Raw genomic sequence first — 230,686 nt, 5'->3', positions numbered from 1 at the left:
GGTAAACAGGTACAGCATCGGTCACGCGCACGGGTACTCAGGCGTACCCGTGCGGCCGCACACCGGGAGTCGCCCGCCGTACACAAAGAGCTAACGAGGAAGACATGACAGCCATCGCACCCGTACCAACGCCCCAGCCGCATACCGGCGATATTCCCCCGGGCGCGCATCCGCCTACGTCCGCAGATATTCTGCGTGCCGCCGGTGACATGGGGATCGGTACCAGCGCCGCAACCAGTTTTGCGTCGTCTTTGCAAGGGTTAGCGGGGCAGGCGCGCAGTAAGGGCCAGGAACTCGCCGCCAGCTTAGAACAGCATGCCGCGAGTATTCAGACGATGCTTCACAAAGCTCACGGTATGCGTGCCGAACACTGGAAATCCTCGGCCGGGAGAGCCTATCGAAACGCATTAGACCAGCACGAAAAAAGCCTGACCGAAACTCACCAGCAGGTACAGCACGCAGCCGAGGATGCCCGCCGCGCTGGCGAAGAAGTTGCTGCGGCCTTGGAATCTCAAGCAAACACTATTTTGGGTGCCGCCGCCGGACTAGACGGAATGCTCAAAGGCCTGCTGAACACCACCGCCGATACCCTCGAAAACCTGAACCCCGCAGACATCATCAAATCCTCCGGCGCGCTGAACGCTCAGCATGCCTTAGATCAGTTACTCAATTATTCGCAGGTTCCCACCGGGCTCTTACAGAGCTCGGGCATTCACTAATCGCTAGACAACAGGGAAGGACTCACGATGAACACTCCGGGACAACAGATAGCAGCCGGTGGGGACGATAAAACCATTAGCGTTCTGCTGGAAGAGTTGCCGCAGCTCGCACAGAATGTACACCAGCTAGGCGGCGATTGCGGGTCATTACCCCTGCCGATGGGCGGTATCGCGGCGCAGCTCATGCTTTTTCTCGGCACCAACGAGCACGGGCGGCAAGCCTCGGTCATGACCACCTCTGCCGCAGCGACGTTGGGGGAGCGGGCCGTTAAGCTGGAGGCAACCGCCAGTGCAATAGACGCCTGCTCGAAAGGCTACCATCAGGCAGAAGAAGCCGCGAAGGGACTGTTCAACCGCATCGGGCTCACTCAGGACGGGAAGATGCCTAACGGCATGTCGCAGGAAGAGTGGATACGCAACGCGCTCATGAACCCGCAAGGCGCCTTCAACGACATGTGGTCTTGGGAAAAGTACGAGCTTGGATATAGTGCCGCAGAGAGCATTTTCGGGTGGGGTATGCGCAGCGGCAACCCCTATATTATGGGCTTTTCCGCACTGACGGCGATTACCCTCTTCGGGGCGACCGCCTACCAGGATATGCGTGCCAACCCAGAGATGGCGCGCAGGCGTATAGCGCGAAGACTCGAAAAAATGGGTATTCCCCGTGAGATAGCCGAACGAATTGTGAACGGGAAAATGCCGTGGCTCGGAAAGAAAGAACAGGACAACAAGAACCGCGGTGAACTCAAGAACTGGCATCGTGATAAGGCAGAACCGACGGATAAAATGCCCCGCACCCGCGCCGAGATCGCCCAGAATATGGAGCGCGTGAGCAAGGGAGACCTCTCGAAAAAATACGAAGGCGAAGATAAAGACGGGAAGGGTTACTCGGGGATTGAGGTACAGGTATATCGAGACCCCCAAACCGGTCGCAAAATCGTATATGCCTATATTCCAGGGACGGACTTTTCCAATAAACCTGGCGAACCCGACGGTATCCAAGGCACCCTGCAAATAGGCGCCGATACACCGAACGCTTCTATACAAGACAGCCATATCATGATGCGTGCCCTAGACCGTGCGCTAAGAGATCAAGGCGTAACCTCAGCCGATGATGTGATTCTTGTGGGACATTCCCAAGGCGCAGCTATCGCCTATAACGCCGCCAATAACAACGAATTTGCCTCACGCTACCACGTGAGCGATGTGTACACTTTTGGTGGTCCCGTACAAGCATTACCAGACCGAGGAAATAAGACCTTCCGCGTGCATCAAACCAAAGATAAGGGCGATCCTATTCCCGCAATCATTAACGGCCAGACGTGGAAGGAACGCCCAGGTGACTCGACCGTGATTACTGACCGCAGAAGTTTTCGCCAGGGCGGCGATCCTAAACCACATGAAATGACTCACGATATGAGGTTTTATCGTGAATCATTAGAACGGGATGCTAACGCGCAGAAACCTATGGCGGCTGTCCCTCAAGGTAACTACACCTACGAAGGCGGAAATGTCTATAACGCTACCTCTGAGGGAGGGCCTTCGTTATGGGAGAGCGGAGCCGCAACATTATCAAATGAGCGTGGTGTAAACCCTCAAGTACTTGGAAATATAGGGGTTGACTTGGCCCAAGATAAGGCACGGTCATGGACACCCGATTTTTTGAAACCCAGTATGGATGCGCTTGATCCACGAAAGCCTGTCGATTACACGGACCCGAAGATTTCGGGACTACCCGCACCGGTGCAGAACCCCGGCACCACAGATACCCAACACTCACCCGCAGCATGGCATGCGCCCGAGTTGCTGGAGAACATATCGGGGCCAAAACCCATGCCGTACAGCCATCATGGGGAGGGGATCATACCCTCCGGGGCAGGTTCCCACGCCGAACCGTATTATGCGCCGCGCCTGCTGGACGACCTGCACCTGCCCAAGCTTGACATACCCCACAGCACGGGCGGAGGCGAAAACCTGCTGCCGAACCTTGACCTGAAAACACAGGAAGGATACCTGCCGCCGCTGGGTGAGCACCTGATGGGCAACCCCGCCGAGACACCGCGCCTGCACATACCGCAGAATCAGCTGCAGCCCGATGGTGAGACCGTAACCCCCGCCGATACCGGTGCCCTTATGCCCACCATCACCCCAGACCCCGAGATGCGCACCTCACACGACCCCAGGCTCCTGGGCGCACCGGCGTAAACGCAACCGCGCCCGATCGGCAGAAACCCGCGTGACCTAGCGAAAAAATCCGGGGCGGGGAGGAGAGCGAGCACTATACTGTGGGTATGAGTGAATCACACCAACCGCAGACATCACCGATTCCCCCGCGCCATATTTTTGCGAACCTTCCAGCCTACGTGGCAGGAAAACCCGCGCCGAAGGTTGCCGGGCTAAACCAGTACAAACTATCTTCCAACGAGAACCCTCTCGGACCCGTACCCAAGGTCGCCGAAATTCTCAGCACCTTCGATGCGGTACACCGCTACCCAGACCCGCTCTCAACGAAGCTGCGTGAAGCGCTCGCCAAGCGGTTCGATTTGGATGCTGAGAATATCGTGACCGGTGCCGGAAGCCTGGGTGCACTCAACCAGATTCTCAAAGCGTTTGCCGGAGTCGATGTCGACGGCGTGCAGGACGAAGTCATATACGCTTGGCGTTCCTTTGAGGCATACCCCATTCTGGTGGGGCTGCTGGGCGCAAAAAGCGTGCAGATTCCGAACCTGCCCAACGGCGCCCACGACCTGCAGGGAATGCTCGATGCGATCACCGACCGCACCCGCGTGATCCTGGTGTGCACCCCTAACAACCCCACCGGGCCCGCCGTCACCGAAAAACAAATCCGCGAGTTCCTAGCGCAGGTGCCCCCTCATATTGTGGTGGTGCTCGACGAAGCATATTTCGAGTTCTGCACGGTATCACCCGTACCCGACGGGGAAGATGCGCCGCTGGACGGTTTGCGCCTGTACCGTGAATACTCGAACGTGATCGTGCTCAGAACCTTCTCGAAAGCACAGGGACTTGCGGGGCTTCGCGTGGGGTACTCGGTATCGCATCCGCAGCTGACCCAGTATTTGCGGGTGAGCGCCACAACCTTTGCCGTTACCGCCGTGGCAGAGGCCGCCGCCGTCGCCTCCATAGAATATGAAGATCAGGTGATGGAACGTGTGCAACACCTGGTGTCCGAGCGTGAGCGCGTGGTTGCCCGGCTGCACGAGCTGGGGTACAACATCCCGCAAACCTACGCCAACTTCGTGTGGCTCCCCCTGGGAGAACACACCGCAGAATTTACCGAACTGGCGCGCGCTAACGCCCTAGCGGTGCGTGCTTTCGACTCTGAGGGCGTGCGGGTGAGCATCGGCGAAGACGAGGCAAATGACCGCTTCATCAGCATCTGCGAGCAGTTCCCGCACAGAGTCTAAACTCCCTCAACTCGCGGGTTGAGCTATGTCGCCGAGGGCTCGGGAAGAGACCGTGTGGGTTCTCGGCGACAACACTTAGAATGCTCCTCGCTCACGTAAGTATTCCGTGAATCAACATGCACACAGAAACGGTGCATTACGCCAGAAGGAAAGCATAGAAAACCACACAGTAAACCTTCACTTCGTTCTTAAGCGAGTAAAATAAGAGGAAATATGCCCAAGCCTTCCGCCCCACGCGCAGAAACTCTCTGCGCACGCCCGGCGTGAAGGACAGCTCGTATCTGCGTGGAGGATTGATGCACGAGAACGAAAAATATCCGGGAGTACCCGAACGCATCCAGCTGATGGATGAGAACGGCAAGGTGCACGAGAACCCCACCTTCAGCTCTTATGTGCAGGACGTAGACGCAGAACAGCTTCGCGAAGCCTACCGCCTGATGTACATCACCCGCCGTATCGACGATGAAGGAACGGCACTTCAGAGGCAAGGGCAAATGGCTCTATGGGCGCCCAGCCGCGGGCAGGAAGCGGCGCAGGTCGGCTCCGCACTGGCATTCGCCCCCAACGACTATATTTTTCCCTCCTACCGTGAACACGCGGTCGCCTTCGCCCGCGGCGTAGATTTTCGCGAACTCATCACGATTTTCCGCGGTTCACAAACCCACGGGTGGGACCCTAAAAAACATAACTTCCACGTCTACACCAAAGTGCTTGCCGCACAAGTTACGCATGCGGTCGGTTACGCTATGGGCCTGAACTTTGATGCCGATATTGCGGCGGAAACCGGGCAGCTGCAGACAGGCCAAGGGCAGGCCACCAACCCCGAGAATGACACCGTGAAACCCGCCGTCGGCGTCTACTTCGGCGACGGTTCCTCCACCGAAGGCGAAGTCCACGAGGCCATGGTCTTTGCCGCATCCTACGATGCCCCCGTACTCTTCTTCGTGCAAAACAACCGCTGGGCTATTTCGGTACCCTTCGACGTGCAGTCGCGCGTGCCCATCTCAACCCGCGCCCAAGGCTACGGCTTTGAAGGACTGCGCGTTGACGGCAACGATGCGCTCGGCACCCTCGCCGTCACCCGCTACGCGCTTGATAAAATCCGCCGCGGCGAAGGCCCCGTACTGATCGAAGCGGAAACATACCGCCTGGGCCCGCATACCACCGCCGACGACCCCACCAAATACCGTGACGACGAAGAACTCCAGCAGTATCTGAACGCAGACCCGCTGATTCGCCTGGAAAAACATCTGCGCGAGAACGGGCACGCAGATGATGCCTTCTTCGACAAACTCGCCGAAGAAGCACAAGAACTTGCCAACGGAGTACGCGAGGCAGCGATTGCCTCCGAGCCCTATGAATTCGACCGATTCTTCGACCGCGCCTACGCCGAAGAACACCTTCAGGTAGAAGAAGAACGCGAGTTCTACCGCAACTACGTCGCAGGTTTCGAGGAGGACTAAGAATGAGCGAGCAGAATGCACAGGTTGAGCGCCTAACCCTGGCGAAAGCGATCACTCGCGGCCTCGACGATGCGATGGCAGATAACCGCAAAGTCGTGCTGATCGGTGAAGATATCGGCAAACTCGGCGGCGTATACCGCGTAACCGAAGGGCTTCTGGCGAAGCACGGGCAGAAGCGCGTGATGGATTCTCCCCTCGGAGAGGCCGGTATTGTGGGTACCTCCATCGGCATGGCGATGCGCGGCTATCGGCCCGTAGCCGAGATTCAGTTCGACGGGTTCGTCTTCCCCGCCTACAACCAGATCACCACCCAGCTCGCCAAAATCCACAACCGCAGCGACAAAAAATACGTTGTTCCGGTTACGATACGTATTCCCTACGGCGGTGTAATCGGGGCGGTCGAGCATCACTCGGAATCGCCCGAGGCGCTGTTCGCGCACACCGCCGGACTGCGCATCGTAACACCGTCCTCACCGCATGATGCCTACTGGATGACCCGCAAATCCATTGAATGCGACGACCCGGTGATTATTTTCGAGCCCAAACGCCGCTACTGGCTCAAGGGCGAGGTGAACTTTGCGGACACCGACTTTGACCCGTTCCAGGCGCAGGTGGTGCGCGAAGGCACAGACGCGACCATCGTGGCATACGGTCCGCTGGTGCCGGTAGCGCTCGCCGCCGCAGAGGCCGCCGTCGAAGACGGACGCTCGATCGAAGTCATTGACCTGCGGTCGATATCTCCGATGGATGTGCCCACCGTCGCCGCATCCGTGGTGAAGACCGGGCGCCTGATTGTTGCCCACGAAGCGCCGACCTTCGGGGGCATGGGCGGCGAACTTGCCGCCGCGATCACTGAGCGCTGCTTCTACAGCCTGCAGGCCCCGGTGCTGCGCGTGGGCGGTTACTATATTCCGTACCCGGTACCGCGCACGGAGGAGGAATATGTGCCCGATATTGACCGTATTCTCGAAGCCGTTGATCGCTCATTTGAACACTAAACCGTATATTCCATATTCCTTATATAACCCGCGAAGAATATTCCCGACAGGCTATATTCCCTAGCGAAAGGCATAAAATGTCCCAGATTTTTAATCTCCCCGATGTAGGTGAAGGTCTTACTGAGGCTGAGATCCTCACCTGGAAAGTCAGCGTTGGCAGCGAGGTCAGCATCAACGATGTTCTCGTCGAAATCGAGACCGCAAAATCCGTTGTGGAACTGCCCTCGCCCTACACCGGCACCGTGGAGAAGATTCTGGTGAGCGAGGGCGAGACGGTCGAAGTTGGGACGCCTATTATCGCGATCTCCGGCAGTGCCGCATCCACCGCAGACAAACCGCAGGATGCGCCCGCCGCATCCGCTGATGAGGATGAGAGCGGTAACCAGGCACTCGTGGGTTCGGGCCCCAAGGCCGATTCGGTGAAGCGCCGCGCCCGCAAGCGCCCCGCATCCGCAAGGGCCCAGAACGCCGCGCCGCAGACCCTGGCATCGCCCGCTCAGGAGATGCCGGTGGCGCATACCCCCTCGTCACCCGAGCCGCGCAATCAGGGGCTTTTCAGCGAGCTTGCCGAACGCGCCTCCAAATTCGTGGAAAACAGCCCGTTCAATACGGTGGTGCAGCGTTTCCAAGGCGGGGCTGAGGGGCCCGTCGTAACCGCACAGCCGACGCAGGAGCCGGTGCCGCACCGCCCATCGCTGGCGGCGCCACCTGTACGCTTGGCGGCAAAAGAGCTGGGCGTCGATCTGGCGAATGTGACCGCCACCGGCTCGCGCGGACAGGTGACGAAACAAGACCTGTTGAACTATGTGGCGCATCTTAACGATGTGCAGGAATCCACGAGCCAGCGTTTCTGGCAGTCCCCGTCCGCACAGGGCGATCGCATGCAGCATATTCCGGTGCGCGGGGTGCGCAAGGCAACCGCGAAGGCTATGGTTTCTTCGGCATTTAGCGCCCCGCACGTGTCGATCTTCGTGGATGTCGATGCTTCGCGCACCATGGAATTTATCAAGCGTTTGAAGAAGTCGCGCCACTTCGAGGGCGTGAAGGTAACTCCGCTGCTGGTGCTTGCCGCCGCCGTGATTTGGGCGGCTGAACGGAACCCCCAGGTGAACGCTACGTGGACGGACAGCGAGATTCAGATCAAGCGCTTTATGAACTTGGGCATTGCGGCGGCGACCCCGCGCGGGCTGATGGTGCCGAATATCAAGGATGCGCAAGAGCTCTCTCTGCGTGAGCTGGCGATCGCCTTGAATAACCTGACGACTCGTGCTCGCGAAGGGAAGACCCAGCCCGCCGAGATGGCGAACGGAACATTGACGATTACGAATATTGGTTCGCTTGGTATCGATACAGGAACCCCGATTATCAACCCCGGCGAGGTGGCGATCGTTGCCTTCGGCACGATTAAGCAGAAGCCCTGGGTGGTTGATGGTGAGGTTATTCCGCGCTGGGTAACCACGCTGGGCGGTTCTTTCGATCATCGCGTGGTAGACGGCGACCTCTCGGCGCGTTTTATGGCGGATGTTGCCGCGATTCTCGAAGAACCCGCCATGCTTCTGGATATGTAGCGCTTACAAGTACAGTAACGCTCAAGGGCGCCGAAGGACTCTCTTCCTTCGGCGCCCTTGAGTATTCGGGGGTCTCTGACCCGCCACTATATTCTGTTTCTGGAATATTCCCGATTTGGCATATAGCCATATCGTGCACACAAAAATGGGGGCAGGGTTCTCATGTCGTCACGAAACCCTGCCCCGATTGCTATATTCGCTGTGGGTTATATGCCTGAAGCGTTATAACTCTTGGCCCACATAGTTTTGTGCGTAGCGTTCCACACGATGGTGATAGATGCCGCCCATCAGGCCGCCCAGAACCGCAGCGATGAAGGTGATGCAGAGAACCAACGCAACCGAAAGAATAGCGCTTGCCGTACCGTGCTGCGTATACCACTGCACGGAAAGGTTTGCGGAGCCTCCCTGAAAAACCTGGGGTGTGAAATAGGTGAGCAGGCTTGCTGCAAATATGATCATGATCTGCCACAGCCACACCGAGATGCCCTGCTTTGTGCTGGAGAACCGCGCCATGCGGCCAGCCACATAACCGCCGATGCAGTACGCCACCAGGTATGCGGCACCGGTTCCGATACCCTGCCAGAGAGCGAGTGCATCGTTCCCCGAGAATAACCCGCGCACAATAGGAGCCATGGAATCGTAGGGGGCTCCGTGATTGGCCTCGACTACGATTGCCGTAACCCAGAGCAAAAACTGCAAGACGCCCATTGCGGCGAACCAACCCATTAACCCGGGAATAACCTGAAGTCGCCCGTAGCGTGCTTTCTGAAGCTCGAACGCAGTTGCCGCCGTGAGAATGGGGGCGTGCTCGTCGGTATCTTCACCGTCTTCTATGAGGTAACCCTGCGTGGGGGAAGGCGCAGACACAGCCACAATGGTATTACTGTCGCCGCCTTCTCTGGGCGTCGTGGGATGCTCGGGGAGCGGGGGAAGCGCCTCCGTACTGTAGGTAACCATGCTGCTGGGCACGGCGGGACGCAACTGATCCACGGAGTCACTGCTGGCAGACTCGTCGGAATCTTCTAACCAGCCGAAGGAAGAATCGCCATTGCGCGAACGATCCTTGGCGGCACCCGCATCAGTCTTCACCTGCGCATTGGCAGATGAAGAGCTTTCCTCAAGATATTTCCGCTGGTCTGCGGCAGAGAGAGGGCGGGTTTTCTCTTCGGCTATATCATCGACCGGTACATCCTTGGGGGAGAGCACAACGGTCGGGTCGTCGCTCTCAAAAGCGGCGTCCCATGCGTCATGAGAGCTCTCCCGAAGCTCACTCTGGTTCGTTTTATCCTTCGCGTGAGCGGTATTTTCTTCAACAGGGGTATTGTGATGGGGACCTGAGATATTCTTTGGGGTAGATGTCATGGTCGCCTCCATATCTGTGGTTGGCATCTAAGAATTTTTATCTGCATATGCTCATAAAAACCTTGGCGCTTGTGGCGCTCAGTTTAAGGGTCGGAAAGTGAGCGATATTAAAAGTTATCAGCTTCAAGGCACGCATAAAACTCCTGCGCCTGTGCCATCTCATCTTCGCTGTATTGGTGCGGATGCGTCGGTCGCTGCTGCGGGTCAATTGTGCGGATAATGCGCGCCGGATTACCGGCGACGATCGTGTTCTCGGGAACGTCTTTCGTGACCACAGACCCCGCCCCGATCACCGCGTTTTCGCCGATTGTGATGCCTCCAAGAATAATGGCTCCGCCGCCTATCCACACGTTATTGCCCACCGTGATTGGCAGGGCACCCTCCCAAAAATTGATGCGATCCTGAACATTAATCGGGTGGGTGGGGGTGAGGAACTGGCAGCCGGGACCGACGAACACATAGTCGCCGATGGTAATGGGGGCTACGTCTAGGAACGTGGTGTTGAAATTGAAGAAACAATACTTGCCGATATGGGTATTGACCCCAAAATCGAAGGCAACCGGCGGGCGCATCTGGGTATGCTCACCCAGGCTGCCCAAGTAGTCGCGGAGCACATGCATGCCGTGGGCGTGCTCGCCGCGTGCGTAGTACTGCTCGAAAAGCTTGACCGCTTGGTAGATGGAATCGCCGACCTGCTTATTCTCCTCGGTAGAGCGGTAGGCTTTGCCCGCCGTCATACGTTCAAAAGCCTCGCTGAGGTTCTGGCGGTTGGGCTTGCTCATGAGTGAGTCCCTCCCATCCAGAAGTACATGATGAGGATAATCGCTAAGCCGATGAGAATCACGATGCCGCCCAGAATGGCGAAGCGTTTCGAGATTTCTCGGAGCAGCTTTTTAAACTGCTCGTCGGTAATGTCATGCCTGTTGCTCATACACCTAGTATCTCAGAAAGGCCCCATCGGATGCAGGCTTGCTGCATAGTACCCTCAACTAGGGCTTGAACGCGGGGAACTGGCTAGGCGCTAGAACTGAACTGTGCTCTGGCTGCGGCGAGAAAACACACGCATGAGCACGATGATAAAGACAATGCAGAGCGTAAAGTCGATGAGGGTAACAGCCTGTCCGAGCCAGTAAGCAATTATATATACAGCGCTTGCCCCTTCGAGATAATGACCGATACCGTCCGGATGATACAGAAGCCCCAGGAAGATAAGCATGAAGAGGTCAAGCCCATGATGCAGCGCACCCACGATATTGGCTCCGAGGATAAACCCTAAATATCGTGACCGCAGATAAAATACTGTCGCGGTGATCTGCAGAGCCCAGTAGAGCACAGTAACGAGGATAGGTGAGGATGTATATACCGGGAAATAATTGAGAGAACTCGGATAAAAGATGGCAAGAAAAGTCTGAACCATGAGCGCAAGCGTTATACCTGCTAATCCAAAACGCATACCGTAGAGCTTCCGGAGGGGAAGGACCGGGCGTGCGGTGCCTGCTACTGAGGTCTGCGAGCTCGAATTCTGCTGTGTGGGATTATTGCCGAAAGACTTCTCACTCATGTTTTCCACCGTAACATTGCGATGTGTGCTGATGCATGTGGTGTACGTCGTTGTATATCTAGACCTCGCAAGTGGGAGCGAGCGTATAGTCGAAGAAACCTCGAATACTGCTCGCGGAATGGGGCGGAATGCTCGCCGAATGGGAGCGCACAGCGCGTCGCGGGTTGAGCGAAACAGGTCTCAGCAGGCACAATCGAAGCATGACTGACCCGCAATATCACGACTCGCATCCGCACGATGCCCAGGCTTCCGCGCAGGAATCTCAAAGACCGGCACCCGCTCAAACCACGCCTGATGCTGCTTCCGGGCAGAACCCGCTGGCGCATCGCCCTTGGCTCAAAAATTATTCACCTGGCGTCGCCGTAGACGTTCACCTGCCCGAAACCTCGCTGAGCCACCTGATTGACGATGCTGTCCGCGACGTTCCCCACAAGATTGCCCTCGAATTTTTTGGCGCAACCACTACCTACGCCGAACTCGGCAGCCAGATTGACCGCGCCGCCGAAGGGCTGCGCCTGGCCGGGGTGCAGGCGGGGGATCGGGTCGCCCTGATTCTGCCCAACTGCCCGCAGCATATTATTGCCTTCTATGCGATTCTGCGCTTGGGTGCTATTGTCGTGGAGCACAATCCCCTTTACACCGGCGCCGAGCTGCGGCACATGTTCGAGGACCACGGCGCGAAGGCCGCCATCGTGTGGGATAAAATTTCCGGGCGTATTATGGACCTGCCTGCAGACATCAGACCGGCGCATATTTACGCCGTGAACCTTATTAAAGCGATGCCAGCTCTCACCCGTGCAGCGCTCAAACTGCCGGTCAAAAAGGCGCGCAGTTCACGAGAAAAACTTGAAGGAGCCGCTCCCGGAACCACAAGCTGGGCGCATCTGCTCAAGAGCCCGCCGATCAACCCTGACTTTAAACGGCCCACCGCTCACGACGTAGCGCTCTTGCAATACACCTCCGGCACCACCGGGCTGCCCAAGGGTGTGATGCTCACCCACCGCAACCTCGAATCGAACGGGCGCATGGGCGAAGCCTGGATTCAGCCCGGCGACGACGAATGCATCTACTCGGTGCTGCCGCTCTTCCACGCCTACGGCATGACCCTGGGCGTAACGATTGCGGCGCTGTGCCGCGCCCGGCTGGTGCTCTTCCCAACCGTCGATATGGGCCTGATTACTAAGGCGATGAAGAAGACACGCCCCACGATTCTGCCCGCAGTACCGCCGGTCTACCGCCGCCTGATGGACGTCGCCAAAGAGCAGGGCATATCGCTGCAGGGCGTTCGCTATGCGGTTTCGGGTGCCATGAACCTGCCGCCCGAGCTGGTGGCAGAGTGGGAGGACGCATCCGGCGGGTACATGGTTGAGGGCTACGGACTGACCGAATGTGCGCCGCTCGTCTCATGTAACCCGCTCAACGATACGCGCCGCGCCGGGTCAATCGGCATTCCCTTCCCCTCGACCGATATTCGCGTGGTAGACCCCGAAACTCTTCAGGATGTGCCGCTCGGCGAAGAGGGCGAGCTGTGGGTTCACGGCCCGCAATGTTTCGCCGGGTACTGGAAACGCGAAGAAGACACGCAGAAAACCATTACGGCTGACGGCTGGCTGCGTACCGGCGATATTGTGCGCCTGGACGAAGACTACTTCATTCAAATCGTGGACCGTATTAAGGAAGTTATCATTACCGGCGGGTTCAACGTCTCACCCACCGAAGTGGAAACCGCCCTGAAACAGCACGATTCCGTGGCGGATGCGGCGGTCGTGGGCATCCCGCAGGTCAGCGGGGGAGAGATGGTGGTCGCCGCCGTGATTCCCGCCGAAGGACACGCGGTTGATGAACATGCGCTGCGCGAGCACTGCTATGCGCGCGTGACCCGTTATAAGGTGCCGCGCAAGATTGTGGCGGTGGACGATCTGCCCCGGTCGATGCTCGGCAAGATTCTGCGCCGCAAGGTACGTGAACAGTTAATCGCCAGCGGGGAGCTTGACTAAAAACACACTCTGGCACAACTGCGAGTTCGAGCGTCAAGGCAGAAGACTGTCTGTCATACCTCTTGTATGAATCTGAATCTTTAGTTACGGTGGGGACCGGAACCTCTTAATGAAATCGTAATTATTCTTCAGAGGAGTTGATACCAATGCATCAGATATCACCTGAAGGAATTGCCTTCTTGAAAGAGAAAGAAGGGTTCAGGAGCGACGCCTACTACGATGTGGCGGGTGTTCTCACGATTGGTTACGGGCATTCGATCTATGCGCCCAGTATTGAGGAGTACCCCATCCATGAGGGGCAGCATATTACCGAAGAGGAAGGGGAGGAGATCCTTCGCGCAGATTTGAAGCCTACCGAAGCTGCTGTGAATTCTGCTGTTACTCGTGACATTACTCAGAAGCAATACGATGCGCTCGTGTCATTCACCTTCAACCTGGGCGCGGGTACCTTTAAATCGAGTGATGTTCTCGAACTCACGAACAAGAGAAATTATCAGGCTGCTGCGGATGCTCTGCTGCAATACTCACACGCTGGCGGAGAATTCATCCCGGGGCTGTATAAGCGCAGGGAGGAGGAAAGGGCTATGTATCTTTCTTCGCTTCCCCAAGGATAAGATTCAGCGCGGTACGATGTCGGGGTTTTCTACCATGACGGGTTCTTCAGGAAAAGCTCTAAAGCTTCCGAATCGGTGAAGGCTCTGAATAGCTACTCAGAATAGGTAGTGCGTGGTCTGGTCTAACGGATACGCTCTACAAGACTACGAGGTTCCAGAAACACTCACTATGAGCCCATAGATTCTAGCGGGGGAGAAACAGACTTCGGTTTGTTCCTCCCCCGCTTCGTAGTGCATAGCAGACGGACACACCGAAAATTTTGGGGCGCAACGCATCCCACACAAAGGACTCTCGTCGTACGCTCGCCTTCGCTGCAGACAGCGAACGGACCGTGGTGAACGGGACGGGATTATGCTATGCGCTCAACACAACGCGGTAGGTTTATGCGATAATTGCCGGGGAAATTTGATGAAAGTATTTACAAGGAAAATATAAAAACTAAACCTTCACTCTTTCAATTCTTTTAATAATTTACAGCGACACTAATTTTGTTTCTTGGGCGGCAATAAATATATATAAATAATTGACGTGTAAATAGTGAAAATAAACGATTGACAGACCAAATTTGAAATGTATACTTGAAACATCACTGTTACATATATCTATGTCTTCCAACCACTTCAAGGACTAAAAAATGAGCGTGACCACACCCCACCCCAAGCGCTGGGCCATCCTCGGGTTTATGTGCCTAGCGTTGGTTGTGACCGGGCTGGACTCGCTCATTGTCGCGGTTGCTATACCGTCTATGGAGACTGGTCTACAGGCAACGGGTGAACAATTGCAATGGGTTGTTGCAGCCTATTCACTTGCATTTGCCGCACCGCTGCTTTTCTTTGGCGGTCTCGCCGACAGAATCGGACATAAACTAAGTTTTCTAGCCGGTATGTTTATTTTGCTGCTTGGTTCAATACTGGCGGCTTTCTCTATTAATGCAGAAGTACTTATTTTTTCACGAGTAATTATGGGTCTCGGATCAGCATTTATTATGCCTTCGACCCTAGCACTTATTCGTGATATTTTTCCAGACCATGAACGTGCTAAAGCTCTCGGAATTTGGGTAGGAATGTCCTCGCTGGGTATTCCGCTCGGTCCCATTGTGGGTGGACTGCTGCTCAAAAGTTTTTCGTGGGGATCAATTTTCCTGATTAACGTGCCTATTATTGCCGTGGCATTCTTAGCATGCCTGATGCTCGCCCCGGAATCCTCAAAAAAGCATTCTTCCCGCTTGGACTTCTTCGGGCTGATCCTCTCGATTTTCGGGCCCGCCCTGCTGGTGTACGGCATTATCGCCGCCCCGGAAGCAGGCTGGACCTCAAGCTTGACGCTGACCCTGCTGATTGCGGGTGTGGTGCTGAGCCTGATCTTCATCGTGTGGGAGCACCGCAGCGCATCGCCCATGCTCAGCCATGAGGTCTTCCGTAACCGCCGGTTCGGCGGACCGCTGCTGACGATCTCTTCGGTATTTTTCGGGGTCTTCGGCGGGCTGTTCATCATGACTCAGCATTTGCAGTTCGTCCTAGGGCTTGACCCTTTTATTTCCGGTCTGCATATGCTCGCCATGTGTTCGGCGGTTCTTGTGGCACCGATCTCGCCCAAACTCGTCGAAAAGTTCGGGCTGGGTCCCGTCTCAGCCACCGGCCCTCTCATGGTCGCCCTCGGCATGGTACTTCTTGCTATCAGCCCCTCGCCCAAGAGCGGGCAGGTTGTGGTAGCGCTCTTCACGTTCGGGCTGGGTGTGGGTTTTGGTGCCCCGGCCTCCGTGAACTCGATCATTGAATCGACCCCCAAGAAACAAACCGGCGCGGGCTCGGCGGTTGCCGATGTTGCTATGCAGCTCGGCGGCGCCCTGGGTATCGCGCTGATGGGAAGTATAGGAATCGCCACCGCAACGGCACAATCGCCCCGAGGCGTAGCCGCTGCGTGCTGGGTAGGTGCGGCAGTAGGTCTTTTGGGTGCTGTTGCCGTCTTCACCGTGCTTCCCAAAACTGGCGAACCCGCCGTCGAACGAGCGGTCGCGCCAGAACCAGAACCCGCAGCTAAGCTGCCTTAGGCCAGCTGCACATATTTTTCAACCAACCACAGACAACCATCAGAACCTAACTCAAACTTCCGAAACGTTCCGATGGTATCTCCTACCCACACGGTAGGGATGAAAAAGGAATGAACGCTATGAACACCGACGAAATCAGCAGAATTCATAACAGACGCCAGATAACGCACGATGCGGTGCGCTGCCTGAGCACTCGAAGCCTTCCGACACTCAGATCCTCGCTGACCCAACCTCACGGGCAGCGGTGCACCCCCAGGTATACGCCGGGATAGACAAGCGCTGCGCTTTCGGTCTTTCGCAGCCCGCATCCATCGTGAATCCGCAGGAATATCAAGGGATTATCACACCTTCGCACCACAGTGACCGTACTTATATCTTTTTGATATTGAGAATCTTCACCATATTACCCGTATCCAGCGGCAGGGCATAACAACACCGATAACGCACACCCAAGGAGCTTACTCACCCGCACGCGGTAAGCCCCACGGGACCCCATAACCACGTGCAACATACACCAACCACAGCCAAAGGAGGGGGCAATGACCCTCATATACGAGTCGGCACCAGAGCTCGACGAAACTATCACGATAGACCCGGATATAGAAGATCTGCACTATGACCGTACCGTCGATCGCCATAAGGTACACCGTGCGGCGGTTTCCGAAGTTTTCCTCACGGATATTCGCCGGCAGAGCGCGCAGCATGTGCTCGTGGCGGCGCAGCTGCCCTCATCGCACAGCTTCTTCCACGACAGCATCTACAACGATGCCGAAGGAACCCCCGATGCGCTCCTGCTGCTCGAAATTGCGCGGCAGGCGACAATTGCCAGCGCCCACGAAGTTGGTGTAGACGCCGGAAACACCCTGATTTCCAACGAGTTTGGGCTCACGATTTATCCGCATGAAATCGCCGCGCTAAACCCCGAAGACACCAACCTGCTGATTCGCAACTACTTCGACTGGACCTCCATTCGGCGCGGTGCCCCGCGTTCCGGTCGGTGCTACCAGCAGCTCATCATGGGCAACCGGGTGATCGCCGAGCACTTCAGCGGCGGGCGCATTCTCACCAAAAACCAATTGCAGGCGCTGCGCAGCGAATACCGCGGCACCCCGCCGCCCACGACCGCGAACCTGCACGAGCTGACCTTCACAGACGTGCAGGATCCCATCGCCCCCGAGCGTGTGGGCAGGCGCAACCCCCTCAACGTGGTGATCTCGCAGCTGAACACCACCGAAACCCCGACTGCGCAGGTGACCCCGAACGTGGCGAATAAGGCACTTTTCGACCACGCCTACGACCACATCACCATGCAAATTTTGACCGAGGCGGCACGGCAGCTCTACCTGGCAACCCGCCCGGATAGCGAGCACGCCCCCGAAATTTCCTCAATACGCGGGAACTTCCTGGCATTCGCAGAACTCGATTCACCCGTGCAGATCCGTGCAATCGCGCCCGGGGAATTCGTGGTTGAACAAGATAACCGGCAGATCGCGGATTTCGCGCTCAAAAGCTAGATGACAAGGACCTTTATGTCGCCCGAATACAACACCACGAAATATGTGTGGACGGACTTCGGCGGAGTACTCACCCCGCCGGTCAGCCACACGATGCGCGTCTTCTGCCAGAAATACGGGCTCACCGAGTCCCAGCTGCGCGCGGGATTTGAGGCGGTCGCCCGCAACCACAACCTCACCGACCCGTTGGAACTCGTCGATACGCCCCTGATGAGCGAAAAAGAGTGGCTGAGTGAAATTTCCGAACAGGTAGGCGGGGCGTTCCAGCTCGACACCCTCGCCGACGACTGGTTCCGCGACCGCGAGCCCAACGCATCCTGGGTGGCGTACCTGCACGAGATCAAGGCGCACGGCGTGAAGGTAGGGCTGATCTCAAATATGGTGCCCACCTGGGATAACCACTGGCGCGCCATGCTCAACGAACCCGACCTTTTCGACGATATTGTGCTCTCCTTCGAGGTCGGATACCGCAAACCGCAGCGCGGTATCTACGAGTACGCCGCAGAACTTGCCGGAGTGAACCCGGCGCAGTGCATCCTCATTGACGACCTTGCGCGTAACTGCGAAGGCGCCCGTGCAGCCGGGTGGGATGCCATCGAATTCACCACAACCGAAGAGTGCGTGAAACAGCTGCACCCCCTGCTCTCACCGGCAGAGGAAACAGTTTAAACCCCGTGACCGGCAGGTCACCCAACGAAAGGAAAACCCATGGGTAAGTGGGGAAATATTATCGAAGACATGATGGCGCAGATGCCCGAAAACCTGCGCACCGTTGCCCTCGGCGTGGCTGAGATTTTCACGAACATGGATATCGAAACCGCCCGCAAGTACATTCACCCCGACTTCGTCGATCATGAGGCGAGCGAAGGCGTTGGCGGCGGCCCCGAAGGGTACCTGGCAACCGCGAAATACATGAACCAGGCGTTCTCCGATGCATCGTGGAAGCCTCAGAAGATCGTGGCAAGCGCGGACGGTCAGCACTACACCATGGTGATCAAGTTCAGCGGCGTTCATACCGGCGAGTTCATGGGTATTCCCGCCACCGGTAAGCCCTTCGAGATTCACCACCTGCACCTATTCCGTGTTGAAGACGGCAAGGCAATCGAGCACTGGGGCGGGCGCGATGAGCTCGGCCTGCTGCGCCAGATCGGTGTTCTCAACTCCGAGTACCCCACCCCCGCAGACGCCGGGCAGGCCGCCTTCGCCTAAAACACGGGCGAAACACGCATTCACGCATCCCACGTAACGCTATTGAGCACCGCGCGGCGAAGTACCACGGCATATGATACGCCGTGAACCCGCCGCAGCATAAGAACCAAACCTAAGGAGTCAGATGACACACCAGAAGCGCCCAGGATGCGCCCTCGTCACCGGAGCGTCGGGAGATATTGGCGCACAAATCGCGCTCAGACTGGCACAGGACGGATGGAATATAGCCGTCGGCTACGCCACCGGAATCGAGCGCGCCGAAGAGGTTGCCTGGCGCATCCGCGAGTGCGGCGTGTCAGCGATGCCCATCAAAATTGACGTCACCAGCACCACCTCAGTTGATGACGCCTTTGATGCACTCGAAGACTCGTTAGGGCAGGTCACCGTGCTAGTCAATAACGCCGGAATTCGTTCCGACGGGCTGGTTGCGGGGCTCAGCGACGACGAATGGGATGCGGCGATTTCGACAAACTTAAGCTCGGTTTTTCGTACCTCTCGGCGGGCGTTGGGGCCGATGATTCGCGCACGTTTTGGGCGAATCATCAATATTTCCTCGATTCTCGCCGGGAGGACAATCGCTGGAACCGGCAGCTATTCCGCCGCGAAAAGCGGAATTTTGGGAATAACCCGCGCGATGGCTATCGAGGTGGCGCGACGCGGGGTGACCGTGAACGCGGTATGCCCCGGACTCGTTGAAACCTCCATGACCGAAGAGGTTGAAACCTTCACCCAGTCGGTGCAGCGCGCCGTGCCGATGGCTCGCCCCGCGCAGGCACGCGATATTGCCGAGTGCGTGGCGTTCCTCGCCAGCGACCGCGCCGACTACATTACCGGGCAGAGCATTGCGGTAGATGGCGGGCTGAGCGCTCAGGCGTTTTCGCTGAACTAGGTTCGCGCTCGCCCCAAGTAAGCCCGCCGTTTGCCGGATGAGTTCACGGGTACCCGCCGTGAACACAAGATAACCAACCACAGAAAACACCAGATAATCCATGAGGAGAGAACCATGACTGAGACCCCCGTTAACACCGCATCCCTGGAAGAGTTCGTGACCCAGCAGGTGATCGACATGGGCGTGCCCGCCAGCACCGTCAAGCTCGACGCCAAAATCGATTCGATGGGACTCGACTCCCTGGATGTTGTTGAGCTCACCCAGGCGGTCAAGAAGCAGCTGATGATTCCCGTCAAGCCCAAGGATTTTGAAAACGCCGCCACCCTGCAGGATGCCGTAGATGTTATTCGTGAAAAGGCACAGGAGAAGTGAGTACGAGAGTAGTCATCACGGGAATCGGTGCCGTCACCCCGCTGGGTGTTGGCGCCGAGACGCTGCATGAGCGTGCCGTGGCGGGCCTGAGCGGGCTGAACGACGAAAACGAGAACGGGCTGGGCGGCAAGGTTGGGCGATGCCTCGACTTTGACGTGAAGAACCCGCTCAGTCGCCGCGAGATGCGCCGCATGGACCGGTACACCCAGCTTGCCGTGGCGGCGGCTGATGAGGCTATCACGCAGGCGGGCTGGGGCGGCGGACTGCCGTGCGATGCGCGGCGCATCACCTGCTATATCGGTACCGCTATCGGCGGGCTGGACACCCTCGAAACGCAGCATTTAGTGATGCATACCGAGGGCGCCGAAGAAGTCTCGCCGCTGACCGTACCCATGATGATGGCGAACGCCGCGCCCGCACATATTTCCATGCGCCACGGGCTGCACGGCGAAACAACCGCAATCGTCACGGCGTGCTCCTCGGGGGCGCAGGCGATTATCGCCGGTGTGCGCAGTATTCTGCTGGGCGAGGCGGATGCAGCCGTCGTAGGCGGCGCAGAGGCGGGAACCACCCGGTTCACCCGCGCTATCTTCAACGCCGCCGGGGCGATCTCGCCCGACGGGAACTCGACCCCCTTCGATGAGGAGCGCAACGGCTTCAACCTGGGGGAGGGGGCAGGTATTCTCGTGCTCGAATCAGCTGAGAACGCCCGCGCCCGGGGCGCCGAGGTACTGGGCGAAATCGCAGGGTACGGGCTCTCCTCGGACGCTCACCACATTACGGCGCCGAACCCGGACGGCAAGTATGCGGCCTATGCCCTCAACCGTGCGCTTGAAACCGCGGGGGCAACCCCCGAGCAGGTGTCGTATGTGAACGCCCACGGTACCGGAACCGAGCTGAACGATACGACCGAAGTGAACGTGCTGCGGCAGGTGTTCGGCACGGCTCTTGAGGACATCCCGGTTTCCTCCACGAAATCGGCGATTGGGCACCTCTTCGGGGCTGCGGGCGCCGTCGAGACCATCGCCACGCTTCAGGCGCTTCGGCACGGGCAGGCACCGCCCACTCTGGGGCTGAAAAACCTGGATAAGCGGCTGGGGCGGGTGCGCATCAGCGGCGAACCACAGGATTTAGCACCCGGCACGTTCAGCGCGGCCGACGGCACGCCCAAAAGGCTGGGACTCTCAAACTCCCTGGGCTTCGGCGGGCACAACGTGACCCTGGCGATACGCGCATGAGTACCCGGCAGCATCCCGAGGACGCGCCGCCGACGGCGGGATGTGCATCCGCAGACCCGCGATACGCGGCGTATCTCGGATGCACCTACCACCCTGCCCCCGGCACGGCACCCGATGCGAACCTCACGCAAGCGGAAAAACCCTCCGCCGAAGACCCGGCGAATGGCGGGGAATACCGCGTGTTCCTGCGGTACGATACGCGCATCGCCTCCGATATGAGGGAGCCGGTCACGCTGAGCGTGACCGATGTGGAATACCTGCAAGACCTGCACCGCCAGGGGATCGAGGCGCTCGGGCGCGAGGCGCTCGGCGTGAAATCCGCCGACCATTTCGTGCTTCGCGGCGCCGGGCTGAGGTTCACCCCGCATATTCTAGGCGGCGACGTTCGCGGCCCCGACACAACCGGCGCAGACGAGTCGATCGAGCTGAGCCTGCACGTTCCCGTGAGCACCATCCGCCGCAGGCGCGGGCAGCCGTGCTATGCGATCAGCGGGGCGATCACCCTCTGGGCGGGCGATTCCTGCCTGGCTAAAAGCGACGGCGCGGCGCTCTTCCTCACCGCCGATACCTTCGAGGAACTGCGCGGTGAACTCGGGAACACCGCAGAAATCCAGGATGCGGCTTCCGCCGGTGGCGCATCCGCCGAACCCCCGAAGGCCGTGCGCGTGTGGGGAACGCCGTACGGGCACGTGCAGGCTGCCCCCGCGAGTCTGTGCGGAGTGAGCGACGCATCCCAGGTTTTGATCGGAGACGTGCGCCATAACGATACGGCTCACGGTACCGAAACCGCCCAGGAACAGGCGGAAGAGCCGCGGGAGAAAACCTCGGAACTGTCCCCTCAGAACCCGCAGGGAACCCCCGCACTAGCCCAATGCCGCATCGTGCCCACAGCACCGCCACGGCATTTCGACCGCCCGCTGGATCACTATCCGGGGCTCATGATGGCAAGCGCAGCCCGGCAGTTCGCGGTGGCGGCGCTCGCGCATCGTACCGGGGAAGACCCCGCGAACCTGCGCGTGGCGGAAGAAACCCACGAATTTTTCGAGTTCGTGGAGCTCACCGAGATTCCAACCCTCAACCTGCTGCGGTGCGAGAAACACCGCGACACCTATCAGACAGAGATCACCGTGAATCAGGGCGGTGCCGTTAAGGCACGCAGCCGATTCACCTTTATCTAGAAATTCAAGAAAGGCACCATGAGTGTGACAATTTCGGGCGTTGGCGCCGCCGTGCCCAATGACCCCATTCCAAACAGCGAATTCGCCGCGCTCGGCGTGGACGACGAATGGATTGCCAGTCGCACCGGAGTGCGCCAGCGCCACCACCTGCGCCAGGAGCAGACTCTCGCCGAGCTGGCGCTTGAAGCGAGCGAGAAGGCACTTGCGGATGCCGGTATAAGCGCCGAAGAAATCGACTTTGTGCTTGCCGCAACCACAACCGCTGACCAGGTTTCGCCGGGGCTCGCGCCCGTCGTCGCCGCAGGTTTAGGCGCCCCGCAGGTGGGCGCGGTCGATCTGAACGCCGCATGTTCCGGGTTCCTGTACGCCCTCGACTACGCCGCCTCAAAAATCGAGCAGGGCAGTATCGACCGGGCGCTCGTCATTGGTGCCGATGCGATGTCACGCCTGACTAACCCCGAGGATGCGGGCACGGCGGTACTCTTCGCCGACGGTGCCGGTGCCGCTATCGTACAGGCGGCCCCCGAGGTGAGCGAGGACGAATACCCCTATATGTGTTCGTTCGGTTCCGACGGCAGCCAGGCGCAGGCACTGTATATTTCTGACTCCACGCAGCAGGTGGTGATGGACGGCGCCGAGGTCTATATGGCGGCGGTGGATGCGATGTCCGAGGAAATCACCTACGTACTCGACTCATGCGGTATTGACCCGGAGAGGATCGACCAGCTGGTCTGCCACCAGGCCAACGGAAGGATTATGGCGGCGGTCGCACGGCGGCTGCGCTGGGATTCCTCCAAAGTGCTCTCATATATCGACCGGTACGGGAACACCTCTGCCGCCTCCATCCCGATTACCGTAGCCGTCGGGCAGCAGGAGGGGCACGTGAAACCGGGAGACTTGCTGGCGCTGACCGCCTTCGGGGCGGGATTCACCTGGGGCGCGAGCGTGATCGGATTCAAAACCACCGCCTGAGCGCAGCCCGGTTGCGCGCAGCTAGAATCCGCCACCGTATTTCACTCTTATGCCACCCACACCCCGCATAAAAAGAGCTTTTATGAGGGGACTGACAGATAGGCGTTAACATGCCCAACAGCACACTACAATCCCCGCCGCAGCAGGTGCAGAACGGCGTGAGCGATGACCTGCTCATCACCGCCCACGCCGCCATAATCGCGGGCAGGCACTTTAATCAGCAGGCGAGCAACCTCGCCAAACAGGGATATATGGGGGCGTACCCCTCATCCCTGGGGCAGGAGGCGTGCCAGGTTGCCGCCGCCCTCGCCTTGGAGCCCGCCGACTGGCTTTTCCCCACCTACCGCGATTCGGTCGCCGTCATGAGCCGGGGTATCGACCTTGCCGAAGTCCTCTCGCCCTTCCACGGATCCTCACACTGCGGGTATGCCCCCACGAAAACGCATACCGCCCCGGAGGCAACCCCGCTCGCCACGCATACCGCCCACGCGGTCGGGCTGGCAATGGCGGCAAAATTCGCCGGTGACTCCACGGTAGCTCTCGCGATGTGCGGCGATGGCTCCACAAGCGAAGGCGACTTTCATGAGGCGCTTAACCTCGCCGCCGTCTTCGAGGTACCCGTCGTCTTCCTCGTGCAGAATAACGGGTACGCTATCTCAACCCCCGTATCCCGGCAGATGCGCGCGGCAAGTATCGCCGCGAAGGGAGAAGGGTACGGCATGCCCGCCTACCGGGTTGACGGCAATGATTTTGAGCAGGTGTACCCCCGCCTGCACGAAGCCGTCGAGCGCGCCCGCGCCGGTGGCGGCCCCACCCTGATTGAGGCGATGACCTACCGCATGGGGCCGCATACGACCTCCGACAACCCCGATCGGTACCGCAGCCGCGAAGAAGTCGAGCAGTGGCGCGGGCGTGACCCGCTCACCCGCATTCAGCATCAGATGTACCAGCGCCTGCCGAACGCGAAGACCCATATCGAAAACGCAATCCTGGCCGCAGAAAAGATCGCCTCCGAGGCCCGCACCAGCATGATGCAGTTGCAGATGCCCGATCCACAGGACCTTTTCGCCCACGTGTATGCGAACCCGCCGGCAACCCTGAGCGCCGTCGCCGAAGAGTACGCACAACAGCACGCCGCGCAGAATGGAGAAAACGCATGAGCCAGCAGGCAGCAGATACTCAGGTACGCGACGCGAAGACCGCATCTGACACCGCACCTCAGGCGCCGGAATCGACCCAATCCCGCTCGGATGCGGTGCAGCGAACCTCAATGGTGGGCGCCCTCAACCTGGCCTTGGGTCACGAAATGCAGCATAACGACCGCGTGGTGATGTTCGGCGTGGACGTAGGCACCCTCGGCGGTGTTTTCCGTGTGACCGACGGGCTGACCGAACGGTTTGGCGAGGAACGCTGCTTCGACACCCCCATCTCTGAGGCGGGAATTATGGGGGCCGCGATCGGCATGGCAATGTACGGGTTCCGCCCCGTGATCGAGATGCAGTTTGACGCTTTCGGCTACCCCGCCTTTGAACAGATGGTGAGCAACCTGGCGAAAATGCGCAACCGCACGCGCGGCGACCTTTCCATGCCCGTGGTGGTGCGCATGCCCTACGGCGGCGGGGTGGGTGCCGTGGAGCATCACAGCGACAGCTCGGAGGGGTACGCTGCGCATACTCCCGGGCTGCACGTGTACACCCCCTCCAACCCTTCGGATGCCTACCATATGCTGCGCCAAGCGATTCGCAGCGACGACCCGGTGATTTTCTACGAACCCAAGCGTCTGTACTGGGAAGAGGGCGACCTTGATACCTCGGCGAACCCTCTGCCGATTGGGCAGGCACGAATTTGTCGCCCCGGCGAGGACGTAACCCTCATCAGCTACGGGCCGACGGTACCGATGGCGCTTGCCGCCGCCGAAACCGCCGCCGAATACGGGTACAGCGTTGAGGTGATCGATTTGCGCACCCTCACCCCGTTCGACGAACACACCGTATGCGAAAGCGTGATGCGCACCGGCCGCGCCGTCATGGTGCACGAGGCCCCGCAGACCGGCGGATTCGGTGCCGAGGTGGTGGCGCGCATTACCTCACGCTGTTTCGACTACTTAGAACGCCCCGTAGAGCGTGTGACCGGCCTGGACGTGCCCTATCCGCCACCCGGGCTGGAACACCTGTATTTGCCAAACGAAGAGAAGATTCTGGGCGCTATCGCAACCCTCTACGCCGAGAACGACTAGGAGAAACACGCCATGACTGATACACCGCACGCTTCATCCGCCCCAAGCCCCGAACCCTTACCTCCCGAGGGTTCCGACGCTTCCGGCTACCCCTTCACCTTTTACCTACCGGATTTGGGGGAGGGGCTTCGCTCGGGCGAGATTATCGAGTGGCTCATCAGCGAAGGGCAGCAGGTTGAGCTGGATCAGGTGCTCGTGGTGGTCGAAACCGCTAAATCCACGGTCGAAATCCCCTCGCCGGTCGCGGGCGTCGTGGTGCGTCTGCTCGAACCGGTCGGTCAGGTTGTCGACGTGGATGCGCCCCTCATCGAGCTGCGCACCCCCACCCCGCAGACCCAGGCGCCCACGGCTGGTGCAGAAGCCCCCGCGAAGGATTCAGCCGATAAGCTCCCCGCCAAACCCGGCGCGGGAGAGAGCAAACACCTGGTGGGCAGGGGCAAAATGCCCATCAAACCCGGCGGAACCGGTACCGCGCTGCCGCCAAAATCCGCCAAAACTCAAGGCGGCAAGGCCCGTTCGGGTGCCAAAGTTTCACCCGCCGTGCGCAGACTCGCCCGCTCCCTCGGAGTCGATCTGAAAACCGTCACCGGAACCGGCGCAGGCGGCGCTATCACCCCCGAAGACGTACAAACCGCCGCCGATCACGCCGCCGGAGACGCATCATGACCGCAGAACGCACCGCCGACCTGAGCGCGCGCATCGGCGAACCCCTGGGCGAAACCCCCTGGATGCGCATCAGCCAGCAAAACATCAACCGCTTCGGCGATCTCACCGGCGACACCCAGTGGATTCACACAGACCCGTACCGCGCGGCGCACACCCCCTTCGGCGGCACCATCGTACACGGGGCGTATCTGCTGAGCCTCGCCATCACCTTCGCCGGGCAGCTGCTCCCCGCAGAGGGTACCTCCATGCTCGTGAACGCCGGGGTGAGTGCCGCCAGGTTCCGCAGCGCCGTGCCGGTGGACTCGCAGGTATGCGGCAGCGCATCAATCGTGAGCGCCGAAGATTTTGGGGATGCCACTCTCGCCGAAATTCGTGTTGCCGTGCATATTAAAGGCCAGAGCAAACCCGCCACAACAGCCACAGTTCGGATGGTACTTCATGACTAACAACACCGCAGATAACCCCGCCGTACTCCTCGAACGCCGCGGCAGCATCGCGTATGTGACCCTGAATCAGCCCGAAAACCGCAACACCCTCAGCCGCCACCTGGCGACCGAGCTGCGCGAGGTGCTCAACCGGCTGCACGAGGACGGCACGCTCAAAGCCGCCGTGCTCACCGGGGCCGGGCAGGACTTTAGCCTAGGCGGCAGCTACGACGACTTCGCCGAAGGCATGTCGCGCGAAAAAGAAGAATCCTTAGCGTACAGCCGCGACCTCGCGCGCCTGCTCGAAGACATTATTCTTGGGATTGTTGCCGCGCCTATCCCCTTTATCGCCGCCATTAACGGGCAGGCGGCGGGGGCGGGCATGTCCTTGGCGCTCGCATGCGATCTGCGTGTTGCCGAACCACGCACCAAACTCAATATTGCCTACGGCATGATCGGGGCATCCACGGACGGCGGGATGAGCTGGTTCTTACCGCGCTACGCCGGGTTCAGCGCCGCCACCGAGCTGTTATACACCCAGCCTGTTCTGCGTGCCGCGCGTGCGCAGGAGCTTTCGCTGGTGCATCGGGTGTCAGAGCCGGGTGAGCTGAACGCATGCGCCGAACAGCTCGCGGAGCAGATTGCCGGTTCGGCCTCTCATACGGTGCGCGCCGCTAAGTCTATGCTGGCCGCGCGGTATGTTGTGGAACTTGAGGAACATATGCACGCCGAGCACGAATTCTTCGCCCGCGGCGTGCTTACCGAGGATTTCCGCAATGCGGTGCACGCCATGCAGAGGGGCGAAATTCCGTCCTTTGATTAGACACAATACCTCAGCGGATGCGGCGGTAATGGTACGGTGAACCGCGTGAATGCAGCGTTTGACGATATGAAGGGCGCCGACAACACGGGCGGCACCGAAAATTCGCGGGGGCTTGAGCATATGAGCACCATCGAGAACACGGGCGAATCGCTGATGCGAAGCCTGCTTCCGCCGGATATATGCGTGGCAGAGACCACCGGCGATTTCGGGCACCTTCGTGATGCTGAACGGGAGTATTTCGCCAGTGCCGTGCCCAAACGCGTGCGCGAGGCGACTACGGCGCGTTCCTGCGCCCGACTGGCGCTCAAGCGACTGTACCTGCGGGAGCCTGAGCTCACCGAACCGCCGACTGAGCCCGTGTTCGTGCCGCGCGCCGATGGTTCGCCCGCCTGGCCTGCCGGGGTTGTGGGGAGCATGACCCACTGCGCCGGGTATCGTGCGGCGGCGGTTGGCTTGGCACACCGCCATGCGGGCATCGGGATTGATGTTGAACCTGCGGTGTCGCTCTCTGCCGCCGTGCAAGAGCTTATTGTGCGCAACGAAGAAAAGCGGTTTGCCTTTGGGGTCTACTCGAAGGTGCTGTTTTCTGCAAAAGAGGCGGCGCTCAAAACCTGGTACCCCCTGGGCTTTCGCGGGTTTGACGTGAGCGATATTTCCATAGCATGCGACGTCGAATCTGGGGCGGGGCGCAGGGGAGAGGATGCGCGCGGCACCTTCACGGCGCGCATCCCGACTATGCCGGATGCTCCGGTTCTGCCCGGCGGCTGGGTTATCGAGGGCGGGATCGTGGCGACTGCCGCATCCCTGTCGGTATCAGACTTTACCCGCGAGCAGGTAGGATATGGCCGAACAGGTCGGAAAATTCTACCTGCTCGGGGTAAAAACTACCTGCTCGCGGAGCCGGAAGGGGAGCCTGAGAACCCGCCCGAGTCCTGGCTCACACCCTGCATGTTCCGAAATGTTAAGAAATATGACGAGGTTGACGGAGTGTGTCACAGTGGGGTCAAATAACTACCACCCACAGCCGGGGGCATGCTCTAATGGGTAAACACCCCCGGAAACCCGGGAACCACCCGCACAGGAGTTAAACCGTGCACGTGGTGGCGCATCGTAAACCCAAACAACAGAAAGTTTCATAGCCGTGAAGAAATTTGTTGCTGCACTGGCAGTTGTACCTCTCGTCTTCAGCCTCGCCGCCTGCGGTTCCTCCTCGAACAACGGTAGCGGTAACAAGAAGGTCACCATCGGCGTGGTCGGCACCGAGAAAGCTAATGACGTGCTCAAGGAAGAAGCCGCCAAGCAGGGTATCGACATCGAATACCAGGAATTTACCGACTACAACCAGCCCAACCCCTCCGTGGAATCGGGCGATACCGACCTGAACCGCTTCCAGCACATCGCATACCTGGCGAGCTACAACGTGAACTCGGGTAAAGACCTGCAGATCGTCGGTTCAACCAATATTTACCCCATGGCTCTCTTCTCACAGAAGCACAAGAAGGTAGACGAAATTCCCCAGGACGGTACCATTGCCGTCCCGAACGACCCCGTGAACGAGGCACGCGCTATTCTGCTGCTGAAGGCTCAGAACCTGGTAACCCTCAAGTCTGACGTGCACAGCCCCACCCACGACGATATTGACACCGAGAAGTCCAAGGTCAAGGTTACCCCCGTGGACGCATCGCAGACCGTGGTCTCCCTGGACTCCGTGGACGCCTCCGTCATCAATAACACCTTCTTGGCGGATGCGGGACTGAATCCCTCGGACGCCCTCGCGCAGGATGACCCCAACAACCCCGACGCCCGCCGCTACGTGAACCTGTTCGTGGCACAGAAGGATAAGGTAGACGACGAAACCTACAAGAAGGTCGTCGAAATCTTCCACACCCAGCCCGTGCAGGATGCCGTGAAGGAAGACTCCAAGAACACTGCGGTTGAGGTGAACCTCTCCCAGGACGAACTGAAGCAGGCGCTGCAGAAAGAAGAATCGGCGCTTCGCAAGTAAAACACACACGTGCATGAGTGCACACGGTAAATGCGGTAACCCGGAATTTCCCTGAAAACCAGGCGAAAACCGGCTTACCGCCTTTGCCGTCCCTGGGGTGAATACATGCGGATGCGCGCCGCCGAGCACAAGCGCATCCGGCGTATTCCGCCTCAGCCCTAAAACACACGAGAGTAAAGAGAGCGTACAGTGAGCGAACAGGCAGCCCCGTGGGCGAAGAACCCAGAGCCCGGCGCCACCACATCGGAGGGCACTAACACCCTCATCAGCCCCGGCGCAGCGGACACCGGCGCCGAGCCCATGGTCACGATCGATAACGTCTCCAAAATTTTCGGCAAGGGCAAGAAAGAAGTTGCCGCCGTCAAAAACGTTTCCCTCACCGTCAAGAAGGGCGAGATCTTCGCGATTATTGGCTACTCGGGCGCAGGTAAATCTACCCTGGTGCGCCTGATCAACGGGCTGGAGAGCACCACCAGCGGTACCCTGACCGTGGATGGCTTCGAGATTTCCGGTAAACGTGACCTTGAGCTGCAAAAAGTCCGTACCAATATCGGCATGATCTTCCAGCAGTTCAACCTCATGAACTCGCGTACCGTAGCCCAAAACGTGGAGTTCCCGCTCAAGGTCGCCGGGTGGAGCAAAGGAGAACGCACCAAACGCGTGCAGGAGATGCTCGAATTCGTGGGCTTGGCAGACCGCGCAAAATACTATCCGAGCCAGCTTTCCGGCGGGCAGAAACAGCGTGTAGGCATCGCCCGTGCGCTCGCTACGAAGCCTTCCCTGCTGTTGGCGGATGAGGCAACCAGCGCCCTTGACCCGGAAACCACGCATGAGGTGCTTGAGCTGCTCAAAGAGGTCAATCGTGAGCTTGGGATTACGGTCATCGTGATTACCCACGAAATGGATGTTGTTTCCTCGATCGCCGATCGTGTGGCGGTCATGGAAGAAGGCCGCGTGGTCGAAACCGGAAGCGTTTACGAGGTTTTCTCGAATCCGCAGACCGAGGTTGCGCAACGATTCGTGGCGACCACCGTCAAGCAGAGCCCCACCGGCGATGCGGCTGCCGCGCTGCGCAAGAACCACAAGGGCTACCTGGTGAACGTCGAGATCGTGGAAGGCAACCAGGAACTCGGCAAAATCCTGGCGTACCTGGGCTCGCGGAACGTGCGCTTCAATATTGTGCACGGCGGCATTGAGACCTTGCAGGGGAAAGCCTACGGAACCCTCACCCTCGAACTTCTTGGCGATGTGACGAGTATTGATGCCGCGGTTGCCGAGCTGAAGACCGTAACCCGCGTACAGGAGGTGCGCTAATGTCTGCACTTGTGACTACTCTGCCGTTAGCGGCATCAACCCGGTCGGTGAATTGGGATACCTTCATTCCCGATAAGCTGGTTCCCGCCATCTTCGATACCCTGTATATGGTCTCTGTAACGATGGTGATTGCCGGTCTTCTCGGTCTGATCATGGGTGCCTTGCTGTACACCACGCGCACCGGAAATATCTTCCAGAACCGGTTTGCTTACACGGTGCTGAACGTTCTGGTGAATATCGTTCGGCCTATCCCGTTCATTATTCTAATCGCGGCTTTAGGACCGCTCACCAGCGCGGTAGTACAGACCCGTCTAGGCATAAACGCGGCGATCTTCGCAATGACCTTCGGCGCATCCTTCGCTATTGCGCGCATTGTGGAGCAGAACATGGTCTCGATCGACCCTGGCGTGATTGAGGCTGCCCGCGCGATGGGCGCCTCCAAGCTGCGGATTCTCTTCACCGTGATGATCCCCGAATCGCTCGGACCGCTGATCCTGGGCTACACCTTCATCGTGATCGGCGTGGTCGATATGTCGGCCATGGCCGGGTATGTGGGCGGTGGCGGCCTGGGTAAGGTCGCTATCGTGGACGGCTACCAGAGGTTCCAGGACCAGATCACCTGGGCCGTGGTTGCGGTCATTATCGTGTTGGTGCAGCTCGTGCAGCTCATCGGCAATATGCTGGCGAAGAAGGCTCTGCGCCGCTAAGTCTCGCCGAATTAGGCACACTCAAGGGGTTTCCCATGAAGCAATCGTGTTTCGTGGGAAACCCCTTGAGTTATGTTTGGGCTTGTGAATGTATAGTGCAGCCCGAGCCTGGTTCCTATTTGTGTTTCTCGCGTGTGCCGGGTGAGCGGGTTTTTCTCGAAAATGCCACAGAGGTAACGGGGAACTGTCGGCCCATGGAATGTTGTTGGCGCAGCCCGCATCATCCCATGCGAGTTGCGAGTTTTGCGTCGTGAGCGTCAGCGAACGCGCAATGTTTGAGCTGGAGCATGCTCACTGGCTGAGGCGGGAAACCACCCGCCCGTGCCCATCACAACATCCGTAACCGCATCCGCTACGACGAGGAATCGTCTTTATGACGCGGGTTGAGCATCCCCGGACGGTACCGCGGAATCTGCGGTGTATCGCCGGATGTGCCCTTCTGCTTGGCGTAGTCGGTGGGGCGCAGCACCCGTTCGTCGTCGTCCTGCTGCGTGTATTCGCCGAGCGCCATCATGCCGTATATGAGCGCCGCGAAAATCAGCAGGGTCGTGCCGATCTCGCCCCACATGACGATGTGATTGCGCCTAAGCGTATCGTCCACATGCGCGTAAATAATCGGCACCACCGAGAAACACCCCAGAATGGATGCGGTTCCCGCCGCCGCAAGCACATGCGGCAGTATCCACCAGCGGCTTCGTTCGCCGCGTTTGAGCGCGCTCTCCCCGGGCAGGCGCAGCCAGGCGAAGAGGCGACGGCGCACCGCAACCCAGCCGAAGATGCCTGCTCCGAAGGCGAGAGCACCGGGGAGTGAAAGGTACAGGGCACCTGAGAGCATGCCCGAGAGCGTGAGGGTTACCCCGACCGCCACGGCAATCAGGCTGAGGGCGTTCACCAGGCGGCGGCGCGCCCGCACCTTCAGGTGGTCGATGAGTTCGGGAGGAACCGCATCCGGGTCAGGTTTTTCTTCCCAGAACGGGCGGTAGTATTCGAGCTCTTCGGCACTCATATTCTCAAAGCGCAAACCGTAGCGCCCCTGCCCACTCTGATACTGCCCGCGCGAGGTTTGTTCATGCTGATTCGGGCGAGCCTGCTCAGCCCGGTTTCGCTCCGAGTTCTGCCCCGACGAGTTCTCGGGACGGTCGCCAAAATTCTGCTCGTTGCGGGCATCTTTACCCGGGTTCTGAGGTGTCATTTTAGCTCTCCATCATCAGGGTTGTGGATGCTTTCACCGCCGAATCCTCCAGGCGTGCGACCCAGTCGCGCGCCGTGCGCCAAAGCTGCGGGTCGGTAAACGCGTCGAAGTGCCCAAACCCGCGCGGTGCCCCCGCAAAATCACCGTGGGGCACGTAAATAAGAACCTTAGTTCCGGCGTCTCGTGCCGCCTGCGCGCCCGCCGATGAGTCTTCGATCGTGAGCGCATCCGACCCGGCGAACCCTAGGCGACGTGCCGCCTCCCGGTAGATATCGGGTGCGGGTTTGCCGTGGGGAACGTCGTCGCAGCTGACCCAGGTGCGCACGAGCGGGGCGTACCCGTAGGTGTGCATTTTGGTGTCGAGAATGCCTGCCGTGGAGTTGGATGCGACGGCCACGGGCATATGCTCGTCCAGGTAGCTGAGGAATTCTTGGGCACCGGGTACGAGGTCCACACCCGCGTTGATAATATCTGCTTCGATGCGCGCAAGTTCAGTGAGCGTATTGTGCTGATGCTGGGCGTATTCCTGGGTGTTGTTAGGGTCGCCGGTGTATGAGAGACGGGCGAGCGTTTCGGCAACCTGATGCGCGGAAAGCCCGGTTAACTGCTCTTCGAGGTCGTCGCTGAAGGGGATGTTCCAGCGGTTGAAGAGTTCGCGCTGCACGCGGTTCCAAGCGGTCTCGGAATCGAGAAGAACCCCGTCGCAGTCGAAGATTGCGCAGCGGGGGAACCAGGATGCGGGCACGGTGTGTTCAAACATGTCTCCATCTTCTCACACCCGCCCTCCTATTACTCCTATTCCGCGAGCAGGTGGTTTTTGGTCCGAGCAGGTAGGAAAATCCTACCTTTTCGGCAAAATCCTACCTGCTCGCGGTATTCTGAAATATAGTAACATTACTACAATTGGACTTTGGGGGAGAGAAAACTATGACGACTACAGTATCAGCACGCGAATTTAATCAGAATGCCAGTGCCGTTCTGCGCCTTGCCGCGGAAGAACCCGTCTTTATTACCAAACGCGGCACACCGACCAACGTTATTTTGAGTATTGAAGACTATCAACGACTGGCCCAACCGCAACCTCGGCGTTCCTTGGCGGATGCGCTTTCCACCATGTCGGCAGAGGCGGGCGAGATTGATTTTGATATTGATCGCGAACCGAGCATCCCAAATCCTCACCGCGAGGTAGACTTCGCAGAAGACGGCGACTTTTTCGGCAGCGAGGAGAACTAATCCGTGTACCTTGCCGATACAAATGTGATCTCCGAACTGCGTAAATACCGCTCGGGCAGAATGCATCCTTCGGTGCGCCGTTGGGTGGAACACGTAGACGTGAACGACGTGTATATCAGTGTGATTAGCATGATGGAGATTCGCACAGGAATCCTGCGGCGTGCCCGTAAAGATGCGGCCCAGGCTCAGATTCTGCAGCAATGGTTTTCTCATGAGCTTGCGCCGGAGTTTGCGGGGCGCATCCTGCCGGTTTCTTTAGAGGTTGCTCTCACCTGCGCTGAACTCCACGTGCCGCATAAGAAATCAGAGTACGATGCGCTTATCGGCGCCACTGCCAGAGAACACCACCTGATGCTGGTGACTCGTAACGTTGCAGATTTTCAGGGCATGGACCTCGATATTCTCAACCCGTTCGAGTTTTAGTCTTAACGCTTAGTGTATGCCGCGAGCAGGTAGGATTTTGCCGACAAGGTAGGATTTTCCTACCTGCTCGGGACAAAAACTACCTGCTCGCGGACAATGGGAGGGGAACGCTACACCGCCGAGACCGGTTTGCGGCTGACCTGTTCCATAACGGGCCCGGTTGCCGCCAACGCTGCGAATACCAGCCCCAGCCCCATCGCGATCGAGCCGAATACCAGTGCTGCGGTGTACAGCAGCCCCGTCTCGGTGAGCGCCGAACCAAGCATCAGCACGAATAGCGGCAGCGCCACCGCCGCAGACATGCAGCTCACCAGCAGCAGCGGACCAAACACTACGATGCGCCTCGAACGTTTCAAAACCGCTGCTTCGGTACCCATCATCCGCAGAGAAGAATACAATGAACTGCGCTCATAGATAGCGGCGGACTGGTTTAGCAGCGCCGAAAGCGCCACCAGCAGGTAGGAGAGGAACAGCACCAGCACCAGACCCTGCAATATATCCCCAATAAGATAGGACTCCGCCGAGCCTTCTTCCACACCCGGCGCGGAATTGACCATGCCCAGAATCGGCCCCACGAAAGCGGCAATAAACGTGGTCATGGCAACCCCGGAGACCTGCCGCCAGGCGGCGCGCGGCGATTCCAAAATGGAGCGATATGCCAGCAGGGTTGCGGGGGTGCGGGCGGTGCGAACCCGAATGCGGGCGTACAGGCCCACCACGAACCCGCCAATCAGGTCTACGGCGAGCATCGTGAGCAGGATCGGCAGCCCAAACATGATGGTGGTTACTAGTACCAACACGAACCCGTTCGAGCCCATCGAATCAGCGGCGAGATTCATAATGTGGGAGGCAATCGCCCCGATGAAGCCCACCACTAGAAGCGCACAGCCCAGAATGAGGGCGCGTTTACCCAGGGACGGCTTATCCGAACGGGTGCGTACCCCCAGCGGGCTGATGGTCACCTTCGAGAGCCCAAAGAGCGAACTGGTTGCGGCGATGATTAGGCTAACAAACCCGCAGACCAGCACGATGGGCAGGGGCAGCAGCATATTTTCGGGGCCAAGCGGGATGTTCTGGAAGCGCAGCATCCCGAAGGGTAGCACCAGAATCAGGTACGCGATAAACCCGAGCACGAACCCAACCGCAGCGTAGATCACGGAATCGAGCATGGTGTAGAGGGTAAGCCGCCGGGTGGAGGCACCCAGTAACCGCAGGGTTGCCAGGCGGTCGTCGCGGCGGCGTGCGCTGAGCCGTGCCGCGGATGCGCCGAGCGTGAAGAGCGGGGTGAGAAGCAGGAACCCACTAATCCAGGCGAGCATCAGGTATAGCGGCTGCATCGTGTGCGCCGTGTTTTTGGTGCCGGAACCCGCCTCGACCGAGGTGGCTGTGCTGGCGTCCCCGCCCAGCCAGGTGTAGAAGGCGTGAATACCTCCGGCGATCAGCAGAAAGAGCGCTGCGGATGCGGCAAACGCAAGCACCGGAAGGACCGCCTGGGATGTGGGCAGGGTGCGGCGCGCGAGAAGTTTGAAGGTCTGCATTCTTAGGCGCCTTTCCCCAGGAGGCCGCGCATCCAGAAGGGGCGTCGGGCGGGTTTATACGGCGCTGGTGCGTGGTTATGTGAGGCCGCGGCGTGCGCCGTGCCCGGAGCATGGGCGGGGGAGTAGCGAACGTTCGCGGGCGGCTGGGTTTGTACGGAAACCCGGTTGTATGTTTGGGGCGGGTTCACCGTGGGGTTCCCCGGCTGGAAGACGCCCGGCTGCGCGGAAGGAGCGGGTGCCGCATCCTGAGGCGGTACCGGCTGGCTCGGCGGTGCGGGCACCCGATACTGTACCGAATCCCCACTCTGCTGACCGGGCGCGGTGGGATCCTGCCGGTTATCCTGCACAATCTGCCCGTCGTGCAGGTGGATTGTGCGGGAGCATTGCGCCGCAACCTGCGGATCGTGGGTAACGATCACGAGGGTTTTACCCTGCTGCGGAACGAGCGTGAGCAGAAGATCCATGACCTCTTGGGCGGTCACGCTGTCGAGCGCGCCGGTGGGTTCATCCGCAAAGGTAATCGGCGCGCCGGTAATCTGTGAACGCGCAATTGCCACGCGCTGTGCCTGCCCGCCGGAAAGTTCGCCGATGCGTTTCTCGCACATGTCGCCTAGTCCCAGCCGGGCGAGCAGGTTTGCGGATGCGTCGCGTGCCTGCTCGCGCGATACCCCGGAGATCATGGCGGCAAGCGAGACGTTTTCTTCTGCGGTGAGCTCAGGGATGAGAAGCCCCTGCTGAAAGATGAATCCGAAGGAGTTTGCGCGCAGGCTCGTGCGCTGTTTTTCGCTCAGGGCACCGAGTTCAACGCGCCCGCCCGGTATTTCGGGTCCACCGCCGAGCACCTGAATGGTGCCCGAGTCTATACGAATAATGCCGGAGAGCGCGTGCAGAAGCGTGGTTTTTCCGGAACCGGAGGGCCCCATGACGGCCACGGATTCGCCGGGATAAATATCAAGCGAAATATCGCGCAGTACTGTGTGCTGTCCGTAGGATTTGGTAAGGTTGCGCACCGAGATAACGGGTGCGTATGAGGTGTAAGAAGTATTCATAGCATCCATTTTTCCAAGGGAGACGGGGCGTTTTTATCCGTCTGCGGAGTGAAAAAATGCGGCGATAACGCCGGGTTTTGTGCAGGTTGTCATCCCTAAGGATGAGCGGGGCGTGTTCTGGGATACGGCTCTAAATCGTGCGGATGATGCCATACTTAAGACCATGACTGACGCACAGACCCACCATGAACACGCTGAAACGCCCGGTAAGATTTTTCTGCTTCGACACGGGCAGACCGACTGGAATATAAATCACCGGTTTCAGGGTAGAACCGATATTCCGCTGAACGATACGGGGCGTGAACAGATTCGGGGTGCCGTGCCGCAGCTGCGCGAGATGGCTCAGCGCGGCGTACAGATTGACGGTGTGGTTTCGTCCCCGCTTGAGCGCGCGGCGGAGAGCGGGCGGATTGTTGCTCGGGAGCTTGGGGTGCCGTATCTGGGTGCATACGCGGGGCTAGAAGAACGCTCATTCGGTGATTTGGAGGGTGAGGCTGCAACCCCTGAGCTGGTGGCGGCCTCCCGCACGGATGGGCATAAATACGGGGTTGAGGAACGCGAGGCCCTAGTGAGCCGCGCCCTGACCGCCCTGAACCGGGTGCGCCGCGAGCATGAGGGCAAGAACATTGTGGTGGCTACCCACGGCATGCTGATTGCGGTGACGATGACTGTGCTTCTGGAAGGCCGCGAGCATGAGGGCTACGAGACGATTGACGGCATGTTCCCGATTCCTCCGAATGCTTCGCTCACCGAGCTTCCCACCGATTTTCTTGACGATGCGATTGATGCCCACGTGTTGGTTAACCGCCAGCCTAAGCTGCACGCCGAACCTTTCCCTAAGAACCTGGCGGGCGGTTCGCTCACGCTGATTCGCCACGGGCAGACCGAGTGGAATAAGAACCAGCTCATGCAGGGGATCAGCGATATTCCGTTGAATGAGACTGGGCGTCAGCAGGCGCATGAGACCGGGGCGAAGCTGCAGCAGATGGGGCTGAGGTACGACCGGGTGCTTTCTTCCCCGTTGTCGCGTGCCCACGAAACCGCGCAGCGTGTGGGGGAGTTTTTTGGGCTCACGGTGAGCCAAACGTACCCCGAGCTGGTGGAGCGGGCGTATGGTGCTGCGGAGGGTAAGAACATTCCCGACTATGAATCTGATGCCCCCGACCGTTTTTACCCCGGGGTGGAGACGGAGCGTGACCTGTATGTGCGGGCGGTGCGTGCCCTGCGTGAGGTGGTGCGCCAGTACCCGGGGGAGCGGCTGATGGTGGTTTCGCATGGCAGCCTGATTCGCCGTGCTATTTCGGCGGCGCAGGGGTATGAGCATACGCAGGAGGTACCAAACGCGCAACCGCTTGAGGTTGATATTGCGGGGCTGTTCGCCTTTGACGAGAACACGGTGTTTGATGAACGGGGTCGTCTTGTCTGGTAGATCTGGCAGAGCGTTCCGGGCGGCCGGATGGGCGCTTTTTGTGCTGTATTGCGCCGCCGTTGCAACAATCGTGTTCGCCCCGCAGCATGTGGACGATAACGAGGCTGGTTCTCGTCTGGCTTCGCTTCTCGATACCGGTCACGCACAGGGTTGGCTGCCCGGGCTTATCACCTATGCGAGCATCGAGCAGCTCTCGAATGTCATTATGTTTGCCCCCGGTGGGTTTATGCTCATGCTGTTGCTGTTTCGTCGTGCACGCCAGTGGCGCAGGGTAGGGGCGATCACCCTGGGCGCGGTAGCGGTCAGTGCCGGAATCGAACTCATTCAAACGGCGATGCCCGAACGCACCGGCGACCCTATAGACATCCTCATGAACGGGACGGGTGCGTTTATTGGTTCTCTGACCGCCTGGGGTGTGCATGGTCTCTGGATGCGCTGGCGGCAGTAGGAACACGGCGGTACAAAGAGGATGCCCGCGCATCCTGAATGCGCCACGCACTAGAAAACCTTTGTGATTCAAGGCAGATCAAAACTACTCGCACCCGAACGTTTAGAAGCCGCGCATCCGGTGTGGGTTTAGATGTGTTGTGGGGTGAACAGTGTGTGTCTGTTGTGGATTATTTGACCTTAAGTGTGGTTTCGAGGGTAAATTCACAAAAAATCGATGATTTATCCGTGGGTTATCTTGACGCACCCACATAAACCCACATAAAATCAAGGGCAAGACTGTTGTCTTGAGTGGTGATACGCATTCGCCGTTCCGCCATGATATACAGACCTAAGAATTCGCGTGGAACGGTTCGTTCGCTCCACACCCATACCTTGAAAGTGATGTGCGCATATGTTTGCTGAAGAACGTCGTGCCGAAATTGCGAAACTGGTATCTTCTGCACGCCGTGTTAACGGTGCTGATCTCGCTCGACGCTATGACGTCACCATGGAGACTGTGCGACGAGACCTTGCCTCCCTCGAAGAAGCGGGTAAGCTGCGCCGCGTGCATGGCGGCGCCGTTACCGTTGAGCAGTCTACCTCCCTAGAGTCCTCTATTGCCTCACGTCAGGGCATGAATACTCCCGAGAAGCGCCGCATCGCCGCGAAGGCTTATGAGTATCTGCGCGACTCTGATGTGGGTTCGATTGTTCTTGACGCTGGCTCGACCATTGAGATTTTGGCGGACTATATTGGGTCAGAAAACTTTAGCCTCAAGACCGGCAGCGACCGCATCATTATTACCCATGCCCTGCACATTGCAGTCAAACTCGCTGAGGCAGAGGGGGTCACCCTCGAACTTGTGGGCGGTCAGCTGCGCAAGATGACCTGGGCGGCGATTGGTGCTCGTGCCGCCGAATACTTCGCTACGGTACGCCCCGACATTGCGTTTCTTGGCGCCAACGGCATAGATGCCGAATTTGGTGTTTCCACCCCCGGCATGAATGAGGCCATCGTGAAGACCGCGATCTGCAAATCGGCGCGGCGCGTGGTGCTTCTGTGCGATTCTGCGAAGTTTGGGCAGGAATCGCTCGTGCGCTTTGCTGACTTCGAGAATATCGATACCATGATCACCGACCGCGCCCCCGATGGTGCGCTTGCTCAGGCTCTTGAAGCCGCTCATGTGGAGGTGCTCATCGCATGATTCTGACTCTCACCGCTAACCCTAGTTTGGACCGCACGATCGAACTGGGGGCGCCTCTAGCGCATGGCGCCGTTCAGCGTGCGGTAGGCGCGGTTCAAGACCCCGGCGGTAAAGGGGTCAATATTTCGCGTGCCTTACATACTTCTCAGGTGCCTACTGTTGCAGTGGTTCCGGGAGAGGCTACCGACCCCGTGCTGACCGCCCTTGCGGCGAGCGGCGTGCAGTTTGCGAATCTGCCCACGGGTGAGCCTATCCGCTCGAATATCACCGTGGTTGATCCGGACGGCACGACCACTAAGCTTAACGCCCCCGGCACCGAGTTCACCCCTGAGCTGCGCGACGCCCTGGATGCGCTCGTGATCGCCCAATCAGAAAACGCAGATTGGGTGGTACTCGCCGGTTCGCTGCCTGGCGGACTAGAGGCAACGTATTATGCCGAGCTGTGTGCAAAGCTGCGCGCCAGCGGATATGAAGGCAAGATCGCCGTCGATACCTCCGAGGCGCCGCTGATCGCTACCGTTGCGGGGCAGATAAAGCCTACGCTGATTAAGCCGAATTCTGAGGAGTTGGCACAGCTGACCGGTGCCGAGAATTGGGAAGAGCTGGAGTCGAGCCCCGAGCTGACCGCACGTACCGCACGAACCTTGGTGAATGACGGCATTCCCTATGTGCTGGCAACCCTTGGCGGGTCCGGCGCGGTTCTCGTGACCGCCGAAGGTGCCTGGCATGCACAGCATGAACCCGTGAAGGTGCGCAGCACGGTGGGCGCCGGGGATTCGTCGCTCTCCGGTTTTCTCTATGCTTATGAGCGGGGAGAGTCGCCGCAGCAATGCCTCGTGCAGGCGGTTGCGCATGGCTCGGCGGCAGCATCCTTACCCGGAACACAAATGCCTTCGGCAGCCATGACAACCCCCGAGAAAGTAACCCTAAGGCAGCTTTCCATTTAGCTTATATTCCATATCAGGCATATAGCATATAGCCTGGTCAACCACTAAAAACAACATATTTACGGACACTTGAGTGCGTACTGAAAACGCCCACACAGGCATCATGGCGCACCGCATCATACGCCCCGAGGAGGGTATTATGTCTGAGCTCATCACCCCAGAGCTGGTGCTCCTAGACCAGAATCTGGGAGAGACTAAATTCGACGTCATCAGCAAGCTTGCGCACGCCGTCGTCAATGCCTCACGTGCCACCGACTACGATCAGCTGTACGCCGCTGCAGAAGCCCGAGAGTCCAAGACCGACACCGGCATCCCGGGCGGCATCGCCATCCCCCACTGCCGAAGCGCGGCGGTCACCGAACCCACCCTCGCGATGGCACGACCCAACCCCGGCGTGAGCTTCGGCGCGAAAGACGGTGCGGCCGATCTGATCTTCTTCATCGCCGCCCCCGATGGTGCCGACCAAGAACACCTGAAACTGCTCTCCACGCTGGCACGTTCGCTGATGAAGAAGAGCTTCACCGCCTCCCTGCGTGAGGCACAAACCCCCGAAGAAATCGTAGACCTCGTGAACGATGCGCTCGGCACCGGCGCCCCGAAGAAGGCTCCCGCCTCCGCCGACTCGGCAGCATCGAACGCGCAAAAGGCGGGTGCAGGCGCATCCGCTCAAGCCGCAGCGGCACAGACCGACTCCGCAGAAGCGACTGCATCCGAGAAGCCAGCCAACAAGAAAATCGTGGCGGTCACCGCATGCCCCACCGGCATCGCGCACACCTATATGGCGGCGGATGCCCTCAAATACGCGGCGGAAGACCTCGGCTACGACTTCAAGGTGGAAACTCAGGGGTCTTCGGGGAACGAAACCCTCACCCAAGCCGATATTGATGAAGCCGACGCCGTCATTTTCGCGGTCTCCGTGAACGTGCGCGACCGCAGCCGCTTCGCCGGTAAGCCCTATGTGGAAGCCCCCGTGAAGCGCGGCATCGACGAACCGCAAGCCATGATTGAGGAGGCCCTGGCAGAGGCGGAAAACCCCAACGGCAAGCGCGTGAGCGCCGCCGCATCCAGCGGAGAAGACACCTCCTCGGCTGCCGAAGGTTCGTGGGGCTCGCGCATCTACAAGGCCGTGATGACCGGTGTTTCGTACATGATCCCGTTCGTCGCCGCCGGCGGCATTATCGTGGCGCTGGGCTTCATTCTCGAAGCAATCACCATGCCGAACCTGGGCGATGTCGATACCGAAAAGATCCTCGCCAACGCCACAATCTACAACCTGGGAGACACCCACTGGACCCTCTACCTGGGCGCGGTTCTGCAGACCATTGGTAAGTTCGGTCTTGACCTGATGGTTCCCGCGCTCGCCGCCTTTATCGCCTACGGGTTGGCGCAGCGCCCCGGTATTGCGCCCGGCTTTATCGCCGGTTCCGTCGCGGTTGCCGTGAAGGCTGGCTTCCTCGGCGGCATCGTCGGCGGTCTGCTCGCCGGTCTGATTGCCTACGGTTTAGGCACCCTCAAACTGCCGCGCTGGCTCGGTTCGATGATGCCCGTGGTCATTACCCCGCTCATTACCTCACTCGTTGCGGGCGGCATCATGTACCTGCTGTTGGGCGCGCCGCTGGCGTGGGTTCTCGAATCCCTGCAGAATTGGCTGACCTCCATGTCTGGCGCATCCGCTCTTGTTCTCGGCCTGATTCTGGGTGCCATGATGGCATCCGATCTGGGTGGTCCCATCAACAAGGCGGCTTACCTGTTCGCAACCGCCGGGCTTTCTTCGGGTGCCGATGTGAACAAGGAAATCATGGCAGCCGTTATTATCTCCGGCATGGTTCCGCCGCTGGCTATGGCGCTTGCCACCACCCTGCGCCCCAAGCTCTTCACCGAGCCCGAGCGTGAAAACGGCAAGGCCGCGTGGCTGCTGGGCGCATCCTTCATCTCTGAGGGGGCTATTCCGTTCGCCTCGGCAGACCCGGCGCGCGTGATCCCGTCCTCCATCGTAGGCGGCGCGATTGCCGGTGCTATTTCGATGAATGCGCATGTGGCATCCCCGGCACCGCACGGCGGTATCTGGATTATTGGTTTGAGCAACAATATTCCGATGTTCCTGCTCGCCGTTGTCGCCGGTACCGTCGTATCCGCTATCACCTATGTGCTGCTGAAGTCGATTGGCGCGAAGTCGCGGCAGACTGCGACCGAGACCCCAGCGAAGACCGCCGCATAAGCGTTACACTGTAGAGAACCTAACACGAAGGATATAACTTCATGACTACATATAAAGGCGTCGGTGTTTATGCCGGACGCGTTATTGGTCCCGTGCTACAGATGCCCGAGCCTATTCAAGAGCCTAAAGCCGGTCTACGCCTAGACGGTGAAAGCCCCGAAGAGGCCGGACAGCGTATTCAAGATGCGTCGGTACGCGTGAAAGAGGACCTGCTCGCACGCGCCGAAAACGCGGGTCGTGACGGCAAGGCCGTGCTCAAATCGACCTCGCAGATGGCGACCGACCGCGCCCTGATTAAGAGCGCCGTAAAGCTGGTTGAGACTCAGCAGATGGCACCTGAGCGCGCGATTTGGGAGGCAGCAACCTCGTTCGCCGACCAGATGGCTGCCCTTGGCGGTTACATGGCTGAGCGCGTCACCGATATTCACGATGTGCGCGCCCGTATTGTAGCTGAACTGACCGGTCAGCAGGCACCGGGCATCCCCTTCGCGGAGGAGCCTTTCGTGCTCGCCGCAGTTGATCTTGCCCCCGCAGATACCGCGACCCTTGACCCAAAGAACGTGATCGCCCTGATCACTTCAGACGGCGGTCCGCAGGCGCATACCGCGATTTTGGCGCGCGGCCTGGGCCTTCCCGCTATTGTGGCGGCGAAGGGGGTCACCGATATTCCTGACGGCACCGAGGTCTATGTGGACTCGAACGCGGGTATCGTCAACACTGAGCCGACCGATGAAGACCGCGAAGCCGCCGAAAAATACGCTAACCGCAAACCTATCGCCGACTTCGACGGTAAAGGCGTGCTCGCCGACGGCACCCGCGTGCCACTCTACGCGAACGTGGGCGACGGCAAATCCGCCGAGAAGGCTGCCAGCCTGAACGCTGAAGGCGTGGGTCTGCTGCGCACCGAATTTGGCTTCTTGGGGCACGACGCCGAGCCGTCTATTGAGGCCCAGGCGGAAACTTACAAGTCTGTGTTTGATGCCTTCCCCGGCAAACACATCGTGGTTCGCACCCTGGATGCGGGCGCCGACAAGCCCCTGCCCTTCCTCAACGTGAATCCCGAGGAAAACCCGGCGCTGGGCGTGCGCGGTTTCCGCACCGACTGGACCGTACCCGGCGTGCTGACCCGCCAGCTGGAGGCTATCAAGCAGGCGTCCGAGGATTCCGACGCCGATATTTGGGTGATGGCCCCGATGATTTCGACCACCTCCGAGGCTCGCAACTTTGCGAAAATGCTCAAGGAGGTGGGCCTGCCGGTACACGGCGTGATGGTTGAGACACCCGCTGCCGCCGTGAACGCCGAGGCGATTTTGGGTGAGGTTGATTTCGTGTCGATCGGCACCAACGATCTGACGCAGTACACGATGGCTGCAGACCGTCTGCTGGGCGATCTGGCTCACCTGAACAACCCGTGGCAGCCTGCGGTGCTGAAGATGATTAAGCTGACCGTCAAGGGCGCTAAGCGAGCTTCGGTGAACGCCGGCGAGAAGAAGTATGTGAGCGTCTGCGGTGAGGCCGCCGCTGATCCGGCGCTGGCCGTGGTGCTGGTCGGCCTGGGGGTTGATACCCTCTCGATGAACGCCGGTGCTATCCCCGCGGTTGCGGCGGTGCTCAAGTCGGTGACCCTGGAGCAGGCACGCCATATCGCCAATAAGGCTTTGGAACAGATTTCCTCTGCCGAGGCGAAGGCTGCCGCTCGCGCTGAGCTGCCGATTCTGGACGAGCTCGGCCTCTAGAAGACGCCTCAAACCCGGTGGAGAATAAGGCTAAACCGGTGTTGAAAGTTTATTTCAAGATCGGGTGAGGCATTGGTCCCCAAGTGGTGAGTAAAACTGTACAATTGAGGCAAGAAAACAGGGGGTGCATCCTCCCGTTTGATAAACATGGAGTCGATAACAGACGATTCCTTCACAAAGGAGAAAAACCATGGCAGAGGTTATTGCCACCATTGCAAGCCGCGTTGGTCTGCACGCACGTCCCGCAGCAATTTTTGCTGAGGCAGCTGGCGACCTCCCCGTTGAGGTCACCATTGCAGCCGAAGGCGAGCCCGCAGACGAGGCAATGGATGCGGCTTCGATCCTATCCCTGATGTCCTTGGGTGCTAAGCACGGTGATCGTGTGGTGCTCCGAGCAGAAGGTGAAGGCGCAGACGAAGCTCTAGAGACCCTGAAGAAGATTCTCGAAACCGACCACGACGCAGAGTAATCCTTCCGGCGACTCTCGCCAGCTTTACCGGTATCCCGTCGCTTCACGTGCGGCGGGATACCTGCTTTAAGGCTCGGGCGCGCATCCGGTCTTGTTCCCTTACCTCTGCCCCGGTCCGCCCGATCGGGTCGGAAGGGGCATAAAAAGGCTCTTTATTTGAATAAAGCGGCGTTTTTAACTCTTTATTCGCATCAAGGCTCTTTTTAGACGAGGCGAACCCCGCCGATGCACCAATCGCCGCGCCTCTTGTTAGACTTAAGGCGTGCGTGCGCCGCGAGCGCATCAAAAAGACCGCACAAGGTTCGCGGGCGACAGACGTTCGGAACACCCACCACCCCACGAGAGATAGAGACCCTTGCACGAAATTACGGCACGTTTTGCAACCCCAGCAGAAATTCAGGAGTGGGATACCCACGTGATCGCCAACCCGGACGGCGGAAATCTGCTGCAGTCCGCATCATTCGCAAAAGTCAAAGCCGACTACGGGTGGAAACCCCGCTATATCGTGTATGAAGGCACCGTCGATCGTAACGGCGAGAAGCAGCCTTTCGCCAGCTACAGCCTGGCGTTCGAGAAGAATATTCCGCTGCTAGGCAAACTCTGGTACTTCATCAAAGGCCCGGCGGTGCACGACGCCGATGAGCTGCCCGCCCTGCTGCAGGCGAACCGCCGCCTGATTACCGAGCAGAAATTGGGTGTTTTTGCCGTCAAGATCGAACCTGAAATCGTGGCGGATGAGCATGCCCAGCAGGTCATTGCGGGCACCGAGCTGGTTCGTACCGCCGATATTCAGCCGAATGACTACACCGCCATCCTCTCCACTGAGGGTACCGAGGAAGAGGTGCTCAAGTCGTTGTCTTCGCGTGGACGTAACGCTGTACGTCGCGCCACCCGTGAAGGCTGCGAGGTCAAACGGGTTGAGCTCACTGACGAAAATATGCGCGCCATGTATGCCCTTATGGATACCGTGGGGCAGGGCAAAGTGTCGCTTCTGCTGCGCCCCTACGAGTATTACCGCGACTTCTGGAGGGCCTTTGAGAACGCGGGGCAGGGCAGGCTCTACTTCACCTATGAAGACGGTAAACCTTCCGTGGGCGCTTACGTGATTAACTACGGTACGAAGGGCACCTATAAAGACGGCGGTTCTAAGCCGCGCCGTAAACAGTACGGCGACTCTCATCTGGTACAGTGGACTGCGATTACCGACCTCATGAAGGAGCACGGGATCAGCACCTATGACTTCTGCGGCACCCCGCCCGCCGCCGAACTCAAGAATAAGGAACACCCTTACTACGGTCTGGGCCTGTTCAAAACCTCGTTCACGAAGAACGTGACCGACTTCGTGGGCGTTTACGATCAGCCTATTTCAGAGCTCAAATATAAGCTCTGGAACGCCGGTGTGGAGCGGCTGATGCTTCGCCTGTGGGTGAAGAAACACCACTATTCCTTCTACTAGGAAACGCCGCACCGCCACGCCACTCACCGGTACACACAGCGCACCAGCACGCAACACGATCAAGGGATACTATGGCGAAGAACCCCGAGGAGCACAGCTACAACCCAGCCGATGAGAACGCGAGGAGTATTCGCCGCCCGGGATATTTCTTCGCCGTGCCACTCTCCGAAGTGCACGACTCCAAGCTGCGTGAGGCGCTTGCCCACAGCGGCAAGGAGGTCGAGCAAGCTGAGCAGGCGCGTGAGGCGCTTTACGAGGTTGCGGCGGCGCACGGTGTGGAAACCGATACGGACGACACCCAGCTTCTTCCCGTCGACGAATCCGGTATGCCTCTCGACGAGGCCCCGCAGATGCCCTATGAACCGGAGATACCTTACGAGGAAATCCCCGAAGAACCCGTAATCCAGGCGGTGCAGAGCGTGCCGCCCGAGATACCGCATCCGCAGGAGCCCCCCGCGCAGACCTCCAGCAATATCGTCACGGAGGTCGCTAAATACCGCCAGTCCCAGCCCGTCCCCATGACGGGCATGATCCCGCAGGTGCCCAATTCGCATGCGGCACAACGGTTCGGCGGTGTAGAGCCCACGGCGAGCGCACCCCCGGTATCCGTACCCACCACGACGATGCCCGCCGGGCGTGGCACGGGCGGACGGTGGGGCGTGCGAACCACCCTACGTTCCTTCGTGCGTGCCGACGGCCAGGCGGTGGCACACGTGGCGCCGCGCGGTGCGGCGCGCATCGCCCAGCGGCAGTTTACCCCGCGCGCCAAACGTGAAGAACGTGCTCAACGTGAGGCCCTGTACCGCGAGAAAGAGTACGCCCGCGACACCCTCAATTTCACGCTGCGCCTGGCGGAAGCCATGTTCTATTATGGCGCGGACGCGATGGACGTAGACTCGGCGATTATCGCGGTGTCTTCGGCGTATGGGCTCGATTCGGTGGATGTTAATATCACCAACCAGTCGGTGACCATCAACTACACCTCCGACCCCGATATTTACATGGAGTCGCGCATCAGCTCGCGAACCATGAGTGCCGACTCCCGGTTCACCCATACGCTCGTGCGCGTGGTGCGCACCTCTACCGAGAATTATGAGGCGCTCGCTTCTACCTACGGGCTGATTCACGATATTACCGAGGGCGGCATGACCCTGGAAGATGCCGACCTTCGCCTGAGCGAGATTACGAACCATCCTAAACCGTATCCGCCGTTGATTACTTGGCTGGCGAATATTGGCTGCGCAACCACGCTGACGGCGGCGTTGGGGGCGAGCTGGTCTACCGCAACCGCTGCGGCGATCGTGTTCATTCCCGTGTACCTGCTGATTCAGTGGCTCAATAAGATTGGCATGCCCACGTTCTTCCGCATGGCGGCAAGCGCGGGTCTGCTGACCTTCCTAGCGATTTGGCTGGGCGGGGATCATTCCATGATTCGCCGCCCGGGGGAGTCGATTTCTGCGCCTCTGGTGGTTGCCGCCGGGCTGATCATGTTCCTGCCGACCTCGCGTCTGGTGGGCGCGGTTCAGGATGCGATTAACGGTTTCCCGGTGACCGCGGCGGGAAGATTCGTTTCGACGGGCATGAGCTTTTTGGGTCTGGTGATCGGCATTGCCTCGGCGGTGAATGCGATTAGCCTGTTTGGCGGTCCGATTCTGGATATTGAGCAGAGTCGGTTTGAGCTTCCTTCGCCGCTCACGTTCTCGGTGTTCATGCTGGCTGCGACGGTTACGTTTGCGATTACCCTGCATACGAAGCTTGTGAAGCTGGGGTGGCTGGTGCTCATTACCTGTAGTGCCTTGGTGACCTACCACCTGTATACCTACCTGGTGGGGGTCGATTCGGGGCGTGCGAATACGGCGCTTGCCGCCCTCATAATTGGCATGCTGAGCACCTACGTGGCGTACCGACTGCATGCCCCGCAGGCGGTTTTTTCGATTCCTGCGCTGACCTTCCTGCTGCCTGGTCTGTCGTTCTTCCGCGGCATGTACCTGCTGACGGTTGAGACGAACGTGGTTTGGGGTATTCAGAGCATGATTTCGGCGGTTTCGATTGTGATTGCGATGGCGGCGGGCGTGACGTTGGGCAACTACCTGATGCAGTATCTGCTGCAGCGTTTCGCGGTTCCGCGCAATGTGCCCGCGGAGGCCGCCGAGTAGCGCATCCGTGGTTCTCACGTTCCCCTGATGCGGGATGCTACAAAGGCTCTTTATTCCACAGTGGAATAAAGAGCCTTTTTATGCGGGTATGGGTGGGCGGATGCGCGCTACTTGACCGTCCAGTCCACCGGTTCCGCACCCTGCTCTACCAGCAGCGTATTCACCCGCGAGAACGGGCGTGAACCGAAGAACCCGCGGTGCGCCGACAGCGGTGAGGGATGTGCAGACTCCACACACGGGTACGGTTCCAGCATCGGGGCGGTGCGCCGCGCATCCGCACCCCACAGCAGCCCGACCAGGGGCTTATTGCGTGCCGCCAGCGCCCGAATAGCGCACTCGGTCACCTCTTCCCACCCCTTATTGCGATGCGACCCCGGCGCCCCTTCACGCACGCTGAGTACGCGGTTCATGAGCATGATGCCCTCCTCGGACCACGAGCTCAGATCGCCGTGCTGTGCGGGCTCGATCCCCAAATCGTCGGACAATTCCCGATAAATATTGATGAGCGATTTCGGCAGGGGCATATCCCGCTGCACCGAGAACGAGAGCCCCATCGCGTTCCCGGGGGTGGGGTAGGGGTCTTGCCCCACGATCAGCACCTTGACCTCGTTCATGGGGCGTGAGAATGCGCGGAAAATATTCTGACCTGTGGGAAAAGTTCGGTGTCCCGCCGCGTGTTCGGTGCGTAAAAACTCGCCCATGGCGTGGATTTTATCTTCGACGGGCGCGAGGGCCTGCGCCCAGTCTTCGCTCATAATGTCGGTCAGCGGCGGGTTCGTCATGAAAATACTCCCTGAGAAAATTTGACTCTAATAACACGGTGACTTCAACCAACATACTCTAAAGTGTTCATGTAGACCACCTATGTTCGTCAGGAATCCAGATGCCGATACCTTCTTCGGAAACCCCCGAACCTTCGCCTGCTGGCGGCTCGGATGCCGCCGAACCCGCAGCGGCAGTTCCCGCCGATAACTCTGAACCCAGCCCCACAACACAGACAGTGCCTTCCGCACCCAGCACTTCTGAGACCCGCGAAACCGGCGGAAAAACTGAGAACACGCGAAAATCCGCTCTCACCGATTTAGAGCGTGCCATGATCGCCCTGGAAAAACGGCACTGGAAGTACCAGGGCACCAAAGAGAAGGCGATTACCGCGCTCGGGCTCACCCCAATCGCCTACTACCAGAAGCTCAACACCATGATTGACAGCCAGCGTGTGATCGCCGCCGAACCTATCCTGATGCACCGCCTGCGCGAGGTTCGCGACCGCAGCTAGAGGCAGCCGCACCGATGTGTGCATGAGCGCACGCCGTTCTGAACAGGACGGATAAAGCCCCATACGGTACCCTGTAAGAGAGAGCTTTGGCAGGGCTCCACCGCGCAGAGCGGTACATCTATTACTCAAACTAGGGAAGTCATGAGCCAATACCCGCACGATGAATTCGACGACATCGACGAGAATACCGCCCGACGTGGAACATACCGCGGTGTGATTGACGACCCTTCTAAGAGCCCCAAAGGCATTATTCCCGTTGTCGTCGCCGGTATTTTATCGCTCGTGATCGGCGGCGCTATGTACATTAACCACCCGCGCAGCAGCTCGCCCGAGGCCGCCGCACGTGCCAAGAGCTACAGCGCCCCCGCCTCGCCCTCGGAGTCTTCATCGCCCTCTGCCTCGGCATCTGAGCAGGCTAAGGATGCGAACGTGGCGGTCTATAACGCATCCGCACCCGGCGGGTCTGCGGCCAAGGCAAGCGCCGCGCTTGAGGGTTACACGATTACCGAAACCGCGAACTGGTCGGGCACCCCGCCGGAGTCCAGCACGGTCTACTACAAGGACGAGGCCAAGAAGTCGCAGGCCGAAGCTATTGCGAAAACCCTGAATATCACGACGGTTCAGGAGAGCTCAGACGCCTCGATTCTGGGCGAGAACGATATTGTGGTGGTGCTTGCCGCCGACTACAGCTAAACGGCATCATCCGGCTTGATACCGCGGTGTGCGGTACCGTTTATCATCCCCGCTAGTTTCGGGAACGTTCTATGAGTCTTATGCGCTCGCACATAACATCGCCCGGCGCTCGTACCTGGTTCTTCCGCTCTGTGCATTCGCTTGAAGCCGTACCCGTTCACCCCATTGCGGCTTTCCGTGTGCTTCAAGAATGCGCTGAGGGCGATTAAGCTAAATTCGGTGCTCAAAATGTTTGCCCTCGGGCGCACCAAGTGCCAAAATTGTTTTTAGCACTCGGCGCCTTCAGGTGCTAAAACCGGTATCAAAATCTGCTTCGGCAGACCGGAAAACCTGAGCGCTCCATTCGAAACGTCCAGGAGGGATATCGCCACATGGCAAAACTTATTGCTTTTGATGAAGAAGCTCGCCGCGGTCTAGAGCGCGGACTGAACACTCTAGCCGATGCCGTTAAGGTAACTCTTGGCCCCCGTGGCCGCAACGTCGTGCTTGAGAAGTCGTGGGGCGCACCCACGATCACCAACGACGGTGTTTCCATCGCCAAAGAGATCGAGCTTGAAGACCCCTATGAAAAGATTGGCGCTGAACTCGTCAAAGAGGTAGCCAAGAAGACCGACGATATCGCAGGTGACGGTACTACCACCGCAACCGTGCTCGCTCAGGCGCTCGTGCGTGAGGGTCTGCGCAACGTGGCTGCTGGTGCTGACCCGCTGAGCCTCAAGCGCGGTATTGAGAAGGCTGTTGAGGAGGTCACCAAGACCCTGCTCGACTCCGCGAAAGAGGTTGAGACTGAGGAAGAGATCGCGGCAACCGCATCCATCTCTGCGGGCGATCAGGAGATCGGTAAGCTGATCGCTCAGGCTATGGAGAAGGTCGGCAAGGAAGGCGTGATTACCGTTGAGGAATCCAACACCTTCGGCCTGCACCTGGAACTCACCGAGGGTATGCGCTTCGATAAGGGCTTCCTCTCCGGCTACTTCGTGACCGACCCTGAGCGTCAGGAAGCCGTTCTGGAAGACCCCTACATCCTGGTGGTCAACCAGAAGATTTCGAACGTGAAGGATCTGGTTCCCGTTCTTGAGAAGGTCATGCAGTCCGGCAAGCCGCTGCTGATTATTGCCGAGGATGTTGAGGGCGAGGCTCTGGCGTTGCTCGTGCTGAACAAGATGCGCGGCTCCATCAAGTCCGTTGCCGTGAAGGCACCCGGTTTCGGTGACCGTCGCAAGGCTATGATGGCTGATATTGCGATCCTCACCGGCGGCCAGGTTATTACCGAAGAGGTTGGCCTATCCCTGGATACCGCAACCCTTGAGATGCTGGGTAAGGCACGCAAGGTTGTTGTCACCAAGGACGAGACCACCATCATTGAGGGCGCTGGCGACGCCGCCGCACTTGATGGCCGCGTGGCACAGATTCGCGCCGAGATCGCAAACTCCGATTCCGACTACGACCGCGAGAAGCTGCAGGAGCGCCTGGCAAAGCTCGCCGGTGGTGTGGCTGTGCTCAAGGCTGGCGCGGCAACCGAGGTTGAGCTGAAGGAACGCAAGCACCGCATTGAGGATGCTGTGCGCAACGCAAAGGCAGCTGTTGAAGAGGGTATCGTCCCCGGCGGCGGCGTGGCACTGATTCAGGCGGGCGCGAAGGTCTTCGACAAGCTCGACCTGAAGGGTGACGAGGCAACCGGCGCGAACATCGTGCGCGTGGCTATCGATGCGCCGCTGAAGCAGATTGCAACGAACGCTGGCCTTGAGCCCGGCGTGGTGGTCGATAAGGTTCGTTCCCTGCCCGAGGGCACCGGTCTGAACGCCGCAACCGGCGAGTACGAAGACCTCATGGCTGCGGGTATTAACGACCCCGTGAAGGTGACCCGTTCCGCTCTGCAGAACGCAGCATCGATCGCCGGTCTGTTCCTGACCACCGAGGCTGTGGTGGCGAACAAGCCTGAGCCCGCATCCGCTGCGGCACCTGCTGCTGACCCGATGGGCGGCATGATGTAACGTTTCCCGACTGAGGGAGTATGTTGAAGCTCTCCGGGGTGGGTTCCTGACCGGCACAATGCCGGGTATGGAGCTCTCCCCGGAGAGCTTTTGTCTATCTCAGAGACGCGAGCAGGTGGTTTTTGGTCCGAGCAGGTAGGAAAATCCTACCTTTTCGGCAAAATACTACCTGCTCGCGCGTATGCATGATTGCTCGCAACGTGCGCCGTGATTCGTTCGGGATGGGCGAGCCGCGCGGTATGCTGGATTTATGATGTCTAACACCACCTCCAAATCTTCCGAAAACAACGCCCCCGATGCCCCCGCCCGTTCCGACCAAAATGCAAAGAGTATCGGCTCGCGAAATTCATTTCTGAGCATCGGGTCGGTGAACTCATTCTGCAGCATTGGCTCCGTCAATTCGGCGTTTTCGATCGGCTCGGTTTTCTCGTTTGGGTCTATCGGCTCGGCCTTTTCTTCGCTGTCCATTGCCTCGTGCCTGAGCTTCATGAGCGTGTTATCGGTTTTATCGGAAGCATCTGTGCTCTCGGCACGGTCGTACAGGTCGGTGCTTAAAGCGGGTCAGCAGAAGAAGGCAAAGAAACCGTAGCCTTCCCGCCCGGTCCAGTCACAGCCCTGCCTGCTAAAAAGAGCCTTTATTTGAATAAAGCGTAGTTTTCGCCGCTTTATTCACATAAAGGCTCTTTTTTGATTGGGCAGGGGCAAAGGAGCACACCTGGCGGCACGCCGGCAGTGCCACCTGGTGGGTTGACCGTGCCCGCGCATCCACAGGGTAGAATGGTGGGGCTATGGAATGCGCCTATTACCGTGAGAGTCTTTGCCGCTCCTGCACCAACATCGAAACCCCGTACCCCGCCCAGCTCGCGGCAAAACAGGCCGATGCGCGCAGGCTTCTGGCGGCGTACCCTCACCTGGCCTGGCTGGAACCTGTCGCCAGCGACGAGGCGCATTTTCGGAATAAGGCGAAGCTGGTGGTGGGCGGTTCGGCGCAGAACCCGTCCCTGGGTATCGTGGATTATCGTTCGGGGCGCGCCACCGATTTAAGCGAATGCCCGCTCTATATTGAGCCGATTGAGCTTGCTATTCCGGTGCTGCACGAGCTTATTCAGCGTGCCGATTTGACCCCGTATGACATTCCGGCCCGGCGTGGTGAGCTCAAGAATATTCTGGTGACCGCATCCGATACGGGTGAGCTGATGGTGCGGTTTGTGCTCCGCTCGAAGAAGCTGCTGGTGCCTATTCGCCGCCAGCTGGGGTGGCTGCAGGAGCGTCTGCCGAAGTTGGCGGTGCTGTCGGTGAATCTGCTGCGCGAGCATGTGGCGCTGATTGAGGGCGATGAAGAGATTATTCTGACCGAGCGGCAAACCCTGCCGATGCGCGTGAACGGCATGAGCCTGCACCTGCGACCGCAGAGCTTCTTTCAGACGAACACGCAGATTGCGCAGGCGATGTATGCGCAGGGCTGCGACTGGGTGGGGCAGGTGCAGCCGCGCACGCTCTGGGATTTGTATTGCGGTGTGGGCGGTTTTGCCCTTCATGCGGCGCAGGTGATGCACGGTGAGGTCACCGGGATCGAGATCAGCGCGGAGGCGATTCGCAGCGCCCAGCGTACCGTTGCCGAGCAGGGCCTTGAGGGCGTGAAATTTGCGGCAGGGGATGCAACCGAGTTCGCCGTGAATGCCCGCGAAATCCCTGAGATGCTGGTGGTGAACCCGCCCAGGCGAGGTATTGGTGAGAGGCTGTGCGCCTGGGTTGAGGACTCCGGGATTGAGCATGTGATTTATTCGAGCTGCAATGCGAAAACCCTTGCCGCTGACCTGGCGCGTATGCCTTCCTACAAGCCGGTCGCCGCGCGTTTGCTCGATATGTTCCCACATACGAACCACTATGAGGTTATGGTGTTGCTTGTAAAATCAATTTCACTGGTGAATTAGAAGCAGACATTCTGCTCATGGTAAGCCCCACAGTTCAAGAAATGAAGTGACAAAGCAATGGTTAGCATGTTTCTCTACCAGTGAAAATCTAGAAAGACCTTTCGTGGAAGAGAGTATAAATTAGTAGAATATTGGTTTTTGATTTAATATAGTATATATTTCTAATGTAAGAAAATGATAATTTTTTAATGCTCTAATATTCTAAATAAAATTTAATTTTTAGTTTGAATCATGCTTTCATGGAGAATAAACTACAATGATTGCAGTTTTTGTATCTTTGTGATAAAATGCGGTTAACCTGCTATTAGGAAAGGATATTTTGAGATGAAATATAGTAGCTTAATATTGAATCAGAATAATGAGAGTTGGATTTTTAAACTACTAGAGAATGATTTTTTTAAAATTCTCAATAGCCAAGTTATCTCTTCGTTGCTAGGAGCGGTAGTTACTATTTTTGGTGTTGTGTTAACTATACGACATGAAAGAAAAATGAGAGAAATTGCAAGAAAAGACGAGATTAAACCTGCTCTGTCTATTATTTATATTGGAATAGAATATTTTCTTAATAATTCAGGTGACTACCCTAAAATTTTTAAAAAAATAAAAAATATATTTATTTTTGCGATCGCTCCAATATTAGAGACCGTTTCTTCTCGAAGATACCATCCTTCTATATCCATGTTTACTAATCATTCTGCCTGTATAACTAATTTATTATTTTTAGTCCATGTCGACGGCAATTACCCAATAACTGATATAAAATTAACCAAAATTAACACCACTAGCCAATCTAGTAAAGATTTTACCAGTTTGGATTCTATGATGCAGTCGGTTGGAGTACGTCTACCTCACACAAATTCTATATTTGATTTTTATCATAAACAAAAACCTGCAAATTTCGAAAGGCTGGATTCTTCTAGTATTCAATTAACAAAAATTGATTCTAATATGTTTAATACATATATATCACCTAATAGTGATGCACTTGTAGAAGTGCCAGTTAGAATTGGTTTTGCAACTACTAAGAAACTAATTTATCTTATTAATAATAATGAGGAATTTAATAGGAAAGAAAACTTTCTGGATTGTGATTATCCATTTCATGATCCTAAATATCTTTATCGCTTCTTATCTAACCTAAATAAGTATCCAGTGCAAATTTCATTCGAATTTGAAATAGTAGATATTGATGGCAATAGTCATACAAAGAAAGTTCAAGCCTTTGCTTCTTTGCGAATAATAAAAATGAGTAATAATGGGGATACGGATTTTATGATTACCCCTAACATTACGACTAATGCAACGGTTCCGAATGATAATGATAACCTTAATGGTAAAGATCTTGAAAAATTTATAGAAGATGAGTTTAGACTTTACAAGAAAGATTGATAAGACTACTAAATACTTCATTGTTGTTATAGATTAAAACTTTAACCTATGTTTATAGATTATAGATTTTGTATATCAGAATACTATGAGATTATCACACTACTGAAATATCGGTAGGCGCCCTACTGCTAGCATCTACAGTAAGCCTACTCGCAGTATTAGCGGGGCATCCCCGCAGCGTAGTGGGTGCGAGGCAGTGGGTGGTACCTAGAAGCGATATACAGAGCAAGTCATGCACCCGCGCGCCTCTTTGTCTCATTCCGTGTTTCCTGCGTCCGTATCGCTCGTGCGGTCGGGCCGAGAATGAACGTGAATACGGTGGCGATGATAAAGAGTGCCCCTCCGGTAACAATGGTGTTGATCGCGCCGAACGCTGGTACCGCCCATCCGGTAATGAGGTACCCGACCATGCCCGCTAGGGAGAAAACCACGCCCATGAAGCTGTAGACGCGTCCGCGCATGTGTTCGTCGATAGCGTCTGCGAAGAGGACCTGCCCGAGCACTTCTTCGGGTCCGTAGAACATGCCCCAGATGAACCAGAGTACGAGTACCGCCCACAGTGCCGGGTGCAGTCCCATGCTCAGACAAACGGCGCCGTAGCCGAGTCCGGAGATGCACATCCACCCGCGTTTGGTCATACGCACCCGCCCGGCGCCTGTACCGACGCCGAGTTTGGCTGAAAGCCAGGAGCTGATCACGCATCCGGCGGCGTAGACGGAAGTTGCGATTCCGAAGGCGGTGTAGTCGTGCCCAAGGTCGCGGGTGAGGTATTCGAGCATAGGCAGGGTGGTGATGGGTACGGCGGCGATGGAGAGGAACCAGAAGGTGAGCATGCCGCGCACGATGGGGTTGTGTGCGGTGTAGGCGGCGCCTTCGCGTAGGAGTCTGCCGGTGTGGTGTTCCTGCACGGTGGCGGTGCGTTCGGCGTGGGTGAGGTCGTAGTTGTGTATGGTAGCGACGGTGAGGGCGGCGAGCAGGTTGAGGGTGCCTGCGAATCCGACGGCGAGGGCTGGGGTGGTGAAGGATGCGACGGCGGCTGCGATGGTGGGGCCGAGGGTTTGGGCGAGGAAGATGAGGCTGCCGCGGCGTGCCATGTATTTTTGGTAGTCGTCGCCGAGCAGGGAGGGCATGGCGGCGGAGGCTGCGGGGGATGAGAAGGTGCCGAAGGTTGAGACGAGAAATGCGATGGTGAGGAAGGCGGACAGTCCTGCGGCGGCGTAGAGGGCTGGGGATGCGATGAGTAGGGCGGCGCTGGCGAGTCTGAAGCTGACGGTGAGGGTTTTGCGGTTGAATCTGTCGGCGATGGTGCCTGCGAAGGGTGCGAAGAGGATGACGGGGATTGCCTCGACGACCATGACGATAGCGGAATGAGCGAGGTCGCCGGTGGCGCCGTAGGTGAGCAGGGGCATGGCGATAGCTTGGATACTGGACGCAAGAGCATCAGAAACCTGCGCGGTCAGGAGCGTGAGCTGCCCGCGTGCGTTCAGCGGCGTTGCTGATGTGGGTTTTGCGGTCGAGTCTGGTGTGTTTGTTGGAATGCGCGGCGCAGGTGATTCAGGGTGCTCAGGCGAAGGGTCTGTGGTGCGTCTCATAATACTGTGGATTCTATCACGGGTGAGAGTGCTAGTGGGTGGGGTACGGTCATGCGGGTTTTGGGGTGAGATAACCGAGGGTCTGCCTGGTAGATTCAAGATGACTGAGGCAAAACAGGGCGCGCGAGCAGATAGGGCTTCCGCGAGTAGGTAACAGATCGCTATCTGCTCGCGGTGTATCGGGGTTGTCTGCAACCTGGCGGAGGTGAGGCAGTAGTACGGTAGCGGCGTGCTGGCATGTCGGCGTGGGTTTCGCGTCATAAAGCGCCACAAACAAAATTTTTGGGTGTTTCTCTCCGAAAACCCTAGGTTTAAGGAAACGTTAAGGGTAATCTAATGCCTGAACAATGTTTCAAGGGCAAACGGAGGAATCCATGAGTCAATACGAGACCGAAGTGACCGAGGGTATGTTCCCGCTCGGCGGTGTGAACGATGCACTCGCCCAGTATTTCAGCGGCACCAGCTACATGAATACGCTGGTGAATGATCCGGATGTGCCTGTCACCGTGGCGAATGTGAGTTTCGAGCCCGGCGTTCGCAATAACTGGCACAAGCATAATGGCGGGTTCCAGATCATCTTAGCGACAGCGGGGGAGGGCTGGTACCAGGAAGAAGGTCAGCCACCCGTCAAACTCCATGCCGGGGATGTGGCGGTCGCCAAAGACGGAGTGAAGCACTGGCATGGCGCTACGGCAGACTCGTGGTTCTCCCACCTTGTTATCACGGCAGGTACGGCAGAATGGCTTGAACCGGTGGGAGATGATGAGTATCCAAATTCCGAAGGGTAAGTAGTGCTTTTATGGTTCGACTAAGCTCTGTTATCTGCACCCATTTGATGTGGGCCTTATGTCATGGATTACTACAGACGAGACTTTTGGAAATTTCCATCTAAAAATTCAATTTTTGATAGGAATTTAACAATAGGTGGTGGATAAGCAAATTTTAAGGACTGGGCTGTTAACGATTAAAGATTTTTTGATTGTATCTGTAAAAAGGAATATGAGCGTCCATCTTTGCAATTAAAAAGATGTGACTGTAGCGAGGAGTAGTAGTGGGCTATGATTCTTTGGGATGAGATAATTAATGGAATTATTAAAAATTTTTCCCCAATTATAGCTGCATTTATTGCTGCAGTAATTGCTGGAGTTTCTGCATATCTTACATGGAAATCTTATAAAAACTCACATGATGCTACTCCGCCAGAACTATTGAAATACGAAAAGTGGTTAGATATTATAAAAAAGCGAAAAGAAGTTTTAGATAAAATGCCTATAAACATTAAAGAAGGTAAATTTTCTAAAAGTCGAGAAGAAAGTTTTGTTAGAACTCTTGAATTATATGAACGAAATGCTATATGGGAGGGAGAAGTTATAAGCACTACCCCTGTAAAAAAATATAGGAAATGTTTACTAAGATTAGATCCTCAAATAGCGTTGAGTGAAAATATTTTAAGTCCAGGGAGATTTTCTACCTCTCCTGGTTCGTACGTACCCGCCTTCATCTTAGTCTTGGCAAATATTTTTGTGTCTATTTTTTCACTCACTGTTTCTTTGACATATTTAATTTATCTTCCTGATAATAACCATAGAACCCTTGAATTATTCTTTTTGGTAAGTTTTTTATTTGGGATTGTGTTTGCTATATCAATATCTATTTCTAAACATACTACAGTATCAATTTCTATATTACATTACTATAAAATTAGGGAAAGATCCTCTTTGAATTTTCCAAATTTTATTTCAATACTTTCAAGAAAATTATATATTACTCTTAACCCCAATAGTCCATTATTCCCTTTGGCAGATGAAGGATCGATAAAGGTTATTTTAAAAGGCATACTTATTTTTGTTTTTACCATTTCTTCCATAATTGGTATATGTATTCAAGCAAAGGAGTTATATAGTTTTTATACAGATTTTGATGTGGATCCTATTTCTCTAATTTTATTATCTATAATTTTTATTTATATGACTACTTGTATAATATATGCGTATGTTAAGAATGAATTTTTCTCGCGCATTATTTTAGGAGAGTATGAGCTTTCTGCATTAAATGGGAAGTGGGACTTTTTCTATCAAGGGAATGAATACACTGTAATCGTAGGAGATGGTGAAGTTAATATAGGTAAATTCGATGGCGGCATGAGGATAATTATTGCAAGTAAGAATCTAAGTGTGCATGATATGAAAAGGGCTGCCAAAGGGAAATTTGTCAATATATCGAATACTAATGAAATAAAAATAAAAGGAATATACTCTCCCAAGGGGTTTAGCTTCTCGATCTTAGAGTGGAAAGGTGAGGAGGTGGTCTTGGTTAAAAAATGAATATATTTTCTGTAGTTTATTTAACATTATTGAAAGGGATAGTTATCATGTTTGATATAATAATAATTAAAGGATCAAATCAATTTCCTTGGAGAGATGTTCTGATTAGTGTTGGAGTGCCGCTCATTGTGGCATTTATGTCGTGGTGGGGTAATAGAAGTGCTGTAAAAATTAACCGTGAAACTTTGGAAAATACTAAAGATGCAACTCCACCAGAGCTGCTACGTCTTGAAAAGTGGTCGACAATTGTGAAGGATTTGGAGAAATATCCTGAAAGCCTAAAGAATGGATTGGATTTAGGGATCATATCTACCACTTATAATGATGTTCTGAAATGGGCTACTCTGGAAAATCGTATAATGAATCTAGGTATATCTTCCCCAGAAATTAGACAAGCACTCTTGCAAATTAAACCTGGTGATGGAGATGGTACTTATCCCAAACAGTCATGGAAAATTTTTAAGGATAAAATAGATGTCATTATGTCTGTGATTACTATTTTTTTCGCAGGTGTTTCTGTATGTCTCATTGCTTGTATTGTCATTGGCTTTATGAATTTAAGAGAGGAGATCTTTCGAGGGTGGATAATTTCTATTTTTAATATTATTATAATTTTAATATTTATGATAATTCCTTTATGTATTTTACTCCTACCATTTTATTTAATCTGGAAGGTTTATATTAAGAAAGATGATCCTCAGTTTTATGAAAACAATATTATTTTTCGAAATGCTTACCATGCATTAAAAGATATATATTTAAAGGATGATAAAATACCTCTTCTGGAGACTCCTGATGAGGAAGATCAGCGTGCACACTTTAAAGGTATGAAGGTATATAAAGAATGGGAGAATAGAATCAAAAAGAAACACTTCGATTGGGGAACTTGGAATTATGGGTTAAATATAGGGGAGAATAATAATCCTGAATTTACTAAATCTGAATCAGAAGGACCTACTGATTTAGCCAGTTCAGAATCTATTCCAGATGATCCCGAAAGGAAAGAACCTTAGCCCTTCTTCGGATACCTAGCCACTACATCGGGGTGGGCGTCAAGGAGTGCACGCCCTGCGGTGGTGAGTTTGTAGGATCGCACGGGAACCACATCCTCAAGTTGGGCAGGGGAGAGGTGTTCCCGAGCTAAACCCATCAAATCAGCCTTTTTCACGCCGCTCAACCCGCTCACGCCCGCATCCTTCAGGGCTTTACGTAGCGCCGGGGCGGTCACCAAATCCAGAGAATCCGCGGCAGACTCCACCTCCACGAACCCGGCCTCAACGAGCATCCGCAGGTCGAACGCCGCATAAATCCCGTAGGTGTACTCAAAATATTTCGGGAACCAGCTCTGCGTGGTGAACGTATCGAAACCCACGCGCCACAGCAGAATAATATCGCCCGCCGGAAAGTTCAACCTCGTCAAGCACCTCAAGCACCCATTTCGGAACCAGCTTCGACGACGACACCCCGACCTCCTCAAGCCACGCCGCCAGGTTACATTCCGGCGAAATATACGGCAGGCTCCGATGGTTACGGTACACACACTCAACCGCCGCGACCTGCTCGGCGGTTGCCCTATCACGCCAATCGGCTCCGCCCGTACTGACTGTCACTACGCTACCCGTCTCGAACTGGCCGCACCTGTAATACTCTCTAACTTTTAATATCACTGCCCTCTGCCAATATTTATTTCAAATATACTTAATTCCCAATTTTATAACTCCGAAAGTATTCTAACTGCCATTTTTGCGTTGACTGAGCTGTTTTATTTAAATTTGTACACCAAGGTGGATAAAAACGCATTGCCATTTTCCCTTTACTATCTCTTGTAGAGAGAATCCTTTTATTAACTGCCACCTCTTTCGGAATAATAAATAGCCCACTATTGTAGCTGTCGATTACGACAATAACAAGTTCATCACCCAAGTCTTCATTGGTATAAGGAACATTATTATTATTTTGGTCTTTTTTCCAAAAGACTGTAAAGTAGCCTTCTTTTTTGGGCGTCCTCTTTGCTAAACGACACCTTTTATATTTTTGCTCTTCCTTTGTCTTAATAAGGAGACCTTCATAGTCCTCATTCCATTTTTCTTTAATGAAATCAAAATCACCATAAAACTCATGAAGGATATCAATAATTTTCAATATTTTATTACCTTTCTTCGGAAAATCTTTTTTATTAATAGAAGATATCTCGGTTCCGCTCGTACCAACAGCCACTACCCCTCCTTGTCCGAGCTGGCAGCCCCGCCCGCGAGAATACCCGCCGCATACGCCGCCTGCCCCACGTGCTGGGCGGCATCGTCGATCATACTCACCAGCCGCACCCCGCGCGTCACATGCGGAGTCCACGACGTATCAATCACGTCATCCAAATCAGCCTCGCTCAAACCCGCGATATACTCGCTCAACGCTGCGGTGGTCGCACCCAAATATTCGGCTAGCAGCGCGGCATCCTCCACCACCACGACGGCGCGCGCCTGCTCTGCGGTATGCCCGTAGCCCACTGTGTCGCCCAGTTCGCCCAAGTTGAAGCGGGAATCGAACCCCTGACTATGCCACACTTGCGACTCGCCGTTAAGCTGCGCGAGCTGCGCATCCATCTGCCGCCCCGCGTGCCACAGCAGCCAGGCGATCGAATTCGTATGCCCACCCGCGTGCGCGTTCAATGCCCCTGCGGGCAGGGTGTCTACAAGGGCTTTTGCCTCAGTTGCGGGTCGGCTTGCGGCTTCGCGCAGAACATCGCGGGCATCCATAGCGGCTCCTTCATGCGAGGGTAAAAACGTCTACCACCAGTCTAGATTTCAAAGGGGCAGAGGCACATCTATTTTGAGGCTATTTAAACTGCGAAACGCAAAGCAACCCCGCAGGATGGGATGCACTTCTGCCAGTTACCGCGCCGCCCCACACGTCATATGCAGACAATATAATCAGTGGAGAATATGTTTTAGGTGGACCGATTCAGGACCTGAGGAGGTAGAGATCGTTGACTATCACTGACAAAATTGCACCAATTCACCCCGGAGAAGTCCTGCTGGAAGACTTCATTGAAGGGTTTGGGATTACCCAGAATAAGGTGGCGGTGGCAATCGGCGTGCCGCCCCGGCGCATCAATGAGATCGTGCACGGCAAACGAGGAATCACAGCCGATACAGCTGCGCGCCTTGCCCGATACTTTGGCACAACACCGCAGTTTTGGCTGAACCTGCAAGCCACGTATGAGCTCGATATGGTGGAAGACCTCAAGGGCGAGCAGATAGCGGCAATCCAACCGCTTGAGGTAGCGTAACAGCCAGTACTGCCCTTGTCTATTTTGAGGCACACCAAGGCCAACCGGCGCAATAACGCTCACCGTCGCCGCCGTTCTTTCACAACTAGCTCTGCGCGACGGCCTCCTGGTAGTGCTCGCCCCACGCCCACAGCGCATCGAACAGGGTGCGCATGCTCTGCCCCAGCTCGGTCAGCTTATACTCCACGCGTGGCGGCACCTGCTCGTAGACGGTGCGGGTGAGGATTCCGCGAGCCTCAAGCTGGCGTAGATTTTCGGTGAGCACCTTCTGCGAAATATCGCCAAGCGAGCGCTGAAGCTCCTTATACCGCAGGGGCCCGTTGAGCAGATCACGCACAATCAGAGCGCCCCAGCGCGTTGAAATAACCTCCAGAGTGGTTTCGACGGGGCACTGCGGCAATTCGGCATTTTGGTAAAGGTACTGGTCCGTCACAATGGTTTCCTTGGGGTAACTGGGGCACGTTAAAGTGCCGTCTTCACAGGTGTTTATCGCGTCGGTAGCGTTGAATACGTCCTAAGAATACAACGTTTATCGCGGAGGAAACATGAAAATCGCAGTCATCGGTGCAAACGGTAAATCCGGTACTCTCGTCGTGCGCGAAGCCGTCGAACGCGGGCATGAAGTTACCGCTATCATGCGTTCTGAGTACCCCACCCCGGCGCAGCACACGCTCATCAAGGACGTTTTCGCGCTCACGCGCAACGACCTGTCGGGGTTCGATGCGGTGGTAGACGCATTTGGCGCATGGACTCCTGAAAATTTGCATCAGCATAAGGGTCATTTAGTTCATCTTGCGGATGCGCTCAGCGGCACCCAAACCCGTCTGCTCGTTATCGGCAGCGCCGGTAGCCTCTACCCCGACTCGACCACGGATCAGCGGCTTGTAGACTCGCCCGCTATGCCCGAAGAATTCAAACCGCTGGCAACCGCGATGGCACAGGCGTATGATGCGCTGCGCATCCGTGAGGATGTTGCCTGGACGTATCTGAGCCCGGCCCTGGTGTTTAACCCTGAGGGTGAGCGCACGGGCGAATACCAGCTGGCAGGCGATGTGCTGACGATGAATGCCGCCGGGCAGAGCGAAATCAGCTATGCGGATTTTGCGGTCGCCGTGCTTGACCTTATTGAGTCGGAGGAGCATCAGCGCGAGCGCGTAAGCGTGGTGTCGCGGTAGCTTGCACCCCCGCTGCTGGGTGTAAAAAGAGCCTTTATGTGAATAAAGCGTTGGAAATCCCGCTTTATTCAAATAAAGGCTCTTTTTTAGGCTGCATAAGATAAGGTAGACGGCCCCGCCAGCGCAGCGTCAAAAAACTTCATGTTTTCTTGCAAAAACCAGGAATAAATGCCATACGCTGCCCGTTGAAGTTCACCGGAACACCAGACACGAATTATAAACACCTCAAACTTCACCGGGAGAACACTATGACTACCGCGCGCCTTCACTTTGATATGGTCGTTATCGGCTTCGGCAAGGGCGGCAAAACCCTTGCTGGCGCCTACGCGAAAACCGGCAAGAACGTTGCCCTGATCGAGCAGTCCTCAAACATGTACGGCGGCACCTGCATCAATATCGGGTGCGTGCCCACCAAGGCGCTTGTGCACCGGGCTGACGAATTCCGTGCCAGCGGCGAACACAATGCCGACGCTGCGAACGCCGCCTACGAGAGCGCCGTGATTTTCCGTGACAAACTCACCGGTGCCATGCGGGCGAAGAACCGCGAAATCCTCGAATCGAACGCCACCGCCAAACTCATTGACGGTCACGCACGTTTCCTCTCAGACACCGAGGTCGAGGTCACCGCGGGCGAGGACAAACTGGTCGTCACCGCCGACTGCTTTATCATCAACACCGGTGCCGTGGCGACTATCCCGCCCATCCCGGGCGCCCGCGAATCGAAGCGCGTGCTCACCTCCACCGAGCTGCAGAAGCTCATCCCGCGCCCGAAGCGCCTGGGCATTATCGGCGGCGGTCCTATTGGTGTCGAGTTCGCCGGTATTTTCTCCTCCTACGGCACCGAAGTAACCCTGCTTGAAGGCGCTCCCGCGCTTTTCGGGCGTTACGATGACGACGTCGCCCAGGCGGCACGCGAGATTATCGCCGACCAAGGCATTACCGCTCACGCGGGCGTTCGCGTAGAGACCGTTACCGATAACGCCGACTCCGTGACCGTGAACTACCTGGACTCCGAGGGCGCATCCAAGCACCTTGAGGTGGATTACGTGATGGTCGCAACCGGGCGTAAACCCGCCACCGAGGGGCTGGGGCTTGAGAACACAAGCATCGAAACCACCGAGCACGGCGCGATCGCTGTAGACGAGCACCTGCGCACCACGGCACCGAATATTTTTGCGCTCGGCGACGTCAACGGCGGCCCGCAGTTCACCTACATTTCGCTGGATGACTACCGCGTGGTGCTCTCGCAGCTGCTTGGCGATGGCTCCCGCTCCACGAAGGATCGCCAGGCGGTTGCCGCAACCATCTACATGAACCCGCCGCTCTCGTCCGTCGGCCTGACTGAGCGTGATGCGCTCGCCGCCGGTCACACCATCAAGGTTGCCGCCAAGCCTGTTGCCGCTATCGCCGCCATGCCGCGTGCGAAGACCCTGGGAAACCCGCGCGGCATTATGAAGTTCGTGATTGATGCCGAGACTGACCAGATTCTTGGCGCTCAGCTGCTGGTGGTCGAGTCTATGGAGGTTATCAACCTCGTGGCGTTGGCAATGCGCCACAATATTACGGCATCACAGCTACGTGATGAAATTTACACCCACCCTTCGATTACCGAAGGCCTGAATGAGGTTTTGGCGAATGCGGTGCCTGTGAATTAAACTTTACCTTTGAAATAACAGGAAACTTTGGGGTGCCTGCGAGCTTCCCAACCCATGCTGTCCATGATGCGGCGGCGGGTTGGGAAGCTCGTTTAGTTACGGGGTGTCTATATCTGTTAGCTAAGGATGACCTAATATAGTACTTGCAGACAGACAAACGTTCTATTAAGAACCCCCTAAGCTGTTGTAACTCAATGGCAGGAGGAGATCATATGGCGCTACCCAAGATTGCCCCCTATTCGTACCGCGAACAGGAGCATCAAAACCGTGTAAACTGGCGGGTCGATCCCGCGCGTGCCGCGCTTCTCGTGCACGATATGCAGCGCTATTTCGTGCGCGCCTTTGAGCTGGAACGCGACGGACAACCCCTCCCAGACGCCCAAATCAACATTGCTATTGCCAATATTCGCCGTCTGCTGGATGCGGCACACGCGGTGAACATCCCGGTCTACTACACCGCCCAACCACCCCGCCAGAATCCCGCCGACAGGCGCCTGCTGACAGACTTCTGGGGCGACGGCCTGCAGGACGACGAAAACGCCCGGATCCTCGACGAACTCGCCCCCACCGAATCCGATACCGTGCTTACCAAATGGCGCTACTCCGCCTTCGTGCGTTCCCCACTCGAAGAGCAGCTCAAAGACCTCGGGCGCGATCAGCTCATCATCGGCGGCATATACGCACATATCGGCTGCCTGACCACCGCCCTTGAAGCGTTCATGCGCGATATTCAGCCCTTCATGGTGGCGGATGCGCTCGCCGACTTCACCGCAGAAGAGCACCGCATGGCCTGCGAATACGCCTCGGGACGATGCGCCCGCGTGCTCAACACCACCAAGGTGCTGGAGAACATCAACGCCGGTGCCCTCATCACGGCAGACGAACCGGAACTCCGAAAGGTGCGCGCATGAGCTGGGTTATTGTGACCGGCGCAAACGGTGGAATCGGCGCGGCAACAGTGCATGAACTCATCAAGAATAACTATTCGGTGTATGCCGCCGATCTGGCGGAAAAACCGCACGAATCATTCGCCACCTACGGCGACGCCATCTTCCGCTACCGCTCCGTCAACGTGAGCGACGAAGAATCGGTGCGGGCGCTCGCACGTGCTGCCGCTGAGGTGGGTGAGCCTATTCAAGGCGCCGTCTTGGCGGCGGGAATCGTGCACAGCAAACCGCTCTTAGAAACCTCTTTTGAAGACTGGAAACGGCTGCATGCGGTCAATGCTGACGGCGTTTTCCTGTGCCTGCGTGAGTTCGCGCGCGTTATGATTGAGCAGGTGCAAACATCGCCCGAGAATACGCGTTCGCTGGTGACGGTCGCCTCCAACGCCGCCCGCGTGCCCCGCGCCGAGTTTGGTGCTTACGGAGCCTCGAAAGCTTCGGCGGTGCGCGTATCGTCAAGCTTTGGGCTGCAGCTAGCACGCCACGGCATTCGCGTGAACACGGTCTGCCCCGGCACCACCCGCACCCCCATGGTGACCGACGCCTGGAACGGCGAAGACCTCAGCGCCCTACCCGTGGCGGGCAGCCCCGAAACCTTCCGCCTGGGAATTCCGCTCGGGCGCATCGCCGACCCCGCCGATATTGCGGCGGTGAGTGCCTTCCTCGTCAGCGATGCCTCACGGCATATCACTATGCAAAATATTGTTGCCGATGGCGGCGCAACCTTCTAGCAGACCCGAAAGGCGTTATCAGTGAGCAATAATCTGCCTGATTTTATGTTTGCCACCGGCACCCGCGTGATGCGCACCGCCGGTTCCCTGCGCCAGGTCACCCTTGAGGATGCGCGCGCCGCCGCCGAATCCGCCGGTACCGCCGTGGTCGGTCTAATTCCTTTCGACCCGAACGCCCCCGCGCATCTCTTTGTGCCCGAACGCCTGCAGATCGACGACATTCCGGTGCCCGAGCACGAGGTTACGCTCGCCGAACCAACGCAGATTGAGGGCCGCGAAAACCCCGGATACCGGCAGGCGGTGGCGACCGCCGTTGAGCGTATGAAGGCGCATCAGCTAGATAAGGTTGTGCTCTCCCGTCTGTTGCGCGCTGATTATGCGCCGGGCGCACTCGACCTTGCCGGGGTATATAACAATCTGCGCGCCCAGCAGCCCAACACCTTTGTTTTTAGCGTTAAGCTGCCGCAGGACCACCGCGGGTTGGAACATCCGTATCTGATGGGTGCATCGCCGGAACTGATTTTCAGTACGGAACCCGACACCGGGGAGGGCAGCGCCTTCAAAACGCACCCGTTGGCGGGCAGTGCGCCGCGCATCGCCGAGCATGGAAGCGCTGAGGATGAGGCTCTTGGGCAGCGGCTTATGGCTTCGCGTAAGGATCGTGGCGAGCATGCGACCGTTATCGCCGATATTCGGGCGCAGCTGGAACCTATGACCCGCCAGCTCGCTATTCCTGAGGCGCCTTCGCTTCTGCAGACCCCGCAGCTGTGGCATTTGGGCACCCCCATCTCGGGCGTGCTCAAACAGGGCATGACCTGCCTGGATGGTGCGCGCGCCATTCACCCGACCCCCGCGATTTGCGGCGCCCCCACCGAGGCCGCGCGGCGTATGATCGCCGAACTTGAGCCGTTTAGCCGCGACTATTTCGGCGGGCTCATCGGCTATATGAACGCGGACGGAAGCGGTCAGTGGGCGCTCGTGTTGCGCTGTGCTGAGGTTGATGCGCAAACCGCCATCCTCTACGCGGGCGCGGGCATTGTGGCTGAGTCAGACCCGGTGCTGGAACACACTGAAACCGGCACGAAACTGGGCAGTTTCGGGCGTGCGCTGGGCATTAATACGCTGCCGCAGGCGGTTCCAGCAGACGCTTAACATCCAGCGGTGTGGCGACCGAGTGCACATCCACCACGGGAACGGTGTCTTCGGTTGCCACCGCCAGCAGGAACCGTTCGGGATGCGCCGCCCGCCCCGCCGTATCCGCCGTTGGATGCGCTACCGGGCTGAGAGTCAGCACCGACCAGGTGATAAAGAACGAGCGCTCGTCGCCCTCGCGGGCGTTTTCGCCCGATATATCGCGGGTTTTCGGGGTCTGATGCTTACCGGCATCCTCACCGCCCGCCGACGTTTCCTCTGCTGACGTATCTGAGTCTTCGGGCAGAGTGAGCGTGGCACGCACACTCACTCGCGGACTTACCGAAAGCTCATGCTCGCAGGGGCGATCCTGCCTGCCCGGCGCATCCAGCGGGTTTGCCGGTTCGCACAGGGCGCTGACCATCGCCAAAGTCGCATCGTCACATTCGATCTGTACCGTCTGCGGTGAAACGCTTAGCCCGTGCCCGGTTGCCTTGAGAACCGCCTCCTTCGCGGTCCAGATGGCAACTCCCGCCGCCTGCTGCTGGCCTGGCGGCAGAGACTCATAGGCGGCACGTTCATCGACGGTGAGCGCAACCCGCGCGAAACCCGGGAAAAGCGAGGCCTGAACCGCCTCAAGATCGATACCGAGAACAACCTGCTGCTGGGCACAAAAACCGCCCGCCGCCAGCGAGGGAACCTGCGACATATTGAAATTCACGCCCGCAATGCGCGGCTTACCGTGCGGTTTACCGCTCGTGCAGAGCCGACATGACCGATCCACCGTAATCGTGCGTGCGCCCCGCCCCGAAATGCCCAGCCGAGGCGCAGCCAAGGCCCGCATGAGGGCTTCAGTCGCCAGGTAACTCACCGAGGCCGACGGGCTGTGTATCGACGCCGCCTTGCGCCGAGCTTCCTCGTCCACATAGTCAAGCCATGTGAACCTTAACCCACCGGTAAAGGTGCGGGTGGGCAGGGTAAATACACTGATGTGCGTGCGTGAAACATCCGCATCCCCGGAAGATATAGAGTGGATGGTCATACCCTAAGTCTACCCGCCCGCCGCCTGGAACCTGAGCGACGTGACGAAACCTCTAGCTTCATGAACTGACGCCACACTCTGCGCTTTACGAGCGTGTAAGGTAAAGTCGAGAGCATGCAGAATCAGATTATTGCGGCGGCTGACGGCTCCGCGCTTGGTAATCCCGGGCCTGCCGGATGGGCATGGTACATTGACGAGAACCACTGGGCAGCAGGGGGCTGGGAGCACGGTACCAATAATATGGGCGAGATCAAGGCGGTTCTCGACCTGTTTGAGGCGACCGCCCATCGCGCCGAGAGCAAACTTCTGATCTACTGCGACAGCCAGTACGTGATTAACTCCCTCACCCAGTGGATGCCCGGGTGGAAGAAACGCGGCTGGAAAAAGGCCGATGGTAAACCCGTGCAGAACCGTGACCTGCTCGAAGCGCTCGATGCCGCAAGCACCGGCAGGGACTACGAGATGGTCTGGGTTAAAGGGCATGCTGGGCACGAGCTGAACGAGGCCGCAGACTCCCGCGCGAACGCAGCCGCACAGGCCTTCAAAGAGGGGCGAGAACCCGAAACCGGCCCGGGATTTCCCGGTTCGCCCCGTACAACGGGTGAACAGAGCGCCCCGAGCGCTCAAGCCGCCCAAACTCCTGAAACCGCGAACCATGCTCACGCCCAAGCCCCCGATACTCTTGCTGCGGATGCGCACCTGAGCCTCGAAGACTTCACCGAAACCGAGGTGGAACGCGCACGCCAGGGGTTCGACTCCCTGAAACTCAACGGGATTCTCAAACCCGCATCCGCCGTTGCCGCCCCCGATCCGCAGGCGGTGCAGGAGCGGAAAACGAAACTTGCTGAAGCCTCCGCACGTGCCGCAGAGCGCGAGGCGCAGGTGCAGCAGCGAGTGCTCGCTGAGCAGGAACTCGCCGAATCAGAAGCCGAAGAGAACGAAGAATTTGAAGGCGAAGGGTTCGAGGAAGCCGAGCAGGAGAGCAACTCTCAGGGAAGCGTCACGGAAAATGCCGTGCCCGAAGAGCCTGCATCCGCCCCCACGGGAACCGCTGCATCGGCACCTGCACAATCGGATCATTCGGCCCCGAACCCCGAAGATGCCGTGCACGCCGAACGTGAGCTTGAGATGCGCGGCGGGAGCATGAGCGAACCCGAGATTTCTGCGCTGCTGCACGAGCGTCTGGTATGGGTGACCGCAACCGGTCGATCCGTCAGCCGTGCCGACACCATCGCGTACCGTGCGCGTGCCTTCACCCAGCAGGGCAGTCCCGCCAAACAGGGCGTGCAGGTTGTCGATGATCATAATGTGCTCATCATGGCGGCGGTGCAGACGGCACGCGGGCGTGTCAATCGTTCGAGCCTGTGGCATTACGACACGGCGGCAGCCCCGAAGAGCTGGCGGCTGCGGTTTAGGCAAGAGACTACCGCATCATAAACCCGCGAATTGCCCGAATAAATCGGCGCAGTCCGCGCGGGAACCGACGTCACCAGATCATCTGCGCCTAAGAAAAACCGGGGCTGCCGTGAAGTCCACTATCAATCCTTCACGGCAGCCCCGCGTGCTATCTCGTTAAAGTTCAGTGCACATAGTGCGGCTCTGGAACCTAGCCCACAAACATCGCAGCGTTCGCGTTTTCAGTCTCCGCATAGTTCACGCCCGCACGGTCAAGAGCCTCGTTAATCTGGGTAATTGACTCTTCCACACGCTTCTGGGTGCCGCGCCAATTATCAAGCACCGCCTGAAAGTTCGTCGATGCCGAGCCCGTCCACGAACCCTGCAAATCCTGTAGGGATGCGGTCATCCCGGTAACCTCGGCGCTAATGTTAGCGACCTGAGTTTTCGCCTGAGCTGCCTTCGCCGCAATGGTTTCTGAATCGACGACGAACTGTGCCATGATATTCCTCCTGGGTAGGGTGTAAAGGTTTTTTCGAAAGCTGTCGGCCGCATGAAAATCTGCCGTAGAATTCCGTTCCGTGCAGCGCTCACCATCTACCCTAGAAAAACGCCCGCCGCGATGCGCCCGCGAACCTTACTGTCTGTGGATAACTGCCCGCGCGGGACACAAAAACCGGTTATCCACAGTCCGAGAGCGTCTTAAAACCGGCATGGGATGCGGTTTCTCACCCGCACCAGCCAAATTATGACGAACTATATCCCCGCCCAGCGTCTACTGCGAAACGCCGTTATCGGTCATCACCGGCGCCGGATAGAACGGCAGGCTAATCACAAAGGTCGCACCGCCTCCGGGCGTTTCCTCAATATGTACAGAACCGTCGTGCTGCTCCAAAATCGCCGCCACAATCGACAGCCCTAGGCCGGTGCCGCCGGTCTCACGCGAACGTGACGTATCGGTGCGGTAGAAACGCTCGAACACGCGCTCGCGGTCTTCACCGTGAATACCCGGGCCGTGATCGCGCACCTCAATAACCGAGAGCGGGTATCCGGGAACATCTTCGCGCACGCCAACCGCGATTTCTAAGGGCGTGCCCACCGGGGTGTAGCGCATCGCGTTGGTAAGCAGGTTGGCGACCACCTGGCGCATCCGTGATTCATCGCCGATCACGGGTGCACTTGTGGGGGCCACATCGTCGGTAAGGCCAACGAGCGAGACTTCACGATCCGGCGACGTTGCGTAGGCGTCGTTGCTGGCATCAACCGCCAGATGGAAAAGATTGAAGGGGGCGAGTTTAGATTCGCGGCGTTCGTCGATGCGCGCCAGCGTGAGCAGATCCTCGACCAGCTGGCCCATGCGCTTCGACTCGGACTCGATGCGCCCCATCGCGGTTGCCACGGCCTCGTCATTGGGCAGGGCACCCTGGCGGTATAGTTCGGAGTACCCGCGAATACTCACCAGCGGGGTGCGCAGCTCGTGCGAGGCATCTCCCACGAACCGGCGCATCTTCGCCTCTGACTTCGCCTGCGCATTAAACGAACTCTCAATCTGCGCGAGCATAGTATTCAGCGAGATCGCTAGGTTGCCGATCTCGTTGCTGGGGTTGTAATCCTCGATGCGCTGCGAGAGATCCCCGGCGGCAATCTTCGCGGCGGTCTGCTCCACGCGCGCCAGCGGCTCGAAGGTGCGGGTCACAATCACCCAAGTCATCGCGATCGCGGCGGCAAGTGTGGCAAGCCCGAACGCGAAGGTCAGCACCCCAACCAGCGCGACCACCTGGTTCGTTTGCTTCAACGGCAGGGCAATCACCATTGAAGAGGCCTGGCCATTGGTTGAGGACTCCAAAGAAATCGGCATAATACGCCAGTCGTTAGAGCCTGTCCGCGAGTTCACGGTCGTGCCGGTTTCGTGGTATTTCTTGACCTTTTCGGAATCCCAGCCGGTAAGAACCGGCTCGTTTTCCGCCTGTTGATCGGCTCCCGCTACCGAGTACAGCACGTTTCCGCGCTGATCAAGTATATAGACCCGGTACGAGCCGACCGCCCCGTCCTGCCGGGTCTGCGAGGTTCCGATGGAGGAAACGAGCGAGGAAGAACTCGCCTTCATCTCTTCGTCGAGCTGATGTACCATTTGGGCGCGCAGTGCCGAAATCGCCACGAGCGAGGTGACCGCGATGGCAAGCGCAATGAGCACCGAGGTCACCACCACCAGCTGAGTTCGCAGCGACAGCGAGTGAGGAAGACGATCAACAGGTTTCAGTGGCACGAGATACTAGCTCCGAGAACCGCGAATCATGTAGCCCACACCGCGTTTGGTGTGAATGAGCGGTTCGTGTCCTTCGCGATTGTTATCAATCTTGCGGCGCAAGTACGAAATGTACGACTCCACAATGGAGGAATCGCCATTGAAGTCGTACTCCCATACGTGGTCGAGAATCTGTGCCTTCGAGAGCACACGGTTTGCGTTGAGCATCAGGTAATGCAGCAGGTTGAACTCGGTGGGGGAGAGGTCGATTTCCTCATCTCCCAGGAACACCTCATGGGTGTCAATGTTCAGGCTCAGGTCATCCACGCGCAAAATCGCGTCGTCTTCTTCCTGGGCGTTGCGTGACCGACGCAGAATAGCGCGGATGCGGGCGATCACCTCATCCAGTGAGAACGGCTTGGTGACGTAGTCGTCACCGCCCGCGCCCAGACCGGCAACCTTATCTTCGGTGGCGTCCTTCGCGGTGAGGAACAGCACCGGGTACGTGCGCCCCGCATCGCGCAGACGACGGGTCACCTCAAAGCCGTCCATCCCGGGCATCATCACGTCGAGGACGATGAGGTCCGGTTGTTCGTTTTCCGCCTTCTCAATCGCTTCGCGACCGTTACCGGCGGTGACAACCTCAAACCCCGCAAAGCGCAGGGATGTAGCCAAAAGCTCTAGAATATTGAACTCGTCATCAACGACGAGCAGTTTAGCTTCTGCAGACATTGTGTACTCTTCTTTCACCAGGAAAATTATCGGAAAATCTTATGTACCGGTATGCGCGTCTTAGCTTGCTCGCCTGCGCAGAACCGCCAGCACAATACTGACCATGAGCGCAAGAAAAGCGACCGGAAGCAGAATCAGCGGAATCTGACTCATGAGCGCTGGCGGATGCGCCCCCGCCCATTTCATGAGGAGCATGACGACGCCGCATATTACGCATACTACGGCTAGAATACCGCCGCCTGCACCTAGCCAGCGAATCGCTCGGGTGTAGGGAAGGGCAGCGGCGGCCTCTACAGGCTCAGGAGAAGATACGCTTTTGCTACTCATGGCATAACCGTATCAGGTTTATGGGCCTGCTCCCGCCGAAAAATGCAATATTGCGCTGTGACGGGCAGTATTCACAGCGTTTGCGCAGGTTAGGGTCTGACATGGGCGCATGTGGGCGAAAACATCACACGAATCCCTCGCCGTCATCGCGCCGGGAGATGCTTTAATAGGTAGTATGTCTGAACAGGTGAACCAACAGCCCGACGAATCTACCGTGCCCACGCTCGAACACGATGTCGAGACAACGGCAGCTGCGCATGACCCTTTCGTCGTTGAGGAAGATGAACTTCCTACAGGGGAACCCACCCTGGGGCCTGCGCATAGGCGCCGTCGCACCACGAAGGTTGACGATATTCTTGCGGAGGCAAAAGATATTGCACTCACCGGGGTTGAGGCTGTTGCACCGCATAACTCTATCGGTCTGGTGCATCATTTGCGCGGCGAAGAAGAGCGCTTGACTACGCATCTTTTTGAGTGCCTGCTGCCGGGGTACCGCGGGTGGTTTTGGTTTGCGACTCTGTCGCGGGCGCCTCGATCTAAGGTCGCGACTATCTGCGAAGTCGGTCTGATTCCCGGTGATGATGCGCTTCTTGCCCCCGAGTGGGTGCCGTGGGCGGATCGCCTGCAGGCCAGCGAACGTGATAACAACGGCGCTGAGGAGGCGGGCACATCCGCTGAGGACAATCAGGACGTCGAGGATACCGAAGAGGCTTAACGTGAGCTTTCCCTAAGAGCCGCCTTGATAGTTTTGCTCTTCGCGGATGCACTCGGAACGATTTTCGAGATGGATTCTAAGGCGAAAAGTTCGCTTCAAGCGACGCGCCGGGGTAATCCGTGGCAAAACTACTTAAAAAGGTACATAATAGTTACTCAGATATAGGTTCGATATAAGGCTAGGCTACGTTTGCTTGGCTGCAGGTTGTATATAAGGGGAATAAGACGGTATGACCGATCTGATTGATACCACTGAAATGTACCTGCGCACCATCCTCGAACTCGAGGAAGAGGGCATTACCCCCATGCGTGCGCGTATTGCGGAACGTTTAGACCATTCCGGTCCGACCGTCTCACAGACTGTGGCGCGTATGGAAAAGCACGGACTACTCACTGTTGAGCCCGACCGTCACCTCGAACTGACCGATGAAGGTCGCAAGAAGGCCGTTGAGGTTATGCGTAAGCACCGCCTCGCCGAGCGTCTGCTCTCTGATGTGATCGGTCTGGATATCGAGTATGTACATGATGAGGCTTGCCGCTGGGAGCACGTGATGAGCGATCACGTGGAGAGGCGCATTCTGGATATGCTCAATCAGCCTAAATTCTCTCCTTATGGCAATGCTATTCCCGGCCTTGAAGAACTCGGCATCGACAGCGAAAAGAACGATGAACGCACCGTTCCTATGGCGCTTGCTGCCCGCGATTCCGGCCCTGAGGATCGCTTCACGATTTCACGCTTCCCCGAATCTATTCAGACGGATATTGACCTGCTCAAAGTGCTTGCCGACGCCGGTATTACCTTTGGCGCTTCGGTGTCTGTGGTCGGCGGCGACAATAACGATGTGATTGTGCGTGCTGATGGTGAAGACGCCTCTATCTCGTTGGATTTGGATGTTGCGAACGCTATTGTGGTCAAGCGCGCATCTGCACTCTAAAGAATGTATCGTTCGCCAGCCGGACGGTTGTAGAAGGCGGCTGATAGCGCGCCTTCCCGTATAGATCTCATAATTGACCGTGGGGCTTACCGTAGGGTGAGCTCCACGGTTCTGTTATGTCCTGAATTCTCGGGGGATGAGTGGGGGTGAGCCACAGTTACTCCTTAATATATAGGGGGTGGCTGCCAAATTGTACTCTTCGGGACGATATATCTTTATCGTCGAGAATTTGGCGTGTCATCGTGCATCCATGCTGGATATGCCTTTTGCAGATGCGATATTCAAAACCAGGTTTTGGGTGATGCATCCCAGATATAGCATGGAAGTTGCTGTAAAGTGGTAAAACTTTACGGTGCGACTATCAGGAGAAAATTAACGTTCGCGCAGAAAAAAATTTTAAGAGATATGGATCAACCTTAAAGAAACCTGGGAATGCTGGATAATTGTGCCGATAAAACCCCTCAAATCAGCGGAACGCTGTATAAAAATACTAGTCAGACGTTTATTACAGAAGAACAAGTGTTCTTTTCGTAAAGTATTATTAGCTCGGTGTTACGGACTATTTGACACTATTGGGGTGAAAAAGGTGGCGACAAGAGGTGACAACTGAGAGTTTTCTGTGTATTCTCATTCTGTGTCCAAATCCTAATCGTAAGAGGACACCCTTGGAGTGAATCCGCCGAGTTCTGCCAGCACTTCAAGGAACGTCTACCCATATACGGCAGAAGCGGGGGAACCACTTTTCGGTTTCTCCTTAGGGGAGAGGCCTAGGGGCTAAGTCGCACAAGTGACCGAGTGAATCCATGCTCGCGCCCGACAGCTTACCTCGTCAGGCAATGGAGGAATATTACTAATGGCTAAGAAGATTGTTCGTAACGCAGGTATCGTTGCTATTGCCGGTGCTGCTGTTATCGGTTCCAACATTCCCGCAAACGCATTTGCTGAGGTTCCTGCAGCAACCGACTTGAGCTACGACTACAGCAGCTACGAGTACGATTACAGCAGCTACCAGACCCCCGCAACTTCCTACGTTGCACCTCAGGCTGAGCAGCAGACCGAGTACGTTGCACCTGCACAACAGACCGCACAGGTTGAGACTACTTCTGCACAGGCACCTGCTGCTGCAGCAGATCAGGCTCCTGCACCCGCTACCAACAACGCAACCCGTGATTCTATTGTGTCTGCAGCTAAGGCTGCTCAGGGTACCGGTTACGTTTGGGGCGGTCGCTCCTACGGTGCATGGGACTGCTCCGGCTTCGTCTCCTACATCTTTGCTCAGCAGGGCATCAAGCTGACTCCTTACACCTACACCATGTCCACTGAGCTTCGCGCAACCGCGAACCCCCAGCCTGGCGACATCGTGTTCACCAACGGTTACAACCACGTTGGTATCTACGTGGGTAACGGCCAGATGGTCTCCGCTCTGAACCCCTCGCAGGGTACCCAGCTGACCCCCGTTGATGGCAATGGTTACATGCCTGTCGATGGTTACTACACCGCTTTCTAATCTCATCTGAGATAGAGAAGACTTAGACAAAGACGGCACCCGTCCAATCGGATAGGTGCCGTCTTTGCGTGCTCTGGAAGGTATATATGCCTTTCGAACTCGGTGTCAGACTTGGTGTCACACTCGTAAGGCTTGCGTGCAGATTCTAGGCGCTTAAGCCCTCACACCGCGGCTCTATGGCAGAAAAACGCGGGAGAGACCGCATCGTGGTCATGTGAATATCTCATGATGTGACTATATAAAGATAGGCTTGCCTTGTCTTCTGGGCGAGTACAATACTTGAACTATGGAAAATACATCATCAACTCCCATCCGCGAAGACTGGACGGGCGAGGCATCTCCGACAGCTGTAGCAACCCTCTCAGGCACCGGCGGCCTGATCGTCGCCCCCACAAAGGTTGGCTATATCCTCATGGCTACTGATGGCGAAGGTCTCGAACGTAAATTTGATGCCAAGCTCCGCAAGCGCGAAAAGCCCGGTGTCGTGCTGTGCGCATCCTTAGAACAGCTCGATAAACTCGCCCAGATGACCCCAGAAATCCGCGAATTCTACCGGAAACACTGGGATGACGACATTCTTTTAGGATGCATTCTGCCCTGGCGCGAAGACGCTGAAAAGTACCTGCCGGATGAAACGACGAAGGAACTTGCCCGCGATGCGCGCGCAACCAGCTGCTTCGTGGTGCGTTTTGGTACCCCCGCAGAACAGATTGTTCGTGCCCTCTGGGAGAATGAAGGGAAACTGACCTTCGCGAGCTCAGCAAACCCCTCGGGCATCGGTAATAAGGGGCGCGTGACGGGCATTGGCGACCGCATCGAGAACGGCGTAGACGTGATTGTGCGCGGCGATGAATATGTGAAATCCATTCAACCCGATAAGACCGACGAAACACGCCACGAACAGGGCGTGATGGTCTCAATGGTCGATGCCGAGGGCAACCTGGTGCCCGAACAGCACGGTGAACGCGGCGTGACCCCCGCCCCCACCCTGATTCGTAAGGGTCTGGACTATGAAGAGATTATGCGCCATCTGAGCGACTCATTCCCCAGCTGGGATTATCGCCACGGCATGTACTACTAAGCCCGCCTCAGGCTATTTTCGGTAGGTTATACGGGGCGTGCGTCTGATGGTCGATCAGGCGCACGCCCCGTATATGTCTCTAGGCGTGAGGCGAAAATACGTTCTTGTGGGGCAGGATATGCGGGTACCATAGAAGAATGCCAACACAGTTTGAAAGCCCTAAGAACAGCTCCGACCAGGAATTTACGTACCTTGCCGTCGGCATGGTTGCGGGTGCGATTCCGGGCATTGTGATCGGTCTGCTCGTCGCTCTGCCGCTCGGCAACCCGGCCATGTGGGTTTCTGTCGTCGGCGGCATAGGCATTATTATCGGCATGGTGAGTGCCCGCATGATCTACCGCAAGAAAACGAGGGCACGAAAAAATGCCCGCAGTGAGCAGGAATAGCCCATCGGCGGGCACAATTTAGTGTGCCTCCTTGGTCGGCTGTTCGCTCAACGCTGCGCGGTAGCCCTCCAGCTCGGTACGGAGGTTCAGACGCGCGGGCGCATCCCAGAGAAGATGCGCGGTGTCTGAGGCATAGATCGCCGTGCGGTTCAGAAAACCTTGCAGAATCGCCGCTCGACCGCGAGTGAAAGCGTCAGAAGCGTAATGAGCATACTCGGCGCGAACCCCGGCGACATAGCGGGTATAACGCGGGCTATCGGCGGCGAGAATCGCAAGGTCAGCATCAAGGAAGAATGCTGCATCGGCACGGGTAAGTGCGCCAGAGGTATATTCTTCAATACCATCGGCTAATTGGTGAGAAGCCGTGAGCTCTATCAGGTGCGCAATAGCGGTAACCTCGCGGTTCGTGAGAGACCCGGTGCTTGCCAGGGGAGTGAGGGCGGTGCGTGCGAGGTCGGCACTAGCCGCCTCGTCTTCGCCGGGATTTGCCTCGTAGACGGCATCATGAAACCATGCCGCCAGAAGTACTGCCCGCGGGGTTGCGGTGTGGTGTCGTTTGTAAAGGGTCTTGAGCGCGGTGAGCATTTCCGAAAGATGCACGCTCGTGTGGTATTTCCGATGCGGCTGCTCGTAACGTTCCAGTAGATCTTCGCCCAGTGCTGTGTGTCCGGGCAGCAACGAGTCCCAGGCGCGCATGAGACGCGGGCGTATTTTGTTAGGGCGTTCCCGCAATGGCACCCGCAGCCCGCTGTCTATCAGGATGCGCGTCAGCCGCGATCCGCTCACCTCGCGCGCACCTGCACGAACCAGCCCCTCGTACCGATACGCGGGAACGTCGTAGTGGTCGGCATCGAAAGCACGCGGACTTATGCCGGTTTTCGCCGCAAAATCGTGAAGTTCCGCCAAAGAAGTGTCAGAAATTAGGTGCGAAAAGACCGTGCCGTGTGCGGGCCAGACGGGCGGGTCAATAAAAATACTCACTCGTCTATTCTAGGGGCGTGTAAGATGCTAAATCCTGTGTGATGCTCGTATAATGGAACGAGTTGCCCCCGTAGCTCAGGGGATAGAGCACTTCTCTCCTAAAGAAGGTGTCGGACGTTCGAATCGTCTCGGGGGCACGGGTAGCGAACCCGCTTGATGCAGCTTCCTCGCGGAGGAGCATCAAGCGGGTTTTATTTTATCTGCAGGGCGCCGTTGCCCGTGTTGAGGGCGTAGAACATAAAGATTCCATAACATTTTGCCGCAAATCATGAAGTAGGCAGCCCTATACGCTTATTCTGAAAGTGACCGATAAACACCCATACATATCTATGAGAGGCAATGATGTCTTCTATTTTTACCCGCAGAAATGCATTGTTCGTGTTCGGAACCGGAGCCGGTGCGGCATTATTGAGCGCGTGCGGTGGTAATTCCACCGCTGAAAGCTCCGGGTCGGGGAGCGCATCGTCGTCTGATGTATCGCCGAGTGCCTCTTCAAGTTCAAGCTCTTCATCGTCGAGTTCAGCCTCGGCCAGTTCCTCGTCAGCTTCTGCATCATCAAACTCAGGATCCTCACCATCGCAGTCTGGCGCAACCGACATTGATATGAGCGGCAGCTATGGCGGAAAAATCGATTTTGAGTCCGTTCTGGAATACGAGAAATCCGGTACATATGAGCCCGCTACGAAGGAGCATCCGGCAAAAAACGTTCCTAAACCCAAGAAACCTGCCGGTGCGGATGAGAAGTCGCTCAAGGGCCTCCACCTGAGCATCGCGTTTGCGGTTGCCGCAACGCAATACGCCTATAACACGGGGGATTACTCCCTGCTGGAGCAAAGCTCTATGTCGGAACCAGAACGCAATTACTTCTTGAGGGAAGAGAAGGAACGACTCGATAAAACCCGCGAAGGCACATTCTGGCCGGATAATATCACGATCGAGTATACGCTCACCGAAGAGAGTCCCCGGCTTGAAGGCGATGGCGAATACAAATGGGATCGTGAATTTATCGTTGAGTACGGTAAATTCGAGGTTGTTGACGGCAAAGTTGAGTACCATTCAGACGAAGACCACGACATGATATATCGCGATAAATTTATAGGTAATCTGACGGCGCAGTATATTAACGGAGCTTGGATAACCAGCGCGGTTGCCAATCAACCGAAGTCTAAGAGCTAAAACGTAAGTGGTCTTGCCTCTGTAAAGGTATTTATCTCCGAAGGACTCTGTTTATCCTTTCGGACTACTAATGTGCGTGCTGTACTGCTCTATACTCCTGTGCGACGAGTATTGCTGATGATGACGGGAACTTGTGCGCTGTGCCGCGCAAAGGGGCAGTGCAAGCCTAAACTTAAACATATACCGATTTGTCCTACACTTCCGATAAGGAGAACTCTACTCATGTCTTCTCTGCTCGATCGCCGAACCGCTTTACTGGTTCTGGGCTCTAGCGCCGGTGCCGTATTTTTATCTGCATGTGCCCCTAAGGTGAATGGGATTGAGGCGACGTCGCCCGCATCCTCTAGTTCATCGTCTTCTTCCAGCTCGTCGAGCTCTAGTTCGTCGTCAAGTTCTTCAAGCTCCAGTTCGTCGGCATCACGTTCAGCGTCGTCAAGCCCGAGCCCGAGTATCGACATGAGCGGCAGCTACAAGGGCGATATTAACTTTGAATCCGTGCTCGAATACGAGAAGTCGGGTACTTTTGAGCCCGCCACCAAGGAACACGCTCAGAGAAACACCCCCAAACCCAAGAAACCGGGGAGTGTCACCGAGAAATCCCTCAAGGGGATGCGCGACACTATCGCCTATACGGCGGCAACGGTCGAATACGCCATTAATACAGGTGATTACTCGCTTATTGAAAACGGTCCTATGAGCACATCCGAGAAAAACCATTTCTTAGACAGCGAGATGAAGGATCTGCTGCAGAGAGCACGGGACGGCAAACGCTGGGTGGACAACGCCAAAATAACCTACACTTTGGATGAAGACAAGCCCGTGTGGGATGGAGAAGTCTACTCGTGGAAACGTACCTTTACGATGAATTACGGCAAATTTGAAGTTGACGACGGGAAGGTAGAGGACGTATCAGACGGCGGAGGCGACGCTAAACGGGAATATAAAGGTCACCTGCTGGCGGAATACCGCAACGGATCTTGGGTTGTTGCAGGTATAGCATCACAGTTTGAAGACGATGACGATCCCGTAACTCCGTCGAGCTCCCCTAGCGCATCAGCAGGGATTTAGGACCGAGCCCGTCTTCCGCGCGGGGCTCTGCATGAGTCCTCCCATGAAAAAGGAACCCTAATCGTGAATTAGGGTTCCTTTTTATGAGAGGACGAAGGGGAGTTATTCTTCGGGTTTACCGTCTGCCTCGGCGTTTGGCCCGCCCGCGATAAAGGTGGAGGCCGCATCCTTAATGCTGCGCACCAGCTGGTATGCGATACCCGCCAGAGACAGAAGCAGCAGCGCCCAATCCACAGGTAACAGCACGTTCAGAGCACCGGGCTGATGCGCGGGGTCGGCGAGCGTTGCATCCAGCATAAAAATCGTGGCAATGTGCACGAGCAGGTAGCCCACCGGAGCCGCCGTGAACAGTGCCCGCAGCACCTTCGGCAGGCGCGACGTATACGCCAGAAACGCCAGCGAAAGCCCAAAAAAGAGCGCAAAAACTATGCCCACCGAACGATGCGCATACGTATACGCACCCAGATTGTCGCCCAGCCCGGAGGCGAAGGCGGACAGAGCTTCGGTTGAGGTGACGGGGGAGAGATCGGGAACCTGGGCGTTCGCCAGCCTGCCGTAGCTTGGCAGCACCCAGAACGCCACATAGGCGCCCAACAGCAGGGAAATCGTGACCGCCACGTACAGAAAGGTCTTCGAACGCTGCTGTTCGGCGGGTGCGTTCGCGCGCACGGCACGGTCATCCATGACCTGTTTGAGCTCATGAATTTTATGCTCTTGGGGTTTTCGCCCGGACTGCGGTCGGCTCTGCCCCTGCTGCGCCTGCTCGCCGTACAGGCGTTTCTTCTGACCTTGTGATAGACCCATACCTTCCATTATTGCGCAGAGCGACTGGCCGTGTCAGCGTGGGGCCTTTACCAAAAGAATGCTGTGGAGTATATATACGGGGCAGGCTTCTTGGTCTTCTGCCGCGCGACATTGCTTATTTGCTACCGGAAACTGACAGCCGCAAAGTCGGTTATATCCTGACATACCATACCTAGTTTTCTTTACTTGCGCGTATTACTCACCCAGACTCGCAATTGTCCTCTCTCCGCTTTCCCAGTCACTACGGATCACCGCATATCCCATGACATCGCACCTGATACCCTGAACGGTAACTCCAGCTTCTCGATAATGCGCCTCGTGAACCCAACCTGCAGAGTTAAAAGCACGACGCATAGCAATATTGTCGCTTCGTGTATTGCCCTCAACACGGATAATGGAGCTTTTGGATTCAAAAATAAGGTCAGTTAGCTTAATGAGCGCAATACTCCCGAGCCCTTGATTTCTATATTTCGCTGCCATACGCATATCTATTTCTGCTGTGGAATCTTGCAGTCCGTGTACTATGGCAATACCGACGTGCTCTCCATCGTTGTGAATAAAGGCAACACGGTTATTAGGTTCCGAGAATTCCTGCTCTTCAAACCGGCGTATGAGGCTCTCATGCGATACGTTATGTTCAAGATGGAATGGCCAATCGCTGCCGCAGAAAACATTCTCAAATGGTTCCCATTCGTGCTTTATATCTGCCCAACGAACAACACAGTTCATGTTTTTCCTAACTTATTTTTCAGCTCATATTTTGTGTTTCGAGAACGTATGAATCTCATCTTCAACACTGAGCTCACATAATAAAACATAGGAGGAATCAACCGTAATAATCTGATAGTACAGGGTATTACTTTCGGAACTTATACCACCGATTACGCCAAGGGGTTTCATGATGGAAATTCCCTTTACTATTTACTGAGGAGTCCTCACAGTAGGGTCAGATGATGCCAGTACCCTTATAGCTTGGCCAGGTCGATCTTGCCCATGTGCAGGATCTTATCGCGTGTGGCGGCGTTGGCCATGAGTTCGGCGATGTTGTAGGGGACGATCTGCCACGAGACACCCCAGCGGTCGACGCACCAGCCGCAGCGCTCGGCCTCGGGCACAGCAGAGAGCCCCGCCCAGTAGCGGTCGATCTCTTCTTGGTCGCGGCAGGAGACAATCATGGAGACTCCGGGCGTGAAGGTGAAATCGTGGAAGGTCCCAGAGTCCGTGGCTGCTATCCAAGTGCCGCGCAGGGTAAAGTCGGTGAACATGACCGTACCCGCATCCAGCGGTCCGCCTTCCTCGTAACGGTACAGAGCACCGCGGTGGGCGTTATCAAACAGGGCGATCCAAGCGTCTGTGGCTTCCTCGGCATGAGCGTGATTAGTACCGCCGAACATGAAGGATGGGATAACAAAGGGGCGCGGATCGCCGTCCGGGTCGGTGAGCATGAGCTGCCAGGTCATGCCGAAACGGTCACGAACCCAAGCGTAGCGCGGGGAGAAGGGGTACTTACCCAGCTCCATGAGTACGCCGCCGGTACTGAGCCGCTCATAGAGCTCATCAAGGTAGTCTCGGGCCTGTTCCTCTCCGCCGAATAAGAGCGGATCAAAGTTCAGGATGCAGCTGATCGACGGGTTCGGGGCATATTGGTTACCGCCGTTGATGAGCGAGAGCTTGAAACCGTGGATGCTGACCGTTGCCGCAAGCCCGGGCGCCTGCTCGGTCACGGATGCATCGCGAAAAACATTGGCGTAGAACTGTGCTGCTTCGTCGGCGGTGCCGTCGCACCAAATAGCGGGAGTGATGACCTGATCCATCCGGTCATCGTAACATGTCTACACCGCGCGGTGGGGTACCGCTAAGAGCGAATTATGCGCGGCAAACGGGCGCGATGGGTGGGAGCGAGAGGGCAAATACGGTAGCATGGAATATCGAACGTGTATTCTAGGCAGCGAGGTAGATCATGAGCGAACCCACCAACTCCGCATCCGGCGTTGAGCCTGCCGCAGATACCCTCTTTGCCGATCTCGAAAACACGCAGCCACCCTACGATCCCGAATATGATGCCCACATTCCGCCGGAAGATAGTTCCGCACCCGAAGAAGACCCCTTCGCCCACGAATCTTTTATGCCCGAGCTCAACCCTGAAGCGGTGACCTCCCAAACTGTCACCGCCCACGAGGATGCACTCGGCGAGTTCATGCCGCCCGCCTACCGAGTGGGCGGGTACGGAAGCGAGTACAACCCAGAAGACCCTTACGGGGAGCGCACCTATTCGCTCAGCACAATCGACCCCGCAACCCTGATCAACGGGCTTAACGACCGGCAGCGCGAAGCTGTTTTACACGCCGGCTCGCCCCTGCTGATCGTCGCCGGAGCCGGGTCTGGCAAAACCCGCGTGCTGACGCACCGCATCGCCCATCTGCTCGCAACCGGTCGGGCAACCCCCGGGCAGATTCTCGCCATCACCTTCACGAACAAGGCTGCGGCGGAAATGCGTGAGCGCATCCAAGTGCTGATCGGTTCGCGCGCACAGCACATGTGGATTTCCACCTTCCACAGCTTCTGCGTGCGCGTGCTACGCCGAGAAGCTAAGGCACTCGGGCTCAAATCGACCTTCACGATCTACGATTCGGCGGATTCGCAGCGCCTGCTCACGCTCATTATCAAAGAGTTGAACCTGGACACCAAAAAGTTTGCCCCCAAGGCCGTAGGGCACAGGATTTCTGCCCTCAAAAACGAGCTGGTGAGCGCCGAAGAATACATTGCGGCGGCAGCGAATAACCCGTGGGAAAAGACTATCGCGCAGATTTACACCGTCTACACTCAACGCCTTCGCGCCGCGAACTCCCTCGACTTTGACGACCTCATCGGCAAAACCGTGTTTTTGCTCAAGAAGTTTCCCGAAATCGCAAACTATTATCGCCGCAAATTTCGGCATATTCTGGTGGACGAATACCAAGACACCAACCACGCCCAGTACGCACTCGTGCGGGAGTTAGTGGGGGCGCATCCGCAGGGAAACACTCGCGAGCAGGGACCGTACCCGGATGCTCCACCGCCCGGCGAACTGACCGTCGTGGGTGACTCAGACCAGTCGATTTACGCCTTCCGCGGCGCCGACATTCGCAATATTACGGATTTCGAGAGTGACTACCCCAATGCGCACATTATTCTGCTGGAACAGAACTACCGTTCCACGCAGAACATTCTCTCTGCCGCGAACGCCGTGATTGAACGCAACCCCAACCGCCGCCCCAAGAAGCTGTGGACGGCATCGGGGGAGGGCACAAAAATCGTGGGGTACGTCGCCGAATCCGAACATGCGGAGGCGCGCTATATCGCCCAAGAAATAGACCGGCTTGCCGATGAACACGGCATCAAACCCTCGGATGTGGCGATTTTCTACCGCACCAATGCTCAATCCCGTGCCCTTGAAGAACTCCTGATGCGCGCCGGACTGCCGTACCGCGTGGTCGGCGGCACCCGGTTCTACGAGCGCAAAGAAATTAAAGATGCGCTCGCCTACCTGCGCGCCCTCTCAAACCCGGACGACGACGTGAGTGTGCGGCGTATTCTCAACGAACCTAAACGCGGTATCGGTGCGAAATCTGAGACCGTGGTTGCCGATCACGCATCGGCACAGCGAATTTCTTTCTTCGCCGCCGCCCGTGCCGCTGCCGCCGAGCCGGGGAGCGTGCCGGGTTTGGGCGCTGCCGCCGTGAAAAAGTATGCTCAGTTCGTCAAGCTCATGGACGACCTCGCCCAGATTGCGCGCACCGAATCAGCCGCCACAACCCTAGAAGCGGTGCTCGAACAGTCTGGCTATCTCGCCGCCCTGCGCGAATCTAAGGATATTCAGGACGAATCCCGGGTGGAAAACCTCTCGGAGCTGCTGGATGCGATGGTCGAGTTTGAGGCGGAGAACCCCGGCGCGGACTTAGAACAGTTCTTAGAGCATGTCTCGCTGGTGGCTGATGCCGACTCGATCCCCTCCCGAGGCGCCTCCGCCGACGGGCAGACCCCGTCTGCCGCGCAGATTGCCGCCGAGGCCGCAGAAGCGAAGGCACAGGGCATGATTACCCTGATGACCCTGCACACCGCCAAAGGCCTGGAGTTCCCGGTTGTTTTCCTGACCGGGCTGGAACACGGGCTGTTTCCGCATCAGCGGGCGCTGACCGACGAGGGCGAGATGAGCGAGGAACGCCGCCTTGCCTACGTGGGGCTCACGCGCGCGATGCAGCGGCTCTATATCACCCGCTCTGAGACCCGCACGATGTGGGGCAAGAGCCAGTTCAACCCGCCTTCCCCTTTCCTGGAAGAGATTCCCGAGGAGCTGATCGAGTGGCGTCGCCTGGGCGGATTTGCCGGGTTTGGTGCCTCCGGGATGGGTGCATACGCCAACGGTGCCAGCGGGTATGGAGGCTACGGGCAGGGCGGCTATCGCGGGGCGAGCGGATACAGTTCCGGCGGTGGGCGCAATGCTGATGGGCGCGGGTTAGACAGGCGCAGCACGGGCGGCTACGGCACAGGATACGATGAATCCCGCACCCGAGCGAACCGTGAACCATCAACCGCCGAGGTCAATGGTTCGGCAAGCTACGGTTTGGCGGCCGCAGCCAGCGCATCCGGAGCGGTGCGCAACCGATCACGGGTGCATCAGGGCAAGGAAATTCCGCAGCTGAAGGTGGGCGATACGGTGCGCCACACCAAGTTCGGAGAGGGCCGAGTTCTCGCTCTGGAAGGCACCGGCGATAAGACCGTGGCGAAGGTGCGTTTTGCCTCCGAAGAGAAGCGTTTGCTGCTGCGGTATGCGCCGTTGGAGAAAGTCTCGTAACCCCCCGACCCGTAGGGCGCATCTGAACACGTGATGCCACCCACAAAAACCGGGTTGATGCGCACCCACAAGTGCACACTAACCTATATTTCCGATAAAGTAGAGACGAGAGGATTTCGAAAGCGTTTTCGCGCGCCCGCACGGGTGCCAAGGCGCATCGTATGAACCTCATGAGACCAGGCCGTCGCATCCCATGCGGCGGCATCACTTCGACGAAGAAGGACACCTGTGGACCTTTTCGAATACCAGGCGCGCGATCTCTTCGCAAAGCACGGTGTACCCGTGCTCAAGGGTATTGTTGCGACCACTCCCGAAGAAGCAAAGGCAGCAGCTGAGGAAATCGGCGGCCTGACCGTCATTAAGGCTCAGGTTAAGACCGGTGGCCGCGGTAAGGCCGGCGGTGTGAAGCTCGCTAAAAACCCTGAAGAGGCATACGAGTACGCTCAGCAGATTCTTGGTATGGATATCAAGGGTCATACCGTTCACCGCGTGCTGGTCGCACAGGGTGCCGACATTGCTGAAGAATACTATTTCTCGATTCTGCTTGACCGTGCAAACCGCTCGTACCTTGCCATGTGCTCGGTCGAGGGCGGCATGGAAATTGAGCAGCTCGCCGCTGAACGCCCCGAGGCTCTCGCTAAGGTTGAGGTGGACCCGCTGGTGGGCATCGACTCCGCTAAGGCACAGGAGATCGTTGAGGCCGCCGGGTTCTCCGCTGAACTACAGCCTAAGGTGGTTGAGGTTCTCGTGAAGCTGGGCGATGTCTTCAATAAGGAAGACGCAACCCTTGTTGAGGTTAACCCCCTCGTGCAGACCCCCGAAGGCGATATTCTGGCTCTTGACGGCAAGGTCTCTCTCGACGATAACGCGGAATTCCGCCAGCCCGATCACGTGGCGCTTGTTGATAAATCCGCCGAAAACCCGCTGGAAGCTAAGGCTAAGCAGCACGACCTGAACTATGTGAAGCTCGACGGTGAAGTTGGCGTTGTCGGTAACGGTGCCGGTCTGGTGATGTCTACCCTGGATGTGGTGGCATACGCTGGCGAAAAACACGGCAATGTGAAGCCCGCCAACTTCCTCGATATCGGTGGCGGCGCATCCGCTGAGGTTATGGCTGCGGGCCTTGAGATTATTCTGGGCGATGAGCAGGTTAAGAGCGTTTTCGTGAACGTCTTCGGCGGTATCACCTCGTGCGATGCCGTGGCTGAGGGCATCGTGAAGGCGCTTGAGATTCTGGGCGATTCCGCAGCTAAGCCGCTTGTGGTGCGCCTGGACGGCAACAACGTGGAGGAAGGCCGCCGCATCCTCTCTGAGGCAAACCACCCGCTCGTGGTGCAGGCAACCACCATGGATTCAGGCGCCGACAAGGCAGCAGAGCTCGCTAACAAGGCGTAATCGCCACCGAAGGATTTATAGGAAAAACTATGTCTATCTTTGTGAACAAAGACTCTAAGGTCATCGTTCAGGGCATCACCGGCGGCGAAGGCACCAAGCACACCGCTCGTATGCTCGCAGCCGGCACGAACATTGTGGGCGGCGTGAACGCCCGCAAGGCTGGCACCACCGTTACCCACAAGGCAAAGGACGGCTCCGATGTTGAGCTGAAGGTCTTCGGTACCGTTGCCGAGGCTATTGCCGAAACCGGTGCAAACGTTTCGATTGTTTTCGTGCCGCCCGCCTTCACCAAGGCTGCCGTGCTTGAGGCTATTGAGGCTAAGATCGGTCTGGTCGTCGTCATTACTGAGGGCGTGCCTGTGCAGGATACCGCTGAGTTCTGGGCTGCCGCGAAGGCTTCGGTGGACGAGAACGGCAAGCAGATTACCCGCATTATCGGGCCGAACTGCCCCGGCATTATCACCCCTGAGGAGTGCCTGGTCGGTATTACTCCTGCGAATATCACCGGAAAGGGCAAGATCGGTCTTGTTTCCAAGTCTGGTACCCTCACTTACCAGATGATGTTCGAGCTCGCCGACATTGGGTTCACCACCGCTATCGGTATTGGCGGCGACCCGATTATCGGCACCACCCATATTGATGCTCTGGAGGCTTTCGAGGCTGACCCGGAGACCGAGGGTATTGTGATGATTGGTGAGATTGGTGGCGACGCGGAGGAGCGTGCCGCTGAGTACATCAAGGCGAACGTCACCAAGCCTGTGGTCGGTTACGTGGCTGGCTTTACCGCTCCCGAGGGCAAGACTATGGGCCATGCGGGTGCGATCGTCTCAGGTTCTTCGGGTACCGCTCAGGCGAAGAAAGAGGCCCTGGAGGCTGCTGGCGTGAAGGTTGGCAAGACCCCTTCCGAGGCCGCTAATCTGATGCGCGAAATCTTCGCCAACAAGTAGCATCCCGCCCGGTTCAGGCAGCTAATAAGACCCCCGGCGGTGCGAGTATTATGCTCGCGCCGCCGGGGGTCTCGTATATTCTCACAGCCAGGGTGCTATCTTCTAGTGAATAAACGCCACTCTTATTTAATCGGGTGACGGACGACAGTCTTCATTTTTTCTGGGTTGGCTTTCCTCGGGTCACTGAGATAAATTTCATGATGTAGGCGCTCTGAGCTCATATCTATTTGATAGCCATTTTGAATGGCAAACTCATGCATTGCAGCAACGGTTTCAGGCTCGCTGTCATAAGTGCCAATGTGCATACATTGTACACAGAGCCCTTCGTCGTAAGTTAGAAATTCAACCTTTGAAAAATCACGCTTTTTCTTCTTCGTGGCTGTTTCAACAGCCCAGTCGAAGTCTTCTTTGGCTACAAAGTCTGGCAATCGAATGACGGATATAAAATGCATATCTTGTTTCCTCGTATAATCCATTTCATTTCCGCTTTTATCTTGCCACCAGAAACCTTCAAGAGGTGGAACAGTATAGTTAAAGAAGTCAGCTATCTTATGAGGGCCTTTATAGCTCATTTTTAGGGTATAAGCCACTCCATACAGTAATTCAATAGCTTCTTTATACTCGCCCCCATCTTGATTAGGGTCGCCTGTACCGCGAACAGCCAGATAGTTCATTGTGGGAACAGTGATAATGCTGGGTTCTGTCTTAGGCTGGTAGAGTTCTTTGAACTCTTTCTTATAATCAAATACCATCTTCATTTCCTCCTTGAAGTAGATGAATTTCCTGATTGATCCAATCTAATTCCGCCAGCATTAGTGTTTGCCCAAGACTAAAAAGCTGTTGAGCAATGGGGGCATGATGCTGACTATTTTCTCGTTCGTGTGACATGTTGCTGAGGTCAGTTTCAAGACTCTCCTTTCGCTTGGAAAGCGCGACAATTAACTCCTCATTGCCTAAAAGAAAACTGGTTGCGAACCCCGTCATAAAATGTGTGTTTGTGGGCCTACGTTCGCAAATCAGCTCTAGTGTTGATTCCTTTAAGGCTTCAACACCTTTATCGGTAATCTGATATTCCTTTTTCTCTTTACCTTTACTGGCTTTGCTATCAGCCAACCCCTTTTTCTCTAATTTATCAAGAATGTAATAAATAGATGAGAACCCAATGTCTGACCACTGACGCATGCCACGTTCCGTAATTACCTGTTCAATGTGATAACCGTGCTGCGGCCCTTCAGTCAGAATACCTAGAATAAGTTGTTCATTTAATGAAATACCCATAGACACCTTCATCATATTATTCTAGTAGTAGAATACTTCTACTCTAGTACTAGAATAATATATTGTCAATACTTATAAACAGCCTACTTTTAGGGTGCTGTTCATGGAAGGGTGCTGCGCTCATGCAACGGAACACCGGCTTCTCAGCTACCTATACCGCTTGTTTCTAAAATCGGCCAGAGGATATTTGTCGTGGTGCGTGGGCTGTTTGGTGGTTGCAAAACAACCTCTAAAGAATAACTCTCCACATATTGAATACAGACAAGAGCTCTTGTCAGACTAGCCTTTCTGGGGTGGTGGCTCTATCCCAGTGTGGTTCCGAAGGCTAGGCCCAGCAGGTAGGTGATGCCCGCCGCGCCTAGCCCGATAAGGATTTGGCGCAGCCCGCGGCGCATCGGGGAAGACCCCGAGAGCAGACCCACAATACCGCCGGTGAAGCCCAGCGCTATGGCGACGAACAGGAGCGAAAGCGCCATCGCCCAGACGCCGGAAATCCCGAAAATATAGGGCAGAATCGGCACGAGCGCCCCGGATGCGAAAAAGCTAAACGATGCCGCCGCCGCGCCAATATCCGTACCGAGTGCTACGTTCTCTTCCTCGCCCTCTTCATCTGCACGATGCGACAGTGACGGGTCGCAATCGCAGTCGAGGTACCCGAAACGTTCCAGCGCGCGGTGATGCGCCGCCTCCTCATCCATACCGCGCGCCCGGTAGATGAGCTCAAGCTCATTCGCATCAATATCAAGGTCACTCGCCACACGCAGGGTCACCTGGGTCGGCTGGGATGCATCCAAAAGTTCACGCTGGGAACGTACCGAAACGAACTCGCCCGCCGCCATAGAAAGCGCGCCCGAGAGCAGCCCGGCAATCCCCGAAAGTAACACCATAGAGCTGGACGCACCCGAGGCCGTAATACCGATCGTCAGCGCCAGATTCGAGACCAGCCCGTCGTTCGCGCCGAACACCGCCGCGCGGAAGTTGCCAGAGAGTTTTTCACGCCCGTTAGTTGCCAGGGCACGGATAATTTCTTCGTGAATAGCCTCGTCAGCCGCCATTTCTTCGGTGGCGTCCGGATCTTCGGCGTAGGGGGAGCGGGATTCGGCACGCTGAGCCATCGCCAGAATAAAAACCGATCCGAAATGCCGCGCAAGGAACTGCAAAATAGCCGAAGACAGTGAGGGGCGTGAGGGTTTACCGGCATGTTCTCCAAGCATATCGCGCCAGTGTTGTTGATGGCGTTTCTCGGCCTCGGCAACCTGCATCAGAATCTCACGCTCTTCGCCCTCGGCGCGCTGGGCTAGGTAGCGGTAGATGCGCGCCTCCGACTCTTCATCGGCGAGATAACGCCGCCACCGCCGGATTTGCGCGTCACTCGGCTGGGTGACGGGGTGGTGCCGTGCAGGTGCGTGCCCGGTTGCCGAGGAAGAATCTTGGGATGCGGTGCGAGCCCCCTCAGTTTGGGTGGTGAGAAGATGCTCGCTCTGAGTTTTATGCGGTTCGGCCGATGTCATAGATATCCCGGGTAGATTGGTGTGCAACTCACCAGCATAGGGGGTTCGTACTCGAAAATCTAGGAAAAGGTGCCGGTGCTTTTATGTTCGCTGCGTCGAAAAATATCTTTCCCAGTACCCTCACTGGTACGTTTCTTCATGCGAAAAAGAATTTACAGGTAGCGTGAGAAACGGCTGTTAAGAAAACCTAAGGAAAATCAATACAGGGGATAGTTAGGGCAATAAAGGTGCCGCCTCCCGCGTAGGGGAGACGGCACCTTTCGTTCTAAAATCCTGTGTGCGGATTACTTGATTTCGCCTGCGCTGTTCTCTAGGAATGCGCGAACGAACCACTGGAACTTCTCAAGCTCAGCGGTCTGACCGATCAGCAGGTCCTCGGTAATGGGGTCAACCTTGCCGGCGAACTCGATAGCCTTGCGATGGTCTTCGATCACGCGGGTGTAGACGTCGTTGAGGGCATGCAGGTGCTCGGTCACGCGAGCGCGGCCTACGGGGTAATCCTCGTGGTTGCGTGCTGCGACCAGTGCACCGGCGAGACCATTGGGGGTTGCGCCCAAGGTTGCCATACGTTCTGCGATGTCGTCCACGAAGTTGCGAACGGTATCGACCTGCGGGTCAATCATTTCGTGCACGGCGATGAAGTCGGGGCCGGTTACGTTCCAGTGTGCGTGCTTCAGGGAAAGATGCAGTTCGTTAAGGTCGTGCAGACGAGCCTGCAGAACCTCGGAAATTTCTTTGCCTTCGTCAAGAGTAAGACCGGGTGCGGTGTATTGTGCGAATGTCATGTGAGACTCCTTCTTAGTGCGTAGATGCTGCTTCAAGGGGTAGACGGCGGGGGATTCTCACCCGCTATCTCCCCGCAAAAGCGTTATCCTTAGTAAATCATTTTTACGCCCCGGAGTCAAGTTTATTTTTAGTAATTCATAATAAGGGTGGCTTTGGATGCGGTTCTGACAACGCTAAAAAATAGCCCAGATAAGGCTTAGCACACCCCGCCACAACCCTGCACCATCAACAAACTATCATTGTGAATACGGTGAGGAACGCGAAAATCGGGTGGCTATTACCCTAAGGCGCGCACCGCATCCAACGTTAACTCGGTATGTAACATGCGGGTACTCCCCAGCTCGGCGGGAACCTCAAGCTCACCCGGCACTACAATCACCTTCATGCCCGCCGCCGTTGCGCTGCGCACCCCGGAGGGCGAATCCTCAACCGCCACACACCGGCTAGGCTCAACCCCCAAACGCTGCGCCGCCAAAAGGTATGGCTGCGGATCAGGCTTTGGATGCGTCGTCTCATCGTTGCCAATAATGACCGAGAACGTTCCTTCCGGGGCGGCATCGGCTGTACGCTGAGCGATCGACGTAGTCGCATTCGTAACAATTGCCGCTGGAATCTGGGCATCACGCACTTGGGTCAGGAAACGCTCAATACCGGGCAGAAACTCCACCTGCTGATGCGTCAATGCCTCACGAACCTTGGCAACTAGGCGCTCATTAATCTGCTCATCCGGCAGATCAACCCCGCGTTCGCGCAGGCGGTCAAGCGTAAATTTCATAGAAAGCCCCAGACAATCCAGGGTATCCTGCTCGGTCCAGGTGCCGCCGAACTCGACCGCCAGAGCAACCTTCGCGGCAGCCCACACCGGCTCGGTATCCACAAGCGTGCCGTCATGGTCGAAAAGAATTGCGGCGGGAAAAGAAGCATTATTCGTCATAGATTAAGCCTACCGGTCGGGTGTTCAGGTGCCCATCATCCTGCACATGTGCCACAGCTAGTACTATGGGCTATGTGAATAACGTATCCGAACATCACGAAGGGCAGGCACCAATGCGCCCGCCGCAGCGTATGCATCCGATTCGGACTATAACGCTTTATCTGGCCTACCCCATGGCATTCGTCTCTGCTGCTTGGATTACCGTCGGCCGTGCCCTCTTTGGTGCCGCTGGTGATCTCGTGCCCATTTTTGCTATCTCATTTGGCCCAGCACTCGCCGTAATTCTGTGTCTGGGCGCGCGGTGGATGCTTCGTGATGCGCATCGTCGCGTTGCCAGTGGCGAGTACGCGCGGGTTGGTGCATCCTGGGGATTCGTATTTTCCGTGTGGACCTGCTGGGCGCTCGCATTTCTCTTTGGGATGTTCATTCCCGACTACCGTGCCGGGGTGCCGGTGTCGGGAATTGGTGCGCTCGCGGGTGCCGATTACGTGGGCTACGGTGCAGGATTCGGGAATACCTTCGGAATTTTGACCTTTGCCATGGCTATTACCGCCGCCGTGATCGCTTTCAATGCCAATAGGCGCTCGGCGCGCATACAGCAGGGTGTTACCGACGAGGTTTTGGAGGAGCAGGCGCGACAACAAAGCCCGTATGACTTCTTGGACTGAGGCCTAGTCTGGCCCTCTCATCCCGCGCCCTAAAAAGGCTCTTTATGTAAATAAAGCGTATTTTTCACCGCTTTATTTACATAAAGAGCCTTTTTAGGGCTGAATTTTGGTCCGGAAAACCTGCATTAACCCCTTGCATCCAAACATTGAGTGTAGTAGACTCAAGTTAGCTATAAAAAGAAGGCGCAGGATGCGCCCCGCACAAGACACGAAAGGATAAGATTTATGGACGCAAAATTCACCACCAAGAGCCAAGAAGCGCTCTCCGCCGCTAATATGAACGCGCAGACAGCGGGTAACCCCAGCATCGAACCTGCGCACATCCTCAAAGCACTGATGGATCAGCGAGAAGGCGTTGCCGTAGCGGTTCTCAAGGCCGCAGGGCTCGATATCGACGCTATCTCGGAAGCCGCATCCGCAGAGATTAAGAAGCTGCCGAAGGCATCTGGCGCATCTGTGCAGAACGCAAATTTCAGCCGCAGCGCCCTCGCCGCTATTCAGAGTGCACAGACCCACGCTCAGAAATTTGGTGATACTTATATCTCCACCGAAATGCTGCTGCTGGGCATCGCAAGCGGCGATAGCGATATCGCTCGCGCACTTGAAAACCTGGGCGCAACCGCCAAAGTCATTGAAGAGACCATTCCCCAAGTACGAGGAGACCGCACCGTGGATACCCCGGACCCCGAAGGCACCTTCCAGGCCCTTGAAAAGTACGGAACCGACCTGACAGCGCTCGCCCGCGAAGGTAAACTCGACCCCGTGATCGGCCGAGACTCCGAAATTCGCCGCGTGGTGCAGGTGCTTTCCCGGCGTACCAAGAACAACCCCGTGCTTATTGGTGAACCCGGCGTCGGCAAAACCGCCGTGGTCGAAGGGCTGGCGCAGCGCATGGTCTCCGGCGACGTCCCCGAATCCCTGCGTGGTAAAACCCTGATCAGCCTTGACCTTGGATCCATGGTTGCGGGTGCTAAATACCGCGGCGAATTCGAGGAACGCCTCAAGGCCGTGCTCGAAGAAATCAAGAAATCCGAAGGTCAGATCGTCACCTTTATCGACGAGATGCACACCGTGGTTGGTGCGGGCGCATCCGAAGGTTCTATGGATGCAGGCAATATGCTCAAGCCCATGCTGGCACGTGGCGAGCTGCGCATGATTGGCGCTACTACACTCGACGAGTTCCGCGAGAATATTGAGAAAGATCCCGCTCTGGAACGTCGTTTCCAGCAGGTGTACGTGGGTGAGCCTAGTGTTGATGACACTATCGGTATTCTGCGTGGGCTCAAGGAACGCTACGAGGCGCACCACAAGGTGCAGATTTCCGACGCCGCCCTGGTCGCCGCCGCAGCACTTTCAAATAGGTATATTCCCTCACGTCAGCTGCCCGATAAGGCGATCGACCTGGTGGATGAGGCCGCATCGCGCCTGCGCATGGAGATCGACTCGGCCCCCGAGGAAATCGACCAGCTGCGCCGCGCCGTAGACCGCTTGACGATGGAGGAACTGGCCCTCAAGAACGAGACCGACCCGGCGTCGAAGGAACGCTTGGCGGCGCTGCGTAAAGACATGGCTGACAAGAAAGAACAGCTGGATGCGCTCAACGCCCGCTGGGAAGCCGAAAAGGCCGGTCTGAACCGCGTGGGCGATTTGAAGAGTGAAATCGATGAGCTGCGTTCGCGTGCCGAGGTGGCACAGCGCGAGGGTAACCTGGCGGATGCATCCCGCCTGCTCTACGGCGAAATTCCCGCCAAGGAGAAGGAACTGGAGGAAGCTCAGCGCGCCGAAACTGAGGCTCATGGCGAGGCTATGGTCTCTGAAGAGGTCACGGCTGACGACATTGCCGAGGTTATCTCTTCCTGGACGGGTATTCCCGCCGGGCGCATGCTTCAGGGCGAATCCGAGAAGTTGCTGGAGATGGAGAAACGTATCGGTGAACGTTTGATCGGTCAGGAAGCCGCCGTGGTTGCCGTAGCGGATGCGGTTCGCCGCGCCCGCGCCGGAATTTCCGACCCGAACCGCCCGATTGGTTCCTTCCTGTTCCTGGGGCCGACCGGCGTGGGTAAGACCGAGCTTGCGAAGGCTCTCGCGGAGTTCCAGTTTGATGACGAGCATGCTCTGGTGCGCATCGACATGAGTGAGTACGGCGAGAAACACAGTGTTTCCCGCCTGGTGGGTGCGCCTCCCGGATACGTGGGTCACGAAGAGGGCGGTCAGCTGACCGAGGCCGTGCGCCGTCGCCCCTATTCCGTGGTGCTGCTGGACGAGGTTGAGAAGGCCCACCCCGAGGTCTTCGATATCCTGCTACAGGTGCTTGATGACGGTCGTCTGACTGACGGTCAGGGCCGCACCGTGGACTTCCGCAACGTGATTCTGATTCTGACCTCGAACCTGGGTTCGCAGTACCTGGTCGATCAGGAGATGCCGTTTGAGGAGCGCACCGAGAAGGCGATGCAGGTGGTTCACCAGGCGTTCCGTCCCGAATTCCTGAACCGTCTGGACGACATCATCATGTTCGAGCCGCTCTCTTCCGAGCATCTGGGACAGATTGTGAACCTGCAGATTCAGGGCATGGGCAAGCGTCTGACCGACCGCCGCCTGACCCTGGATGTTACCCCCGCCGCCCTGGAGTGGCTGGGCTTGGCAGGGTACGATCCGGCCTTCGGCGCTCGTCCGCTGCGTCGCCTGGTACAGCGCGAGATCGGCGACCGTCTGGCGAAGGGCATTCTCTCGGGTGCTATTCACGATGGTGACACCGTAGAGGTGGATGTGAACCCGGATGTTGCAATGGACGGTCTGTCAGTGACCTCCAAGCGTGACGACTAAATCATCACGGCGCAAAATAGAATGCTAAGTTGCAGCGGGAGCGTAAATTACGCTCCCGCTGCAACTTTCTTCATGGAATAGTCTCTCCAGAGCTAGAACGCTATTTTATTTCCTCGTACGCTCGGAATAACGTCCTGGTATGTTATGAATAAAATGACAGCGAACGAACCATTATCAAAGCCATAAGGAGGCGGACCAGTGATCGATCATTTTGGTATCAACGTCAAAGATATTGAAGCAAACAAAGTATTTTATGAGGCAGTGCTGGCGCCGCTGGGCTACGCCAAGACAATAGACGAAGAGCCATATGGCATGGGCTTTAGCAACCCAGACCGCACGCAGCACACGGGAATGTTTTGGCTTGGGCAAGGTGAGCCGTCATCACCGCTGCATTTCGCTTTTACCGCGCCATCGCGGGCAGCGGTAGATGCATTCTACGAAGCGGGCTTGGCAGCGGGAGGGCAGGACCATATTGCCCCAAGTGTGCATGCTGACTATCATCCGAACTACTATGCTGCCTTTCTTATTGACCCTAGCGGGCATAAGATCGAGGCAGTGTGCCATAAAGCGCCATAGAGGTATCTAGTAGGGTATATTACTGGCCCCCTAACTCCTCTCCGATTGATGCGCCGCCACCAAACGACGATGCAATTACCTTTGCACATAACCGCTCCCCGGAAATGCAAGGCCGGCGCAGCAGCGGTTATTGCCGAATCAAGAGCGCGGAATCAGCCCTTACTTCTTGCGATTCTGATAGAAATCCTTCTCGAATTTGCGTGCCCAGTCCGCAATGAGTCGGTAGGTATCGGAACACAGCTCTAGGGTTGCCTTCGCCTCTATCTGGTCTTCGATGGATGCGGCAGCCTGTTCCAGCCGATCTGCCCATTCGCTGTAGGTATCTGCAATAGACTGCAACAGCTCGTGCCCCATCTTCTCGTCCACCATGCGGATATTCGCGATGACGGAGACGAAGTTGAAGTCTACGCGCGCAGGGCTGGAGGCAATATCGTAGAGAAGCTCATGAAGACGTTCCTTGCCTTCGAGAGTAATGGAGTATACCGTGCGCTCAGGCATAGCACTGTCTTTGACGGTGGTGCTCTCCACATATCCCTGCTTGTAGAGCTGTACCAGGTTGCGGTATACGGAGGGTGAGCTGATGCGTGCCCAACTGCGTACTCCGCGCTGGTCCATCATTTTGTTCATTTCGTAGGCGCTCATCGGGTGCTCATGCAGAGCCCCCAGGATCATAGCGTCGATAGTTGGGGTTGCCATGATGCTTCCTTTCACTATTACTGTTACTAACAATACTATCATTAATACTAATCTTGCGTATAGGAATTTTTGACGAAGAGAACCTGGGCAGGGGAGCAGGTTGCCCACCCCTAACTAGGGAAGAGAAACATTCCCGACATACACTAGACACATGGAAAAATGGACCGATACGCAGAACTTCGCAGACGCGGGCGAGAAAAGCACACTCATCGCCTCCGCGCATCGCGCCGCTATTCGCTCCATTGAACGAGTCGTCACCGAAACCGTCACCCCACACGACCCTCTATACGCTGCCGAGGGCATCGAAAAAATGCTCCGCACCGGCGGCGTTTTGGCGCTTACCGGCGCCGGGGTCAGCACCGAATCCGGCATTCCCGACTACCGCGGACCCTCCGGATCGCTCTTAGACCACCGGCCCATGACCTACCAAGAATTCCGTTACGACGACGCCGCCCGACAACGCTACTGGGCTCGATCTTACGTAGGGTGGAGGCGCATGCGCCGCGCATCCCCGAACCGAGCCCACTATGCGCTCGCCGAACTTGAGCATGCGGGTGCGGTGAACGGCCTGATTACCCAAAATGTTGATGGTCTGCACGTGAGTGCCGGAAGCAAGAACGTGCTGGCGCTGCACGGCGATTTATCCTCAATTCTGTGCCTGGACTGCGGAACGCGCGAGTCGCGTGAGAGCCTGGATGTCCGCCTGGATGCGGCAAATCCGGGGTATCTGGAACGCCTTGAAAGTACCGAATTGCAGGTTAATCCTGACGGCGATGTTGAGCTCGATAACGACTATATTCGCAGCTTCCAGATGGTGGGGTGTACGGTTTGCGGCTCGATGAAACTCAAACCGGATGTCGTCTATTTTGGTGAATCCGTGCCCGCCGACCGGAAGTCTCGCCAGCAGCAGATGCTCGCGGATTCTTCAGGTGTACTGGTGGTGGGTTCCTCGGTCGCGGTTATGAGCAGCTACAAGATTGTGCTTGATGCCCTGCGCGCGGATAAACCCGTGGCGGTTATGAATGGTGGCCCCGGGCGTGCGGATGCGCGCGTCACCTATTTGTGGCGCACGGGCGTGGGGGAGGCGCTGGAAGAAATGCTGGATCGCCTCGATATCTAATCTGCTAATCCGCAGGCTTCTCAAAAGAAAAAAGCGTTGGAAATCCCGATTTTCACTATCAAGAGTCTTTTTTAGAAGAGCTTAAGGTGCCTGAAATAACATTAAAGTTAAAACCTCAAGGTGATATTTAAAGTTTGTGAGAATAGTACATATATCAAAAATACCTGTGTTAATAATTTCCCTTTAAAAAATCTGCTCAAACCCCGTCATAGAGGCGAAGACAGGGCTTTGAGAGAGTAGTATATAAAGCATGAGAACTAAAAAAATTGCTACTTTCGGTGCCGTTGCAGCTCTGAGCTGCGGATTGGTGGGCGGTTTTACTACCATTCCGGCAGCATTTGCCACTAATTCCCTTCCCGGTAATTCTGTATCTACTTCTGTTCCGGGAAATTCGGAACACTCCCACAGCGATGAAGCTAAGATTTCTTTCCCCAATGAATGGAAAGAAGGTCAGGAGTTGACTTTCCAAGGTTCCGGCTATACAACCGAAGACGGTTCTGCTGGTTCCACTCTGGTACTTAAGGACCATGAAGGTTCCATCGTGGGTACCTATGATGCAGATGCGCAGGGCTATGTCTCCGGCAACATCAAGTGGAATGCTGCCTATGCAGAACGTGACTATGTTGAAATTACCGTTCTGACTGGCAAAAAGGCTGGCGATGTGCGGCGCAGCGAGACTGTAAAGGTCAAGGTCGTTGCTTCTGAAAAGAGTGGTTCTCTTCCCGGTGAAGGTGGCCAGGGCGGTATGGGCGCCGTAGGTGGCAGCAGCACTCCCTCATCTACGCCGACTGTGACTCCCTCATCGACTCCTGAAGCAACCACTCCTGCTTCAACTCCGAGCGCATCCAGCACAGCGGAGGCTGCAAGCACCCCATCTGCTGCCGCAACCGAGAACGCCCAGGTGACCAACGGTTCTGAAACTCACCAGTTTGCTACCTGTAAAGAGGCTAACGAAGCAGGGTTCAAGGACATCCAGCGCAATGACGCTGCATATGCCGAGCACCTCGATAGCGACCATGATGGCGTGGCTTGCGAAAGCAACGGCGGCAACGGCGAGCATGGTACCGCATCCAACGGTACCGGCGGTGCAGGTTACGTCTCGGATAACAACGGCGGCTCCAACAACGCTTCCTCGAACAGTAATGGCAAGCTGGCTAACACCGGTGCAAACGGTGCTCTGACCGTAGCAGGTCTGGGTATGGTTGCTCTGGGCGTGGGCGGTGCAACCGTAGCTGCTCTGCGTAAGCGCAAGCGTGCCTAAAGATTAGATGATCAAGTCCTCGGGGCGGCTCTAGAAGCTGCCGGAGGCTACATAGAATCCCTCGTTCCTCATGATTGAGGAGCGGGGGATTTTGCTGTTTAAACCTCAAAATCTAGGAAGAGAGTTTCCGCAAAAAGCTGCCGATAGCCGCCCTCCGTAGCAAGACCCCGCACGGCAGTAATAACGATCGAAAAGCGTACCAATCAGGATTTGCATAGGAGACGTTATCTAAGTCAGAATGTGCCTTTTGCGCATCCTTAGGACCTCTAGATAGGCGCTACACGATCCGTATATGCAAATTCTGAATTTTTATGAGCATACCACCACATTTTTGTAGTACTGAGTCTCGTTCTTTATCCTTTATTCCCTGCAATCGCGGGGAACTTTTAGATATGCACGAAATACATAACTACAAGTTAAGACAGACACAGGAAGAACACAGGAACGGGCGCGAACCTAGAAATACAAGAACATAACGGCACACAAAACGGAACGGAGAGTCCAATGGATATCTTGATGATGGGACTGGCAGACCTAGTAGCAATTGGCACGCTCTGCACCCTGTACATGATTCGTCATAAGACCCGTGAACTCATGATTTCATACGCGGTTATCAACGCCGGTGTTTTCACCGTAACGGTCGCCCTGGCACATGCCGGAAGTACCGCAGGCGCTATGGGTCTAGGACTCTTCGGCGTTCTTTCCATTATCCGCCTGCGATCTACCTCCCTAAGCCAGCGTGAGGTCGGGTACTACTTCGTATCTCTCGCCCTAGGTTTGATCTCCGGCGTGCGGCTTGACCCGCCATATATCGCCTTCATCCTCATGGTGGTACTGGTCGGAATCATCGCACTACTGGATTCACCGATCTTTGAAGCGAAAAACCAGCCGCGCACCCAAACCGTCACGGTGGATCGCGCTATCAGCGACGAAGGAACCCTGAAAGCCTATCTGGAATCGCGCCTCGGGTACGAGGTCGTCTCCGCTAAGATCCTGGAGCTTGACCTGCTCAACGACACCACACAGGTGACCATCACCTACAAAGAGCTTCCCCAACTCCAAGAACACCTTAACGCGAATTACGAATACTACGCTTCCTAGGCTTTATCTCGTAGATATCGCCTAAAACTACACCTAAAAACTCACACGTTGAAAGGACCTACCATGAGTCCCCAAGCACCTCAGCCGTACACCCCGTTTCAGGGTGGCGCCGCACAGACTTTGGAATCTACGCACACCCCTGCGGTAGATAATACTCCGTCTTCTCACCGAAGCGGGCACCGAGAGGAAAGTACCATGTCTATCGTGCCAACCTATTGGCAGAGCATCAGCCTCGATGAACTCAACGAAAAAGCCGCTATGCAGACCCGTGTGGACCGCAAATACATTGTGGACGCAGATTATGCGGCATCTATCCTAGCTGAACTTCCCGCCGACGAGGCGGCCGTCCTAGAAATCGACGGTCAGCGTGAATTCGCCTATGACTCTGTATACTTCGACACCCCTGACCTGGTGAGCTATAAGGCTTCCGCCATCGGCAGCCGTAACCGGTTCAAGGTACGTACTCGCAGCTATCTGGATTCTGACCTGAGCTTCTTGGAAGTCAAGACTGAAGGGGCTCGTGAATTCACGGTCAAGGAACGTATTCCGTACTCTATCGAAAACCGTGACATGCTCACTGCAGAAGGCAAGGAATATGTAGCTACCGCGCTTGAACAGCTGACGGATGCGTCTGTAGATGACCTGGAGCCGGTTGTTCGTACCGGGTACCGTCGTACGACTGTATATCTGCCCCAGTCCGAGCAGAATCCGGTAGATTCTCGTCTCACGATTGATACCTCGCTCACTTGGACTCCGCTTTCAGAAAGCGCGCTCGTGTACACCGCAGACGGCAGTGAAGGACCAACCAAGTATCAGGTCGGTACCGAATATACTGCACCCGGTACGGTGATTATCGAAACGAAATCTGGCAGTGCACCTTCAATCGCTGATAAGTATCTGTGGCGCGCGGGCATCCGACCCGTCAAAATTTCTAAGTTTGCTACGGGTATGGCTGCGCTGAATCCTCAGCTGCCGGCGAACAAGTGGAAGCGCACGATTCAACATTGGATGCAGCTTGAACCAGCCGCTTAGAACTAGACCCTGAGCGGGTAACGTCTTAGAACGCGGCACAAGAATAGGGTGGGGTGTTCCAGAGGCTCACCGTGTTAGGGCATTCTGGAAACCCCACCCTCTCGCGTAGGATGGTTGAGGCAATCTTTACCGAGATACTTAATCCCTACAGACGAGGAACCCCGTTCGAGATGTTTAAAAACCGGTTTACATCTGTTCTTACATGCGCCTTTGCGGCATCGCTGGCACTTGCTGGATGCGCGATTAGCGGGACCCCTGATAACTCCAAAGCCACTGTGACTGCACAGGAACAGGGGAAGGAGCTTAAATCTGGCGTATACACCTCGAACACCAAAAATGGTGAAAAGATCGACGCACAAACTCACTTTACGCAAGAAGACGTGACCTGGAACCAGGATGCTGTTCTTCCGCTCAATCTGGCAGATCCCACCACAACCGATGGGGTCAGCGAACAAAACGGAACGATTACGATTACGAAGGGGGGAACCTACCGTATGTCTGGCGACTATACGGGGCAAGTGAAGGTTCAAGCCCCTAAGACAGATAAAGTTCAGCTCATTCTTGACGGCGTTAATATCACGAATGAGATCGGACCTGCTATTAACGTTGCCTCTGCCGACGAAGCCGTCATCTACACGTCTCGGGGCAGCACCAATAACCTCAGCGATGGTCCCGAGTATGCAGTCCAGGGCAAAAAAGAGGCAGATTCTACGATCTATTCAACCGCTAACCTAACCTTTGCGGGCGATGGAACGCTGAATGTCGCCGGCAAATTTGATGAGACGGTGCACACCACCAAAGGACTGGTTGTTGCCGGCGGTGCCCTCAACGTTAATTCTTCGAAGACCGGGCTTAAAGGCAAGGACTACGTGGATATTCAGGGCGGGACCCTGCGTATTGAAGCCGCAAAAGACGCGATTAAAGCCACCAACACCGAAAAACAAGGCCTTGGATGGGCACGCGTGGCTGGCGGTGACACTGTTCTTCGTGCTGGTGACGACGGCATCAAGGCGCTGCGCACCCTTGAGATTCTGGACGGGAAGCTCACCATCGAAGGGTCTGAAGAAGGGCTTGAAGGGCAATACGTCAATATTCATGGCGGCGATACGCGCATCAACAGCAATAACGACGGTGTGAATGCCTCGCTCAAGGACCAGCTGCCTAATGATCAAGAGTATGAGGATCAGAAGGAAGACAGCGACCAGCCGGATGCCAGCCCCGTACCCTTGGGTGGTGCCCGCGATACCACAGAGGTTATTGATACCGTGATCAACATGACCGGTGGAAATGTAACCCTCAACGTGGGTGCTGACGGCATGGACTCTAACGGACACGAGTTCTACACAGGAGGCGAGTTGCTAATCAACGGTCCTCAAGACGATGCCAATGACCCTATTGATCCAAATGGTGACATTACTGTAAGTAACGACGCCAGGATCTCATTTGGCGGCGGTGGTGTAGAGCTTTTCAAGCGCCCGATCGACGACTCCACAAATGGGTATCTGCGAATTGCAGATAACGATACTTTCCCACAAGGGCAGTCTGTTCAGGCAGTAGATTCTGCCGGACAAGTCGTTGCAAACTACCGGGTGATTACTCCGGGTGTTAAACAAGTATTTTTCTCGAATCCCTCTATCGTGAAGGGTCAAGAATACACTCTTTACCTAGCACCCACGCTGGTGGATCCGAAGACCACCACCCTTGCACCTGGTGCCGTTGAACGTGGAACTTTCACGGCATCAACCCCTGATCTGTAAAACATAACGAGAGGAGAGAATCCTATTCCAACCTTTAGCCTGCGCAGGATAAAACCATCACACAAAACTCCGGCGCGGGTGGCGGTGCACGCCACAAATATGCATCAGAAAATCCAACTTCTATCACACGACACATACATCAGGAGCCTGCAGGAACCCGTGAATTTGATGCGGCAGGTACCCGTTACCCCGTAGAATTCGGATGTAAACCCTGAAAATACTCACAAACTGCTCAAACAGTGTAGATAGAAAGTGATTCTTTCCCCATGAATAAAAAAATACTGACTTCGGCAACCTCGGTAACTTTGCTCGCGACGCTTGCACTCACCGGATGTTCAACTACAAGCAACGCCCTTGCCTCCGGCACGACGGTGGCAGATAGCTCAGTCGGTACGACTGCGACAACATCCTCGGCAACCGCCACCAACACTGCCGCCAGCAGCTCGTCATTCTCGACCAACGTAAAAAGCGGCGAAAAACTCGACGTCGACACTCACTATTCGGAACAGGATCTCAGCTGGGACACTTCCTCCGAAACCGCGATTGACCTGTCAAACCCCACCGCAACGGACGGCGTTACGGTTGAAGACGGCACCTTGACCATCACGAAGGCTGGCACGTACAAACTCTCCGGCGAATACCAGGGGCAGATCAAGGTCGAAACCGCTGACAGCGATGCGGTTCGGCTCGTTCTCGATAACGCAAACATCACGAATTCCAGCGGTACCGCGCTGAACGTGGTAAACGCTGACGAGGTTATTCTTTACAGCGCATCCGGCACCACCAATACGATAAGCGACGGCGCAGACTACACCGCAACGGGGGAAGATGATCCGGATGCCGTGGTCTACTCCAAAGCCGACCTGACGATCGCGGGTGAAGGCACCCTGAAGGTGAACGGCAACCACGAAGACGGCATTCACACGAGTGACGGCCTTGTGATTGCCAGCGGCACTCTTGAGGTCAATGCGGCGAACACCGGCATCAAGGGCAAGGATTATGTGGATATCCTAGGCGGCACTATTAACGTGACCGCGCAGCAGGACGGTATCAAATCCACTAACGACACCGACGAGGGGCAGGGCTGGACCCGCCTGAGCAACGGTACCGTGACTGTGAATGCGGGCGATGACGGTTTCAAAGCCTCTCGGGTCGTCGAAATTTCCGGGGGCTCCCTGACGGTTGAACAGTCCGATGAAGGCATTGAGGCACAGTACATTAATGTCTCTGGTGGCGATGTAAACGTCACGAGTGCGGATGACGGCATGAATGCCTCGCTGAAGACAAGCGATTCTGAGAGCACGGATTCATCCGCGAACACCTCTGATACTGCCAATCAGCAGCAGAACAACCAGCAGCAGGGCAGCATTCCGGGCGGACAGCAGAGCGGAACCTCCAATCAACAACAGCAGGGGATGGGACAGCCTCCTGCGATGTCTGGAACCTCGCAGGACGGCACGTCTCAGAACGGAGCTTCAGGCACTGCTCAGCAGCAGAACAACACTCAGAACCAAGGCAACCAGAACATGGGACAGCCTCCGGCAATGCCCGGCGGTAACGCCCAGGACGGCAAGTCTCAGAACGGAACTACAGGTACCGGCCAGCAGGGGATGGGCCAGCCCCCGCAGGGTGGTATGCCCGGTGGTGGTGGCGGCGGAACCTTTGAGGTTATCGATGCTGCAATCAACGTGAGCGGCGGTCACGTTACCGTCAATGCTGAGGGCGATGGCATTGATTCGAACGGTGTCACAACTCTTTCTGGAGGAACGCTGATAGTGAACGGTCCCAGCCAAGGCGGTAACGCTGCGCTGGATACCAACGGCGACTTGCTCCTCAACGGTGCCACGGTTCTCAGCGGCAGCACGGCAGATATGTTCGAGGCTCCCTCCACCAACTCGACGAGCGGCTACCTGAAACTGACCAATAGTTCCGGATTTGAGCAAGGATCCACGGTTCAAGTAGCGGATTCATCTGGTAAGGTGGTGGCTAACTATAAAGTCACCAAGTCGAATGTGCAGTTGGTTCTCGTCTCTAGCTCATCGATCGTCAAGGGTCAGAGTTACACGGCGTACACTACAACATCGGCTGTGGACTCCAACGCAACGTCGTTGGCATCCGGTGCGACCGAGCTAGGTAGCTTTACAGCCAGCTAGTGCGGGTTGTTCCCAGGACTTGGGGATAAAATCTTTGAGTCTCGGGCTTGTAGAGATGGGTTGCTACGCGCGGCTCTTATAGAAGGCTCCTACAAAGGTTTGGGCTCCACATCAGCGTATGATGCGCGAGGTGGAGCCCAAACCTTATGCATAATTCGCCGGAGTTCAGGCGAAGAAACTGAAGATTCGACAGATTTTCTGAGCATGAATCTGTCAATCAACAAGACATTGAGGGGTAAAACAAGGTACCCTAGAACATAGGAAAGACTAGAGAGCGATCCGTGGGTTATGCGCGCCTTGGGTGTGGTGGCTGCGGACATGAGGAAAGAGGGGGTCACGCCATGGGGCGCGGCCGTCAGAAGGCTAAGGCAACACGGCAGGCTCGGGAGATGAAGTACTTCAGCCCTGAGACCGACTACAGTGCACTTGAGCGCGAGCTCAACGCTAAGAACACTAAATCCTCCGAATCATCTTCTCGTCGCTATGATGATGAGGATGATTACTCGGCATACGCGGAGAAATATGCCAAATATGATGATGAGGTGTAGCGGTAGAGCCCTAGCGTTACGCTCATACGTGAACCGGCTTAAGCACCCTGCAGGGTGGCTTGGGCCGGTTTTTTATATACTCTGCGGGCGTGCTTGAGCGGCCTACGGGTTTTCATGTTGGCTTGTTTGCGCATCTGCTGATGCTGGCGGGCATCCTGCGGTATGGATACGATAGTGTCACCTACGAAAATGTACAATACCCGAATAAGGTCCGTGCCCACCTGGATATTCCCGCCAATGAAATCGCACTCGCGGGAATTGTCCTCGGTTACCGCAGTGATGACAAGGCGAATTCGCATCGCAGCCCCCGCTCCAACGGTCGAGGGGATTTTAACGATCACATAAGGAGAGAATGATGGGAACTAAAGATGATATTGTGCGCATAGCCACCGACTATATCCAAAGGAACGGCGTCAACGCTTTTAGCTACGCAGATATAGCGCGCAAAATGAACATCAAAAAACCCAGCATTCACTACTATTTCCCTGTGAAATCCGATCTCGTGCGTGCAGCCTTCGAAAAGTACAGCACAGACTTTTTTGAGACGCTGCGCCAGGGTGTGGATGCGGCACACAGCCTCCGCGAAGAACTAGAAGCCTATATGAGGCCCTACCGTGCGAACCTGGAACAGGGCTATAAACTCTGCCTTTGCTCAATGTTGGCGCTGGAATCCCTGGAGCAGAGCGCATCCGCTTATGATGCTGAAGAGGAAAAGAAGACGGCGAAACGGGGAACGCATATCAACGCAACGTTCGTGCCCCTGCGCGCCCAAGCTGAAAACCGTGAGCCTGCCGAGATTAACACCGCAGACTTTCAGGCTAAGAATATTCGCTGGCTCGCCGAGCGTTTTGAGCATGCCGGGTACGATCCCGAGCACGCGCAGGCAGAGGCGGAGTCCTTATTCTGCACGGTGCAGGGCGCGCAGCTGATAGCACGCTCCGCACAGAGTCTTGATCTTTTCGACTCCGTCACAAAGCGGCACCTCGATAACCTCACCGGTGCGTAAGCGCGTATCACGCAGAGGCGGCAGGTCTATTTTGAGGGTTATTGTGCATTTTGCGGTTATTTAAGTCGCCCGATGCACGATAACCCGCGAAATAGAAATCGGACGAAGACGGTCTGGCATCTAAAGCATCAAGCTGTGTGGAGTATATGCGCATGGTGAGACAACCCCCGGAAATGAATACTCATACATAGCTAAAACATAGCTTCTTCATGTTTTAAAACGAGAAATGCCACGCATTCTAGAATCATGAAGAACGAAAATACTACTGCAACACTGCCGGCCGAACAGGTCGAAGAGGCTTCTGAAACATCCCAGAAACCCAAGAAAAAGAAAGTAACTAGGCGCGTTCTCTTAGGAGGCGGCCTCGGTACCCTTGCCGTCGCGGGTGTTGGTGCTGGCTGGGCATATAATCGTTATCTTGCCGAGCATACGCAGATTGACGACACCGTAGCCTATGAAAAATCACAACAAGCAAAGAATAATAATTCATCATCTGACGGTGCCTCAAGCCCCAGCGAACTCACCAACGTTAAGATCACCTCTGATGGTCTGAGCGCCAGCGAAGGCTCTATCACCATTACCAAATCCACCGAAGGAAGCGGCAACAACGCGGTCGTTTCCTTTGCCGCAGAGATCAAACTCAACGCCATGACCCTGCTGCGCGGAGCCTTCGCCAACAACAAATTCGGGCAAAACATTATCGATACGCCCTCCAATATCGCCGCGCAGCACAACGGCATCTGGGCGATTAACGGCGACTACTACGGGTTCCGTGACACCGGCATCGTCATTCGCAACGGTGTGGCATACCGCGATTCCGGCGCCCGTGAAGGGCTCGCGTTCTATCAAGACGGCTCCGTCAAACTCTACGACGAAACCGGCACGAACGCGCAGCAGCTCCTCAACGAAGGTGTCTGGAATACGCTTTCCTTCGGGCCAGCACTCGTGCGGGACTCAGAGGTTGTCAGCGGCATCGACCAGGTTGAGGTCGATACCAACTTCGGCAACCACTCCATCCAAGGCAACCAGCCGCGTACCGGCGTGGGCGTGCTCGGTCAGAACCACCTCGTATTTATCGTGGTCGATGGGCGTTCCGACGGTTATTCGCGCGGAGTTACCATGCCCGAATTTGCCTATATGTTCAAGGAACTCGGATGCGTAAGCGCCTATAACCTGGACGGCGGCGGATCCTCGGTGATGGTCTTCAACAACCAGCTAGTCAATGCTGATGGAGGTTCTCACCGCTCTCGGGGTCATGCTCATCGTGGCGAAGATCCTGACCGAGCTGACCTTGATTCCCCTCAGTTTCGCGGTACAGCGTCGGTGGGTTTTCCTGCCAGCACCGCCTCCGCAGACTACGGAGCAAAACGAGCGCTCACGCGAGCTTGCCACGCATTCTTCGTAACATGATGCGAATTTATGGGTACGGCGAATCGGGTAAAATCCTTGAGCTGTGAAAATACACATATGCCCGTTGGGAAATATTTCCCAACGGGCATATAGCCTAGTCAAAGTTTATATTCCAAGGGCTTTTAGTAGCGGTAGCCTACGTTATAGTAGCCGTAGCCGCGGTAGCTGTTACCCCAGCCGTAGGAGTACGATGCCCACCACGGATGCCCTGAACGGTGCATCCACGAGGTGTTGTGCCAGCTTCCACGGTGTCCGCGGTGGTATCCCCAACCGCCCCAAGAACCGTATCCGTAATCCCAGCGGTTCCATGCACCGTATCCCGACCAGGGATCGTACCAGGGGCTGGGGGAGTAGTAGCCTTGACCCGGGTAATCGTACCAGTACCACCATGAAGGAGGCGCTGGCTTATAAGACTCCGAAGGCGCGGGCGTGGGTTTCTTGGTTTTTACGGGAGCCGGGCTCGGCTTAGGAGTCTCAACCGGTGCGGGCTTGGTAGGCTTCGGTGAAGGTTTGGGCTTGATCGGCAGAACCGGCAGCTGTTCCTCATATGGAGGCAGCGTGGGCAGCGGCTTCGACGGAGGGGGCGCAATCGGGCGTACAGGCTTGCTCGGCGCAGGCGTTGGGGTAGGTGTGGGCGCAGGCGTGGGCTTTGAGGTTTCAGCCGGTGCCGGAGTAGAGCTGTCGGACGGAGCAGGCTCAGGCTTAGAAGGTTCGGACGGAGCAGGCTGAGTCGGTGCAGGGCTCGGCTGCTTCTCTGATTCCACGAGCTCATCGACCTTATCCATCGCCTTAGCCGCATCTATAATGCCGGCGCCGCAATAGTCACGATCGCAGGTGATCGGGTTAGCGGTGGATTTCAGAATATCCAGAGCCTTCTCGTAGCTCAGGTTCGGGTATTTTGACCGCATGATGGCAATCGCGCCCGCAACGTGAGGAGCCGCCATCGAGGTACCCTCATATTCAGCGTAATCTTCCTTCTCGGGAACAGTCTTGCCTTTATTCACCAGCGAAAGAACGCCCACACCCGACTGCCTAAAATCGCCGCCGGGGGCGCTGACGGCAACGGTCGAGCCGTAGTTAGAGTAGCGTGCACGTGAATTTTCAGGAGTGCTTGCGCCCACGTTAATCACGCCGTCACAGCTGCCGGGAATTTGAACCGAAGCATTCTGATTTGAGTTTCCGGCGGAGGTTACAATGATGCTGCCGCGCTTATTCACGGACTCGATAGCACGGTTGTAGGTGCGCGAGCATTTCCCTGCACCACCTAGAGACATATTGATAACCTGGGCGGGGTGCTGGTTCGCGGGTACACCCCTCACGGACCCACCGGATGCCCAGATCATCCCATCGATAATGTCTGAATCGTAGCCGCCGCAGGCACCCAGAACGCGCACCGGCACGATCTTGGCCTTCGGGGCTACCCCGGCAATACCGATGTTGTTGTTGCCGACGGCCGCTATAGTCCCCGCAACATGGGTGCCGTGCCAGGTTGAATTGGTGGCTTTTGCCCCAGAGCCGCACTGCCCTTCAGTGGTCCAGTCGCCTTCATCCTGGGGGTTGTTATCGCGTCCGTTGCCATCGCGCGCAGCGGAAGCATCCGAAACGAAATCGTAGCCGGGCAGCACATTCTCGTTTAGGTCTGAATGCTTGGTAACGCCGGTATCGATCACGGCAACGGTCACCTGGTGATCCCCCGCGTGCTTCAGTGCATAGTCGGCTTTGATGGTGGTGAAACCCCACAGGCGTGACATCTTAGGATCGTTGAAATCGACCTTGTCCGAGCCGGGGAGGCTACCGGTGGGCTGGCGTTTGAGATCCGGCTCGACCGAGTCCACCTGCGGATTCTCGGCGAGCGTCTGCATATACTGCTTTGCCTGCTGCGCATTCAGTGGCTTCGATAGAGAGACCACCGAATCATTCTGCGCGGTATCACGCACATAGGTGGTTTTAACGCCGAGGAGCTCATCAAGCGAATTTACGCTCTTCTCGATGCCCTGATAGAGTTCCGGCACAAACTCGGAGTATTCGCCAGATTCCAGTCCCGAGATATTGAGGTCGTTCTTGGCCTGATCGGCATAGTTGATGATAAAGCGGTCATAGCCCTGTTCCTGCTGCTGCACCGAGGTTGCAGTCAGAATATCCTCAGTCTGTGAGGATGCAGGAATTCCGGTCTTCGTTGATACCGGTGATGCGGGTGCGGCGTGAGCGGACGGTGCGCAGAGCCCTACCATCAGGGATGCGATACCCGCTACGCTCAGCGCCGCCATGCGGGTCCGCTTCACCGTAGGGTGTTCGATGAGTGACATGAAATGTCCTATGTTCAGTTATGTGTGAGTGAATATATGTGATGGCGAATGTGTGATTGAACTCGTCATCAAAAAATAGAATATAGGGCGTTTTGAAAAAGTGCATCTTGAAAGTATTTCAACTCAAAATATTTTTGTACATTTCGCACTAAAAATATATTTACCCATAAAGTTTTACTATTAAAATATTGGTGAAATCCTTGATTTTGCACGGTGAAATCGAGGTCTAATTTATTCTTTTGGGGAGAATAATAGTGTATTTAATATACATCACACTATCTGATGTGCGAGGTTTAGGGTCTTGAAATACTTTAAAGTTTTCCGCAAGCATGGATGATAGCTCACCAAGTATTGAGTAAAGATTTAAAGCTTGCGCAAAATTAGCACTATTGCCTTATAAGATCGCCGTAACAGCACACAAAACGCGAGCAGATGATTCGTTAAAAATCATCCGCTCGCGTTTTATAGATATAGGGCAAGGTGCTACAGCGTAAAACCCTGTCAGAGCGCAGGCTAGACCGCGTAACTGCCGTAAAGCCGCACCGCGCCTCCATCAACACCCTTGGCACCCTGCACATAGTCAGGGTTATTCAACTCGGGGTTGCCAGCCTTCACTACATCCCCCATAATCCAGGACGAAATACCGCGCTCATTCAGGCGACTTACTGCAGCATCCGCCACCGCAGGATCAACAATCGCAATCATGCCCACACCCAGGTTCAGGGTGCGCTCCAAATCGGCGAGCGGAACTTGACCGAGCGAACCGATAAGCGAGAAAATCGCCGGAATCTGCCAGGTTGAACGATCCACACGGCCTTCCAAGCCCTGCGGCAAAACACGCGCCAGATTAGCGGCGAGACCGCCTCCGGTCACATGCGAGAACCCGCGAATACCGTGACCGGTCTGCCCGTCGGCGCCATTAACCGGGAACGCAGCCGCCAAATCCAGACAATCCGCCGCATACACGCGAGTAGGCTCTAAAAGCTCTTCGCCCAAAGTACGGCCGAGCTCGTCCACCTGACGATCCAAGCCCCAGCCTGCCACATCGATCACCTTACGCACCAGCGAGTACCCGTTCGAGTGAATACCCGAAGATGCCATACCGATCAGCACATCGCCCTCGCGCACGCGGTCTGGACCGAGCAGCTCATCGGCCTCCACCAGACCGGTTGCGGCACCGGCAACATCGTACTCATGTTCAGCCAAAAGCCCCGGATGCTCCGCCGTCTCGCCGCCCACCAGCGCGGTACCGGCAACCTTGCAAGCCCCGGCAATACCCCGCACAATATCGGCGATACGCTCGGGAACGACCTTACCCGTAGCAATATAATCGGTCATGAAAAGGGGCTTCGCGCCGCACACCACAATATCGTCCACGACCATACCCACTAGGTCGTAGCCAATCGTGTCATGAATATCGAGTGCCTGCGCGATAGCAACCTTCGTGCCCACACCATCCGTAGAGGTCGCCAAATAGGGCTTGCGATATGAGGACAAGGCCGAGAGGTCATACAGCCCGGCAAAACCGCCCACACCGCCAATTACCGAAGCGTTGTGAGTTGCCTTCACCGCATCCTTCATCAACTCGACGGCGCGGTCGCCCGCCTCAACATCAACGCCAGCGCTTGCATAGGTTACAGAGGTGCTGTTTTCGCTCATGGGTGTATTAGTCCTTCGGGGTTATAGGGCGTGAATTAACGTGTGCGGGAACCAAGTCTTCCTCGGTCAAAAACGCTTCAAGATCGGCATCGGGACCGGGGTTGCACATGCCCGATGCCGGTTGTTGAGCTTCCTGAACAGACTCGACGGGTGCGGATGCGCCAGAGCCAGCCTGCGCCTGAACCACCGGAAGCGCGGCGGTATCGAACTTGTTCTCCAAGGTATCGGTACCCGTGCGGGTTTCAATGGAGACAGCCTCCGCATGCTCGGGCTTGCTTGGTACCGGGCGCTCAACGGTTACCTCCGCCGCCTTGCCGGCGAGCGGTCCACCTTTGCCTTCTTCGGCGTCAAAGAGCGACTTGCCGCGGCGCTCCTCCGAGGGGAGCTCAATCGGGTACTTGCCGGTGAAGCACGCCGTGCACATGCTTTTCGCGGGCTGCTCGGTCGCCGCCATCATGCCGTCTTCCGAAATAAAACCAAGCGAATCGGCACCGAGAGAAGCGCAAATTTCGTCCACCGAAAGACCGTTCGCGATCAGCTCTGCGCGTGAGGCGAAGTCGATACCGTAGAAACAGGGCCATTTCACGGGTGGGGAAGAAATGCGCACGTGAACCTCTTTCGCCCCGGCCTCACGAAGCATGCGTACTAGGGCTCGTTGAGTGTTGCCGCGCACGATTGAATCGTCAATGACAATCAGACGCTTGCCTGCAACCACGGATTTGAGCGGGTTCAGCTTGAGTCGAATACCCAGCTGGCGAATAGTCTGCGAAGGCTGAATGAAGGTACGCCCCACATAGGCGTTCTTGACCAGGCCGTTACCGTAAGGAATGCCGGACTGCTCGGCGTAGCCGATGGCCGCAGGAACACCGGATTCTGGCGTGGGCATCACCAAATCGGCTTCGACCTGGTGTTCACGGGCGAGTTGGCGCCCCATTTCCACGCGGGATTCGTAGACAGAGCGCCCCGCAATCGTAGTATCCGGGCGAGCCAGATAGACGTACTCGAAGACGCATCCGGCGGGTTTTGCCTCGGCAAAACGGTGTGAACGCAAGCCATTTTCGTCGATCGTAATAAGTTCGCCGGGTTCAACCTCGCGCACAAAAGATGCACCCACAATATCGAGCGCCGCAGTCTCGGAGGCAACCACCCAGCCCCGCTCCAAACGTCCCAGCACCAACGGGCGAACGCCCTGCGGGTCACGCGCCGCATAGAGAGTCTGTTCATCCATGAACGTGAGGCAGAATGCGCCTCGCAGGGTGGGAAGCAGATCGAGAACGGCTTCTTCTAGAGAATCAAAATCATGCTCGGCCAAAAGCGCGGTTACCAACGCGGTATCGGTCGTATTACCCTGAGCCAGCTCACCAAACGCCGGGGGCTTGCCGCCGTTCTTCTGAAGCAGCTTATCGTAAAGATCAGCCGAGTTCGTCAGGTTGCCGTTATGCGCCAGGCAAAGCGTGCCGTGCGGGGTGGTGCCCAGGGTCGGCTGAGCGTTCGCCCAATGGGATGCGCCGGTCGTGGAGTAGCGTGCATGTCCGATAGCGTGTTCGCCCGGCATAGAGCTGAGCGTGGCCTCATCAAAAACCTGGGACACCAGCCCCATGTCTTTATACACGTGGATGCGCTTGCCGTTGCTCGTTGCGATACCGGCGGATTCCTGCCCGCGATGTTGCAGTGCATACAGGCCGTAGTAGGTTAGTTTTGCCACGTCCTCACCGGGAGCCCAGACACCAAATACGCCGCAGGCGTCCTTGGGTCCGTGGTCTATCGGATCGAGATCGTGAGTGAGTTTTCCGTCAGGACGAATCAATTCACATCTTTTCGACGTTGGGACTGCGGGAAAGTCTTGTCTGCGTGCGGGTGTGTGAGCCGCTGAGCAGCTGTACCCTCGGGGGAGTACACAGACATGTCTAGTCTACCCTCTTTCACGCCACTCTGTGGTGTACGCTACGAAATTTAACGCCCGCAGGGGTGATGAATATGTCACGTTTGGCTGCGCCAAGCGTTTTAGGATGCGCCGCTCGCTTCTATTCATCCTCTTCTTTGGACTCTGGCTCAACTCGCGCCGTTACGGACTTTTTGAGGGATCGGCGGTCAAGCCACAGGGCCACGAGGGCACCCAATGCTACGCCGACGGCACCGTAAATAACCGCGATAACGCCGAACACCGATGTTTCAGAATATGACGGATCTCCTGGACCCAGGATCACAGAAATAAACGCCGCAATAAGTCCGATGATGAGCCCCAGCATCATGAAAGCTACCACCGACGGGGCACGGCGAACCCGCACCTGTGAGTACTCAACCTCGGCTTCAGGGGATGCTTCAGCTTCGGGCGTGGGGGAAGCTGGCTCCGAAGAATCAGAGTGGGAATTAGAAGGTGTGTGTGCGCTACTCATGTCTTCAAGTCTATCTTTTGGGGTGAATCCTGCCTAATGATTCTTGGTGACGGCGGGGTGCGGACAACGTGGCTGAAGGAATGTTGTCTGCTCTAGGGCGTGCGCGATAAGACTTGAGGTGCCGTTGTCAGGTAGCTCGGCGCCTAGAACAACGGGAAGTAGCGGGATAGATTGCTGCGTTCGCCGCTGGCGGTCAGCAGTCCGGATGCGCTCGCATCGTCCCAAGCCAAGGCACCGGCAGCCAGCGCACACCAGATGAACCCGCTCGTTTCGACTACGCTCGGCGGAGTGCCGCGGGTATGGCGAGGCCCGGCAATACACTGGGTAACCCCGTACGGCGGAACCCGAACCTCCACGCTGTTGCCGGGGGCGAGCGTGGCGAGCTCTTCAAGGGCGTACCGCACAGCGGTAGCGCGCACACCGCGCGGCAGGCGAGCGAATACTTGTTCTATTTCGGTCCGATTTTCCGCACTAATAAGCGGTTTTTCTCCGGAAAGCACAGTATCAAAAACCTGTCTAACCTGTGCAAAGGCGGCCGCGCCGTCAGCCTCCGAAATTCGACGGCGCACACTCACGCGCTCTCACCCACCAGCGGCTCCAGGTCCGCGCCGGGCACCCAGCCTCCAACCTCGCGGGGTGCATTATCCTGCACGCCGCCGATCACGGGGCGAGTCACCTGCGGAAGAAGCTGCTGCACCTGCTCGGAAGGCAGATGCCCCGTAGCTTCCAGAGCCCACAGCGCCACCGGGTAAGCGGCACGGGTTGCGCCGTCGGAAATCTTCACGACCACAGACGCGCCAGAACGCAGACCCACGCACAGTACACCGGCGGCGCCGCTCTTGACGACCGCATCCAGCTGCTCACTCAACACCGTATCGGGCATGCCGGGGGCCTGGATCAGCTCGGGGTAGTCGACCATCGCAGTCGCTACGGTTGAGGCGCGCGCATCCGCATCCATATTGCGAATCGCCGTGCCGAGCGTCGAATAGGCACGCGCCAGACCCAGAGCTGAGACCGCTGCGACGGGGGCGCCGCATCCGTCAATGCCCGATGTGCCCACAGGCTCGCCCGTAAAACTCGCGATCTCCTCAGCAATCATGCGCTGCAGCGGATGCTCAGGGTCGCAGTAATCCTTCATCGTCCACTGGCGCGAATCCGGGTCTACAACCGAGCGGTCCAGCTGCGCGGCACACGCCCACAGAAACCCGGCATGCTTACCCGAACACGGATGCGCAAGCGGAGTCTTCGCCAAATCCGCGCGTACCATCTGTTCGTGCGCGTGCGCATCAGCTGGGTAGGCGGTAGGGCAGAGCAGGGCGGTCGCATCAACACCGGCGCCCTGAAGCATGTCTTGAACCGCGCGCATCTGCTCGAACGTTCCCTGATGCGACCCGCACGCGATCGCTACCTGCGCGCCACGCAGCGGCGCCCCCGATTTGAGCGTGCCGATAGCCTGCAGTGGCTTGAGTGCCGAGCGGGCAAAGAATGGCTGGCTCATGTCTCCGAGGGCAAGATCGGTGGTGCCTTCGGGGGAGAGCACCACCACAATACCGTGGTGGGTTGTCTCGATCAGGTCGTTACGAGTCTGAAATACGAGTTCGGCATCTGTGAGGGAAAGCTGAGGAGAAGTCATATACCCACAATAATAGTGCTAAAAATAGAAATTCTAGCGGATAAAATCACATGAGCGCGGTGATGGCTGCCGTACCGCCAAAAATAATGCCGGGCGCATTCGCAATCACAATGGGCCAGTCTTTCTTCTCGCGCCACAAACCGTATGCTACCCACAGCGTGCAGTTAATGCCTGCAACGAGTGGCTGAATCCAGTCGCCCTTATGGCCGTTGATATTGCCGATAATTTGTGGGAAGTAGAAGACGTACATGAGCACCGCGGTTACGGATGCTACACGCGCCAAAATCGGGAAAAGTCTACGGACCGGCACTGAAAATCCAGGCACGCGTTAAAGGCCGTGAGAAAACCTATATTTTCATCTTCCCTCCCGCAGAGCAGAAAGCATATGAGGCGTTTGTGGGTGAGGTCCGCTATCGCGCCTCTTGGGGCGGCTAACTCACGGACACAGGGAAAACCACAAAACGTGGAAAACAGCTGAACGGTTCAAAACACTATTCGGCGGGCAAAACGTTACACGGTAAAAACGTTATGGGGGCAGAGGGTCACTGGGTAAAGCACAGTCATGGGGTGTTACAAACCCCGCCCGGGTAACATTCGACACGGTACCCTTATGTACATGAAGGTTTTGGTACTGGGCCCCGGCGGCCGCGAACACGCAATTATCCGTGCGCTTGCGCGCGATCCACAGGTGACCGAAGTTCACAGCGCACCCGGCAACGCGGGCATCGCTCAGGATGTTCCGGTACACTCCATCGACGCCAATAACCCCGAGCAGGCCGTTGCGCTCGCCCGCGAGCTCGCCGCAGACCTGGTGGTTATTGGCCCTGAGGCACCTCTAGTCGCCGGTGTTTCTGATGCCCTGCGCGAGGCAGGCTTCGCGGTCTTCGGGCCCTCTGCGGCTGCGGCACAGCTTGAGGGCTCCAAGGCATTCGCCAAGCAGGTGATGGAGGAGGCAAACGTGCCGACCGCCCGCGCCTTCGTCGCCACGACCGAGGCCGAAGCGGCGCAAGCCCTTGACGAATTCGGCGCCCCCTATGTGGTGAAAGACGACGGGCTCGCCGCGGGTAAGGGCGTGGTTGTCACCGAGAACCGGGACGCTGCCTTAGAGCATGCGAACGCCTGCTTTGCCGCTGGCGGTTCCGTGGTGATCGAAGAATTCTTGGACGGTCCCGAGGTGTCGCTCTTCGTCATCAGCGACGGAAAGAACGTGCTCCCGCTGTCTCCGGCGCAGGATTTCAAGCGCATCTTTGACAACGATGAAGGCCCAAACACCGGCGGGATGGGCGCCTACACCCCACTTGACTGGCTGCCTGCAGGATTTGTGGACGAAGTGATCGAAAAGATCGCCCGCCCCACCATCACGCGCATGGCAGAACGCGGCACCCCGTTCGTAGGTGTACTCTTCTGCGGGCTCGCCGTTACCAGCCGCGGCGTGCGCGTCATCGAATTCAACGCTCGCTTTGGCGACCCCGAAACCCAGGCGGTGCTGGCACGCCTGCGCACCCCGCTCGGGCAGCTGCTCCTTGCGGCATCCCGCGGCGAGATCGCCGAAGACACCCGCCTGGAATGGGACCCCCGCACTGCCGTAGACGTGGTCATGGCGGCAGAAAACTACCCGGGAACCCCGCGTAAGGGCGATGCGATTGCGGGGCTTGAGAGCGCATCCGCTATGCCCAATGTGCATGTGGTGCATGCCGGAACTGCTGTCGCGGGCGAAGAGATTGTGACAGCGGGCGGTCGCGTGCTCGCCGTTGTGGCCCTGGGTGATACCCTCGCCCAGGCTCGTGATGCCGCCTACGAAGGGGTACATGCTATTACTTGGGAAGGCGCACAATATCGCACCGATATTGCCCTCAAAGCGGTGCAGGGGGCGATTACCGTACCCGAACTCCGCAACTAACCGCTATTCTCTATTCGCGTGAGCAGGTGGTTTTTGGTCGAGCAGGTGGTGGGATTTTTCTACCTGCTCGACCAGAAGCAACCTGCTCGCGGTGTATTCCAGCCGGGTTCCAAGTAACAGAACTTAACAGCCAACCCCGAGAATACGGCGTTGCGGCCGCATTCGGATTCACATATCGCGGGATGCGGGCATTGTCCGGTAAGGTAAAGAATAGGTAAACACGCCGCGCACATTCGCCCCACAGGAGAACTCCCCATGAATTCCCGCAACAACCCACCCATGATTCCGGGGTGGACGCACGTCTACTCCGGTAAAGTACGCGACCTTTACGTTCCCGAAGAAAGCCGCTATGACGCTGCCGGGCTAACCGTCAGTGACGATGCTGAAATCCGCGCAGGCTCCGTCATGGTTGTCGCCTCTGACCGCATTAGTGCCTTCGATAAAATTCTTCCCACCGAAATCCCCGATAAAGGCAAAATCCTCACCCAAATGTCGCTGTGGTGGTTTCAACAACTTTCGCATATCCCAAACCATGTGATTTCAACCGATGTGCCCGAATCAGTCGCAGGGCGAGCCATGATATGCAAATCGCTCAATATGTTTCCGGTCGAGTGCATTGTGCGCGGCTATCTGACGGGCTCGGGGCTTGCAAGTTACCGCGACACCGGAAGCATAGCAGGCATCGAACTCCCTGCGGGGCTTGTGGACGGGTCACGCCTCGAAACCCCAATTTTTACCCCAACCGGCAAAGCCGAAGTAGGCCAGCACGATGAACCGGTAACCCGCGAAGAACTCTACGCCGAAGTAGGGCACGCAATCGGTAACCGCCTAGAAGAACTCTCACTCGAACTCTACAGCACCGCCGAAAAAATCGCCCGCGAGCAGGGCATTATCTTGGCAGACACCAAAGTCGAATTCGGAACCGACTCTTACCGCGGCGAAATTACCCTCGGCGATGAATTGCTTACCCCCGACTCCTCACGATTCTGGGATGCGAGTGAGTACGAACCCGGAAAGTCTCAGCCGAGCTTTGATAAGCAGTTTGTGCGCGACTGGCTGCGCTCGCCGGAATCGGGCTGGGACGGTTCGGATAACGTGCCTCATCTGCCCGAGGATGTGGTCGAGAAGACCCGCGCCCGCTATGTTGAAGCCTACGAGAGGCTGACCGGCACGAAGTTCTAGATAGACTAAATGCGCGAGCAGATAATATTTTGACGAGCAGATAACGGGTTGCTATCTGCTCGTCAAAATATTATCTACTCGCGGAAATTTTCTACGCCAGATGCTCCTCATGCAGCGTTGCTCTTTTTACCTAGAATATTATGCACTCAGGAGTAAATTCTGGTGTTTTAGGGAAAAATTTTCCCAAAACACCCTATATTTTTGTTAGCGTGGTGCAAATGCGGGTCACTGGTGTAAAAAGAAGGGGAGGGTCATGCTCAATACAAGTAACACTTTAGACGAGGAATTCGGAGAGAGTATTCCCGCAAGCGTTGATGCTCCTCATATCCGGTTTGCGCCAAAAGAGACGAAAGAAGCATTCGAGCTATACAGAAAATCGGTTAACCGAAAGGATAGGCAGAGCGCAGCTGATGCAGCGTCGCGTGCTGAAGCGGCCGCCAAGCAAAGCCTCTCTGAATTGTGTGGAGCGCTGCAGAAAGTTAGTCCAAAAGCAGCCATCCAACTTCTTTATGGAGAACGTCATGACTGTTTGTATGATTATATGTTGCCAAAGGGCGGAGAGATATTTTCGCTATCCCGAGGAGCATGGCTGATCGGTGTTTATGGCAATGGCACGGATAACAGCCGGTATGGTGCTCTCATAGCCTTCAACAAGTACGTTCGATGGGTTGCCGCATATCTAATCAAGCTTCACATCGCTACCTTTGCTGATCTGGACGACACTGAGTGCCTCGCATCTTTCCTCCCCAGTCAACTTGAAATAAGTCGACTGGTTGAGCCTGAAACTCGAATGATGTGGATTGTGGATGAGATCTCAGCGTCAATAGGGCAATGGGTAGACAACAACCTTCCTACCGTATCTAATCTGATCGGATCAAAACCAATGGAGGTCGCAGCTAAAAATATCCACGAGGCTGTCAGCTCACTTTGGTCTGCTTATAGTGACAAGAAAACGGCTATAGAGGAACCATATAGTGCGACTTTACTAAAAGACATTCCGGAAGGGCTGATCCGTGCACTCACCGCAAGACGACCTACAGCGTTAAGTGAAGCAAGCGTGGAAGAAGCACTGCTCGGAGAAGAGCCAACAACTACCCCCTTCGTCCACATTGAGGACACTACCTGGGTTTTGAATCGATCGGCTTGGCTAGATCATCGCGACGACGTGCTCTTTAGATTTGCAATGAAAGAGAGTCCACGTGATAAAGAAGGCCAGGTATTTGAAGACGTTACAGCATCTATGCTTCGCAAATGGGGGCCTCGCGAAGTCGCATGGAAGTCCTCTATAGATCTTCTTTCCCCAAAAAGCAGGAAGTGCAAGGATGAAATAGACATATTCGGGTGTTCGGACGATATTGCTTTTATTGGCGAATGCAAGGCCAACCGGCTTTCGAGAAATAACTTAAGTGTTGGTGTCTCTTTTGAAACGGTAGTGCTGAACAAAGCTGTTTCTCAGCTTGAAACGCGGATAACCCATTGGTATGAGGGATGGAGACCTGGCGGGATAAATCCATGCAAAGCCAGTGAAGCAATTGGGTTTGCAATAACGTTTTCCAGCTACGGTGGAATGCTCTGGCAGTCCGAGAGTCTGATCAAGGAAGATGCCCCAGTACAACACGCAGTCATTCCGTTGCATTCTTTGATTTTTGCGGTGAGTATTCTCGACGGCCCTCAAGACTTGAAACGGTACCTTGAGTACCGAGAGGCTTTTATCACGAGTGGAGCGGTGAACCATGATGAGCTTGAATATATGCTCACATTTATTGCCGCATTGAAGGGTCTTAAAGTAACCATTCCTAAGAATTTGCTTGATGAGAACGCCCGAATTCTTTTTATACAGTACGAACTGGATGAGGAAGGTAAGTCGATTGATCCCCGTAAGTACTCTAACCAGCGGGATTGGAAGCAACAATTTCGGGATGACCTATGGGATAATAGCAAGCCAGTCACTCCATCATTGGCTGATCTGTGACCCATCTCTATATGTCTCTATATGTGAAGGTGCAGCGATCGGCTCCAGGCTCCTTTGAAGCTGTTTGGTTTATCTGCTGCGAATCATGATGCCAGCTATTTTGCCATTGTTGAAGAGATAACAGTCTCAAGGGCGTTATAGACTAGGCACCCTGCCAGAAAGATGCGCAACGGCACTATCATCAGCTATCGGGAGTCTCGGAGAAAGATGAGAAAACTATTCCTCAAGATTTTCCTTTTGAGGAGTACGAAAAAGCATGCGGGAACGCACATCTTACGGGGAACTACAACCCTATGCCGAACGAGTTAGCCGAATCCCCAGCCACACCTATGCCTTATCTTCTCCAAGCAGTGGAGCTGATAGGGCACAACGTAGCGAAGGGATAGAAAACGTTCCCGTTTTGTGCCTAATGCATATGAGAGAGCTTCTACGCCAGATGCTCCTCGTGCAGCACCACCTGATGCGGCAGCGCATCCGCATCTATCACCTGGGCCTGCCGTTCCCGCTGCTGATCGCGGGCGCGGTCTGAGAGCGAATAGAACCATTTGATGTGCTCGCACACCCGCTCATAGGCGGCGTCCTCGTCACGGGTGGAGATCGCCTCGTAAATGCCCCGGTGCTGGTCTTGAAGCGTTTGCTTGACGGAATCCCAATCGCGCAGCAGCGGCACCGCCTCCTGCACGTAGCTGATAGTCGCCATGTGCAGTGAATCGATCACGGTATCGAGCACAATGTTTCCGCCCAGCTTTGAAAGTTCGTAGTGAAAGCGGGTATCGCAGAAATGGAAACGCTCGTTCGAGACCTGCGGAAGATCCATCTCACGCAGATGCTCGCGGGCGTTCTCCAGCGCCAGATCGCGTTCGAGGGAGTCGGGGGCGTTTGCGGCGGCACGTGCAGCCGGTCCTTCCAAAAGTAAACGTGTAGAGACCACATCTTTGACCGGCAGGTTGCGGGTTGCGATGTGCATGCGCAGTGCCCAGCTGAGGGTATCGGAGGGCTCCGAGATAACGATAGCGCCCGATTTCGGTCCCGATCCGCTACTGGAGCGAATCAGCCCCAGCGCGTTGAGAATACGCAGAGCCTCGCGCACTGAGGGCCGAGAAATTCCGTGTTTTTCGGCCAGCGCACGCTCGGAAGGCAGCTTATCACCGACACGCAGTTCGCCCAGGCGCAGCCGCCGCTCGAAGGTTTCAAGAATGATGCTGTAGCTTCGTTCCTGTATGCGGGATGTCGAGTCTGTCAGGTGAGTCATGAGGTGTTCCCATCCTAATAAGTCTCAAGATGCGGGTGAGAATAACCCGTCGTGTGTGCGTTTGAGGCGGCTCAGGTGGGGTGGGAGAGTGCCTGAGCCTATGAGGAATGGTGAGAGAAACGCGCGGGGCGGCGTACCGTGAAGTACACCGCCCCGTCGTGGTTTATGCGTTTGTATGTGCAGCGTACCGGTTAGGGAATCAGGAACGAGAGCACGTTGGTCTGCAGGAAGACCAGAATACAAACCACCACGAGCATGGCGAACGACCAGGGAACCACGGCCTTGAGAATGTCGGATTCCTTACCTTCCATATCCACGGAGGTTGCCGCGATAGCCAAGGACTGCGGGGAGATCATCTTACCGACCACACCACCGGTGGTGTTAGCAGCCAGCAGCAGTTCGGGGGTTGCCCCAGAAATACCGGCCTGGTGCAGGTTCTCGGCGGCAGAGACCTGCAGCTTCGAGAACAGCGCGTTGGCGCTGGTATCCGAGCCGGTCACAGCGGTACCGATCCAGCCCAGTGCGGGCGCCAGGATAGCGTATACGGGGCCGAGTCCTGCCAGGAAGGTACCCATGGCAACGGTCTGACCCGAGAAGTTCATGACGTATGCCAGTGCCAGCACTGACGCAATGGTTAGAATTGACCAGCGCATACGGTAGACGACCGAACCGAATTCGGTGAACAGTGCGGGGAACTTGAACCCGTAGCGACCCTTCTCGTTGAAGAGGAAGTAGATAACACCCACGATCAGACCCGAAATAATCAGCAGGGTACCGGGGTTCGAGAGCCAGGTGAAAGAGTAAACAGCATCTTTAACTTTTGTGCCGTCTTTGGTGACCAAGCGGGAGCTAAGCGCGGGAATATCGATTTTGATAGCCACGGTTTTCAGCCATGCCTTCAACTCTGCACTGAGGTTCACGAGACCGAAGATAACAACCACGATCAGGTAGGGTAGAAGAGCCATCCACACACGCACGGCGGGCAGCGCTTCTTTCTCTTCGACCTGTGAAGGCAGGCCGTAACGCTCACGCACGCCTTCTACGCCGCGCGGTTTCCAGAAGCGCAGGAAGAGCACTGCGGCACCCATCGAGACGATACATGCCACCACGTCGGTGAGGTTGTATGCGGGGGTTGCTGCGGTGATCCACTGTGCAATACCGAAGGAAATGCCAATGACGAAGGCGGGGAGCCATGCATCTTTAACACCCTTCATACCGTCGAGGATGAAGAGCAGAATGACGGGCACGAACATTGCCAGGAACGGTGCCTGGTGACCGACGATAGTTGCAATAACGTGCGGGTCTTTGCCGCCAACATCGCCTGCAGTCACAATCGGGACGGCGACGGCGCCGAAGGCCACAGGAGCGGTGTTAGCAAGAAGCACGGTAATAGCTGCTTTGAGCGGCTTCACACCGAGGGCAAGAATCATGGTCGCGGTAATTGCCACGGGAGCACCGAACCCTGCGAGGGCTTCAAGCAGACCACCAAAGCAGAAGGCAATCAGAATCGCCTGGATGCGCAAATCGCCGCCGCCCAGACGGTCGAAGGTGCGGCGCAAGTCTTCAAAGCGTCCGGCAAGCACGGTGACCTGGTAGAACCAGATAGCGCCGAGGATCACCCAGCAGATGACCAAACCGTAGATAGCGCCGCGTACCGCGCTGAGTCCTGCTAAGTCGAAGGGCATCGTAAAGCCGAGGCTTGCCACTAGGATAGATGCGGCAAGTGCTACCAGCGCCGACCAGTGTGCGCGTGCCTTGATTATGAGTAGCATGATGAAGAAGGTCAGCAGCGGTATGGTCGCCACGAGCGCGCTTAGCCCAAGGCTTCCACCGACTGCGTTGGGTTCAGCGAAGAATGTATTCACTGGAACTCCTTTGGTTCGGTTCGACGTGGATGTGGTCAGACCAATCAAAATCCCACGAGTTCGTGGCGCTTATGGCGCCGCGTGGGATGTGGTCTGACCATTAGCTTCATGTGAAGCCTACCCGAAGGGTGCTTTGAGATACAACTTATAGAGTGCAGGTGTGTTTTCCGCACGATGGCGGGGGAGAGGGGTGATATTTGCGTTCTGGGCGTCAAAAACGGGTTGTTCCAACTTCTGGCATTAAATTTCAGCTCTGCGCATAGAGATTTTGCGCACTGTATTTTTTCGAGATGTTCCCGGGTTGTACCATCCAATATTGCAAGGGATTTCATGGGTAAAGTATGCATATTTACGGGAAATTATGCAGAGAAATCGAGCAGTTCCGCATCAGCTCGCGGATGCTGCATATGCACCCGCTGGAATGTCTGTTTAAGGTATCTCGAAACATTGGGGTTGCTATGACCTAAAGCATGCTTTACTACCTGAAACTAAGGGAATCCTTAAAACTCAATTTGGTGAGAAAAATGTTCGTTATTTCAATTAAAGGAATGCTCCGAACCTGGTGTTAAATGAAGATCAACGAAGAAAGTCTACGATTACGTTTCTACACCGATATGACCGGTCCCCGTAAACACCGGCGGGTTCCTGAGAGAACCTGGTCAGTCATGATCCTGGCGCGTTGAAAACCCGCGTTACGTAAATTCGGCACAGGAATTTGCGTCCCGGAGCGCATACCGCATCCCACACCAGCGGTTCTGTAGAGACTCGAAACCAGAAAGGACGGATAACATGCGTATTGCGCTTTTCTCCACGTGCATTGTTGATGGCATGTATCCCCGCGTAGCACGCGCGACCGTCGAGATTCTAGAACGCTTGGGGCATGAGGTTGTTTACCCTCCCGGGCAGACCTGCTGTTCCCAAATGCACGTCAATTCCGGGTACTTTGATGATGCCTACCCCGTCGTCAAAAACCACGTCGAGTCTTTTGAGGCGTGGGATTGGGATGTTGCCGTGGCACCCTCAGGTTCCTGCGTGGCATCCCTGGGGCACCAGCAGCCCATGATAGCTCGTCATCAGGGCGACGAAGATCTTGCCGTGCGAGCAGAGCAGATTGCCGCACGCACCTTTGAACTTTCCCAGCTTCTCATTGACGTTCTGGGTATCACCAACGCCGCCGAGCAGCTTGGTTCTTACTTCCCCGAGCACGTGACCTACCACAGCTCATGCCACGGTATGCGCCTGCTGCATCTTGGCTCCCGCCAATCAGATCTTGTGCGCACCGTTGAAGGCATTAAGTACACCGAAATTGAGGGCCTCGACCAGTGCTGCGGCTTCGGCGGAACCTTCTCGTTCAAGAACGCCGATGTTTCCGGTGCGATGGTTGAAGACAAAGCAACCAACGTTGAGAAGACCGGCGCATCCGTATGCACCGGCGGCGACTGCTCTTGCCTGATGAATATCGGCGGTGCGCTCTCACGCCGCGGATCCTCTGTTAAGACCGTCCATTTTGCCGAAATCCTCGCCTCCACTAAGGAGAATCCGCTGAAGATTGACGGCAACGTAGAACTCGCCTTCGCATAGAAAGTAGGTTGATGATGACTTCCACCGCAATCCCCCTGGGTATGCCGAAGGTCGTGCACTACGGCGAAGGCAATATCTTTGAGAACGAACCGTTCCCCGAATACGCCAAGCGTGAGCTGAAGAATGACCAGCTGCGTAATAACCTGCGTTTCGTGACCCACGCTATTCGCAATAAGCGTGCTCGCGTCACCAGTGAGCTGCCCGACTGGCAGGAGCTGCGCAACACCGGCGAAATGGTGAAGAACTATGTGCTCTTCAACCTGCCCCAAATGCTGGAACAGTTCGAGCGTAACTTTACCGCGCGCGGCGGCCATGTGCACTGGGCGCGCGATGCTCACGAGGCAAACCAGATCGCTCTCGACCTGATTCGCGAACAGGGCGTGGACGAGATTATCAAGATTAAGTCCATGGCAACTGCCGAGACCGGTCTGAACGAGTTCTTGGAAGAGAACGGCATTAACGCTATTGAGACCGACCTTGCAGAAGAAATTGTGCAGCTCGGCGAAGATCGCCCCTCGCACATTCTGGTTCCGGCAATTCACCGTAACCGCCGCGAAATCCGCGATATCTTCCTTAAGAAGATTGAAGGCATTAACCCGGATATTACCGATGAACCCGCCGAGCTTGCGGAGGCTTCGCGTAACCGTCTGCGCGAGAAATTCCTCTCAACTAAGGTTGCCGTTTCGGGTGTGAACTTCGGTATCGCTGAGACCGGCACCATGACCATCGTGGAATCTGAAGGCAACGGTCGTATGTGCCTGACCCTGCCCGATACCCTCATCTCGTTCATGGGTATCGAGAAGCTGCTGCCCACCTTCCAGGACTACGAGGCATTCCTGCAGCTTTTGCCGCGTTCTTCCACCGGTGAGCGTATGAACCCTTACACCTCCATGTGGACGGGCGTAACCCCCGGTGACGGCCCGCAGAACCTGCACGTGATCCTTATCGATAATGGTCGTACCGCTGTGCTGGCCGATGAACTGGGTCGCCAGGCTCTGCGCTGCATCCGCTGTTCTGCTTGCATGAACGTGTGCCCCGTGTACGAGCGCGCCGGTGGTCACGCCTACGGTTCCACCTACCCAGGCCCGATTGGTGCAATTCTTTCGCCCCAGCTTTCCGGTATTGAAGCGGCGCACAATAACTCGCTGCCATACGCATCTTCGCTATGCGGTGCCTGCTACGAAGTGTGCCCCGTGAAGATCAACTTCCCCGAGGTGCTGGTGCATTTGCGCGGTAAGGATGTTGAGGCGAAGCACGCGAAGAAACACGCGCCCACCCAGATGGACGCCATGATGTACGGTGCTAAGAAGCTGTTCTCCTCGGGCAAGATGATGGCGGTCGCCGAACGCGGTCTGCCGATGTCCCGTCTGATTAGCGGCAAGAAACATAAGATTACGAAGGTGCCCGGAATTGTCGGCGGTTGGACGGACTACCGCGATATTCCTGAGCCTCCCAAAGAATCGTTCCGCAACTGGTGGAAGAAGGAAAAGTCGGGCGCACCCGCTCGCGACAGCGCCGAGCGCGTGGATATTGCCGCTCTCATTGAAGCGAATAAGGGTAAGGTTGCAGAAGCCGCAGCGAACGCACAGGCTGCGGCCGAAGCTCAGGCGGCTCGTGAAGGTAAGGAGAACGCATAATGTCCTCTGCGAAGGAAGATATCCTCACACGTATTCGTGAGTCCCTGTCGGATGCCCCCGAGGCACCAACCCCCGTGCGTAACTACCGCCGCGTGAGCGAGCTGAACCGCGAGCAGACTATTGAGATGCTGGTGGATCGCCTGATCGACTATAAGGCGAACGTCTTTAACGCGACCGAGTCGAATATCGCTGAGGTTATTGCCGAGCGTCTGGGAGAGAACTCGCGCTATGTGGTTCCCACCGGGCTGAACCCCGAATGGCTGCCTGAGGATACCGCAACCCGCGTGCATGTCACCGATTCGGGGAGCACTCTCGAACCCGGCGCGCTTTCGGTGCATGAACTTGACGACGTGGATGCGGTGGTCACTTCCTCGACCGTATCGTGCGCTGAGACCGGCACCATTTTCTTGAACTCCGCCCCGCAGGAAGGCCGCCGTGCGATTTCCCTGGTGCCCGACCACCACGTGTGTGTGGTGCCGGAATCCACGGTTGTGGAGCTGGTGCCGGAGGCGATTGAACGCATCACCTATGAGCGCCCGGTGACCATGATCTCTGGGCCGTCTGCGACCAGCGATATTGAGCTGATTCGCGTGGAGGGTGTGCACGGGCCGCGCATCCTGGATGTGGTGATTCTCGAAGGCAAATAGCCGGTTCGGCAAATGCGGTAAACGGACTAGGCGGTTGAGTCTAGAGCTCTGCTGACGCAATGAAAGGGGATGGGAACCTAATATGGTTCCCATCCCCTTTCATTGTGTGGGAGAAGTGCCTCGCACGCTATCACCGCTCGAACGGCATAAGCGCGCGCATCACGAAGCTAGGGGAGTAGAGCAGCCGGCCCGCCGCACGGGCACAGCGAAGCCCCTGCCGCGCATCCAGGGAGAGTACCCGGTGCCCAGCAGGGGCTTCTAGGAACAAGCTACAGAACTTTACGCGCGAGCGTCGAAGTGCTGCAGACCGGAATCTTCGCGGCTACCGCCTTGACCGTCGCCAACATCGCGGTAATCGCTGATCCATTCAATTTTCTGAACCCACTTGACCATCTTGTAGCCGTGCATGGAATCTGCACGCAAGCGTAGGGGACCACCGTAAACATCTGGGAGGGGCTTATCGTTCATACCCCAAGCCAGAATGGTTTCGTCCTCCATTGCCATGGAGATATCCAAGCATTCGTAGTAGGGTTCGGTGGGTCGACCATCGTAAGTGTGACCCACGTGCCCGAAGGAAGTCACCATAACGTACCGTGCGTTATCGTCCTTTTCGACAAGGGCGAGTACATCACGCAGGCGAACGCCTTCCCATTTGGCGATGCCCGTCCACCCCTGCATGCAGGTGTGCATCGTAATATTGACTTCCTTGCCCAAGGACTTCAAATCGTCGATGCTTAGCGACTTCGACTCTTTCACCAAACCGCCCAGCTCCAGGCGATAATCCACGAAGTCCTGTTCACGCAGTCGGTTCCATTCGGTGCTTTCACGCTCTGTAGGCGGGCGTGTGTTAACCCAGTGGAACGGCGAAATATCGGCATCCGTGAAGGTCTGCTTCTTGACCTGGCGTGAGGAAATGCGATCCAGGAACAGGTTGCGAACCGGCTGGGTCAGGCCCCAAACGAAGGTCTGGGCGAAGCGCAGGTCTCGATGCGACCAGTAAGAAGCACCGATCCAGACCGCGAGAACCACGACGACGCCAACGATCAGCATGGTCACTGCTTGGGCGAACTGTGCCGCATCAATCTCGTTGTAGTTCTTGTTGAGCATCATGTGCGCAATGTTGTACTGCGGGTGAACGATGAGTACCAGCGCCACGTGCATGATGGTGAAGACGCAGTAGAACGCCATGCCCAAGAAGTGAATTGAGCGGGCGGTCTGGCGGTTACGGAACAACCGCACGTAGCGTGGGAAGCGACCGCAGAACGCGGGGCTCATGATAGGACCGGTGGCAATCATCAGTGGTGCCACAATGAAAACCACGGTGAAATACATGAGCTTCTGAAGCGCATCGTAGGGCTGGAAATGCTCAATAGAGGGGATTTGGAAACCCGCGTAAATCTGGATGGACTGCCATGCCTCGGGGAAAATATCCCAGGAGGTAGGAACAATACGGCGCCACTGACCCGTAATAAAGAGTAGGCTCACATAAACCAGACCATTAGCAATCCAGATGATGGTAGTGAGAGCGTGCCAAGCACGTCCCAAGCCAATCTGAGCCTTACCGGGGAGCGAGATCAGAGGGGAGAGGCTTCGTTGATCGTCGCGGGCGGTGTATTCGCCGGGAACGGTTGAAACCTTATCCTTCGTGAACTTGAGCCACTCAGACCCGGGGGTGCAGTGGTTGTTCCAGTAAAAACGCGGATGTGAGGCAATAACTTCCCAACCGGATCGGATGAGAAGTCCAATCATCAGAAAGTTAATGAAGTGGGTGATGCGCAGCCAGGCAGGAAAGTCTAGTGCTACACCACCGGCACTCATCATGAGTGTTTGGTGCATTTGTCTTCCTTAGAATGACTGTGTGTGCGTATGGAATTAGTGTGTGAGGCCGTAAAGTTGAGATGCTCTGATGAGCTATTCAGAGGTTGAATCCATATCGTTCTCCGTCCCTGTAGAGCTCGTCTGTCAACGCGGGACTACCCGGAAGAGTCATGTCTCGACTAACCTGCAACCCCACATGAGATATTGGATTCTGTGGGATTTATGAGGAGCCCTGCCGTATCTATTTCATCTTAGCTGACACAGTGTCACTCGCAAAAGATAAGAGTCGTAACACGCCGAAAATTTGTCGTAAAAATACCGAATATTACGGAATTTTGAGGGTGTTAATGACCTTAAGTAATGCTGCCGGATAACGATTACGTGACGGGTAAATTATGGAATTTAAGAGGTTATATGTATGAAAACTTAGGATACCCTTTTTGTGGGTTTAGAGCGATTAAACCAAAATTACATGTTCTTATTTTATGGTTTCAGACACCTCAACTCGTCGGCACCCTGAGAACCGAGGTATGCACGATGTACGCGAACGCAGCAGGTGGGGCTCGGTCGGGTACATCTCCCCGCCCGTACCTAGAGCGCGAGTAGATATTATGTCGGCGAGCAGATAGCGGATTGTTATCTGCTCGCCGACATAATATCTGGGGGTAGAATCCTGACTCTAGACCGTGCGGATTGCATCGGCGGGCTGCGCGCGAGAGGCCACAATAGCCGGAACCATGGCAGATACCAGTCCGGAGATCCCACCTGCGCCGAGCCCCAGGAATAGGGGAGTCGCCTCCAGAATAGGTTTCCAGCCATTGAGTTGGCATATCAGTAAGGTCAGGAGCGTGCCTAGCGTAATCCCCAAAATACCGCCCGCAAGCCCAATAAAAAGTCCTTCAAGCAGAAACATGCGCCGTACCGCCGCTTTCGACGCTCCCACCGCACGCCGTAACGCGATCTCGCCGCGCCTGGTTTGCACGCTTAAGTACAAAGTTGTGCCCGCGCTCAGTGCCGCTAGCAGAAGAATACCCCAGGAGGATACAAGCGAGAGGGTCGCAATATCGTTCGAGACCCCGCGATGCAAAGACCTCAAGTCTGTGACCGTCTGAACCTTGTAATTTTCCGGATGCGCCGCATCCACGCTTAAGGGCGCTACCTCAGAAACAGGCGCGGGGTAGCCTGGTTTAGTGCGCATGAGAAAAAGGTGCTCGTTTTGCGGGTATGACGATGCGCTCTTCATATCAAGCACCACAGCATTAAGCAGGAGAGCATCTCGGGGAGCTTCCTCAATAATGCCGACCACACTATACTCCCGCCCTTTGAGTGTCACGATGGAGCCGGCACCAGAACCGGAAATCCCAAGCTGTTCTGCTGCGTGCTTTCCTACGAGAGCCGAAGGGCGGTCTTGATTCGTATGCGCGCGGGTAAAAAGGGTGCGGGCGTTGCCTGGTTTGGTGACAGCCTCTGCCGCTTCCAGGTACCCCGTGTCGATAGCGTAGGTGAGCACGCTTATTTTATTGATGGGAACCGGTACGTCAAGCGGGAACTTTGAGACATCACCGGCGATGCTCGTGCGGTATCCGACAGCGGTAACCCCGTTAATCGCCGTGAGTTTTTGGGAAACCTCCCCGGCTTCTTCGGAAGAAAAATCTTGGGAGACGGGTGAAAGTCGAACCTCGTCGAGAGCCGCCGCTTCCAGGCGTTCGCTGACCTGATGAGCGGTGCTGTTCAAGAGCCCCGAGGATGCCACCAGCCCGGTGACCGCGAGCGCATAGGCGGTGCAGAGCAAAGCTGAGCGTCCTAGCCGTGTTGTCATGGCGGCCGCCGCATCCCAGACAGAGGAGAACCAGGCGCGAACACCGCTGCGTTCCAGGGGCTGCTTTTTCTGCTGCCGTTCAGACATATTATGCTGTGGGGCGGTACTTGATTCTGCGTCCTCGAAGTGCACCTCTTCTAGATGGCCGTCTACCATGCGCAGACACCGGCTTGCCTGACGGGCAACATCTTCATCGTGGGTAATCAGAACAATGGTAGTACCCGCCGCATTGAGCCTTTTGAAATCTTGCATGACTCGCTCGGTAGTTACACGGTCCAGGTTTCCGGTGGGTTCATCAGCAAGAAGAATATCCGGGTGCGTGCTCAGGGCACGGGCTATAGCAACCCGTTGGCGTTCACCGCCGGAAAGCGCACCTCCGGAATACATGAGCCGGTGTTCCAGCCCCAACTGGGTGAGCGTCTCTTCGCTAATGCGTAGTTGTTCGTGAAGACCCACTCCCTGTACCCGAAGGGGAAGTGCAACATTGCGTATCACGCTTTCGTGGGGCAGCAGATGTGCGTCTTGAAAAACGAACCCGAGATGTCGGCTGCGCATAATGTCCAGGTCGCGGGTCGGTGCATGGGTAATGTCACGTCCACGAAGAAAATAGCTGCCGTGCGTGGGGGTATCTAAGAGGCCGAGCACATTCAAGAGCGTAGATTTACCGGATCCGGAAGGGCCGATAATTGCGAGCATATCGCCCGGGTACACCCGCAGGTCTAGGTTCTGCAGAACGGGAGTATCGGCCCTGGTGTAGGTTTTGGATATGCCTACGAGCTCAAGAATAGGCTCATGCCCGTTGTTGATGGATTCTTCGTGTTCGGTTTCGTAGGGCAAGTCGGCGCTACGGGGTTGGGATTTCAACGTCGGTTCCTTCCCGCAGCTCGTGGTCGCTTTTAATGGCCGCCCAGCCTTCAGCCTGGCGTACTACGGTCACGGTGACTTCTTCTCCGTTGTGTAGGCGCAGATACTCTTCACCGTTTTTCTCACGCAGGGCTGTAATAGGTACGGCTAGTGTGGGGTCGCCGCTGCTTTTCACCTCAAGAGTTGCGGATGCACCATCGGGCGCTTGGAACCCTTCCGGCACGGTGAAGGTCACGTCTTTACCTGGTATATCGCCGGTGGCGTTAAATTCTGATATTGCGGTAACGGTTGCCGTTCCTGAGGCCCCACCGGCGGATTTAGCTTCGGCGGTGCTGCCCACGTGCAGGTCACGGGTGACATCGATGGTTGCACGTGCCACGATCGTGGGAGAGCCGTTCCGTGTAGTCAACAGCGGGTTCTCCCCCAGTACCGTACCCTGTGCTGCGATAGTTTCGACGGTGCGCCCCGCAGAGGGCACCAGCATAAAGGTTTTCCAGTCGATGCTTTCAACATCGCCGCTGGCAACCCCTAAGTTGTAGAGGAAGGACTGATAGGCCTTCATACTTTGTTCCGACCAGGTGCCGTCTGTACCGGGGGCATACCCCCAATTGGTGAGGGTCTGTTGGAGTGCCAGCACATCAGACCCCGAATCGTCTTTCTTGATGGTGCGGTAGAAAGGAATGGAATCGGGCATGGCAATAATGGGCACATCAGAGATTGTTGCCACAAGGTCACCGGGGTGAATAGTGCGCCCGGGTTCTACCGCAACGCGAGTAACCACGGCACGTTCAGCCCCTACAGCAGGGGAGTATGGCTCAGCTTTACCCAGCTGCACTTTCCCTTGAAGTACCGTTGCCTGCCCTACCTGACGTTTCTCGATTTTGGTGGTGACGGTGAGTTTTTCTTGAGAGCTGGCAAGGGCCTCTGACTGTGCGGTACTCATATTTTTACCCACGATTAAACCTAGAACCAGAAAAAGCAGGTTAGCGCAGATAAAAATAATGAGGATGCGCGAGCGGGGAATGCGCTCCAAAGAAACATGTGACGTATTTTTTACCATGAGGGCAGCGGCTCTCCGTGATCGGCTAATACTTTTTTAGCCTCTTCGATTTGGGCGTCAAGGTTTTTGCGGTATTCATCAAGCTGCGGCTTGTACTTTTCGATGGCTGCGGCCTGATATTGTGCCCGGCGGTTCATAGTTTTCATGAAATATCCGGTGCTGTCTTTGCAGTCTAGATCGGCGAGAGCGACTTCAATTTCTTTTTCTTTATCGCCGGGAACTTCTGGTGCCCAGTAGTAGTCTTTGGGAATAGAAATACCTTTATCTTTGAGGCATTGTTCCCATTCTCCGTGCCATTTTTTGACGTCTTCATCGCGCATCCATGCGGAGTCTGCTTCAAGATCAGCCTGAGCAACGATAGTGTTGGCTTCGGGCATTCGAGCGGGGAAATCGCCCAGCTGACGGACTGTATTTTGGCATTCGCTATATATTTCCATCTGGGCTTCCGAATATTCTTTTTGGGGAAGTAATGTAACTATACGAATTTTTGTTACATCATGGTCGATAGAGTATCCGTATTTGGAGACGTAGTCTTTATTCCAAATTCCGTACTGAAAATGTGGTTTAATTTCAACACCATCTCCGGTGCTGCCGCTTGGAACTCCTCGTGCTACTGAACAGTCATTATTATTGTAAATATTTGCACTGAGCGTTATAAGCCCTTCTGATGTAGACATCATATATTTGTTGAGTGGAAGAATAATTTCCATATGTTCATTATCAAAAGTTGCTTTAACATCTGAAAACTTTGAATAATTTAAATCTTTTCCGGCGGTAGGGTCACCCTGAGGTTCACCTGTGTGAGGTCCGCTTGAACATGCTGAACACAGGAGAGTAAGGCAGGTAATGGCAGAGAGAAGCCTTTTCATAGCTTTGGATTCTTTCTATGAGGGTAAGAAGTGATTGGTGTGGGTGGTTGAACCTAAGTTCAACCACCCGGTACAGATTTATATCTGATTAGCGCGTTGCATGTTGGTGACTAGAGATTTCGTCACTCCAGTTACCTCCGCCTGGAAAATAAACTCCACGTAAGTCTGAGTGTGCTTTTCCTTTGCGGTCGTAAAAACTAGCTCCACCATAATTTATATGTTGGTAGAACAAGTGGTAGGGGTGTTCGCGATCTGTCGTAGCACCCAGTACATAAGAACTCGTGCGATCATTCATGTAATCACCAATCCATGAAACTTCATGGTTGTAGTAAGTCTGGTGTCTTCCACCAAACCAGATGTCGTCGTAGAGGCAAGTTGCCCCAGCAGGACAATGAGGCACGGCAGAAGCAGGAGTGATCGTTAAGGGAACAATCGCGCCCAAAGCAAGCGTCGAGGCAAGCACGGTGTGCAGGATCTTTTCATGGTTAATCCTTTGACTATAAAGTCAAAATACAGAGGTGTTTTTAGACCTTGTGAGTGATATATCACGTTTTTGTGATACGTTTCAAATCTAAACATAAATTTTTAATAAATCAATACTGTAAAATTAAAAAATCTCGAAAATTATGAATAAATATCTGTTAGTTGTGAATAAATATTGATGAGATGTTTGGTATACACGCGAAAATGATGTGTTATAGCCCCATATAAGGGATATATGCAGCTGATGTGCCTCAAAAAGCCGGTGGATGCCCAACGCAATATGTATATATATTTTTCTAAATAACGGACATCTATCTGACAGATGCTCGTCACGGGACGTCATATACCGTCTAAACCCCGGAATCTCGCAGGTAGTCCCGTCCCCTATAATCGTGCGGATTTCTGGCATGGGAGGGGGGACCACGAACTTCGGACGGTGTGACCGCAGCGAACGCATCCGCGCGGCAAAATCCCTACAATGAACCATAAACGCCGAATGAGCAATGCCTTGCGTCAAGTCTACAGGAGCAGCAGATGAGCAATGATATGGATCTTCGCACCTCCTATAAGAAATTCATCCAGGACTTACCCCAGCTTCTCGCGGACAAAGGCCCCGAACAGGTATATGCCCTGTACAAAGCCGAGAATTATGGCAGCCTGCGCGCGGGCGGGTTCCGCGAGGAAATCGAACGAATGGCCAGCCCTGCACCTCACTGGTGCGATCAGGGGTTCTTTCGGTTAGCTGAGCTCTACGATGGGCTGCAGCTGAACCATGACGACGACTATTTTCTGGCGCTTATGAACCTGAACGTTTCGCTTCGGCAGAGCCTGCTACGCCACGACCAGCAATTTCGTGACGAGCTGCTGTGGCACCTATTTACCGTCGAGGGAACCCCCGAAAGGCCGTTCACGACGGTAGATAAAAATACGTTCAGAAACACCTGGCAGAGAGAACTGCTTGAGGCTTCTGCCGAGGGGCTGATTCCCCGGGGACATCTGCTGGATGCGTGCCTGGCATCGTTAGCGCGGGACTTCGCCGCCTACCGCGCCGGGTGGTTCTCCCGCATGTATGCCGCGCTCAAACCCACCGCCGCAGAATCCGCTCAACGGCAGGACACGCTCGTGAACCTGCTGGGATCGCCGGTGGGCACGACCGTCACCCTAGCAGTCAAACAGCTTTCGGCGGTGCATCGGGTGGGGCTTCTTGAGGCCGACCGGTTCGTTCATGGATGCGCCCCCGCGCTGCTAACGAGCAAGGCGAATGCGCTGGCGATCCTCAAACTCTTGGCGTCTCTGCGCGGTACAGTCGGCGATGCGCCGGTTGCCGAAGCATCTGCTGCGGGGCTGAACCACGCGCATCCACAGGTGCAGGTAGCAACCGCAAAATTACTGCATCAAGCCAAAGCGACTGAAACGCTGTATCAGCATGTGCAGAACCTCAGCCCGGTTGCACGGCAGGAATTAGAGGACGCCGAACTCCTGAAACGTACAGAAGAGGGAACCGCGCATCATACAGCCTTGAAAGCCCCAGTTGAGGCCGAGCAGACCGCCGAGGACACGAACCACGATGCCCCGCATCCTGATTACGTGCGTTCCGGAAAAAGTACGGGTAAAGTCCCCAATATTCTTGAGAGCATCCGAGTGAGTTGGGATTATCGTGAAAGCGAGGCGAAACGCCCCAACGGCAAACCCGAAAACGTGTGGTGGAGCCCCACCGTGCACCTGCCTGCCGCAGAACCACACCACACGCCGGACGAAAAACATCTGCTCACCCTGCACTATGCGGCAACGAGCTGCGAAGAACTGGCGCGCCTCTGCCCTTCTTCCACAGTGCCCGTGGCAGTAGGGCTGTTGGAACGATGGGTCTTTCTCGACGAAGAAGACGGGCACCACTACATGCATGATATGGTCCAGACCCTCAGGAACCATCCGGGGCAGTGGAACTCCATCACCGCGCAGGCGCTCGCTGTGCTGGCTACTTCAAAGCATCATATAGACCGTGCGGGAGCCGCCGAGCTGTTGGCGGAGAACCTTGGCGTTCGACTCTCCTACGAAGACGCCACTAAAGGGTTCTCGCAAGCTGCTCCGGCGCTAATGTTCACCCGGTGGGCGCATACCTTTGAGGATATGGCGGCCATAGACCCGCACGTTACCCTGCGTTTCTTAGGGGGCCTGCTGCCGCATTGTGAGCGCACCCAGCATGGGATGGGGAAGCTCCTGGGCGTATATGCGCAGGAATACGTGCGTGTTCACGGCACGAATGAGTCCCCGCAGCTAAGCCCCGAGACGACCGCGTGGTTAGGCGGTTTTAAAGGATCCTCGCAGGCGGCAAAACACGCGCGGGCTATCCTCAAAACCCTCACCTAAATACGATTCCTCAGCCTGGGAAACCAGCTAGTTCTTTGGCGGTTTCGGGGTTTTGGAGGAACTCGAAGAGCCGTTGCCCCGCAGAGGACTATGCGTTTCTTTCGTCGGCTTCACAACCGGAATCATACCGGTCGTGAGCTTCACCGTCGCGTTGCGGTGCGCCTTCAACGCATCAATCTGGGCACGCTTAGAAACACCGGACTCAGCCTCAGCCGTCTGCGACCTAAAAGCCCGCTTAATGGCTGCAGCCCACAGCGGGAATAGCAGAACCGTGAGGGCACCGCCGGTCACCAGAAGCGATGCAGTAGAGCTCTCCAGCAGCCCCGAACTCGTGGCGATACTCGTGACCGCCACAATAATAGGCAGACCTGCCGCCGAATACAGCGCTAACTCAACCTTCTCGCTCATTGACTGCAGTCCCGAACCCGTGTTCGTGAACCGCTCCGCAATAAACACCGGCACCCCGCGCACCAGCAGAATACCAATAACCACCATTGCCAGCAGCAGAGGCGAAGACGCCACCACAGAAGGGTTAATCCCCATGCCGCTGACCACGAAAAACAGCGGAATCATGAACGTAAACCCGACCGTCTCTAACCGTGCCGTGATCATGTGAAGTGCGCCCACCGGGGTGAGCGAACGCATAATAATACCCGCAGCGAAGGCGCCGAGCACCGCATCCAGCCCGAAAAGTGCCGTAAACATAATGAGGGTAGCCAGCAGAAACATAGCAAGACGCAGCACAAGCTGACTGGTTGTGTTAGTTTCTACCGCCATAATCTGGCGCAGGCCGGGCACTTTCTGCAGAAGACGATGCGGAATAATCGCCGTCACCACAGCAATCGCCATGAACCCCAGCAGAATCAAAATCGCCAAACCCGGCGAGTACGAGGAGAGCAGCAGCGACATCGCAAAAATCGGGAAAAGTTCGCCAACGGCACCGTGCACCAGCACCGCGTTACCCACCCGAGTACCCGCCGCACCATGGGATTTGAGCATGGGCAGCAGCGTGCCCAGAGCTGTGGAACTCAGTGCAATACCCACCGCAATATAGGTATTAAAACCCCTGGTGAAACCGGTGATGAGCGCCGCCCCCAGCACGCCCAGCGCAAAACAGATAAACCAGGTTGCGATTGCGCTTTTACCCTGGCGGTTACGCAGCGAATCGACGTTAATCTCAAACCCGGCAATCAGAAAGAGCATGCCTAAACCCAGTTCTTTCAGCAGCGGAATGCCGCCGTCGCTGCCGGATGCCAGCCCCAGCACGTTCGGGCCAATGAGCACACCGCAGATCAGTAAGAACACCACATCGGGGATGCGCTTGCCCGTTAGCCGCGACATGATGGGCGAAAGCAGCGCCGCTAAGGTCACCCAGAAAATCGAGACATACTGCGCGGTACCCTCAACCCCGGACGCCTCGTGCGGACCGGCAGCAAGAATATGCGTGTGTGCGGCGGCGAGGGGCTGGGCAAGCTGAGAAACATCCAGAACGTTCATAGTGAAGAAAGCATACCTTAGATACTTCGGGTTATTCACATAGGAGGGGCTGACTGTGTTCTTTCAAAAAGACTAGGCGTAAGTACAGCGGGCGAGGAAATCTACTCCAGCTGCCCAAGGTATCACATGACGTTCCGAAGCCAGCGGATAACCCGCACACAACAATCCGGTATCTTGCACCCCACCCCGCACATCTGCGTCCTGAGCTGGGGCAAAACAATTTGACATCACATGATGCGGCATACCCTCAACACGAACCGTCATAGCATCAGGCGCCGCTAGAAACCGCCCGCAGAACACGGTACCGTAGAATGCACCACCACAGGCACGAGCGAGCAGGAGATGCATGCTACCGGAAACCAACACCCGGCGAGATACCGGGTTAGACAGCGCTCGCGCCTTTGCGCTTCTGCTCATGCTCATTCCTGTGAGCGTAAGCCTTAACCTGGTGCCCGGCAAACATCTGAGCTGGCTTTCACAGGTGCTTCCGCAGGCATTGAACCTGTTTGCCGTGATTCTGGGCGCGGCTGCATATTTATACTCCCGCAAGGTGGCTTTTCCGCAGTTTTTTGCGAGCAGTATCGTGCGTTTTCTGGCGTTCTGCGTGCTCGGCTGGATTCTCGCCCAACTTCCACACAGCACCTTTGCGGATCAAGCTTTTTCCGGGTGGAAAGACTTCCCCATCCGTTTCGATATGCTTCTGCCCCTGGCCGTGCTGACCCTGCTGAGCATCGGGCTGGTATATATGCCGTTTTGGGTGCAGCTTGCCGTGACCGTGCTCGCCAGCCCCGCCGTGCCGTTCACTTACGAGCGGCTGAGCGTGGGCGGGTGGACTGCCGACGACTGGCTGCATCGCACAATCCCAGCAATCGTGAACGAGAGCGCGGGAACCATGTTTCAGGATGGATTCAAACTCATCTGGCTTATGGGCTTGGGCATGGTGCTGTGGCGAGGATACGAAAAACTCGGCGCACGCCTGGGCATACCGGTGGCGCTGGGTTCTCTTGCCGTGAGCATCTACCTGTGGGTGTATCCGCATGCCCAACTGGGACCGCTCACGTGGCCGATCGTACTCACCATCGTAGGCGTGGCGGGAACCGTCTGCACCTGGAGCGAATTTGCGCGGCTCAGCGCCGGAAAAGGTGTGCTGGAACCGTTCGCGCGGCTGGGTCGAATGTCGCTGAGCGCATCCATTGTGATGCTGGGGCTGGCATTCTACGGTGGCGGGCGGCTCGTGACGATGGTCGCCGGTGAAGGTTATCGCGCCCCGCAGCAGGGGAGCGTCTATAGTTATGCGCTCTGGTTCGGGTTCCTGCTCATATGGTGGGTGCTGGCGATGATGCTGTGCACCCTGTGGGAGAAAATTCAGCAGCGCGGCTCCCTCGAAATGGCGCTCGCCCTCATGAGTGGGCGGGGTTAGCCCGGCGAAGTGACGAATGTGCTGGCACGCACGGTTTCTCTTCGATACTCTGGTGCCTACTGAAGAACACGTGAGAGAGGAATAAGTCTGTGAAGTACTTTGCGTACAGGGTGGTGGGGAAGACTGAATATAACGGATTTGATGTCCCCCAGACTCCGCAGTCTTTCGCCGACGATACCGAGCAGCGCCTCACTGATCCCGACTTTTTGGAGGGTGACAAACGCTTCGCCCTGGTGGTGTGGGCTCTGCCTGAAGGCGTGAACCATGTTGATGACGTTCCCCAGGATTCGGTGGCGCACGGCAACTATATACAGTGTGCCGGTTCTACGCATGCGATGACGGTGGAAATTAGGGTGACTGCCGAAGATGGTTCGTACGAACAGTACACGGTGGCCCGCAAACCCGTGACCGACCCCGATGCGTGGACAACCATCACATGGGTTGGTAACCGTATGCCCGTTCAAGTGCACCCCGAAGAGGTTTTCACGGGCGAGCAGGCGGCGCCTATCTTCCGCGCCTACATTGAGGACGGTGTGATTCCGCCGCGCGAACTGCTGCGTACATTGGATATTTAGACTTTCGACTCGGCTCAGTGGGGACCCGAGCAGAAGGCACATACAGCAAACCCCCTGAAGATTACTCTCAGGGGGTTTAGGGTTGGTCGGGATGACAGGATTTGAACCTGCGACCTCGTCGTCCCGAACGACGCGCGCTACCAAGCTGCGCCACATCCCGGTGTTAACCTGTCGGACAACCCGCAGGCAACTCATCAATAATAGCCGAAGAGCACGGGGAAAGCAACACGAATAAGCCCTCTCAAAAACCTGTAAACCCTGAGTTTCCAGGGGAGTAGGCGCGGTGTCTTGTGCGTGTGCTTCCGCCTTCTGCTTGATGCACTAAAAACGCGGAAGCACACGCACCACCGGAGAAAAACGCTCAACGTTTCCCGCAGCGGCTATACAAGGTTACTCGCCTAGATTTTGGCGAAGCGGAACACAAACGCGGCAGTCGCTTCACGAGTAACGGGTTCATGCGGGCGGAAGGTGCCGTCGGGCCAACCGGTCGTGATCTTCTGTGCCTTAAACCATGCGATTTCGCGGTAGAACGGGTTCGCCGAGGTCACATCCGTAAAGGGATCCTGAGTCGGTGCCGCATCGTCGTTCATATTAGCGGCACGGTAGAAGAACGCCGCCAGAGCCTCACGAGTAACGGAATCGTGCGGGCGGAAGGTGCCATCCGACCAGCCGGTCGTGATGTGCTGCTGGTGCATCCACACGATCTCCTTGTAGAAAGGATCGCTCGGAGCAACGTCGGTGAACGGCGACTGCTTGGGCAGAACAACATCGGGTGAGCCAGCCATCCGGTAGAAGTATGCGGCAATTGCGGCGCGCTCAATATTCTGGGACGGGCGGAAAGTGCCATCGGGCCAACCCGTCGAAATACCGGTCTCTCCCAGCCAGGTGATCTCCTGATAGAACATATGGGTCTGGGGAACATCCTTGAAGACCACCGCCGCTGGCTTTTCGCTCGGTGCAGGTGCGGGAGCCTCCGGAGACGGGCCGTCACTCGGAGCCGGTGCGACTACAGGCACCGCAGGAGTCGGATCTACCGAAAGTCCGGGGTTCGTCTCAGCTGCCGGTGCGCTGGGGGCTGCGGATGCGCTCGGCGCAGGATCCGCCGCCTTCGCAGTTTCCGCAAAAGCAGGCTGAGCAGCAAAGGTCAGGCCAAGAGCAAGAGTGAGTGCAGAAGCGGTGCCCTGAGCCAGAAACTTCCTCGCATCATTGCGTGACATATTTTCCTCCATGAGGTTATAAGGGTTTAAGTGAATGAGTATCTGCACGCTCTACGAAGCGGCAAGACACCTTTATCATCCACAAAAAACTTTGCCGTGTCTACTCAGGCGGTTACAGCTAAGAACTATGACGTTTAGGGCTCTCATGCACGTATCACAATAGATAAACGTGCACATAAGAGTTAGGCGCTGGGGGAGTCTGAATCCTGCCGCGCATCCTCCCACGAGGTGTACATTGCGGCAAACTCGCCACCGGCGGCAATCAGCTCCTGCGGTGAACCATCCTCAACAATAGACCCCGCAGAAACAACCAGCACCCGGTCCGCACTCAGCACGGTCGAAAGACGATGCGCAATCACCACGGCGGTACGCCCCGCCAACAGGGCATTGAGCGCCCGCTGCACCGCACGCTCGCTGGGAATATCGAGGGATGCGGTGGCCTCATCCAAAATCAGTACCCGCGGATTCGCCAAGAAAACGCGGGCAAAAGACACAAGCTGACGCTGCCCGGTTGAAAGGTTCACACCGCCGCGCCCGAGCATCGTGCCGTACCCCTGCGGGAGGGTCTGAATAAACTCATCCGCGCCGACAGCCTGCGCCGCCCGGTGTACCTGGTCGTCGGTCGCCTGCGGGTTGCCCAAACGAATGTTCTCGGCAATCGAGGCTGAGAACAGAAAGACTTCCTGAGTGAGCATGACGACGTTTCGGCGCAGCTCCTGATCGGTCAGGGAACGCACATCTACGCCGTCGAGAAGCACCCTGCCGGTATCAACGTCATAGAAACGGGCAATTAATTTGGCAATCGTAGACTTCCCGGCACCGGTTTCACCCACGAGCGCCACCGTCTGCCCCGGTGCAATCCTCAGCGACGTAGGCATGAGCGCGTGCTGACCCGCAGTGTAACCGAATGCGGCATCCTCAAGAACGATCTCACCCAGCGGGGCTGCCTCTGCCGAACTCTCGGTGCTCGCCGGCGTGGCGGGGGACTGCGGCAGGCTTACCGGATGCTGCGGGTCTTGAATCTGTGGCTTCTCCGCTAAGAACCCGGAAACCTTCTCCAACGCCGAAAACGCCGACTGGAGTACGTTATAAAACTCGGAGAGCGTCATAATCGGCTCAAACACCCGGTTCGCATAAATAATGAGCGCAAGCAGGGTGCCCACCTGCATGGTGCCGCCGAGCACCGCATACCCACCAATCACAAGCGCCGCCGCCACAAAAATATTGCCCAGCAGAATCAGCACGGGTGAGTAGATGCCGAAGAGCTTGATAGAATCCATGACCGCCACCCGGTACCGTTCGGCGTTGCGGGCGTACGATGCGCGCGCATCCGCCTCTGCACCGAAACTCTTGATGGCTCGAATACCGGTGTAGGTTTCAACAAAACGGCTTGTCAGCTGGGCAGATTCGTTACGCATGGCACGGAATGCGGTCTCTGAGCGGGTGCGGAACCAGCGGGTTATCAACCAGATGGGAACCGTCATAGCCACCAGAAGCAGACCGATGCGCCAATCCAACAGGAAAATGGCGATTACTGAGAACGCAATCCCCAGCAGGGTTGTGGCAAGCTGACTTATACCGCTGTCTAAGAAGGTGCGGATCGTATCAATATCGCTTGTCAGCCGCGAAATTACGCGGCCTGACGTATATGACTCGTGGAACGAGACGCTCAGCGACTGCGAATGCTGGAACACTCGCGTGCGCAGGCTCAACAGCACACCCAGCGAAACCCTCACCGTATAGACCACATTCACCCAGGTCAGGGTGCCGTTAGCGAGTACGGTTGCCCCAAAGAGCACCACAAAGAATATAAGCGGGGCGCTGTCGCCGTGGGTGAGTGGTTCAATTGCGGTATCGAGCACGCGTGCAATCAGCCAGGGCTGCACGGCGGATGCGATCGCCCCGAGTATTACCGCCGCCACCGAAATCGCCAGGGACAGCCGATGCGGGCGCAAAATCTCGCGCAGTAGACGGTACGAACGCTTCCGAGCCTGCCGCCGTTCTTCGGGGGTCAGGTTCGTGCGTTCGTCAGAATTCGGCACGAGACGCGTGGGCATTAATCCTCGTCCTGCAAACTCATCAGGCGGCGGTACTGCGGCAGCTTCATAAGCTCGGTGTGGGTGCCTTGGGCGGTAATACGGCCATCCTCCAGCAGCAGCACCCGGTCGGCAAGCGCCACCGTTGAAGGACGATGCGCGGTCAGCAGGGTAGTAGCCCCGCCCAGTCCTTCGTGGCCGGTGCGCAGCGCCTCAATAATCTTCTCTTCCGTGTGAACGTCCAGCGCCGAGAACGGATCATCAAGCAGCAGCACGCTCGGGCGAACCGCCAGGGCACGCGCCAAAGAAAGCCGCTGCCGCTGACCGCCCGAGAGGCTCAACCCCTCTTCGCCAATAATGGTATTGACCCCTTCGGGAAGGTCGTCCACGAAATCGCAGGCCGCGATCGTGAGGGCGGCGCGCACACGCTGATCCGCCTCCTCAGAAGAGCTAAGATCGTGCACCCCTAGCAGGACGTTCTCACGCACCGACCCCGAGAACAGCACGGCTTCCTCAAAAACAGAGGCCATTTGCGCGCGTACCTCAGGCAGCGGCATATCGGCGGCATCATGACCGCCCAGCAGAATCTTTCCTGATGAGGGCTCATAGAACCGCGGAATCAGGTTGAGAATTGTTGATTTTCCGCTGCCGGTAGCCCCCACGAGCGCCAGAATCTCGCCCGCAAAAGCTTTAAACGTAATATCGTGAAGTACCGACGGGGTTTTGGAGGTTGCAGCCTTCTGCTGTGCACGCGCAAACTCGCGTTCCTGCTCTGTAGGCTCGGGGCTTGGATCCTGCATATCAGCCTGTAATTCCGGGAATGCCGCAGGATCGGGATCTGACTCCTGTGCGGAACCGGCACTGTCCTGATGACCCTGCGAGCCCTTGGCAAAACCTAGAATCTTCGCCAGAAAACCGCCTAAACCGCTCTGCTCGGCGTGATCCGTTGAAGCCCCATCCTGCCCGGAATGCTCCTCAGGAACCTTAGCCGTGCGCGCCTGAGTATCAGCGGAATCTTCGTGTGCGCGTGCCACCGCATTAGGATCGGTGGCATCTACGGTGTTCGCCTGCTCGGCATAGCTGAAGCTCACCGCCTCACACGCCACAGAAATTGCGCCACCCGAAGGATAAGCCACGGTCTCCTCCTCAACTAGTCGTACCTGTTCATCGCCGGGATCCGCCATCACCTCAACGTGACGCTCAAACGCCACCCGGTAATTCAAATATGATGCCATCAGCGCGGTCGAACGGAGCACATGCCCCAACACCACCGTCAGCACCGCAAAATAGGCGGTCATCGCACCCAAAGAAAGACTACCCGATGCCACCTGCGGCGCGCCCACCAGCAGGGCGAGCATCGTCACCGCCCCCACAATCACGCGCTGATAAAACCCCACACGTGCCACCAACATGGCACGGCGATGCTCCACCTCATTCAAATGTTCGGCATCGCGGGTGTACTCGGTAATCTGCTCGGGGGAGCGGCCCAGCGCCTTAACCACCCGGATACCGCGCACAGACTCCTCAATACGGGTCGAAAGATCACTGGTAAGCCGCTGAATCTCGCGGGTATAAGCCTCATATTTGCGCACATAGCTGATGAGCGACAGCACCAGCACCGGAATAGCCACCCCAAAAATAACCGCGAGCGGGGCGGATGCGGTCACCATAAAATACCCGCCCGTTACGAACATGACCACAACCGAGGTCATCTGCACCAGCGCAAACGAAAGCCACCGGCGAATCGTACTCAAATCGCTCATGGAACGGGTGAGCAGCTGCCCGGAAGACCACCGGTCAAGAACGCTCAGCGGCGCCCGCAAAATCCGGTCAAAAAAGTTCATGCGCATGCGGATTTCAAGCGTGGAGGTAGGATCCACGATCAGCCACCGCCGCCAATACGCCAACGATGCGTTCCCCACGCCGATCAAAAGTACTAGTCCGCCGCCAATCCAGACGCCCGCCTCGGTCGTATTCTGCACAAGCTCATCGACAATGAACCGAAGCATCTGCGGAATAGAAATTTCGAGAATCGCCGCGCCAACAGCGACCAGCATGCCGATAGCCCAGCGCCACCGAATCGGGGCAATATACGGCAGGAATTTGAGGGGCGCGCGCTCGCCCGCATCATAGTTCACGGGTGCGGGAATAGGTTCCGGGGCGGTTTCCAGGAAGGGATTGCGTCGTCGAGAAGTGCCGGGGGCGTGTGTGCGGGTCGTGCTCGTTTCCTCCTGCTTAGATGCGGTTCAACGTTTCTACAAGGTGTGAGCGTTAGTGCTCTTAATTATAGAGGGGCACTCCAGATGCGCCCCCTACGGTTCTGCCCTGAGCGTCCCGTTCTTATCGGTGAGCTTAACCCGTTTCCTCTTCTCCTAGCACGCGAGCAGGCAGCTTTTGACCGAGCAGGTAGTATTTTCCTACCTGCTCGGCCAAAAACCACCTGCTCGCAGAGGCTACGCGGCCATAGCCTAGGCGTAGTAGGTGTTCAGATGCGCCAGGTAGTCATCCGCGCTATCTGCCACCTGCTGGGCAGCGGCTTCATCGTAGCTCTCATAGGTGTCAATGGTGTGGAACGCGAAGAGAGGCTGATAATCGGCGCTGATATAGTTGGCCGTCAGCTCGAAAGGGCGCAGAGTTTCGGCGACGGTATACCCAACGGAACCTTCCGCACTGTACTCTGGGGCGGGAGCGCCCAGCGAGACGGCAATGCCGAGTTTCTTATTCTCGAACGCCTTGCCTTTCGAGCCGTAGGCCCACCCGTACGTCAGCACCTCGTCGCACCACTGTTTCAGAAGCGGCGGGCAGTTAAACCAGTACACCGGAAACTGAAGCACAATGTTCTGGTGCTCTTCCACGAGAGCCTGCTCGCGCTCTACATCAATCACACCGTCAGGGTACTCGCTGTATAGTTCATGCACGGTAAACCGATCCGGATGCTGGCGCAGCATGTGAACCCAGGTTTTGCTGACCATAGAATCATGGATATTAGGATGCGTGACAATCACAAGGGTTTTCATGGTATTCCCTTCCGTTCGACTTGAGAAAATACCATGGTATCCATGCCGTTTGGCTCTGACAATACCTTAGAGTACCCTTTCGGCTAATGGCTATAAAGCGATCTCTCGCAAGGAGGTGCGCTGCTGACCGCGCGCATCAAAATTCTTCGGATCCAGCCATTGCAGCAACCGGTGTTTACGCTGCTCCCATTCGGTATCCAGCATTGAATACCACGCCGTATCGCGGTTGCGGTCTTTATACACGACGGCTTGGCGGAACGTTCCCTCATAGGTGAAGCCTAGGCGCTCGGCTGCGCGGCGTGAAGGCTCATTCAGTGCATCGCATTTCCACTCATAGCGGCGATAGTGCAGCGTCTCAAACACGTATTGCGCCAGCAGATACTGCACCTCCGTGGCGGCGCGAGTGCGTTTTAGACGTTCGCCATACGTCACGCTGCCCACCTCGATAACACGGTGGGCGGGGTTGATGCGCATAAGCGCTAAAGTGCCAACCGCACGCCCATCCTGATCTATCACAGCCAGATAGTACGGATCCGTGGATTCCTCCATGTGCTTGAGGAGTGTCTCTAACTCTGCCCGGTCAGCAACAGGGTTCAAGGACAAATAAGTGAAACTCTGTTCGGGAGCTTCAGGACCGTAGACCTCGTACAGGTCGTTGCCGTGGCGTTTTGCATCAAGTTTTTCGAGGCGGCAGTAGCGCCCCTGTAAACAATCAATGCTGGGAGTCTCGCCCGCGCGGTAGTCGGGCAGGGCATCGCCGATAGGTTGCTGGTAGTCGTTATATCGCATGGGCCTTTCCAATGCATTGCAGTAGTAGGGAAGAGTGTCTTCCGGTATTTACTCTACACGCAAGCAGGTTATGGGATGTGTTTAACCTGCTGGGTAGCAACGAATGTAAATCTATTTGTCCTGTGTTGAAGATAGATGATCTCTTTGTAGGTCTCTAATTAGGGATGCAAATTTGGGGCAGTTAGCTCTTTCAAGGTATGCGCTTAGATCTAGACTTTTATGTCTTCGCCTCATGTATTCTCTTTGCATCTGTATGATTTCAAGAACCTCTTTATAACCCTGTGTATCAATAACAATTTTTATGAAAAAATCGTCGGCTGTAGAAACGTTGTACGTAGATGGAGAAGGAAAATCTTTAACGTTTTCGGTCAGCAGAACATCAATATGTCCGTCTAGGGCTGCGGAGTGTACGTGTAGATCGTAGATATCAGGTACCCCCGAAGAAGACCCCGAGAATTCAACAAAATCATCTATGCACATTCTGATTTTAGAAATTTTAGTCTTAATGGTTTTGCTGCTGGCAGTAGGGTGACGTCTGCGCAGGTGATACCGAACTTCTGCGAGAATATCTTCAGTGCATAGAATTGTAAAAGACTCGGGAAGATAGGTATGTAGTGAAGAATAGCCAATCGGTTAGAGTCTGGCTAAAAAAGATATTCGCATCTACTAAGACTCGCTGAGATGGGCGTAGCTTATACAACATGGCGAATTGAACCTAGCCCTCATCAAGCTCAGGATGCGCACTCTGAAAGTCAAGGAGATCATGCAGCGCTTGCTTCTTCTCGATACGTCGCTGCTCGCGAAAAGCAAAAACATCCTCGCGTTTGAACCTGCGGTGAGTGCCAGCTTTATGCGAAGGTATCCGTCCTTCATCAGCCCACTTGGCAAGAGTGGGGCGGGACAGCCCCAGGATTGCGGCTGCCTCGCTGGTCGTTAAAATTTCTGGGCTGAACTGCACGGAAACATCGTGGTGAGCAAGAATAGCTTGAAATTGTGCACGAACAAAGTCGGCAACGGGTTCAGGGGCTTGAACCTTTTGCCCATTCGGCAAAGTCCCCTGAACCGTGAGGCTTTGGATGAACTCTTCTGATAACGGAATAATCTGTTCTTGCAGAGGCTCAGCCGCAAAAGTTCGAGTGTGCTGGGCAGTCATGACTGCTACCTCCTAACTCATACAAACTTGGGGATTTCTCCCTAGTTTACAGTATTTTTCGTTTGCAAACGAAAGTCGTAGTGCTAGAGGGGTAACAGAGCCAAGTTTCGGTTTGTATAGATTGTAGACGGAGTATGCACCTAGAGGTATCTGGAATATGTGGTATGCGGTAGTAATAAATACTGATGCAGAGAAAGCTTTTCGGTATTTACTCTACACGCGAGCAGGTAGCTTTTGGCCGAGCAGGTAGGAAAATACTACCTGCTTGACCAAAAACCACCTGCTCGCGGAATCTGAAGGGGGGGGAAGAAAACCTACCCGTCCTTTGCCGTGAGGGTGACGAGCACCGCCTCCGGGGGACAGAAGAGTCGCACTGGCGCGAACCGTGAGGTTCCCAGCCCCGCCGAAACCTGCACCGGAACATCGCCCTGGTAGCTCACACCCTTCGCACGCGACGGCGGCAAATCACAGTTACTCACGAGCGCACGACCGCCCGGCAGACACACCTGCCCGCCGTGCGTGTGACCGGCAAAAATAAGTTCGGCACCATCCTGCACAAATCTGTGCAGAGTGCGCATATACGGTGCATGCGCAACACCCACACGAATACGCGGCACCTCCGAAGACTCAAACGCCTGCGGTGAGAACCCCGGATGCGCATCGTAACGCAGATGCGGATCATCCACCCCCGAAAATTCCAAGTGCAACCCGCTCAGCGTGACGCCGTCGTACCGGTTAATAAGCCCTACCCAGCCGCGCGACTCAAAGGCGTTATGCATACGCTTAATCGGAAGCGGCACACGCGACCCCTCCTCAATCTCCTGAGGCGTGCGCGCCTGCCACAGATACCGCGCCGGATTCTTCAGCACCGGAGCAAAATAGCAGTTCGAGCCGGGCACAAAAACCCCCGGAAAATCCAGGAGAGGGTCAAGTGCCTCTAGGAGAGGATCAAGCCCGCCCACATGCGAGAGGTTATCGCCCGTATTCACCACCAAATCCGGGTTCAGGCCCGCCAAAGAATGCATGAACTCGGTCTTCGCCCTCTGCCCAGGAATCATATGCATATCCGAGATATGCAGAATCCTAAAGTTTGGCGATCCCACCGGAAGCACCGCGAGAGTTTCCTCGCGTACCTGAAAATTATTCAATTCAACGAAGCGCCCATACGCCGTCGTGGCGGCCCCCAAAGCAAGCCCCGCAGTCGCAAACTTCACCATACTCTGTGTGAAGTGCGAACCACGTGCTGCTTCAGAAGCCGCCACGGATGCGCGGGCACCGGATGCGCTCTCACACATCGTGTGCCTTTCTTCAGTACGCCCTCTTAGTTACCGTTGACGTTTGTTGACGTCACCGATGCCGGGGGCTCAGTAAACTTCTCGGTATTGTACTTCGGTGCCATGGCCTGCATGAACTGCTGCCACTGGGCACCCGCATAGGTCGCACCGTCCACGTACTCCAGCACGCGACCGTTAATCGCAATACCGTTCATCGAGCGGTAACCCAGGTCGTTACTGCCCACCCACGAAGCAGTTGCCAGGCCGCGGGTGTAACCGACCATCCAGGTCTGTGAGGAGTTATCGTTCGTACCGGTCTTCGCGGCGGAAGCATCCGGCAGACCGATAGCGCGCTTAGGCGCTGAACCTCCGGAGGCAAGCACGCCCTTGAGCACGTAGCTCACACCGTTAGCAATATCCGGGCTGATCGCCTGCTCACACTTAGATTCGTAAGTCTTCATGGGCGAACCATCACCCTTAGTAATCTTCTCAAGTGGGCGCGGCTCACAGTACTTACCTTCGCTCGCGAAAGTTGCGTATGCACTCGCCATGGTCAGCGGGGTAGCACCGTACCTGGTACCACCAATGTTGGCACTGAGCAGACCCGGATCGTACAGCTGCTGGCCCAGACCGTCGTGCAGGTGCAGCTTATTCGCCATATCGCTGATATCGCAGAGGTCGAGCTTACTGACCATCGAGTACAGGTAGGAGTTAGCCGAAACACGAATACCGTGGGTGACCGTACCCCAGGTCTGGTATCCCGGAACCGCGTTCTTGAAGGACCAGCCGTTAGCGGAGTCGCGGTAGTAATACTTACCGCCCTCCACACAGCGGGCGTTCCACCCAAAGTTGCTTGGGTAGGATAGGGCCGTACCATCGATTTGGGCGTTCACACCTCGACCAGAGTTAATCCACTGGGACAGCACCACGGGCTTGAATGTCGAGCCCGGCTGGAATCCGGGGGTACCGCCATAGAGCGAATCTACGTTGAAGTTAAACTGAGTCTGCGAGTGGTCGTTCGCATCCTTAGGTTTACCCCATTCGGCGTTCTGAGCCATCGCCACCACGCGACCGCTGCCAGGCTCCACACTGGTCAAAGCGGCGTTCACGTTGTTGGTGTTGGTGGAACCGGGCTGAACAGCCTCCACAGACTGTTTAGCGATCTTCTGCGCTTCGGGGTTCAGAGTACTCACAAGCTTAAAACCGCCGCGGTTGAGCAGGTTCAAACGCTCCTCAGGAGTTGCCCCGAAAGATTCGTCAAGCGCAACATAGTTCACCACGTAGTTACAGAAGAATGAGCTTTCGCCCGCAACAGAGCAGCCCTTCTCAGGCGGATGAACATTGAGCTTAATAGGCGATGCAATGGCTTCATCGTATTCTTGCTGTGAAATCTTACCGTCACGAAGCATGGTGCCAAGCACCACATCGCGGCGTTCACGCGCCAAATCGGGGTGCGTCGTTGGGTCATAGGTGTTCGGTGACTGCACTAGACCCGCGAGAAGTGCCGATTGGGCTACCGAAAGATCCTTCGCGGGAATACCCCAATAGTATTGGGCCGCCGCCTCAACACCGTAGTTGGTACCGCCCAAGTTCACGATGTTCAGGTAGCCTTCAAGAATCTCGTCTTTAGACTTGTTCTGCTCCATCGAGATAGCGAGCTTCATCTCTTTGATCTTGTCGAGATAGCCTTTATTCCCACCCAGGGTTGTGGGGTCCGCGCCGCGCTGCACATCGGAATCAACGATCAGGTTGTTCACGTACTGCTGTGTGAGTGTCGATGCACCCTGACGTTTCTTCGGGTTCAGGAAGTTATTCGCGAACGCACGACCAATGCCAATAGCTGATACGGCACCGTGGTTGTAGAAGTCGCGGTCTTCCACCGAGATAATGGCATCACGCATATGCGGTGACATCTGATCGAGCTTAACCTCTGTGCGGTTTTCCTCGAAGAAGGTCGCAAGCTCGGTCTTACCATCAGAGGCGTACAGAGTCGATGGGCGTGAGAAGGGGCCTTCTGAAATGTCTTCCGGAAGATCCTGGAACCACGTCATTGAGGCATTAGCGACCATGCCAACACCTACCGCCGGGGGTACCACGATAATTGCTACCAAGAACCCGGCAATGATACTGAACGCCACAAACTGCAAAAAGTCACTGGGGCGACGCCGTTGCGCGCGCGATTTTTTTCGTGAAGCCATTCATTCAGTTTAGCGGATACACCTGAGAACGCATCCCTCAAAAGGGTTAAACTCTAGGTTTAACTTGCCGGTTTCCCGTCTTCGCGGGCAACGCGCCGGATGCGCATCCTTGGTTATATCGTGAAAACACCGCGTCTATGCCCCGAAAATCCGCGTCATTTCGCGGGTTATGTACTCTGTGCGGGGCTGACCGGCGTACCCGGTGCACGAGGTGACCGTTCGGCGTCACGTTCTGCCCCTTTGTTACGCCTAGAGCGTTGAACCTGCAATAGAGCGCAATGACCTTGTTCGAGCCGGGGAACAGGACTACCCTAGAGCTATGAAGAAATGGGAATATTTGACTGTGCCGTTGATCGTGCACACCACCAAGGCAATCCTTGATAACTACGGTGAGGAAGGGTGGGAACTTGTTGCGGTTCTGCCCGGTGCACCCGCACCCAGCGGACCGACCCCTGCAGGCAACATGGTGGCACCCACCCAGGGTAACCCCATTGCCTACCTCAAACGCGAGAAAGTTGAAGGCTAAAGCCTTGCACCACGCCCGGTAACCTGAATCCTCCGGTTGCCGGGTTTAGCGTTCCTTTTGCGATATGCTTCTACACAACACTACATATATGCGGCGCACGTGCCACCAACCACATCCCTGGAGAACCCCATGACTGAATCCCGTTATGAACTGAGCATTCGTGAACTTGGTTACCAACTTCCCGAAGTCGCAGCCCCTGTCGCCGCCTATGTACCCGCTGTGGTGAGCGGGAACTATGTGTATACCTCCGGACAGCTTCCATTCGTCAGCGGTCAGTTGCCCGCCACCGGTAAAGTCTCGGATTCGGGTGACTCAACATTTGTGACCCCTCAGGACGCCAAGAAGTACGCCGCTATTGCAGTGCTGAATGCGCTTGCCGCCGTGAAGTCCGTTATCGGCGACCTTGATCGGGTGAAGAAGGTCGTGAAAGTTGTGGGGTTCGTGGCATCAGACCCGGAATTTACCGGTCAGCCCGGCGTAATCAACGGCGCCTCTGAGCTGTTGGGTGAGATCTTTGGTGAGGCTGGTACGCATGCCCGCTCGGCGGTCGGTGTTCCGGTGCTTCCGCTGGACTCTCCCGTTGAGGTTGAAATCATCGTCGAGTACGTCTAATATTCTCAGGATCATGACTACGACACCTTCTCAGAAGTTGTACACCGGAGTAGTTCCGGTGGTTGGTGAAGAACAAAAGCCGCGCATCTTTACCGGGCGGTCTTCTGCACCTGCCGCACGCACCGAGCAGATTCAGCGTCTTTATAAAATCCCGGAGTTTATGCGCACCGCCGCCGAAACCTGGGTATCCGAGGGCGGTGAGGATGCTGGAGGGGCATGCTCGCTCCGCCAAGCAGCGTCAGTCATCTTTGTGCGTGACGGCGAAGACGGTCTTGAAACCATTCTGACCTACCGTCCGGGGTCCTCACCCTTGGGCGTTGTCGCTTTTCCGGGCGGTACCGTGACCCCCGGCGACGACGACGCAACCCCCTGGTATGGTCCGACCCCCGACGAATGGTCTGCCAAGTTCAAATTCAAAAATGTAACCTGCGCGCGCCGCACCGTGATCGCTGCTATTCGCGAGTCCTTTGAAGAGACCGGTCTGCTTCTTGCCGGTGAGGACGGGCAGAACGTCGCCGAAAGCGGCGCGGGTGAAGAACAGATGAGTCAGCGTGAGGCAATCGCTGATCAAGACAAGAGCTTCGGGCAGTTCTTAACCTCAAGCGGGCTGAAACTGCGCACAGACCTGTTGCGCCCGGTATCGCGTTGGCAGTCGCCAGACTTCTTCCATAAACGCTACGACATCGCCTATTTCACCACGGTTGTTCCCGTGGGGCAGAACGCCAAGCTGCTGGAAGGCAAAGGTGTGTGGGGCAGCTGGGTGAATGTGCGCACGCTCATGGAGAGTAAGGATACTTCGGAACTGGGGGATCGTATCGGGCAGCCGAATACGGTGGGTAAGACCCTTGAGGAACTGGTGACTCCCGCCGTGATGTGCATGCTTGAGTCGCTCGCCGCCTCAGAAACCGGGGTATCGTGGCTGGCAAAGCGTCGTACCGTTGAGGTGAAGAAACCCGTGCTCGTGAAGAATGACGGCGCGTGTATGCTTTCGTTTACTGAAGTTGTACCGGTGTCGTCTAAAACAGGAACGCTTGGCACAGTCGGTCCACTCAAGTCGGCCTCTGTTGCCCCCTCATAAGATTTGGAAGGCCGGATTTTCCGCATTGTATTGTGTTGAGAATCCGGCCTTTGTTGTAGGCAGATAGTCACAGTGAAAGGAAAAATCTCATGATTCGCAAAATTCAGTACAACGCCTATGGCGATCCCAGCGTCCTAGAAATGGTTGAGTCAGATGAGCCTGCACCGGGTGAAGGTGAAGTCCGTGTGACGGTCAAAGCGGTCGGACTGAACCCTCTGGAGATGAAGACTTTCGAGGGGTTCAAGCCGCTTCGCGTCGTAGAGACGATTAACCGTTTGCGTCACCCGTCCTGGTGGTTTGGCCGCGGTCCCGCACGTTTTCCAAAGGGTGTGGGGCGTGATTTTTCAGGCGTGATAGATGCTCTCGGCCCCGGCGTGAACAATGTTGCTGTGGGCGATGCGGTACTGGGAACCCTGCGCAGCGCTCCCGGTTCCGGCGTGACGAAAGGCTCACTGGCTGAGAAACTGGTGACTTCTGCACAGAATATTGTTGCGAAACCTGAGAACCTGAACTTTGAGGTTGCCGCAGCCTTGGGTGTCGCCGGGGAGAGCGCATGTGGGGCGTTCCGTGCAATCGATCTGAAACCCGAGGATGTGCTGGTTATCAGTGCCGCATCTGGCGGTGTGGGAGCCGTGGCGGTTCAGCTTGCGGTGCATCGGGGAGCAACAGTTATCGGTATCGCATCGGAGAAAAACGCGGAGTTTGTGCGCTCTCTAGGGGCTATTCCGGTTGCATACGGTGACGGTTTGAAGGAGCGTATTCTCAAGGCAGCACCGACCCCGGTTACGAAAATGCTTGACTGCTACGGCGGGGACTATATCCCGTTAGGGGCAGAGCTCGGACTGAAAGGGCCCGCGATGGGCACGCTGATTCCTACACCGAAGGCGATGATGAAGGGCGCACAGTTTACGGGGGCGCGGCATGCGCAGCCCGGTGACCTGAAAGAAGTCGCCGATCTGGTGGCATCGGGAGATATTGACGTGACCTTAGCGCATGTGTACCCCTTCAAACTTGGTTCCATCCGTGACGGTTATAAGGAACTGGGTACGGGGCATGTGCGCGGTAAACTTGTGGTCACTATTCCCTAACAAAAGTCGAAAACTATGAAAATTTTAGTATCTGGTGCTACCGGAAACGTGGGTCGTTTGGTCGTGGAACAGGCGCTTGCGCGTGGTCATGAGGTAGTTGCACTTGCCCGGAATCCGCAGAATCTTCAGCTTGATCACCCGAACCTAACCACGGGCGCTGTAGATATTCTTGATGCTCAGGCCCTCAAACCCTGGCTCCAAGGCGTAGATGCGGTCATCAGTACCGTAGGGATTGGCACCTCGAAAACGCCGACAACCCTTTACTCTGCCGGGACAAAGAATCTTCTGGACGCCATGCAAGAGCATGGGGTATCACGTTTGGTCGTGATCTCTTCGGAGGTCGCCGAACATTGGGCTCATCAAGGGCTCTTCAAGCTCTGGGTGGTGTTGCCGCTGCTGCAGCACTTTTTGGGTGCAACCTACGATGATATGCGGCGTATGGACGTGGTGTTGTGGGAAAGCACTGCGCAGTGGACGGCGGTGCGTGCCCCTCGTATTCAGCCGATGAAACCCAAAGGTTCTTATCGGCTAGATGCCCACAAGCCGCTTCGACGCGGCTGGATGATTACCCCGGCAGATATGGCGACTGCGTTGCTCGATATTGCCGAACGTGAGGACCTGAACCGGCAGCACGTCTACGTTGCTGACTAGGAGATGCCTCGTGAAAAAGGACACCTGTTATCGCCTGCGTAAATGTGAGGGGAACGGGTATACGAAAACCGCATCCGAAATCGTTGTATAACACGACGTGTCGGATGCGGTTTTCTGTAAAGACTTTGTGCGCTGTCAGAGAGCTTAGCGCGAGCGTTGACGCAGTCGCGGCAGATCGAGAACCACGACTGCGCGAGCCTCTAGGCGAATCCAACCGCGGGAAACGAACTCTGCCAGTGCCTTATTAACGGTCTCGCGGGATGCACCGACAAGCTGTGCCAGCTCTTCCTGGGTGAGTTCGTGGGCAACGAGGATGCCGTCGGTTGCGGGGCGCCCAAAGCGGTCTGCAAGGTCGAGGAGAGCCTTAGCGAGGCGACCGGGGACGTCAGAGAAGACAAGGTCTGCCAGCGCTTCGTTGGAATGGCGCAGGCGGCGTGCCAGGGTTTTGATAACCTGGTCGGAGATGCTGGGATCCTGTCGCTGTGCACGTTTGAAGGATTCGTGCTTGATAGCAGCCAGGCGTGTTTCGGAAACCGCTACGGCATTGGTGGAGCGGGGCGATGGGTCGAAGAGCGCCATCTCGCCGAAGACGTCGCCGGGTCCCATGAGTGCAACCATGTTTTCGCGCCCATCTGCGGCGGTGCGCCCGAGCTTGACCTTGCCGGAGAGCACAGCAAAGAGCTGGTCGCCCTGATCGCCCTCGTAGAAGAGCACGGCGTTGCGGGACAAATCAATTTCTTGGATATCGTCTGTAAGCAGCTTGAACGCGGCGTCATCGAGAGTCGCGAAAAGCGGGGAACGACGAAGGATATCGAGATCCATAGTTACTCCTTGAGTGGGATAGCGGGCGATTCTTTCGCTCGAAAATCTGTGCGTCACACGGTCGCATCTGCGAGACGGATACGATGTGAACCGCATCGCTGGTGTGTGACATATTCAACTAATACTGAGCGTACCTCATATTTTTTATTTCCGCATCTAAAAAACAACATCCAGGAGGAAAAGTTTTCTGCGCTTACGGGGAAAACTTAAGAAATTCACAGCTTCGCACTCTAGCATCAGCATGTACAGTGTGAGAGGGCTTTGAGCAGCGCACGAACTCTTCGACTTCTCTCATGCTCAGGCGTGCCTTCCGGACGCGCCGTGCGGATTCACCGCATTTTATGTATTCACCAAGGAGGACGCTCATGCCAGCAACTTTTAGCCCCCTTGACATTATTATTCCTGTCATTCTCGTGCTTTATTTCATTGCCGGTCTGCGTAGCGGTTTCTTCACCACGCTAGGCACCTTCATCGGTCTTGCTCTAGGCGTATGCGCCGCCGCGTGGCTCATCCCGCTCGCCGTTGCGGCTGTGGGATCCAAATGGGGGCTGATTACCGCTATCGGTATCCTGATCCTCTGCCTAACGCTGGGGCAATGGTTGGGACTCATTGGCGGCCGCAGCCTGCGCCGCGTCACAGATATAACCCCGCTTAAAGGCGTGGAACGTTTCTTTGGCGGCGTGCTCAATGTTGCCGCCTGCGCGCTTGTGCTCGTGGTTTTGACGCTCACGATGCGCACCGTACCCCTGCCGCAGTTCAACGCCGCGTTGAACAACTCAAAGACCCTCTCATGGATGGTCGAGAACACTCCGGATGGTCTGCGCAACGGTATCGAAAATATTCGTAACGATGTGCTCGCATCCGGCACTATTCCCGAGGTGCGCCAGCTGATCGCCCCGGAAACCAGCGCACCAACCCAGGGTGTAGAGACGGAGGCGCTCAATAACGCCTCTGCCTCTGTAGTGCAGATTCTTGGCGCCGCCGAACAGTGCGGATACACTTCAACCGGTTCCGGGTTCGTGGTGGATCATGGGCTTATCGCAACGAACGCACACGTGCTTTCGGGCGTGAACTCGCCTATGGTGAGGGATCAGCGCGGGCGCACCTGGCAGGGCGAGGTCGTCTATATGGATACCGCCCAGGATCTTGCCTTTATCCGCGTGCCCGGGATGAACCTGGATCCGCTGCCGATCGGCAGGAACGCTAATCCTGGCGAGACCGTAACCTTCATGGGTTACCCCCAGGGTGGACCGTTCAAGGCGCTCCCTGCGACCGTGCAGGGTGTGGGCAATACCCAGACCATTGATGTAGAGACCGGTAAGCCTAACCCGATGCGCCAGGTCTACCAGCTTGCCGCAGATGTGCAGCACGGTAACTCCGGCGGTCCTGTTCTTGACGAAAACGGTAACGTTGTGGGCGTGGTCTTCGGTAAAGCTCCCGATGGTGAAAGCAGCACGGGGCAGACCGGCTATGCGATAACCGCATCCACCCTGAAGCAGGCGCTTGAGGCTGGCGGCAGCAACACCGCTTCCGTGGCGACCGGAACCTGCAAGAACTAACTGCTGTAACACGATAAACGCATAATGTTATCGCTGGGTAACTGTGCGATGACAACCAAGATATAAGGTGCCTCACGTATCCTTACCATTGGATGCGTGAGGCACCTTTGTGTGCCCGCCCCACCGCTCGGCGCTGAGGCTCTACGACGAACCTTCTCGGTTCTACTCAGACTCTAGATGCTGTGCCAATACGTCACCTGTTTGTGGGTGTCTGATCCTCCGCCCACTGAGCGACCGTGGGCCCAAGTAACTCTGCATTCTTGGGGGCAAGCAGAACACCCTCAGCGAGCGCATCTAAGACAGGATCTACAACGCTTACTTTTCGACGATCACCTATGGCGTGCAGGTAGGTTTGGGTCAGTTCTGGAAGCCAAATTTGCTCGGGTCCAGCGATCTGCCGGTTGCGCGGGCTTTCGGTCGCAGTTTGAACAAGTACCTTAGCCACAGTCTCCACAGCGATGGGTTGAATCAGCCAGTTTTGAACCTTCACGTTGGTCTCGGTCTGTGTGACGGCTGCAGGGTTAAGAGCAAACTCCATCCACTGCGCAGAACGGACGATGGAGTGCGGAAGGGAACTGTCTTCTAAAACCTTCTCCTGCGCTCGCTTGGCGAGATAGTAGTCAAAATCATCAAATGCGGGGTGGTCAATATTGCAGATGGAAAGGTGAACCAGATGCTGTACCCCAACATGCTGGCAGGCTTTCTCTAGGGTTTTGGTAACGTCTGAAAAAGTATCAACCAGGCTGGCCGCGGGGTCTGCAGGAAAAGCGTTGGACGTGTCAATGACCACCTGGGCGCCGTTCAGAGCCTCAGCTAGTCCTTCTCCGGTATGCAGATCGACGCCTGTGGCACGAGAGAGAGCAATGACCTCGTGACCTGCTTGCTGGGCGGCGTGAGCGGTGGCGCGACCAGCTGTTCCGGTGGCACCTACAAGAGCGATCTTCATGTGTCCTCCTTAAGAAGTCCTTCAGGGGTGGGTACACCCTCCCGCTGTGGAATCGAAAAATGTAGATTGGTTAATCGTAGCTACCCCTAGAACAGAACGTAACCCATCCGGGTGCTTCAATTAACGCAGAAGTCTACTCCGACTCTAGGTGCTGCGCTAAGAAATCTACCGCCATCACGTACCCGTAGGCGCCTGCCCCGGCGATCACCGCTGTTGCCTGCGGGGACACATACGAATGATGCCTAAACTCCTCGCGTCGGTGCACATTCGAGAGGTGGACCTCGACGACGGGCAGCTCGGCGGCCTCCAGCGCATCGTGAAGCGCCACCGACGTGTGCGTGTACGCCGCCGGGTTGATAATAATCGCCGCGCCACGGGTGCGTGCACGCTGAATCTCATCCACCAGCACACCCTCATGATTGGACTGCATAAACTCAATATCGAAGCCGTGCAGGGCGGCGCGCTCGCGCACCATCAGTTCAATATCGTGCAGGGTCGTGTACCCGTAGACCTCGGGGCGACGCTGCCCCAGCAGATTCAGATTAGGGCCGTTCAGAACAAAAATCGTTGCAGACATACCCCTAGTGTGGCATATTTACTCGCTCAAAAGCAGCAGAAACTGTGCGGTAACGGCGAACTTCGGTACCCCTAGCTGGGAAAAGCAGACAAAAACCGGTAGGCTCGCGCTATGAGCGCATCCGCACCGAAAAGCACCACCGACACAGACCCAGATCTACAGCTCACCGAGGAAGAACGTGAGCTGCTAAGCATTCGCACCGTGCCCGAGTTTGAGGCGGCACAGGCGGCACGCCGCCGCGCGAAAGCACTCGCCAAAGCCCCCGAAAGTCACCTTGCCACCGTGCGCCGCGCCCGCAAAATCAACCGTATCCTGGGTGAAACCTACCCCTACGCCGTGGCTGAACTCGACTTCACGAACGCCTTTGAACTGCTGATCGCCACAGTGCTCTCGGCGCAAACTACCGATGTGCGCGTCAATCAGGTAACCCCGGCGCTCTTCGCCCGCTACCCGGATGCGCCCGCCCTCGCCGCCGCCACCGAAGAAGAGGTCGAACCCTATATTCAATCCCTCGGGTTCTACCGCGCCAAAGCGAAATCTATCGTCAAACTCGCCCGCCAGCTCACAGACGACTACGACGGAGAAGTGCCCGGAACACTCGATAAACTGGTGAAACTGGCAGGAGTCGGGCGCAAAACCGCAAACGTGGTACTCGGCAACGCTTTCGGGGTACCCGGGCTAACCGTCGATACCCATTTCGGCAGGCTCGCACGCCGCATGGGGCTCACCACCGAAGACGATCCCGTCAAAGTCGAACACGACGTTGCCGAGCTTATCGAACCGCGCGAATGGACCGACTTCTCACACCGCATGGTCTACCACGGGCGGCGCATCTGCCACGCCCGCAAACCCGCCTGCGGAGTCTGCCCCATCGCCGACCTGTGCCCATCATGGGGCGAAGGCGAGACGAACGAAATCAAAGCACGTAAACTCATGAAATATGAAATGGCCCCCGGTCGTGAACGCCTGCACCTGCGCTTCCTCACCGGTGCCACACGCCGCCAACTGCACGCCGAAGGATACCCGCTGAGTGCCTAACACCCTGAACACCGCCGCCGAACAAGCCCGCGATGCACTCGCGAACCTTGCCGCAGGAAAACTCGATGTCAACATAGACTCCCTCATGCGGTACGCGCCCAACAGTACCCTCTCCAAAGAGGCGGCAGTGCTCGTTCTCTTCGGGGTACTCGATGATGAACCGAGCGCATCCGCAGACTTTGACGGATGCCCAGAGTGCGTGGGCGAGAACCTGGACGTTCTGCTTTTGGTGCGGGCGGATACTCTGCGCTCACACGCCGGTCAGCCTGCATTCCCGGGCGGCAAAATCGACCCCGAGGATTACGAACTGGCGCGCCAGCAGGGGGTTCCAGTAGGGCGCATCGCCGCCCTGCGCGAGGCCGTGGAAGAGACCGGGCTTGACCCTGCGGGTGTTGAAATTCTGGGGGAGCTGCCGACCCTGCCGCTTGCCGTGAGCGATTTCAGGGTGACCCCGGTGCTGGGGTGGTGGGCTTCACCCACGCGGGTTGGCGTGGTCGATACGAACGAGTCTGCCCTGATTGCGCGGGTGCCCGTGCGAGATTTGCTCAACCCCGCCAACCGGCATACGGCATATGTGAAGCGCGGGCGCATAACCCATAAAACCCCGGCGTTTGAGGTCGTGCACTCTGGCGGTGATGCGCGGGTCGAGTTCACCGTGTGGGGGTTCACCGCGATCGTGCTCGATAAGATTTTTGATGCGCTCACCTGGACAGTACCGTGGGATGCTTCGGTACTTAAACCTGCGCCCGCATCTGGGTAAGCAGCCGTTGGCGGGTGTCTAAAGGCTCGCGGGAGGGAAGAGAAACGAGCGTAGGCGGCGTGGACCTATTTACCTTCGGCATAGTTGGTTGTGACCGTCACTGAGACCGGGAATTCCACCGGCACCGTCCCGAAAAGCAGGCGCGCCGCCTCTGCAGCAGACTCCCGCAGAATCCTCTCGACACGCTCCGCCTCAAGCTTGGGGCCGCACAGCAGCAGCTCATCGTGCAGAAAATAGACAATTTTGGTGCGCATAGGCATGCCGAAAACCGTCTCGGTCAGCAGACGCGAACGCACCCTGCCCATCCAGCACAGCGCCCATTCCGCAGCCGTTCCCTGCACCACAAAGTTGCGGGTCATACGCCCGTAAGAGCGCGAAAGTGAGACAGCACGCGACTCCGCCGCCGGGGTAGAACGGTCTGCGACCGTCCGTTTGAAACGTTCATCTGGGGCGGGTGAGGTGCGCCCCAAAAAGGTGGTGACCTGCCCGCCGACCTCGCCGATGCGCGCCGCACGTTCCGTAAACTCCATCGCACGCGGAAAAAGCTTGGCAACATGCGGCAGCAGCGCCCCAATTTCTCCGCTGCGCCCGCCGTACATAATGGCGAGAAGCCCCACCTTAGCCTGTGCGCGTTCGGTGAGCGCCACGCCCTCAAGCCGGGCGAGTTCGGCGATTCCCGCATACATATCGGTGCCGCGGCCCGCCGATGCCAGCGCCTCGTCGTGGCTGAGCGCCGCCAGGATGCGCGGCTCAATCTGCGAACCGTCAGAAACGAGAAAAACCTCGCCTTCGGGCGCTAGAATTGCCGAACGGATCTCAGCGGGAAGCTGCAGAGCCCCGCCGCCGGATGCGCCCCACCGCCCGGTAGCGGCGCCTCCAACTTCAAGATGCGGGCGAAAACGACCGTTGCGCACCCAGGAATCCGCCCAAGACCACCCGTTCGCTGTAAAGATGCGGTACAACTTCTTGTACCTGAGGATGGGCTCGATGAGCGCCCACCGCCGTTCCCGCTGCGTGGCAGTCTCCTCAGCCCAGCCCTTGAGCACATAGGAGCGGGTACTGGGTACGTTCACCCCGGCGGCGTGAAGCGCGCGTAAAAGTTCCTGCGGGGAATCTGGATTCAGATGGGGCGCGAAAAGGTCGGCACGAATCTGCTCGGCAAGCTCCATCAGCTTGGCGGGATGCTCGCCTTCAGGCGGGCGCGGGCCCAAAATCTTAGTCAAATGGGCATCATGCGCGGCGGTGTCAAAGGGAATTCCGTAGTATTCGATTTCTGCCGCGACCAGGGACCCTGCCGATTCCGCCGCCGCCAATAACCGCAGCCTTTCGGGATGCGCACCGGTAGCAATCGCCCGCAGCTGCGCGGTAAATTCGTCAAGATGCCGGTGCACCAACTCGGTATCTGCCGATGTCAGTGTTGGTGGTGCCGCCTCATGACCGGACGCAGTATTTTCTTCTGCCGCCGTCAAAAAATCTTCCCCGAAAAGCTCGCCCTGACCGGCAATTTGGCGTGCGACGGGCAGCTTACCCGCAGGTTTTTCGACAGTATCCTGCGCCAGGTCGAGAACAGGTTCATAACGAACATGCCCGCTCGGGTGAGTGCTTGCGGTGCGCAGAATTCGCTGTACCAGGCGCATATCGTGGCACAGCTGAACCCGCACCCCTTTGCGCAGCAGAATAGGCGCAATTGTGCGGGTGTCAGCCCATATCCAGCGTGCGTGCGGTTGCTTCGACTCGGGGTTAATGCGCGGGTCAGAGCGACGTTCGACTTCGCGCACATAGGCGGGCAGATTCCCGGTACTCACGCGGTCGGCACGCAGAATGTTGAGCTTCGTGTGCATGCCGGTCAGTTGCGCCGGGGCGAGAGATTCGACGTGAAAAACTCCCCAAAAAGCGGGGGAGGATGGGGAACCATGCCCCGATGTTCCCGTGACCGTGTGGGCACGCGCGGGATGCGCATCCAGCGGAATGACCGAACCGCCGGCGGGCGCATCGAGGGGAACAACGAGAATGTACACATTCCTATTATCGGTGAGAGAACCCCGAATATGCGAAGGCGACGGTGAACGACCCTGCATGTCAGGGCGAATTCGATGGCAGCAATCTATGTCCAAACACCGCTGCGGCAGATATTCTAAAAGAATAGAGAAACGCTTTGCCGTTGAGACAGGACAAAGAGTGACACGAAGCACGATTAAGGCGGTGATCGGACGATGAAGGCTCCACACGAACAAGAGACGACCGCGTTCATATCCTGGTTCCGGCGAGGTCATCCCTCTGGGGACGCTCAGGTAGCCAGCGTCGGCGGCAAGGGAGCCAACCTTATAACGATGTATCGCGCCGGTCTGAATGTGCCGCCAGGATTTTGCGTGACAACCGACGCCTACAGGGCAGCCGTCGCACCGATTGCTGAAGATATTATTCACGAGGCAACCGGTATGAACTCTCACGCTGCACGAGAGCTGATCCTGAAGCAGGAAGTCCCGCGTGCCGTGCGAGATGCCGTTGTCGAGGCTTACCGGGCGCTGGGATCGCCGGTTGTGGCGGTACGTTCATCAGCGACAACGGAAGACCTGGACAGCGCGAGTTTCGCGGGGCAGCAGGATACCTATCTCGGTGTGCAGGGAGAAGAGTCTGTTGTCGATGCTCTAAGGCGATGCTGGGCGTCCCTCTGGACGGATCGGGCAGTGGCATACCGCACAGAAGCCGGGTTCTCCCATGAATCGGCGGAACTTGCCGTGGTGGTGCAGGAAATGGTCGCTGCAGACGTGGCGGGCGTCTTATTTACGGCAGATCCTATCTCTGGCATGACGGACCGGATGCTCGTCAGCGCCTCCTACGGTCTTGGCGAGTCCGTCGTCGCCGCCCACGTCAACCCGGATACATTTACGCTGGACTCACAGGGGCACGCCGTCGAGACGATCATCGGGGATAAAGAGACACGCATCGACCTCGACCACACTGGCGGGACTAAGAGAAGCCCGGTTCCACCGAATGATCGCGCGGCTTCATGCCTGTCAGACTCCAATCTTCGACGACTTCACGCTCTCGGGCGGCAGGTATCCGCCTATTACAACGCACCCCAAGATATCGAGTGGGGTATATGCGGCGATGAGCTCTACCTCTTGCAGACTCGACCGATTACATCTTTATCGAATCTGTCGAACACCGACTCGGGACACGGACCTGCAAAGTCAAAGATTCTGCAGATGATGCGTGATGACCTGATCGAGCATTATCCCGCACCGTATCCCCTGGACATCATGCCCGTGCGCAAGGTACAGCAGGAAGTTCAGCAAGTTCTCGGTTCCTTCGGTGTGGATACACCACCCGTTGATCGTGTTATCCGCATCAGCGATGATGGGATTGCGAGTATTCACGCAACGTGGCCGCGTGTTTCGCCGCGCATCGTAACGCACTTGCCGCGCACGATTCGACAGGCCTTTTCGTCGGCGAATCCCGACTGGGATGCAGATTCGTTGGACTGGAAACATGAACTTGAAGCATTCCAGGCGGATAACCGGACGCTTGAGAGTATAACCGACCGTGATCTGATTGCGCGGAGCCACCGTGCGGTTGATGCGGCAGCTGAGCTTACGCGCGCTCGCTTCTCGCGCTACCTCATGCCGCTAATGTTCAAACGTGCTGAGGCGGATGTGATGATGAAAATTGCGCGGCTCGGCCCGAGCGTCACCACCGAGGATTTATTCGCGAACCTCGATTTTGTGACGGCACATATCGACCGTGAGATTTCGCGTCTCTGCGAGCGCGCCCGCGAACTCGGTCTCGACGACGTCCTTGTGGAAACAGATAACGCGGTTGAATCTCTCTCGAAGCAAGCCAACGGGCCAGCGTTTCTCGAAGAGGTTCAGCAGACGCTGTCGCGGATTGGGGCGCGCACACCGCGCATGTACCTGCCCTATTCAAGCAGGTCTTGGGGCGAGAACCCCGAATCATTTTTCACACTGATTGCCGCCGGCATTCGTGGCAGGCACACCATGGATGCAGATCGGGCCGATAAACGTCAGCTTGTGCGCAGCCGACTGCCACGGTTCCTTCATAAACGTTGGGATAAGACGGTCACCGCGCTGCGGGCTCTGCATGTCGCACGTGAAGGCTCTCTGTATCTCATCGAAGAATGGTTTGTTGAGGCTCGTAGGGTCATGGACGAGATCGCACATCGACTCGTTGAACGCGGCATCTTGGCGAATCCCTCAGATGTAACCTATGCGCTATTTGATGAGGTAGAATCTGCGCTGCTTGCAGAAGAACCGTCCTCCGATCTGCAGCAGAGGATTTCGCGCCGAAAGCAGAAGCGCACAACCGCTGAGACTCTGTGGTGGGATCGGGGGAAGCACCGGTCCGAGACGGACAGCATCAAAGGAGTTGGCGCGAGCCCAGGAGTGACGATGGGCACGGCACGGGTCATCCACGGGCCGGAAGAGTTCGGGCTGCTGGAACCGGGCGAAATACTCGTGTGCCGGTACACCGATCCCACCTGGACCCCACTGTTCAATGTGGCTGCCGCCGTGGTGGCTGATACCGGAGGTCCGCTTTCTCACGCGGCTATCGTTGCGCGCGAGGTCGGGATTCCCGCTGTACTTGGCACTCAATCCGGTACGCAGGATATTGTGTCGGGTCAGACGATTCGGGTCGATGGGAACACAGGACTGGTTACACCGGTCGAAAGTGAGTGAGGGCAGATGAATCGTCGTCACTGGTGTCTGGCAGCCGTGCTCATTGGGTCTGCAATCATTGGTGTGTCTGCATATAACCCGGTACATAAACCGTCTCGTGAAGACAAGGCAACAGAGTAAGGCGATTGATGGGCCGGGCGCAAAGTGGCGCGGTTAGCGCGGCGCGTCATAGAGCGACATAAAAGCGCGGTGTGCACGCTGGGCGGGCGGAGAGATGGTACGGGAATGGCCTCCTGCCCTGTGGATACCGCACAAAACTGTCCCATAGGGCGAAGTTATCCACAGCCTGCGGCTTGGCTGCCGTGCGCATGCGCGAAAACCTGTGAAATAGGGGTATGGCAGCTTTACCTCCTTCACCTCAGGCAGTATTTCGAACCGGAACGGCAGAACACGGCGTTTTCCGGGCGTTCTCTCGCGGTGCCGACAGCGCTCACAGATCGAGCAGTGCCGGGACAGCAGGCACCGACGGGTTTGCCCCCGAGCAAACAGACTTCGTCGCCTGCGGAAACTATGCCCCGCCCGAAACCCTCTCGATTGTTGGCACCTGCATGCCGCCTCAAGAGCTGATGGCACCCGACTTTTCAGTCGAGACGAGAGAACGCCTGGGGCTCACGCCTATTCCGGTGTTTGAGGATCACCGTGCGCGGCGCATCGCCCGGCATGCCCTCACCTATCTGCTGGCGCGCCCACCCAGTCCGCACGCCGAGACCGATCAGGCTTCACCTGCTGCTTCGGCAGACGGCGAAAATCCCCGATTGTGGTCGAGTAAAGACCTAACGTTAGCGGTGCAGCAGGCCTGCGAAGAGGACATGTACGGGGACGAAAACCACGATTTTCCTGCCGAGAACGAGCCCGACCTTGTATCGCGTGCGCTGTCCTGTCTGCACGCCGAACTTTACGGCCTAGGGGCGCTTGAAACCCTCACACATATTCCCGGAATCACCGATATTTACGTGAATTCTCCTCAGGATGTGTGGGTTCAGGCGCACGGACAAACCCAACCGGTAACCCTCACCTTCGAGACTGAGGCGCAGGTACGCCAACTCGCCAACCGTCTCATTAGGGCGCACGGCGGCAGGCTCGATGCGGCGCATCCGGCAGACGACGTGCACGACGACTCCGGTCGGCGTATTCACGCGGTCATTCCGCCGCTGGTCGAGAACACACACCTGTCTATTCGTCTGCCCGCCCAAAGCTGTTTGACACTTACCGCGCTCCGCGAAAGCGGCATGTTTGATGCGGCGACCGAGCAAGCCTTGCGCACCATGATTGCGCGGCGGCAGAACTTTGTCGTCAGCGGGGGAACCGGTACCGGAAAAACCACGCTTCTCAACGCGCTTTTGGGCGAATGCGAAGCCTGGGAACGCCTCATGATCCTGGAAGATACCCTGGAACTGAGCCCGCAGCATCCGCATACGGTGAGCCTCAAAACCCGTGCCGCGAACGCCGAAGGCGCCGGAGAGATCACGCTGGGAGACCTGCTGGTGCAAGCCCTGCGCATGGCACCCGATCGGCTCATGGTGGGGGAGTGTCGCGGCTCTGAAATCCTGCACCTGCTTAACGCCATGAACACCGGGCACCAGGGCGCAGGCACAACGCTGCACGCGAATTCCGCGTTCGCTGTGCCGCATCGTCTTGCCGCGCTGGGGGCGCTCGCCGGTTTGGATGAACGCACCGTTGCCCTCCACGCTTCTACCGCATTTGACCGCATTATTCACCTGGAACAGGTGCAGGGCGTGCGGCGGATCGCTGGAATTTACCGGCTTGACCTGCGCCAGGATGCGCTGGTGGTAACGCCGTGCGGGCCTGAGTCTGCGGGTGAACTCTTGGCGGACGGAGGTTCAACGGCAGACAATTCGGCGGGTGGCGCCCTGTCGGAGGAGACCGGGGAAAACTTACCGCCGAGCTCTCCCACGGACGCTATTTCACCGGATACGCACGCTGCCCAGCCGTACCCGACAGCCGCGCATCCCGCACACGAACACCGTGGCGCAACCCCCGAAACGCAGACTACACCGACCGCATGTACCTATGGATACGACCCCGGGGTTCGCACCGATTCTGATGTTCCGCCCTACACAACCGCACCACGGGAACAAACCGACCGTAGTAGCCAGGAAGGGGAGGAACTATGAGCCTGATGGTGCATCATAAGACGCGCGCCGCCGGTTCGTCTCAGAGAAAGGCGCGTAAAAACGCAGGCGACAGCATGGCATTTGGCGAGTATCTGCCCGCCACAACACAGCCTCGGCTAAAGACACGGTTTCAAAGGCTTATCCCGCCGACTCCACCAACCTCAACCGAGATGCGTCTATGGCCGCAAGCGTTGCGCGGTATATCTGCAACCCTGGATGCGGGCCTGAGCCTGCGCGAGGCAACGGCTGAAAACCGTACCCGGCATCCGCCTGGCACTGGTGGCCTTACGGTTCACGGTTTCGCAGCACAAAGTCGGGAAATGGGGAACGCTGATGGGAACGAACCCGAAAAGTCCTCGCTCCTTCGCCGGGTGCTGCACCGGCTGACGGGCAGCAGACGTGAGCGGGCATACCGGCAAACCCAAGACGATATTGACGAGTTATTAGACACTTTGGCCCGTGAAGAACAGCTTGGTTTCGCGGCGGGAACAACCCTGGGTGCCCTTAGCGCGCGGCGGGTACACAGCCGGGAGCGCATCCGCGAACTCGGTCTGTGCTTACGTATGAACGAAACCACCGGCGCACCTCTGGCGCAGACCCTACGTGCTGCGGCCGAACACGCCGAAGAACATCTAGATGCTCTTCTCGGGCGAGAAAGTGCGCTGACGGGGCCGAAAACGACCGGCAAGATACTGTCGTGGCTGCCGTTTATCGGGCTGGCGATGGGCTGGCTGATGGGAACAGATCCCGTCGGCGCGCTGACCGGTTCGCTGGCTGGTCTGCTGACTGGTTTTTTGGGTATTACGCTGGCGCTTCTTGGGAGGCGCTGGACGGCTCGGCTTGTGCACCGGGCCGAACGCAGCTCCGTGCTGGCCGAGGAACCCGCGCAGAAGAATGCCCGCGCTCAAGGAACTAGGCGGCGCCGAAGAGAAAAGAAACCGCAGAAAGAACCGGCAGGGTTTAGCGGTTCTGCAGAGACTGAGCCGCTGGATCCGGCACTGATGCTTGAGCTTCTTGCCGCACAATTGCGTGCGGGGCTCGGTCTTACCGGCGCCTTACAGGCTCTTGGCCGGGCACTCGCCCATGAAGAACGAGCGATAAGCGATGCGCTTGAGCACATCACCTTGACCCTGACGGTAAGCGCCGATTGGCAGGCCGCCTGGGACGGTTACGACCATCCGCTCCTGCGGGAATTGGCTCGGATTCTGGCACCGGCGTATTCGGCGGGAACACCCAGCTCGGCACTGCTGCGGCACTGCGCGGCAACCTACCGGCTTGAGGAACGCCGGGCGGCAGAGCGCGCATCCGCAAAGCTCGCCGTAGCGCTGGTTCTTCCGCTGGGACTGTGCTCGCTTCCGGCCTTTATCTGCTGCGGAATCATACCGATTGTGATCTCGCTTCTTCCGGGGCTGCTGGCCTGAACCCGGTGAGCTTCGCCCCGGGGCACGTTGCACCAAATCTACCCACAAAAATTATCAAATAACACTATATGAAAGGAAACAATGATGACTGTTGTACACTCTGCTCCCGCTCTGCACACCACGCACCGGAGCACTCAGGAATGCCTTGAGGCCTATGCCCGCACGGAAGAGAACCCCGTACTTTTAGGGCAGGCACTCGACGAATACACGAACATATACCTGCAGCAGCTTGAACCGCATCTTGCCCAACAACTAGCGCAGGCGCTCGCCGCCGGCTGTACCCTCGATAAATGCGCCGCAGAATGCCGTTCCCTGAGCGAACACGAGGAACTCTTCGCGGGAATTCGCACGGATGAAGCCGCCGAACTGCACGAGATGACCTCGCCCACCGACGAGGTTGAATACGCGGACGAAAACGACCCGGAGGAGGGCGCCAGCACCGCCGAATACGGCATCGTAATGCTCGCCGCCGTAGGTTTTGCCGGTCTGCTGGTCGCCATTCTCAAGTCCGACGAGATTCGCGGCATGCTCGTAGATATGGTCAAGAACGCCCTTGCAACGGGCGGTTCTGGGCTGACCTTTGGGCTTTTCTAAACCCGGTACTACCCGTGAAAACCGCGAGAGTTGCCCAAACCCGACGAAAGGAACGTCTATGAGGCTTATACACCGCATGATGCGCGCCTGGCGGTTACGCGCGCGTGATGAAGGTGCCGTGACTGCCGAATTCGCGGTCGCTCTGCCCGCCGTGATCGCAGTGCTCGCGCTCTGTCTCTCAGCGGCAGCGGTAGGCATAGCCCAGTCGCGACTCGAAGAATCCTCGCGAGTCGCGGCACGCGCCTTCGCCCGGGGAGACAACCTCGCCGCCGTACAGCATGAAGTTTCGCGGATAGACCCCAACATTAACCTGCAGGTACAGACCGTGGAAGAAACTTCGGGGGCGCGGCAGGTGCGGGTTCAGGTGGAGCGTGCGGCACCGGGGGTTATCGGCTCGGTAACCGGCTGGAGGCTGCAGGCCACCGCGACCGCACGGGTTGAGGGCAGCTCGGATAACGCCACGACGGCTGGCGGCGAATAAACATGGTCACGCCCAGTTTCATCTGGAATGCATGCGTGCCGCCGTTTGCCAAACCGCAGTGCGAGGCGGCTGATCGGCCACAGCCGACCGAAAACCCTGAGGAGGGGAGCGGCACCGTACTCGCGGTAGGCATGATCGCTGCCCTGCTGATCCTGGCAACCGTCATCATCGGTTTTGCCGGGGTAAGCACGGCGAATCGGCGGGCGGCGCAGGCGGCAGACCTGGCGGCGCTCGCCGCGGCGGATGCGCTGCGTGGCATCACCCCTGGGGACCCTTGCGATGTTGCCGCCCAAGTAGTCCGCGATAATAACGCCAATCTGGTGGGGTGCGCCCTCGCGGATCGCCCCGAAACCGTGGATATTCGGGTGAACTCTGCCGTGCACGGACCGTTTGCTTTCCTCGGCGATGCGCAAGGTACATCGCGCGCCGGGGCGCCGCATCCGGACTCTGAGGCGGGTGCACCCGATGAGGGACTATCCGGCGACGAGATCCCCGAAAACACCCCCTCCGACCGAACTGCTGAAGAACCGGGGAACCCATAAAATCCGGTTGATGACCCCGAAGGGTGTGTTAGCCAGACCTTGTGGAATGCTCTAGCCTTACAGCATGTCCCGTTCTGCGTCATCGAGTGAGTGCAGCATTGCCCGCAGCAGGTTTTGTGCGCCCGCCTTGGAGAGCGGTTCGTTGCGGTTGCCGCATTTGGGGGACTGCACGCAGGAGGGGCAGCCGCTCTCGCATCCGCAGGAATCAATAGCGTCCAGGGTTGCGCCCAGCCAGGTGCGAACCGCCTCAAACCCGCGCTGGGTAAAGCCTGCTCCGCCGGGTGCTGCATCGTATACGAAGATGGTGGGGCGTTCCGTATCGGCGTGGTACAGGGTGGAGAGTCCGCCTAAATCCCAGCGGTCGCAGGTCGCAATCAGTGGTAGTAAGCCGATGGCGGCGTGTTCTGCGGCGTGCAGGGTGCCGGGTGCATCCGGCTCAGCCATGCCGGCGGCAAACAGGTAGCTCGGCTCAAAGGTAAACCAGATAGCCTCGGTCATCAGGATGCTCGGCGGCATCTCCATCGGCTCATCGCCCAGGTACTCACTGCCGTACACCGAAAACCGTTGAAAGCCCATAACCTGATCGGTCACCTGAACCCGCCCGCGGTGCATCGTCAGACCAGCAGTATCGGGCTGGGCGCCGTCGAACCCGTACCGCACACCCGCCTTTTCCTGCAAAATCTTCACCTCGGTCGCCTCAATCGCCCGCGTGTAATAGTCGGGGTACACCCGCGAGAGCAGGATAACGCGCGCCGCTTCATCCAAGGACTCCACTAGGTATTGGGCGTTCTGGTGAATATAGATAGCTCCCGGGTGTCCCTGAGTCATTGCCTGCGCCGAATCCATCGTGCCGATCAGCGAACCATCCTCGGCATCAATCAGCTGATAGGGACCACCGCCGGTGGCGCGCAGATCCACCAGATTCGTCGCCGACTCCGCGTGCGTCCAATACCAGCCGTCCGCCCGGCGGCGCAGATAATTCTGCTGCACCAACCGGTTAAGCAGAGCCTCAGTATGCTCGCCGAACAGGGAAAGCTCCTCGGCACGTAGCGGAGACTCCGCCGCGGCAGCGCACAAATGCGGCGAAAGCACGTAAGGGTTCGTTGGGTCGAATACGGTAGCCTCCACGCTCCGCCCAAAAATCGCTTGCGGATGATGCACCAGGTACGTATCCAACGGATCGTCCCCGGCGATAAGCACGGCGAGCGCATCCTGACCCCCGCGACCGGCACGCCCAATCCGCTGAATAAAGGATGCGCGGGTTCCGGGCCAGCCCGCCACGAGCACCGCATCCAGCCCGGAAATATCGATACCCAGCTCAAGCGCAGAGGTACTTGCCAGCCCGAGCAGTTCGCCGGTGCGCAGCCGATGCTCAAGCTCACGGCGTTCCTCGGGCATATACCCCGAACGGTACGCCGCCACCCGATGCGCCAGCCCCGCCTCGGTCTCATCAAGGTAGCGCTGCGCTCGCTGAGAGATCAGCTCGGCACCGCGCCGCGACCGGGTGAAGGCAAGCGTGCGGGGGCGTGAGAGTACCAGGTCGGTGAGCATCTGCGCGCCCTGTTCGATAGCGGAGATACGCTGCGGCGCCTGCTTTTCCGCCTCGGAACGGGTGTCGAAGGCCCTCGCGCCGGCGGCGAGTTTATCGGTCACCTGCGTATTGGGCAGGAACTCCGGTTCCCACAGGATGACGGTGGATTCTCCGCGGGGTGCGGTCGATGTGGTAATCGCGTCAACGTTCCCCTCGGGCACTCCAATGAGCTTGGCGAAAGACTCGGCAGGGTTCGCACTCGTGGCGGATGCTCCGTAAAACACCGGATTTACGCGGTAGAGCGCGCAGACTCGGCGTAGGCGGCGCAGCAGATTGGCGATATGTGCGCCGAACACGCCGCGGTAGCTGTGCACTTCGTCAAGCACCACATAGCGCAGCCCGCGCAGGAAGTTCGCCCATTGCCGGTGGTTGCCCAGAATTCCGTAGTTGAGCATATCCGGGGTGGTGAGCACAAAATTAGCGTGTTCGCGCACCCACCGCCGCTCCTGCGCCGGGGTGTCGCCGTCATAGGTGGCGGCGTTGAGCCCGGGAAGATGATAGGCGGTGATGGCGTTGAGCTGGTCGGCTGAGAGTGCCCGCGCCGGTGAAATATATAGAACGTTCGATCTCTGATGGAATCCCGTGGAACTCGTATCTGCTGCCGTGGTGCTGAGCGGTTCACGGTGCGCCCCGCGGTAGAGGGCATCGAAGGCGGGCATGAGGTAACTCAGCGATTTTCCGGATGCGGTCCCGGTCGCCACAATCACATGCCGCGCCGTTGTGCCCGACTCATCGTGCCCCTGCCCGGATGCTCGCCCGAAGGAGAGCCGGTGCGCGTCTTCGGCGAGTGCAGCATCGAAGGCACAATGCGCTGCCTGTGCCGCCTGCGCCTGGTGGGTGTACGGTTTGTGCACGCCCAGCGATTCGAAGGCCTCAATCACGCGCGGGTGCAGCCAGTGCGGCCACGGCGAATACTGCCCTTCACGTGCGGGGATGCGGTGCACATGGGTGATTTGCGGGGGCAGCGAGCCGTCGTCGGGGAGCTTGGGCATGAGCCTGCTCAACTGCTCGCGAAGGTTCTCATCGGGGCGCGAGGCAGGGGAGAATCCGGGGTGCTCATCAGCCGGGGAGTCGCAGGAAGGTTCGGGGCGCATCACACCATTGTAAAACTTCGGGTACGGTAAACCGGCGTTGGCAATCGCAGGGCGCCCGGTATGTTCCACTCGCCCCAGCAGGAAGGTATTCGCTACCAGAAAACGGCGAAATCAGCCGGTGCAATGGGGCAGAAAAACGACGAGACATACCTCATGGTGAAGAAACCACATGCACCCATCATCGCGGGCGCATCCCGCGGGAGAACAAGGATTATCGGCCACATTACGGGACGAGCGCCGCAGCCACGGCACACACGATGTACCCAGAAAGCGTAAAATAGGAGGGTGGCTCAGAATCGAATTATCTTGTATTACCAGTTTGCCCCCATAACCGACCCCGTGGCGGTCATGCTCTGGCAGCGTGCCCTGTGCGAGAAGCTCGGTTTGCGCGGGCGCATCCTCATTTCCAAACACGGTATTAACGGCACGCTCGGCGGCGAAATCAGCGCGGTTAAGGCGTACACCAAAGAAACCCGCCAGTACCCCGGCTTCAAGAACATGGAATTCAAATGGTCTGAGGGCGGTGCCGAAGATTTTCCCCGTCTGTCGGTCAAAGCGCGCGATGAAATCGTGGCGTTCGGCGCTCCCGACGAGCTCAAAGTAGACGAAAACGGCGTGGTCGGCGGTGGCGTGCACCTCAAACCCGAAGAGGTGAACAAGCTCGTGGAAGAACGCGGCGATGAAGTCGTCTTTTTCGATGGACGTAACGCATTCGAGGCTAAAATCGGTAAGTTCAAGAACGCTGTGGTGCCCGATGTTCGCACCACCCACGACTTTATTCGTGAGATCGAGTCCGGTAAGTATGACGATCTGAAGGATAAGCCCGTCGTCACCTACTGCACCGGCGGTATTCGATGCGAAATCCTCTCCGCCCTCATGAAGAACCGCGGATTTAAAGAGATCTACCAGATCGACGGCGGTATTGTGCGCTACGGCGAAAAGTACGGCGATAAGTCCCTGTGGGAGGGCTCGCTCTACGTGTTCGATAAGCGCATGCACATGGAGTTCACCCCGGATACCGTCACGATCGGCCAGTGCGAGCGCTGCTCGGCACCGTCCAATAAGTTCGAGAACTGCTCGAATGAGAGCTGCCGCGAACTTGTGCTCCTATGCCCCGAATGCGCCACCGATGATGCGAAACGCCGCTGCGTGCCCGAATGCGCGGCTGATCGCCAGAGCACCCACGCTGGTATCTCATGAGCGAGTCCGTACAGGCGCCCGTAACGGTTTCACCCGCGCGCATTGAAAAACACGGCTCTTTGCTGGTGGCGGGAGTCTCCCAGGTGTATAAGCTGGGGGATGATTTCACGCCGCTGTGGGATGAGCTAAATCAAAAGGCATCCCCGGCGATGCTCGATATTCTGGCGGTCACCCAGTACATTGGCGTGTGCACCCAACCCAGTACCGACGGTTTCGTGCGCTACACGGCCGGTATTTTGGTTGATGACCGTGCCTCGGCGCATAAACTTGGGCTGGGTCTGCTGGACCTTCCCGAGAGCACCTACGCGGTGGTTGAGATTATCGGGTCGATTTCGCGGTCTATTCCGGCAGGTTTTGAGAGCTTTGAGCGTGAGTTCTTCCCGGCGCATCCACAGTACCGCCCGCTAGGCGGCCTGGAGGTGTACGGTCGCGGCGATATGCAGGCGGCAGACTACACGATGGAACTGTGGGTTCCGCTGCTAGAGGTTCCTGCCTCGGCATAAAGCGCTCCGACTAGAACTCCTTGGTCTTCTCCCAAGCCTCTATATTGCCGGGGACTACCTCGAACACGGGGTGCACTGCGGGCTTACCGGCCTGGGCGAATTTCGCGAGACGCTCGGTAAGAATAGGCTCCCAATCGACATCTCGCCCGGCAACTTTGTGCGCTAAAAAGCTCAATTCATAGGCAAGCTGACCCTCGGTCACGGGAATAGAGCTCAGGTTCTTACCCCGCTCAGCGGCGATCAGCGAACGGTTGAAGTAGTACCCGCGCAGATGCGCCTCATCGGCGAGCCCATGCAGATAAGACCCAATAGCCTCTACCGGCTGAGAATGCGCACGAAACCGAATGAGCTGCGGGTGATTCGTGTACCCTCGGGTGAGCCCGCGCAGCACTTTCTGCGCAAGCAAGCTCTCACGCCAGCACGCGATCAGGGCACGACGGTCAAGAAGGGACGGGTGGGCAGACCAAATACGCATCCACCCACTATACAGCCGCAGACCTGCGCTCTTAGGTAAAACAGCAGCGGCCCGCCCAAAAATTTATTGAGGCAGAATGCACCTATGGGGCGCTCGCATCTGAACAGGATGCGAGCGCCCCACAGTGGTGCAGGTGCCTTGAGGCTACGAGTTCCGCGCTAGCTATGCCCAGTATTCTGGGCTTTCGGGGGAAGGTGGGTCGGGCTGCTTATTCGGATCTGATGGGCAGAAAGAATACGTAATTGTGCCGTCCCTGATTTCTCCCCGCCATTCTGCCCCGCCTTCAGCATTAACATAGGGGTTGAGTACATCGGGAGACACAAAGTTTCCGCCGCCGCCTCCTCCTCCCGAGGCAACGCCCACGAATGCGGCATCATCATACATATACACGGGATTTTCGGATGCGGCAGCCACCGCCGAACCGGATCCGCCTCCACCGTAGCCCGCGCCACCCCCTCCGGAAACAATGTATCCGATACCATTGCGGTCATCGCTTGTGTTGCCTGCAGTATTGAGCGCATACCCGTAGGCAACAACGCCGTCAGCCCCGTTGCCGTTGGGTCCAGAGCCCCCGGATTTGCCTGCGGTATTTCCGGTATGAATCTCTGTTCGTGAGGTTGAGGAAAAGGTCAGCTCTTTATCTCCCGTGATAGTGGCGAGGGCGCCGCCGGAGCCGCCAGCCGTGTTGCTGCCATTCGACCCGGATGGAATCAGAATCTCGGCGTCGTAGTGCTGATAGTAACGTTCCTGCCCCGAGCGCCCCAACCCTTCGGACACAAAGTCAGTGCCTCCGTAGCCTCCCTGACCAATATATAGATCAGAGGTTTTATAGGACTTTGGGTCGTCTGTTATCCAGGTTCCCCCGTAAGAAAGGACGTGTGTGAGCCCGCGTGCGCCTGCGCCTCCGCCGCCTCCAGCGATGGCGAGTACGGTTTCTTGGGAAGTTTTCGCATCGACCATAACGATTGCCGAAGAACCACCGCCGGAGCCCGAATAGACCGTAACCTTATTGCTGTGGCTGTTCAGCTTGCCCTGTACATCTGACCCCAGCGCGGTGGGTAGTGCCGCAGACGAACCGCCGTTACCGTACCCTTCGCCGCCTTTGGCGGGGCGGTCATAATATCCGACGCCGCTGGCACCCACATAGAATTTGATGCGCTGCCCGGGTGTTACCTTGACGGTTCCTTGAATATAAGCACCACCGCCTGCGGTTCCGCCGGTTCTGTTATATCCTGTGGCTTCCGAGTACCGTGTCGCCAGGCTACCGCCCGACCCGCCGCGCAGGTAGAAGCGCATATACGAGGCATAATCGGGAACCACAATTTCTTCGTACCCTTTTTCACCGGCTGCACGGCTTTGCGCGGCGGTGCGCACATCCTTGGCGAAAATATCGTAGCTTTTATCGGGGTCTAGGCAGGGGCCGTCGTCGGCAGATGATGATGCGTATGCCGGAATAACGGCGGTGCTCAGCACAAGCGGCGCAGCCCATGCGGTTCCGGTCACCAGGTTTCGGCGAGAGAAGCCTCGTCTCATGAAAATATCCTTGCGTTTGAAGTTGTCGTGAGTGTTTGCCGTGCGCAATGGCCCCAAAAAACCGCGCTGCACCGCCAACTCAAGGCTGGTGGGGCTTCGTAACGCGTGCGTGACGTCATGGTCAGCGAGATCCACTGTGACAGAGCGTTGCCATTATGTCATGACCTGTCTTATATCGAGTATTTCCTAAAATTCAGGTGCATCTTGAAGAGCCGAGCCAGAAAAGCAATGTCTGTAGTACCTGCACCTAGAAAATAATGACTTATATGGTTTTTCTGCCGGGGTCTTAGACATAAAAGATTTGAACGAGGTATGGATATGCTAACGGTGGAAGAAATGCACATTCGTTACTTTGAGGTAAGTATTGCGCGTAAAAAATATAAATAAACCATTACCTAATATGACGCATATACTTTATATCGAATAGCATTCTGACTAGTAGTTATACGAGTGGGTTTACTCATATTATTTAAAGCTTGTTCTGTAAAGTAAATAATTGTATGCTGAATGCTCATACACGAGGAAATACCCCCTGTAGGGCAATACGAAAGGCATAACAATGAACGCATCAGAAACTCAGAAAACCGAACTTGCGGTACAAAATCTTGAACCACAGCCGGGCACAGAGAAAAAACTTGGTTTTCTTTCTTTTGGGCACTGGGCCGAAATTCCCGGTTCGCGCGTGAACAGCGCGTCCGAATCTTTGCACCAGGCTATCGATTTGGCGGTAGGCGCCGAAGACATTGGCCTAGACGGTGCTTTCTTCCGCGTGCACCATTTCGATCAGCAGCAGGCAACCCCGTACCCGCTTCTGTCGGCTATTGCCGCGAAGACCAGCCGCATTGAGCTTGGTACCGGCGTGATCGATATGCGCTACGAGAACCCGCTGTATATGGCCGAACTCGCCGCGATGGCCGACCTGATTTCTGCCGGGCGCCTGCAGCTGGGTGTCTCACGCGGCTCGCCCGAATCCGTTATCCGCGGTTTCGAGAGTTTCGGCTATTACCCCGCCGAAGGTGAAGATGAGAGTGCGATGGCACGCCGTCACCTCGACATCTTTATGAAAGCTATTCGGGGTGAGGGCATGGCACCCTCCGCGCGGGTGCAGGGCAAGTACGCCCCCGTGCAGCCGCAGTCGCCCGGCTTGAGCGAGCGCATATGGTGGGGCGCGGGAACTGACAGCACCGCCGTGTGGACCGCACAGCAGGGGCTGAACCTCATGTCTTCAACGCTGATGCTCGAAGATAAAGGTGTGCCTTTCGACCAGCAGCAGGCGGAGCAGATTCGCCTCTACCGCGAGGAATGGGTCAAGGCAGGGCGCACCCGCGTGCCACGCGTTTCGGTCTCGCGCTCGGTGATCCCCATTATTGATGCCGATTCGGCGCGCTATTTTGGCCGCCGCGCGCAGGAAGATTCGCAGGATTACACCGGTATTATCGACAATACCTTCTCACGGTTTGGGCGCAGCTACATTGGCGAACCTGACCTGATTGCCGAAGAACTCGCTCGTGATGCTGCCGTTCAGGCGGCAGATACCGTGCTGCTGACCGTGCCGAACCAGCTGGGCGTGGACTTCAACCTGCGGATGCTCGAATCCATTGTGAAGGACATCAAACCCGCGCTGACGGTGAAGGCATAGCGGAGTCCCGCCCCCAAGATCGAGTGGGAATACCGCGAGCAGGTGGTTTTGGTACGAGCAGGTGGGAAAATACTACCTGCTCGTACCAAAACCACCTGCTCGCGGCGTTAAGAAACGGGGCGCTTAGAATGGGGAGTATGGCTGATGAACTGTACTCCCGCATCCCCGACGCCCCCATAAGCGACGATACCGCCCGGCTTGAGCGCATCCGGGGCGCCCTTGAGAGGCTTAACTACAGCTACGACGGGGTGCGTGACCTGCTGGGGGAGCGCGCTTTTGAGGCAATGGCGCGCGACCAGGTTGTGCCCGGCACCTGGCGGGTACAGAACATCCTTGATGATGCACACACCACCGACCCCGACCGCCGCCTGGCGCGCATGATCGGGTTTTTCCTGTTCGCACGCACCCTACCCCGCACGGAACTTTCCGATGCGCTCGGCGGCGAACCCGCGCTTAACGACTTTATCGCGGCAAACCTCGTGGAGCCGGCGGAGTCAGAAAATACCTGCACCCCCGAGAACCCCGGCGAAGAACCGCAGTACCGCGCCGTGTTTGACCTGCGCCCGCATTCGGCTGACGACGGCACCGAGCTGTGGGTGGCCTCCGATTTGGGGGCGCATCAGCGACCCGGGGTGCTGCGCAAAGATCACGTGCTGGGTATTGGGCAGGCATCCCTAACCCTGGCGCAGATTACCGAGCGTACCCCCGTGGCGCGTGCCCTCGACGTGGGGACAGGATGCGGTATTCAGACCTTCCACCTGCTCGCCCACGCAGACCACGTGACGGCCACCGATATTTCGCCGCGCGCCCTCGCCTTCGCCCGTTTTAACCTGCTGTTGAACGCTCCGGCCCTGAAACTCGACCCGCAGAACCTTGAAGCACGCGTCAGCCTTCGACAAGGCTCTTTGCTGGAACCCGTGGCGGGGGAGCAGTTTGACCTTGTGGTCTCAAACCCGCCGTTCGTCATTACCCCGCGCCGCGCAAACGAAAGCAGCGACAACCAGTTTACATACCGTGACGGCGGGCTGCCCGGTGATGATATTGTCAGCACGCTCATTCGGCGCATCCCCGAGGTTCTGGTGCCCGGCGGGCGCGCCCAGATGCTCGGCAACTGGGAAATTCACCGCAACAATACAGGCGAAGCGCAGCCCTGGGATGCGCGCCTGCGCACCTGGTTCGCCGAATCAGCCACCGGCACCCCGAGCGAGGCGTGGGTAATTCAGCGCGAAGTGCTCACCCCCGAATCCTATGCGGAAACCTGGCTCAAAGACGCGAGTGAAAACCGCGACCGCGACCACTACGAGAACACCTACCGAGCCTATCTCGACGACTTTAAAAACCGGAACGTTCATTCTATTGGGTTCGGGATGCTCTGGCTCCGCCGCCCGGCACACACCACCGAAACCGCACCCCTGAACCGGTTCGAAGACATCACCTACCCCATAGCCCAGCCCATCGCGCAAAGCATCACCGAGGCCGTGGCACGCTTCGACCGCCTCACCGCTCTGACCGATCAGGCGCTCGCCGAAGCCCACCTCGTTCTCGCCGAAGACGTGACCGAAGAACGCCACGGCCGCCCCGGCGCCGAGCATCCAAACGTAATTCTGCTGCGTGCCGGATCCGGGCTGTGCCGCACAATTCTGCTCTCAACCGAAACCGCCGGATTCGTCTCCGCATGCGACGGTGAGCTGAGCATCGGGCAGATTTTAGGTGCGCTCGCCGTGCTTCTCGGCTGGGAAGACTACACGCCGGATGCGCGCGCCGCCTTCGGCACCGAGAACGAGCATCCGCGCGACACCCTGCTGGTCGCTATTCGAGAACTCATCGAAAAAAGCTTTCTGCACTTCGCAGACCAAAACAGCTAACCCCCGGCACCCCAGAGTGGCCCCGCAAAGCACGCCTTTGCCGCGCCGAACATCACAATTTCGGCACGAAGAAACCCCTACACTAAAAGAATGACTATGCAAGACACCCCAGACACCACCAAGAAAATGAGCGCCGAAGACTGCTGGGCGCGCCTGCAGGCCAACAATCTAGGGCGACTCGTGCTCACCGACGGCAACTTCGTAGACGTGCTGCCGGTCCTCTACGGGGTAGCCGACCACGAAATCTACCTGCGCACCACCCGCGGCGACCGTTTCTCCGCCGTGGTCATGAGCCGCCGCGTCTCCTTTGAAATCGACGAGGAACTAGAGAACGGCATCCGCTCCGTGATCGTGCAGGGCGTGGCGCACTGGCTGCCGCCCGAAATGACCCCGCCGCTCGTGCACACTTTCGGCCTGCGCCACTACGAAAGCGGGCACCTCATGCAGTGGGTGCGCATTGTGCCGCGCAAAGTGTACGGCCGCGAATACCCGCTTCTTCCCGCCCAGGGCGAAGGATATTTTCCATACAACTAATTTCGCCCGCCAACCCGCCTAAGGCCCATATCTACGGTTGCCAACTCGATACAGACGTGCATAATAACTGGTATCGTTGCATCCACACCCTTAATCCAAACACAAGCTGTAAAACGTGATAAGACACATGCGTGATAAGCGCACCTAATAGGCGTAACCGCCAGAATGTGCGCTATTGTTGTATCGCATCTACACCATACAAATATGAGGAGAGCCGTGCCCACCAAGGCAAAGAACGGAAAAGCGCTGCTGATCGTTGAGTCACCATCGAAGGTGAAGACTATCAGCGGTTATTTGGGAAACGAATTTCTGGTGGATTCGTCCATGGGACATATTCGTGACCTGCCGCAGCCTTCCGAACTGCCCGAAAACCTGAAAAAGGGCCCGGTCGGCAAGTTCGCGGTCAATATCGACGACGATTTTGACCCCTACTATGTGGTTAACCCCGACAAAAAGAAAAAAGTCGCCGAACTCAAACGCAAACTCAAAGACGTTGACGCCCTCTACCTCGCAACCGATGGTGACCGCGAAGGTGAAGCGATCGCCTGGCACCTCAAAGAGGTTCTGAAACCCAAGGTTCCCGTCTACCGCATGACCTTCCCCGAAATCACCCGCGAAGCCATTGAACGCGCCTTCGGGGAACTGCGCGATATTGACCTGCACCTGGTCGATGCCCAAGAAACCCGCCGTATTCTTGACCGTATCTACGGTTACGAAATCTCACCCGTACTGTGGCGCAAGGTCGGCCGCGGGCTATCCGCGGGTCGCGTGCAGTCCGTGGCAACCCGCCTTGTTGTTGAACGCGAACGCGAACGCATGGCCTTCGTCGCCGCCAACTACTGGGATCTAACCGGACATTTCATCACCACCAGCAACGAGGGCTTTGACGCCAAACTCGTGGCGGTCGACGGCACCCGAGTTGCCACCGGCAAAGACTTCGCCGACGACGGCACCCTCACCTCCACCAAGGTCACCCACCTCTCAGAAGCGGATGCGCGCACCCTCGCCGAAGCCCTCACCGCCGCCCCCTTCTCGGTGCGCTCGGTCGAAACCAAACCCTATAAACGCCGCCCCGCCGCGCCGTTCACCACCTCAACCCTGCAGCAGGAGGCGGCGCGCAAGCTGCGCTTCTCATCGCGCGTGACCATGCAGGTTGCCCAGCGCCTCTACGAGAGCGGCTACATCACCTATATGCGTACCGACTCGGTGGCACTCTCAGACCAGGCCGTGAAGGCGGCACGCCGCCAAGCATCCGAACTCTACGGCACCGAATACGTGCCTTCCGCGCCGCGCACCTACGCCTCCAAGAGCAAAAACGCGCAGGAAGCGCACGAAGCAATCCGCCCCGCAGGTGACGCCTTCCGCACCCCCGACGCCGTGCGCGGCACGCTCTCCAACGACGAATACCGGCTGTACGAGCTGATCTGGAAGCGTACCATCGCCTCGCAGATGGCAGACGCCACCGGTTCGACCGCATCCGTGCGGCTAGGGGCAACCGCATCCAACGGGCGCGATGCCGAGTTTGCAGCATCCGGCACCGTTATCACCTTCCGCGGCTTCCTCGCCGCCTATGAGGAAGGCGTAGACGCAACCCGCCTGGCAGAACGCGATGCCAAGAACGCTGAGAAACGCCTGCCCGCGCTCGCGCAGGGCGACTCGCTCACTGCTGAGAAACTTGAACCCACCGGGCATGAGACCCTGCCCCCGCCACGCTACACTGAGGCTTCGCTCGTGAAAACTCTTGACGAGCTGGGCATTGGGCGCCCCTCCACCTACGCCGCCGTGATTTCAACGATTATGGATCGTGGCTATGTGCAGGTGCGTTCCGGCTCGCTCGTGCCTTCGTGGACTGCGTTCTCGGTGGTGCGTCTGCTCGAAACCAGCTTCGGTCCCTACGTGAACTACGAGTTCACCGCGCAGATGGAAGAAGACCTTGACCGCATTGCCCGCGGCGAAGAATCGCGCGTGGAGTGGCTGGGCGACTTCTACTTCGGCGGCGGGGTGCAGAAGAAACGCGGGCTCAAGCCGATCGTGGATAATCTGGGCGATATTGATGCTCGCGATATTAACTCGATTCGCATTGCTGACGGCATTGTGCTGCGCGTGGGTAAATTCGGCCCCTATCTTGAGGCTGAAGGCACTGTCAATACCGAAACCGGCGAAGTCTCTGACCCCGTGCGTGCCAACGTTCCCACCGATTTGGCGCCCGACGAGCTGACCGCTGAGAAGGCGAAAGAGCTGCTTGAGCAGGGCAAATCCGATGGGCGCGTGCTCGGCACCGATCCGACCACCGGGAACCAGATTATCGCCCGCGACGGCCGTTATGGTCCCTACGTTACCGAAGTTATCGAAGAGATGACGGAGGAGCAGATTCAGGCGTACCTGGATGCGCAGCCCACCGAATACTACAAGAACGGCAAACCCAAGCCGAAGAAGAAGCCCAAGCCCGCTAAGCCGCGCACCGCATCGCTCTTCAAATCTATGGATTTGGCGACTGTAACCCTAGAGGATGCGCTCAAACTCATGAGCTTGCCGCGCGTGCTCGGTACCGATGCTGAAGGCAACGAAATCACCGTGCAGAACGGGCGGTTCGGCCCGTACCTGAAGAAGGGTACCGACTCGCGGTCGATTGGGTCTGAGGAAGAAATCTTCACGATCACCCTTGAACAGGCGCTCGACATTTATGCGCAGCCTAAACAGCGCGGACGCGCCGCCGCTAAGCCCCCGCTCGCCGAGCTTGGTGTAGACCCGAACAGTGAAAAGAATATCGTGGTCAAAGACGGGCGATTCGGACCGTACATTACCGACGGCGTTACCAACATTACGGTGCCGCGCTCGGAAACCATCGAATCGCTCACCCATGAGCGCGCCGTCGAACTGCTCGCCGAAAAGCGTGCCAAGGGGCCTGCGAAGCGTAAGACTGCGGCGAAAAAGACAACCGCCAAGAAGAGCACCGCGAAGAAAACAACCGCTAAAAAGTCCACTACTGCAAAGAAGACTGCGGCTAAGAAGGACTAGTCCTTTCTTCTTCCCAACAATACGGATGCGCTGCTCACGAAAGTGTGGGCTACGTATCCGTTTGTTTTGTGTCGATGCTTTCGCTTGGCATGATTTACATGGATGCGCGACTCGCGCTCCCTAGCCTGTGCGTCCATGTGTGACGGGCGAACCCGCGCAGACCCGGCGGTGGATTGCGCGCATCATGCGGCGACTTGTGCCACACTTAATGAAGTTGTACGTTATCCCGGCGGTGGCTGGGGGATAGGAGCGCGCCGTGCGCCTCGGTGTTCTTGATGTTGGCTCAAATACTGTTCACCTGCTGTTGCTTGACGGCCACCCGGGCGCCCGCCCCGAGCCGTATGCCTCGCATAAGATTCCGCTGCAGCTGGTGCAGTATTTGACACCGTCGGGCGATATTTCTGATGAAGGCCGCGCCGCGCTGACCGAGTTCGTGAAGTCTGCGCGCGATTTCGCCATTGAGAATAACGCCGAAGACCTGCTCGCCTTCGCGACCTCCGCTATTCGTGAGGCCGGTAATGGCGCCGAGGTTCTGCAGTATGTGCGGTTGAAGACCGGCGTGAGTTTGAGCGAGATTTCGGGCGATCAAGAGGCCGCTATCACCTATTTCGCGGTGCGCCGCTGGCAGGGGTGGGGCGCGGGGCGCATCCTGAATTTTGATATTGGGGGAGGGTCTTTCGAGTTCTCCACGGGCACGGATGCCCTGCCGGATGCTGCAATGTCGGTTCCGTTGGGCGCCGGCCGCCTGACCCGCGAGTTCTTTGATGAACAGCCGCCTTCGCCGAAGCAGACGAAGCGCTTGCGCAGGTATGTGCGCGAGCAGATTGAACCGGTGGCGCAGCGGTTGCTGGCATTTGGCGAGCCGAATATGGTGGTGGGCACCTCGAAGACGTTCCGTTCGCTGGCGCGTATTTGCGGGGCGGCACCGTATTCTGCGGAGCCGCATGTGAAGCGTGAAATGCATGTGACGGATTTGCGCCTGTGGACTCGCCGCATGGAGGCTATGGCTCCCGCCGAGCGCGCTGACCTGCCCGGTGTTTCCCGGATGCGCGCCGACCAGGTTCTCGCGGGTGCAATGGCGGCTGAGGCCGCGATGGAAACCTTTGGTATCGAAACGATGCGCGTCTGCCCTTGGGCTCTGCGCGAAGGTTTAATCTTGAGGCGCCTAGAGCATCTGGCGGAAGGTACGAGTACGCCGCTGGATCCGAAGACCTTGGTGGGGGAGTAGAGACGCACTTAGCGGGTCAGGGAAGCAGAGGCTAGTGCGCAGCCGGGCTAATGAGCCGTTCCACGAGGGCTACCATCAGGTCCTTTTCTTTCGGGTTGCTCATGGCAACCATCAGGGTCATTGCCGCTAAGGCGTTGTTGGAGACGAGCGGTGTGCCATCGGCCGAAAATAGCAAGTTATTCCGGGATAAAAACTCAATGAACAAGACTGCTGCGCTGCGTTTATTCCCATCAACCAGTGGGTGGTCTTTGACCATAAGGTACAGTAAATTCGCTGCCTTTTGTTCGGTGGTTTTGTAGAGATCCTGACCCGCGAAGCTCTGGTAGATGGTAGCGACGACCGACTTGAGCTTATCTCCGTTTTCGAGTCCGAAAAGCCTATCCTGCGGGAACTCGCTGCGTGCACGGGCAATGATTGCCTGTGCATCGGCATGCGTGAGCTGCCACACCGGCGCGTTCCCGGTGGACTCGCTGGCAGAAAGTGTGCCTTCGTCATAGTCACGCAGGGTCTGCAGGCTCGGTATATAGGCTGAGAGCACTTCACCAGTACCGGCCACGAGATGATTATCTGCCCGCGCCATGACCTCTACAATCTGCCCAAGCTGCTCAAGCCGCTGCTGGTTAATGCTGTACCCCTGCACCAGGTATTCCCTCAGGCGTTTGGTGGCCCAGATACGGAACTGCGTGGCTGTGGCTGATTTGACCCGGTATCCCACGGAGATAATGGCGTCCAGGTTGTAGTGCTCAACACTTCGCGTTACATTGCGCGTACCTTCGTGTCGAACTATCCGGAATTTCCGGATAGTTGCCTCTTTCTCCAGCTCACCGCTAGAAAATACGTTGGACAGGTGCTCGCTGATGGTACGCACATCTACATCGAATAGCTCGGCCATCTGCCGCTGGCTCAACCATACCGTCTCGCCTTCTAGACGAACATCGACGGCGGGTTGATCGGCATGTGGCTGGTAGATAATGATGGAGTTATTAAATTCGTTCATGTGACAAGAGTTACGGTGGATATGTGTTTCCATTATGGCATGAATTCAGCCGGAATTAATGGGCATAGTCCACCCATAACTTTAGGACCGCTGGAAGAGAAACAGCGTACAGCGGCTAGTACAAAGGCTCGCGCTGACCCTGTGAAACCGAAGAACCTATTTTGAGGAGTTTTTGTGCCTATCTACAAGCCTGAAGAATACCCGAGCGTAATCGAGCGTATTAAGGCTAAAGTCGCTCAGAAGAATATCGACCTGGGGCCTACCGTTTCGGAGGCAGACATTATTGCTTTTGAACGTGCCTGCAACACCCGCCTGCCGCAGGCGTACCGGCTGTTTCTGCTGGAGGTTGGTGACGGCTGGAACGACCCGGAGACGGAGAGTATCAGCGCCAGTCCCATTCACCGGCTCGCAGAGATTGAGCGCAAAGACCTTTCCCTCCCCATGACGCTCACGGACGGCTGGGTTTGGGAGGATGAGGAGGACGAAGAGCAGCTTAGCGACGAGTCTTTTGAGCGTAAGCTGGGGAACCAGGGTGTTGAGCTCATGGATGAGGGGTGCGGCATGACCTATGAGCTGATTACCGCCGGGCCGTGCGCCGGTGAGGTGTGGAGCTTCTCGGATGTGGGTGTTAGCCCCTGCTGTGAGCGTCAGGACTTCCTGGGCTGGTTTGAGCTCTGGCTAGATAGCGACGGCGACCCTAACTATTTCAAGGATTATGTCTACGAAGAAGACGAATAGTATATGCTGCAGGGGTGTTTACCGAGCCCTGCGTGAGGGCCTGGTTTTGATGTAGTTGAGGCACCTGGTGGAGGCGCTAAGTACGCCGCTGAACCCGAATGTTTTGGCAGGGGAGTAAGGGCGAGCAGCTACATAAACCGCCGGTACTTTCGCGTACTAGGGAGAGCCGTATAGTGTTGGGGGCAGCTATTAAAGAATAGCTGTCCCCAACACTATACAAGTTGATTAGCTCCCTGTATCTTCTGCTACTACGTCTTCCACTTTTACTGTGGTGACTTTCTCTCGCCATTTACGGAGCTCTTTATAAAGAGACCGCAGCATGTCTGAAAGCCTAGCTTTCTCTTCGTCATCTTTTGCCTCAAGAAGTTTATTCTTTGTTTCGTCTATTTCTTGGAACTTATCTTTAAGGTATTCTTTCTGCTCTGAAGTCAGGAATTCACAGCTAAGGGGTAAGCCTTCGGAATTTAGAATAATAGGATAACCTTTATCGGTATCTACTGTGAAATCATTATCAGGTGAGCCAAAAAGCGTGTTTTTGCAGTTTTTTTCGTTATAAAACTGAGGGGCGCAGCCAGTGAAGCGAGAAGAAATGTCGTGGTATTTACTGTAGCCGAAATATATTTCACTACAGAAAATAGACCCGCTGAAGTTAGCCCAACTCTGGTAGGTGGAGCTGCTGAAGTTAGCCCAACTCTGGTAGGTGGAGCCGATGAAGTCAGCCCCGCCCTTGTAGATGGAGTCGGTGAAGTCAGCCCAACTCTGGTAGGTGGAGCCGATGAAGTCAGCCCCGCCCTGGTAGATGGAGTCGGTGAAGTAAGCCCCGCCCTGGTAGGTGGAGCCACTGAAATTAATAGGTTTTGCGTAGTAAGAGTTCGTAAGGTCTATTGGGTAGAAGAAGGTGCTTCCCGAGAAATCATATTCAAAGTCTGACCATGCCCCCGGCGTGTTTTTGTCTGGGCCCTGTAGACGGTCGTGAATTTCTTTAATAATTCCTAGACGAACGTCTGCTTCAGAATCTAATGTGGCTTTGTCTGCATAGAATTTTTCTTTTTTACCTTTATATATTCCCTTAGGCGTGGGGCTAGGTTTAGATAACTCATCATAATGAGAAGCGAGAGTGAAGGGGGAGCGGATATAGGCGCAGAGGTTATTGATAATAACCTGTCCTTCTTTGAGTCTGTCTTCATATTTTTCTATAGACTCGTCTTCGAGCCACTCATCTATGAGACCAACTAATGTATATACCCCGCCCATACGAATAGGTGCTTTCTCATCACCTAGCTGTTCTACCGCCTTGGTGTACCGTTCTCGGCGTTCTGCCCTAACCTGTCGCCGGTGATCCTTGTCGTTTTTCTCTTTGTCTTGGTCGTTCTTGAGTTTTTCATTATTGTTTTTGCGAAATGTTTCGACAAGACCCATCACTGCGATAGCTCCACCGGTTATATAGAGGAACGCTAACCGAAGGTTGCTCTGAGCCAGTAAAACAGGGGCACTTTTATCGTTGGCTGGTTCTCTGGGAGTTTCAAAGACTCGCTGCGGAATGGATAGAGCACAGGCTAGCCCGATACTAGTGATTAGCAGAATAGCAATAGGCAGCCACCACCGTTTTACCCATAACCATACTTTGTATATTTTAGAATGCTCTTCATCGTGCTGTTTCTTATTGCTCATCGGTGAGTAGGCTCCTTACAATGAGTGCGTGTAATTACCACAGTACCGCATCTTCACATCACGTCTCAGATTTTTCTGAATTTTGACTTAAGGTTTACCTTACAAATATTTAATGAGTTTGGGTGCAGCACTTTGTGTCTTCAAGGCTATCCTTGGTCTCAGGGTAGGGATTACAGAAGGTATAGACTCCTTGACAGTCTCGAAGATTTTGGTAGGGAAGCAGGGGTGGTATACCTCAGGAGAGAAGCCTGTATAAAAGATTTGGTTTATCTCTAAATTTTAGTTAGATATAATATTCCCATTTTGTAAAGTTACAGTTGTTACATTTTTTCTCCATAAATGAAGTTCTATATTTATATTTTTTAAAATAGTAATGTATTTATCTTTATCTTGTATGTTTTTTATATATTTGAAGTCATTTCTTGCATTGTTTATTCCATTAATTATCTTACTATATTCCTCTAAATGCTTTGATGTTAAGGGATATAGGAATTTATAATATTCTAAAGCGTTGGATATATTTGGAGTATATTGACCTCCTTGAAGTGCGATATCAAAATTATTTCCCGTAGAAGAAAATAAGGTAATATGCCTATTTATCTTATCGTTTTCAGGTCGAGGGTTCGTATATGTAGGATAATCATGAATAAATCTTGGATTTTCTTTATCGGGGGCGGATCCCTGTAATTCTAAGGAACTGCAGAATACAGAACCATCAAAATAGTAGGATTCATGAAATCTAGAGTAACTAAAATCAGCTTCATCTATATAGATAGAATTACGGAAGTCAACTTGGGACTCATAGGATGATGCCCCGATTGAAGCTTTTCCATAATAAACCGATCCGCTAAAATCAGCCTTGCTTTTATATTTTGTAGATGCACCAAAATCGACTGATTTGTTATAAATCGAATCATTAAAATTTACCTCTTTCTCGTAATTAGAACATCCAAAAACAGGGGGTTCAAGATATATGGAATGGCTAAAATTGGCAGTGCCTCTGTATATTACTCCTTCATGTCGACTGCCTAACCCGTACCCATGGAAGTCTACTTGATCATAGTAGGTAGAATTGCTGAAATTTACGCTAGACTCGTAAAGAGAGTCATTAAACTTAGTTTCTGCTTTATAGGTGGATCCACCGAAGTTAGCCGAGCCTCGGTAGGTAGAGTCACTGAAGTCAACTGAATCCTGGTAGGTAGAACCGCCGAAGCTAGTCAAACCCCGGTAGACTGAGCCAACGAAGTAAGTCGATCCCTGGTAAATGGAGTCACCGAAGCTAATCCAGCCCTGATAGATTGAGTCGCTGAAGTTAGCCCATCTCTGGTAGGTGGAACCGCCAAAGCTAGCCGTATTCTGATATGTGGAACCGCTGAAGTCAGCCGTATTCTGATATATGGAACCACCGAAATTAACAGATTTAAAATAATAAGAATCTGATAGGTCTACGGGATAGAAGAACGTGCTTTCTGAGAAATCATATTCAAAATCTGACCATGTGCCTGGTGTGTCTGTCCCTGGGCCTTGTAGTCGGTAATGAATTTCTTTAATAATTCCTAGACGAACATCTGCTTCAGCTTTTAACTCTGCTTTATCTGTATAGAATTTCTGTTGGTTATCTTTATAAACCCCATCAGATGTAGGGTTATCTTCATTTAGCTCATCATATCGAGTAGCAAGAGTGAATGGGGAACGAATATAGGCGCAGAGGTTATTGATGATAACCTGTCCTTCTTTGAGTCTGTCATATTTTCTTATAGACTCTTCTTCGAGCCATTCGTCCACGAGCCCAACAAGTGTATATACGCCACCCATACGAACAGGCGCTTTCTCATCGCCTAGCTGCTCTACCGCTTTAGTATATCGTTCTCGTCGTTCTGCTTTACGGTCCTTAAAAGCATTCGCTTCAAACTGTTCCTTTTGTTGAATAAGCATATTTTCTTGATGCTCCCGAAGATTCTCAGCAGCTTCACGGTCGTTATTATTTTTTCGGCGAGTCTCGCCGAGCGCAATAAGAGCGATAAGACCACCTGTTGCTAGAAGAATTGCTTGCCGAAGCGCCGCCGCTCCACCAGAATTAACGCTACCTTCGGGTAGGCTCATAACAACAGGTAACAGGAACGCATATGAGCCACCCACTATGCCACTAGAAAGAATGCGTGCATGGAACCAGCGAGGATCATCATCTTTTTTGAAGATAGGCCACAGAATCAGCACTATATATCCGAGTGAGAGGATCCCAAGACCCCACGCAAAATAGAACTGTGCGAAATGGTCGGCACTAACAGCTGGGTTCCAACTCCACCAGTGGAGGACTTGAGGCATGAACCAGAATAAGGCTACCCACAGCGCTTCGATGATGAGGGTACTACCTACGATCTTATTAATTGGCTGGGATTTGAGCCAGCATACAAATTGCCCCTGTCTTTTCTCCTTTTGTAAAGGATCTGGCGTAGTGCTCTGTTCTAATGTAGCCTCTACATCTTCGCGTTCTTTTGGTATCAACTATCTATTCCTCATGAGTGAGTGGTGTATTCCTTTTCTACCCTACCGTAGATAGTTCGTACGCGCGGGGAAATTTAGTTGCTAAGCGGCAGGGTAGTAACGTCCTTCCGGAAGGCTCGTAGCTCTTCACTGAGCGCCTCCAATCTTTCAAAAAGCTCTCGCCGCTCCTGCGGGGCCTGTGAGTCACGAAGATAAGTTCGCGCCTCATACACCTCCCGGAACTTTGCCGCAAGATAGTCTGCCTGTTCTATAGACAGAAAACCGCATCCCAGCGGAAGACCGTCAGATCCGAGAGCTATAGAGTAGCCGCTATCCTCAACCACAAAATCATTGCTGGACGAGCCAAATAACGTTGCCCGCGTATCCTTCTTCTCAGCAACAAAACAGGGTGCGCTCTGAACAAACCGCGAAGGATACGGTTCCCCGAAAAAGTCGGTACCAAAATTCAAAGTACCGCAGAAAACAGACCCGTACAAGAAAACCTCGCCGCCAAAGACTGAATCACTCACAAAAACTGAGCCTCGGTACAGCGAGCCGTCGAACCCAGCCTCACCCCGATAAGTAGAGCTATAGAATAAAGCCTCATCGTAGTAGAGAGACTGATCGAAGAAGACCGAACCACCATAAACAGAATCGTGGAAGGAAACCTCGCCATAGTAAACAGACCAACTGAAACGCGCCGAATCATGGTACGTAGATCCGCTCCACTGGGTTTCTCCAAAATAGGTTGAGTTGTTGAAGAAAACCCAATCGTAGTACGTAGAATCGCAAAAATAGGCGCTTCGTTCATAGGTGGAACCGCTGAACTCGGCGCTGGCGTAGTACGTGCACCCGCTGAAATCAACGGAATTCTGATACCAGGAATCCTTCATATCAACCGGGTAGAAGAAAACACTATTCGAGAAATCGTACTCAAACCTAGACCACGAGCCTTCTACATAACTCCTTCTGTCACCCTGAGGAAAATGGCGCAACCGGCGGTGAATTTCCTGCAAAGCCTGCTGACGAACCTTTGCTTCTGCCAAAAGTTCTGCTCTGTGTACGGAAAACTCTTGGTGGTTCTCTCGATAGCTGCCGTGAGGGTTGGGCTTATCCTGTGAGAGCTCATCGTACCGAAATGCAAGCTCAAAAGGGGCGCGGATGTAGGCGCAGAGAACATCAACGATGCGCTGGCCCTCTAGGTGCTTTTCTTCCGCCGATAAGGATTTATCGGCGAGGTATTCATCCGCCAGCGCCACGAGTGCGTGCACAGCGCCTAGCCGTGTGTAGGAGTGCGCGGAGTCGAGCAATTCGACGGCTTTTAGGTAACGTTCCTGCCGTGAGATTTTTAAAGTTGACGTATTATTCATGAGACTAGAAATTTTTTCGTGAGGGTTAGATATATACACTCCTACACTAATCTACAACCTCTTTATTTCATGGTGAATCTCAAAATCTTGAGATATAACCCAAGAGTCCTTTTGTGTACACTTAACTTACTCGATGTCTGGACATGTGGCTGTGAGATCATCTTTCCTGCTATCCATCCACCCACATATGGATTGCAGATCTTCTAGAGACATCTTTGGGAATGAGGGTAGATTTTTTATAGAATCAAATGTTTTATGGAATAGATAGTTAATTTCTTTTTTCTGTTCTCGGGTCACAGGGGTGCATAAAGTGGGTAATTTTGATGAATTTAGAATTATGTTATAGGGGCTATCTGTGCGGGTGTGAAAAGTGTTGTATTTAGCATTAAATAATGTAGTATATTGTACATATTCGAGATCTATTGAGAATAGAGGGGGTTCGACATTATAAGTGGAAAATTCAAAATATGCAGATTTATGAAATATTGATCCATAAAAATTTGCCCAACTATTATAAGTTGATGAACCAAACCTGACTTCTTTAGCATAAGTGGACATCCTAAAATCAGAGCCTTTATGATATTTTGAATACCTGAAATTGGCATAACCAGAATACAGTGAGGAATTAAAATAAGCATTACCGTGGTAGGTTGAATATTTAAAGTTGACTGAACCAAGGTAGTATGAATTATTAAAATCTACATCATTTTTATACACTGACTCGCCGAAATCGATAAAGCCACAATAAAGTGATTTTCTAAATGCTGCTTTTCTTTCGTAATTTGATTTTTTGAAATTTCCTCCGCCGTAATATAGGGATTCGATAAAGTGTGCGTAATTCATATAAGTAGAACCTTCAAAATTTACTTCTTTGTAGTATGAAGATCCACTAAAGTCAACGCTTCCTCTATATGTAGAGTAGCTGAAATTGGTTTCTTCTTTATATATAGAGCTATTGAAGTTAACTGATTTATTATAGTGTGCCCCACTAAGGTCTACCGGATAAAAGAAATTTATTCTTGAAAAATCGTAGTCAAAATCTGACCATGCTCCTCCAAGGTTCTCATTATTGCTATCCGGGGAGCTCTGTAGATGTTCGCGAATTTTTTGTATAATACTTATGCGAACGGTTTTTTCTGCCTTGAAACCTTCTTGATCTTCGTAAAAGTTTTGGTGGTATTTATTCTCCTGGTAGCTTCCATTAGGATCATTTTGTGATAGCTCCTTATATTTTGACTCTAAAGTGAATGAAGAGCGTATGTAGGTGCATAGAACATTTATGATAACTTGGCCTTCCTCAAGCCGCTTTTGATAATCTAAGTATTTTTCTTTAAGCCACTCGTCTATAAGGTCGGTAAGAACGTGAACTCCACCTAGGCGAACGTGTGCGTTTTTGTCCCAAAGTTTTTCTACGCCATCTATATACCTTTTACGCCTATTATCCTGACGGATAATGAAAGAATATTCGGTAGATTTATGAATATTCTCTTCTAAGATTTTTATACGCATTTTTTGGGAGGTAAGGTATCTTTTTTGTTGCCTTAGATTTAACAGTAGCAACCCAAAAATTATGGCAAAGGTAATACAGATTACCGTAATCTGTAGAGATAATTGGGACTGCACTGCGGAGAGCAGCATGTCACCAGATAGATTCGACGTTGGGTACATCCATTCAGGCACAATATATATACATAATAAACTGATTATCATCATAGTAGCTATGAGAAACAATATATGTGATCTTATGGTTTTGTGACTGGTAGGAGTAGGTGTTTCCCTTACAGAGGTAGAACTTGTAGAGTTATATTTCTCTACCATAATATGGTGAGTTCCTAACGACTTGGTGATTTCTTTCTGCATTCTACCCTACCGTATCTTTCGGGTACGCCACAGGATTTTCTAGTTTCTGGTTAGTACATTCGTTGCCGTCTCGTGAACAACAAACTTAGGGAGTCTCAGGGGTCATATGCTCCCGGAACCACGCATCCCAGGCAGCCTCTGTATCGCCAGAGGATGGGGTATCCGGTGCACTCATGGGACGGTCAGCTAACCCTTCACCAACTTGAGTTGCCGAATCTCGCCACACCAGTACATCCGTGAGGAAATTCCGAAGCTTTCCGCGCAATTCCTTGCGTTCACCTGCATCTCCGGTCTGGCGCATCTCTTCTAGAATCTGCGAAAGTTGCTGCTCATGCTCGGCAAGATACTCCACTTCGGCAGACCTCATGAACCAGCAACCAAGCGGAAGCCCAGAACCTTCAGATCCCATACCGGCAAAAGTGTTCTGATCAGACCCAAAAATAGAAGCCGCATCATCCTCGTTCGTGCCTGAAACGAAGATCGGTTCTTGGACGTAATCACATGCCCTCGCATCGACTGTCTGCGCATACACAGACCCCAGATAAAGAACCGCACCGTCGTATGAAGACCCGCTAAAATCGCTCTGGTCTGCATACACGGAAAAACTGAAATCCGCATTTCCTCGATAAACAGATTGGTGGAATATTGCCGCCCCGCCATAGAAAGAGTTCTCAAAAATAGCCTGTTGCCTATAATGCGAAGAACTGAAATCACAGCCTGCACGGTACATCGAGGCACTAAAATCAGCAGAACCACTATACGAAGAACCGGTAAAACCAGACCAACCATCGAAGACAGAGTCCTTGAAGCTCGCCGCTTCACCGTAGGCGCATCCCATAAAATCGTTAGCACCGTGATAGAGCGAACCCGAAAAATCGGCATCCCCAGCGTAATACGAGCCGTTAAAAGCCGTGTCCTCATGATAATTAGAGCGACACAACAGGGCACCCTGCGCGAAGAATGAGCCACTAAACTGCACCCGTGAAAAATACGTACACCCCGCAAAATTCGCGGTCTCACCCCAGAAAGTCCGTACAAAATGAACCGGGTAAAAGAACACACTACCCGAAAAATCATATGTAAACTCAGACCAGCTCCCCGGAACAACGCAATCGTGCTCTGGGTATCCATGAGGTAACTCCGCTACACCAGCAGCCAAGGACCACCGCATATGGTCGCTGATCTTCTCGATAAGTGACTGCCGAATATGCGCCTCCTCCCGGAAAGCCGCACGGTCGGCGCTGAACTTCTCGGGCGAGTCAGCGTAAAATCCGGTTAGTTCCTCTCTGATCAACTCGTAGTAGTGTGAAGTGAGCTCAAAAGGGGAACGGATATAGGCGCAGAGAACATCTACGATGCGCTGGCCCTCCGTGTGCTTTTCTTCTTCCGATAAGGATTTATCGGCAAGGTATTCATCCGCCAGCCCCACGAGGGTATGCACCGCGCCCAGCCGCGTGTACGAGTGGGCAGAGTCAAGCAGCTCGACGGCTTTTAGATAGCGATCCTGCCGTGAGGCAGTCAGAGTTTTCTCGTCGCCGGTGGTCATGACGGGTGGCTCCTTGCGTGGTGGTTGGGGCATGCTCCTTCACCCTACCGCATCCTTGTTCGCCGCCTCCAGATTTCAGCCGCTAAAAAAGGCTCTTTATCCGAATAAAGAGGCGAAAAGTACGCTTTATTCGAATAAAGAGCCTTTTTACGCAAGACGCGCAAGAGACAGGAGAGAGACCCTAAACCCCTACCTGCTGGCGGTCTTGCTCCTGCAGCGGGATCGTCGTGATTTTCTCGCGCCAGGCGTGCAGTTCCTCAACGGTAGACTTCAGCCTGCCCGAAAGTTCCTTGGTCAGACCCAGCTTATCGGTGCTGCGCGCATCGTCGCCGTGAAGATGCTGGGTGATCTCCTGCAACTCGCCGTTTTTATACGCCAAATACTGCTGATGCTCCACAGCCAGCGGCGGGCACTCGCTCGGCAGCCCGGAGGCACCGGTATCGATAGCGTAGCCCTGCCCCAGCGAGAAGACATTCTCCGTCGGTGCGAAGAACGAAATGTACTGCGCCCACGCCTCAACATTCATGAAAGCGGGTGCCGCGCCGGTAAAGACAGAACCCTGGAAGGTTACCGCATTACCATATACGGAACCCCTAAAGAGCGCCTTGTCGGCATACGTCGAGTTCTGGAACCCCGCCAGACCGTAGTACAGCGAGCTCGTGTAATTCGCCCACTTGCTGTACACCGAACCCTGAAAATCAGCCCAACCGATATAGACAGACCGGCGGAAATACACATCGCCACCGTAACGGCAGTTATTGAAATGCACGTCGTCCGTGTAGACAGACCCGCTGAAATCCGCCCGATGATAGGTGCAGTCGCCAAAACTTGCCACCCGCGTGTACACGCAGTTATGGAAGTTCGCCTGATTATGATAAACGGAGTTGTTGAAGGTCACGGTACCGGTGTAGACGGAGTTATGGAAGTTCGCCTGATTATGGTACTCAGAGCGGCTGAAATCCACCGCGCCAAGGTACGTTGAGTTACGGAACACCGCCCAGCTGCGGTACGTGGAATTCACGAAAGTTACCGCCTCATGGTACGTAGACCCGCTAAAGTTCGCCTGATCCAGGTACAGGTTGCCGCTAAAGTCTGCGGTGCTGCGGTATACGGAATCGTTCAACGATGCCGCGCCGTGGTACGAAGACCCACTAAAGTTTGCGTGCGCCAGATAGGTAGAACCGCGGAAATCCGCCCAGTTACGGTAGATTGTGCCGCTAAAATCGGCTTCGTACATGTAGGTGCACCCGCTGAAATCAGCGGTCTTATTGAAGAAGACTCGGCTGAACTCGATGGGGTAGAAGAAGGTGCTTCCCGAAAAATCGTATTCAAAGTTCGTCCACGGGCCGTCCTGGTATCCGCCTGCATCCGAGGGGGCTCGCAGACGGTCGCGGATCTGCTGCATCAGGCCGAAACGCAGCTCAGCTTCTTCGCGCAGAAGGGCGCTCTTCGCGTGAAATGCGCCGTGCGTAAGCTCCAGGGCGTGCGGGTCAAAAATCGGCGGAGACTGAATGTACCCGCTGATCTTATTGACGATGCGCTGCCCCTCCTTATTGCGGTCTTCGTAGCTTAAAGTTTCGTCCTCAAGGCATTTATCGACGAGCGCAAGCAGGGTATAGAGACTTTTCTGCCGCGTTTTCGCCTGCTGATCCTCAAGCTGAGCGGTAGCTTGCTGGTAGATAGACTCGCGTTCTGCGCGTGTAACGCCAAAAATATCAACGCTTTTGTGGGCGACCGTCGCCACGCTTGGCCGGTTCCGGCGGGTGAATATGATGAGTGCGAGAACTGTGAGCACACCGCCGATCGCATACAGCACAAGTGAGAGAGTGGTTTGTTTGGTGAGGAATGGAATAATAATTGCGGCTATTACGCAGAGAATCGCGCATATAAGAATCGACCAGGCGATAGGTCTGGCAGTCCGCGGCTTAGAAGGTTCTAAAAGCGGCGACTCTGTAATGCCTTGTATGCGTGACTCTGCGTTGAGGCGGTGGTCGTCCATGACGGGGCTCCTTGTGGCGAGTGGGTGTCTAGTGCCGTACTTGTCGTAGAGCTAGTCTTCAGCAGGAATTTTACACCTTTAAGTTGAATCTGAGACACCCCACGCCACATAAACAGTGTTTCAATATTCCGTGACAAGGCGTTATTTTGGTAACACTGCACTTAACAGGTGAAGCTTTTACCCGCTCTTATGCGCTGTTACGCGCGAGAATATGCGGGGTATCTAAAATCCAAAAGCGAAGACCGTGTTCCCCATGCAATTTTTCGCTATCGCTTTGGTATCGCTGCGAAAAGTTTTGGACAGAGAGTGAGCACCCGACGGAAGAACGAACGTCGGGTGCTCACTAGGGAGGTGCTCTCACTGACACTGTGCGAGGGTCTGGAGGGGTCTACCCATCCCTCCGTACCGCGTGCATGTAAAACGTCAAGCACGCCACAAACTCAAGGGGCACGATTGTGAGCGTCCACAGCGCATCCAGCGCCAGGTTACCGCTCGTGAGCAGTCGGAACCACAGCGGAGAAACCGCCACACACAGTACCGCGCCTAAAGCATTGACGGACCGCACCATCCCGGTGCCCATCCGAAAATTGAAGCACACGTTCGCAACAATATGCCCCAGCGCGTATACCAGAATGAACTGCCCCATCGGGTGGAACAGTATGTGGCTCCAGTCGCTAGTCAAATCGCCATTCACCAGAAGCGCGAAGAACGTCATCACATACGGGAGTACCATAAACAGAACGCGTACCGTGTACCCCACGGATGCCAACGTATGCCTGAAGGTAACCTCACCCGAGCCACGCTGCGGGATGCCGTGCGCACGCTCAACGCCGCCTAAGGCGGTGTACGCTCCCGCAGATGCTGCTCGTGTGCTCATGATTCCCCCAAAATATGGTTCGCAAGCATGTCTGGTGTATAGGTTGAATTTCTATACTATGCCTTTGCGGCATTAAAAACCCTCATACTCAGGGATGATTTATCAAAACTTAATGTTCGTAAGCTAAATGAAACTCAGATATACACATGTTCAACCGACGGTTTGAAGGCGTTATACCGGCGAAGAAGCACGAGTGTCTAGTAAACAAGGCATGACGTCACAGTCTGTAACAAATCGGCCGATTAGGCAGGTTTTTCTAAGACTAGAAGTGTCTGCAGCCTTTTGACGGGGTACACAGGCATTTAGTCCCAAACCGTGCCAGCCGATAGTTTTCCGCCGTAGAGTCTGGCATTTTCACAAGAGTGTACACAAAAGTCGGATGCGCCAGGATCGTACCCGGCGCATCCGACCTTAGACTGTGAGAAAACGACCGCCTATTCGCGTGCTAACCTCTCGGGTTCAACGTCGTCCTTCGGCTGCTCGATGATTGACCGAGCCGAAGCAATAATCACGCTCAGAATAATATCTGCCATGATGAAGATATAGGCCCCGGCTGAAGAATCTTCACCCGACCAGCCAGCATAGACGATCGCCGTGACGATCAGCAGAATAATACCCAATCCGGCGCTAATTCCATTCAGGATGCGCATGCTCTTCGTAGACTTCGAGCGCACCGCGAAAATGCACGCCGCAATCTGCACGAGCATATACACTGCGCCGCCGTAGCCGAGCATCATGTTGAAGGTTCCGCCGCCACCAAAGCCGAAGCCATACATCACCAGGCATGCGGCAAGCAGAACGGTACGAATCGCGGTCACCGTAACAATGGTCTTGAGCTCGCGCGAACGTTTCTGCTCGGGGGTTTTCTCGGCACCTGCAGGCACCGCCCCTGTAGTTGCGGCTATCTGACCGCTTGCCGGTGCCCCGACCGATACCGCCGGGGTGTTCGCCGTAATGATCGGAATTGCGGATGCAGGCATGGTGTCTTCATACACCTTCTTAGTCCCGGTTTTCTCTGCGGGAGCCTGTGCCTCGGATGCGGCGGAGTCGGCAGGTGTACTATACCCGCGCTCTGCCCGAGCGGCAGACATCGTATCGGCGATGGACGAGAATGCGCCCTGTTCCTGGGCCTGGGCAGGAAGCTGGCGGGTCCTCACGTCTTCCGCGTCGCCAGCCTCGTCAGCGTCCGGGCGCGAGATGGACTGCGGAATGTTATCGGCAGGTTCAGCCTCCAGTGCCTCCGCGTGTGCGACGGCGGGTTCAGGAGCCTCAGAATCCTGTGGTTTCTCCGAAAGATATGAGCTTAGCGGGCCCTGCTCAGGTCGGCTCTGTACCGGCAGCTGACGGGTCTGAGTATTTTCGTGGTGAACAGCCTCGTCAGCGTCCGGGCGTGAAATGCTCTGGGGAAGCGCCTCCGCAGGGGTGTTCGTATCGATCTCAACGGCGGCGGGTTGAGCGCTCTCGGCCTCGGCAGGCTGGGGCTTTGAGGTCTGTGAGCCCCACGGTGTGGACTGGGTAGCGTGAGCGCTCTCTGCCGGGGAATCCTCGGCAGGTTTCTGAGTGGACTCTTGAGTCTTCGCGCTTTGCGGATCCTGCGCTGTCTGTGGGATCTGAGCGGGTGCATTCGGCCCAGCATCCTGAGGGGGCAGCGAGTTTTGGGCAGGTGATTCTTCCTGCACGTGCTGCACAGTCGTCGAAGTCTGAGAGCGTCGAGGATTGCTGAAAGGAGCACCTCCCTGGTGGTGCGAATCCTGTATGCGCTCAGAGGTATGAGGATTCTTATCGCTCATCGTGTCTCCCTCGGATGCTGTGGCTGGTGTTAAAGTCTGTGGGCAGGTGTTGAGCCGGTGCGGGCGGGGTGGTTTTCCGCCTAGAAAATCCAGCGGGTGCTAGGCACCGGTAAGAGCTCAGCTAAGGCGCGGTCAGCGGTATGGCTAGACTGCGAACTGGAATTTCGCGGGATAACCTCTGCAATAGTACCCAAAACGGGCACGAGTTGCCTAAACACCCCGGAAATATTGGGCTCTTTAAGGATAGCGAGAGATATCTCCAAGTCAGCGTACAACACGAAGTTACCTTGCACAACACCATATGTATAGTCGAGCTTGAGCCTGCAGTCGGATGCACGGCAGGCGCCCTCTTTCGGGTGTGTGTATAGCCCGGAAAACCCGGTGAATCTTTGCCCGCAGTACTGTAGCTATGAAACCGACGGCGGGTAGAAGAATCTGAACACACCTAAAATAGATGCACTGTAAAGTAAATCATTATAGCCGCATCCACACAAGAAACCTGTGCATGCCGCTTGTGCGACACGCGTAGAGTACGCGAAATTCCCTTACAGGCGCTCAGCCAGCCGATCTTAATGCTGGCCAGACGTTACGGTTTGCGGGATGGTTGTGTTTTGTTGCCCAGGCGCATCCACAGGTATTTGACACCCCATGCCGTGCCGACCGCTACCGCGAAAGGTGCATACGCCTGCCAGTCTTGCCCGGCGAACCCAAGAATCAGGGCGCAGGCGCTCAGCGGGGCGTTCATCGACAGGCTCAGGAAAGTGACCGCACCCAGCAGTCCGGCGGTCCCGAGAAGTTCTGATGCATGAAGCGCTCCCGCGCCCGGTTGAAGTTGAGTCAGCGTCGGGAACACGAGGATTAGAGGGCCTGTAAGCACGAAACCGCAGGCGGAACCCAAGGCTAACCCCGGTGTGAGCGTGCCTCCGTAGGCACCGTTGCGCAGGCTCGCCACCACCAGGATCGCTTTAGCTGCCAGCAGTGCAAGAGCATAGAGAAGCGCCTGGCTTAAGGCGGTCGCGTCAAGCCTGCTGGAGCTCGAAGATAAACCGGATGCGGCATCGAAAATATGCTGGGTCAGCGGGCGGCCGTTCCCCAGAATCTCCGGCAGGAAAATCGAGGTCACCGCCACCAGCGCAAGTACCAGAGGAAGCCGCCAGAGCACGTTCCGATTCGTAGTTTTGCGGCTCTCTGCGCGCTGAGACGCCGCCCGGAACCACAGCGCCAGGGGAGGGATAGCTAGACCAAGAACAACCGCGAGCAGCAGCGATTCACCGGTGGTCTGCAGCTGCGGGACGGGGTAGGTGGGCGCATCCGAAATCACCAGATGCGCGGTGCAGGTTGCCACAAGAACCAGGACCGCACCCGTGAAAATATTGCGCAGCGACAGCGCTAAACCGAGAGCCTCAAACAGGAAAACAAAACCGCCCACCGGAACCTGGTACACAGCCGCTAAACCCGCCGCCGCAGCTGAGGCTACCAACACCGGGCGCACGGTCTGCGGGATGCGCATCAGATCCGCCAGACGTCCAGCAAACAGTGCGCCCAGCTCGCGCGGGGCAACCTCTTTACCCACCGGTGCACCCGCACCCACGGCCACAATCTGAGTGAGGCTGTGCAGGGTTTGCCGTAGAAATCCCGGGCGGCGCTCCTGCGGAGTTTCGCCGCGAATCTGCGCTTTAACAGACGCCAGCTTAGTGCGCCGCTGAAGCAAAAACCAGATGATAGAGACCGCCACGCCCACCGCGATCAACACCAGCACACGTCGAACAGTATCGCTGTGATCCGTCACGATCGGATGCTCCGCCTCCGTATGCCCGAACGTGAGCTCCTGCATGATATCCAGGAGGTAGTGCAGAATAATCGCCCCGCCACCGGTAGCCGCGCCAACCAGCACGGTGCACAGCAGAAGGTGGGCACAGCGAATCAGACGTGTTTTCATCGTTTTACATTCTAGCCGCGAACCACAGCTCTTTTTTTGTACCGGAATACATACGGGGAGCCGCCGGAACCGGTGTTGGATTGTATGCTAGATAACATACCCCGTGATGCGGGCGGCATGCGCCCCGCGACACGAACGAAGCAAACAGTAAGGATCGAAGATGACCGAACATATAGCATTCCTCGGCACCGGCTCCATGAACGGTTCCATCGCTGCCGGGCTCATCGCGGGCGGATACCCCGCAGAAGCTATCCGCGCCACCGTGCGCAGTAAAAACTCCATAGACCGACTGCGCCATCAGTTAGGTCCTAACGGGCGAGACGCCGTCGTGATCGGGTGCGAGCTCAACCCTGAAGGCAACCGTGAGGCGGTCAGCGGCGCATCCGTAGTGCTGTTGGGGGTTAAACCCTACGGAATCGTCGAGCTGGCACGCGAAATTTCGCCCGACCTCACGTCGGATGCACTCGTCATTTCGGTGGCGGCAGGAGTCACCCTCGATACGCTGCAGAAGGCTCTTCCTGCGGGGCAGCCGGTGATCCGCTGCATGCCCAATACGCCCGCAAGCGTAGGCAAAGGCGTGCTGGCAATCTCGGTGAGTGAGGCAGTGACCGAGAAGCAGATTGCGCTCGCCGAGAAGATCCTAGAGACCGTAGGTATGGTAGTGCAGGTGCGAGAAGACCAGATGGATGCGGTCACCGCTGTTTCGGGGTCCGGTCCCGCCTACGGGTTCCTGCTGGCGGAGACTATGGCGAGTGCCGGTGTGAAGCTCGGTCTGGATGAAGAGACCGCGCAGAGGCTCGCATCCGCAACGATTGCGGGTGCCGGGTACCTGTTGGATAGTAACCCGGATGCCGCCGCCCTGCGCAAGGCTGTCACCAGCCCGAACGGAACCACTGAGCGCGCTATCAATACCTTTATTGACAAGGGACTTTTCGATCTCACCGAGGATGCTATGCGCGCCTGCGCCGCCCGCTCCGCTGAGCTGAGCGAACAGTACACGGCTGACTAGCCCCCGCCTCCTGCCTACCTCTCCCTACATAAAAAGAGCCTTTATTCAAATAAAGGCTCTTTTTATGTAGGGAGAAGGGGAAGCCAGAACCTACGGGCGGGCCGCGAAACGCTCGATCAGATCCACCTGCCCCGAGACAATCAGAATATCTCGGGAATGGATGCGCGTTGCCGCATCCGCATAGGTAAACTCCTCGCCAGGAGACTTAATACCCACCACAGACACCCCGTATTTTGCACGAATATCCGACTCCGCCAGGGTGAACCCGTGAGTTTCCTTTGGCGGGCGCATCTTAGCAATCGCGAAATCGTCGTCGAATTCGATATAGTCCAGCATGCGCCCCGACACCAGGTGCGCGGCGCGGCGGCCCGCGTCCGCCTCCGGGTAGACCACATGATGCGCGCCAATACGCTCTAGAATCTTGCCGTGTGAGGGGGTGATCGCCTTCGCCCAAATCCGCTCAACCCCCAGATCGACCAGGTTCGCGGTAATCAGCACGGAAGCCTCAATTGAGGTACCCACCCCCACAACCGCAGACCCGAAATCACTTGCACCCAGCTGCCTGAGCGCGTCAATATCGCGGGCATCTGCTGAGACCACGTGGGTGAGCACGCCCGTCCATTTCTGCGCAATTTCGGGGTCTTTCTCAATGGCGAGAACCTCTTTATTCTGGGCGTGAAGCTGGGCGGCGGTCGCCGAACCGAACCGTCCCAACCCAATAATCAGTACGGGGGCGTTATGGTTACTAGCCAATGACGGGCCTTTCTTCGGGGTACTTATACAGGCGACGGCGAGACCTCAGCGCCAAACCGGTGGCGGCGGTAATGGTGCCGATTCGCCCAATAAACATGAGCAGGGAGAGCACATAGATGCCCGAGGGCGGCAGTTCCGTGGAGAGTCCATTTGATAGTCCGCAGGTTGCGTAGGCGGAAATGACTTCAAAGAGCACGCGCACGAGCGGCTGGTCTGTTATCGCCAGCAGAACTCCGGTGCCCACAAGCACAATTCCGGTACTCATCATCGTCACCGAAATGGCGATGCGCAGCGCCGACACCGGGATGGTGCGCCCGAAGGTCATCACGAACTGGTCGCCGCGTGCCTCCGCAATAATTGCAAGCATAATCACGGCAATCGTGGTGACTTTCACGCCGCCTGCGGTAGATGCTGAGCCACCGCCGATAAACATGAGCACGTCGGTTATGAGGCCGGTGACCGGGCGGATATCGTTCATATCGACCAGGTTGAACCCGCCCGAGCGCGTCATGATGGAAGCGAAAATCGAGCTGAGAATTTTCTCGCCCGCGCCGTAATTGCCGATAGTACGCGGATTTGCCCATTCGGCTATGCCCCAGAGCAGGGCACCCAGCACGAACAGGATGCTCGTGGTCGTCACCGTGAGTTTGGTCGTTAGGGTCCAGTCGCGGGGGCGGAAGGGTTTCTGCTGAATCGTCATCAGCACGGGGAACCCGAGTGCCCCCAAGAACACGGCGATACTGACGGGTGCGAGCACGAAAAAATCGTGTCCATAGGGTACTAAGCCATCGGAATGCGGGGTGAACCCGGCGTTATTAAAGGACGAAATAGCGTAGAAAATACCGTGCCACAGGCTGGTGGGCAGATTCTCGCCAAGAAGTAGAAAACGCGGGGTAAGAACGAGGGCGATCGTCGATTCGATCCCGATTGAGGTATAAGCGACGGTACGAAGCACGCTGCCGACCTCACCGAGCCGCCCAATACTGAGCTCTTCCTGTGCGATAAGTTTAGAGCGCAAACCCATTTTTCGCCCGATCGCCAGGGCAAGAAGCGAGGTCATGGTCAGCGCGCCTAAACCACCAATCTGACAGGCGAGCAGAATCATAACCTGCCCGAATACTGACCACTGGGCCGCTGTTGAAACAGTCGTCAAACCGGTCACGGTCACCGCACTGGTGGCGGTGAAGAAGGCGTGGTGAAATGGCGCAGGTTCACCCGTGACCGAAGAAATCGGCAGGCTCAACGTTACGGTGAAGAAAATGATCACCAGAAAGAAGGACGCGATAGCGGTTCGCGAAGGTGAGGAGAAGACAGTCGTATCAATAAGGTTGCGCAGCTTCTCGTAGCTTCGGATATCGAAGGGGTTGAAGCGGCGAGTGACCTCTTCCTGCTCATACATCATCGGCGATGTAGACGGAACCTTGCCGATAGCGGTGGAGATGCGACCCTCAGAAAAATCGCGCACCCGTTTGCGCTGATGCGCGCGCAGACGACGTAGATAGCGTCCCACGGGTGCCTCCTTTCCGATCGTGCGCAGAGTTTGGGCGGGGTACGGTCTTGGTGGGGATGTTTAGCTTTCTCTAGTGTATCGCCCAGGCAAGCAGCTGAGCGGAACATCATAGGTATTTCTAGGGATAATGTTGGAACGGTTGTTGTGGTGCATGCACTGTGTGGGCGTGTATATGCCATAAATGGTATATAGCTAGAACGGAATATTATGAGCATTTGGTAATATAAGCGGAAAGCTTAGCGAAAAACCGCGTAGTTTCGGGCTAGAACCCATAAAACAGGTATCGAGCATACGCCGAAATATGTCATAATCGCTATATGCAATCAGACGTTTTTTCAGTGATCGCGGACCCCACCCGCCGCAATATCGTTCATCTTCTGGCTGAACAAACACGTACTGTTGGTGCCGTTGTTGAGCACTTGAACATGAGCCAACCCACTATCTCAAAGCACCTTAAGATTCTACGTGAGGCACGGGCAGTCACCGTGCTGGTCGAAGGGCAGCGCCGCCTCTATTCGCTGAACCCTGAAGTATTTGACGAGATCACCGCCTGGGTTGCCGATATACAGGCGATTGCACACAGCACGAAGGAACAGCGGGAGTCGCAGATTAAACAGGCTTCCGTGATTGAGGTTGTCGATGTTGTCGAGTCCTCAGACGATGACACAGCAAAAACCGAAAAGACTGAAGAGCCCAGCGCCGAGGCCAAGACTGAGAAAACTGCGCACGCTGGCGAGTCTGAGACCAACGAGCAAAAACAGCAAGATACAGAGCAGCGCCCTAAAGCTACCGGTAAAACAACCGATGAAACCGCTGGTGAAGCTGCCACTGCCCATGCTCAAGACGTACAAGATCGAGATAAGACCTCGGATTCGGACGCGCCCGCCCAGTCCGTTGAATCCTCGTCTGTCGTTGAGCAGCCTGAGCCGACGCCTCAGGAACGTGTATCCAAGACCCTTTCGCAGCGCAAGCGTTTCGAGGCTTTCCCGGGTTCTACCGGTTCCGCGAATGCTGGCGTGAAGCCCGGAGCGAGCCCTTCGGGCGAGCGGGATGCCGAGAAGGACTCCGGGCAGAAAGATCGCGATGGGCAGGGCGCTTCCCACGAGGCTGGCGCTCATGATTCGCACGCTGAGGGCGAATCGTCTGCTAAGAAGAAGACGACGACCGCCGCGATTGCAAAACCCGCCATTTTTGATGATGAGACACGTTCTGCCGAGAGCTCGGTAACCTCCGGTCTGGGGCCGAAGACCTCGACTAAATCCGCCGCGCGCATCGTGTCAAAACCTGCCCAGCAGGTGGCACCCGCTGCATCGGAAGAGGGTACAGAAACCGCCGGAACCGTTGAGGAAAACGAATTTATTCCCATGCGTCCTTTCACGCCCTCGGGGTCTTCCTATCAGGAGAAACCGCAGCAGTCCTATGGGTATGACGACGGAATTGATGACGGTCAGCAGGGGTTCTCGCCCGAGGCACGCGGCTTTGTTCCCCGGTCAAAGTCGCAGGATAAGACCACACAGGCGAAGCCGGAGGCAGTGAAGAGCGAGAAGACCGACAAGGGCGTGTCAGCTCAGAAGGACGTTGAACTGTCTGTGAAGAGCACCGAGTCGGCTAAGGCTCCCGTGCGTTCGCACGATACGAAACAGCCTCACGTTGAAGCACAGACTCAAGAGCGCACGCACGTCTCAGGCGCTCAGCAGCCTGCCCAGCAATCCGAGGGTGCTAAGCCCGTAAAGTCGAGCTCCGCTGAGTCTAAGCAGACCTCTCATGTAGCGAAGGCCGAAGCGCAAAAGCCCGTGAAGGACGACGCTCACGAGAGTGCTCAGGTAAAGCCTCAGAAACCCGAATCGCCTTCGCAGCAGGCTCAAACCGCTGCGAAAACAGAATCGGCTCAGGCACAATCGGTCCGTGAAGAGCTTTCTGCCCCGAAGCCGGGTTCGGAACGGGCGGCGCAGGCGCATACCGGAAAACTCGGTGCGAAAACCGAAGTGCAGGCCGCATCCCTAGAAACCCCAGCCCAGGCTGCGAAACCCGCCGAATCCCCGATGCAGGCGGCTGCATCCGAGAAGAAACCCGAGGATAAGCCCGCCGAAACCACTGCGACCAACGCACAAACCGCCACCCAGCCCGGCACATCTTCTACCGTGAGCTACGGCATCGACACTGCCGAAAAGAGCACGGAAAATGGGGAACGTGCGGTACAGGGTACTGCGCAGAAAAAGCAGACCGAGAAAGGTCAGGGGAACGCTGGCTCGCCCGAGACTAAGGAACCGGCAAAACCTGCAACGGTTAGGTCCGCCGAAGGTACCGCCTCCACAGGTGCTGCAGCAAAAACTCAGGAGCCCGAGAAAAAGCCAGCGGCTCAGATGGAAGAGTCATCGTCAACCGTTCAGGAACCGCAAAAATCAGGTGCTGAAACCCCAGCAGAAGCCGCCCCTGCCGCCGCGCAGAATATGACGCAGGCACAATCCGAAGAGGCTAAGGCCGTGGAAGCTAAACTCGCCGAGAATGCGCCGGTCAAATCAGATTCCGTGACCTTCACAGCGGTGCTGCCCGTCGTCACCCCGGAAATGAGTTCCGTGCAGGGTGCCCGTCCTCAAGAGGACGAAGAGGCAGCCGACGCCTCTGACAAGACGAAGAGCACGGCATCCGAAAAATCTGGTAAGAACGAGGAACTTCCGTACCAGACACAGACGGAATACACCTCAGCATTCGGCACTGCAGATACCCCGAAAGAACCCCCGCGCGGGCTGCTTTCACGCGTTTTCGGAAGGCGCCGGTAACATGGATATTTCACAGCATACGTCTCGTGGTGTTGTGCGGTATAGACCGCACGCGTGCACGACGGTTCTCATAGCATCCCACCTCTAACTCGTATAAACGGAGTTCTCATTGGCTATTCATCGCAAGATTCTGCGCTGGCTTGAGACCGAGCTTTTTGAAGGCAATATTCAGCTCGGTCAAAGCCTTCCTGACGATCAGCGGATTGCCCACGCCATCGGTGTGGGGCGTTCCCGAACCCGAGATGCACTCAAAACCCTTGAAGATATGGAATTGATACGCCTGTACTCTGGGCGCGGCAAAGAGATTATTCCTTATCTCTATGAGGAACCGGCGGCTGCGGCTGCGGGACCTATTCGTCTGCACATGTCTACATCGCTTTACCCAACCCGCGATATGCTGCAGACCCGCATCCTGCTTGAGAGCTGGGCGGTATCTAATATTGACCCCGACAAGGTCTCATTTGATGAGGTTGATGAGGCCCTTGAGACGCTCCAAGACGATACTCTGAGTATTGGTGAGTTTCTTGATCAGCTTTTGACCTTCCACCACCGGCTGGTGCGTTTGGCGGGTAACGAACTGGTCGTGGGCTTGCTGGTTGCGATCCGCCAGTCTTCCTTCGATTCCCTGCTGTCGCTTATGGGACGTTTGCCGCTGTGGAGCAGCACGATGACGCGCATCCGGGTGGAAAACCGTGCCATTGTAGATGCTGTCAAGGACGGCGATGCCCGCACCGCACGCGAACTGATTGCCCACCAGCTGCAAGAGCTATACTCCGAAGCTGGCATAGAGCTGGATCAGGCGGCAAATACCCCGAACGGTATGCCTGGTGACCCCTCTGAGGACGACGAGGAATTCCAAGAGGAGGAATACTCCGAGGAAAGCACTGATTCTTCCGAAGAGCCCGAATCTGACGCTGACGTGGAAGAACACGAGGAAGCGGAACCGGAGCAGGATACCGACGAGAATATTCCCGAATCAGAATATAAGGCTGAGCAGGAGAAATCTCCGGCCGCGCAGCTTCCAAAAATTATTCGTGAAGGAACCACCGTTTCACGCCGTCGTCAAGGACGTATGCGCGTGCCGACCCCGGTGGCCGTGGGCTTCGAGGAAGATGAGGCAGAAGAAACCGCATCCGCCGAGAACACGGGTGATACTCCCACGGCTGACATTCCCGAGCCGCAGGAAACCGCTGAGAGCACCCACGAGTCTCCGATCGATCCCCTTGAGGAAACCGCGGCACACGAACCCCAGCTTGAGAGCGTGCAGCCCGAATTTGAGGATGACGTTCTGCCGGTTGACGAACCCGGTGAGTCTGCATCTGACGATGCACAGGACAAAGAGTCTGCTGAAGAGATAACGGCAGAAAAAGCTACGGACGAGTCTGCCGACGGATCCGAAAAATCCAAGTCTTCGGAAGAGGCACAGGGCAAATCGCAGGACGACTCTGCCTCTCACGAAGACTCAACCGAAAGCACCGAGGATAAAGACGCTGAAGAGACACCCGACGAACAAGAACCTGTTCGGGAAGTCTATGTCGAGAAGGCTCCGGTGGGTAAAATCTCCGCTGAAGAGCTTGTGGCGACCGGCCTTATTCCGTGGCGCACCATGGGACAGCAGGCCGAGAGCGGAACCTCAACCCAGACTGAAGCTGAGGGGGAGGACGATGTTATTCGTGCGCCCCTGCGCCGAAACGTGCCGCCCGTGCGACCCGCGCAGTTCTCACCGCGCAAGTCCGAACAGCCAGAGAAACCGGAGAAGCCCGGGAGTGAGCGCATCAGCCTGATTCGCCGCGTTCGCCATTACTTCGGTCTTGATTTGCCGCATACCCAGGCGGTCAAGCTGGTTGAGGCGCAGGAGGCAGCCGAGAAGAAAGCCGCAGACAACGCGAAATTTGCGACAGAACCTCCTAAGATAGAGCCTAAGTCCGCTTCTGCTTCATCACGTGAGGATGCCCCTGCCGTTGCCTCCGCTGAGACCTCTAAATCTTCGGCGGCTGAGCAAGAGCGGGAAGCCTCCACAGAACCGAAGAAACCAGCGCCGGAACCATCACCCGCGAAGGCGGCAGAGGCTCCCAAGCCTGCTGAGGCGTCGAAACCCTCGAAGCCATCGAGTGATGCAACTTCTAAGAGCGCCGAGCCCGCGCCAAAGGCAGCACCTTCGGATAAGACAGATTCGAAGACTGCTAAGCCTGCGGAAAAGCCCGCATCCGCTCCCGCACAGAGCGTAGATTCGGCGAAGCGCGAGAAACCCGCCACAGAGACCCCTCAGACGGATTCCTCTGACTCTGTGAAGGCAGAACCTTCGGATGCGCCCGTTCAGAGGGCGGCGGCGAATGTCGAGTTGGAGGAAACTCCGGAAGAGATACGTTCTGAGTTGCAGAGTGCGATTACTCTGGACGAGCCTTCGCCCGATTCGGTGCCGACCCCGACCGCTGAGCCCGTGGCGGTTAAACGCCCCAATCGCAAGGATTCAGATTCTCAGGCTCCGGCAAAGAATGTTTCGGTTGCGGCTGCAGCCATACCCCAGCCCGTTCCAGCAGTTGCCCGCCCGGAAACGGCTAATCTGAGCGGTGTCGATTCGACTCCGGTTGCTCCTGCGGTGAACGAAACTAAGAATAAGCCTGTGGAATCTCAACCCAAGCAGAAGGCTCAGGCAGATACCGAGAAAACACCAGTAAAACCCGCCCCGTCACCTTCGGAAATTGCCCAGGCATCGGCAAAACCGGCTTCGAAGAAACCCGAGACGAAAAAGCCTGCGCCCGTAGCAGGCAGCGCCTCGAAGTCTGCATCCGCTAACAAGAAGGCTCTGACGGCGGTAGACGCTAACGGTGCTCCGAATCCTTTTGAGGGCTTCGATGTCCTGGGAGCTGTCGAGCGTGCGCATGCGGCGGAAGCGGCTGCTGCTCAGAAGAAGCAGGCTAAGACTCAGGGATCCGCAAGCGAGGCTAAAAAACCGGCTCAGAACGGTACTTCTAAGGGCGCCAGTGCCCTCTCGAAGGGGAAGAAGAACCGTAAGAGGCGCCACTAGCGCTATCGCGCCGCCATTTGGCATTTGGGGCGGCGGGAACTCGGGAGTATGCATCCGTGGTTCTCGCCGTCTCATGTATATCCGCTGCGGTGGAAAAGACATCGGGGGCGAGAGAAAGCTCGCAAAATCGAAGGTTTTCTGCCCTTCAAATGGTGAAAATAGGCCATTACCTTGTACCCTAGGAAGGTAGCGTTCTCAAAACGCTTGGGCACTGCTGTGCCTAAAATGCCTTTTAGAGCGTTTATACCGGTATAAACATACCCGGGTAGCTACCAAACCGGTTTGGTTTGGCCGGGTCTAGAAAAGTGAGGAAATCCTATGGGTTCCGTTATTAAGAAGCGCCGCAAGCGTATGTCCAAGAAGAAGCACCGTAAACTGCTTCGCAAGACTCGCCACCAGCGCCGCAATAAGAAGTAATTAAGGCTTCTGCGCCCCGCATCTAGCAGGTTCAACCGCAAGGATGCGGGGTGTTTTGCCTCTGGCGCACCAGTGCGTGAACCTAGATGTGGCGCTGTGACCTGTATATATTCCCGACCGAGCATATGTGCGAACAAGAATCATATATCGCGTGCAAGATTGGTTGGGCACACAAGATCGCGCGGCAGAACCTCAAGAAGCTGCACGGGTATACACTGGGAACTATGCCTGAACCTGTCATTGAACTTTTGACCCGTCCCGGGTGCCATCTCTGTGAGGATGCGCGCCTAACCGTGAGCGAAATCTGCGCCGAGTACGGTCTGGACTATACCGAGCTCGATATTACCAATAACCCGGATCTGCTCAAACGCCACGAGACCGAAATTCCGGTGCTGCGCATCGACGGCGAAGCGAAGGATTTTTGGCGTATTAACCCCAAACGCATGCGCAAGATTCTCGACAAGAAACTTGCCCGCTAACCGGACACTTCGCAATATATTTTGGGGTAGCGCCGAAAGTCTGAGAAACTGAGAGAATGACTACTCAGCCCACGGTTACGGTTCACCTGATGCGCCACGGCGAAGTTCACAACCCCGAACGCATTGTCTACGGCCGTTTGCCACACTACGCTCTCTCCGAGAAGGGCCAGCAGATGGTGCGCATGAGCGCCCAAGAATTTGCTCAGCGCGCGCAGGACGGTGCCAAGATTGTGCATCTGGTATGCTCACCCCTGCTGCGCACCCGCGAATCTGCCGCGCCAATCACCGAGCTGCTGGGTCTGGAGGCACATGCGGATCAGCGGGTTATCGAAGCCGATAACTATTTTGAGGGCGAGCATGTCACCAGGCAGGGCCTTCTGCGCAACCGTGAACACTGGGGCAAACTCTACAACCCTCTGCGCCCATCCTGGGGGGAACCGTACCTTGACCAGGTAAAACGCATGGCATCCGCTATTCAGGATGCGGCACGCACCGCCTACGACAAAGGTGGCGAAGGCGCACAAGCGATTATTGTCTCGCACCAGCTGCCCATCTGGGTCACCCGCCTGGGGTTAGAAGGCCGCTTGCTACAGCATGACCCGCGCACACGCCAGTGCAACCTTGCCTCGATCACCTCCCTCGACTTTAAGAGCACGGATTTTGACCATGAAATGCCGCAGGTGAGCGGATACTCCGAACCCGCCTCGCCCCTGTACGGCGGCGTGATTCAGCTTCCCGGAAGCTAGTCTCCTATAGTTTAAGAACGCAGGCCTTCGCACACACCGATGCCGCCACCAGCTGGCACGGAAGGAAAGCATGAACCCTATGCCAAAACCCACGACGCCGAATACTCTACTCACTCGCCGCGCGCTTCTGCACACGGGCGCGGGTATTTGCGCCACCGCCGCCGGTGTCGTGCTCCTCTCGGCGTGCTCATCCAGCGATGATTCCCTGGCGAAACAGGCAAATTCGGGCGATAACAAAGGCTATATCGCGGGCGATGGTTCCGTCACCGAATACCAGGAAGCCGAACGCGGTGACCCTGTCGCCTTCACCGGCGAACTCTTCGACGGAAAAACCGTAACCGCCGAATCCCTGCGCGGTAAACCGGTACTGCTGAACTTCTGGTACGCCGGATGCGCCCCCTGCCGCGCCGAAGCACCCGACCTGCAGAAACTCTCCGAAGAATTCAAAGATAAAATCGCCTTTTACGGTGTGAACGTGCGCGACGAGAAGAACACGGCAGAAGCCTTCGAGCGCAGCTTCAACGTCACCTACCCTTCCTTCAAAGACGTCACGGGCAAGGTTCTTCTCTCGCTCAGCAAATACGTACCCGCGCAAGCGGTGCCCACCACCGTGATCCTAGACGAGAAGGGGCGCGTGGCATCCCGCGTGCTGGGGCAGGCTAACCCGTCCATCCTGAAAACCCTTGTCGAGACCGTGACGAAGGGTGCCTAGCGTGCCGCACACGCCCGTTCAGCCGCTCATCGCTATCGCCGGGGTTGGTGCTTTACCTGTGGCGAGCATCAGCTCGACCGTGCTAGACGGCTCGCTGTGGCTGTCGATACCGCTTGCCGCGCTCGCGGGGTTTATTTCTTTTGCCTCCCCGTGCGTGCTGCCCCTGGTTCCGGGGTATTTGGGATATGTTGCGGGACTGGCCGGGGCGAATATACCGGCAACGGGTGCATCACAAGCTGACGGGCATGCGGCGGAGCCCGTGGATGCGAAAACTTTCGCCCTCGTGAACCCGGCGGCGGCGCGGCGTTTAGCGCCAACGGCACCTCAAACACAGGATGTAGTAGACAATCACAGCGTTTCTGCGCCTATAACAGCAGAGAGTAAAGCTCAGACACCGAATGAGTATGCTGTAACTCGCCGCAAAGCCACCTGGCGGTTACTCGCCGGAGTTGCCCTGTTTATCGCGGGATTCTCCGCTATTTTCGTGCTTCTCTCGGTTGTCCTCGCCCAGCTCGGCGCCGCACCCTGGCTCAAGGGGCAGTCCTGGGTCACGATGATTCTGGGCGCGTTGGTTGTGCTTATGGGAGTCATATTTCTGGGCGGGCTTTCAATCTTTCAGACCGATAAGCGCCTGCATCGCCGCTCGATCACCGGGCTGTGGGGTGCACCGATTCTGGGCATAACCTTCGGGTTGGGATGGGCACCCTGCATCGGGCCGACCTTCGCGGCCGTGCAGACCCTCGTATATACGGGCGGTTCCGGCACCGGCAAGGCAGTCGTTCTGACTCTCGCATACTGTCTGGGTCTGGGCGTTCCCTTTCTGCTCGTGGCATGGGGCATGGGCAGGGGAGTGAGCACCCTGGCGTGGGCGCGAAAACATCGCCTAGGCATACAGCGGGTGGGCGGTGCCGTACTCATCCTGATCGGGGTACTGCTCATGACGGGGCTGTGGACCGAGCTGATGTCATGGATACAGGCGGCATTACCCGCCTACGAACTACCGATCTAAGAAAGGAGGGCTGTCATGGTTTCCGAACACAGCGACGATGAAAACACTTCAACAGAGGCAAAGGATACAAACACTGCAAACCGCAAGGCGGGCAAAACCGCAGATGCCGGGCGTGCCGTGAACGCATCCGAGAAGACCGAGAAAACCGGTAAACCAGCGCGCAAGGATGCGCCAGCCCTCGGGTTCGTGGGCATGCTTCGCTGGTGCTGGACTCAGCTGACCAAAATGAACACGGCGCTCATGCTTCTGCTTTTGCTGGCGGTGGCGGCGGTGCCTGGCTCGATTTTCCCCCAGCGTGTCCAAGACCCTACCAAGGTTACCGATTACATTAAGAACCATCCCGGCTGGGGCGAATTTGCCGATAAAATTCAGCTTTTCGACGTGTTCTCCTCGGCGTGGTTCTCTGCCATCTATCTGCTGCTGTTTATTTCGCTGATCGGATGCGTAACCCCGCGAGCCATCAAACACGCGAAAGACTGGCGTAAGCCACCGGCACGCACCCCCAGAAACCTTTCCCGTATGCCGGTGCACCGTCAGCTTGAGATTCCCGTGGCGGATGCCGGGCTGAACCTGAGTGCCAAGGGTGCGATTGAGGATGCGGCGCGCATCCTGAAAAAGAGCCACTACCGAGTTGAAATTCGAGACGAAGAGAACGACCATTACTCGGTCGGTGCTGAACGCGGGTATCTGCGCGAAATCGGCAATATTCTCTTTCACGTGGCGATGATTGGCATTCTGGTAGGGGTCGCCTTCGGTTCGCTCTATGGGTACCGCGGACAAAAAATTCTGGTTCAGGATGAAACTTTCGTCAATTCGCTGATTGGCTACGATTCGTTTACCCCCGGCACGAATTACAACCCCGACTGGCTTACCCCGTATGCGGTTACGCTCAATAATTTTCAGGTGCGCTACGACCGCCAGCAAGACAGCCACACCTACGGGCAAGACCTTGACTATAAGGCGGAGCTGACGGTGCATGATCCGCAGGGCGGCACCGAGCAGAAGACCCTCAAGGTGAATGAGCCGGTCGATATTGGCGGTACCAGCATTTTCCTCTCGGGTAATGGGTATGCGCCCGTGGTGCGAGTGACGGACGGCGAAGGTAAAGTCGCCTATGAGGGCACCGTGGTGGGCATTACCACGGACGGTAAATACACCTCATCGGTGGTGCTCAAGGTTCCGGATGCCAAACCTAGCCAGCTTGGTTTTGTGGGCATGTTCCTGCCTACCGGCGACTATGCGCGCGGCACCACCGTACCCCACTCGGTAGATTCCGCCCCCGCAAACCCCATGCTGATTTTCCAGTCCTATTCGGGCGATCTGGGGCTCAACTCGGGGCAGCCGCAGAATGTTTACGTGCTCGATACCTCTAAGTTGCAAGAGCTGAACTCCATGGCACAGGGCAACGGCATTGTACTGAGCGCTCAGAACCCCGAAGCCGTGCTGCCCGATAACAAGGGAAAGATCGAGTTTTTGGGGTATAAACGCTATGTCGGTCTGGATGTGCGCCACGACCCCGGGCAGAATATTGTTCTGTACTCCTTTGTGGTCGCGTTCGCCGGGCTTATCGTCTCGCTTTTCGTGGCGCGCCGCCGTGTATGGGTGCGTGCCCACACCGCCGATGGCGTGCTCGTGGTTGAATACGGCCTGCTGGCACGCGGGGAAGACCCGCGCCTTGCGAACGAGGCCGAACGCCTCACCGATGCTTTCGCCGCCGCTTGGGGGCTAGAATTTGATGATGATAACCATGATGAAAACGAGGGTAAGTAGCCGATGCTGAACGACTCATTAGCGCGCTCCAGCGAACTATTTATGTACATTGCGGCGCTGATTTACACCGTCGTTTTTATTGCGTTCACCTCCGATGTGGTGGCAAACTCGCGCGTGACACGGCGCCTGGAAGGGCGGTCTGAGGGTACCGCACAGAAACCCAGCGTCAAGGCGAAGATAAAGGTTGGTGCAGGCGCTGTTTCTGGCGCATCCGCGACGGCGAATACCGCTGCGGATACGGTTCGCACGGGCGGTACCGAACAGGGCACCGGCGAACGCGGCATGGGGTATAAGGGTGCTGCCGCACGGGCTCTCGAAGGCGAGGTTGCCGATTCTGCGATGCTGTACACGGGCGTTCGCCGCCCCGCCGCGCGCATCGCCGTGGTTGTGATGGTGCTTGCCGCTCTCGTGCACACCGCCGCCGTGATAATGCGCGGTATCGCAGCGCAGCGCGTGCCCTGGGGGAACATGTACGAGTTCTGCACCACAGGCGCGCTCATGGTGTCTGCGGTGTTTCTGATAACCCTCATATTCCGCGATGTGCGCTTCGTGGGCACGCTGGTGTCTGGGCTTGTGCTCATTATGCTGTGCGCCGCCACAATTGGTTTCCCCACGCCGGTGGGGCATTTGAAGCCTGCGCTGCAAAGCTATTGGCTGGTAATTCACGTATCGATTGCGGTGTTAGCATCCGGGGTGTTCACGATTACCTTCGCGATGGCTGTACTGCAGCTGGTGCAGACCAGGCGCGAGCAGCGCATCCTGAATGGTAAATCGGGCGGATGGGCGTTTATGCGCCTGGTTCCGAGCGCCCAGGCTCTAGAGAATTTTGCGTTCCGCATGAACGCGCTGGCGTTTGTGATGTGGACGTTTACGCTTGCCGCCGGTGCGATTTGGGCGAATCACGCGTGGGGACGCTACTGGGGCTGGGACACCAAAGAGGTGTGGACCTTCGTGATCTGGGTGGTGTATGCGGCGTATCTGCATGCACGCGCGACTCGCGGCTGGGCAGGCCCCCGCTCGGCATGGCTGTCTATTATCGGCTATGCATGCATTATCTTTAATTTCACGGTTGTGAACATTTTCTTCTCGGGTTTGCATTCATATTCGGGGTTGTAATCGGGATAACAGTGGATAACGGAATACTGCAGTAATTTTGGAAATTTAAGTTCATAAAACGTGTGGACGGGGTTGTGTAACCCCGTCCACACGTTTTATGAGAAGCAGCTTCACCCAAAGACCCAAAAAGATTACAAAGAAAGTAATTGTGGGTCATTAAAATATTTGACGAATATTCTGGGTTCTTATTGGAGACCTTCGTATAATGGTGATACCGAACGGTGTATGGCATACGTTTGAGGACAACCAACCACTGTGAGCCGTCCTCAAGCTACCCTGAGATATCTACCCGGTCAATCGCTGGAATGCTGTCAAAGATGTCATGTGCCCGGTTTTCGTTGACTGATGATAGAGAGAAGAGGGATATAAGCCCATGCATGCAAATACCAACTCGATTAAGTTTGATTTTGAGGAAGCTGAGAAGTTTCATGCAGCTCTCCGAACCTGCAAGACAACCCTTGAAAACCAGGCACGTGACCGAAATGAAGTCACAGAATATGCAAAGTCGCAGCTTGAGGGTGGTTATGGGCGTCTCTTCTCTCGTAATGCTGACAGTCTCATTGAGATGGGAGCAGAGCTCATCGAGTCCCTTCGAAACGCCGAAGATAATATGAAAAAATATATTGCTGCCGCCCACGAGGAAGTTCGTATTCGTAAAGAAGTTACTGAGTGGGAGTCTATGAAGGGATCTCTTGATAATATCAAGCGAAATGCAGAACATTACAATGGCCAAGAAGTTATGCCTGTGAAGCCGGAGCATCGCCATTTAAAACCTACAGATTCCATGCCTCCTAAGCCTGAACCACAGCCTCGTCCTCATTACGATGTTTACAATTCAACTTCTTTGAAGAGGTATAACCAAAAAGTTGACCAAGTACGGGCTAATCTAAAGGGTGAAAAAGGGCCAGAAGCTGATTCATTTGTCAGGTATAAGATTAATGCAGGCGATATAAATATGAATGAGTTAGCTCAAGGAAAGGTTTCGGGAATTCCTGAACATCTTATTAAATACCACGACATGATTGAGAGTATGAATCCTCGTGTAGAGCAAGACTATAACGCGATGAAGTCCTCTTATGAAGCTTTTAGGCATGGCACCGAATGGGGAGAATTTAATGCAGAAAGCCTCATCGCCGCTGTTTATATCTGGTCCCAAGATAACCTTGTGGAGGCGTATCGTGCCGCAAAGATTGGGATAGAACTCTGGAAAGCTGGTAGTCAGGGGGAGCTTAGCGAAACAAATCCCAATCTTTCGAACCCCCAGGTTTTGCATTCTGTTGAGAGCAGTATATTTGTAAACGATCAAGACCTTAAAAAACTCCCAATAACACATATACTTCCTTATGTACCTTCGGCAGGTATTTCGGGAGCTTATCCTAGCTCAGGTTATTTGAATGATCCAGTTAATATTGCAACAGGTAACTTTATTGAGTATGAGCTTGATTTAGCTTTTGATAATACTGCCGCTACTGCATTATCTCTGGAGCGTATGTATAACAGTTTTGCGGTGGTACATCCAGAGGCAATTCCTTCAGGAATTTTTGGGCTCGGATGGTGTTCCACTTTGGATACTTGGATTGACTTTACCTCAGAAAATGCTCAGTGGTATACCAAAGACGGGCGTATTCTGCACTTTAGTCGTTCGGGTGATGGGTATGACCGCACCCCGCAGGAACCCTGGTGGCTCACCAAAGTACTGCCTAGCGACGAACTGTATGAGTGGATCACGCAGGCAATGCAGCAGGCATTCGAGCAGGTGCATAACTGCGAGAAAGAACTTGCCCAAAACTCGCATGAAGAGGTAGATTTCTCGCAAAAACGTGGAGAGCTGATCTTCACATCACATTACTGGGTCATTGAAGACAACAAACATACGCGCCATATATATAACTCGGCAGGCGTTTGGGTGGGTACTGCGGTCGGGCATTTGAGCGATGCGATGGTTCCTGTGTACGCTACTGCAACGTTTGAGTTTGAGAGCGTACCTCAACGTATTGTCACAGACCTCGTGCATCCTGTGGCGCATCGGGCTATTCACATAGATTACGAGCTTGATTCCACTGGTGGATTACGCCCCGCGCAAGCATATACGTACAATACAGCGGGTATAAGTGCGGGTACTCCCCAAACTGCCGTTGGCTACAGTTACGTGCCTGAAGGGGAGAACGCCTCAGGTCACCTCTGCGCCGCGGAGAAGATGAATGGTACCCGCACATATACCCACACCCCGGAGCATTTGATCCATGAGGTGACCGATGTTAATGGACACGTTGAGGTCACGAATACCTACGATGACAACGGGCGTGTGATACATCAGCACACTGAATATGATGACGATATTTCTTATAGTTATACGGATGCAGGCGTAACAACTGTTGCTCAGGCTGAGACCGGACTAAGGGTTAACATTTTTTATAGCGACCCTAAAGGACGTCTTACGGGGGTTACAGATGGGAACGGGAAACGCTACAGCATTCGGTACGGAACTGGTGATAATCGAGTCAGTATTACTGATCGTGATGGCTCTATTACCAGCCGTTCCTTCGACCAGCATGACCGGCTAGTCCGCGAACGTACCCCGGAGGGAACCGACTATACCTACAGTTGGGATGAGTATAACCGCGTCACCGGGGTTTCGATCTGTGATGCCAGGGATGTACGGAATTTGGGTACTCCTGTAACTACTTTTTATGAATACGCAGATTCAGTTAACCCCAATCCTTCAGCCGTTATTGAGAGCAACGGTGCGAAAACCCAGTTGGTCTGGGATGAGCACGGTCGGCTTGTGGAGACCATAGACCCCACCGGGGTGTGCACCGTCATGACCTATGACATTCATGGGGATCTGAAGACCATGACGGATGGTGTGGGAAACACAACTACTCTGGTACGTGATGGTGCTGGGCGCGTAACACAGGTCATTGACCCATTAGGGCGAACTCTTCGTATTCGATACAACGCTTCCGGCATGATTTCCAGCTTCGAAGAAGCTACCGGTGCTCGCTGGAGTTTCTTATATCAAGAAGCCCGAGAGGCACCGCGGGTCCCTGCGACTTTGCGCACTGCGCAGCGTTTTGCTGGTCTAGATAATACGAATATTGTTGGCGATCAAGAGCAGGGAAATCTGCCTCATGCGGTGACAGATCCATACGGAAACGTTACTACTCTGACCTATAATCGAGCCCGGGAAATTACCTCTGTGACTGACCCGTTAGGCCGCACCACCCGGAATATTTATAACCAGTCGGGTAACCTGACCCAAGTTATTGAGGCTTCAGGGGCAACATGGACTTATGAGTATGACGGAATCCGTCAACTTATTGCCGCCATTGACCCTCTAGGCGGCGTGACTCGGTACACCTATGACCCCGTGGGGAACCGAACTTCTGAAACTGACCCCACAGGGGTGAAGATCAAGCAGAACGTCGACCGCAAGCGTGGTCTGGAGAGGACCACGGATGCTTACGGTAATTCCTTCAAACAGATCGATGTTTTCGGTCGTGTGGTCGCCCAGAAAACGGGAGTTAAAGTAGGGTCTTCCGAAAAGCCTGATTCTGAGGAATTTATCACCTACGATCATGCCGGTAATCCTGTTGAAATTGTGGATGCGCAGGGTGGGTTAACTCGCATTATTCGGGATCTTGCAGGTCGCCCGTTACGGGTAGTTTCACCTGCTGGGCGCGTGCAAACTTATGAATATGATGCAGCAGGTCGTCTAGAGCGGTACGCGATGAGCCTTGATGAGCCGGTACCAGCTGCTGAGATAACACAAGATTCTGAACCTACTCAATGGGCTGTCACGCGTCTGGTCTATGATGCCGCTTCCCAAGTTGTGGAGCGTATCCTTCCGGATGGCTCCGCAGAATATATCGATTATGATGCCGCCGGTCGTGTTATCAAGGTGACTAAGGGCGCTCGCAGTGCAAGCTATGAATACGATCAGGGCGGTCGTCTGGTGGGGCTGCGCGATAACACGTATGGCTATCGTCGTTTTTCCTACGATGCCGCTGGTCAGCTGATTCGGACCATTGATGGGCTGGGCAACCGCACCCACATGAAGTATGACGCTGCGGGTAATATTGCGCAGGTTATGGATTCTACTGGGCAGATCACTCGCTACGAATACGATGCCTTGAACCGTCTGACCCGCACCACTAACGCGGCGGGTATCGTCTTTGAGTATGGGTATGATGCGGCTGGCCGTTTAACCCGCGCTTTCGACGGTGTACATGAGCGCACCTACGAGTACGACTATAAACGCGGCGGCGAGCTTCGGTATGCTTTCTGCGATGGTGTGCGTATTGCACAGTACGGCAGTGAAAATAAGGGACGTACTGTGTGGGTACGTGATTACGCCACTGCTCAGGCTCTTGACGGTCGTGCGCCGGAGGAAGCTTATGTTGAGCACCGCTACGAGTATGATTCCGCCGGGCAGCTCGTTAAGCGTTCCCGAAGCGCTGTTATTGACCCTCACTCACCAGATTCAGAGCACAAGATGTCCAAATCTACGGACGTCGAGAACCAGGTTCAGGCGCTCAATACTTTTGTTTCTACAGGTGCATATACTCTCACATATTCCTACGATGCCGACGGTAACCGCACTGCCACAGTAACTCCATACGGTACATCGCATGCGGTGTATGACGGCGCGGGTCATGTGATTCGCCGCGAAACCTACAGTACCGGTGAAGATAAGCCTGTTGTTTCCACATATTCATATGATGTGATGGGGCAGCTTGTTCGTGCCCAGGTAGGGGATATTGTTTCTACCTGGCGGTTTGACGCTTCAGGTCGAGTCTCGGAATACGGCAAAAATCTTGTTGCTGAAGAAGCCTCCGAATTTGCAGGCGGCATCGAACCTGAAAATCAGGGAATAAATGAGAAGACCCAGATAACCCGTGACGCCCAGGGGCGTGTAGCTGGTGTGCAGACAAACAACTCACTAGTGATGTACTCCTATGATGCCGCCGGTCAATTGATCGGTGCTCGTGAGGGCGATCTTGAATATGAATGGGTCTTTGAGAACGGTCTGATGGTGAGCGAAAAACTCTACCGTGTGGATGATGCAGAGCAACACAAACGTACCGTTCTGAGTGAACGTTCCTTTGAATATAACGTCCTCAATCAACTGGTTCAGATCGAGACCTTGGAGTACGCAGCTGCTATAGCCCCAGAGTTTGTGGGGCTTCACCATGAAGTTATTAACCGCGTAACCACAACTTATGCCTATGATGCGGCAGGATACCGCGTGCGTGAATATACCGCTTCAAACCAGGGTACTCGTACAGCTCGCGAGTACGAGTGGGGCGTTTGGGGCGGTCTTTCCTCGGTTACGACTACGTCAAATTCTGATGCCTTCCATACGGAGGCTCTGGGTGTACGCGGCGTAGCGTCCCGGGTACGTCTTGTCACGGATGCCGCGGGTGAACTGGCTCAGGTTACTGGTGTAGACAGCATCTCAATGCCTGTACTGTGGGATTCACTCTCTGATACCCCACAGGTTTTGGGCGTGGGAGCTGTGAGTGCACCGGATTGCGACGGCGGGTTCTCTCAGGTAGGTGTTCCGCAAGGGGTAAATCCGTGGGGTGTGCCTGATCCAGCGGGTATAGCTCATATTCCTGGGACAGGGAGCTTCGACCCGTTTAGCCAAGTATTACCTGAGGGAGTATCCTTTACAGGCGCCGGCAGCGTGCGTATCGCCGGGTTGGATGTCATGGGTGCCCGCACATTTGACGGTGTTTCGAAGCGTTTCCTGTCGACTGATCCGCTAGCGCCAGTGGCCGGTTCGCCATGGTTCGCAGACCCCTATTCTTTCGTGGGCTCTAGCCCCATGAATATGGTGGATCCATGGGGTACAACTGAGGTCTCTGTTGCGCTCGCACAAGATACAAGCTTTGAAGGCTGGTTAAGCAGGAACCGTCAAGAAGTCTCGCGTGCTCTTATCGCAGTTGGCATAGTTGTTTCCATCGTTTCCATACCTATTCCCGGTTTAAGTGTGGCGATTGCAGCCGGGACTTTGTCAGGCAGCAGTATGGCAGTCGGTATAACGTTGAACTCTGATGCTTCTTTGAAGAGCGGCGGGTATGTTGATACTGGCGATGTGGCCTTTGCAGCCACCGTGGGTGGTATTACTGGAGGTCTTACAGCGGCTGCCGGTTATGGTGCCGCTTACAGTGTTGAGAAATGGGTTGCTCCTAAGGCCGTGGAGGGTTTTTCTAAAGTGCGTAGCACCTTTTCGCCTTCTACATCGTCAGCGATTCAAACAAGTGAGCGTGCGATTGCGGCAGAGACCAGGTTTGTTCCACAGGGTTCTAACCTTGTGAACTCTTCGAGTAATGCAGCGCGTGTTGCAAATGTGGAGTCGAAAGTTACTTCGGCATCTCCAACTGCTGTGAAGTGGGAGAATGTGCCAGTGGTTGCCGCTGGCACAAAAGGCGCTTCTACAGGTGCACGTTCAGGTGCTCCAGTACAGGCGGTGACGGTGTCGTCGAGTCAGGGGAAGGCTATTCCTGTTATCGCCACCGGGTCGAAAGGGGCTTCAAGTTTGAAAGCTGCTGGTCCTGCTCAGGTGGGTAAGGTTCCTGGTGCTCCTGCGGCTGCGGTTGCCTCAAAGGGCGCTCAGATCGGCTCTAAGAGTGCCTCAGGTGAGTTGCGTGCTGTTGGTCCTGTGAATGTGGGTAAGTCTTCATTAGGAACAGCGAAACCTACTGTAGGTCAACGGTTAAAGGCTGTTGGTGCTAACGCTGCAGTAAATGGTATCACTGGTGCCGCCGTAAATGGCGTGTCGTATACAGGACAATCTTTGATGGGTCTTACTCCTGAGCCATTTAACGCTGGTGAATTGTTGAATCAGATGGGGACTGGTGCTACGGGTAATATACTGGGTGGTTTGGCGAAGCCTGCTGCTGGTTCTGCGGGGAACTATTTAGGTTTTAAGCCCGGTGGTTTTGGACAGAATAGTTTGGAGGCTGGTTTTGCTGGCGGTATGAGTGTGGCTAATGGTGAGCTGTGGGCTGGTCTGTCGGGTAATCCTACATCGGGTGGGGATAAGGTGTATAACTTCTTGTCCGGAGGTACATTGAGCCAAGTGGGTAATTTTGGCCCGAAGAATCATAAATTGGAGAATGTGAAGGTCGGTTCTTTGGGGCAGCCGCTGAAGGGCCCTGAGTACTTGGGGTCTTATCGGCAGATGGGCTTGGGGCATCCTACATCAGTGCGTAATCAGTATCGTGATTTTGGCCCGTTGGCGTTGAATTCTACGACGAATGCTGGTTTGGTGGCGTTGTCTGATGCGGCGAAGAAGCATTGGGTGGATAGGCTTTTGAATTTTGAGGGTGCTCCTGCGTATCCTGTGCCATCTCCTGGTCCTTCTCCGGTTCCTTTGAGCGTTGATTCGGATGGTTCTGGTATGTCCGGTGGCGAGGTTCAAGTTCTGGAGCCGGAAAATATACGAGAGCCTGGTAATGTTCAGGTTCTTGAAGATATCCGTGAGCTAGAGAACGTGCAAGAGCCTGAGAATGTTGAACAGGCTGAGGGTTCTGACGTTGATTTTGTGGGTGGTGAGTAGGCGTGCGGGTGCGTGTTCGGGATTGTGTGTATTGGGGTTGGGGTCCGTTTTGGGCTTTGGTGGTGCAGGTGTTGATTTGGTGGCCTATTGTGGGGTTGGTGGTGCGGGTTGCGCCGTCGCATCCTATGGTGGGTCCTCATTTGCCGTTTTATGTGGTGTTGTTTTCTTTGCCGTTTGTAGGTATTGCGGTTAATTTTTGTTTGTTTCGGTTTTTGCATCCGCGGCGGGCGTTAGGGTGGATGGTGCCTGTTGCGTTTGGGTTTATGTTTTTGTTTGGTCTTTTTCCGATGCCTTTTCGTGGTCTGTCGATGTTTGGTTTTGGGTCTGTGGTGTGTGGGTTGTATCCGGGTATTTTGTTGAATAATTATTATGAGTTGTATCGTGTGGCGAAGATGTCTGATGAGGAGGTGGAGGAGTATCAGCGTGAGCATGAAGCTCGGGAGGTTCGTGAGGAGAAATACGAAGAAAAAACGGCTGATGTTTATATATCATTGTTATTTTTAATGTTTTTTATAATCGTTGGTTTTTTTGCGGTGGGTATTCCGGCGATGCATTGGAAGGGGTATGATCCGTCTCCGATGATTTTTCCTGCGGTGGTGGTGACAGCAGCCGGTATGGCGGTGTCGGTATTGGTGAAGCGTGTGTTGGAGTGGCAGGTTTCGGGGTGGGTGTATGGTGTGTTGTTGGT

Annotated in this window: 197 protein-coding genes, 2 tRNA genes and 1 riboswitch; of the genes, 122 read left to right on the top strand and 77 right to left on the bottom strand. The window is 56.2% G+C overall.

The window, feature by feature from the left end; all coding sequences use genetic code 11:
- Window positions 1-104 precede the first annotated feature (104 nt).
- The 7 genes from HMPREF2756_RS02035 (at window position 105) to HMPREF2756_RS11590 (ending at window position 8,582) form a co-directional block, all read left to right on the top strand.
- Window positions 105-719, top strand: a complete 615-nt coding sequence (locus HMPREF2756_RS02035) for a hypothetical protein (protein WP_070617711.1) — start codon at window positions 105-107, stop codon at window positions 717-719.
- A gap of 27 nt (window positions 720-746) precedes the next feature.
- Complete coding sequence (locus tag HMPREF2756_RS02030; RefSeq protein WP_070617708.1) at window positions 747-2,924, top strand: hypothetical protein; 2,178 nt, start codon at window positions 747-749, stop codon at window positions 2,922-2,924.
- An 86-nt stretch (window positions 2,925-3,010) separates the two neighbouring features.
- Window positions 3,011-4,144: a histidinol-phosphate transaminase gene (locus HMPREF2756_RS02025; protein WP_210393489.1), complete on the top strand. Its 1,134-nt coding sequence runs from the start codon at window positions 3,011-3,013 to the stop codon at window positions 4,142-4,144.
- Between the two features lie 296 nt (window positions 4,145-4,440).
- A complete protein-coding gene (locus HMPREF2756_RS02020) occupies window positions 4,441-5,607 on the top strand; it encodes a thiamine pyrophosphate-dependent enzyme (RefSeq protein ID WP_070617702.1) in 1,167 nt (388 codons plus the stop codon).
- 2 nt (window positions 5,608-5,609) lie between these two features.
- Window positions 5,610-6,605 carry an alpha-ketoacid dehydrogenase subunit beta gene (locus HMPREF2756_RS02015; protein WP_070617699.1) on the top strand — a complete coding sequence of 332 codons (996 nt, stop codon included), beginning with the start codon at window positions 5,610-5,612 and terminating at the stop codon, window positions 6,603-6,605.
- Window positions 6,606-6,682: 77 nt separating this feature from the next.
- Window positions 6,683-8,173, top strand: a complete 1,491-nt coding sequence (locus tag HMPREF2756_RS02010; RefSeq protein ID WP_070617696.1) for a dihydrolipoamide acetyltransferase family protein — start codon at window positions 6,683-6,685, stop codon at window positions 8,171-8,173.
- Window positions 8,174-8,450: 277 nt separating this feature from the next.
- Window positions 8,451-8,582, top strand: coding sequence for a histone-like protein (locus tag HMPREF2756_RS11590; RefSeq protein ID WP_141747803.1), 132 nt, complete (start codon window positions 8,451-8,453; stop codon window positions 8,580-8,582).
- A 1,060-nt stretch (window positions 8,583-9,642) separates the two neighbouring features.
- Here the strand turns inward: HMPREF2756_RS11590 and HMPREF2756_RS02000 are convergent.
- From HMPREF2756_RS02000 to HMPREF2756_RS01995, 3 genes are all read right to left on the bottom strand, one after another.
- Window positions 9,643-10,317, bottom strand: coding sequence for a sugar O-acetyltransferase (locus HMPREF2756_RS02000; RefSeq protein ID WP_070617690.1), 675 nt, complete (start codon window positions 10,315-10,317; stop codon window positions 9,643-9,645).
- Complete coding sequence (locus HMPREF2756_RS11220) at window positions 10,314-10,466, bottom strand: hypothetical protein (RefSeq protein ID WP_004005629.1); 153 nt, start codon at window positions 10,464-10,466, stop codon at window positions 10,314-10,316. The genes HMPREF2756_RS02000 and HMPREF2756_RS11220 overlap by 4 nt, the downstream gene beginning before the upstream one ends.
- 90 nt (window positions 10,467-10,556) lie before the next feature.
- Window positions 10,557-11,096 (bottom strand): potassium channel protein, encoded by a 540-nt coding sequence (locus HMPREF2756_RS01995; protein WP_070617687.1) that lies wholly within the window; start codon window positions 11,094-11,096, stop codon window positions 10,557-10,559.
- 200 nt (window positions 11,097-11,296) lie between these two features.
- Here HMPREF2756_RS01995 and HMPREF2756_RS01990 point away from each other — a divergent pair, with 200 nt between their 5' ends.
- The 20 genes from HMPREF2756_RS01990 (at window position 11,297) to HMPREF2756_RS01895 (ending at window position 31,306) form a co-directional block, all read left to right on the top strand.
- A complete protein-coding gene (locus HMPREF2756_RS01990; protein ID WP_246825799.1) occupies window positions 11,297-13,093 on the top strand; it encodes a long-chain-fatty-acid--CoA ligase in 1,797 nt (598 codons plus the stop codon).
- Between the two features lie 179 nt (window positions 13,094-13,272).
- Window positions 13,273-13,707: a lysozyme gene (locus HMPREF2756_RS01985; protein ID WP_246825798.1), complete on the top strand. Its 435-nt coding sequence runs from the start codon at window positions 13,273-13,275 to the stop codon at window positions 13,705-13,707.
- Between the two features lie 635 nt (window positions 13,708-14,342).
- Window positions 14,343-15,758 (top strand): MFS transporter, encoded by a 1,416-nt coding sequence (locus HMPREF2756_RS01980; RefSeq protein ID WP_070617681.1) that lies wholly within the window; start codon window positions 14,343-14,345, stop codon window positions 15,756-15,758.
- Between the two features lie 539 nt (window positions 15,759-16,297).
- A complete protein-coding gene (locus HMPREF2756_RS01975) occupies window positions 16,298-17,272 on the top strand; it encodes an AfsA-related hotdog domain-containing protein (protein WP_070617676.1) in 975 nt (324 codons plus the stop codon).
- A 15-nt stretch (window positions 17,273-17,287) separates the two neighbouring features.
- Window positions 17,288-17,941, top strand: coding sequence for an HAD family hydrolase (locus HMPREF2756_RS01970; RefSeq protein ID WP_238382407.1), 654 nt, complete (start codon window positions 17,288-17,290; stop codon window positions 17,939-17,941).
- Between the two features lie 39 nt (window positions 17,942-17,980).
- The gene (locus HMPREF2756_RS01965) at window positions 17,981-18,481 is read left to right on the top strand and encodes an ester cyclase (RefSeq protein ID WP_070617670.1); all 501 of its coding nucleotides are present in this window, start codon (window positions 17,981-17,983) and stop codon (window positions 18,479-18,481) included.
- A gap of 124 nt (window positions 18,482-18,605) precedes the next feature.
- Entirely contained in the window at window positions 18,606-19,370 is a 765-nt protein-coding gene (locus HMPREF2756_RS01960; protein ID WP_070617667.1) for an SDR family oxidoreductase, read from the top strand.
- Window positions 19,371-19,484: 114 nt separating this feature from the next.
- Entirely contained in the window at window positions 19,485-19,742 is a 258-nt protein-coding gene (locus HMPREF2756_RS01955; RefSeq protein WP_048754942.1) for an acyl carrier protein, read from the top strand.
- A complete protein-coding gene (locus HMPREF2756_RS01950) occupies window positions 19,739-20,980 on the top strand; it encodes a beta-ketoacyl-[acyl-carrier-protein] synthase family protein (RefSeq protein ID WP_070617664.1) in 1,242 nt (413 codons plus the stop codon). Before HMPREF2756_RS01955 ends, HMPREF2756_RS01950 begins: the two co-directional genes overlap by 4 nt.
- Window positions 20,977-22,158 carry an AfsA-related hotdog domain-containing protein gene (locus HMPREF2756_RS01945; protein ID WP_070617661.1) on the top strand — a complete coding sequence of 394 codons (1,182 nt, stop codon included), beginning with the start codon at window positions 20,977-20,979 and terminating at the stop codon, window positions 22,156-22,158. Before HMPREF2756_RS01950 ends, HMPREF2756_RS01945 begins: the two co-directional genes overlap by 4 nt.
- 18 nt (window positions 22,159-22,176) lie before the next feature.
- The gene (locus HMPREF2756_RS01940; RefSeq protein WP_070617658.1) at window positions 22,177-23,130 is read left to right on the top strand and encodes a 3-oxoacyl-ACP synthase III family protein; all 954 of its coding nucleotides are present in this window, start codon (window positions 22,177-22,179) and stop codon (window positions 23,128-23,130) included.
- Window positions 23,131-23,240: 110 nt separating this feature from the next.
- Window positions 23,241-24,290 carry a thiamine pyrophosphate-dependent enzyme gene (locus tag HMPREF2756_RS01935; protein WP_070617655.1) on the top strand — a complete coding sequence of 350 codons (1,050 nt, stop codon included), beginning with the start codon at window positions 23,241-23,243 and terminating at the stop codon, window positions 24,288-24,290.
- Window positions 24,287-25,366, top strand: coding sequence for an alpha-ketoacid dehydrogenase subunit beta (locus tag HMPREF2756_RS01930; RefSeq protein WP_083295604.1), 1,080 nt, complete (start codon window positions 24,287-24,289; stop codon window positions 25,364-25,366). Before HMPREF2756_RS01935 ends, HMPREF2756_RS01930 begins: the two co-directional genes overlap by 4 nt.
- Window positions 25,367-25,378: 12 nt before the next feature.
- On the top strand, window positions 25,379-26,032 hold the full coding sequence (locus HMPREF2756_RS01925; protein WP_070617651.1) for a biotin/lipoyl-containing protein: 654 nt from the start codon (window positions 25,379-25,381) through the stop codon (window positions 26,030-26,032).
- Window positions 26,029-26,478: a MaoC/PaaZ C-terminal domain-containing protein gene (locus HMPREF2756_RS01920; RefSeq protein WP_070617648.1), complete on the top strand. Its 450-nt coding sequence runs from the start codon at window positions 26,029-26,031 to the stop codon at window positions 26,476-26,478. The genes HMPREF2756_RS01925 and HMPREF2756_RS01920 overlap by 4 nt, the downstream gene beginning before the upstream one ends.
- On the top strand, window positions 26,471-27,280 hold the full coding sequence (locus HMPREF2756_RS01915; protein WP_070617643.1) for an enoyl-CoA hydratase/isomerase family protein: 810 nt from the start codon (window positions 26,471-26,473) through the stop codon (window positions 27,278-27,280). Before HMPREF2756_RS01920 ends, HMPREF2756_RS01915 begins: the two co-directional genes overlap by 8 nt.
- A gap of 45 nt (window positions 27,281-27,325) precedes the next feature.
- On the top strand, window positions 27,326-28,291 hold the full coding sequence (locus HMPREF2756_RS01910; protein WP_141747802.1) for a 4'-phosphopantetheinyl transferase family protein: 966 nt from the start codon (window positions 27,326-27,328) through the stop codon (window positions 28,289-28,291).
- A gap of 130 nt (window positions 28,292-28,421) precedes the next feature.
- Complete coding sequence (locus tag HMPREF2756_RS01905; RefSeq protein WP_048779851.1) at window positions 28,422-29,285, top strand: MetQ/NlpA family ABC transporter substrate-binding protein; 864 nt, start codon at window positions 28,422-28,424, stop codon at window positions 29,283-29,285.
- A gap of 189 nt (window positions 29,286-29,474) precedes the next feature.
- A complete protein-coding gene (locus HMPREF2756_RS01900; protein WP_048779850.1) occupies window positions 29,475-30,599 on the top strand; it encodes a methionine ABC transporter ATP-binding protein in 1,125 nt (374 codons plus the stop codon).
- Window positions 30,599-31,306: a methionine ABC transporter permease gene (locus HMPREF2756_RS01895; RefSeq protein WP_013397874.1), complete on the top strand. Its 708-nt coding sequence runs from the start codon at window positions 30,599-30,601 to the stop codon at window positions 31,304-31,306. The genes HMPREF2756_RS01900 and HMPREF2756_RS01895 overlap by 1 nt, the downstream gene beginning before the upstream one ends.
- A gap of 352 nt (window positions 31,307-31,658) precedes the next feature.
- Here the strand turns inward: HMPREF2756_RS01895 and HMPREF2756_RS01890 are convergent, their stop codons facing one another.
- Entirely contained in the window at window positions 31,659-32,498 is an 840-nt protein-coding gene (locus HMPREF2756_RS01890; RefSeq protein ID WP_070617639.1) for a DUF1109 domain-containing protein, read from the bottom strand.
- Between the two features lies 1 nt (window position 32,499).
- Complete coding sequence (locus HMPREF2756_RS01885; protein ID WP_070617635.1) at window positions 32,500-33,258, bottom strand: HAD family hydrolase; 759 nt, start codon at window positions 33,256-33,258, stop codon at window positions 32,500-32,502.
- A 167-nt stretch (window positions 33,259-33,425) separates the two neighbouring features.
- Here HMPREF2756_RS01885 and HMPREF2756_RS01880 point away from each other — a divergent pair, with 167 nt between their 5' ends.
- The gene (locus tag HMPREF2756_RS01880; protein WP_070617632.1) at window positions 33,426-33,731 is read left to right on the top strand and encodes a type II toxin-antitoxin system Phd/YefM family antitoxin; all 306 of its coding nucleotides are present in this window, start codon (window positions 33,426-33,428) and stop codon (window positions 33,729-33,731) included.
- Window positions 33,732-33,734: 3 nt separating this feature from the next.
- Window positions 33,735-34,154 (top strand): type II toxin-antitoxin system VapC family toxin, encoded by a 420-nt coding sequence (locus HMPREF2756_RS01875; protein WP_070617630.1) that lies wholly within the window; start codon window positions 33,735-33,737, stop codon window positions 34,152-34,154.
- A 110-nt stretch (window positions 34,155-34,264) separates the two neighbouring features.
- Here HMPREF2756_RS01875 and HMPREF2756_RS01870 read toward each other — a convergent pair whose 3' ends face one another.
- Both HMPREF2756_RS01870 and HMPREF2756_RS01865 read right to left on the bottom strand, forming a co-directional pair.
- A complete protein-coding gene (locus HMPREF2756_RS01870) occupies window positions 34,265-35,692 on the bottom strand; it encodes an FtsX-like permease family protein (protein WP_070617626.1) in 1,428 nt (475 codons plus the stop codon).
- A 2-nt stretch (window positions 35,693-35,694) separates the two neighbouring features.
- Window positions 35,695-36,741 (bottom strand): ABC transporter ATP-binding protein, encoded by a 1,047-nt coding sequence (locus HMPREF2756_RS01865; RefSeq protein ID WP_246825797.1) that lies wholly within the window; start codon window positions 36,739-36,741, stop codon window positions 35,695-35,697.
- A gap of 112 nt (window positions 36,742-36,853) precedes the next feature.
- Here HMPREF2756_RS01865 and HMPREF2756_RS01860 point away from each other — a divergent pair, with 112 nt between their 5' ends.
- The 9 genes from HMPREF2756_RS01860 (at window position 36,854) to HMPREF2756_RS01820 (ending at window position 48,785) form a co-directional block, all read left to right on the top strand.
- Window positions 36,854-38,170, top strand: a complete 1,317-nt coding sequence (locus HMPREF2756_RS01860) for a histidine phosphatase family protein (RefSeq protein WP_083301646.1) — start codon at window positions 36,854-36,856, stop codon at window positions 38,168-38,170.
- Window positions 38,160-38,618, top strand: a complete 459-nt coding sequence (locus tag HMPREF2756_RS01855; RefSeq protein WP_246825796.1) for a VanZ family protein — start codon at window positions 38,160-38,162, stop codon at window positions 38,616-38,618. Before HMPREF2756_RS01860 ends, HMPREF2756_RS01855 begins: the two co-directional genes overlap by 11 nt.
- A 393-nt stretch (window positions 38,619-39,011) precedes the next feature.
- Window positions 39,012-39,803 (top strand): DeoR/GlpR family DNA-binding transcription regulator, encoded by a 792-nt coding sequence (locus tag HMPREF2756_RS01850; RefSeq protein WP_048779902.1) that lies wholly within the window; start codon window positions 39,012-39,014, stop codon window positions 39,801-39,803.
- Entirely contained in the window at window positions 39,800-40,750 is a 951-nt protein-coding gene (locus HMPREF2756_RS01845) for a 1-phosphofructokinase family hexose kinase (protein ID WP_070617617.1), read from the top strand. Before HMPREF2756_RS01850 ends, HMPREF2756_RS01845 begins: the two co-directional genes overlap by 4 nt.
- 139 nt (window positions 40,751-40,889) lie before the next feature.
- Entirely contained in the window at window positions 40,890-42,968 is a 2,079-nt protein-coding gene (locus HMPREF2756_RS01840; protein ID WP_070617614.1) for a PTS fructose transporter subunit IIABC, read from the top strand.
- A gap of 41 nt (window positions 42,969-43,009) precedes the next feature.
- On the top strand, window positions 43,010-44,704 hold the full coding sequence (ptsP, locus tag HMPREF2756_RS01835) for a phosphoenolpyruvate--protein phosphotransferase (RefSeq protein ID WP_070617611.1): 1,695 nt from the start codon (window positions 43,010-43,012) through the stop codon (window positions 44,702-44,704).
- 190 nt (window positions 44,705-44,894) lie between these two features.
- Window positions 44,895-45,173 carry an HPr family phosphocarrier protein gene (locus HMPREF2756_RS01830; protein WP_013397859.1) on the top strand — a complete coding sequence of 93 codons (279 nt, stop codon included), beginning with the start codon at window positions 44,895-44,897 and terminating at the stop codon, window positions 45,171-45,173.
- 355 nt (window positions 45,174-45,528) lie between these two features.
- Complete coding sequence (locus tag HMPREF2756_RS01825; protein WP_070617608.1) at window positions 45,529-46,629, top strand: lipid II:glycine glycyltransferase FemX; 1,101 nt, start codon at window positions 45,529-45,531, stop codon at window positions 46,627-46,629.
- A gap of 71 nt (window positions 46,630-46,700) precedes the next feature.
- A complete protein-coding gene (locus HMPREF2756_RS01820) occupies window positions 46,701-48,785 on the top strand; it encodes a threonine/serine exporter family protein (RefSeq protein WP_070617605.1) in 2,085 nt (694 codons plus the stop codon).
- 107 nt (window positions 48,786-48,892) lie between these two features.
- Here the strand turns inward: HMPREF2756_RS01820 and HMPREF2756_RS01815 are convergent, their stop codons facing one another.
- Window positions 48,893-49,567 carry a uracil-DNA glycosylase gene (locus HMPREF2756_RS01815; RefSeq protein ID WP_070617601.1) on the bottom strand — a complete coding sequence of 225 codons (675 nt, stop codon included), beginning with the start codon at window positions 49,565-49,567 and terminating at the stop codon, window positions 48,893-48,895.
- Between the two features lie 101 nt (window positions 49,568-49,668).
- Here HMPREF2756_RS01815 and HMPREF2756_RS01810 point away from each other — a divergent pair, with 101 nt between their 5' ends.
- From HMPREF2756_RS01810 to HMPREF2756_RS01785, 7 genes are all read left to right on the top strand, one after another.
- On the top strand, window positions 49,669-50,061 hold the full coding sequence (locus HMPREF2756_RS01810; protein ID WP_070617599.1) for a DUF3263 domain-containing protein: 393 nt from the start codon (window positions 49,669-49,671) through the stop codon (window positions 50,059-50,061).
- Window positions 50,062-50,202: 141 nt separating this feature from the next.
- Entirely contained in the window at window positions 50,203-50,754 is a 552-nt protein-coding gene (locus HMPREF2756_RS01805) for a LytR C-terminal domain-containing protein (protein ID WP_013397854.1), read from the top strand.
- A 71-nt stretch (window positions 50,755-50,825) separates the two neighbouring features.
- Window positions 50,826-50,963 carry a hypothetical protein gene (locus HMPREF2756_RS11215; RefSeq protein ID WP_168163738.1) on the top strand — a complete coding sequence of 46 codons (138 nt, stop codon included), beginning with the start codon at window positions 50,826-50,828 and terminating at the stop codon, window positions 50,961-50,963.
- 162 nt (window positions 50,964-51,125) lie between these two features.
- The gene (gene groL / locus HMPREF2756_RS01800) at window positions 51,126-52,748 is read left to right on the top strand and encodes a chaperonin GroEL (protein WP_048751751.1); all 1,623 of its coding nucleotides are present in this window, start codon (window positions 51,126-51,128) and stop codon (window positions 52,746-52,748) included.
- 253 nt (window positions 52,749-53,001) lie between these two features.
- A complete protein-coding gene (locus tag HMPREF2756_RS11210) occupies window positions 53,002-53,337 on the top strand; it encodes a hypothetical protein (RefSeq protein ID WP_168163737.1) in 336 nt (111 codons plus the stop codon).
- Between the two features lie 199 nt (window positions 53,338-53,536).
- Window positions 53,537-54,682: a 23S rRNA (uracil(747)-C(5))-methyltransferase RlmC gene (gene rlmC, locus HMPREF2756_RS01790; protein ID WP_070617596.1), complete on the top strand. Its 1,146-nt coding sequence runs from the start codon at window positions 53,537-53,539 to the stop codon at window positions 54,680-54,682.
- A gap of 324 nt (window positions 54,683-55,006) precedes the next feature.
- Window positions 55,007-56,071 (top strand): hypothetical protein, encoded by a 1,065-nt coding sequence (locus tag HMPREF2756_RS01785; RefSeq protein WP_070617592.1) that lies wholly within the window; start codon window positions 55,007-55,009, stop codon window positions 56,069-56,071.
- A gap of 230 nt (window positions 56,072-56,301) precedes the next feature.
- Here the strand turns inward: HMPREF2756_RS01785 and HMPREF2756_RS01780 are convergent, their stop codons facing one another.
- Window positions 56,302-57,663 (bottom strand): MFS transporter, encoded by a 1,362-nt coding sequence (locus tag HMPREF2756_RS01780; RefSeq protein WP_246825795.1) that lies wholly within the window; start codon window positions 57,661-57,663, stop codon window positions 56,302-56,304.
- Between the two features lie 374 nt (window positions 57,664-58,037).
- Between HMPREF2756_RS01780 and HMPREF2756_RS01775 the strand changes: the two genes are divergently transcribed.
- The 3 genes from HMPREF2756_RS01775 to HMPREF2756_RS01765 all read left to right on the top strand — a co-directional run bounded on the left by HMPREF2756_RS01775 (window position 58,038) and on the right by HMPREF2756_RS01765 (window position 61,000).
- Entirely contained in the window at window positions 58,038-58,451 is a 414-nt protein-coding gene (locus HMPREF2756_RS01775) for a cupin domain-containing protein (RefSeq protein ID WP_070617812.1), read from the top strand.
- Between the two features lie 270 nt (window positions 58,452-58,721).
- Entirely contained in the window at window positions 58,722-59,987 is a 1,266-nt protein-coding gene (locus HMPREF2756_RS01770; RefSeq protein ID WP_070617589.1) for a hypothetical protein, read from the top strand.
- 47 nt (window positions 59,988-60,034) lie between these two features.
- Entirely contained in the window at window positions 60,035-61,000 is a 966-nt protein-coding gene (locus tag HMPREF2756_RS01765; protein ID WP_141747801.1) for a hypothetical protein, read from the top strand.
- Here HMPREF2756_RS01765 and HMPREF2756_RS01760 read toward each other — a convergent pair.
- From HMPREF2756_RS01760 to HMPREF2756_RS01750, 4 genes are all read right to left on the bottom strand, one after another.
- Window positions 60,997-61,398 (bottom strand): hypothetical protein, encoded by a 402-nt coding sequence (locus tag HMPREF2756_RS01760; RefSeq protein ID WP_083301644.1) that lies wholly within the window; start codon window positions 61,396-61,398, stop codon window positions 60,997-60,999. The two genes, HMPREF2756_RS01765 and HMPREF2756_RS01760, sit on opposite strands and share 4 nt — an antisense overlap.
- Entirely contained in the window at window positions 61,310-61,597 is a 288-nt protein-coding gene (locus tag HMPREF2756_RS11110; RefSeq protein ID WP_141747800.1) for a hypothetical protein, read from the bottom strand. Before HMPREF2756_RS11110 ends, HMPREF2756_RS01760 begins: the two co-directional genes overlap by 89 nt.
- 88 nt (window positions 61,598-61,685) lie before the next feature.
- Entirely contained in the window at window positions 61,686-62,204 is a 519-nt protein-coding gene (locus HMPREF2756_RS01755; protein WP_013397845.1) for a MepB family protein, read from the bottom strand.
- Entirely contained in the window at window positions 62,204-62,740 is a 537-nt protein-coding gene (locus tag HMPREF2756_RS01750) for a mycothiol transferase (RefSeq protein ID WP_070617582.1), read from the bottom strand. The genes HMPREF2756_RS01755 and HMPREF2756_RS01750 overlap by 1 nt, the downstream gene beginning before the upstream one ends.
- A 230-nt stretch (window positions 62,741-62,970) precedes the next feature.
- On the opposite strand from HMPREF2756_RS01750, the gene HMPREF2756_RS01745 reads away from it, so the two are divergent.
- Window positions 62,971-63,273: a HigA family addiction module antitoxin gene (locus HMPREF2756_RS01745; protein ID WP_070617579.1), complete on the top strand. Its 303-nt coding sequence runs from the start codon at window positions 62,971-62,973 to the stop codon at window positions 63,271-63,273.
- A gap of 85 nt (window positions 63,274-63,358) precedes the next feature.
- On the opposite strand, the gene HMPREF2756_RS01740 is transcribed toward HMPREF2756_RS01745, so the two are convergent.
- On the bottom strand, window positions 63,359-63,706 hold the full coding sequence (locus HMPREF2756_RS01740; RefSeq protein ID WP_006887022.1) for a winged helix-turn-helix transcriptional regulator: 348 nt from the start codon (window positions 63,704-63,706) through the stop codon (window positions 63,359-63,361).
- Window positions 63,707-63,818: 112 nt separating this feature from the next.
- On the opposite strand from HMPREF2756_RS01740, the gene HMPREF2756_RS01735 reads away from it, so the two are divergent.
- The 5 genes from HMPREF2756_RS01735 to HMPREF2756_RS01715 all read left to right on the top strand — a co-directional run bounded on the left by HMPREF2756_RS01735 (window position 63,819) and on the right by HMPREF2756_RS01715 (window position 68,930).
- On the top strand, window positions 63,819-64,448 hold the full coding sequence (locus HMPREF2756_RS01735; RefSeq protein ID WP_070617576.1) for an NAD(P)-dependent oxidoreductase: 630 nt from the start codon (window positions 63,819-63,821) through the stop codon (window positions 64,446-64,448).
- Between the two features lie 248 nt (window positions 64,449-64,696).
- Window positions 64,697-66,103, top strand: a complete 1,407-nt coding sequence (locus HMPREF2756_RS01730) for an FAD-dependent oxidoreductase (RefSeq protein ID WP_070617573.1) — start codon at window positions 64,697-64,699, stop codon at window positions 66,101-66,103.
- Window positions 66,104-66,315: 212 nt separating this feature from the next.
- Window positions 66,316-67,014, top strand: coding sequence for an isochorismatase family protein (locus HMPREF2756_RS01725; RefSeq protein WP_070617570.1), 699 nt, complete (start codon window positions 66,316-66,318; stop codon window positions 67,012-67,014).
- Window positions 67,011-67,778 carry an SDR family oxidoreductase gene (locus HMPREF2756_RS01720; RefSeq protein WP_070617567.1) on the top strand — a complete coding sequence of 256 codons (768 nt, stop codon included), beginning with the start codon at window positions 67,011-67,013 and terminating at the stop codon, window positions 67,776-67,778. The genes HMPREF2756_RS01725 and HMPREF2756_RS01720 overlap by 4 nt, the downstream gene beginning before the upstream one ends.
- 21 nt (window positions 67,779-67,799) lie before the next feature.
- Window positions 67,800-68,930, top strand: coding sequence for an isochorismate synthase (locus HMPREF2756_RS01715; protein WP_070617564.1), 1,131 nt, complete (start codon window positions 67,800-67,802; stop codon window positions 68,928-68,930).
- On the opposite strand, the gene HMPREF2756_RS01710 is transcribed toward HMPREF2756_RS01715, so the two are convergent.
- Window positions 68,893-69,951 carry a 4'-phosphopantetheinyl transferase family protein gene (locus HMPREF2756_RS01710; RefSeq protein WP_070617561.1) on the bottom strand — a complete coding sequence of 353 codons (1,059 nt, stop codon included), beginning with the start codon at window positions 69,949-69,951 and terminating at the stop codon, window positions 68,893-68,895. The genes HMPREF2756_RS01715 and HMPREF2756_RS01710 overlap by 38 nt on opposite strands.
- Window positions 69,952-70,065: 114 nt before the next feature.
- Here HMPREF2756_RS01710 and HMPREF2756_RS01705 point away from each other — a divergent pair, with 114 nt between their 5' ends.
- Window positions 70,066-71,388 carry a ribonuclease H family protein gene (locus tag HMPREF2756_RS01705; RefSeq protein WP_070617558.1) on the top strand — a complete coding sequence of 441 codons (1,323 nt, stop codon included), beginning with the start codon at window positions 70,066-70,068 and terminating at the stop codon, window positions 71,386-71,388.
- Between the two features lie 169 nt (window positions 71,389-71,557).
- On the opposite strand, the gene HMPREF2756_RS01700 is transcribed toward HMPREF2756_RS01705, so the two are convergent.
- From HMPREF2756_RS01700 to HMPREF2756_RS01685, 4 genes are all read right to left on the bottom strand, one after another.
- Window positions 71,558-71,848 carry a WXG100 family type VII secretion target gene (locus tag HMPREF2756_RS01700; RefSeq protein ID WP_004005567.1) on the bottom strand — a complete coding sequence of 97 codons (291 nt, stop codon included), beginning with the start codon at window positions 71,846-71,848 and terminating at the stop codon, window positions 71,558-71,560.
- A gap of 273 nt (window positions 71,849-72,121) precedes the next feature.
- Window positions 72,122-73,612 (bottom strand): sensor histidine kinase, encoded by a 1,491-nt coding sequence (locus tag HMPREF2756_RS01695; protein WP_070617555.1) that lies wholly within the window; start codon window positions 73,610-73,612, stop codon window positions 72,122-72,124.
- A gap of 6 nt (window positions 73,613-73,618) precedes the next feature.
- Window positions 73,619-74,323: a response regulator transcription factor gene (locus HMPREF2756_RS01690; protein ID WP_013397834.1), complete on the bottom strand. Its 705-nt coding sequence runs from the start codon at window positions 74,321-74,323 to the stop codon at window positions 73,619-73,621.
- A gap of 60 nt (window positions 74,324-74,383) precedes the next feature.
- The gene (locus HMPREF2756_RS01685; protein WP_070617552.1) at window positions 74,384-74,650 is read right to left on the bottom strand and encodes a hypothetical protein; all 267 of its coding nucleotides are present in this window, start codon (window positions 74,648-74,650) and stop codon (window positions 74,384-74,386) included.
- A 175-nt stretch (window positions 74,651-74,825) separates the two neighbouring features.
- Here HMPREF2756_RS01685 and HMPREF2756_RS01680 point away from each other — a divergent pair, with 175 nt between their 5' ends.
- From HMPREF2756_RS01680 to HMPREF2756_RS01660, 5 genes are all read left to right on the top strand, one after another.
- Window positions 74,826-75,365, top strand: coding sequence for a DUF3027 domain-containing protein (locus HMPREF2756_RS01680; RefSeq protein WP_246825794.1), 540 nt, complete (start codon window positions 74,826-74,828; stop codon window positions 75,363-75,365).
- 229 nt (window positions 75,366-75,594) lie between these two features.
- Window positions 75,595-76,299 carry an iron-dependent transcriptional repressor DtxR gene (locus tag HMPREF2756_RS01675; protein ID WP_013397831.1) on the top strand — a complete coding sequence of 235 codons (705 nt, stop codon included), beginning with the start codon at window positions 75,595-75,597 and terminating at the stop codon, window positions 76,297-76,299.
- A gap of 667 nt (window positions 76,300-76,966) precedes the next feature.
- A riboswitch (cyclic di-AMP (ydaO/yuaA leader) is annotated at window positions 76,967-77,150 on the top strand.
- Window positions 77,151-77,152: 2 nt separating this feature from the next.
- Window positions 77,153-77,806 carry a C40 family peptidase gene (locus HMPREF2756_RS01670; RefSeq protein ID WP_070617545.1) on the top strand — a complete coding sequence of 218 codons (654 nt, stop codon included), beginning with the start codon at window positions 77,153-77,155 and terminating at the stop codon, window positions 77,804-77,806.
- A gap of 286 nt (window positions 77,807-78,092) precedes the next feature.
- Window positions 78,093-78,887, top strand: coding sequence for an L-threonylcarbamoyladenylate synthase (locus HMPREF2756_RS01665; protein WP_070617542.1), 795 nt, complete (start codon window positions 78,093-78,095; stop codon window positions 78,885-78,887).
- Between the two features lie 137 nt (window positions 78,888-79,024).
- Window positions 79,025-79,273, top strand: coding sequence for a hypothetical protein (locus tag HMPREF2756_RS01660; RefSeq protein ID WP_070617540.1), 249 nt, complete (start codon window positions 79,025-79,027; stop codon window positions 79,271-79,273).
- An 18-nt stretch (window positions 79,274-79,291) separates the two neighbouring features.
- Here HMPREF2756_RS01660 and HMPREF2756_RS01655 read toward each other — a convergent pair whose 3' ends face one another.
- Window positions 79,292-80,254 (bottom strand): DUF4031 domain-containing protein, encoded by a 963-nt coding sequence (locus tag HMPREF2756_RS01655; RefSeq protein WP_070617537.1) that lies wholly within the window; start codon window positions 80,252-80,254, stop codon window positions 79,292-79,294.
- A gap of 64 nt (window positions 80,255-80,318) precedes the next feature.
- Between HMPREF2756_RS01655 and HMPREF2756_RS01650 the strand changes: the two genes are divergently transcribed.
- Window positions 80,319-80,391: transfer RNA gene (locus HMPREF2756_RS01650), tRNA-Arg, on the top strand.
- A gap of 129 nt (window positions 80,392-80,520) precedes the next feature.
- Here HMPREF2756_RS01650 and HMPREF2756_RS11395 read toward each other — a convergent pair.
- Window positions 80,521-80,853 carry a hypothetical protein gene (locus HMPREF2756_RS11395; protein ID WP_246825793.1) on the bottom strand — a complete coding sequence of 111 codons (333 nt, stop codon included), beginning with the start codon at window positions 80,851-80,853 and terminating at the stop codon, window positions 80,521-80,523.
- 4 nt (window positions 80,854-80,857) lie between these two features.
- On the opposite strand from HMPREF2756_RS11395, the gene HMPREF2756_RS01645 reads away from it, so the two are divergent.
- A complete protein-coding gene (locus HMPREF2756_RS01645) occupies window positions 80,858-81,430 on the top strand; it encodes a DUF6318 family protein (protein WP_238382301.1) in 573 nt (190 codons plus the stop codon).
- A gap of 89 nt (window positions 81,431-81,519) precedes the next feature.
- Here the strand turns inward: HMPREF2756_RS01645 and HMPREF2756_RS10900 are convergent, their stop codons facing one another.
- Window positions 81,520-81,888 carry a hypothetical protein gene (locus HMPREF2756_RS10900; protein WP_083301642.1) on the bottom strand — a complete coding sequence of 123 codons (369 nt, stop codon included), beginning with the start codon at window positions 81,886-81,888 and terminating at the stop codon, window positions 81,520-81,522.
- On the opposite strand from HMPREF2756_RS10900, the gene HMPREF2756_RS01640 reads away from it, so the two are divergent.
- Complete coding sequence (locus HMPREF2756_RS01640; RefSeq protein WP_083301641.1) at window positions 81,887-82,498, top strand: DUF6318 family protein; 612 nt, start codon at window positions 81,887-81,889, stop codon at window positions 82,496-82,498. The genes HMPREF2756_RS10900 and HMPREF2756_RS01640 overlap by 2 nt on opposite strands.
- A gap of 102 nt (window positions 82,499-82,600) precedes the next feature.
- Here the strand turns inward: HMPREF2756_RS01640 and HMPREF2756_RS01635 are convergent, their stop codons facing one another.
- The 3 genes from HMPREF2756_RS01635 to HMPREF2756_RS01625 all read right to left on the bottom strand — a co-directional run bounded on the left by HMPREF2756_RS01635 (window position 82,601) and on the right by HMPREF2756_RS01625 (window position 85,116).
- Complete coding sequence (locus HMPREF2756_RS01635) at window positions 82,601-83,302, bottom strand: TANK-binding kinase 1-binding protein (TBK1-binding protein 1) (RefSeq protein ID WP_246825792.1); 702 nt, start codon at window positions 83,300-83,302, stop codon at window positions 82,601-82,603.
- A 195-nt stretch (window positions 83,303-83,497) separates the two neighbouring features.
- Window positions 83,498-84,031, bottom strand: coding sequence for a GNAT family N-acetyltransferase (locus HMPREF2756_RS01630; protein WP_070617524.1), 534 nt, complete (start codon window positions 84,029-84,031; stop codon window positions 83,498-83,500).
- 236 nt (window positions 84,032-84,267) lie between these two features.
- A complete protein-coding gene (locus HMPREF2756_RS01625; RefSeq protein ID WP_070617520.1) occupies window positions 84,268-85,116 on the bottom strand; it encodes a VOC family protein in 849 nt (282 codons plus the stop codon).
- Window positions 85,117-85,262: 146 nt separating this feature from the next.
- Here HMPREF2756_RS01625 and HMPREF2756_RS01620 point away from each other — a divergent pair, with 146 nt between their 5' ends.
- The 3 genes from HMPREF2756_RS01620 to sucD all read left to right on the top strand — a co-directional run bounded on the left by HMPREF2756_RS01620 (window position 85,263) and on the right by sucD (window position 90,478).
- Window positions 85,263-88,136 carry an ATP-dependent helicase gene (locus HMPREF2756_RS01620; RefSeq protein ID WP_070617517.1) on the top strand — a complete coding sequence of 958 codons (2,874 nt, stop codon included), beginning with the start codon at window positions 85,263-85,265 and terminating at the stop codon, window positions 88,134-88,136.
- 228 nt (window positions 88,137-88,364) lie between these two features.
- Window positions 88,365-89,531 carry an ADP-forming succinate--CoA ligase subunit beta gene (sucC, locus tag HMPREF2756_RS01615; RefSeq protein ID WP_070617514.1) on the top strand — a complete coding sequence of 389 codons (1,167 nt, stop codon included), beginning with the start codon at window positions 88,365-88,367 and terminating at the stop codon, window positions 89,529-89,531.
- Window positions 89,532-89,560: 29 nt separating this feature from the next.
- On the top strand, window positions 89,561-90,478 hold the full coding sequence (gene sucD / locus HMPREF2756_RS01610; protein WP_037236873.1) for a succinate--CoA ligase subunit alpha: 918 nt from the start codon (window positions 89,561-89,563) through the stop codon (window positions 90,476-90,478).
- A gap of 122 nt (window positions 90,479-90,600) precedes the next feature.
- On the opposite strand, the gene HMPREF2756_RS01605 is transcribed toward sucD, so the two are convergent.
- The 5 genes from HMPREF2756_RS01605 to HMPREF2756_RS01585 form a co-directional block, all read right to left on the bottom strand.
- Window positions 90,601-91,236: a GyrI-like domain-containing protein gene (locus HMPREF2756_RS01605; protein ID WP_210393487.1), complete on the bottom strand. Its 636-nt coding sequence runs from the start codon at window positions 91,234-91,236 to the stop codon at window positions 90,601-90,603.
- Window positions 91,220-91,756, bottom strand: coding sequence for a PadR family transcriptional regulator (locus tag HMPREF2756_RS01600; RefSeq protein WP_070617512.1), 537 nt, complete (start codon window positions 91,754-91,756; stop codon window positions 91,220-91,222). Before HMPREF2756_RS01600 ends, HMPREF2756_RS01605 begins: the two co-directional genes overlap by 17 nt.
- 302 nt (window positions 91,757-92,058) lie before the next feature.
- Entirely contained in the window at window positions 92,059-93,267 is a 1,209-nt protein-coding gene (locus HMPREF2756_RS01595) for a VIT1/CCC1 transporter family protein (RefSeq protein ID WP_070617509.1), read from the bottom strand.
- 284 nt (window positions 93,268-93,551) lie between these two features.
- On the bottom strand, window positions 93,552-94,052 hold the full coding sequence (locus HMPREF2756_RS01590; protein WP_013397818.1) for a Dps family protein: 501 nt from the start codon (window positions 94,050-94,052) through the stop codon (window positions 93,552-93,554).
- 278 nt (window positions 94,053-94,330) lie between these two features.
- Window positions 94,331-94,987 (bottom strand): HAD family hydrolase, encoded by a 657-nt coding sequence (locus HMPREF2756_RS01585; protein WP_070617507.1) that lies wholly within the window; start codon window positions 94,985-94,987, stop codon window positions 94,331-94,333.
- A gap of 74 nt (window positions 94,988-95,061) precedes the next feature.
- Here HMPREF2756_RS01585 and HMPREF2756_RS01580 point away from each other — a divergent pair, with 74 nt between their 5' ends.
- The 3 genes from HMPREF2756_RS01580 to HMPREF2756_RS01570 all read left to right on the top strand — a co-directional run bounded on the left by HMPREF2756_RS01580 (window position 95,062) and on the right by HMPREF2756_RS01570 (window position 99,054).
- The gene (locus tag HMPREF2756_RS01580) at window positions 95,062-95,655 is read left to right on the top strand and encodes a hypothetical protein (RefSeq protein ID WP_246825791.1); all 594 of its coding nucleotides are present in this window, start codon (window positions 95,062-95,064) and stop codon (window positions 95,653-95,655) included.
- A 225-nt stretch (window positions 95,656-95,880) separates the two neighbouring features.
- The gene (clpB, locus tag HMPREF2756_RS01575) at window positions 95,881-98,478 is read left to right on the top strand and encodes an ATP-dependent chaperone ClpB (protein WP_070617504.1); all 2,598 of its coding nucleotides are present in this window, start codon (window positions 95,881-95,883) and stop codon (window positions 98,476-98,478) included.
- A gap of 198 nt (window positions 98,479-98,676) precedes the next feature.
- Window positions 98,677-99,054, top strand: coding sequence for a VOC family protein (locus HMPREF2756_RS01570; protein WP_070617501.1), 378 nt, complete (start codon window positions 98,677-98,679; stop codon window positions 99,052-99,054).
- Window positions 99,055-99,213: 159 nt separating this feature from the next.
- On the opposite strand, the gene HMPREF2756_RS01565 is transcribed toward HMPREF2756_RS01570, so the two are convergent.
- Window positions 99,214-99,750 (bottom strand): PadR family transcriptional regulator, encoded by a 537-nt coding sequence (locus HMPREF2756_RS01565; RefSeq protein ID WP_070617498.1) that lies wholly within the window; start codon window positions 99,748-99,750, stop codon window positions 99,214-99,216.
- A 151-nt stretch (window positions 99,751-99,901) separates the two neighbouring features.
- Between HMPREF2756_RS01565 and HMPREF2756_RS01560 the strand changes: the two genes are divergently transcribed.
- From HMPREF2756_RS01560 to HMPREF2756_RS01530, 7 genes are all read left to right on the top strand, one after another.
- On the top strand, window positions 99,902-100,870 hold the full coding sequence (locus HMPREF2756_RS01560) for a Sir2 family NAD-dependent protein deacetylase (protein ID WP_070617495.1): 969 nt from the start codon (window positions 99,902-99,904) through the stop codon (window positions 100,868-100,870).
- 250 nt (window positions 100,871-101,120) lie between these two features.
- The gene (locus HMPREF2756_RS01555) at window positions 101,121-102,131 is read left to right on the top strand and encodes an excalibur calcium-binding domain-containing protein (protein WP_070617491.1); all 1,011 of its coding nucleotides are present in this window, start codon (window positions 101,121-101,123) and stop codon (window positions 102,129-102,131) included.
- Window positions 102,132-102,635: 504 nt separating this feature from the next.
- Window positions 102,636-103,232 (top strand): DUF4956 domain-containing protein, encoded by a 597-nt coding sequence (locus HMPREF2756_RS01550; RefSeq protein WP_004005538.1) that lies wholly within the window; start codon window positions 102,636-102,638, stop codon window positions 103,230-103,232.
- 195 nt (window positions 103,233-103,427) lie between these two features.
- A complete protein-coding gene (locus tag HMPREF2756_RS01545) occupies window positions 103,428-104,264 on the top strand; it encodes a polyphosphate polymerase domain-containing protein (RefSeq protein ID WP_013397809.1) in 837 nt (278 codons plus the stop codon).
- Between the two features lie 170 nt (window positions 104,265-104,434).
- Window positions 104,435-106,021, top strand: a complete 1,587-nt coding sequence (locus tag HMPREF2756_RS01540) for a carbohydrate-binding domain-containing protein (protein ID WP_070617489.1) — start codon at window positions 104,435-104,437, stop codon at window positions 106,019-106,021.
- Between the two features lie 266 nt (window positions 106,022-106,287).
- Window positions 106,288-108,174, top strand: coding sequence for a carbohydrate-binding domain-containing protein (locus tag HMPREF2756_RS01535; RefSeq protein WP_070617486.1), 1,887 nt, complete (start codon window positions 106,288-106,290; stop codon window positions 108,172-108,174).
- A 341-nt stretch (window positions 108,175-108,515) separates the two neighbouring features.
- The gene (locus HMPREF2756_RS01530; RefSeq protein ID WP_013397806.1) at window positions 108,516-108,722 is read left to right on the top strand and encodes a DUF3073 domain-containing protein; all 207 of its coding nucleotides are present in this window, start codon (window positions 108,516-108,518) and stop codon (window positions 108,720-108,722) included.
- A gap of 38 nt (window positions 108,723-108,760) precedes the next feature.
- Here HMPREF2756_RS01530 and HMPREF2756_RS11100 read toward each other — a convergent pair whose 3' ends face one another.
- Window positions 108,761-109,021: a hypothetical protein gene (locus HMPREF2756_RS11100; RefSeq protein ID WP_037231264.1), complete on the bottom strand. Its 261-nt coding sequence runs from the start codon at window positions 109,019-109,021 to the stop codon at window positions 108,761-108,763.
- 56 nt (window positions 109,022-109,077) lie between these two features.
- Here HMPREF2756_RS11100 and HMPREF2756_RS01520 point away from each other — a divergent pair, with 56 nt between their 5' ends.
- A complete protein-coding gene (locus HMPREF2756_RS01520) occupies window positions 109,078-109,728 on the top strand; it encodes a TetR/AcrR family transcriptional regulator (RefSeq protein ID WP_246825790.1) in 651 nt (216 codons plus the stop codon).
- A 246-nt stretch (window positions 109,729-109,974) separates the two neighbouring features.
- A complete protein-coding gene (locus HMPREF2756_RS01515; RefSeq protein ID WP_246825789.1) occupies window positions 109,975-111,138 on the top strand; it encodes a phosphodiester glycosidase family protein in 1,164 nt (387 codons plus the stop codon).
- Window positions 111,139-111,260: 122 nt separating this feature from the next.
- Here the strand turns inward: HMPREF2756_RS01515 and HMPREF2756_RS01510 are convergent, their stop codons facing one another.
- The 7 genes from HMPREF2756_RS01510 to HMPREF2756_RS01480 all read right to left on the bottom strand — a co-directional run bounded on the left by HMPREF2756_RS01510 (window position 111,261) and on the right by HMPREF2756_RS01480 (window position 119,382).
- A complete protein-coding gene (locus HMPREF2756_RS01510) occupies window positions 111,261-113,444 on the bottom strand; it encodes a S8 family peptidase (protein ID WP_246825788.1) in 2,184 nt (727 codons plus the stop codon).
- Window positions 113,445-113,957: 513 nt separating this feature from the next.
- On the bottom strand, window positions 113,958-115,103 hold the full coding sequence (gene purM, locus HMPREF2756_RS01505; RefSeq protein ID WP_070617481.1) for a phosphoribosylformylglycinamidine cyclo-ligase: 1,146 nt from the start codon (window positions 115,101-115,103) through the stop codon (window positions 113,958-113,960).
- Between the two features lie 7 nt (window positions 115,104-115,110).
- On the bottom strand, window positions 115,111-116,910 hold the full coding sequence (gene purF / locus HMPREF2756_RS01500; RefSeq protein WP_070617478.1) for an amidophosphoribosyltransferase: 1,800 nt from the start codon (window positions 116,908-116,910) through the stop codon (window positions 115,111-115,113).
- A 217-nt stretch (window positions 116,911-117,127) separates the two neighbouring features.
- Entirely contained in the window at window positions 117,128-117,499 is a 372-nt protein-coding gene (locus HMPREF2756_RS01495; protein ID WP_070617475.1) for a hypothetical protein, read from the bottom strand.
- A gap of 143 nt (window positions 117,500-117,642) precedes the next feature.
- Window positions 117,643-118,074, bottom strand: coding sequence for a sterol carrier family protein (locus HMPREF2756_RS01490; protein WP_070617472.1), 432 nt, complete (start codon window positions 118,072-118,074; stop codon window positions 117,643-117,645).
- Window positions 118,071-119,132, bottom strand: a complete 1,062-nt coding sequence (locus HMPREF2756_RS01485) for an asparaginase (protein WP_070617469.1) — start codon at window positions 119,130-119,132, stop codon at window positions 118,071-118,073. The genes HMPREF2756_RS01490 and HMPREF2756_RS01485 overlap by 4 nt, the downstream gene beginning before the upstream one ends.
- 46 nt (window positions 119,133-119,178) lie before the next feature.
- Window positions 119,179-119,382: a PQ-loop repeat-containing protein gene (locus HMPREF2756_RS01480; RefSeq protein WP_048777974.1), complete on the bottom strand. Its 204-nt coding sequence runs from the start codon at window positions 119,380-119,382 to the stop codon at window positions 119,179-119,181.
- 366 nt (window positions 119,383-119,748) lie between these two features.
- On the opposite strand from HMPREF2756_RS01480, the gene purD reads away from it, so the two are divergent.
- The 3 genes from purD (at window position 119,749) to HMPREF2756_RS01465 (ending at window position 124,186) form a co-directional block, all read left to right on the top strand.
- Entirely contained in the window at window positions 119,749-121,032 is a 1,284-nt protein-coding gene (purD, locus tag HMPREF2756_RS01475; RefSeq protein WP_070617799.1) for a phosphoribosylamine--glycine ligase, read from the top strand.
- A 255-nt stretch (window positions 121,033-121,287) separates the two neighbouring features.
- On the top strand, window positions 121,288-122,214 hold the full coding sequence (locus HMPREF2756_RS01470; protein ID WP_070535451.1) for a phosphoribosylaminoimidazolesuccinocarboxamide synthase: 927 nt from the start codon (window positions 121,288-121,290) through the stop codon (window positions 122,212-122,214).
- Window positions 122,215-122,467: 253 nt separating this feature from the next.
- Complete coding sequence (locus HMPREF2756_RS01465; RefSeq protein WP_070617463.1) at window positions 122,468-124,186, top strand: hypothetical protein; 1,719 nt, start codon at window positions 122,468-122,470, stop codon at window positions 124,184-124,186.
- 427 nt (window positions 124,187-124,613) lie between these two features.
- Here HMPREF2756_RS01465 and HMPREF2756_RS01460 read toward each other — a convergent pair whose 3' ends face one another.
- The gene (locus HMPREF2756_RS01460; RefSeq protein WP_070617460.1) at window positions 124,614-125,438 is read right to left on the bottom strand and encodes a FadR/GntR family transcriptional regulator; all 825 of its coding nucleotides are present in this window, start codon (window positions 125,436-125,438) and stop codon (window positions 124,614-124,616) included.
- Window positions 125,439-125,629: 191 nt separating this feature from the next.
- Window positions 125,630-127,303 (bottom strand): L-lactate permease, encoded by a 1,674-nt coding sequence (locus tag HMPREF2756_RS01455; protein WP_070617457.1) that lies wholly within the window; start codon window positions 127,301-127,303, stop codon window positions 125,630-125,632.
- Between the two features lie 789 nt (window positions 127,304-128,092).
- On the opposite strand from HMPREF2756_RS01455, the gene HMPREF2756_RS01450 reads away from it, so the two are divergent.
- From HMPREF2756_RS01450 to HMPREF2756_RS01440, 3 genes are read left to right on the top strand one after another with little or no spacing between them, the layout of a single operon-like run.
- Window positions 128,093-128,884, top strand: a complete 792-nt coding sequence (locus tag HMPREF2756_RS01450; RefSeq protein ID WP_004005516.1) for a (Fe-S)-binding protein — start codon at window positions 128,093-128,095, stop codon at window positions 128,882-128,884.
- Between the two features lie 11 nt (window positions 128,885-128,895).
- Window positions 128,896-130,521 (top strand): LutB/LldF family L-lactate oxidation iron-sulfur protein, encoded by a 1,626-nt coding sequence (locus tag HMPREF2756_RS01445; RefSeq protein WP_070554576.1) that lies wholly within the window; start codon window positions 128,896-128,898, stop codon window positions 130,519-130,521.
- Window positions 130,521-131,168, top strand: a complete 648-nt coding sequence (locus HMPREF2756_RS01440) for a LutC/YkgG family protein (RefSeq protein ID WP_070617454.1) — start codon at window positions 130,521-130,523, stop codon at window positions 131,166-131,168. Before HMPREF2756_RS01445 ends, HMPREF2756_RS01440 begins: the two co-directional genes overlap by 1 nt.
- Window positions 131,169-131,447: 279 nt before the next feature.
- Here the strand turns inward: HMPREF2756_RS01440 and HMPREF2756_RS01435 are convergent, their stop codons facing one another.
- The 5 genes from HMPREF2756_RS01435 to HMPREF2756_RS11585 form a co-directional block, all read right to left on the bottom strand.
- Window positions 131,448-133,004 carry a molybdopterin-dependent oxidoreductase gene (locus tag HMPREF2756_RS01435; protein WP_070617451.1) on the bottom strand — a complete coding sequence of 519 codons (1,557 nt, stop codon included), beginning with the start codon at window positions 133,002-133,004 and terminating at the stop codon, window positions 131,448-131,450.
- Between the two features lie 661 nt (window positions 133,005-133,665).
- Window positions 133,666-135,669 (bottom strand): ABC transporter ATP-binding protein/permease, encoded by a 2,004-nt coding sequence (locus tag HMPREF2756_RS01430; protein WP_070617448.1) that lies wholly within the window; start codon window positions 135,667-135,669, stop codon window positions 133,666-133,668.
- Window positions 135,650-136,729: an efflux RND transporter periplasmic adaptor subunit gene (locus HMPREF2756_RS01425; protein ID WP_070617446.1), complete on the bottom strand. Its 1,080-nt coding sequence runs from the start codon at window positions 136,727-136,729 to the stop codon at window positions 135,650-135,652. The genes HMPREF2756_RS01430 and HMPREF2756_RS01425 overlap by 20 nt, the downstream gene beginning before the upstream one ends.
- Window positions 136,723-137,598, bottom strand: coding sequence for a hypothetical protein (locus tag HMPREF2756_RS01420; protein ID WP_070617442.1), 876 nt, complete (start codon window positions 137,596-137,598; stop codon window positions 136,723-136,725). Before HMPREF2756_RS01420 ends, HMPREF2756_RS01425 begins: the two co-directional genes overlap by 7 nt.
- Before the next feature lie 88 nt (window positions 137,599-137,686).
- Window positions 137,687-137,998 carry a peptidase inhibitor family I36 protein gene (locus HMPREF2756_RS11585; RefSeq protein ID WP_371440699.1) on the bottom strand — a complete coding sequence of 104 codons (312 nt, stop codon included), beginning with the start codon at window positions 137,996-137,998 and terminating at the stop codon, window positions 137,687-137,689.
- A 617-nt stretch (window positions 137,999-138,615) separates the two neighbouring features.
- Here HMPREF2756_RS11585 and HMPREF2756_RS01415 point away from each other — a divergent pair.
- On the top strand, window positions 138,616-140,448 hold the full coding sequence (locus tag HMPREF2756_RS01415; protein ID WP_070617439.1) for a DUF6493 family protein: 1,833 nt from the start codon (window positions 138,616-138,618) through the stop codon (window positions 140,446-140,448).
- A gap of 27 nt (window positions 140,449-140,475) precedes the next feature.
- Here the strand turns inward: HMPREF2756_RS01415 and HMPREF2756_RS01410 are convergent, their stop codons facing one another.
- Complete coding sequence (locus HMPREF2756_RS01410) at window positions 140,476-141,945, bottom strand: cation:proton antiporter (RefSeq protein ID WP_070617436.1); 1,470 nt, start codon at window positions 141,943-141,945, stop codon at window positions 140,476-140,478.
- 72 nt (window positions 141,946-142,017) lie between these two features.
- A complete protein-coding gene (locus HMPREF2756_RS11090) occupies window positions 142,018-142,293 on the bottom strand; it encodes a hypothetical protein (RefSeq protein ID WP_141747799.1) in 276 nt (91 codons plus the stop codon).
- On the opposite strand from HMPREF2756_RS11090, the gene HMPREF2756_RS01405 reads away from it, so the two are divergent.
- Together HMPREF2756_RS01405 and HMPREF2756_RS01400 are read left to right on the top strand one after the other, a co-directional pair.
- Complete coding sequence (locus HMPREF2756_RS01405) at window positions 142,292-143,365, top strand: hypothetical protein (protein WP_070617432.1); 1,074 nt, start codon at window positions 142,292-142,294, stop codon at window positions 143,363-143,365. The two genes, HMPREF2756_RS11090 and HMPREF2756_RS01405, sit on opposite strands and share 2 nt — an antisense overlap.
- An 89-nt stretch (window positions 143,366-143,454) precedes the next feature.
- Entirely contained in the window at window positions 143,455-143,940 is a 486-nt protein-coding gene (locus tag HMPREF2756_RS01400) for an NTP pyrophosphohydrolase (RefSeq protein ID WP_070535478.1), read from the top strand.
- Between the two features lie 83 nt (window positions 143,941-144,023).
- Here the strand turns inward: HMPREF2756_RS01400 and HMPREF2756_RS01395 are convergent.
- The 10 genes from HMPREF2756_RS01395 to HMPREF2756_RS01355 all read right to left on the bottom strand — a co-directional run bounded on the left by HMPREF2756_RS01395 (window position 144,024) and on the right by HMPREF2756_RS01355 (window position 155,624).
- Window positions 144,024-144,100, bottom strand: a tRNA-Pro gene (locus HMPREF2756_RS01395).
- A gap of 238 nt (window positions 144,101-144,338) precedes the next feature.
- Window positions 144,339-145,157, bottom strand: a complete 819-nt coding sequence (locus HMPREF2756_RS01390; protein ID WP_246825786.1) for an S-layer homology domain-containing protein — start codon at window positions 145,155-145,157, stop codon at window positions 144,339-144,341.
- Between the two features lie 182 nt (window positions 145,158-145,339).
- On the bottom strand, window positions 145,340-147,214 hold the full coding sequence (locus HMPREF2756_RS01385) for an ABC transporter ATP-binding protein (RefSeq protein WP_070617429.1): 1,875 nt from the start codon (window positions 147,212-147,214) through the stop codon (window positions 145,340-145,342).
- Window positions 147,214-149,331, bottom strand: coding sequence for an ABC transporter ATP-binding protein (locus HMPREF2756_RS01380; RefSeq protein ID WP_070617427.1), 2,118 nt, complete (start codon window positions 149,329-149,331; stop codon window positions 147,214-147,216). The genes HMPREF2756_RS01385 and HMPREF2756_RS01380 overlap by 1 nt, the downstream gene beginning before the upstream one ends.
- A 330-nt stretch (window positions 149,332-149,661) precedes the next feature.
- Window positions 149,662-150,210 (bottom strand): NAD(P)H-dependent oxidoreductase, encoded by a 549-nt coding sequence (locus HMPREF2756_RS01375; protein WP_048777884.1) that lies wholly within the window; start codon window positions 150,208-150,210, stop codon window positions 149,662-149,664.
- A 90-nt stretch (window positions 150,211-150,300) separates the two neighbouring features.
- Complete coding sequence (locus HMPREF2756_RS01370; protein WP_070617424.1) at window positions 150,301-150,999, bottom strand: GNAT family N-acetyltransferase; 699 nt, start codon at window positions 150,997-150,999, stop codon at window positions 150,301-150,303.
- 111 nt (window positions 151,000-151,110) lie between these two features.
- A complete protein-coding gene (locus HMPREF2756_RS11580; RefSeq protein WP_371440698.1) occupies window positions 151,111-151,584 on the bottom strand; it encodes a hypothetical protein in 474 nt (157 codons plus the stop codon).
- A 130-nt stretch (window positions 151,585-151,714) separates the two neighbouring features.
- The gene (locus HMPREF2756_RS01365; RefSeq protein ID WP_070617421.1) at window positions 151,715-152,152 is read right to left on the bottom strand and encodes a helix-turn-helix domain-containing protein; all 438 of its coding nucleotides are present in this window, start codon (window positions 152,150-152,152) and stop codon (window positions 151,715-151,717) included.
- Window positions 152,153-152,466: 314 nt separating this feature from the next.
- Window positions 152,467-153,447, bottom strand: coding sequence for a metallophosphoesterase (locus tag HMPREF2756_RS01360; protein ID WP_070617418.1), 981 nt, complete (start codon window positions 153,445-153,447; stop codon window positions 152,467-152,469).
- Window positions 153,448-153,473: 26 nt separating this feature from the next.
- Window positions 153,474-155,624 (bottom strand): transglycosylase domain-containing protein, encoded by a 2,151-nt coding sequence (locus HMPREF2756_RS01355; protein WP_070617415.1) that lies wholly within the window; start codon window positions 155,622-155,624, stop codon window positions 153,474-153,476.
- Between the two features lie 319 nt (window positions 155,625-155,943).
- On the opposite strand from HMPREF2756_RS01355, the gene HMPREF2756_RS01350 reads away from it, so the two are divergent.
- The 5 genes from HMPREF2756_RS01350 (at window position 155,944) to HMPREF2756_RS01330 (ending at window position 159,579) form a co-directional block, all read left to right on the top strand.
- Window positions 155,944-156,150 carry a DUF4177 domain-containing protein gene (locus HMPREF2756_RS01350; protein WP_048754236.1) on the top strand — a complete coding sequence of 69 codons (207 nt, stop codon included), beginning with the start codon at window positions 155,944-155,946 and terminating at the stop codon, window positions 156,148-156,150.
- Window positions 156,151-156,279: 129 nt separating this feature from the next.
- Window positions 156,280-156,762 carry a RidA family protein gene (locus tag HMPREF2756_RS01345; protein WP_013397767.1) on the top strand — a complete coding sequence of 161 codons (483 nt, stop codon included), beginning with the start codon at window positions 156,280-156,282 and terminating at the stop codon, window positions 156,760-156,762.
- A gap of 13 nt (window positions 156,763-156,775) precedes the next feature.
- Window positions 156,776-157,840, top strand: coding sequence for an NUDIX hydrolase (locus HMPREF2756_RS01340; protein WP_070617411.1), 1,065 nt, complete (start codon window positions 156,776-156,778; stop codon window positions 157,838-157,840).
- Window positions 157,841-157,929: 89 nt separating this feature from the next.
- Complete coding sequence (locus HMPREF2756_RS01335) at window positions 157,930-158,928, top strand: NADP-dependent oxidoreductase (protein WP_070617408.1); 999 nt, start codon at window positions 157,930-157,932, stop codon at window positions 158,926-158,928.
- A 15-nt stretch (window positions 158,929-158,943) separates the two neighbouring features.
- Entirely contained in the window at window positions 158,944-159,579 is a 636-nt protein-coding gene (locus HMPREF2756_RS01330; RefSeq protein ID WP_070617406.1) for an NAD(P)-dependent oxidoreductase, read from the top strand.
- 144 nt (window positions 159,580-159,723) lie between these two features.
- On the opposite strand, the gene HMPREF2756_RS01325 is transcribed toward HMPREF2756_RS01330, so the two are convergent.
- The gene (locus tag HMPREF2756_RS01325) at window positions 159,724-160,401 is read right to left on the bottom strand and encodes a Crp/Fnr family transcriptional regulator (protein WP_070617403.1); all 678 of its coding nucleotides are present in this window, start codon (window positions 160,399-160,401) and stop codon (window positions 159,724-159,726) included.
- Window positions 160,402-160,766: 365 nt separating this feature from the next.
- Here HMPREF2756_RS01325 and HMPREF2756_RS01320 point away from each other — a divergent pair, with 365 nt between their 5' ends.
- Window positions 160,767-161,960: a MarP family serine protease gene (locus HMPREF2756_RS01320; RefSeq protein WP_070449764.1), complete on the top strand. Its 1,194-nt coding sequence runs from the start codon at window positions 160,767-160,769 to the stop codon at window positions 161,958-161,960.
- 193 nt (window positions 161,961-162,153) lie between these two features.
- Here HMPREF2756_RS01320 and HMPREF2756_RS01315 read toward each other — a convergent pair whose 3' ends face one another.
- Both HMPREF2756_RS01315 and aroQ read right to left on the bottom strand, forming a co-directional pair.
- Complete coding sequence (locus tag HMPREF2756_RS01315; protein ID WP_070617401.1) at window positions 162,154-162,906, bottom strand: SDR family oxidoreductase; 753 nt, start codon at window positions 162,904-162,906, stop codon at window positions 162,154-162,156.
- Window positions 162,907-163,039: 133 nt separating this feature from the next.
- Complete coding sequence (gene aroQ / locus HMPREF2756_RS01310) at window positions 163,040-163,483, bottom strand: type II 3-dehydroquinate dehydratase (protein ID WP_004005487.1); 444 nt, start codon at window positions 163,481-163,483, stop codon at window positions 163,040-163,042.
- 111 nt (window positions 163,484-163,594) lie between these two features.
- On the opposite strand from aroQ, the gene nth reads away from it, so the two are divergent.
- Window positions 163,595-164,521 carry an endonuclease III gene (gene nth / locus HMPREF2756_RS01305; RefSeq protein WP_070617398.1) on the top strand — a complete coding sequence of 309 codons (927 nt, stop codon included), beginning with the start codon at window positions 163,595-163,597 and terminating at the stop codon, window positions 164,519-164,521.
- Window positions 164,514-165,281 (top strand): NUDIX hydrolase, encoded by a 768-nt coding sequence (locus HMPREF2756_RS01300; protein WP_070617395.1) that lies wholly within the window; start codon window positions 164,514-164,516, stop codon window positions 165,279-165,281. The genes nth and HMPREF2756_RS01300 overlap by 8 nt, the downstream gene beginning before the upstream one ends.
- Window positions 165,282-165,346: 65 nt before the next feature.
- Here HMPREF2756_RS01300 and HMPREF2756_RS01295 read toward each other — a convergent pair whose 3' ends face one another.
- Window positions 165,347-167,299 carry a bifunctional 3'-5' exonuclease/DNA polymerase gene (locus tag HMPREF2756_RS01295; RefSeq protein ID WP_246825785.1) on the bottom strand — a complete coding sequence of 651 codons (1,953 nt, stop codon included), beginning with the start codon at window positions 167,297-167,299 and terminating at the stop codon, window positions 165,347-165,349.
- A 195-nt stretch (window positions 167,300-167,494) separates the two neighbouring features.
- Here HMPREF2756_RS01295 and HMPREF2756_RS01290 point away from each other — a divergent pair, with 195 nt between their 5' ends.
- From HMPREF2756_RS01290 to HMPREF2756_RS01265, 6 genes are all read left to right on the top strand, one after another.
- Window positions 167,495-169,978 carry a PEP/pyruvate-binding domain-containing protein gene (locus HMPREF2756_RS01290; RefSeq protein WP_070617388.1) on the top strand — a complete coding sequence of 828 codons (2,484 nt, stop codon included), beginning with the start codon at window positions 167,495-167,497 and terminating at the stop codon, window positions 169,976-169,978.
- A 335-nt stretch (window positions 169,979-170,313) separates the two neighbouring features.
- Window positions 170,314-172,113 carry a TadA family conjugal transfer-associated ATPase gene (locus tag HMPREF2756_RS01285; RefSeq protein ID WP_070617385.1) on the top strand — a complete coding sequence of 600 codons (1,800 nt, stop codon included), beginning with the start codon at window positions 170,314-170,316 and terminating at the stop codon, window positions 172,111-172,113.
- A complete protein-coding gene (locus HMPREF2756_RS01280) occupies window positions 172,110-173,534 on the top strand; it encodes a type II secretion system F family protein (protein WP_070617381.1) in 1,425 nt (474 codons plus the stop codon). The genes HMPREF2756_RS01285 and HMPREF2756_RS01280 overlap by 4 nt, the downstream gene beginning before the upstream one ends.
- A gap of 84 nt (window positions 173,535-173,618) precedes the next feature.
- On the top strand, window positions 173,619-174,128 hold the full coding sequence (locus HMPREF2756_RS01275) for a DUF4244 domain-containing protein (RefSeq protein WP_004005479.1): 510 nt from the start codon (window positions 173,619-173,621) through the stop codon (window positions 174,126-174,128).
- Window positions 174,129-174,186: 58 nt separating this feature from the next.
- Window positions 174,187-174,609: a TadE/TadG family type IV pilus assembly protein gene (locus HMPREF2756_RS01270; RefSeq protein WP_048754224.1), complete on the top strand. Its 423-nt coding sequence runs from the start codon at window positions 174,187-174,189 to the stop codon at window positions 174,607-174,609.
- Between the two features lie 2 nt (window positions 174,610-174,611).
- A complete protein-coding gene (locus HMPREF2756_RS01265) occupies window positions 174,612-175,151 on the top strand; it encodes an Rv3654c family TadE-like protein (RefSeq protein WP_070617378.1) in 540 nt (179 codons plus the stop codon).
- A gap of 57 nt (window positions 175,152-175,208) precedes the next feature.
- Here HMPREF2756_RS01265 and HMPREF2756_RS01260 read toward each other — a convergent pair whose 3' ends face one another.
- Window positions 175,209-177,734 carry a DEAD/DEAH box helicase gene (locus HMPREF2756_RS01260; protein WP_070617793.1) on the bottom strand — a complete coding sequence of 842 codons (2,526 nt, stop codon included), beginning with the start codon at window positions 177,732-177,734 and terminating at the stop codon, window positions 175,209-175,211.
- Window positions 177,735-177,896: 162 nt separating this feature from the next.
- Here HMPREF2756_RS01260 and HMPREF2756_RS10885 point away from each other — a divergent pair, with 162 nt between their 5' ends.
- From HMPREF2756_RS10885 to HMPREF2756_RS01250, 3 genes are read left to right on the top strand one after another with little or no spacing between them, the layout of a single operon-like run.
- Window positions 177,897-178,112, top strand: a complete 216-nt coding sequence (locus HMPREF2756_RS10885; protein WP_246825784.1) for a hypothetical protein — start codon at window positions 177,897-177,899, stop codon at window positions 178,110-178,112.
- A gap of 9 nt (window positions 178,113-178,121) precedes the next feature.
- Window positions 178,122-179,036 (top strand): oxygen-dependent tRNA uridine(34) hydroxylase TrhO, encoded by a 915-nt coding sequence (locus HMPREF2756_RS01255; protein ID WP_048754223.1) that lies wholly within the window; start codon window positions 178,122-178,124, stop codon window positions 179,034-179,036.
- Complete coding sequence (locus tag HMPREF2756_RS01250; RefSeq protein ID WP_070617375.1) at window positions 179,033-179,539, top strand: GyrI-like domain-containing protein; 507 nt, start codon at window positions 179,033-179,035, stop codon at window positions 179,537-179,539. The genes HMPREF2756_RS01255 and HMPREF2756_RS01250 overlap by 4 nt, the downstream gene beginning before the upstream one ends.
- A 10-nt stretch (window positions 179,540-179,549) precedes the next feature.
- Here the strand turns inward: HMPREF2756_RS01250 and HMPREF2756_RS01245 are convergent, their stop codons facing one another.
- Window positions 179,550-180,014: a pyrimidine dimer DNA glycosylase/endonuclease V gene (locus HMPREF2756_RS01245; protein ID WP_070617373.1), complete on the bottom strand. Its 465-nt coding sequence runs from the start codon at window positions 180,012-180,014 to the stop codon at window positions 179,550-179,552.
- A 162-nt stretch (window positions 180,015-180,176) separates the two neighbouring features.
- Complete coding sequence (locus tag HMPREF2756_RS01240; RefSeq protein ID WP_246825783.1) at window positions 180,177-181,547, bottom strand: hypothetical protein; 1,371 nt, start codon at window positions 181,545-181,547, stop codon at window positions 180,177-180,179.
- 559 nt (window positions 181,548-182,106) lie between these two features.
- Here HMPREF2756_RS01240 and HMPREF2756_RS01235 point away from each other — a divergent pair.
- The 5 genes from HMPREF2756_RS01235 (at window position 182,107) to HMPREF2756_RS01215 (ending at window position 189,831) form a co-directional block, all read left to right on the top strand.
- Window positions 182,107-183,186, top strand: a complete 1,080-nt coding sequence (locus HMPREF2756_RS01235; protein ID WP_210393485.1) for an LLM class flavin-dependent oxidoreductase — start codon at window positions 182,107-182,109, stop codon at window positions 183,184-183,186.
- 137 nt (window positions 183,187-183,323) lie between these two features.
- A complete protein-coding gene (locus tag HMPREF2756_RS01230) occupies window positions 183,324-185,051 on the top strand; it encodes a DUF7059 domain-containing protein (protein WP_070617790.1) in 1,728 nt (575 codons plus the stop codon).
- A 96-nt stretch (window positions 185,052-185,147) separates the two neighbouring features.
- Window positions 185,148-185,585 carry a pyridoxamine 5'-phosphate oxidase family protein gene (locus HMPREF2756_RS01225; protein WP_238382334.1) on the top strand — a complete coding sequence of 146 codons (438 nt, stop codon included), beginning with the start codon at window positions 185,148-185,150 and terminating at the stop codon, window positions 185,583-185,585.
- A gap of 216 nt (window positions 185,586-185,801) precedes the next feature.
- Entirely contained in the window at window positions 185,802-188,603 is a 2,802-nt protein-coding gene (gene topA / locus HMPREF2756_RS01220) for a type I DNA topoisomerase (protein ID WP_070617364.1), read from the top strand.
- 256 nt (window positions 188,604-188,859) lie between these two features.
- Entirely contained in the window at window positions 188,860-189,831 is a 972-nt protein-coding gene (locus HMPREF2756_RS01215) for a Ppx/GppA phosphatase family protein (protein ID WP_070617361.1), read from the top strand.
- A 31-nt stretch (window positions 189,832-189,862) separates the two neighbouring features.
- Here the strand turns inward: HMPREF2756_RS01215 and rhuM are convergent, their stop codons facing one another.
- Window positions 189,863-190,828: a virulence RhuM family protein/type II toxin-antitoxin system death-on-curing family toxin gene (gene rhuM / locus HMPREF2756_RS01210; protein ID WP_070617359.1), complete on the bottom strand. Its 966-nt coding sequence runs from the start codon at window positions 190,826-190,828 to the stop codon at window positions 189,863-189,865.
- Between the two features lie 174 nt (window positions 190,829-191,002).
- On the opposite strand from rhuM, the gene HMPREF2756_RS01205 reads away from it, so the two are divergent.
- On the top strand, window positions 191,003-191,566 hold the full coding sequence (locus tag HMPREF2756_RS01205; protein WP_070617358.1) for an SMI1/KNR4 family protein: 564 nt from the start codon (window positions 191,003-191,005) through the stop codon (window positions 191,564-191,566).
- A gap of 225 nt (window positions 191,567-191,791) precedes the next feature.
- On the opposite strand, the gene HMPREF2756_RS01200 is transcribed toward HMPREF2756_RS01205, so the two are convergent.
- The 9 genes from HMPREF2756_RS01200 to HMPREF2756_RS01155 form a co-directional block, all read right to left on the bottom strand.
- The gene (locus HMPREF2756_RS01200) at window positions 191,792-193,237 is read right to left on the bottom strand and encodes a pentapeptide repeat-containing protein (RefSeq protein WP_246825782.1); all 1,446 of its coding nucleotides are present in this window, start codon (window positions 193,235-193,237) and stop codon (window positions 191,792-191,794) included.
- A gap of 279 nt (window positions 193,238-193,516) precedes the next feature.
- Entirely contained in the window at window positions 193,517-195,742 is a 2,226-nt protein-coding gene (locus HMPREF2756_RS01195; RefSeq protein WP_141747798.1) for a hypothetical protein, read from the bottom strand.
- Between the two features lie 74 nt (window positions 195,743-195,816).
- Window positions 195,817-197,091, bottom strand: coding sequence for a hypothetical protein (locus HMPREF2756_RS01190; protein WP_070617357.1), 1,275 nt, complete (start codon window positions 197,089-197,091; stop codon window positions 195,817-195,819).
- A gap of 126 nt (window positions 197,092-197,217) precedes the next feature.
- Complete coding sequence (locus HMPREF2756_RS01185; protein WP_141747797.1) at window positions 197,218-198,951, bottom strand: pentapeptide repeat-containing protein; 1,734 nt, start codon at window positions 198,949-198,951, stop codon at window positions 197,218-197,220.
- A gap of 85 nt (window positions 198,952-199,036) precedes the next feature.
- Complete coding sequence (locus HMPREF2756_RS01180; RefSeq protein ID WP_246825781.1) at window positions 199,037-200,530, bottom strand: hypothetical protein; 1,494 nt, start codon at window positions 200,528-200,530, stop codon at window positions 199,037-199,039.
- 148 nt (window positions 200,531-200,678) lie between these two features.
- Window positions 200,679-202,496: a pentapeptide repeat-containing protein gene (locus HMPREF2756_RS01175; protein ID WP_070617354.1), complete on the bottom strand. Its 1,818-nt coding sequence runs from the start codon at window positions 202,494-202,496 to the stop codon at window positions 200,679-200,681.
- 388 nt (window positions 202,497-202,884) lie between these two features.
- Entirely contained in the window at window positions 202,885-203,373 is a 489-nt protein-coding gene (locus HMPREF2756_RS01170; RefSeq protein WP_070617352.1) for a hypothetical protein, read from the bottom strand.
- A gap of 434 nt (window positions 203,374-203,807) precedes the next feature.
- Window positions 203,808-205,163, bottom strand: coding sequence for a hypothetical protein (locus HMPREF2756_RS01165; RefSeq protein ID WP_070617350.1), 1,356 nt, complete (start codon window positions 205,161-205,163; stop codon window positions 203,808-203,810).
- Between the two features lie 586 nt (window positions 205,164-205,749).
- The gene (locus tag HMPREF2756_RS01155; RefSeq protein ID WP_070617345.1) at window positions 205,750-207,102 is read right to left on the bottom strand and encodes a chloride channel protein; all 1,353 of its coding nucleotides are present in this window, start codon (window positions 207,100-207,102) and stop codon (window positions 205,750-205,752) included.
- Between the two features lie 160 nt (window positions 207,103-207,262).
- On the opposite strand from HMPREF2756_RS01155, the gene proC reads away from it, so the two are divergent.
- Entirely contained in the window at window positions 207,263-208,111 is an 849-nt protein-coding gene (gene proC / locus HMPREF2756_RS01150) for a pyrroline-5-carboxylate reductase (protein WP_070617342.1), read from the top strand.
- 90 nt (window positions 208,112-208,201) lie between these two features.
- Here proC and HMPREF2756_RS01145 read toward each other — a convergent pair whose 3' ends face one another.
- Together HMPREF2756_RS01145 and HMPREF2756_RS01140 are read right to left on the bottom strand one after the other, a co-directional pair.
- Window positions 208,202-208,864, bottom strand: a complete 663-nt coding sequence (locus tag HMPREF2756_RS01145; protein ID WP_004005437.1) for a potassium channel family protein — start codon at window positions 208,862-208,864, stop codon at window positions 208,202-208,204.
- A complete protein-coding gene (locus tag HMPREF2756_RS01140; RefSeq protein ID WP_048777699.1) occupies window positions 208,857-210,266 on the bottom strand; it encodes a TrkH family potassium uptake protein in 1,410 nt (469 codons plus the stop codon). Before HMPREF2756_RS01140 ends, HMPREF2756_RS01145 begins: the two co-directional genes overlap by 8 nt.
- Before the next feature lie 425 nt (window positions 210,267-210,691).
- Here HMPREF2756_RS01140 and HMPREF2756_RS01135 point away from each other — a divergent pair, with 425 nt between their 5' ends.
- The 11 genes from HMPREF2756_RS01135 to HMPREF2756_RS01090 all read left to right on the top strand — a co-directional run.
- A complete protein-coding gene (locus HMPREF2756_RS01135) occupies window positions 210,692-213,154 on the top strand; it encodes an ArsR/SmtB family transcription factor (RefSeq protein ID WP_070617340.1) in 2,463 nt (820 codons plus the stop codon).
- A 109-nt stretch (window positions 213,155-213,263) separates the two neighbouring features.
- Window positions 213,264-216,182, top strand: a complete 2,919-nt coding sequence (locus HMPREF2756_RS01130; RefSeq protein ID WP_070617337.1) for a FadR/GntR family transcriptional regulator — start codon at window positions 213,264-213,266, stop codon at window positions 216,180-216,182.
- A 318-nt stretch (window positions 216,183-216,500) separates the two neighbouring features.
- Entirely contained in the window at window positions 216,501-216,599 is a 99-nt protein-coding gene (locus tag HMPREF2756_RS10880) for a 30S ribosomal protein bS22 (RefSeq protein ID WP_005504750.1), read from the top strand.
- Window positions 216,600-216,724: 125 nt separating this feature from the next.
- Window positions 216,725-217,078 carry a glutaredoxin family protein gene (locus tag HMPREF2756_RS01125; protein WP_246825780.1) on the top strand — a complete coding sequence of 118 codons (354 nt, stop codon included), beginning with the start codon at window positions 216,725-216,727 and terminating at the stop codon, window positions 217,076-217,078.
- 56 nt (window positions 217,079-217,134) lie between these two features.
- Window positions 217,135-217,824, top strand: a complete 690-nt coding sequence (locus tag HMPREF2756_RS01120; protein ID WP_070617335.1) for a histidine phosphatase family protein — start codon at window positions 217,135-217,137, stop codon at window positions 217,822-217,824.
- 70 nt (window positions 217,825-217,894) lie between these two features.
- Window positions 217,895-218,536, top strand: coding sequence for a TlpA family protein disulfide reductase (locus HMPREF2756_RS01115; protein WP_080976557.1), 642 nt, complete (start codon window positions 217,895-217,897; stop codon window positions 218,534-218,536).
- Window positions 218,529-219,545, top strand: coding sequence for a cytochrome c biogenesis CcdA family protein (locus HMPREF2756_RS01110; RefSeq protein WP_048754358.1), 1,017 nt, complete (start codon window positions 218,529-218,531; stop codon window positions 219,543-219,545). The genes HMPREF2756_RS01115 and HMPREF2756_RS01110 overlap by 8 nt, the downstream gene beginning before the upstream one ends.
- 15 nt (window positions 219,546-219,560) lie before the next feature.
- Complete coding sequence (locus HMPREF2756_RS01105) at window positions 219,561-221,315, top strand: cytochrome c biogenesis protein ResB (protein ID WP_246825779.1); 1,755 nt, start codon at window positions 219,561-219,563, stop codon at window positions 221,313-221,315.
- 3 nt (window positions 221,316-221,318) lie between these two features.
- Entirely contained in the window at window positions 221,319-222,431 is a 1,113-nt protein-coding gene (ccsB, locus tag HMPREF2756_RS01100; RefSeq protein ID WP_037231189.1) for a c-type cytochrome biogenesis protein CcsB, read from the top strand.
- A gap of 373 nt (window positions 222,432-222,804) precedes the next feature.
- The gene (locus HMPREF2756_RS01095; protein ID WP_070617333.1) at window positions 222,805-229,998 is read left to right on the top strand and encodes a DUF6531 domain-containing protein; all 7,194 of its coding nucleotides are present in this window, start codon (window positions 222,805-222,807) and stop codon (window positions 229,996-229,998) included.
- A 26-nt stretch (window positions 229,999-230,024) separates the two neighbouring features.
- Window positions 230,025-230,686: parapinopsin (locus HMPREF2756_RS01090; RefSeq protein WP_246825778.1), on the top strand; the 662-nt coding region annotated here is incomplete at its 3' end.

The sequence above is a fragment of the Rothia sp. HMSC067H10 genome, assembly GCF_001810635.1.
Classification (GTDB): Bacteria; Actinomycetota; Actinomycetes; order Actinomycetales; family Micrococcaceae; genus Rothia; species Rothia dentocariosa.
This window is presented reverse-complemented; position numbering and strand designations above follow the sequence as displayed.

Coding starts and splice junctions, on each gene's coding strand:
- HMPREF2756_RS01845 (WP_070617617.1), top strand. CDS start 39,800: ATGATTCTGACTCTCACCGCTAACCCTAGTTTGGACCGCACGATCGAA.
- HMPREF2756_RS01245 (WP_070617373.1), bottom strand. CDS start 180,014: ATGCGTATTTGGTCTGCCCACCCGTCCCTTCTTGACCGTCGTGCCCTG.
- HMPREF2756_RS01595 (WP_070617509.1), bottom strand. CDS start 93,267: ATGACATCGGCCGAACCGCATAAAACTCAGAGCGAGCATCTTCTCACC.
- HMPREF2756_RS01460 (WP_070617460.1), bottom strand. CDS start 125,438: ATGACTCACCTGACAGACTCGACATCCCGCATACAGGAACGAAGCTAC.
- HMPREF2756_RS01630 (WP_070617524.1), bottom strand. CDS start 84,031: ATGAACTGTGTTGTTCGTTGGGCAGATATAAAGCACGAATGGGAACCA.
- HMPREF2756_RS01590 (WP_013397818.1), bottom strand. CDS start 94,052: ATGACATTCGCACAATACACCGCACCCGGTCTTACTCTTGACGAAGGC.
- HMPREF2756_RS01895 (WP_013397874.1), top strand. CDS start 30,599: ATGTCTGCACTTGTGACTACTCTGCCGTTAGCGGCATCAACCCGGTCG.
- HMPREF2756_RS01865 (WP_246825797.1), bottom strand. CDS start 36,741: ATGAATACTTCTTACACCTCATACGCACCCGTTATCTCGGTGCGCAAC.
- HMPREF2756_RS10880 (WP_005504750.1), top strand. CDS start 216,501: ATGGGTTCCGTTATTAAGAAGCGCCGCAAGCGTATGTCCAAGAAGAAG.
- HMPREF2756_RS01385 (WP_070617429.1), bottom strand. CDS start 147,214: ATGCCCACGCGTCTCGTGCCGAATTCTGACGAACGCACGAACCTGACC.
- HMPREF2756_RS01370 (WP_070617424.1), bottom strand. CDS start 150,999: ATGCGATATAACGACTACCAGCAACCTATCGGCGATGCCCTGCCCGAC.
- HMPREF2756_RS01645 (WP_238382301.1), top strand. CDS start 80,858: ATGAGCGGCAGCTATGGCGGAAAAATCGATTTTGAGTCCGTTCTGGAA.
- HMPREF2756_RS01730 (WP_070617573.1), top strand. CDS start 64,697: ATGACTACCGCGCGCCTTCACTTTGATATGGTCGTTATCGGCTTCGGC.
- HMPREF2756_RS01225 (WP_238382334.1), top strand. CDS start 185,148: ATGCAAGACACCCCAGACACCACCAAGAAAATGAGCGCCGAAGACTGC.
- HMPREF2756_RS01705 (WP_070617558.1), top strand. CDS start 70,066: ATGCAGAATCAGATTATTGCGGCGGCTGACGGCTCCGCGCTTGGTAAT.
- HMPREF2756_RS01390 (WP_246825786.1), bottom strand. CDS start 145,157: ATGTCACGCAATGATGCGAGGAAGTTTCTGGCTCAGGGCACCGCTTCT.
- HMPREF2756_RS01230 (WP_070617790.1), top strand. CDS start 183,324: ATGGCTGATGAACTGTACTCCCGCATCCCCGACGCCCCCATAAGCGAC.
- HMPREF2756_RS01665 (WP_070617542.1), top strand. CDS start 78,093: ATGGAAAATACATCATCAACTCCCATCCGCGAAGACTGGACGGGCGAG.
- HMPREF2756_RS01890 (WP_070617639.1), bottom strand. CDS start 32,498: ATGACACCTCAGAACCCGGGTAAAGATGCCCGCAACGAGCAGAATTTT.
- HMPREF2756_RS02030 (WP_070617708.1), top strand. CDS start 747: ATGAACACTCCGGGACAACAGATAGCAGCCGGTGGGGACGATAAAACC.
- HMPREF2756_RS01375 (WP_048777884.1), bottom strand. CDS start 150,210: ATGAAAACCCTTGTGATTGTCACGCATCCTAATATCCATGATTCTATG.
- purM (WP_070617481.1), bottom strand. CDS start 115,103: ATGAGCGAAAACAGCACCTCTGTAACCTATGCAAGCGCTGGCGTTGAT.
- HMPREF2756_RS11100 (WP_037231264.1), bottom strand. CDS start 109,021: ATGCGAATTCGCCTTGTCATCACTGCGGTAACCGAGGACAATTCCCGC.
- HMPREF2756_RS01180 (WP_246825781.1), bottom strand. CDS start 200,530: ATGCCCCAACCACCACGCAAGGAGCCACCCGTCATGACCACCGGCGAC.
- HMPREF2756_RS01750 (WP_070617582.1), bottom strand. CDS start 62,740: ATGGATGCCCGCGATGTTCTGCGCGAAGCCGCAAGCCGACCCGCAACT.
- HMPREF2756_RS01870 (WP_070617626.1), bottom strand. CDS start 35,692: ATGCAGACCTTCAAACTTCTCGCGCGCCGCACCCTGCCCACATCCCAG.
- HMPREF2756_RS02015 (WP_070617699.1), top strand. CDS start 5,610: ATGAGCGAGCAGAATGCACAGGTTGAGCGCCTAACCCTGGCGAAAGCG.
- HMPREF2756_RS01440 (WP_070617454.1), top strand. CDS start 130,521: ATGTCCTCTGCGAAGGAAGATATCCTCACACGTATTCGTGAGTCCCTG.
- HMPREF2756_RS01420 (WP_070617442.1), bottom strand. CDS start 137,598: ATGAAAAGGCTTCTCTCTGCCATTACCTGCCTTACTCTCCTGTGTTCA.
- HMPREF2756_RS01105 (WP_246825779.1), top strand. CDS start 219,561: ATGGTTTCCGAACACAGCGACGATGAAAACACTTCAACAGAGGCAAAG.
- HMPREF2756_RS01520 (WP_246825790.1), top strand. CDS start 109,078: ATGGGAACTAAAGATGATATTGTGCGCATAGCCACCGACTATATCCAA.
- HMPREF2756_RS01850 (WP_048779902.1), top strand. CDS start 39,012: ATGTTTGCTGAAGAACGTCGTGCCGAAATTGCGAAACTGGTATCTTCT.
- HMPREF2756_RS01250 (WP_070617375.1), top strand. CDS start 179,033: ATGAGCGAGTCCGTACAGGCGCCCGTAACGGTTTCACCCGCGCGCATT.
- HMPREF2756_RS01560 (WP_070617495.1), top strand. CDS start 99,902: ATGGAAAAATGGACCGATACGCAGAACTTCGCAGACGCGGGCGAGAAA.
- HMPREF2756_RS01275 (WP_004005479.1), top strand. CDS start 173,619: ATGACTGTTGTACACTCTGCTCCCGCTCTGCACACCACGCACCGGAGC.
- HMPREF2756_RS01990 (WP_246825799.1), top strand. CDS start 11,297: ATGACTGACCCGCAATATCACGACTCGCATCCGCACGATGCCCAGGCT.
- HMPREF2756_RS01425 (WP_070617446.1), bottom strand. CDS start 136,729: ATGGTAAAAAATACGTCACATGTTTCTTTGGAGCGCATTCCCCGCTCG.
- HMPREF2756_RS01465 (WP_070617463.1), top strand. CDS start 122,468: ATGCTCAATACAAGTAACACTTTAGACGAGGAATTCGGAGAGAGTATT.
- HMPREF2756_RS01660 (WP_070617540.1), top strand. CDS start 79,025: ATGCCAACACAGTTTGAAAGCCCTAAGAACAGCTCCGACCAGGAATTT.
- HMPREF2756_RS01690 (WP_013397834.1), bottom strand. CDS start 74,323: ATGTCTGCAGAAGCTAAACTGCTCGTCGTTGATGACGAGTTCAATATT.
- HMPREF2756_RS01725 (WP_070617570.1), top strand. CDS start 66,316: ATGGCGCTACCCAAGATTGCCCCCTATTCGTACCGCGAACAGGAGCAT.
- HMPREF2756_RS01960 (WP_070617667.1), top strand. CDS start 18,606: ATGACACACCAGAAGCGCCCAGGATGCGCCCTCGTCACCGGAGCGTCG.
- HMPREF2756_RS01535 (WP_070617486.1), top strand. CDS start 106,288: ATGAATAAAAAAATACTGACTTCGGCAACCTCGGTAACTTTGCTCGCG.
- HMPREF2756_RS01550 (WP_004005538.1), top strand. CDS start 102,636: ATGGATATCTTGATGATGGGACTGGCAGACCTAGTAGCAATTGGCACG.
- HMPREF2756_RS01540 (WP_070617489.1), top strand. CDS start 104,435: ATGTTTAAAAACCGGTTTACATCTGTTCTTACATGCGCCTTTGCGGCA.
- HMPREF2756_RS02035 (WP_070617711.1), top strand. CDS start 105: ATGACAGCCATCGCACCCGTACCAACGCCCCAGCCGCATACCGGCGAT.
- HMPREF2756_RS01470 (WP_070535451.1), top strand. CDS start 121,288: ATGAATTCCCGCAACAACCCACCCATGATTCCGGGGTGGACGCACGTC.
- HMPREF2756_RS01880 (WP_070617632.1), top strand. CDS start 33,426: ATGACGACTACAGTATCAGCACGCGAATTTAATCAGAATGCCAGTGCC.
- HMPREF2756_RS01965 (WP_070617670.1), top strand. CDS start 17,981: ATGGGTAAGTGGGGAAATATTATCGAAGACATGATGGCGCAGATGCCC.
- HMPREF2756_RS01930 (WP_083295604.1), top strand. CDS start 24,287: ATGAGCCAGCAGGCAGCAGATACTCAGGTACGCGACGCGAAGACCGCA.
- HMPREF2756_RS01350 (WP_048754236.1), top strand. CDS start 155,944: ATGAAGAAATGGGAATATTTGACTGTGCCGTTGATCGTGCACACCACC.
- HMPREF2756_RS01325 (WP_070617403.1), bottom strand. CDS start 160,401: ATGGATCTCGATATCCTTCGTCGTTCCCCGCTTTTCGCGACTCTCGAT.
- HMPREF2756_RS01335 (WP_070617408.1), top strand. CDS start 157,930: ATGATTCGCAAAATTCAGTACAACGCCTATGGCGATCCCAGCGTCCTA.
- HMPREF2756_RS01975 (WP_070617676.1), top strand. CDS start 16,298: ATGACCCTCATATACGAGTCGGCACCAGAGCTCGACGAAACTATCACG.
- HMPREF2756_RS01480 (WP_048777974.1), bottom strand. CDS start 119,382: ATGTACGTCTTCTACTTCCCACAAATTATCGGCAATATCAACGGCCAT.
- HMPREF2756_RS02010 (WP_070617696.1), top strand. CDS start 6,683: ATGTCCCAGATTTTTAATCTCCCCGATGTAGGTGAAGGTCTTACTGAG.
- HMPREF2756_RS01780 (WP_246825795.1), bottom strand. CDS start 57,663: ATGAGACGCACCACAGACCCTTCGCCTGAGCACCCTGAATCACCTGCG.
- HMPREF2756_RS01605 (WP_210393487.1), bottom strand. CDS start 91,236: ATGAAGATGGTATTTGATTATAAGAAAGAGTTCAAAGAACTCTACCAG.
- HMPREF2756_RS01675 (WP_013397831.1), top strand. CDS start 75,595: ATGACCGATCTGATTGATACCACTGAAATGTACCTGCGCACCATCCTC.
- HMPREF2756_RS01185 (WP_141747797.1), bottom strand. CDS start 198,951: ATGCAGAAAGAAATCACCAAGTCGTTAGGAACTCACCATATTATGGTA.
- HMPREF2756_RS01555 (WP_070617491.1), top strand. CDS start 101,121: ATGAGAACTAAAAAAATTGCTACTTTCGGTGCCGTTGCAGCTCTGAGC.
- HMPREF2756_RS02025 (WP_210393489.1), top strand. CDS start 3,011: ATGAGTGAATCACACCAACCGCAGACATCACCGATTCCCCCGCGCCAT.
- HMPREF2756_RS01125 (WP_246825780.1), top strand. CDS start 216,725: ATGTGCGAACAAGAATCATATATCGCGTGCAAGATTGGTTGGGCACAC.
- HMPREF2756_RS01600 (WP_070617512.1), bottom strand. CDS start 91,756: ATGGGTATTTCATTAAATGAACAACTTATTCTAGGTATTCTGACTGAA.
- HMPREF2756_RS01980 (WP_070617681.1), top strand. CDS start 14,343: ATGAGCGTGACCACACCCCACCCCAAGCGCTGGGCCATCCTCGGGTTT.
- HMPREF2756_RS11090 (WP_141747799.1), bottom strand. CDS start 142,293: ATGCATCTCCTGCTCGCTCGTGCCTGTGGTGGTGCATTCTACGGTACC.
- HMPREF2756_RS01235 (WP_210393485.1), top strand. CDS start 182,107: ATGAACGCATCAGAAACTCAGAAAACCGAACTTGCGGTACAAAATCTT.
- HMPREF2756_RS01955 (WP_048754942.1), top strand. CDS start 19,485: ATGACTGAGACCCCCGTTAACACCGCATCCCTGGAAGAGTTCGTGACC.
- HMPREF2756_RS01995 (WP_070617687.1), bottom strand. CDS start 11,096: ATGAGTGAGAAGTCTTTCGGCAATAATCCCACACAGCAGAATTCGAGC.
- HMPREF2756_RS01200 (WP_246825782.1), bottom strand. CDS start 193,237: ATGAGCAATAAGAAACAGCACGATGAAGAGCATTCTAAAATATACAAA.
- HMPREF2756_RS01330 (WP_070617406.1), top strand. CDS start 158,944: ATGAAAATTTTAGTATCTGGTGCTACCGGAAACGTGGGTCGTTTGGTC.
- HMPREF2756_RS02000 (WP_070617690.1), bottom strand. CDS start 10,317: ATGAGCAAGCCCAACCGCCAGAACCTCAGCGAGGCTTTTGAACGTATG.
- HMPREF2756_RS01170 (WP_070617352.1), bottom strand. CDS start 203,373: ATGAGCACACGAGCAGCATCTGCGGGAGCGTACACCGCCTTAGGCGGC.
- HMPREF2756_RS01515 (WP_246825789.1), top strand. CDS start 109,975: ATGAAGAACGAAAATACTACTGCAACACTGCCGGCCGAACAGGTCGAA.
- HMPREF2756_RS01135 (WP_070617340.1), top strand. CDS start 210,692: ATGCAATCAGACGTTTTTTCAGTGATCGCGGACCCCACCCGCCGCAAT.
- HMPREF2756_RS01935 (WP_070617655.1), top strand. CDS start 23,241: ATGCCCAACAGCACACTACAATCCCCGCCGCAGCAGGTGCAGAACGGC.
- HMPREF2756_RS01165 (WP_070617350.1), bottom strand. CDS start 205,163: ATGAGCGATAAGAATCCTCATACCTCTGAGCGCATACAGGATTCGCAC.
- HMPREF2756_RS10900 (WP_083301642.1), bottom strand. CDS start 81,888: ATGTCGATACTCGGGCTCGGGCTTGACGACGCTGAACGTGATGCCGAC.
- rlmC (WP_070617596.1), top strand. CDS start 53,537: ATGGAATGCGCCTATTACCGTGAGAGTCTTTGCCGCTCCTGCACCAAC.
- HMPREF2756_RS01445 (WP_070554576.1), top strand. CDS start 128,896: ATGATGACTTCCACCGCAATCCCCCTGGGTATGCCGAAGGTCGTGCAC.
- HMPREF2756_RS01840 (WP_070617614.1), top strand. CDS start 40,890: ATGTCTGAGCTCATCACCCCAGAGCTGGTGCTCCTAGACCAGAATCTG.
- HMPREF2756_RS11220 (WP_004005629.1), bottom strand. CDS start 10,466: ATGAGCAACAGGCATGACATTACCGACGAGCAGTTTAAAAAGCTGCTC.
- HMPREF2756_RS01240 (WP_246825783.1), bottom strand. CDS start 181,547: ATGAGACGAGGCTTCTCTCGCCGAAACCTGGTGACCGGAACCGCATGG.
- HMPREF2756_RS01120 (WP_070617335.1), top strand. CDS start 217,135: ATGACTACTCAGCCCACGGTTACGGTTCACCTGATGCGCCACGGCGAA.
- HMPREF2756_RS01620 (WP_070617517.1), top strand. CDS start 85,263: ATGAGCGAACCCACCAACTCCGCATCCGGCGTTGAGCCTGCCGCAGAT.
- HMPREF2756_RS01970 (WP_238382407.1), top strand. CDS start 17,288: ATGTCGCCCGAATACAACACCACGAAATATGTGTGGACGGACTTCGGC.
- ptsP (WP_070617611.1), top strand. CDS start 43,010: ATGACTACATATAAAGGCGTCGGTGTTTATGCCGGACGCGTTATTGGT.
- HMPREF2756_RS01280 (WP_070617381.1), top strand. CDS start 172,110: ATGAGCCTGATGGTGCATCATAAGACGCGCGCCGCCGGTTCGTCTCAG.
- HMPREF2756_RS01685 (WP_070617552.1), bottom strand. CDS start 74,650: ATGAGTAGCAAAAGCGTATCTTCTCCTGAGCCTGTAGAGGCCGCCGCT.
- HMPREF2756_RS01915 (WP_070617643.1), top strand. CDS start 26,471: ATGACTAACAACACCGCAGATAACCCCGCCGTACTCCTCGAACGCCGC.
- HMPREF2756_RS01920 (WP_070617648.1), top strand. CDS start 26,029: ATGACCGCAGAACGCACCGCCGACCTGAGCGCGCGCATCGGCGAACCC.
- HMPREF2756_RS01670 (WP_070617545.1), top strand. CDS start 77,153: ATGGCTAAGAAGATTGTTCGTAACGCAGGTATCGTTGCTATTGCCGGT.
- HMPREF2756_RS01565 (WP_070617498.1), bottom strand. CDS start 99,750: ATGGCAACCCCAACTATCGACGCTATGATCCTGGGGGCTCTGCATGAG.
- HMPREF2756_RS01710 (WP_070617561.1), bottom strand. CDS start 69,951: ATGACCATCCACTCTATATCTTCCGGGGATGCGGATGTTTCACGCACG.
- clpB (WP_070617504.1), top strand. CDS start 95,881: ATGGACGCAAAATTCACCACCAAGAGCCAAGAAGCGCTCTCCGCCGCT.
- HMPREF2756_RS01190 (WP_070617357.1), bottom strand. CDS start 197,091: ATGAATAATACGTCAACTTTAAAAATCTCACGGCAGGAACGTTACCTA.
- HMPREF2756_RS01940 (WP_070617658.1), top strand. CDS start 22,177: ATGAGTGTGACAATTTCGGGCGTTGGCGCCGCCGTGCCCAATGACCCC.
- HMPREF2756_RS01175 (WP_070617354.1), bottom strand. CDS start 202,496: ATGGACGACCACCGCCTCAACGCAGAGTCACGCATACAAGGCATTACA.
- HMPREF2756_RS01770 (WP_070617589.1), top strand. CDS start 58,722: ATGATTCTTTGGGATGAGATAATTAATGGAATTATTAAAAATTTTTCC.
- HMPREF2756_RS01885 (WP_070617635.1), bottom strand. CDS start 33,258: ATGTTTGAACACACCGTGCCCGCATCCTGGTTCCCCCGCTGCGCAATC.
- HMPREF2756_RS01270 (WP_048754224.1), top strand. CDS start 174,187: ATGAGGCTTATACACCGCATGATGCGCGCCTGGCGGTTACGCGCGCGT.
- HMPREF2756_RS01775 (WP_070617812.1), top strand. CDS start 58,038: ATGAGTCAATACGAGACCGAAGTGACCGAGGGTATGTTCCCGCTCGGC.
- HMPREF2756_RS01265 (WP_070617378.1), top strand. CDS start 174,612: ATGGTCACGCCCAGTTTCATCTGGAATGCATGCGTGCCGCCGTTTGCC.
- HMPREF2756_RS11215 (WP_168163738.1), top strand. CDS start 50,826: ATGAGTCTTATGCGCTCGCACATAACATCGCCCGGCGCTCGTACCTGG.
- HMPREF2756_RS01410 (WP_070617436.1), bottom strand. CDS start 141,945: ATGAACGTTCTGGATGTTTCTCAGCTTGCCCAGCCCCTCGCCGCCGCA.
- HMPREF2756_RS01290 (WP_070617388.1), top strand. CDS start 167,495: ATGAAGGCTCCACACGAACAAGAGACGACCGCGTTCATATCCTGGTTC.
- HMPREF2756_RS01450 (WP_004005516.1), top strand. CDS start 128,093: ATGCGTATTGCGCTTTTCTCCACGTGCATTGTTGATGGCATGTATCCC.
- HMPREF2756_RS01585 (WP_070617507.1), bottom strand. CDS start 94,987: ATGACGAATAATGCTTCTTTTCCCGCCGCAATTCTTTTCGACCATGAC.
- HMPREF2756_RS01545 (WP_013397809.1), top strand. CDS start 103,428: ATGTCTATCGTGCCAACCTATTGGCAGAGCATCAGCCTCGATGAACTC.
- HMPREF2756_RS01495 (WP_070617475.1), bottom strand. CDS start 117,499: ATGAGTAGCGCACACACACCTTCTAATTCCCACTCTGATTCTTCGGAG.
- HMPREF2756_RS01925 (WP_070617651.1), top strand. CDS start 25,379: ATGACTGATACACCGCACGCTTCATCCGCCCCAAGCCCCGAACCCTTA.
- HMPREF2756_RS01510 (WP_246825788.1), bottom strand. CDS start 113,444: ATGTCACTCATCGAACACCCTACGGTGAAGCGGACCCGCATGGCGGCG.
- HMPREF2756_RS01720 (WP_070617567.1), top strand. CDS start 67,011: ATGAGCTGGGTTATTGTGACCGGCGCAAACGGTGGAATCGGCGCGGCA.
- HMPREF2756_RS01140 (WP_048777699.1), bottom strand. CDS start 210,266: ATGATGTATGAGCAGGAAGAGGTCACTCGCCGCTTCAACCCCTTCGAT.
- HMPREF2756_RS01365 (WP_070617421.1), bottom strand. CDS start 152,152: ATGACTGCCCAGCACACTCGAACTTTTGCGGCTGAGCCTCTGCAAGAA.
- HMPREF2756_RS01785 (WP_070617592.1), top strand. CDS start 55,007: ATGAAATATAGTAGCTTAATATTGAATCAGAATAATGAGAGTTGGATT.
- ccsB (WP_037231189.1), top strand. CDS start 221,319: ATGCTGAACGACTCATTAGCGCGCTCCAGCGAACTATTTATGTACATT.
- HMPREF2756_RS11590 (WP_141747803.1), top strand. CDS start 8,451: ATGCCGCCCATCAGGCCGCCCAGAACCGCAGCGATGAAGGTGATGCAG.
- proC (WP_070617342.1), top strand. CDS start 207,263: ATGACCGAACATATAGCATTCCTCGGCACCGGCTCCATGAACGGTTCC.
- HMPREF2756_RS01830 (WP_013397859.1), top strand. CDS start 44,895: ATGGCAGAGGTTATTGCCACCATTGCAAGCCGCGTTGGTCTGCACGCA.
- HMPREF2756_RS01700 (WP_004005567.1), bottom strand. CDS start 71,848: ATGGCACAGTTCGTCGTCGATTCAGAAACCATTGCGGCGAAGGCAGCT.
- HMPREF2756_RS01340 (WP_070617411.1), top strand. CDS start 156,776: ATGACTACGACACCTTCTCAGAAGTTGTACACCGGAGTAGTTCCGGTG.
- HMPREF2756_RS01115 (WP_080976557.1), top strand. CDS start 217,895: ATGAACCCTATGCCAAAACCCACGACGCCGAATACTCTACTCACTCGC.
- sucD (WP_037236873.1), top strand. CDS start 89,561: ATGTCTATCTTTGTGAACAAAGACTCTAAGGTCATCGTTCAGGGCATC.
- HMPREF2756_RS01530 (WP_013397806.1), top strand. CDS start 108,516: ATGGGGCGCGGCCGTCAGAAGGCTAAGGCAACACGGCAGGCTCGGGAG.
- HMPREF2756_RS01355 (WP_070617415.1), bottom strand. CDS start 155,624: ATGGCTTCACGAAAAAAATCGCGCGCGCAACGGCGTCGCCCCAGTGAC.
- HMPREF2756_RS01435 (WP_070617451.1), bottom strand. CDS start 133,004: ATGCACCAAACACTCATGATGAGTGCCGGTGGTGTAGCACTAGACTTT.
- HMPREF2756_RS01640 (WP_083301641.1), top strand. CDS start 81,887: ATGAGCGGCAGCTACAAGGGCGATATTAACTTTGAATCCGTGCTCGAA.
- HMPREF2756_RS01485 (WP_070617469.1), bottom strand. CDS start 119,132: ATGACTTCTCCTCAGCTTTCCCTCACAGATGCCGAACTCGTATTTCAG.
- HMPREF2756_RS01820 (WP_070617605.1), top strand. CDS start 46,701: ATGGCGAAGAACCCCGAGGAGCACAGCTACAACCCAGCCGATGAGAAC.
- HMPREF2756_RS01415 (WP_070617439.1), top strand. CDS start 138,616: ATGAGCAATGATATGGATCTTCGCACCTCCTATAAGAAATTCATCCAG.
- HMPREF2756_RS01320 (WP_070449764.1), top strand. CDS start 160,767: ATGCCAGCAACTTTTAGCCCCCTTGACATTATTATTCCTGTCATTCTC.
- HMPREF2756_RS01260 (WP_070617793.1), bottom strand. CDS start 177,734: ATGCCCAAGCTCCCCGACGACGGCTCGCTGCCCCCGCAAATCACCCAT.
- HMPREF2756_RS01345 (WP_013397767.1), top strand. CDS start 156,280: ATGACTGAATCCCGTTATGAACTGAGCATTCGTGAACTTGGTTACCAA.
- HMPREF2756_RS01735 (WP_070617576.1), top strand. CDS start 63,819: ATGAAAATCGCAGTCATCGGTGCAAACGGTAAATCCGGTACTCTCGTC.
- HMPREF2756_RS01360 (WP_070617418.1), bottom strand. CDS start 153,447: ATGTGTGAGAGCGCATCCGGTGCCCGCGCATCCGTGGCGGCTTCTGAA.
- groL (WP_048751751.1), top strand. CDS start 51,126: ATGGCAAAACTTATTGCTTTTGATGAAGAAGCTCGCCGCGGTCTAGAG.
- HMPREF2756_RS01815 (WP_070617601.1), bottom strand. CDS start 49,567: ATGACGAACCCGCCGCTGACCGACATTATGAGCGAAGACTGGGCGCAG.
- HMPREF2756_RS01095 (WP_070617333.1), top strand. CDS start 222,805: ATGCATGCAAATACCAACTCGATTAAGTTTGATTTTGAGGAAGCTGAG.
- HMPREF2756_RS01625 (WP_070617520.1), bottom strand. CDS start 85,116: ATGGATCAGGTCATCACTCCCGCTATTTGGTGCGACGGCACCGCCGAC.
- HMPREF2756_RS10885 (WP_246825784.1), top strand. CDS start 177,897: ATGTTCCACTCGCCCCAGCAGGAAGGTATTCGCTACCAGAAAACGGCG.
- HMPREF2756_RS01285 (WP_070617385.1), top strand. CDS start 170,314: ATGGCAGCTTTACCTCCTTCACCTCAGGCAGTATTTCGAACCGGAACG.
- HMPREF2756_RS01765 (WP_141747801.1), top strand. CDS start 60,035: ATGTTTGATATAATAATAATTAAAGGATCAAATCAATTTCCTTGGAGA.
- HMPREF2756_RS01315 (WP_070617401.1), bottom strand. CDS start 162,906: ATGAAGATCGCTCTTGTAGGTGCCACCGGAACAGCTGGTCGCGCCACC.
- HMPREF2756_RS01155 (WP_070617345.1), bottom strand. CDS start 207,102: ATGAAAACACGTCTGATTCGCTGTGCCCACCTTCTGCTGTGCACCGTG.
- HMPREF2756_RS02020 (WP_070617702.1), top strand. CDS start 4,441: ATGCACGAGAACGAAAAATATCCGGGAGTACCCGAACGCATCCAGCTG.
- HMPREF2756_RS01805 (WP_013397854.1), top strand. CDS start 50,203: ATGAGCCAATACCCGCACGATGAATTCGACGACATCGACGAGAATACC.
- nth (WP_070617398.1), top strand. CDS start 163,595: ATGAGCGCATCCGCACCGAAAAGCACCACCGACACAGACCCAGATCTA.
- HMPREF2756_RS01945 (WP_070617661.1), top strand. CDS start 20,977: ATGAGTACCCGGCAGCATCCCGAGGACGCGCCGCCGACGGCGGGATGT.
- HMPREF2756_RS01680 (WP_246825794.1), top strand. CDS start 74,826: ATGTCTGAACAGGTGAACCAACAGCCCGACGAATCTACCGTGCCCACG.
- rhuM (WP_070617359.1), bottom strand. CDS start 190,828: ATGAACGAATTTAATAACTCCATCATTATCTACCAGCCACATGCCGAT.
- HMPREF2756_RS01405 (WP_070617432.1), top strand. CDS start 142,292: ATGCTACCGGAAACCAACACCCGGCGAGATACCGGGTTAGACAGCGCT.
- HMPREF2756_RS11395 (WP_246825793.1), bottom strand. CDS start 80,853: ATGTCGGTTGCGCCAGACTGCGATGGTGAGGATCCTGAGTTTGATGAT.
- aroQ (WP_004005487.1), bottom strand. CDS start 163,483: ATGTCTGCAACGATTTTTGTTCTGAACGGCCCTAATCTGAATCTGCTG.
- HMPREF2756_RS01635 (WP_246825792.1), bottom strand. CDS start 83,302: ATGGGTCTATCACAAGGTCAGAAGAAACGCCTGTACGGCGAGCAGGCG.
- HMPREF2756_RS01810 (WP_070617599.1), top strand. CDS start 49,669: ATGCCGATACCTTCTTCGGAAACCCCCGAACCTTCGCCTGCTGGCGGC.
- HMPREF2756_RS11210 (WP_168163737.1), top strand. CDS start 53,002: ATGTCTAACACCACCTCCAAATCTTCCGAAAACAACGCCCCCGATGCC.
- purD (WP_070617799.1), top strand. CDS start 119,749: ATGAAGGTTTTGGTACTGGGCCCCGGCGGCCGCGAACACGCAATTATC.